This is a genomic window from Methanofollis formosanus (assembly GCF_019633745.1).
In the GTDB taxonomy this organism is placed as follows: Archaea; Halobacteriota; Methanomicrobia; order Methanomicrobiales; family Methanofollaceae; genus Methanofollis; species Methanofollis formosanus.
Genome location: NZ_CP037968.1, coordinates 2,425,126 through 2,655,811, shown reverse-complemented (window position 1 = coordinate 2,655,811; position 230,686 = coordinate 2,425,126). Strand labels below are relative to the sequence as shown.

Sequence of the window (230,686 nt, the reverse complement as noted above, 5' to 3'; positions counted from 1 at the left end):
TGCCGCGAGGCAGCGGGAGAGAGAAGTTCGACAGCATATTTTTTAGCCCTCCTCGTCCATTATAACCGATGATGGAGAGCGCGTCATCCGGACTTCTGGAGGCAGTCGCCGCGGCAACGGCGTCCGCACTCCATGAGGCCGAGACTTCCCTTCCCGCCGACGTGAACGCGGCGATCGGCCGGGCACTCGAGCGAGAACAGGACCCGACCGCACGGGCCCAGCTCGAGAACATTCGGGAAAATATCCGCTATGCCGGGGAGCGCGGGCTCCCCCTCTGCCAGGACACCGGCGTCCCGGTCGTCTATCTCACCCTCCCGCCCTCGGTGCCGGCGACCGCCGACCTGTACGAGGCGGTGGCGGAAGGGGTACGCCGGGCGACGGCCGAGGTCCCGCTCAGGCCCAACGTCGTCGACCCGCTCACCCGGGAGAATACGAAAGACAATACCGGCGGCGGGATGCCGACGATTCATGTGCGGCCCGGCGAGGAGTTGACGGTCACCGTCCTTCCCAAAGGAGCGGGCGCCGAGAACTGTTCGCGGATCGCGATGCTTCTTCCCTCGCAGAAAGGCGAGATCGCCCGGTTCGTCGCGGAGACGATGCTCCTCGCCGGCGGCAAACCCTGCCCGCCGGTCGTCCTCGGGGTCGGGATCGGCGCCACCTTCGACGGGGCGGCGGCGCTTGCAAAAGAGGCGCTGCTCCTTTCGATCGACGAGATGGACCCTTTCGAGCAGGACCTCTGCGACGCCGTCAACGCCCTCGGGATCGGGCCGATGGGCCTGGGCGGGGCGGTCACCGCTCTCGCCGTCAAGGTGAAGCGGGGCCACTGCCACACCGCCTCCCTCCCGGTGGCGGTCAACGTCCAGTGCTGGGCGTCCAGGCGGGCGACCAGAAAAGTGGAGGTGGAGCAATGGACCTGACCACGCCGCTCGGCGACGAGGTGCTCGACCTCCGTGCCGGCGACGCCGTCACCCTGTCTGGGACGGTGTATACCGCACGGGACGAGGCGCACCTCCGGATGATGGAGGAGGGCATCCCCTTCGATCCCGTGGGTGCGGCGGTCTACCACTGCGGCCCGGTGATCCGGGACAGAAAAGAAGTCGTCGCCGCCGGCCCGACCACCTCGGCGCGGATGAACGCCCTCTCGGGCTTTCTCCTCGACGCCGGCGTCCGCGCCCTCGTCGGCAAAGGCGGCATGGACGAGCGGGTCAGGGACGAACTCCGGGGCCGCGGGGTCTACCTCGCCTTCACCGGAGGGTGCGCCGCCCTTGCCGCCGCCCGTATGCAGGTGAAAGGCGTCTCTTTTGAAGACCTCGGGATGGCCGAGGCGGTCTGGGAGATCGAACTCGACCATCTCCCGCTTATCGTCGGGATCGACGCCCACGGCGGCGACCTCTTCGAGGCCGTGAGGCAGAAGGCAAAACTACAATTTGACCAGCAGTTCAATAGTTATAAAGGACCGGGTTTATGAAACTCATCATCGACGAGACCAGGTGCAAGGGCTGCAACCTCTGCACCCTGGTCTGCCCATATAAGATCTTTCAGGAGGGGACGAAACCGAACCACAAGGGCGTGGTGGTGCCTGTCCTCGACCGCCCCGAGCGCTGCACCAACTGCCGGTTGCAGAAGTTGTACGGGCGGGTGCTCTGCGGCGTCTGCCAGATGATCTGCCCAGACCAGGCGATCACCTGGGTGGACGAAGATCCCTACACACCGGAAAAGGTGGTGATTGAGGAGTGACGCGTCTTGAGTTCTGGCAGGGCAACACCGCCTGTGCCGAAGGTGCCCTCGCGGCCGGGTGCCGGTTCTTCGGGGGCTACCCGATCACGCCCTCGACCGAGGTCGCCGAACACATGGCCAGACGCCTTCCGAAGGTCGGCGGCGTCTTTGTCCAGATGGAAGACGAACTGGCAAGCATCGCCTCGGTGATCGGCGCCTCGTGGACCGGGAAGCGGTCCATGACCGCCACCTCGGGTCCGGGTTTCTCCCTGATGATGGAGAACCTCGGCTATGCGATCATGACCGAGACCCCGTGCGTCGTCGTCAATGTCCAGCGCGGCGGGCCGAGCACCGGTCAGCCGACCCGCGCCTCCCAGGGCGACATGATGCAGTGCCGGTTCGGGTCGCACGGCGACATCGCGGTCATCGCCGTCAGCCCGGGGTCGGTGCAGGAGATGTACGAACTGACCGCAAAGGCCTTCAACCTCTCGGACCGGTACCGGGTGCCGACCTTCGTGATGACCGACGAGATCATCGCGCATATGCGCGAGCGGATCGAGGTGCCCGACGCCGTCGAGATCGTCGAGCGCCGGCCGCTCGAGAAGGGTGCGCTCCCCTTCGCCGCGGGCGAAGACGGCGTCCCCGGGTTCCCGACCTTCGGCCAGGGCTACGGGGTGCACGTCACCGGACTCACCCACGACGAGCGGGGCTACCCCTCCTCCACCGACCCCGAGGTCCACGACCGCCTGGTCAGGCGGCTCGTCGGGAAAGTCGAGGGGGCGCGCCGGGAGATGGCCGACTACGAGGTGACCAACCCGGACGCCGAGGTGGTCTTCGTCTCGTACGGATCGCCCGGACGCTCGGTGAAACAAGCGGTCAGGGACATGGACGACGAACGGGTCGGTTCCCTGCGCCTGCGGGTGGTCTGGCCCTTCCCCGACTTCGCGCTGCAGGAGTTCACAAACGCCAGGGTCTTTTTAGTCCCCGAACTGAACCTCGGGCAGATCGCGCGGGAGGTCGCCAGCCACACCGCGGTGCCGGTCGTCCCGGTGCCCGAACTCGGCGGCGAACTGCACACCCCGGCGCGGCTCGCCAAGACGGCGGAGGAATACCTGTGAAAGACTTTCGGGAGTGGCTGCGGGAAGACCGCATGCCCCACATCTACTGCACCGGGTGCGGGAACGGCACGGTGATCAACTGCACCCTCAACGCCGTGAACCAGATGGGCTGGGAGCCCGAGGACACGGTCTTCATCTCAGGGATCGGGTGTTCGTCCAGGGCGCCGGGGTACATCGTCACCGACTCCCTCCACACCACCCACGGCCGGGCGATCCCCTTCGCCACCGGCGTGAAACTCAGCCGGCCCGACCTCCACGTCGTGGTCTTCACCGGCGATGGCGACATGGCGGCGATCGGCGGCAACCACTTCATCCATGCCTGCCGGAGGAACATCGACCTCACCGTCGTCTGCATGAACAACTACATCTACGGGATGACCGGCGGGCAGGGGAGCCCGTGCACCCCGCTCGGCGCCATCTCGACCACGACGCCGTACGGGTGCCACGAGGCCCCCTTCGACCTCGCCTCCCTCGCGGTGGCGGCCGGTGCGAACTATGTCTCCCGCTGGACCTCGTACCATGTGAAGGAACTGACGCGGGCGGTGCAGGCCGGGCTGGAGACCCCGGGCTTCTCGCTCGTCGAGGCCCTGGTCCAGTGCCCGACCGGGTACGGGCGGCGGAACAAACTCCGCGACGCCCACTCGATGATCCTGTGGATGCGCGACCATGCCGTCCTGATGAAAAAATGGAAACAGATGGAGGCCGAAGGCCGACCGCTCCCCGCGGACAAGTTCCCGGTGGGCGAGTTCGTGCGGCGGAACCGGCCGGCGATGGGGGTGCCTGAAGAATGAGACACGAAGTGCGGTTCTCGGGCTTCGGCGGCCAGGGGATCATCCTCTCGGCCGTCATCCTCGGCCGGGCGGCGGCGATCTACGACGAGAAGTACGCCGTCCAGACGCAGGTCTACGGCCCCGAGGCGCGGGGCGGGGCGTCGATGAGCGCCGTCGTCATCGACGACGAACCGGTTTTGTACCCCGAGGTGACCGAGCCCGACATCTATGTGATCATGTCGCAGGAAGGCTTCCTCAAGTACGGCGCCGGGGCGCCGGAAGGAGCGGTGATGCTCCTCGACGACGGTCTCGTGCAGGACCGGCCCGCGTGCCGGTTCCACTCCATCCCGGCGACCTACGAGGCGAAGTTCACCCTGAACCGGGTGATCGTCGCGAACATCGTGATGCTCGGTGCGCTGATTGCGACCACCGAGATCGTCTCCAGAGAGGCGATCGAGAAGGCCGTCCTCGACTCGGTCCCGAAGGGGACCGAGGACCTCAATATGCGGGCGCTGAAACTCGGTTTCGACCTCGGCACAAGGAGTATGCAGAATGAAACTGCTTGAATTCGAAGCAAAAGAACTGTTTAAACAGCACGGGATCCAGGTGCCCAGGGGCGTCCTGATCAGCGACCACGAGGAGGCGGTCCTCAACCTCCGCAAGGTCGGGCCCAACGTCGTGGTGAAGGCGCAGGTCGACGTCGGCGGACGGGGGAAGGCCGGCGGCGTCCTGATGGCCGACACCGACACGGCGGTCATCGCCGCCCGCGAACTCTTCGCCCGCGAGATCAAGGGCGTCAAGGTCGCCAGGGTGCTCATCGAGGAGCGCCTTGACATCCAGCACGAGTACTACGTCAGCATCACCATCGACCGTTCGACCAAACACCCGGTCGTCCTCTTCGCCGATACCGGCGGCGTCAATATCGAGGAGACGGCAAAGACCAACCCGGACGCGATCCGGAAGGTCTCGTTCACGCCGCTCCTCCGCAATATCCCGCGGTTCCTGCTGCGCGAACTGATCCGGGACGCCCCGGCCGAGGTCGGCGAGACGATCAACAAACTCTACCACGTCTTCTGCGACCGCGACGCCCTCCTCGCCGAGATCAACCCGCTGGTCACCACCCCGCAGGGGGTCTATGCCGCGGACGCCAAACTGATCATCGACGACAACGCCCTGGCCCGCCAGGAGATCGCGGTGAACCGCGACCTCACCCGCCGCGAGCGCGAGGCCGAGCGGCACGGGTTCTCCTACGTCGAACTCGACGGTTCGATCGGGGTCATCGGCAACGGCGCCGGGCTGACAATGTCCACCCTGGACCTCATCGAACACTTCGGCGGGAAGGCGGCGAACTTCCTGGACGTCGGCGGCGGCGCCGACAAGGACCGCGTGAAATACGCCGTCGAACTGGTCGCCGATATGCCCGACGTCAAAGTGATCATCGTCAACCTCCTGGGCGGGATCACCCGCTGCGACGAGGTGGCCCGCGGGATCATCGAGGCCGGCGTCGAACAGCCGGTGATCGTCCGGCTCGCCGGCACCAACGAGAAAGAAGGGAAAGAGATCCTGGCCGGGCACGGCTACCAGATGCTCGGGAGCATGGACGAGGCCGTCAAGGCCGCGGTGGAGGTGACCGCATGATTTACGGCGACAAAGACACGGGCGTCATCGTGCAGGGCGCGACCGGCAAACAGGGTTCGTTCCATATCAACCTGATGAACGAGTATGCCCGCTCGGTCGGGGGCAGAGGCGTCGTCGCCGGGGTCACGCCCGGCAAGGGCGGCCGCGAGGTCTGCGGCGTCCCGGTCTACGACACCGTCAAGGAAGCGCTGGCCGAACACGACGCGACGTCGAGCGTCCTCTTCGTCCCGGCCGGTGCGGCCGGTGACTCGATCATGGAAGGCGCCCACGCGGGGCTCGACCTGATCGTGGCGGTCACCGAACATATCCCGGTCCACGACGCCATGAAGGCGATCGGGTACGCGGAGACGATGGGCTGCACGGTCATCGGCCCGAACTGTCCGGGCCTCCTCTCACCCGGCGAACTGAAACTCGGGATCATGCCGGCCCACCTCTCCTCCCGCGGCCACGTCGGGGTCGTCTCGCGGAGCGGGACACTCACCTACGAGGTCGTCGACGAACTGACGAGGGCGGGCATCGGCCAGTCCACGGTCGTCGGGATCGGGGGCGACCCGGTCATCGGCCAGACCTTCGCCGACACCCTGGCCCGCTTCGAGGAAGACCCGCAGACCAAAGCCGTGGTGCTCATCGGCGAGGTCGGCGGCAACCTGGAAGAGGAAGGCGTAAAGTCGACCGACCTGCCCATCGCGGCCTACATCGCCGGGGTCACCGCCCCGCCGAACAAACGGATGGGCCACGCGGGTGCGATCATCGCCGGCGGCGAGGGCGACGCGAAGTCCAAGATCCAGCGGCTCAAAGCGATGGGGGTCGACGTCGCCTCGCGGCCCTCCGAGATCCCCGGCATCATCAAAAGACTCCTATGAACGAGCAACTCCTTGTCCAGACCGGGGCGGACCTCGCCGAAGAGATCGGGGCACGGGCGGTCGTCGCCTTCACCCGCCCCTGCACCTGCCAGGCAAAGGTGCCGCTGATCTGGGTCCAGGACCTGCAGCTCGACATCCTCAAGGACCTCTCGATGTGCGAGATCCTCTCGGTCTGCGAGCACCATATGCTCGACGCCGCGGTGCAGGTCTACCTGAAGGACCGGTTCGAGGACGGGACGGTGGTGGCGGTCTTCCCGTACGCCATCCTGGTCTTCGACCTGGAGAAGGCGAAGAACTTCGTCAATATCAAGGAGTACGAGGACATCGTCCCCAGGGACGTGATGTACGCCGTCCTCAACCTGGCCCTCGAGATCGCCGTCGAAGGACGGGAGGGCAGGGCGATCGGGACCGCCTTCGTCATCGGCGACCCGACAAAGATCGCCCGCCACTCCCACCAGGCGATCCTCAACCCGTACGCGGGGCACGACCCGGCCTACCGCGACGTCACAAACCGCGAGAACTGGGAGAGCGTCAAGGAGTTCGCGCAGATCGACGGGGTCTTCGTCCTGGACACCGAAGGGACGCTCCAGTCGGCCGGGACGTACCTCGACGTCAACGCGAAGGTCGTCGACCTCCCGCCGGGCCTGGGCGGGCGGCACCTGGCGACGGCGGCGATCACCGCGGTGATGCCTGCCGTCGGGGTGACGGTCTCGGAGAGCGGCGGATTGGTGAGAGTCTTCCGTGACGGCGTCTGTACGATTACGATCCGGTCGGATATCAGGATCACCAGTTAGAAATGGTTAAATGATGCCCAAGCATTTTATGTACCATCCACAAGATTGAGGGTTATTATGATCAGGAATATCAGGGTAGAGCAGATCGAACAGACCCCCACCGAACAACAGCAGATCGAACTGGTCGAGCGCAAGGGTATCGGTCACCCTGACAGCATCGCCGACGGGATCGCGGAGGCAATCTCGCGGGCGCTCTGCCGGGCGTACATGGACGAGTGCGGGGTGTACCTCCACCACAACACCGACCAGGGCGAGATCGTCGCCGGCGAGTCCATCCCCTGTTTCGGCGGCGGCAAGGTCGTCAAGCCGATCTACGCCCTCCTCACCGGACGGGCCACCAAGACCTTCGACGGGATCAACATCCCGGCCGACGCCATCGCCGTCGAGGCGGCCAGGGCCTATGTGAAGAGCATCATCCCCATCATGAACATGGAACGCGACATCATCGTCGACTGCCGGATGGGGACCGGGTCGACCGACCTGCGCGACGTCTTCAAGACCTGCGGCGGCACCAGGGTGATGCGGGCCAACGACACTTCGTTTGGCGTGGGCCACGCCCCGTTCAGCGAGGCCGAGAGCCTGGTCAAGGGCGTCTCCGACTATATCGACACCGCCTACCGCCCCCGCCACCCGGAGATCGGGACCGACGTGAAGGTGATGGGCCTGCGTGACGGCGACGAGATCACCCTCACCCTCGCGGTGGCGATGGTCGACCGCTACCTCGCCGACGTCGGCGAGTACGTCGAGGCGGTCGAGAAACTCAAGGAGAGCCTGCAGGGGATCGCCCCGCAGTTCACCGGCAGAAAGACGCAGGTCTTCGTCAACACCGCCGACGACATCAACAACGGCAGCGTCTTCCTCACCGTCAACGGCACCTCGGCCGAGATGGGCGACGACGGCTCGGTGGGCCGGGGCAACCGGTGCAACGGGCTGATCACCCCCAACCGCCCGATGAGCATGGAGGCGACGAGCGGGAAGAACCCGATCAACCATATCGGCAAGATCTACAACCTCCTCGCGACGCAGCTCGGGAACACCTGCGTCGCCGAGGTGGACGGGATCCAGGAGATCTATATCAGGCTCCTCTCCCAGATCGGCCACCCCATCGACCAGCCGCTGGTGGCGAGCGCCCAGATCATCCCGAGAAAGGGCGTCGACCTCGCCGAGGTCCAGCCTGCGGTCGAGGCGATCATCGACACCGGTCTCGATGACATCGCCGGTATCACCGAGAAGGTCGTCAGGGGCGACCTGAAGACCTTCTGATTTCGAATAAACCCACCATTTTTTGAAAACCATGACCTCTATCCGCCTGGCATTACCGAACAAGGGGCGGATCGCCCAGCCGGTCCGCGAACTTGTGGAAAAGAGCGGGATCCATCTGGTCGGGAGCGGGGAGCGCAAACTCGTCGCGAAGACCGTGGACCCCGAGATCGAGGTGCTCTTTGCCCGTCCTGTCGATATCCCGGAATATGTGGCCAACGGCGCCGCAGACATCGGGATCACCGGTCACGACATGGTGATGGAGCGGGGCTCTGACGTGGAAGAACTCCTCGACCTGAAGATGGGCGGCGCCACCCTGGTGGCGGCGGTGCCCGAGGACTCGGCGGTCGTGGAGGTCGTCGACCTCGACGGGGCGCGGGTGGCGACCGAGTTTCCGACGATCACCAGGACGTTCTTCGAACGGCACGGGGTCTCGGTGACGATCGTGCCGGTCGGCGGGGCCTGCGAGGCGACGCCGTATCTGGGGATCGCCGACGCCATCGTGGACCTGACGAGTTCGGGGACGACCATCAGGACGAACCGGCTCAGGGTGATCGCCGAGGTGCTCAGGTCGAGCACGGGCGTCATCGCGAACCGCACCGCCCTCACCGAGAAGAAGGAGAAGGTGCACGAGGTGCTCCTCGCCCTGGAGAGCGTGGTGCGGGCGCAGGGGCAGTGTTACCTGATGATGAACGCCCAGCGCGAGGCTCTGCCGGCGATCGAGGAGGTGCTTCCTGGCCTGGGCGGGCCGACGGTGATGGACGTGGCCTCGAAGGAGGGGCTGGTCGCGGTCCATGCGGTGGTGGCCGAGGAGTGCGTGTATCAACTCATCAACCAGTTGAAGCGGGCGGGTGCCCGTGATATCCTGGTGATGTCGATCGAGCGGATGATCCCCTGAACGCCTATGATCGTCTTTCCGGCAGTCGATATCCTGGGCGGGCAGTGCGTGCAGCTGGTGCAGGGAAAGCGCGAGAGTGCCCGGGCCTTCGGGACGCCGCTTGAGAACGCACGCCGGTGGCTGGACGCGGGGGCCGAGGCGCTCCATGTGGTGAACCTGGACGGGGCCTTCGGGTCGGCGCAGGCAAACGCGGAGATGATCCGCGAGGTGGTCGAGGAGACCGGGGTCTTCGTGCAGCTCGGCGGCGGGATCCGGAGCCGCGAGGATGCCCGCGCCTGGCTGGAGACGGGAGTCGGCCGGGTGATCCTGGGCACGGTGGCGGTCCGCGAGCCCGAGATCGTCCGCGATCTCTCCCTGGAGTTTGGGCCCGAGCAGGTGATGGCCGGCGTCGACGCACGGGGCGGGGCGGTGGTCATCGAGGGCTGGCAGGAGGAGGCCGGCGACTATCTTGCCTGGGCGCAACGCTTCGAGATGCTCGGGGCGGGTTCGCTGCTCTTCACCAACGTGGCGGTCGAAGGGCTCTGCCAGGGTATCGAGACCGAACCGGTCGCACGTCTGCTGGAGCGGACCCACCTCCCGGTGGTCGTGGCCGGCGGGGTGACGAGCGCGGAGGACGTGCGGGCGCTCCGCGACCTGGGGGTCGCGGGCGTGGTGCTCGGGTCGGCGCTGTACAGCGGGAAGATCACGCTTGAAGAGGCACTGGAGGCGGCACGATGAGACAAAGTTCGATACGGAGAGAGACGAAGGAGACGAGGATCGACCTCGCCCTGGACCTGGAGGGCGAGGGGGAGAGCAGGATCGAGACCGGCCTGCCTTTCCTCGACCATATGCTCACCTCGTTCGCGAAGCACGGCGGCTTCGCCCTCCGGGTGGATGCGGCGGGCGACCTGGAGGTGGACGCCCACCACCTGGTCGAGGACGTGGGGATCGTGCTCGGCGCCGCTTTGAAGGAGGCGGTCGGCGACGGTGCGGGGATCACGCGTTTCGCCGACGCCTCGATCCCGATGGACGAGGCGCTCGCGACGGTCGCCCTGGACGTCGGCGGCCGGGGCTACCTGGTCTTCACGGGGTCGTTCAACGCCCCCATGGTCGGCGGAATCGACACCACGCTCTTCGAGCACTTCTTCTACAGTCTTTGCACGAAGGCCGGGGTGACGGCCCATGTGCGGTTCTACGGGCGCAACGACCACCACATCGCCGAGGCGGTCTACAAGGCCTTCGGCGTCGCCCTCAGGAAGGCGGTCGCACGGGACGGCCGGAAGGGTGTGCCGAGCACGAAAGGCACGCTGTGAGGGCCTGAGATACTTTTTTTTCGGGGCTCTGTAGTTTTACCTACGCGGTTGAACATTTCTCGTCGCTTGATCGCTCTTTTTTGGCTCCGGAGAAATGCTCTTGATGACTATCTCTGCGGGGGGGACCCCGAGGATAGAACCGGATCGGAGAGGCCCGATCTTTTTTCGGATTAATCACGCCTCGTGCCGTCCCCCGTCCTATCTTCTCGCGAGATTGCGGGAAAGATCCGATGATGAGGGGACGGCACACCTGATCATCACATCTTTCCCGTTGTCATGACCCCGAAGATAGACCCAGGACGGGAAAGGGCCGATCGCTTTTCAGCGGGATCACACCACCCCGTGCCGTCCCCGGCCCTATCTTCTCGCGAGACGACAGAACAGAACCGGTGATTGGGGACGGCACGGCTGATCACCACGCCGTCTCGCCGTCATGACCCCGAAGATTGAACCCGGACGGGAAAAGGCCGATCGCTTTTCAGCGGGATCACGCGCCTCGTGCCGTCCCCCGTCCTATCTTCTCGCGAGATTGCGGGAAAGATCCGATGATGCGGGACGGCACACCTGATCATCACATCTTTCCCGTTGTCATGACCCCGAAGATTGAACCGGGACGGGAGAGAGTTGATCTTTTTTCGGAGGGATCACGCCGCGTGCCGTCCCCCGCCCTATCCTTTCGCGAGGGGGTGGGACAGATTCGGTGATGAGGGGGACGGCACGTTTGGATCATCACGCCGTCTCGCCGTCATGACCCCGAAGATTGGACCGGGACGGGAGAGAGTTGATCTTTTTTCGAAGGGATCACGCCTCGTGCCGTCCCCCGCCCTATCCTCTCGCGAGACGGCAGAACAGTCCCTAGTGATGAGGGGACGGCACGCCTGATCATCACGCCGTCTCGCCGTCATGACCCCGAAGATAGACCCAGGAAGGGAAAGGGCCGATCGCTTTTCAGCGGGATCACACCACCCCGTGCCGTCCCCCGCCCTATCCTCTCGCGAGACGACAGAACAGTCCCAGGTGATGAGGGGGCGGCACGGCTGTTCACCACATCTTTCCCGTTGTCATGACCCCGAAGATAGGAGCGGGACAGGAAAGAGCCGATCGCTTTTCAGCGGGATCACGCGCCCCGTGCCGCCCCCCTATCGTCATCCCGATGGTCAGGGGGCAGCGCCCCCGGCGCGATTGATGGGGGGAGGCGTGGCGATCAGACGGGCCGCCCCCAATTGAAGAATCTTCACCGGCGTCTCGCGCCGGAGGTTTCCTCGAAAGTCTCCGGCTTTCTCAAGCGCCCTCCGGGCCCGCCACGGAGAGAGGATGGCGGGGGCGGCAGATGCGGCCCTCTTCCATCTCTGCCGTTATTTCACCGGCTTCTGGAGTTCTCGAATTTCTCTTCTCCCCATTCTCTCCAATCTATCCCCCATTCGTTCTTTCGCGGCCGATCAAGTTCAAAACAAAAACACATATAACATCTAAAATATAACTCAGCGAATCTTACGCGCCCGACGAGAATGGTGTCGCCTCACACCCCATGAGACCGGCGTTCGTTTCCCGAGGAGGCTTGAAATGAACAAAAATCCCCCCTTCCGAAAAAATGTAGCTCTTTTCATCGTTTTACTCACGGTTCTGCTCTGTCTCGTCCTGCCGGTCGCCGGCGGCGAGGAGGACGCGAGGCCGCCTGAAACCATTGCGCCACCCGAACCGCCTCTGAACATCACGAACGCCACCGCCCCGGTGCTCGACCTCTCGGTCGCCGCCGATCCGCCCACCGGTCCGGTGCCGCTGACGGTCAGGTTCACGAGCGCGGCGAAAGGCCTCGCGGTCGATCTCTGGACCTGGACGGTCGACGGCGTCGCGGTGGTCGGGAACGGATCTGACTTCACCCATACGTTCCACACGCCCGGCACCCACGTCGTCGGCCTCACCGCCGTCAACGAGAGCGCGGCCGTCACCAACACCTCTTCGGTCGACATCAACGTCACCGCCGCCGCACCCGCACCGGCGGCGGTCGTCCGGGCGGACGGCGCCGGTGCCGGTCATCCGAGGGACTGGTATGTCTCTCCGGTGCCGGGCACCGGGAACGTCACCGGTCTCCTGAATATCACCGACCTCGGTGCGGGCGACACCGTCCACATCTGGGGCGCGGCCGGGCATACGTACGAGGGCGGGATCGTCATCGACACACCGAACGTCACCATGAAACGGTGGGAAGGATCGCCGGTGCAACCCCTCATCACCAGCACCTCCGGCACGTCGGCGTTCACCGTCACCGCAGACAACGCGACGTTCCGCGGCCTCAACATCTCCGGGAACCACCTGAACTATGATTCCAGCCTCGGCGCCGGGATCAACGCCACCGGGTCTTTAGAAAACCACCTGAAGCGCCTCACCATAACGAACTGCACCTTTGCCGGGAACACAGTGATCGGGAGGAATACACGCGGCGGTGCGCTCTATGCCAAATATGTCGCCGACCTCCTGGTGGAGGGGACGGCGTTCACCGGCAACTCCGCAGGTCACAACGGCGGCGGGGCATGCTTCTGGAGTTCCAATGACGCCACGCTCGCCAACACCACCTTCACCGGCAACAACGCAATTTGTTGCGGCGGGGCATGGTTCTACTTCTGCGATGCCGCCACGCTCACCAATGCCACCTTCACCGGCAACAACGCACAATACGCCGCCGGCGGGGCAGGCTTCGACATGTGCAATGCCGCCACGCTCACCAATGCCACCTTCACCGGCAACAACGCACAATACGCCGCCGGCGGGGCAGAATTCAGGGATTCCAAGAACGCCACGCTCACCGGCACCACCTTCACCCATAACACCGCAGGCAACAGCGGCGGCGGGGCATCCTTCAGTGGTTGCTATGCCGCCACGATCACCGGCACCACCTTCACCGACAACACCGCATCCGACGGCGGCGGGGCATGCTTCAGAAGTTGCGATGACGCCACCGTCACCAACTGCCGCTTCGACAACCCCACCAACATCTATGCGTATAATTCCACCGCCGCCCTCAACACCGCCCGCACCTCCGGCACGAACATCGCTGGCGGGCCGTACCTCGGCGGCAACCTCTGGCTGAATGATCCTGGACAGAACATCTCCGAGCGGGGCGCGGACGCCGACTTCGACGGCATCTGCGACGATCCGCAGAACACGGAACTCGGCACCGACCACCTCCCCCTCATGCACAGCGGCGGCACCGTGCAGATCAACGCCACGCCCTCCGGCGGCGCCTTCGTCTTCGTCAACGGCACGAACACCACCCGCACCGCGGACAACCCCTTCTACCTCCCGGTCGGGAACCACACGATTTCGGTGCAGAAGGAGGGGTTCTTCACCGGTGAGCGGACGATCACCGTCGCCCCCGCCGGGAACGAACCCCTCGACTTCACCCTCATCGAGAGCAAACACCCGATAGACTGGTACGTCTCGAAGATCAGCGGCAACCTGAACGTCACCGACATCTCCGAGATCCCCGAGATCGGGCAGGGCGACACCATTCACATCTGGGGCGAGGCGCGGTACACCTACGAAGGCGGCATCACCATCGACGCACCGAACGTGACCGTGAAACGCTGGGAAGGATCACCCGCCCAACCGCTCATCACCAGCACCTCCGGCACGTCGGCGTTCACCGTCACCGCCGACAACGCCACCTTCCGCGACCTCAACATCTCCGGGAACCACCTGAACTTTGATTATAGCCGCGGCGCCGGGATCAACGCCACCGGGCTTGATACAAGCCACATACAGCGCCTCACCGTCGCCGACTGCACCTTCACCGAGAACGCGGTTGAAGGGACATCTGCATACGGCGGTGCGCTCTCTGCCAGGTACGTCGACGACCTCCTGGTGGCGGGAACGAAGTTCACCGGCAACACCGCCAGGAGGGGCGGCGGGGCAGTGTTCACGGACTCCCACAACGCCACGCTCACCGCCACCACCTTCACCAACAACACCGCACCCGTCGGCGGCGGGGCATACTTCTTGGAGTGCATGAACGCCACGATCACCACCACCACCATCACCCATAACACCGCAGGCAACAGCGGCGGGGGAGCACTTTTTGATACCTGCGATGCCGCCACGTTCACCAACACCACCATCACCCACAACACCGCGACCAACGGCGGCGGGGCATACTTCGATAGCTGCGATGCCGCCACGTTCACCACCACCACCTTCACCCACAACACCGCACAACACGGCGGGGGAGCACTTTTTGATACCTGCGATGCCGCCACGTTCACCAACACCACCATCACCCACAACACCGCACAACACGGCGGGGGAGCATACTTCGGGGGGTGCGAGAACGCCACGTTCACCAACACCACCATCACCCACAACACCGCAAACAACGGCGGCGGGGCGTACTTCTACGATTCCGCGAACGCCACCATCACCAACTGCCGCTTCGACAACCCCACCAACATCTATGCAATGGACTCCTCCGCCACCCTCAACACCGCCCGCACCCGAGGCACCAACATCGCCGGCGGCCCGTACCTCGGCGGCAACCTCTGGCTCTCGCAACAGGGTAAGGACGCCGACTTCGACGGCATCTGCGACGATCCGCAGAACACGGAACTCGGCACCGACCACCTCCCCCTCATGCACGGCGGCGGCACGGTGCAGATCAACGCCACGCCCGCCGACGCCTTCGTCTACGTCGACGGCACCAACACCACCCGCACCGCGAACAACCCCTTCTACCTCCCGGTCGGCAACCGCACGGTCTCGGTGCAGAAGGAGGGGTCCTTCACCGGTGAACAGACGATCACCGTCACCGCCGGCGCGAACGACCCCCTCACCTTCGACCTCATGGAGAGCACACACCCGATAGACTGGTACGTCTCGAAGATCAGCGGGAACTTCAGCAGTCTCCAGGAGATCCCCGAGATCGGTGAGGGCAACACCATCCATGTCTGGGGCGTGGAGGGGCATACGTACGAGGGCGGGATCGTCATCGACAAACCGAACGTCACCGTGAAGCGGTGGGAAGGGTCGCCGGTGCAACCGCTCATCACCAATCGCTCAGGCACGTCGGCGTTCACCGTCACCGCGGACAACGCCACCTTCCTCGACCTCAACATCTCCAACAACCACCTGAACTATGATAAAAGCCGCGGCGCCGGGATCGACGCCATCGGGACTCAAGGAGACCCCTTACAGCGTCTCACCATAACGAACTGCACCTTTGCCGGGAATACAGTGACCGATACGGTGACCGGGACAGATACATACGGCGGTGCGCTCTATGCCGAATATGTCGCCGACCTCCTGGTGGAGGGGACGGCGTTCACCGGCAACAAAGCAGACGCCGGCGGCGGGGCAGACTTCGATCACTGCGATGCCGCCACGATCACCGGCACCACCTTCACCCGCAACACCGCAGAAGACGGTTGCGGCGGCGGGGCATGCTTCAGAAGTTGCGATGACGCCACCATCACCAACTGCCGCTTCGACAACCCCACTAACATCTATGCAATCGGTTCTTCCGCCGCCGCCCTCAACGGTACCTACACCCCCGGCACGAACATCGCCGGCGGCCCGTACCTGGGCGGCAACCTCTGGCTGAATGATCCCGCCCAGAACATCTCCGAATGGTGTGCGGACGACGACTGCGACGGCATCTGCGACCAGCCGTTGACCATCGACGGCCTCGGCACCGACCACCTCCCGCTCGCGGACGGCGGGAACCGCGGCACCGTGCTCGTCCGCGCCTCCGCTCACGGCGGGTTCGTCTACGTCGACGGCATCAACACCACCCGCACCGCCGACCACTTCCCGGCCCCCGCACCGGTGAGGGCGGCGTCCTACTGCATCCCAGGCCCGCACGCCGCCGACGCCTTCTTCCTCCCGGCCGGGAACCACACCCTCGAGATCGTCGGCCCGACGACCTACGGACGGGCAACACTCAACCTCACCGCAGGCACGACCGAACCGGTGATCGTCGAGATCGGCGAGGTCGATATCAGGGGCTACGCCAGACCCTCGCAGGGCTTCGCACCCCTCAATGTCTCCTTCGACACCGGCTTCACCGACCCCGAACCCGACCGCCACACCTGGACCTTCGGCGACGGCAACGAATCGAGCCCGTGCTACTGGCCGTCTCACACCTACGAGAAGGCCGGGCGGTACACCGCCACCCTGATGGCGGGATGGGGCGAGGGGAGCGACCTCGTCACCCTCGTCCGCACCGTGAACGTCACCGCCGGCATGCCCGCACCCGTCCTCCACCTCACCGCCGCCGAAGGCAACGCACCCTTCACCGTCGGCGTCAATGTCAGCGGCGCCGGGATGCCTGAGAGATGGCACCTCGACCTCGGCGACGGCCGGGCGGTCGAGGGCACGAGCCCCGCCGAGATCAACCGGAGCGTCACCTACGAGAAGGCCGGCACCTACCCGCTCACCCTCACGGTGAGCACCGGAGAGTTTACCAACGCCACCACTGGGACCGTCACCGTCCTCGAACCCCCGGCGACTCCATCCTCTGAATCCAACAGCGGCCAATCACCCATCTCGGCAGCGTCTGCCGCCTCGATCCCGGCCGGAGAGAGCGCCTCCATGAAGACGAGGGGCGCGGCCATCTCTGGGGTGCGGGTGACGGCCGCAGAAACGATCCCGAAGATCATGATCACCGTTGAAAAGACCGTCTGTCCCTCCGGCGTCGACGCACCCGCAGGGTCGGTCTACGAGTACGACGACGTGAAACTCTACCACACGACCGAGGACGCGGTCGAGGGCGCTCTCTTCCTCTTTAGCGTCCCGAAGACGTGGCTCGAAGAGCACGGCCTCGAACCGGCAGACGTCGTGCTGTACCGCTACGACGACGCGTGGCACCCCCTCCCCACCGAGGTCGACGGGGAGGACGAGACCTCCTGGCACTTCTCGGCAAAGAGTCCGGGCTTCTTCCTCTTTGCGATCGGCGGCGAACCCTCTGCGGTCTCGACGCCGGTGATGACGCCCGCCGCAGCGGCCGAGACGGTCGAGACCCTCCCGCCGCCGCCGGCCGCAGGCACGGCGACCCCCACCAAAACCGAACCGCCCTTCCCCACGATGCTGCTCGTCGTCGGGGGGGCGGTTGCTCTCCTCCTCGCCGCATTCGCGGCCTGGAGGATGAGGTAGACCACCACCTCTATTTTTACCGAATCGATGCGCATTTCGGCCTTTTTCGACGCACACAATCCAAAATAAAAACATATATTATATCTAAAATTCAATTCCGCGAATCTTGCCCCGTCCGATTCCCAAGGAGGTCTGCAATGAAAAAAATCCCCCCCTTCCGGAAAAAAATTCCCTTGCTCGTACTCTTGCTGGTGATAGCCCTGACCTGCCTCGTCCTGGCGGTCAGCGGCATTCCCGTCTATCACGGACGTGTCTGGCACGTCTCCTATATCGAAGGCGGCGAGAACCGCACCAGTCTCCACGACATCTCCCGCATCGGGGCGGGCGACATCATCCATATCTGGGGGGCCGAGGGCCATCCCTACGAAGGCGGGATCACCATCGACGTCCCCGGCGTGACCATCAGACGATGGGGAGGGTCGCCCGCCCAACCGCTCATCACCTGCACCTCGCACGCCGCTCCGGCCTTCACCCTCACCGGCGCCGCGGATGACACCGTGCTGTACGACCTCGAGATCTCAGGCAACCTGCTGGAGCGTGACAGAACCCAGGGCGCGGCGGTCAACGCCTTCGGGACCGCCGAAGACCATCTCCAGGGCCTCATCATCACCGACTGCACCTTCACCGGGAACGCGGCGAACGGGAACCCGACCCGTGGCGGGGCGCTCTCCGCCCGCTACGTCGACGACCTCAGGATCACAGAGTCGACCTTCACCGACAACCACGCAGTGTGGGGCGGCGGCGCATACTGCTACGAGTGCGAGGGCGTCACGATCACCGACACCGGCTTCACGCGCAACACCGCGGACGGGGACGGCGGCGGGGCGCGGTTCGACTCCTGCCGCGACGTCGCGCTCACCTCCATCGCGTTCACCGCCAACCACGCAAAGCGCGGCGGCGGGACCTCGTTCGAGAAGTGCAGCGGCGTCACGCTCACCGACGCCACCTTCTCCGACAACCGCGCGGACGGAGATTTCGGTGGCGGCGCACACTTCCATGCATCGTCCGGCACCTCGATCGCCGACGCCACGTTCTCCGGCAACCACGCGGACGAAGGTTTCGGTGGCGGGGTATCTTTCGTTACATCATCCGGCGCCACGATCACCGACACCGCCTTCACCGGCAACAGCGCAAAAGCAGGTGGCGGGGTATGTTTCTCGGACTCCGATGACCTCGCGCTCACCGGCACCGCCTTCACCGAAAACAACGCGGATCGGTTCGGTGGCGGGGTATCCTTCATTACATCATCCGACGCCACGATCACCGACACCGTCTTCACCGGCAACAGCGCAAAAGCAGGTGGAGGGGCCTGTTTCTCGGGCTCCAATGACCTCGCGCTCACCGGCACCACCTTCTCCGAAAACAACGCGGATCGGTACGGTGGCGGGGCATTCGTTGATATGTGCCGTCGCACTACGCTCACCGGCACCACCCTCGCCGACAACTCCGCAGAAACGGGTAGCGGGACATTCTTCCAGTTGTGTGAGGACTCCACGCTCACCGACACCGTCTTCACCGACAACACTGCGACCAACTTAGGCGGGGGGACATGCTTCTGGGAATGCCAGGGCGCCACGCTCACCGGCACTGTCTTCACCGGCAACACCGCGATCGGCGGCGGCGGGGCGCACATCTCGTCCTGCGAGCGTGCCATCATCACCAACTGCCGTTTCGACAACCCCACCAACATCTACGCAGAGGACTCCGCCGGCGCCGTGCTCAACACCCCCCGCCACGGCGGTCGAAACATCGCCGGCGGATCGTTCCTCGGCGGCAACCTGTGGCTCCGGGACCCCGCACAGAACATCTCCGAATGGGCTGCTGACGCCGACGGCGACGGGATCTGCGACGAACCGCTGAACATCGAGGGGTTCGGCACCGACTCCCTCCCGCTGACGTGCCGGAGCGAACCGGCCCCCACCATGGTGGCGACGACGGTCTCCTCGACCGAACCGGCGGGCGCCCGCCCGCTCTCCTCCCGCGATGACCCGACCACGACCACCACGACCGCCGCCCCATCGGCCGGTTCGTCAGGCGAGAGCACCGCAGCACCGGTGAACACCACGGCCACCCCCGTGGCGGAGATGACGGCCGTGATGACCGCCGCAGCACCGGCGGAGACGCCCGTAACGCTCACGACAGCGGCGACGGCGACGGACACGACTCCGGCTGAGACGCAGACGCCCTTCCCCACGGCGATGCTCGTCGTCGCCTGGGCGATCGCCGCGATGGCGATCAGGAGAAGGGAGTAACCGCCCCCCCCCTTTTTTTTCAGCCGGGTTGATTTCCCGATATTCAGACTCCATACGGACGAGGGCGGACGGATCAGACGGGCCACCCCCAATCACAGAATCTTCACCACCGTCTCGCGCCGGGGGAAAAAACCCGGACCCCCCACGACGAAGATAGGGGCGGGGCGGCAACGAAGGGGTGATCCGGGGGGCATCCTGCTCAGAAGGCAGAGCAAGGATCCATGCCCACACTGGAGACCCACAGGAACGTTCAATCGCGTATGCTTGCGGCGTGATCTCGCCCCATGCTGAATTACTATGAAAATGATCCCGAATATCGACCCTTGAGATTTTGATGGAGATTTGAAAACACCTGCACCAGGCGTGGGCCCATACGCAAAGAACATAGACACCTTCTGAACAATTTTTTTTCTCTGCCTTCCCCGCCCTATCTTCATCCCGGGGGTCAGGGGGCAGAGCCCCCGGCGCCGATGTTTGGGAAGGCGTGGTGATCAGGCGTGCCGCCTTCAATCGCAGACTCCTCACCGTCATCTCGCGCCGGGGGTTTCCATCCCCGGACTCCCACGGACAGAGGATAGGTGGGGCGGCGATTGAACTAGGTCTCCATCGAGTCTCCAGTCTTGAAAAAGAGTGATCAAGCGACGAGAAATGTTCATCCCGTATGCTTGAAGGGCATTCTCGCTTCAGGCCCAATTCTCCACAACCGGCCATTCAGGACAGAACTCTGGCAAGCCCACGGACTCACCGGCAGAAAAACAACAGAAGAGAAACGAAACGTCCAAACAGCGTTCAGGAAAGAAAGAGGGGGGGTTCAGGCGGACTTTGCCGCGAGTTCAACGTCCTCTTCCTTGATCGTCTTGCGACCAGCGTGCTGAGCAAGGCGGTTGGCCTCCTTGGTCAGGCCGGCGATGTAAGCCTCGGCCTTTGCGACAAGGGCCGCTGCTGCATCGCTGCCGACTCTCTCTGCACCGTTCTTCTTGGCGATTCTAACAACCGCTGCAATTGGTAAGTCTGCCATGTCCAATTACCTCTAGAATATCAGTTTCTCGAAGAGTATTTAAATATTTCTACTTGAACCGCTCATTATGGCTTTCGATATCGCATTAGGGAGGGAATCTGGGTTCACACCCGGTTTGGGTGAAGGAGATTCGCCAAAAAAATTTGAAAAAGATATGATGAGATTTTGAGAAAATAATGGATTTAATCGGTTTTCCCTGATCCGGCCATCGAGGCGGCGAGGAGGAGGGCACTCGTATAATCGGGGGAGGCGCGCGAAGAATCCACAAAAACCACGCCAATATTGACCACCGGCGCCCCATGTCCCGCCCCCTTCCCGAGGAAGGTGAGCGTGCGAAAGATCAGGTTGCCGGAGATGCCGTCCGGGGCGATGACCACCCCACAGCGCCGCACCGCCTCCTCGATGAGCACCTCGCCGTGCTCCGCACCGCCCAGACGGGCGACCAGTTCGGCGTCGGCGAGGGAACGGTCCACCGCCGGGTGGCGGCCCACGTCGCCGTACCGCCCGCCCGAGAGGACGGCGACGCGATCTGAAAGACCGAACGCACGCGCGATCGGCCGCGCCTTCTCGACAAACGCGAGTTTTTCGGCGACCGTCCATCCCTCGTCCACCCCGACCGGGGCGAAGAGGAACCGCACGCCGTCGGCCGTCTCCAGGAGGGCGATCCGTTCCAGATGGTCGACGCCGCACCCCTCCTTCAGGCACCGCAGCGTCTCGTTCGCCGGCAGGGTGCCCCGCACCGCCCCCGCGATCCGCCCGGCCAGGAGGTCGTCGACCATCGTCTCCCAGGGCCGCTCGCTCTCCCGCGTCTCGACCCCCATACCGTCCATCGCGCCCGGCCGGCAGTAACAGACGGCCTGCACGCGGTCCGCGACCCTTCTGACACTCGCGGCGACCTTCTCCGGGTCGCCGCCGGCCCCGATCCCGATCCTCATACCAGGTCTGTGGTGTTGATGATCCGCATAATCCCCTCGGTCTCCAGGTCGAAGACCGAGGTGTTGACTCCTTCGTACGAGACCGAGAGCGAGCGCGAGTCGTTCACCCACCCGATCGGCCGCGCCGTCATCCCGGTCTCCTCGAAGAGCCGGCAGACCTCCTCGGTGTGCTCGTCATGACAGGTCATGATGAAGCCCATGCCCGGGTACATCCGCACCCAGTGCTCGAAGGTGAGGCCGTTGGCCTGGAGGTCGGGGCGCGGGATGGCGTCGAGTTCGACCTCGGCCCCCTTCTTGGAGGTCTCGAGGAGCATGCCCAGCGTGCCGATGACCCCAGGGTTGGAGATGTCCTTGGCCGCCGTCACCAGGTGGCGGCTCGCGAGTTCCTGCATCACCCCGATCTGCCGGCGCACCTCGCCGGCCGACTTCATCGTCACCGAGTCCCAGTTCATCAGGCAGGAGGGGTGCACCCGGCCGTCGAGATCGATCGCCGCGACGACGCGGTCGCCGGCCTCGGCGGTGCTCGAGTAGAGGACGTCGTCGATCGGCATCGAGCCCATGATCGCCAGGTCGATGACCGAGTACGGGGTGTCCGGGTGGAGGTGGCCGCCCACGATCGGGACGCCGAACTGTTCGGACGCCGCCTGCATCCCCCTCGTCACCTCGTTGCGGAGGTCACCGCTGGTGAAGGAGAGGACGTCGACCATCGCCAGGGGCCGTCCGCCCATGGCGGCGATGTCGTGCACATTCACCAGCACCGCGCAATACCCGGCCCAGAAGGGGTCGGCTTCCATCAGTTTGCTCCAGATCCCGTCTGCTGCCAGGAGGAGGGCCAGATCGTCCTGCCGGATCACAGCGGCGTCTTCTCCGAAGGACGCCACGACATCGGGCTGATCGGTGATCCTGAGACACTCAATCAACTCACCGATCCCGCGCTTCCTCGTAACCCCCTCGTATTCCCGGACCGATCTGGCAACCGAATCGGGGGAACAGTTGTCTACCACGATAACACCAACATCCTGTAAGCTTGTATGGTACTCTTTTTCATCAAAGATAATGTATTTGATTGCGCACCGGAGCCTCAGGCAGGCAGAGCCGCGGGCCATACCACTGCATATTTGAGATCCCCGCCCCTATGATCCTGCATATGGACTGGACCGAGAAGTACCGCCCGCAGAGCCTCCAGGACCTCGTCGGGAACGGGCCAGCCGTGCGCCAGATCTACGAATGGGCCAGGTCGTGGACGCGGGAGAGTCCGCCCCTGATCCTGTACGGGAAGCCCGGCGTGGGCAAGACCTCGAGCGCCCACGCCCTGGCACGCGACATGCGCTGGGAGGTCGTCGAACTGAACGCGAGCGACCAGCGGACGAAGGCCGTGCTGGAACGGGTGGCCGGCACTTCGAGCGCCACGGCAAGCCTCCTCGGAGCCGAGCGGAAGCTGATCCTCCTCGACGAGGCCGACAACCTCCACGGGACCGCGGACCGCGGCGGGGCCCGCGCGATCATCGAGATCGTCAGGCATTCCTGCCAGCCGATCCTCCTCATCGCCAACGACCTGTACGGCCTCCCGAAGGAACTGCGGGCCATCGGGGAACCGGTCCAGTTCAGGGCCATCCAGGCCCGGTCCGTCGTGCCGCGGCTCAGGGAGATCTGCCGGTGCGAGCGGATCGTCTGCTCACAGGAGGCCCTCGAGGCGATCGCGGGGGCGGCCGGCGGCGACGTCAGGGCGGCGGTCAACATGCTCTACGCCTCCTCCCTGGGGAGGGAGAAGGTCGAGGCGGCGGATGTGCACGCCGCCCAGAAGGATCAGCGGGCGACGATCTTCGACCTGGTCGCCTCCACCTACGCGGGGAGAAAGTCGGACAAGGAGTTGATGGACCTCAAGATGGCGGTGGACGACGACCCTGAGGCCGTGCTCCAGTGGCTCGAGGGCAACCTCGCCACCCTCCAGCGTCCCGAGGCCGAGATGCGGGCGTACGTCCCCCTCGCACGGGCCGACGTCTGGCTCGGGCTCACTAGGCGGCGGCAGTACTATGCGCTCTGGAAATACGCCACCGCCACCATGCTCCTCGGCGTCAAGGCGGCTGCGGGCGGCACAGGGGCCCACGGGCGGCTGATGCCCCCGGCCCGGTGGCGGCGGATGGGCAGCGCCCGGAAACAGAAGGCAATCCGGGCCACGGTGATGCAGAAACTCTCGCACGCCCTTTCCCTCCCGCAGCACACCATCAGGGAGGAGTATCTCCCGCTCGTCACCCTCCTCGTCGACGAAGATCCCCTCGCGTATGCCGAGGCGCTCGCCCTCGACGCCGACGAACTCGACTTCTTCCTCCATGACAAGGCCCGGTCGAAGGAGGTGGCGAAGGAGCTCAAGGCCATCGAGCGGGAGCGGAAGAAGAGAGAGAAGGAGAAGGAGAAAGAGCGGGAGAAGGAGCGGAAGAAAAAAGAGAAAACGTCCCGCGACGACCCACCCGCACCGGCACCGGCACCCGAGCCCGAGCCCGAAAAGCCCGAGAAGGCGCAGCCGAAGGTGAACCAGGCCACCCTCTTCGACGCCTTCTAAGGCGCGGGGTCGGTGCCTCGCCTCTTTTTTCCGGATTGTTTCGGGTGTCGTCCCGGTCTTTGTTGTTGGTGATCGGGGGAAGGTGTGATGATCAGAATATGCCGCCCCCCCATCATCGGATCTTTCCCGCAATCTCGCGAGAAGAGAGGATGGGGGACGGCACGGGGCAGGGTGATCCCGCTGAACGAATGATCGCCCTCTCCCGTCCGGGTTCAATCTTCGGGGTCATGACGACAGGGCGGGTGTGGTGATCGATGTGCCGTCCCCGCATCATCGGATCTTTTCCGCAATCTCGCGAGAAGATAGGGCGGGGGGCGGCAAGGGGCAGGATGATCCCGCTGAATGAATGACCGCCCTCTCCCGTCCGGGTTCAATCTTCGGGGTCATGACGACAGGACAGCGTAACGATCAGGACATGCCGCCCCCCATCACTCGATCCCTTCTGCCATCTCGCGAGAAGATAGGGCGGGGGCGGCACGGGGCTGCCGTAGTCCCGCTGAAAAAAGATCGCCCCTCTCCCGTCTGGGTTCTATCCTCGGGGTCATGACGACAGGACAGTGTAACGATCAGGACATGCCGTCCCACCTCGCACGATTTGTTCTGCCGTCTCGCGAGAGGAGAGGGCGGGGGACGGCACGCGGAGGTGCGGTGGTCCTGCTGAAAAAAGATCGGCGCCCTTCTGTCCCGCTCCAATCTCCGGGGTCATGAAAGTGGGACGGCGTGATGATCCAAACGTGCCGTCCCACCTCGCACGATCTGTCCTGCCCTCTCGCGAAAGGATAGGACGGGGGACGGCACGAAACGCATGATCCCGCTGAGAGTAGATCGGCACTCTCCCGTCCAGGTTCTATCTTCGGGGTCATGGCACCAGGACAGCGTGCTGATCAGAACATGCCGTCCCCTCATCATCGAATCTGTCCTGCCCTCTCGCGAGAAGATAGGACGGGGGACGGCACAGGGCGCGTAGTCCCGCTGAAAAAAGATCGCCCTCTCCCATCCGGGTTCAATCTTCGGGGTCATGACGACAGGACAGCGTCATGATCAGAACGGGCCGTCCCCTCATCATCGGATCTTTTCCGCAATCTCGCGAGAGGATAGGGCGGGGACGGCCCCGTCACGATCTCCCCCTCCGCCTTACTTCGTCACGATCGCTTCGGGGCGCGAGAATACCTATGCAGCCGAACCCCGCACTCGATCCGCTCCCCGCCGTCCAGATAGACCTCGTCGCCCAGGTGATAGACCAGGAGGTCGCACCCCAACCGCCGGGCAAGGGCGATGAGCGCCGGGACCATCTCGACCCCGGGCCGCACCGCATAGACGAGGTCGGCGCCCGCGTACCAGGGGAGGGCGGGGGTGAAGACGTCGTCTCGCCTCGTCGCCACCCCCGCCACCACGGGGGGTTCTCTGATGTCGGTCGCCCGCACCCGCAGCCCGGCCTCGCGGCACCGGACAGCGACGTCAGGATTTCTCCCGATACCGATCTCGACGATGTCGGTATACCGGCTGGCAATATACGCTGCGATACAGCCTTCAATACGTTTATACTCGGACGCCACGAATATCTACCTATCATGGGCGTCACGATTATTTGGGACCATCAGGTCCCGACCGGTCTGCAGATGCCGGTGGGGCGGCGGATCGACCTGGTCCTCGGCACCTCGCCCGGCCACGCCGACGCGGAAGGGTTGATCAACGGCTATCACCCGGAACGCAACCAGTACGACGCCCGCGCCGTCCTCGAACGCGTCCTCTTCATGAAACGCCGGGCCGACTCCCGCGACCCCGCCCTCCTCGTCGTCACCCACGACCTCTTCATCGACGGGTGCGACTTCGTCTTCGGCCTGGCCCGCCCCTCCACCGGGTGCGCCGTCGTCTCCCTCGCCCGCCTGGACAACGCCTATTACGGCCGGCCCTCCGCCTTCGACGACCTCGCCGACCGGGTGGCGAAAGAAGGGGCGCACGAGATCGGCCACCTCCTCGGCCTGGAGCACTGCGCCGACCCCGAATGCGTGATGTTCAAGCCCGAGACCCTCGACGACCTGGACCGGAAACGGATGCGCCTCTGTCCGGCCTGCCGCGCCCGCCTCCGGGACGGCCCCTCAGGGGAGAAGTGTTAAAGGCCCGCCTATCATACTATCACGGGATCACAATGGGGTATTTTACTTCATTGATTCAGAGAAAGTTCAAGGACGTGGCCGGGAAGCGGTACGACACCGTCGTCAGGGAGTACCGCGAGTTCCTTCTCACCGAAGAAGAGGCCAGGATACCGGAGGTCGCCTCCATCCTCATGCCGCTCGACTACTTCGTGAAGGAGATCCCGCCGGTCCTGTACGAGACCCTCTCGACCTACGAGGGGGCGACAGTCTCGCTGGTGTACATCATCGACATGGAGGTAATCAGGATCGTCGAAGACAGCCTCGACGAGGCGGTGATCCAGGACTTTAAACAGAAACGCGAAGCCTTCGGAGAAGAGCTCCTCAAACGGGCGGTATCGGAACTTGAAGCCGCCGGGCTCTCGGTGAAGAGCAGGCTCTTCTCAGGAAAGAAATATGAGAACATCCTCGAACTCGCCGGAGAGCACGACATGATCGTGGTCTCGAAGCAGTACGGGGCCTCGACGACCGAGATCTCGCCCCTGAGTTCGGTCACCCTCAAACTCGCCCAGACCGCTGACATCCCGATCATTGTCTACTAGAGATATCAGCCATGATAGAAGCAGAAATCCTTGCAATAGGGGTATTTCTCGTCACCTACGCCCTCATCATCGACGAACGGATCCACCGGGCCGTTGCGGCGATGGCCGGGGCGGCGGTGATCACCTTCTCCCAGGTCGTCCCCTGGGAAAAGGTCCCTGAATACCTGGACCTCGGGACGATCTTCCTCCTGATGGGGATGATGATCATCGTGAACACCGCACGCGGGAGCGGGCTTTTCGAGTATATCGCGATCAGGACCGCCAAACTCGCGAAGGGCAGCCCGATGCGGGTGCTGATCCTCTTCTCGATCGTCACCGCGGTGACGAGCGCCTTCCTGGACAACGTCACGACGGTGCTCCTCCTCACCCCGATGCTCCTGTACATCGCGAAACTGATGAAGCTCAACCCGGTGCCCTTCCTGCTCTCCGAGATCTTCGCATCCAACGTGGGCGGCGCAGCGACGCTCATCGGCGACCCGCCCAACATCATGATCGGATCGGCCGCCGGCCTCGGCTTCAACGACTTTCTCATGACCATGGGACCGGTCGTCGTCGTCGACATGATCATCATGCTGGTCATGCTCTACTTCATCTACGGCAAGCAGCTGCGGGTCGAGCCTGAGGAGCAGAGATCGATCGCAAAGACCATCGACGACCTCGACGAAAGGGCGGCGATCCTGGACCGTTCGCTCTTCAACAAGTCGGTGATCACGATCCTCCTGGTCGTCGCCCTCTTCTTCGTGCACGGCAGTCTCGGGGTCGAGCCGGCGATCGTGGCGCTGACCGGCGCGGCGATCATCCTCTTCTGGAGCCGCCTGCCCCCCGAAGAGATCCTGGAGAAGATCGAGTGGCCCGCCCTCTTCTTCTTCGGCGGGCTCTTCATCATCGTCGGTGCCCTCGTCGAGACCGGGCTCATCTCCCAGGTGGCGGAGTTCGTGGTCAGCCACGTCCACACCACCGGCGAGGCGATGATCATCATCGCCTGGTTCTCGGCCATCGCCTCGGCGATCGTGGACAACATCCCGCTCACCGCCACCCTCATCCCCCTCATCCAGGACATGGGGATGACGATGGAGGTCGAACCCCTCTGGTGGGCCCTCTCTCTTGGCGCCTGCATGGGCGGGAACGGGACGGCCATCGCCGCCTCGGCGAACGTCGTGGTCATCGGGATCGCCGAGCGCGAGGGGATCTCCATCTCGTTCATGGAGTTCCTCAAGATGGGTGCGCTCATCCTCTTCGTGACCGTGGCCGTGGGCCTCGGGATCCTCCTCCTCATGTTTACGTGAGGGAGGAGGGTTGTTTTTTTGGGATAAGCTCTTGACCGGGAGAGGGGTTGCCCCCCCCTCCCGGACCCTCCCCGCAAAAGAGAGAACCGAAGACGGCATCACGCTCGCCAGGATCTTCGACGCTACCTTCCCCCCCATCTTCACGAAGATAGGGGGGATGGCGATTGAGGGGTGCCCTCCCTACCGCCCTGTCACAAGGAGAGGGATCGAGGATCTCTCCACACCCAGAAGATCTGCGATGAAAAATGTTCATGAGATATGCCTGGGGGTGCTTTCGCCACAGGAGCGATTAAAAGGGGCCTATTTTGAAATCGTCTTGCGTTTGATGTTTTACCTCCTCCAAACAGTTTTCCAGACTGATTGATTCTTCTCTTGGCTGACATTAGTTTGGCACGTATGATTTCATTAAATAATACCAATTTATAAAATCTTATATCTAAATAATAACGAAATAATATATAATAACAATTATTGGCGACCATCCAATTCAGATATAGTATACAACAGGTGACGTGATGACAGACCTCTACGTACTTGCCTCGATCCCGGATCAGGGAAAAACTACCACGGCCATCCTGCTTGAGAAACAGTTACGAAATGAAGGTAAACGTGTAGCGTGCCTCCAGACGAATAAAGATCAGAATGACGTTCACCGGTATTTGTTCGAGGATTGCTATCACTATTCGGTTCCGCTGGAGGCGGCACGGAGTAAAAGTGCGTTCGAACAGTGGGTCCCCGCGGGGTACGATGCTTATATCATGGAGATCACGTTTGCCTATGCCCCGCTGCGTGCCGTATACGTCGACCTGTTCGAGAACATCAATGAAGTCGTTTCATATGATGCACGCGAAAACTGGAAGGAATATGTTTCTGATTTCTTCAAACAGCTATGGAGCAAGAGAAGACACGGAATTGGCCCCTCGCAGGATCTCATGGCATTCTGGGATCGTGTCCATGACCGGAATGTGCAGACCATCCTGACAAAAACTCCCGCCGTCCTCGACGGTCCCTGTGTCGGTACGGATAAAATCCTGTATCATGCGGATCAAATTGCCGCAGAACCGATCGAACCGGAGATGGAGCTCCCAAGAGGAATCGGGAAGGTAATAGCCGTCGGTTCTTTTCCTGCCGAATATTGGGATATCTTTCCTTCGCTCACCTGGTTCCGGTTCGATTACGCTGCTTTCATGGAGAGGTTACGCAAGGAAAAATACGATATTGCGATCATCGGTGCCAGCGGGGCCGACAAAATGAAGCTCCAGGACCGACCGGATCACGGTTCTCTTATCTGTTACCAGCCTACCCTGTACCTCGATCTGGAGAGAAAGCGGATTCGAGAGCCGCTGTCCGGAGATTACCATACCCTCTTCTCGACCATCAAGCAGCAACCTCCCGGAACGCCCCTGTGTCCGGAGGGGGAGCCGTTTTGCCAGTTTAACAACCGATTCTGGGTTCACCAGAAGTATGTTTCACCCGAGCCGGTCTGGAGGGACGGCAATACGGTGTTCTGCAACGGATGGGTGCTTCCGCAGCATCTGATCCGCGAGGGGTACCTGGAGGTGTGAGGCATGGGAAGCGTTGTATATCCGCCGGTGGTAACACGGGTCAGCCCGGCAGATCCGGATGTCGGCGATCCCGTCGGGGCGGAGCGGACGTTCACGGCCTCGTGCGACCAGCCCGCCACGCTGACGTTCTACCTGGACAGAGAACTGGTGCACACGAGCGGATCAGGCGTCCAGCAGGCATCATACACCTTCCAGAGCGCCCCGCTCGGGGAGCACACGGTGCGGGTGGTCGCGGCGAACGAAAATGGGTCCGGGGAGAACTACTGGAACTGGGATGTGATATGGCTTCCCCAGAGCACGCTTCAAGAAGTACTATCGGTAGTCAAAGATTACCCTGGGAACCCGGGTCATACAGTTGCCGCATTTTTTTCGGTTGTTATAGAATATATGGGAAAATGTGAACTGTATGATGGAGACTGGCTATATGACTTCAGATTAGCTGCAGCAGGGATGATGAGAGATGATGAGGACAGTCGTTATCCAGGAATACGAGGGATGGGTATTACAGTACAGGAAAACAGTAACCAGACGAGTCAGGAGTTATATATCTCGCTTGATCCGAATTGTGTTGGAGCATGGCCAGTAGAGGAACTGCAGAAACCTAATTATGAATTATATGAGGCTCTTTTTTCACTATGCTTGGAGCCGGTTCCATTTGCCGGTTTCTTTCTGGATTGTACCGATCTCATTCTCGCTCTAGTAAGACCTCCCACATATGCATATGATGTTCAAAAAGTTGATTATGATTGGAGTTTTTCATCGGAACAAGCGGATGTAGCCTATGTATTACGCTGGTCTGTTCGTGTCAGATCAGGAGAGACGATAAGTTTCGAGTTTAACCCATGGTTGTTTGGAGTGCCCGAATTCTGGTTCGAATGTGATAAAAAAGTTACTATCCATGCTGCAGAGGATCCGGCATATGAATAGACCTCGCAGTTCGCCATATAATAAACAATACTTCCATGGGCTCTCGATCCCGTGCATCACGATGTTCCTTCTTTTTATCCTACTGGTTCACGCAGCATCCGCAGACGTTCGCGATCCTGTTCAATTAACCGATGCCCACATTGAAGGGACGTGTCTATACCCCAGTTGGAGCCCCGACGGAACACGGATTGCATATCAGGGAAATTCTTCTCTCTGGATTATGCGTAGCGACGGTTCGGAAAAGACCCGGCTGCCGGTGGACTCACCCGTTGTGCATCCCGGCTGGAGCCCGGCAGGAGATGAGATCGCATTTTCACAGAGCGACGGAGAGGAACTCGACGTATGGGCTATCAGGAGCGACGGAACCGGGGCAATCCGTCTCACCAACGCTCCTTACGACGATTTCTTCATCTCCTGGAGCCCGGACGGAACGAAAATTGCATTCTTCTCGAACAGATCCGGATCCCGGGAACTTTGGGTCATGAAAGCGGACGGCAGCAACCAGCACCGCGTTTTTGACGGTGAAGTATGTGATTACCAACTGGTGGACACTATTGATGTAAGAATATCCTGGAGTCCATCTGGAGATCAAATCGCAATACCATCCTTTGCAGATAGCAGATATGATATCTGGATTGCCGATGTTTCAGGTGGAAAAAAGACGCCACTCCTCTTGAAATGGGCGTTTAATCCAAAATGGAGTCCTGAAGAGAAAGATATCGCGTATTTTTCTATGGATGTGTGGACGATTCGTCCGGACGGTAGCGGCGGGTGCCAGCTTACCGATGATGGATGTTCGGGTGGAATGGCGCTCGGATGGAGCCCCTCAGGTCGGAAGATTGCCTACTCGTCCTGCGGGGAAGTCAAAGTAATGGATTGGGACGGAAGTGCGCAGCAGACGGTAAAACCACTTGGTCCTCCGGTATCCCGCGAACTCTACTGGAGCCCGACAGGCGATACGATCATCATGAGCGACGGACGGGAGATTTATCTGATCGAGCTTGATGAGCACACCAGAGATAATGCTGCATTAGCAGGCGAAGATGACAGAATGTCACCGGTGCCGGGATTTATTGCGATAAGTTCGGCTTTCGCACTTGTTCTGTTATGGTGCTGTATTTCCTTCAGGAAGAAATGCGCATAATTGGAATCTGTAGAATCAGGCATGAACCTAGGCTCAAGCATACGGGATGAAAATTTTCTGAGCTGCGCTACGGTGTGTGGGCGGGATCCCAATCCTCGCGACAGAACCTTTGGAAGATCTGGTTTCATCGCCGCCCCCCGGCTATCCTCGTCGTGGGGGTCCGGGGGCAGAGCCCCCGGCGCGAGATTGCGGGAAAGATTTGACGATTAGGGGCGGCCGATCCATCAGAGGAATTTTCTATCCTCTGCGTATCGGCTTCAACGTGATATGGCAAGTTCAAACTCTCATGAAAACCTGAAGAGAGGATCGTCAGGATCATTTTCATGGTAATTGTTCATGAAGCGAAAGCACCCCTCAAGCATACATGACACGGCAGCGGATGGAAACACAACACCCTGCCGCCCCACACAGAAGAGACGATCCAGAAGGGAGGGCTGTCGCCCCTGATTCTATCTTCTTACGGGGTGCGAGTGGAGTGAGCATGAGAAGGCTTCCAGCCTTTGAGGGCTGATCCTCCACACTGAGATCTATCCGGGGAATTTCTCCAGATCTCTATTTTTCGCAAGGCTGATGTGGCGTGAGCAACAACATTTCTTCTGCACACCAGAGGAGCGTGACATGCCGTCACTCTCCCCCCACCAATCGACCTTCTCCGGGAGGCAAAGAACACGGACACCATACCCTATGAGCCACACACTCACGAACAATCGGAGGAAGCGCCATGACCGGCCCTGAACTCATCGCCATCGCGATCTTCCTCTTCACCTACGCCCTGATCATCGACGAACGGATCCACCGGGCAGTGGCGGCGATGGCCGGCGCCGCGGTGATCGCCTTCGCCGGGATCGTCCCCTGGGACAAGATCCCCGAATACCTGGACCTCGGCACCATCTTCCTCCTGATGGGGATGATGATCATCGTGAACACCGCACGCGGGAGCGGGCTCTTCGAGTACATCGCGATCAAGACCGCCAAACTCTCGGGAGGCAGCCCCATGCGCGTGCTGGTCCTCTTCGCCATCGTGACCGCGGTGACGAGCGCCTTCCTGGACAACGTGACGACGGTGCTCCTCCTCACCCCGATGCTCCTGTACATCGCGGGGGTGATGAAGCTCAACCCGGTGCCCTTCCTGCTCACCGAGATCTTCGCCTCCAACGTGGGCGGCGCAGCGACGCTCATCGGCGACCCCCCGAACATCATGATCGGATCGGCCGCCGGCCTCGGGTTCAACGACTTCCTCTTCACGATGGGCCCGATCGTCGCCGTCGACTTCGTGGTGGTCATCCTCTTCCTGGCCCTCCTCTACCGCAAGAAGATCGCCGTCGGAGAGGAGGCGATGGGAGAGATCGTGCGCAGCCTCGAAGCCCTGGACGAACGGGCGGCGATCAAAGACCGCGCCCTCTTCACCAAGTCGGTGGTCACCATCCTCCTGGTCGTCGTCCTCTTCTTCGTGCACGGCAGCCTCGGCGTCGAACCCGCCGTCGTGGCCCTGACCGGTGCGGCGCTCATCCTCTTCTGGAGCCGCGTGCCGCCCGAAGAGATCCTGGAGAAGATCGAATGGCCCGCCCTCTTCTTCTTCGGCGGACTCTTCGTCATCGTCGGCGCCCTCGTCGAGACCGGGCTCATCGCCCAGGTCGCGGAGTTCGTCGTCGGCCACGTCTCCTCCACCGGCGAGGCGATGATCATCATCGCCTGGTTCTCGGCCATCGCCTCGGCCTTCGTCGACAACATCCCGCTCACCGCCACGCTCATCCCCCTCATCCAGGACATGGGCACGGCGATGGACGTCGGTCCCCTCTGGTGGGCCCTCTCCCTGGGCGCCTGTCTGGGCGGAAACGGGACGGCCATCGGTGCCTCGGCCAACGTGGTGGTCCTGGGGGTCGCCGAGCGGGAAGGCATAAATATCAGCTTCATCGAATTCCTGAAGATAGGAATGATCGTCCTCGTCCTGAGCGTGGCGATCGGCCTCGGCCTCCTCTGGCTGCGCTTCATGTGGTGATGATGACAATGAAAATACTGGCACTCATCGACGGCTCCAAGTGGGGGCACAAAGCGGCCCTCCACGCCATCTCAATCGCAAAAAAGAAAAAAGACGCCGAGATCGTACTCCTCTCCGTCATGGACCGGCGGGAGGCGCGGGTGATGGCCTTCAACTACTGCACCCAGAGCAACAAGTGCGACATCATCGGCACCTACGAACAGAACATCTGGGACTCGATGCACCAGAGCATCATGAGCGAACTCGAGAGCCTCAAGACGTACTGCGCCGAAGAAGGGTGCCGGTGCACCGCCAGAGTCGCCGAAGGGAGCAGAAGAGAGGAGATCGTCGGGGAGATCAACGCCGGCGGGTATTCGCTCGTCGTGATGGGCGCCCACGGCCGGACCGGCCGTCTGCAACTGGGCAGCACCCTGGGCGAGATCAGCGGGGAGATCGAGACCCCGGTGCTTATTGTCCGCTGACCGAGAGGTCGGCGAAATTTCTATTTTTTCTCTGGATCGCCGAGAGCGAGTTGAGGACCGCGACCCTGACGCAGGGCTCGCAGAAATCGTAGATCTGCTGGAGCGGGACAAAGGCCCTGACGTCCCCGATCTTGCCCAGGGCCTCCGCGGCCTCGTACCGGCAGTTCTCGTCGTGCCTGAGCACGGCGACGAGGGGTTCCACGGCGCGGGGGTCGCCGATCTCGCCGAGGATCTCGACGGCCGTCCGGCGCACGTCGGCCGAGTCGTCGGTGAGGAGGGCGAGGAGGGACTCGACCACATGGCTGCCGCCGATCTTGACGACCGCCTCCGCGGCGACGAGCCGCACCTCCCAGTTCCGGTCGGCGAGGCGTTCGAGGAGGGGCGCTTCGGCCGCCGGGTCGCCGATCTTGCCCAGGGCCTTCGCGGCCTCGAACCTGATCTCGTAGTTCCTGTCCTCCAGCGCCTCGATGAGGGGCCCGACCGCCCGGTGGTCGCCGAGTTCGCCGAGGGCGAAGACGATCCCGTCCCGGCCGTCGGTCCCGTCCTTCTCCTGCAGGGCCTCGAGGAGATAGTCCACCGCGCGCGGGTCGCCGATCTCGCCGAGCCCGGTCGCCGCCCCCCACCTGACGTCCGGGTCCTCGTCCCTGAGCGCCTTGATCAGGGCGCAGACGGCGCCCGCGGCCTGCATCCCGCCGAGACTGATCGCCGCCTTCCACCTGACGTCCTTGTCTTTATCTCTCAGCACCCTGACCAGGGCCTCGACCGCCCGGTCGTCCCCGATCTTACCGAGGGCCTCTGCCGCACCCCAGCGCACGTATTTGTTCCGGTCTTGGAGGGCCTCGATGAGCCGCGGGACAGCAGGTGCTCCGATCTCCACGAGGGAGGCGACCGCCTCCCACCTGGCGGCGAGGTTCGGGTCCTTGAGGTCGAGGACCAGGCCGTCGATCTCCTCTTCCAGCGAATCCTCCATCTCACCTTCCCGACGATTGATATCCTGAATGTCTGCTCCCATGCTCCAATCCTGAAATGACTTAATCAGTACGGTGTGAAATCTTATCAAACTTCCCGCTACGCCCGGCTATGACGGGAAGTGCGTCCCCCCCATATACTCATTATTCAGACGATATCGAGCCCGACGTCCACGTTCCTGACCGTATGGGTCAGGGCACCCATGCTGACCAGGTCGGCCCCGGTCCCCCCGTAATCAGGGGCGGTTTCGGGCGTTATTCCCCCCGAGACCTCGACGAGGACGCGGTCGCGCAGACCGGCCGCCTGAAGCGCCTTGATTGCGCCGGCGACCGCCGCAGGATCCATGTTGTCGAGGAGGATCAGGTCTGCGCCGGCCTTTGCGGCGACGACGGCGTCTTCGGCCGTCTCCACCTCGATCTCCACCTTGTGATAGAGGGTGTAGGCGCGGGCCCGCCGCACCGCCTCCTCGAACCCGACGAGGCCGAGGTGGTTGTCCTTGATGAGGACCATGTCGGAGAGGGAGAGGCGGTGGGCCTCCGCCCCGCCGAGGACCGCGGCCTTCTTGTCCAGGGCCCGGAGGCCGGGCGCGGTCTTCCGCGTGGAGGCGACCTTCAGATGGGGGTCGGCGGCCTCCACCGCCCGCACTGCCGCCCGCGTCGCGGTGGCGATCCCACTCATCCGGCCGATGATGTTGAGGACCGTGCGTTCGCCCAGGAGGACGGCGCGGGCCGGCCCGGAGACGGTCATCACCGTCGTGCCGGGGTCGACCTCCGCGCCGTCCTCGACCGTCGCCTCGGCCTCGACGCCGAGGTGTCTGAAGAGGGCGACGCCCTCCTCAAGCCCGGCGATGACGCAGCGTTCCCGCGTCCTGACCGCCGCGGCGAGCACGACCTCCGCGGGCACCACGGCCTCGGAGGTGATGTCGCCGAAGGGGGCGTCCTCCTCCAGGAACGAGACGAGGCGCCCGAGGTCGACGGTCGTGCTTCTCACCCCCTGAGGGCGATCATCCGCTCGATGGCCGTGCGGGCACGGGCGGCGACCTCATCGTCGATGGTCACCTCGTACTCCCCGGTCTCGAGGGCCCTGAGCACGTCTTCGAGGGTCGTGCGCTTCATGTCCTCGCAGACGACGCCCTCGACGGCATGGAAGGTGCGATCAGGGAAGAGGCGGCCGAGACGGTAGGCCATCCCCTCCTCGGTGAGCACCGTCCAGTTCTGGTGGAGGTGCGCCTGTCTGGCCATCCCGCCGGTGGAGGCGATAAGGTCTGAAGCCTCCTGGATCGCGGGGTCGCATTCGGGGTGGCAGACCACGGCGTCGCCCCGTGCGTGCCCGGCCTCGACGTCGGCGAGCGTGTATTTCCGGTGGACCGGGCAGTGGCCGCCCTCCGGGAGGGGGATGACCATCTTCTCCGGCACCTGCGCTGCGACATAGTGCGCCAGGTTGGCGTCGGGCCCGAAGAGCACCGTCTCCTCGGCAAGGGACCGCACCACCTCGACGGCGTTCGCCGAGGTGCAGGTGATATCGGCCTCGGCCTTGGACTCGATCGTCGAGTTGACGTACAGCACCACGGCGGCGTCAGGGTGGCGGGCCCTCGCCTCGCGGACCATCTCCGGGGTGAGACAGTCGGCGAGCGGACACCCGGCGTTCTCCACCGGGAGGATGACCTTTCTCGAGGGGTTGAGGATCTTCGCGGTCTCGGCCATGAACTCGACCCCGCAGAAGATGAGCACGTCGGCGGTGGCTTCCTTGGCCTTGATCGCGAGTTCCAGGCTGTCGCCTACAAAGTCGGCGATGTCCTGGACCTCAGGTATCTGGTAGTTGTGGGCGAGGATCACCGCGCCCTGTTCTTCTTTGAGTTTCCGTATTTCGTCCTGGATCATGTTCCCACTCTCATCGGTTCGCCGAGGTTCTTGAGCAGGGTCACGATCGAGAGCGCGGCAAGGTAGCTGGTCGCCGGGTTGTCCGGGCTCGGCAGGTTCTTCACGGTGATCGTCGCCTCACCGAAGTCGCCTTCGATGAAGATCTCGTGCACGTTCCTGTCGACGCTCGGGTCGGCCCAGAGTTCCACCTCCACGTCCCTGCCGGCGGCGAGTTCGAGGGCGACCGAGACGTTGGTATTCTTGGGATAGTGCCTGATGCACTCGTTCGCCATCCCTGAGAAGAGGCACGTGCGTTCGGCGCACTCTTCGATATTGAGGGACCGCGGGTTCTTGGTCGTGCGCAGCAGCAGTCTGGTGATCCCTGAGACTTGCCCGATCTTGAGGTTGTCGAGTCCGAAGATCGCCCCGCTCGGAATATAGATCTTTTGGCCGAGGGACGAGGCGAGGTCGGTGATCTCCTGTCTGAACAGTTCGTCGGCAAAGACTCCGACGCTCATGACGACAAGGTCTTTCCCATGTTCAAGAACCGAGGCGGCATATTTCTGAGCGGCATCGATGGAAGCCGCTTCAACAACGATATCGTAGTCTTCATTGAGAAAGTCTTCGATATTTCCAAACGCCTTCGCGTCGCAGAGTTTCCCAGCCTCCTCTGCACGTCCGGGCATCTGGTCAAAAAGGGCGACAATATCGACTCCTACATGATTTTTAATTATGATATTCCCGATATTGCCGCACCCTAGCAGGCCTATGGTGAGCATCTGTATATGATAGGTGGAAGGGGGGTTAAGGGTTGTGCTGGGGGAGATCCGGCGCCCTCTGCGGCCGCAGTCTGCAGACTGATATGGGGTGGGAACAGAGGGTATAGGGATGGACGAGTTCAGGGACAGGCGGGTGTGGATCGAGACCTACGGATGCACCTACAACCAGGCCGATTCTCACCGGTTGGCCGGGATCCTGGAGGGGCAGGGGTGTCAGATCGTCGACGATCCGGCGGCGGCCGATCTGGTCGTCGTCAACACCTGTATCGTCATCGGCCGGACCGAGCGCCATATGCTCAGGCGGATCCGGGCGTGCGCGGACCGCGACCTGGTGGTCACCGGGTGCATGCCGGTGGTCATGGGGGAGGCGGTCCTGGCCGCGGCGCCGCACGCGCGCCTCGTCCTCCCGGCCGAGATCGACCGGCGCTGGCCGGCGGGGTGTGCGCAGACGGGGGGCGCGGTCGGGATCCTCCAGATCTCCTCAGGGTGCGTGGGCCGATGCGCCTACTGCATCACCCGTGCGGCGCGGGGGAGGCTGCAGAGCCGGCCGGCGGATCGGGTCTGCGAGGACCTGGCGGCCCTCGTGGCCGGCGGGGTCGCGGAGGTGCAGGTGACGGCGCAGGACGTGAGCGCCTGGGGGCTTGAAACCGGCGACGGGCGTCTGCCCGACCTGGTGCGGGCGATGACGGCGGTGCCGGGCGAGTTCAGGCTGCGCCTGGGGATGATGAACCCGGCGACGGCGCTCGACTCGCTCGATGCCCTGGTGGAGGCGTGCCGAAACGAGAAGGTCTTCTCCTTCGTCCACCTCCCGGTCCAGTCCGGGTGCGACCGGGTGCTCGCTTCGATGCGGCGGGGCAACACGGTCGCGGAGTTCGAGGAGGTCGTCGCCGCCTTCCGCGCCGGGGTGCCGGGGGTGCGGGTCTGCACCGACCTCATCGTCGGCTACCCGACCGAGACCGAGGAGGACTTCGAGGAGACCCTGGCGATGGTCGAGCGGGTCAGGCCCGACAAGGTGAACATCACGCGCTACTCGGTGCGGCCGGGCACGCCGGCGGCCGACCTGAAGCAGATCCCCGGACGGGTGGTGAAGGCGCGTTCACGTCGTCTGGACGCCGCGGTCAAGCGGATCTTTTCTGAGAAGAACGAGGCGGTGCTGGGCCAGGTCGTGCGGGCGGTGGTCGTGGGGCAGAAGCGGCCGGGCTCGGTGGTGGCCCGCGACCAGGCGTACCGCGAGATCGTGGTCCAGGGCGACCTGAAGCCCGGGACCTGGGTCGAGGTGGAGGTGACCGGGAACCGGACGGTGTACCTGACCGGAAGGCTGAACGAAGGGTCTACATATAGTGATAGGTCAAATTCAGTACCAACGGAGCATTAGGCATGGACGAGATCGAAGCAGGGCTTGCGGCCCTTATCAACCGGATCAAAGCGGCGAAAGAGGAGAAGGAACATCTCGCCGGCGACCTTGCCGGGCGGGAGGCCGACCTGCTCGTGCGGATGGGCGAGATGGCGGCGCCCCTCATCGGGGAGGTCGGGGTCAGTCTCCTGGAGGCCGGGCGGCAGGACGCACAGGGCCAGATCTTCAAGCCCCTGTACTACCGGGAGAAGATGATCGTGCTGGGCAAGACCGATCCGATGCCGTACCGTCCCGACGATGCGAGCAAGCAGGTGGCCGACCAGTACTGCGTCCTCACCGAGAAGGGCGAGTTCGCCGAACTGATGTACAGCGCCGACGGCCAGATGGTCGACTCGTACTTCTGCCCCCTCGCCCCCGCGGAGGCGGTGGAGATCTATGGCTATGACCTGATGCTCATGCTCTACCGCGCCCTCCAGGAGTATCTCACCGGCGAGGAGGAGATGGTCGAGGCGCTGGGCAAGACCCTCGCGTTCCTGAAGGAAGGGGCGAAGTCGAAATAATTTTTTTGTGGGGGCGATGGCGGCCCGGGATATTTTTTGGTGGCGTGACGATCAGATGTGCCGCCCTCACTTCGTAGAATTTTTCCTGCCGTCTCGCGCCGGGGGTTGCGCCCCCGGACCCTGCCGGAGAGAGGATAGGCGGGGGCGGCGATGACGCGAGGTATCCACCCATTCTCCGGTCTTGAAAAAGAGCGATCGAGCGATGAGAAATTTTCATCACATATGCTTGAGGCATGCGTTCGCCTCATGAGCAATTCTCCAGAGCCCATATTTTCTACGATGTGCCGTCCACCCCTATCCTCATAATACGAGGGTTCGGGGAACCCGAACCCTCGACGGTGGCGATTGGCGGGGGCGGCGATGAGGTGGATCCGGCGAGCCCTCTCCCATCTCTCTGGCGGTGTGCCGTCCGCTCCAATCCTCAAACCCTTGCGGCGACACCAGAAAGAGAAACAAGAGATCGAAGACGGCCGCTCCGCTCCCGCGTTCATTCTTCAAAAAACCCGAGGGGGGAAAGATCCCCCGCTCATTCCTTCTTCAGCCCGGCCTCGCGTCCCAGGGCAAAGGCCCTGAGGTTGAGGTCGAGGGTCTTTGGCGGGACCGAGCGCCGCACCGCTTCTTCCAGGCTCTCGGGTTTGAGCGGGAAGGAGGGCGCCGCGGCGCCGAGCATCACGACGTTCTGCACAATGAGGTTGCCGGCCTCGGTGGCGAGGCCCGCGGCGTCGACCATGGTGAGGTCGAAGTCGGCGAGGTCGGCGACGAGGGCGTCGCGGCCCGGCATTTCCAGGCCCTGGGTGTGGACCGAGGTGGGGACGACGGTGTGGTCGTTGACGAGGATCCGCGCTCCCTTCTTGAGGTAGTGGCGGTACCGCACCGCCTCCAGGAGGTCGAGGGCGATCATCAGGTCGGCGCCGCCCGGCACGATGAGGGGGCCGAACTCCCCGCCGATCCTGACGTGGCTCTCCACCGACCCGCCGCGCTGGGCCATGCCGTGGGTCTCCACGCCCTTGATCGGGGTCTCCTCGATGAGGCAGGCCTCGCCGATGATGTTCGAGGCAAGGATGGTGCCCTGCCCGCCGATACCCACGATCAGTACGTCAAAACTGCTGTTCATCTCCGTCCCTCCTTTCCGATGGCGCCGGTGGGGCAGAGGTCGGCGCAGACCCCGCAGCCGTTGCAGAGTTCGTTGATCACGGCTTTGTCGTTCTCGTCGCGCCCGATGGCCGGGCACCCGAACCTGAGGCAGGCGCCGCACGCGGTGCAGACCTCGGGGTCGACGACGTACCGGCCCCGCCTGACCTTCGCCCGCTTCGCGGTGATGACGCAGGCCTGTTTGGCGATGACCACCTTGACGCCGGGCCGAGCCTTCGCCTCCTTGAGCACCTGGAGGGTGGCGGTGAAGTCGTAGGGGTCGACGGTCTCGACGAACTGCACGCCGCATGCCCGGCAGAGGGCTTCCAGGGAGACCGGAACAGTTGCTTCGCCCATCGCCGTCTCCCCGGTGCATGGGTTGGGCTGGTGGCCGGTCATCGCAGTGATCCGGTTGTCCAGGATGACCAGGGTAATCTCGGCGTTGTTGTACACCGCGTTGATGAGCCCCTGGATACCGGTGTGGAGGAAGGTCGAGTCGCCGATGGTGGCGACGACCGGCCGTTCTTCACCAGAGTGAGCGATGCCGCTCCCGACGGTGACCGAGGCGCCCATGCAGATGGTGGTGTCCACGGTGCCGAGCTGGAGGCCGAGGGTGTAGCACCCGATGTCTGAGGGGTAGATGCCGTCAGGGAAGGCCCGCTTGATCGCGTAGAAGACCGAGCGGTGCGGGCACCCGGCACAGAGGATCGGCGGCCTTGGCGGGAGGCCGGCGGCCGGGGCGGCGGGCGCCGGGACAGGCGAGGCCGCGAGGATCCCGGCCTGCACCATGGCGTCGGCGACGACGGCCGGGGAGAACTCGCCCTCTTTGGGGACGATCCCGTCCATCTGCCCGAAGACCTTCACGCCGCAGGAAAGTTGGCGGAGCCGCTCTTCGACGATCGGTGCGCCCTCCTCGACGATCAGCACGGTCTCGTGCGCCCGGACGAACTCCTCCATCCAGGCCGGGTCGACCGGGAAGCACCCGATCTTCATGAAGGAGACGTCGGCCGGGAGCACCTCGCGCACGTAGGAGGCGGCGATCCCGCAGGCGACGACCGCGGCCTTCCCGCGGACCTCGGCGGTGTTGTACCCGAGGGCGTGGACGGCCTTCCTGACCGCGGGCTGCTTCTCGTTGAGCCGCTTGTGGAGCACGCGGGTGTGCGCCGGGACCACGACGTACTGCGTCGGGTCCTTCTCGAAGGCGCCGGTGCGGTGCTCCTCGCTCACGTCGCCCAGGTCGACGTCGCCCTTGGAGTGGCAGATCCTGGTCGTCGGCCGGTACAGCACCGGCAGGCCCACCGCTTCGGAGAGGGCGAAGGCGTCCTTCATCATGTCGTGCGCCTCCTGCACGCTCGCGGGGACCATGCAGGGGATCTTTGCGAAGTGGGCGTAGCGCCGGGTGTCCTGCTCGTTCTGCGAGGAGTGGGCGTAGGGGTCGTCGGCCGAGAGGACGACGAACCCCCCCTTCGCCCCGGTGTAGGCGCTGGTCATCAGGGGGTCGGCGGCGACGTTGAGGCCCACGTGCTTCATGGTCACCATCGAGCGGAGCCCGCACCAGGATGCGGCGAGGGCGTTCTCGAAGGCCACTTTCTCGTTCACCGACCATTCGATGTAGAACTCCCGCTCCTTCTGCGCCCTGAGTGTGTCGACCACCTCGGACGACGGTGTTCCGGGATAGCCGCTCGCGAAGTCGATGCCCGCTTCGATGCAGGCATGGGCGATGGCTTCGTTCCCAAGGAGGTATCGTTTCACCATATTCTGCGTCCCATGGTATGTACGCCTGACTCCTTTTTAATGATCTGTCACGGGGGCGGGTCGTGGGGCAGGAGACGGCGCAACCTTTAAATCTGTGTTCGTACAACATTTACAGGCACTAACAGGCACCGAAGAGGGCCCGTAGCATAGTCGGTGGTGCACCCGGCTGATAACCGGGAGGTCGTGCGTTCGAGTCGCACCGGGCCCATTGCTTCTCTTTGTTTTTGTTGTTTTTTGGGATGTTTTTTCGATAGTGCACCCGCCTGATAATGGGCGGTCGTGCGTCGGGGTGCCCCATTCATCTGGATGAAACCATGCCCCCGACAAAGATAGGGATGGGTCGGCACCACCCTCTTCATGATCGCTTCCGGGCAATCGTTATGGCCGTGCAGAGGCGTGTGAAAAATGGGAAGTGGCACCGGACCAGAAGCACGTCCTGGTCATGCCGCATGAAAAAAGTTCTGTGAATCAGCGCGACATTTTCAGGCCGCGGACTCAAGATATTTGTACAGCAGATACGCACCGACGATGATCAGTCCCAGCGTCACGACGGTTTCAAACGTAACGTCCTCTGCTCCCGGCTGCTCAACGACAACATATCGCCGTAATTCATCTTGTTCATTCGGGGTCAGCGACGTGTGTTGAGCCTTGCCTAAGAGGTACTCCATCCTTTCAAATTGTGCAGGCGTCAACGGCATCAGTCATCCCCTCTTCGTTTCTTGTATATCTCCTCCGAACCCAGGAGACCGGCCTTCATCAACAGGTCAGAAGTGGTCTGCAACGCTAATAATTCTTCCTTCAGTTGGGAGTTCTTATCCTGGAGTCTTCGCTCGATCTGATCCGTTCTATTCCAGAGTTCTCTGTCGGCCTGGTCGTATTTGCTTTCAAAGGACTCCAAGCGTGCGTATATGTTCTCGATCCGGATGGTGCAGTTCTCAGTTTTAGCGTTCAGGTTCTCTAGAGACGAGGTGAGGCTCCCGATTTTTCCATCGACCTGATCCCGGACCTCATCTTTGTACTGATAATATGCCCGCCATGACAGCACCACCTGCCCCAACACGAGCAAGATGAGTCCGACCACCAACGCCCCCACCCACTCATCTGGAATTTGCATGGGAGGGGAATCAGTCCATGAGGATTTATGGGTATCCAAATTATCTTATGGCATGATTTGAGGCAGTGTTCCCGGAGCCCGTATCTGTCATCCGAGTTAGAGGAATAATATATATTATTGCTCCAGAGACGCATCCTGATCAGAACACGATTCCAAAGTCTAAACAGGGTGAAGACAATGAGCCCGGAGACGGAGATCGACAAAACCCACTCTGACCTCCCGCCAGCACCGCGGCGAAGGCATGCGTTCATGGGCCCCGGCCTCACAGAATCCGAGCGGAAAGCACTTGCCGACTCCATCGCAGAGAACCGGGAAACTCTCGAAATGATGGCAAAACATTAATCGACTCGTTTTTTCAGATCATTTCCAGATTCAACGTCCAATATCTCCCCCATCATGCCGATAGTCCGCACCATCGATAATGCAGAAAACCCCGGGAACATGACTGAGACCCACCCCCAAATACCCCCATATCACCCCCCATTTCACGAACCACACCCCTGATCCGGGTCCGTATCGGCCTTCGTTTCCGATCCCCCCATAACGCCCTTTATTCATCCAACGCCAAGAGGAAACCACCCCTCACCAGGCCCGCTGATGGCCCATATGATTGCAAGTAATACCAAACGCCAGGGCCACCCAGCACGGCCACGGAAGGGGCGGAAGAGACGCGAGGATATCGCCCCGATTTCGAAGAATCTTATCCCGAAAAAAGGTTCATTCAGCCGTCACCCCCAGGTCGCACCGCCCGTCCTCATTCAAATCAGTCCACAACGAGCACCCCGGCGACCCGCAGCAGTGGTTCCCGAACGGGCAGGTGCCGGCAAGGGAAGAGGAATTCTCCTCCGCATCACCCGACTCCCCGGTCGCCAGCGTGTCGGCGTCGCCGCATGCCTCCTCCTCCTGCGTTGCCACCGTCAGGTCGTCCCCGACGCCCGCCGGAGCGCCCTCGCCCATACACCCCGCACAGCTCATGGCCATGCCGAGGAGCACGATCATCTGCACACCATAAAAAAAATCTCTTCCCTGCAGTCCCATCACCTCATATGCAGTTTTTTCCGTGTCATTGCCGCGAGCCACCGCCAGTGCATCGCCACATGCACCAGAGCGAGCACACAGAGCGCCAGACCGGACCAGTCATGGATCAGCGTCATGGTGCCGAAACCATGACACCCCCACCCCGGCACACCCACAAGCCCGGGCCATTTGAGAATGCCGGTGACGCCGCAGAGGAGAAAGGCGATCACCATCCCCATATCGATACAATAGAGACTATCTCGTCGTTCCATCTTCATCCTGGTTTGAAAAAGTGAAGGGTCGGCCCCCGAACCACCCTTCAAAGACCCTGTCACTGCCTCCTATGCATCACAATCAGGCCGACGCAGAGAACGCCGAGCAGTGCGAGAAAGATCCCGCCGCCCATCACATCCGGTGCCTCCTCTTCCGGCTCTTCGACCTCGTTGAAGAGTTCATAGTCAGGCATCTGCAATACCGCGTCCCTGGTGGCGGAGTAATCCGACACAAACTGTTTGATCTCGTCCGGCGTCGCGGTCTTCTCGAACTTCACCTTCTTTCTCATCTCGGCAAAGCCCTCCGGGAAGATCTCTCCTGAAACCGTACGTTCGACCGACGTGCCGGAGGAGCGTTGGGTGATCTCGAACCTGAAACTCTCAAGCGTCCGTGCCTTCGAGTTCTTCTTGATCGCGGACTGTGTCAGGCTGGCGATCGGGACGCCGTCGACGCCGATGAACTCCACCTCTCCCCGGTACGCCGGGTCCATGCCCGGACCGGTGCCGGTGACGTACCACGCCGCATGGACCGATCCGTTCGAGATAAGCCAGCACTTCAGACCGATGTCGGAACGTTCCGGGATCTCGTCGCCCCAGATCTCCTGGATCCCGCTGAGAAGCGCCCGGTAGGTACACCCGCAGCAGATACAGACATCGGGATTTTTGCCTTCAAGCGCGCCGTGGTAGGCACCGACATCGTCGAGCGTGATCTCGACCGGTTCCCCGTTCTCTGAGACGACGATCGGCCCGAGGTCCACCTCGGGCGCCGGGGAGGCGCCGGGCATATGAGCAGAGACGCACTGGCAGAGCACCAGCGCGGCAAACAGAACAAACAATCTTTTCTTCATCGCGTATCAACCCGCATCAATGGTACGGCCTCTCTCCACCGCAGTACGAACGCCAGGGAAAGACCGTCCCTGCCCCCGCCTGGCGGCACACGCGGTGCACCTCTCTGTGCGGGGACATACTGCGTACAAAATCTACAGTTCGGCGATAATCAAGAGTCTCCAAAAGAATTTCGGGAAATGGGGGGAATACCCCAGAATTTTCGGAAAAAGTGACCCGGCAAAACCTCTTCGATCGGTGTCCAGGCCCATGATCGGAAGAATATATTAACTCATGTATCACATCCTCTCCCTGAGCAAATGATACCCCCCCGACCCCCTGTTCCTGGATGTACCCCTTCGAACCAACGGAGCGTCGGAACCATGCTGACCAGACCCCACATCCCCCTCACCATCTTCGCCACGCCCGTCATCCTGTACAGCGTGATCACCGGACAGTGGATCCAGGCCGCCCTCATCGTCGGCCTCGCCCTCGTTCTCCTTACCATCTGGCGATGCTGGCAGTGAGCGGCGGCGCCGGAAGCACTGAACCCATGCTGACAAAATTCCTCATCCCCGCCACCGCCCTCGCCACGCTCATCGCCATCTACTGCATCCTCACCGGACAGTGGATACTTGCCGCATTTTTCCTCACCATCGCCTTCGTTCTCGCCCTCATCGCTCTCTGGAAAGACTGGTAACAAGCAGGGACGTCTCCGCCAGGTCAATCGTGCGCCATCTGGTCGATCGCCGCCGTTATCGCCAGGACGAGCGCAGCGTCATGGCCGGGTGCGATCTCCACGCCGTAGGTGTCCCGGATCCTGAACCACTTCTTCGAGACCTCCGCGACCCGCTCCCGCCCGGCATCGATCCGGTACTCGTGGTCCAGGATGTTCCCCTGCACACTCCAGTCCTCCCCCTCGGGGATCTTCACCGTCCACCGGTCCCTGAGCGGGGCGATCAGCGCCTTCTTGATCGTCGCCGCCGTCCCCCCCTCGGCCCGCTCGATCTCCATCGTGTCCTTGATACGGAGCATCCGCTCCTGGATTTTGTAGAGGTCCTGCCCCCCCCTGTCCTGGATGACCAGCGTGTTGCGGACGCGGAGCATCTTCCCGTCCACCTTGAAGGCCTTCTCTCCGGCCTCGTCCTCGATCCAGTAGTCGTCCCCGAAAGCGATGATCTTCTCTCTCATCCTGTACCGGTGTGCCCCTTCCTCTCTGCGCCGCAGGGCGGCGCCTCCCCTTCGTCGCAACATACTCCTGACTCCCCCGGACCCTCACCGGCCCGCGACCCGCGGGCAGTACCCGAGATCAGTATTATAGATTTTCCCGGAAACCACGCCCCGCCTCCACTCCGGTGGCCCCCGCCCACTTTATATAGGCCCAGGGATATCTCCATCCCGCCACGCATCCGGGAACGCGGTCGGCCTGCCGGACCCTCCCGGACGCCCATGGCAAGGAGGACGAATTCCATGAACGGATCAAATTCACGGCAGTTCTGGACCGGCGTGATCGCGGGACTGGTGGTGGCGCTCATCGTCAACTACCTCATCACCATCGGCGGCGCCTTCATCGGCGGCATCGTGACCGGCGTGATCGTGCGGGGCGGCGCAAAGAACGGGGGGAAAGCAGGCGTCTATCTCGGCCTCCTGAACGCCGTGGTGCTGGCGGCCGCCATCTTCGTGTACGGCATCGAGACCGCCCCACCCGACATCAGTTACCTCGGGTTCCTCGGCTCGACGCTCTTCATCGTCGTCGCCCTCTTCCCGCTCTTCGGCCTCTTCGGCTATGTGGGCGGGCTTATCGGGGGGTCGCTAACAAAGTGAGGCAGGTGCAGGTGCCCGGATCACCTCACCCCCTCCAGTTCAAGGTTCTGCTTCCTGACCACCGCGGCCCGAAAGAGCGAGACCGTGATATGTGCGGTCACGACGGCAAGGCCGATCGGGGCCATTGCGCCCGGGGCGATGCCGACCGTACCGAACGCGATCAGGACGAGGGCGACCGGTGCGGTCAGGAAGGCGCCCGGCACCGCCGCCAGCATCGCCCCGACACAGAGGGCGATCGGGATCTCGGGGAAGAGGCTGTGCACGAGGAGCCCGGCGGTCCCGCCGACAAAGATCATCGGGAAGACCAGACCCCCCAGAAAGCCGCTGGACTGACTCAGTGCAATGGCGACCATTTTGGCGATCAGGACGGCGGCAAGAAACCCTGACCCGAGTGCGGCAGAGACCTGAAGTTCCGCGGCAAGTTGACTGCTGCCGCCGGTTGCGGTCAGGGGCAGGGCCCATGCGATCAGGCCGACGAGTGCGCCGCCGACCGTGCCGCACAGAAGAGGACTGGAGGCCCGCTCGAACACGATCGTAACTGCCTTGCTGACGAGGGCAAACACGATCAGCACGACTGCGGCCAGAATCCCGAGCAACGCTCCGATCAGCAGATGAACGTACTGGAACTCAAACGCCGGAAGGGGATAGGAACCCAGAATGGCGCTTCCGGTCACGCCATAGAAAATGAGCGCGCCGACGGTTGCCCCGAAAAGTTCGGGGATGAACGCGGCCAGGTAGTTCTTCTTCGACGTCGGCGAGAGTTCGGAGGCGAGAATGGTCGCAAAAATCGGAGCGGAAAAGGCGCCTCCGAGGCCGCTCGCCATACCCGTGAGCGTGTACTCCTGTCTCGCTTCTTCGTCCGCTATGCCCAGGCGGGTCACGAGCCACGAGCCAAATGCGCCCCCCATCACGACGAGTGCAAATGACGGCCCCAGACTCGCGCCGGTAATGAGAGAGACCACCGATATCGCCACCCAGTACGGGGCGGTTCTCGGATCGATCCAGGCCTGTTGAGCGAGTGCGATGGCCCCCGGCACCTCGGAGGGAACCTTCCAGGCGGTGCGGAGCACGGCAACCGCAAGCCCCCCGAGGGCCGTGAGCAGTATCCACCACCAGGCGCCGGTCCACCAGTCGGTGCCCGAACCGCCGAAGAAAAAGCCGGTCCCCGTATTGACGATCCCCATGAAGAGAAGCGCCCACAGCCCGCCGGCCACCCCGAGTACCAGCGCAAGGGCGAGAAGTTTTTGGTACCACGGTTTTTCAAGTGGAAGCATATCGGCTCCTCTCCTTCTTTGAGCAACCTGCCCGATGACTTTTGACGGACCCGGATCATTCCGGCATCATATAAATATCCCTGTCGTGCGTGAGTCCGACAGAAAAATTGGAATCCACAGCCCCTGACGACTGAGACCTGATGCAAGGGGAGGTCCGGCGAAAGTGACGGAAGAGGATCTCTCGTTCACCTCTCCCGAGACCGCCTGAGGATCCGTTTATAGAAAAACGGCTGGACAAAGAAGAAGAACGCCACCGCGATGTACACCACGATCGCCGCCGGCGGCAGGAAGAGGGCGAGCAGCACCCCGATCCCGTTGAAGACGATGCCCGACCGCCGCCGTCTCTCCATGAGGCGGAAATCATCCTCGGCAAGCCCGTCGACGAGCAGTTCGGGGCGCCACGCGAGGTAGCGCATGATCGCACTCAGCATGACCGAGGCGACGAGGAGGTCCAGGCCGTAGACGAGGACCGAGAGGTGCGAACCCGCCCCGACGAGGTGGCCGGCCATCAACCTCGTGGTGAACGGCAGGAAGGAGACGAAGAAGAGCGTCATCAGGGTGAGGCGGAACGTGACCTCGTCTTCCTCGGCGGTCAGGCGGGTGATGGACGCATGCGTCATCCAGAACCCGCCGATGAATACGAAACTGATGATATAGGCGAGGAAGTCGGGCCATGCCTCCAGGAGCGCCGGGACCAGGGCTTCGCCGCCCTCCGGCACCGGGAGTTCGAGGACGAGGAGCGTGATGACGATCGCAAAGACGCCGTCGGCAAAGGCGTTCAACCGGTCGGCGGGGAGCACGTCGGTCAGGATACTCCGGCCCGGTCTCTTCTCTTCCTCGTCGCGGCGGCCCGCCATTCACCCCCCACCGGCGGGATGATGGGGAAGACGGGTGAAAATCTTTTGGGTCGGCAGGGGGTGGGACGGCAATTCAGATCATCACGCCGTCCTCTTTTCATGACCCTGAAGATTGGAGCGGAACGGAAGAGCGGAGATCCCTTTTCTGAGAGATAACGCGTGGTGCCGTCCCCGTTCTATCCTCTCGCGAAATGGCAGAGAAGATTCAGTGATCAGGAGGACGGCACATTCTGATCATCACGCCGTCCTGTTTTCATGACCCCCAAGATTGGAGCAGGACGGGAACAGTTCGATCACTCTTCGGCGGGATCACGCATCCGTGCCGTCCCCGTTCTATCCTCTCGCGAAATGGCAGAACGGATTCGGTGATGGTGGGACGGCATGGTTTGATCATGACGCCGTCCTCTTGTCATGACCCCGAAGATTGGAGCAGGACGGAGGAGTGGCGATCATCACTCAACAGGATCACGCATTCGTGCCGTCCCCCGCACTATCTTCTCGCGAAATGGCAGAACAGATCCGAAGATGAGGGGGACGGCACGTTCTGATCATCGTACTTTTCCTGTCAGCATGACCCCGAAGATAGAACCGGACGGGAAAGGGTTGATCACTCTTCGGCGGGATCACGCATTCGTGCCGTCCCCGTTCTATCCTCTCGCGAAATGGCAGAACGGATTCGGTGATGGTGGGACGGCATGGTTTGATCATGACACCGTCCTCTTGTCATGACCCCGAAGATTGGAGCAGGACGGAGGAGTGGCGATCATCACTCAGCGGGATCACGCGTTCGTGCCGTCCCCCGCACTATCTTCTCGCGAAATACCAGAAAAGATTCGGTGATGGTGGGACGGCATGGGTGATCATCACGCCGTCCTCTTTTCATGACCCCCAAGATTGGAGCAGGACGGGAAAGGGGCGATCACTCTTCGGCGGGATCACGCGTTCGTGCCGTCCCCCGCACTATCTTCTCGCGAAGTACTAGAAAAGATTCGGTGATGGTGGGACGGCATGGGTGATCATCACGCCGTCCTCTTTTCATGACCCCCAAGATTGGAGCAGGACGGGAAAGGGGCGATCACTCTTCGGCGGGATCACGCGTGATGCCGTCCTCCACCCAATCTTCTCGCGAAATACCAGACAAAATTCCGTTATGGGGGATGGCACATTCTGATCATCGTACCTTTCCTGTCGGCATGACCCCGAAGATAGAACCGGACGGGAACAGGTCGATCAATTTTCAACGGGATCAGACGCTCCGTGCCGTCCCCCGCACTATCTTTTCGCGAAATAGCGGAACAGATCCGAAGATGAGGGGACGGCACATTTTGATCACGACGCTTTCCTGTCTTCATGACCCCGAAGATAGAATCAGGACGGGAGATCGTGGATCTATTTTCTGAAAGATCGCGCGTGCTGCCGCCTACCGGCAAACCATACAGATCCAGAGGATTTCCCAGGAGCCAAAAAAAGAGAAGAATACTCAGTCTCACAGCGTCTCGATGCCGCCCATGTACTTCCTGAGCACCTCGGGCACCTCGACCGAGCCGTCCTCGCGCTGGTAGTTCTCGAGGATCGCCCGGATCGTCCGGGAAGTCGCCACCGCCGTGCTGTTGAGGGTGTGGACCGGCTGCTTGGAGGTGAAGTCGGAGGCGTCGCGCACCCTGATGTTCAGTCCGACCGCCTGGTACGCGGTGCAGTTCGAGCACGAGACCACCTCGCGGTACTGCTCCTCGCGGGGCATCCAGACCTCGATGTCGTACTTCTTCGCCGCGACCGTCCCGATGTCGCCGGTGCAGATGTTGACCACATGGTACGGGAGGCCGAGGCCCTGGAAGTATGCCTCAGCATTGTCCAGGAGTTCCTCGTGATATTTCCACGAGTCTTCGGGCTTGCAGAAGACGAACTGCTCCACCTTCGTGAACTGGTGGACGCGGAAGAGCCCCTTGGTGTCGAGTCCGTGGGCGCCGATCTCCCGCCTGAAACACGGGCTGATCCCGGCGTACTTCAGGGGGATATCTTTCTCCTCAAAGATCTCGTCCTTGTACATCGCCGCCATCGGGTGCTCGCTCGTGGCGATCATGAACTCGTCCTCGCCGTCGATCTTGTACATCACGTTCTCGAAATCGGCGAGGTCGGTGACCCCCTCGTACGCCGCCCGGTTCATCATGTACGGGGGCGAGACCGGGGTGTAGCCGCGCTCCATCAGCAGGTCGAGGGCGTAGCGCTGCAGCGCGAGGTCCAGGAGGACGAGGTTGCCCTTGAGGAAGTAGAAACCAGCCCCCGAGATCTTGGCCGCCCGCTCGAAGTCGGCCCAGTCGTGCTCGACGGCGAGGGCGCCGTGGTTCTGCAGCTCGAACGCCGGAACCTTCGGTTCGCCCCACCGCTTCACCTCGACATTCTCGGTATCGTCCTTGCCGACCGGGACGCTCTCGTGGAGGATATTGGGGATCCGCATCAGGTAGTAGTGGATCCGCTCGTCGATCGCGTCGAGTTCGGTCTCGGCCTCCTTGATCACCTTCGGGAGGGACGCCGCCTCTTCGAGGAGGGGCGCGGTATCCTCCCCTGCCTTCCTGGCGGCGTTGATCTCGCGACCGATCTTGTTGCGCCGGCTCCGCATCTGGTTGACCTGCGTCTGGATCTCCCGGCTCCGCCGGTCCTTCTCCAGCAGGTCGTCGAGCCACGCCAGTTTCTCCTCGTCTCCCCTCTTCGTCAGGTCGGCCCTCACGACCTCGGGGTGGTCTCTGATGAACTTCAACTCAAGCATTGTCTTCTCTCTCCCTCTGGTGCGGTGAATTCATAAATAGATTGGTTCCTGTCCTGATCTATTTGGATGCGATAGGTCTTGAGGGTTGCCCGGCGGGGGATGGCAGGAGGGAACTGCCCCGGACAAAATAGGAACCATTATAACGTCTCGGTCTCAGTCTCCGTTGAGAGGAGGAGTCGGGAGATGCGTACGTCCTCAACGCAGAAGAAGCGGATCTACAACCCGGTCACCGGGAAATATTATGCGATCCGGGAACGCTCGAGCAGATACGGCGAGGCGGGCCAGATAAAGGGGCTCTGGAGCTCAAAGAAGAGAAAAAACGTAAAATAAATGACCCCCGTTACAGCCCGCGAGAAGGTCTGGTTCCTTGATACCAATGTCTTCGCTCATTGGGTGCTTGGAGAGGGCAAGGTTCTGAGATATCTCTGCGACGACCTCGACCTGCATGACGAGTTTTTCCAGATCTATCAGAAAAGATATCACAATTCTATTACATTCATCGAAAAAATCTTCGAAAAACGACAGGAAGGTCTATCCGATGAATTTTATGTCTCATCCCTTGCCACAAACGAGTTATTTGCAGCAATAAGAGACGAAGTCCGGAGTATCTTATTTTTCAAAAACGGTGTGCCGATATCCCGGTGGCGGGATGCGAGGAATAATCCCGATATCTCGGCGGGGTGTTATGAGAAGATCTATGAGATGACACTCCAGTCCTTTGATTCGCTCTTCGAAAACCATGGTATTGTTATCATCCCTGAATTCCCGCCATGGGATGACCCCAACTACTGGTCCATCCTTTCATCGATCCTCTTCCTGATCAAGGAGACAAAGACCCAGGACGCAACGCTCCTTACGACTGCGATCTTAAATCGTGCGCATTATTTTGTTACCCTCGACACCCCCCTGATCCGATCAGCAAAGAAGAGTATCCACAGCCACTACAGTCTGGCGTTGGTCAATCCGACAGAAGGACTCCAGATCCTGCGCAATAGAACATAGTTTCCTGAGGCTCAACTCCTATCCTATTATATCTCCTCAGACCAATTCCATGATATGGAACGTGTCCCTGCAGTCATACTCGGTGCAGGCGTGGTTCTCGGCGTCTTCTTCGCCGTCACCCAGAACGTCTTCATGGGGATCTCGATCTTCATCATCCTGCTGACGGTGGCGATGTGCCTCCAGATCATGGGCGAGACCAGAGACCTCCCCGAAGTATCGTGCCGTCTCTCCGACGACGCGAAGGCGGTGATCGTCGCGAACGGCGGGAACGCCCCGGCAAAGGATATCCACGTCGCCCTGGTCCCGATGGACATCGAGTTCGACATCCCCGAACTCGGCGCCGACGAGGAGTACGCCCACCCCCTCGCCTCCATGGCCACCGAACTGAAGGTGGCCGCCACGTACGCGAACAGCAGCGGCCAGACGTACAAACACACCTGGCGGCTCTCGTCCCTCGATGAGAACGACCCCCTCAAACCGATGTTCCCGATGTTCTCCTGGAAGAAGGATGACTGACTGAAAACCGGCCGGGCAGAATTTTCCCGGGGAAGAACGCCGGGAGATGAGCCCTTCACACTTTTTTCTCTCTTTGCATGATGAAGATTAGAGAGAACTCGCCCTCTCAGGATACCTATATTCCGGCTGTGTAGAATCAGGCATGAACGGGGGGTTCAAGCATACGGGATGAAAATTTTCTGAGCTGCGCTACGGCGTGTGGGCGGGATCCCAATCCTCGCGACAGGATCTTTGGAAGATCTGGTTTCATCGCCGCCTCCGGCTATCCTCGTCGTGGGGGTCCGGGGGCAGAGCCCCCGGCGCGAGATTGCGGGAAAGATTTGACGATTCGGGGCGGCCGATCCATCAGAGGGATTTTCTATCCTCTGCGTATCGGCTTCAACGGGATATGGCAAGTTCAAACGCTCATGCAAACCTGAAGAGAGGATCGTCAGGATCATTTTCATGGTAAACCCTCTTGATGACTGTCTCTGCGGGGGCTGGCCCCCCCGATCCCCGCGCGAGAAGATGGGCGGCGGACGGCAATACCCTCCCCATGGTCATTGATGGTGCCTTCCCGCCCCTATCCTGGTCCCGGGGGTCTGGGGGCAGAGCCCCCGGCATGGTGGTGTGGGAAGGCACGTCGATCTGATCGGCCGCCCTCATCGCAGAACCTTTCCTCGAATCTCGCGCCGGGGGGAGATTCGAAAATCAAAGATTTTCTCGAACTCGCTGTCGCTCGTTCCCCACGACGAGGATAGCCGAGGGGCGGCATGATGCTCGACTTCGATTCGCTCCTCGATCACAAAGGAGGAAGGTCAAGAATCGATCCAACTCTTGATATGAAATTTTCATCAGGTATGCTTGAGCCTCAGGCTCATGCTCGATTCTACATGGCCAGGCGAACGGCAAACCCCCTCGCACACCGGACAATTCCCCTTCTTCCGCTGCCTCTATATAGGATGGAAGTGAGGGAGGTGCATGCTCTCCGGGATCACGGTCAGGACCGTCGGAGCCTGGGACGCCGAGGAGATCGTCGGACTCTACCGCGCCGGCGAGTGGTGGAAGGAGGAGTGGACGGCCGACGGGATCCCGGCCCTCATCGAGGGAAGTTTCTGTTTCGTCGTCGCCGTCGACGATACGCGGGCCGTCGGGATGGGGCGGGCGATCTCGGACGGGTGTTCGGACGCCTACCTCCAGGACATCATCGTCCTCCCCGAGTACCGGGGGCACGGGATCGGCGACGCCATCGTGGAGGCGCTCGTCGAGTTCTGCACCGCCCGTGACCTCGCCTGGATCGGACTCATCGCCCAGCCCGGCACCGTTGCATTTTACCGACGGCACGGTTTTGCCAGGATGACCGGGCATGTGCCGATGCTCCTGAAGGAGGAGAATGATCTCTCTTGACGATTTCAAACCGGTGACCCCGGAGGACCGGGCGTTCTTCGCCGACCTGTACCGCCGCCACCCGCCGGTGCACTCCGACATGAGCCTCACCACCATGCTCTGCTGGAACCACTACGCTCACTACGAGTACGCCCGCGTCGGCGAGGGCGTCGTGATCATGAGCACCATCCAGGGCGAACGCTCCTTCCGCGGCCCCGTCGGCCCCCCCGACGCCGAAGCCCTCGAGGCGGTTCTCGACCTCGCCGTGCGGGAGGGCGGGGAGGTGGCGTACTACATCTTCGACGACGCCACGCTCGACCTGGTCAGCGCCCGCTATCCCGCCCTCCCCCTCAGGCCCGACCGCGACTTCGCCGACTACGTGTACCTCACCGAAGACCTCGCCGACCTGCCGGGCAGAGACTACCTCACCATCAGAAAACATCTCAACCGCTTCAGGCGGGAGTGCGAACCGACGGTCGAGGCGGTCACCCCGGCGCTCCTCGGCGAGGTGGTCGGGTTCCTGGAGCGGTGGTGCGAGTGGCGCCACTGCGACGACTCCCCGGTGCTTGCCGAGGAGAAGACGGCGCTGCAGTACGCGATCGCCCACTTCACCGACCTCGGGCTGGAGGGGGTGGCGGTGCGGGTCGAGGGAGCGATCGCCGGGTGCGCCCTGTACGACCGCCTCAACGACGAGACCGCGGTGGTCCACTTCGAGAAAGGCCTCCCCGACTGCGACGGGGTCTACAAGGCCGTCAACCAGGAGACGGCCGACCGCCTCAAGGGGCGCTACCCCTTCCTCAACCGCGAGTCCGACCTCGGCCTCCCCGGCCTGCGGGAGGCAAAACTCCGCTACCACCCGCACCACCTCGCCGAGGTCCACACCGCCCGGCGGGTTGACCTGGAAAAAAGACATCTGTGAATGCGTCGATATGGAGTGGAGCATGACTGAGAGGATACTGGTGGCATACGCGAGCAGGTACGGCTCGACAGAGGAGATCGCCCGGGTGATCGCCGACGAGATCAGGGCGCTGGGCTACGAGGTCGACTGCATGAACGTGATGGAGGTCGAGGACGTCAGGCCCTACGCCGCCGTCGTCGCCGGCAGCCCGATCTACATGGGCAAATGGCTCCCCGAGGCGGTCGACCTGGCCAAGCAGTTCAGGATCGCACTGAACGAACGGCCGCTCGCCGTCTTTGCGGTCGGGTACTCGATGAAAGAGGAGGACGACCTGATCAGAAAATCGGCCCGCGCCTCGATGAACGAACTGCGGATGTACGTCCATGCCCAGGTGGAGGGGTTCTTTGCCGGGAAGTTCGATCCCGACGGCATGAGCACGAGCGACCTGCAGATCATGAAGATGGCCGGGGCGGCCCCCGGAGACGCGAGGGACTGGACGGCGGTGAGGAACTGGGCCCGGGCCCTGCCGTCGGTCCTCTTCACCCTCGAGCCTGAGGAGTAGGCCGGGCGGACACAACCTTTATTGTGCGGCATCGCCCAGGGCGGATCGAGAGAGAGGCCGGCCCTGGACGCGGGGCCGCAGCATCTTTTCATCGAAGGGGGGGACGAGACTGAGGAGACGAAACGAAATTGTCGCGGTGCTCGTGCTGCTCCCGGCGGCGGCGCTCGCCATGCAGGCGGCTGGCCTCGGGGCGGCGGACCGGCAGGTCACCGACGACCCGGCCGACCAGTATATGCCGGCGATCGACGGGAAGTGCATCGTCTGGACCGATATGCGCAACGGTGACGAGGAGATCTACTGCTACAACCTCAGGAGCGGGAACGAGACGCGGATCACCGACGACCCCGGCAAGCAGTACCGGCCCGCGATCGACGGGACCCGCATTGTCTGGGCCGACACCCGCAACGGGAACGAGGACATCTATCTTTACGACCTCGGAACCGGGAACGAGACGCGGATCACCGACGACCCGGGCGTCCAGGGCGACCCCGCGATCGACGGCGACCGCATCGTCTGGGCCGACCTGCGGACCCTCAACGTCAATGTCCGTCTCTTCGACCTCGCGGCGGGCAACGAGTCGGCGGTCACCGAGAGCATTCCCTTCCAGGGCTATCCCGCCATCTCGGAGAACCGCGTTGTCTGGACCGACACGAGGTACTGGAACGCCGACATCTATCTGGGCAACCTCACGAGCGGCGAGGAGCGGCGGCTCACCACCAACGAAGGGGATCAGTACGAGGCGGCCTTCGACGGCGACCGGGTCGTCTGGACCGACACGAGGAACGGGAACAAGGACATCTATCTCTACGACCTCGGAAGCGGTGAGGAGGTGCAGGTCACCACCGACCCGGCCGACCAGTATGAACCAGCGATCAGCGGCGACCGCATCGTCTGGACCGACACGAGGAACGGGAACAAGGACATCTATCTCCATGACCTCGGAACCGGGAACGAGACGCGGCTCACCACCGACCGGGCCGAGCAGTACGAACCGGCGATCGACGGCGACCGGATCGTCTGGACCGACGAGCGGAACGGGAACCGGGATATCTACCTCTACGACCTCTCGGAGAAGAGGAGTACCTGAAAAAAACGGCTCCGGACCGATGATTCTGCTGGGAGGCATTCCTCCCGATCCTTCCGCACGAAGATAGGCAGAGGACTGCAACCCCATCTTCATGGCAATCTTTCTGCCTTCCCGGCCCCATCTTCACCCCGAGAGGGGGTCAGGTGGGCAGCGCCCCGCGATGCGAAGGTTCGAGAAGGCACCCCGATCAGAGGGGGTTCCACCGCAAAAATTTGAACTTCCCGGAGCGACGGCGTGCACACACTCTTCTAACCGACATGCAGTCTCCATGTCCAGAGATCACATATACCACTGAGACGGACTCCTTGTCAGGGCAACGGCTACGCCAATAGTGGCCGAAGACGGGGAGATGAGCCAATGCAACACCAATCAATACAGGGGGGCGGTACCGTCATTTTGATCATGCTCGCCGGATTTGTACTGACATGCCCGGTGGCTGCCCTCGATGCACCGGCGTCGGATCCGGCCATGATCGAGCAGATGACCTACGACCTCTGCACCTTCGAGCGGGCTTTCGGATCTGAAGAGCGGGTCGCGGCGGCGACCTACATCGCCATGGCGATGGAGGAGCGCGGGTTATCGGTCGGCACCGGGAGGTTTGCGTATGCCAGTTGTTATTTTGATCCCCAACTCAGCCTCTCATCGAGCATCATCGGCGTTAGAGAGGGGGCGACCGACGAGATCGTCGTCATATGCGCCCACTACGACACCACCAGCCCGGAGATGCCCGGCGCCGACGACAACGCCGCGGGCGTGGCCACGATGCTCGAGGTCGCCAGAATCCTCGAAGACCTCCCCCTGAACCGGTCCGTCTACTTCATCGCCTTCGGCGGGGAGGAGACCGGGCTTGACGGGAGCAGGCGGTGGCTGGCCGACAACCCTGACCTCCACGATCGGATCGTCCTCGCGATAAACCTCGATTGCGTGGCCTCCGGGGACCGGCTGCAGGTCACGGCGCTCCCTCAGCACCGGTGGATCCTCGGGACGTTCCCGCCGTCGGCGTGCCTGGAGGAGACGACGATGCCCCCCCTGAACCTCGCACGCGGGGACGACCATACCTTCCGTGCCGCCATGATACCGGTAGTCCAGATCTATGAGGAGGACAGTCGCCAGATCATGCACACTCCGGACGACCGGCCCGAACGCCTCAACTACACCCTTGCCGCGGAGTGTGCGCGCATCGTGGCCGGGTCGGTGGCGGGGACCGACGCGGCCGCCGGCGATCCGGCACCCGAGATCGATCTCAGGATCGAGGACGGAACGATCGTCTTCACCGGACCGGGCGATGCGCCGGTCGAGGTGATCGTGGACGGCACCAGCCTCGGGTTGCTCCCCTCGGGCTCGGTCACCCTCCCGGAAGGCCCTCCTCACACGGTGCAGGCGATCACCTATGGACCAGGGGGGACCAGGGCCGTTGCGACGGCTACGGGAGAGGGGGTGGGGACCGAGCCGCCGGCCATGCCGGGCACCGCCATCGCCATCCCATGGGTGGACGGTCCGAGAGACATCGTCCGCTTCACCTTCCCCGCCATCCCGCTCTCCTACCACCTCGAACGACCCGAAGAGGGTGCTCGGGTCGACGGCTACCTCGACGGGGTTCTGATCCGGAACCTCGACAACGACCACGCGGTGGTTCCGGGCCCCGGGTTGCACACCTTCACGGTTGTGGCATCTCGAACCGGCGAAGGGGTCATCGGGACCGATCAGACCGCATTCACCCTGGAGAGGTTCAGTTCGGTGGACCTCGACGGAGGACTCTTACAGGTCGACGAGACCGGAGGGGTCGCCTGTTCTGCGTCGGCCCGCACGTACACCTATAATTACAATCCTGGCGAGCGTTATCACATCGTGGTGGGGTGCACGTATACGGATACCACGGATGCCCTCCTGCAGAAGGCAGCGTTCCGGGTGGACGGCCCCGACGGCCGGGATACGGGGTATCGCTTCTACGACATACCGGTCCTCGATGACTCGCAGACACGGGAGATCATGTTCTGGCTGGAACCTGAGGGGCCGGGCACGTTCCGCTGGAATATCTCCTGCAGCAAGGGCGACGGAAACGCCGTTGGAACCGGGAGCCTCATCCTCTGCTGACGCGGTCGGGTAAAAAAAGGGAGAGAGGTCACTCCTCCTCAGGGGCCGGCTGCGCCGCCGCCACCGGGACCGAAACCACCGGCGAACCGTCGGGCTCCCGTCTGACGATCACCGGCTGCTCGGCGAGTTCGGGCCATTTCAGCACCTGCCCGTCGGTATCCTTCAGCGGCACCGGCGGGTGGGAGGTCTGGGTCAGGACCGAGACGACGAACATCGCCGCCCCGGCCACCGCCGTCGGGACGAAGGTGAAGAAGACCGTCCACTCGTTGTCCGGCGGGACGAGCGTGAACGCTCCCTCCTGGAGAGAGAGGACGGCGATCCCGGCGAGGGTGGTGAAGAACCCGGAGAGCATCGAGGCGATCGCCCCGGGTGCGTTCGCCCGCTTCCAGAAGAGCCCGCAGACCACCGTCCAGAAGAGGCAGGCGAAGAGGAGGGTGAACCCGAAGATCATCAGGTCGTAGACTCCCGTGGCGGTGAAGCTGATCCCGATGCAGAGCAGCCCGATGGCGACGACCAGGGCCCTCGTGATCCGCAGCACCTTCTTCTCGTGGTGCACGTGGTCGGAGACCGCGCCGTGGATGAAGTTGGTCGAGATGACCGCCGCGGCGGCGAAGATCGCCGAACTCGCGGTGGACATGATCGCCGCCACCAGCGACCCGACGAAGAGGGCCATCATCCACGGGGACAGAAGGGTCTTGGCGAGGTACGGGACGATCAGTTCGGGGTCCTGCGCCAGCACCGTCCCGTCGATGAGCCCGGTGTTCACCATCACGATCCCGACCAGGCCGAGGACGATGGGGCCGAGGCCCGCAACCCAGTACAGCCCGGTGCCGAAGAGGAGGCCCTGCCTGGCCGCTTTATCGTCGCGGGCGCAGAAGACCCGCTGCGAGATGTCCAGGGAGGCGAGGCTCCCCAGGCCCATCCCGCACCAGGCCGCAAACCAGGCCATGATCCCGGTGAAGGTCCACCCGATCCCGCTCGGCGAGGCGTCGTCGGGGAGGACCGACCAGAAGTCCGGCGGGGTGTTGGCCGCGATGGCGTCGAGGCCGCCGGCATAGGAGATGCCGGTCGGTATGAGGACGGCGAGGCCCAGGAGGATCAGGACCATCTGGATGTTGTCGGTGATGATCACCGCGAGCATCCCGCCCAGATAGGTGTAGATGATCACGATCAGCCCGGCAAAGACCGCGCTCTCCACGGCCGGGAGGCCGATGAGGACGTTGAGGATCTTGCCGATGGCCAGGATCTGGACCGAGGTCCAGAAGATAAGCGTGGGCAGGGAGAGGACGGAGGCGACCAGCGATCCCTTCGTCCCGTACCTGAGATAGTACATCTCCCCCAGCGAGGCGATCTTCATCTTCCGCAGGATGGTGACGAAGAACGCCGCCATCAGGAGAAGCGTTATACCCGAGGCCCAGGGATCGGCGATGGTGGCGAGGAGATGGCCATCGTACGCCGCCCCGGCCCCGCCGAGAAGGGTGCCCCCGCCCCAGAAGGTGGCGAAGAGTGTTCCCCCAATCAGAACAGGACCGATATTCCGGTTTGCAACCAGGTACCCCTTCGAGGTCTCGACCGCACCCCGACGCTGGACCCAAAAGCCGATCGCAAGCATCAGGGCGAGATACAGCAGGATAATCAGGACTTCTATGCTCATCAGGCGACCACTACTATTTTCCCCGAGGTTTTTTGAGAATATCGGATGGAGACATCGGAGCAAAAAAGAGATCTCATCACTCGAACCACGGAAAAGAGGCAGTGACGCCGAATAACCCCGCCGGCGGCGAGTGTGCAGAAAGTCGGGAAACAGGGCAGGCGCGCACCGGCGGACGCACCTCCGGGCAGATCAGGGTGCGGGCGCCGCCCGCCCGGCCCGGCATGCCGCAGGCTCAGGCCCCGCTCAGCACCAGGTACAGGAGCGCCGCGAGATGAACAAACGCGAAGACCGGCACCAGTCTGAACTTCGGCTTCTGCGTCTTGTGCCGGTAGTGCTGCATCGCCCACCAGGCCCCGAACGGCCCCAGGAAGGCGACGGTGAGGAGCAGGTTCTCGGAGGTCCGCCACCGGTTGGCCCGCGCCTTTCTCTTGTCGTTCCAGAAGGCCGCCGCGGCGACGAGGTTGAGGAGCAGGTAGAGCCCGAGGACCGGAACGATACCTTCCATCCTCTCCCCCTCACCCGAAGTCGAAGAGCGTCGTCCTCGAAGGGTCGACGTCGGTCCAGGTCCACCCCAGGGGCTCGATGATCCTGGCGATCGGTTGCTTGATCGTCTTCTCGAGCATCGTCTCCCAGTCGACGACGAACTCGGGCGGCACCTGGTCGGCGTACTCGAAGGCGACCACGTCGGTCTGCGGGTACTTCCCGGTCACCCGCTTGATATAGAGCCGCTTGGGTTTGCTCCCGCGCTTGAAGTCGGTGCCCAGATTGGTGTTCGAGTAGATCGCACCCCTGATATGGGCGTCCTTCGTCTCGTAGTCCTCGAGGGCCTTCCCGATCCCGCCGGGGATGCCCGCCTCGTCCAGGGAGTACCCGCCCCGGCGGTATGTCCTGATCACCTCGCCGAGATAGGTCTTCACCTCGGAGAGCGGGGCGCCCCTGAGGATCATGGCGATCACATCCTCCTGGACCTTGCGGGTGATCTGCGGCGAGTCGCTGCGCCGCATCTCGAACCCGACGATGTCGACGGTGTCGGCCTCGACCCCTTCCTTCCAGACCAGGTGGCCGGCGTACCGCTTCTTCTTGCCGGCCTGGAAGAAGCGGGCATAGACCTTCTCGAACTTGATGGAGAAGTAGTTCCGGTCGGCGTTGAGGGTCTCTTTCGCGAACCTCTCGTAACTCTCGTTGAGGCGCTCCTCGATGGCGCGGGCCCGCGCGATCGTCTCCTCCAGGGAGGCCGGCGGGAGTTCGACCATGCACGAGTCGGTGTCGCCGTACAGCACCTCGTAACCCATGCCGGTGATGACGTCGCGCGTGTGTTTGATGATCGCCCGGCCCACCGAGGTGACGGCGGCCCCGATCTCTCGATCGTACAGCCTGAAGCGCGAGTAGCCTGAGACCCCGTAGTAGGTGTTCATGATCACCTTGATGACCCCCTGCTGGAGGTCGAGGAGGCGGTACTCGGGCGAGCCGTACGGGTGCTCGTTGCGGCGCGCCTTGATCGAATCGCGCTCTGCCATCAGTTCGGAGATGATCGTCCTGGTCAGCCCGTCAGGGCTCCGCTTGAACCGCACGCCGTTGGGGGCCTTCAGTTCTCCGGCCGGATCCTTCGTTTCGGGGGAGGCGTTGATGGTCATCATCGCCATCGGGTACAGGGACTTGAGGTCGAGGACCACCACGTTCTCCTTCACGCCGAGCGTCGGTTCGAAGACGGTGGCGCCCTCGAACTCGTCGGCCAGCACATGCCCCTTCGACGGGAGGACGAAGCGGCCGTGGGCCCGGCGCAGGATGTAGATGTCGATGACATTGGAGGAGTTGAGGGTCCGGTCGAGGGGGACGCCGACGTACCTCGCGATCATCCGGTAGAAATCGACGATATCGTTCTTCTCGTTGATCTTCACGCAGAGTTCGACGTCGGTGCAGTTGTACTCGACGAGCCGCTCGGGGTCGTCCCGCCAGAGGTCGCTGATCGTCCCGGTGTAGCGGACCTTCCGTTCCCCGACTTCGTCGGCGGCGACGGCGTCGAGGCGGTACGACTCCTTCTGGCTGGGCTGGAGTTTGCGGTAGGCGGTGAGGAGGTCGAAGACCGCCCGGCCCCGCACGGCCGTCCGCTCGGTCATACCGGGGAGCCTGGAGAGGTCGTTGGGCCTGAGCCCCAGAGCGCTCATCCGGCGGACGATGTAGGGGAGGTCGAAGTCGGTGAAGTTCCAGCCCGAGAGGATGTCGGGGTCGCGGTCCCTGATATAGGCGACAAAAGCGTGGAGCATCCCCTCTTCGGTCTCGTAGGGGCAGAGGGTGTGCCGGGCGTCGCCTTTCCAGAAGCACCCGTTCGTCTTCTCCCAGGCCTCTGAGAAGGCGGCGGGCGTTCCTTCCGCGAGGTAGAGGAAGGTGACGTAGTCGCGTTCGAAGGAGTCCCAGCAGGTGATGCAGATGATCGCGTCCCGGTCGGTCTCGGGGAAGCCGCGTTCGTCCTCGCACTCGATATCGATGAAACAGAGACGGGCCGGGGCGTCGACCTCGGCCGGCGCCACCTCGGTATGCTCGACGACCTCGGCCGGGACCTCCAGGCCGCCGGTCAGTCCGGTGTCGATGAGGTAGCGCGTCGCAAACGGGATGTCGGCCTCATAGTGATGGGTGAAGAGATCACGGAGGTTGCGGACGTCGGTCGGTTTGCTGGTGTAGAGTCTGGTCAGGGCCTCGCCCTTGATGGAGCGGTACGCCTCGTCGTCCTGCCCGGTCACCTCCTCGGGGAGACGGGACTTTTCGGCGACCTCCTCGGCCGGCGCATAGAAGTACGGCCGAAACCCGGTCACCTGGATATGGACCGCCCGGCCGTCCGGTTCACGCCCGAAGACGTGGATGACCGGGCCGACGCCCGAGACATTGTACTCCACCTGGTTGATCGCACACCTGATCATCCCCCCCGCCCCACCGGCCTCAGGGCCGAAGAGCGTCGCCTGTTTCTCGGTCATTACGCGTCCCTGCAGAGTTTCTTGATGAAGCCGGCAGCCTCGTTCAGTTTTGCCGTCTCCCACTCGTCGAGGTCCCACTCGACGATCTCCACGATCCCTTCGCGCCCGACCCTCGCGGGGAGACCGATGGAAAGGCCGGAAAGCCCGTATTCGCCGTCGACGATGCACGAGCACGGGACGACCTCGTCCCGCCGGTCGTCGAGGACCGCTCCGGCAAGCCGCGCGATATGGGCCGCAGGACCGAAGGCCGTGCCGCCCTTCCCCTTGATCACTTCCATGCTCGCCCCGCGGAGGGAGGCGAGCACCGCCTCGCGCCGCTCGACCGGCACCCCGGTCCCGAGCCTGGAGAAGACCGGGACCTGGTGTTCCCCGTGCTCGCCGAGGATAAACGCCGGGCCGTCCGCGATTCCCTCCTTCGCGAGCCTGAGGGCGAACCTGGCGCTGTCGAGTTGGCCGCCGAACCCGACGCACCGGGAGGGTTCGAGGTCGAGGCAGCGGGAGAAGAGGTAGTTGTTCACGTCCATGGGGTTGGTGACCGTGATCAGCACCCCGCCAAACCCCTTCAACGCCCGGCAGCAGTCGTCGATGACCGGGAGGTTGACGGTAAGGAGGTCGGCCCTGGTCTTCACGTCCGGGGTGCGGGGCCGGCCCGCGGTGAAGATGCAGACGTCTGCGTCCCTCAGGAGGGCGGGATCGGTCTCGATGACGATGTCATAGGCGGCATGACTGATATCAAGGACCTGCGCGCGTTCGAGGGGCTTGACGGCGTCGCAGAGTATGAGTTCGTCCGCAAGACCCAATGCTGCGGCGAGAAATGCGACTTCACCCCCGACCCGGCCGGTTCCGATCACTGCGAGGCTGCTCATATGATCTCTTCTATGGGTATGCTAATAATAAATAACCACAATCTCTTCTGGATGATTTCCCTCCAACCTGGCGAAATAACGGTCGGCGGGGTCGCTCTTCACAACCATCTCCTCCTCGCGGCCGGGGTGCTGGGGACGACCGGTGCGTCCCTCAGGCGGATGCTCAGGCTCGGGGCGGGCGGCGTGGTCACCAAGTCCATCGGGCCTGAGCCCAACCCCGGCCACCACGGTCCCTGCCTGGTCAGGACCGAGGGCGGGCTGCTCAACGCGATGGGCCTGCCCAACCCCTCGAAGGAGTTTGTCGGTGAGATCGAACCGCTCAAGGACGAACCCGTGGTCGTGAGCGTCTACGGCAAGGACCCGGAAGACTTCAAGGAGGTCGCCGGATGGTTTGCCGGGACGGGGACGGCCCGCGGCTTTGAACTGAACGTGAGTTGCCCGCACGCCGCCGGCTACGGGGCGGCGATCGGGACCGACCCCGAGATGGTGCTCGAGTGCACGCGGGCGGTGGCCTCCCACGGCCTGCCGGTCTGGGTGAAACTCACTCCCAATGTCACCGACATCACCACCATCGGCCTGGCCGCCGAGAAGGGCGGGGCGAGCGCGATCGTGGCGGTGAACACGGTGCGCGGGATGCGGATCTCCACCGAGATGCGCCGGCCGGTCCTGGGGTACCGGAGCGGCGGGCTCTCGGGCAAGGCGATCTTTCCGATCGCGGTGAAGTGTGTCTGGGACCTGTACGAGGCCTGCTCGATCCCGATCGTCGGGTGCGGCGGGATCTCGACGGCAGACGACGTCGTCGAGATGATGATGGCCGGTGCGCAGGCCGTCGAGGTCGGGAGCGCGGTCATCGACGAGGTGCGGGTCTTCGAGCAGATCGCACGCGGGCTGTACGCCGCCGACGGGGTGGCGGCCGAGGAGATCGTGGGGGTGGCGCACCGTGTCTGACCTCCCGATGCTCCCGGTGCGGGTGACGGTCAAGGCGGTCGTCGAGGAGACGCCGTCGGTGCGGACCTTCTACTTCGAGCCAGGCATCCCCTCCTCGCCCGGCCAGTTCGTGATGGTCTGGGTGCCGGGCGTCGACGAGGTGCCGATGGCCCTCTCCTCGGCGACCTCGATCACGGTCCAGCAGGTCGGCGACGCCACGACGGCGATGTTTTGCCTCAAGCCCGGCGACGCCCTCGGGATCCGCGGGCCGCTGGGCAACGGCTTCACGGTGAGCGGCAAGACCCTGGCCATCGGCGGCGGGGTCGGCGCCGCCCCGCTCCTCCACCTCGCGGTGGAGGGGAAGGTGAGCACCTTCCTGCTGGGGGCGCGGACCGCCGACGAACTCCTCTTCGCCCCGGTGATCAACGCCTCTTCCAACCTGAAGATCGCCACCGACGACGGCACGGCCGGCCACCATGGGGTGGTCACCGACCTGATGGACGAGATCGACCTGGAGGCGTACGACCACATCTGCGTCTGCGGCCCGGAGATCATGATGCTCAAGGTGCTCGAACGTCTCCACGCCGCCGGCGTCGCCGACCGCGGCCAGTTCTCGCTCCACCGGTACATGAAGTGCGGGATCGGGGTCTGCGGTTCGTGCGCCACCGACCCCCACGGCCTGCGGGTCTGCCGGGACGGTCCGGTCTTCACCGGCGCCGACCTGCTGGAGTCGGAGTTCGGACGCTATGCACGGGACGCCACCGGCAGCAAGGTCGTCTTCCCGTGGGCGAAGAAAGCGGAAGAGTGAACGAACACTTTCTTTCTTTTTCATTTTTGAGCGCGGGATGAAGGGGAGCGGAGCGGTTGTATTCGTTGAGGGAGTTCTCCAATTCTCGCCGGCGGCGAGGGTTCGGGAGACCCGAACCCTCGTATCATGAGGATAGGAGGGGGACGGCACACCGCTGAAGAGGCGAAAGTACACTCCCCTCAATCCGCCACTCTGCCGTCCCCCACCTATCGCCATCAGGGCGGGGTTCAGGGGACGAGAGCCACCTGAACCCCCTTTACCGGAAAATAACTGAAAAAAGTCAAAGACAGGGGATCATGCTCCCCCGATCCACCTCATCGCTCCCTCTCTCACAACCGGTGCTCGATCTCGGCCTTGAAGCGTTCGAGGTCGCTGATATGGTTGATATTGATGAAGGTGAGGAGGTCGGGGTCCATCGGCCTGAACAACTCGGCCGGGACATAGCGGGGATGGAGGCCCTCGACCATCGCCCGCAGGGACCGGCTCTTGTGGTCGCGGAGGTACTCGAGAAGCGGGGTACGGCGGTAGACCGCATGGAGCGGCTCGAGCATCTCCCGGTTCCAGCAGGGGATCGCGGCGTCGTAGCCCGCCATCATCCCGAAGAGCGCCTCGATGACCATCCCGTTGATGCATGGCATATCGCAGGCGACGACGAAGAGTTCGTCGCCGTGGGCGGCGAGGGCCCCGGCATGGACCCCGCCGATGGGGCCGAGGCCCTTTCGCAGATCCTCGATGCACCGGACGTCCTGGTATTCGGCAAAGCGTGCGCACTGCTCCTCGCTCCTGGCGACGATGACGATCTCGTCGACGACGCCCCGGAGCGTCTGGAGAAGGCGGTCGATGAACGTCTGCCCGCAGACCTCGAAGAAATACTTCTCCACCCCGCCGGCCCGACGCGCCTCGCCGCCCACCAGCACGATCCCGGTTCTCATCCCTCACTGCTCCAGGAGCGACTCGCGGAAATGCATCAGCCTGGTGATGCAGTCGTTGTAGGGGGCGTCAAGTCCGTATTTCTGTGCTCTGGCCGCGATCTCGCCGTTCATGAAGTCGATCTCGGTCAGGTGCCCGTGCATGATGTCCTGGAGCATGGAGGCGTGGTGCTCGGCGGTGCTCGGCACCTGGACGTCGTGAAGATAGGCGAGGTAGTCGTCGGCCGTCGGCCAGGGGACGCGGACGCCCTCCTCGGCCATCACCGCGTAGGCCTCTCTGACCACATGCTCGATGATCCCCCAGGGCATCGGGTGGAGGAGTTTGCCGTACGGCACGTTCATCAGGGCGCCCAGGGGATTGAGCGAGGAGTTGTACAGGGTCTTGGCCCAGAGATCGCCCTTGATATGGCTGCTCCCCTCGACCGGCACGCCGGCCTTCTCGACGAGGGCGACGAGGGCGTCCACCTTCGGGTCGGGACCGTCGGGGAACCGCCCGAGTTTCATCGGCCCACCGACCACCGAAACATGGACGCGGGCGTCGCCCCGCCACTCGAACCCGGTGATGATCGTGCCGCCGATGACCCGGTCGGTATACTCCGCGACGATCTCCTCGTTCCCGATCCCGTTCTGGAGGCTGACCGTCTCGGTGTCCTTGATCACGTCGGCGAACTGCTCGCAGATCGCGCGGGTGGCAAGCGCCTTGGAAGTGATGAAGATATAGTCGTAGCGCTCGCCGGCGGGCACCTCCTCGGAGGCCGAGAAGCGGTGCGTACCCTCGCCCCAGAGCCCGGTCAGCACCAGGCCGCGCTCGGCGATCGCATCGGCATGCCGCTGCCTGCAGACGGCATGGACATCGCAGTGGTCGGAGAGCCGGGCGGCGAGGGAGAGTCCGACTGCACCGGCTCCGAGTATCAGCACTTTCATGGAAGAATCGTTACAAATTATGGCGCTCACGGCTCTTAATATGTCCGCTTTCCTCTCTCCAATGAGAGGAGTGCCTGCTTCAATTCGAGAGCAGGGGAAAAACCGCCGGGCCCGTCTTTTGCCACCACACGGTGGCAGGGGACGAGGAGCGGCGTGGGGTTGAGGCGCATCGCCGTGCCGACGACCCGCGGCACCGTCCCGACGCGGCCGGCGACCTCGCCGTAGGTCGTCGTCTCGCCGTACGGCACCGCCTGCACCGCGCGGTAGATCCGGGCAAAGACGCTCTCGCCTTCGGTGGCGACCGAACGGAGGCCCGCAAGCCCGTTCGGGTCGCCGGCAAGGTACCGGGTGAACTGCTCGGGCGCCCCGCCCGCCGCCGGGTACCGCAGGAAGCGCACCCTGGAGACGAGGTCGTCCTCCCAGGCGACGTGCACGTGCCAGAGCCCGAAGGGGCAGCTCCCCTCACGCAACCCCGTTCACCGCCGGCCTTTCCACTGGAGCACCAGGCGCCTGAAGCCCTCGAGCCCGCACCGCTCCATCTCCTGCTGCATCCAGGGCGGCAGCCCGTCCCGCACTCCCTGCTCCAGGAACCGCTGCTCCGCGAGGACGAGCACCCCGACGTCCTCCGGCGTCCGGAGCACCCGGCCGAGCGCCTGGGTGGCCCTATTGATCGCCGGGAGGGTGTACGAGATGAACTCGCCTTCCCGCCCGAACTTGTGTTTGTAGTAGTCGATGACCATCCGGCGGACATTGTTGTACGGCGCCAGCGGGAGGCCGACGACCATCGCCCCGCGCAGCATCTCGCCGCGGTAGTCGAGGCCCTCGCTCCACTTGCCGCCGCAGACCGCAAAGAGGATCCCGGCCTTCCCGCGCTCGGGGAGACCGACGAACTCCCTCAGCGCCGCCGTCGCCTCGCCCGCTTCCCTGGGCTCGACATAGACCTTCTTGCCGTTGACCCGGCTCCCGCAGGCCTCGGCATAGGTGTTGAGGAGCTGGTACGAGGGGAAGTAGACGGCCAGGTTGCCAGGCGCCTGGGCGAAGGCCCGGATGTAGCCGACGATCCGCTCGGTGTTTTTGGGATCGCGGCGCATCCGGTAGGCGGTGGTGACGTCGTCGGCGCAGGCGAGCAGCCGGTTCTCCCGCGGGAAACTGTTCGGGAGAGATTGCGTGCGGACCTCGACGTCGCCGAAGAAGTATTTCCGGTAGGCGTCGAGGGGGGAGAGGGTGCCTGAGATGAGGACGGCGCCGGCATGGGCCTCGCAGATCTCTCGCATCTTCCCGCTCGGGTCGATGTTTCGCACCTCGAGTTCGACCACGCCCTCGGAGGAGCGGTACAGGGTGAGGAAGGTCGGGTCGGCGCCGGCACGGTAGACGCGGTACATGAACTCAGAGAACTGCTCGACCGCGCTCTCCTTGTAGATCCCGGCGTTCTTGTTCTTCTCGGAAACCCGTTCGGCGATCCTGGAGAGGTCCTCGACGACCTCTTCAAGCCCCTTGTACAGCGAGCCCTTGATCGCCATCCGGTGGAAGATCGCCGGGTCGAACCAGTCCTCGTCCTTGGGCGAACGCTTGAGGTCCTCCATGAAACGCGAGACATTGGGGAGGATCTGCCTGACGGCGTTCACCGACTTCATGTTCTTCGAAAGGTGGGCCAGTTCGGTCATCGTCCCTTCCAGCACCCTGGCTTCCAGGACGACGCTCTGGATCCCCTCGACGACGTCCCCGCAGTTGTGGGCCTCGTCGATGAGGAGGAGGACGTCTTCGGGCTCGATGTCGAGGTTGGCGTACAGCTGGTCCCTCACGTCGTCGTTGAAGAGGTGGTGGAAGTTGCAGATGAGGACGTCGGCGCCGCGGGCCGCCTGCATCATCGTCTCGTACGGACAGAGTCCCCGGCAGAAGGCGTTGAGGCTCTCGGGGGGGATCCCTTCCCGCCGGACGCGGTTGGCCCGGTCGCGCAGCGCTCCGGACGGCCCCATCCGCAGCCCGGCCTCCTCGCTGTCCTTCACAAAGACCCGGCTCTTGATGAAGTACGGGCAGATGAGCGGGTGCTCTGGGTCCATCTTCCTGATCTGCTCCTTGATCACCTTATCCTCGGTCGGGACCAGGGACCCCTTGTGCGCCTGCTCGCGCATCAGCGAGGAGGAGAAGGCCTTGACCGCCTCGCACCGCCGGTAGGGATCGCCTTCCCCGCCGAGCGGACACATCGAACTTTTTCCGACGAGGTACGCGAAGGTGAGGGTGGGCTTCACCTTCCTGACCAGTTCGAGTTCTCGGATAAAGGTGGCGAGTTGCGAGATGGTCCGCACCGCCACGACCACCCTCTTTCTGCCGCGGGCGGCGAGGAGGGCGGAGACGACGCTCGACTTCCCGCTGCCGGTGGGGGCGTCGATCATCGCGATCCCGCCGTCGCGCGCGGTCTCGGCGGCGAACTCCAGCATCTCCCTCTGGTTCGGGCGGAAGGACGGATACGGGAACCAGTCTTCAAGCGGGTCCATTCACTACGTCTTGGTCGCCCGGCATGATGTAGTATTGGGTGGGCCCGGGATGGGGCCTTGCCGTCAGGTATATCTACCCGGATGCCGACGGCAGGGCGGGGGGAGACGAAAGGATGGACCTGGCGATGGCCGTCCCTCAGGGGAATGAACGGCTGGAGAGCGCGATTGCCGGACTGGAAGGGGAGGCCGCCTATGCGGAGACGGCCTATGCCCTGCCGGTGAGTTATGCCCTGACCGGGATGCGGGTGACCGGGGCCGACGAGGCGCGGGCGGCGTACCTGGCCTCCGGAAAAAATCCGCTGGTGGCCGCGGAGTGTGTCAGGGCGTTTGCCGGGGGTGGGGTGGAGGAGGCGCCGTACACCGGGTTCCTCGGCGACACCGAACTGCGGCGGCTCGGGTATTCCCTGGTGGACGGGAGCATCCTGGGCCTCGCCCTCCTGGTCGGCACGCCCGAACATGCCGACGCCGCCGCGGCGGTCTGCCGGGAACTGCAGGAGACGTACATGCTCACCTTCCTTGCCGGCGGGGTGACCGGGGCGCTCACGGCGGCGGGCGTGAAGGTCGGGCCGGGGTACCGTCTCGTCCCCCTGGGGCCCGGCGGGATGGCGGCCGTCCACTTCGCCGACATCCTCGCACGGGTGGCGATGATGTTCGGCGGGGTGCAGGCCGGCGACGCCGGGCGCCTGCTGGCCTATGCACGGGAACGGGCAAAAGCCTTTGTCGTCGCCTTCCCCGGCCTCTCCGAAGAGGAGGTCGCGGTCCTCGACGCCCTCCGCCCCCTCGGCATCCCGGTGCTCTCGGTCGACGGCTACGAGGGCGGCGAGTGGGTGGCGGTGGAGGCCGGCGAGGCCGCCGGCCGCGGCCGGGACCTGCGGGAGATCAGGGTGAAGGTGACGGCGATCCCGATCCCGATGGCCTGCTCCCCAGCCTTCGAGGGGAAGAGCATCCGCAAAGAGGAGATGCACCTCGAGTTCGGGGGCGGGCGGACCCCGGCCTTCGAACTCCTGCGGATGCGGCCTCCCGACGAGGTGGAGGACGGGGAGGTGACGGTGATCGGGCCCGAGGCCGACGAGGTGGCCGCGGGCGCGGCCCTGCCCCTGGCCGTCATGGTGGACGTCGCCGGGAAACGGATGAAGAAGGAGTACGAACCCGTGCTGGAGAGACGGGTCCACACCTTCCTCAACTACGGCGAGGGCTCCTGGCACGTCGCCCAGCGCGACCTCATCTGGGTCCGCCTCTCGAAGGAGGCGGTGGCGAAGGGGGTGCGGATCAGGCACCTCGGCACCCTCCTTGCCGGGCGGTTCAGGGCCGACTTCCCCGACCTCCTCGACGCCGTGGCGGTGACGCTGATCACCGACGAGGCCGCGGTCCTCGCCGCCCGCCCGGAGGCCGAGGAGGTCTACTGGCAGAGAGACGAGCGGATCGCCGGGATGAAGGACGAAGACGCCGGCCTCTTCTACTCATGCACCCTCTGCCAGACCTTCGCCCCCAACCATGTCTGCATCATCACGCCCGAGCGTCCGGCCCTCTGCGGGGCGATCACCTGGCTGGACGCCCGGATCGCCCACGAGATCGCCCCGGCGGGTGCAAACCAGCCCGTGGAGAAGGGAGAGATCGTCGACGACCTCACGGGCGAGTTCGCCGGGGTGAACCGGTTCGTGAAGCAGGCCTCCCACGGGACGGTGGACCGGGTCTGCCTGTACGGGATGATGGAGTACCCGATGACGGCCTGCGGGTGTTTCGAGGCGGTGGCCGCGGTGCTTCCCGAGACGAATGGGGTGGTGATCGTCACCAGGGAGTACAGGGGCGAGACGCCTCTTGGCATGACCTTCTCCACCCTGGCCGGGACGATCGGGGGCGGGGCGCAGACGCCGGGGTTCCTCGGGATCTCCAGGAACTACATCCTTTCGAACCGTTTCCTCAGGGCCGAGGGGGGGATCGCACGGGTGGTCTGGATGCCCGCCCACCTCAAAGAGGAACTGGGAGAGCGGTTGCGGCAGGTGCTCGGGGAGCGCGGCATGCCCGACCTCTTCGAGCGGATCGCGGACGAACGGACGGCGACGACCCTGGAGGACCTCGTCGCCTTCCTGGAGAAGGCCGGCCACCCGGCGCTGGCGATGGACCCGATCATCTGAGGGGAGGGAGCATGACAGAACGGATCACGGAGGTGGCGGTCGGCGCCACCCGCACGGAAGGAGGGACGAGGACGCGGTCGTACCGCATCGGCGGGGCATCGGCCCTGCCGGGCATGGGCGACGCGGGGAGCAGGCCGCTGGTCGCCCTGGAGATCTGCGACGACCCGGCCCTCTGGCCGGCGGTCGTGCTGGAGGAGGTCGGCGACCTTGCCGGCGACCTCGCCGGATGGGCGAGGGCGGCGGAAGAGTGGTGGAACGCCGACCTGGTCCGCCTCGTCCTGACGAGCACGCGGCGACGGGGTTTCGACGACCCTGCGGCGGCCGGGCGGGCGGTCGAGGAGGTGCTCGCCGCCACCGGCCTCCCTCTCGTCGTCGAGGGGAGCGCCGACCCGGCCCTGGACACCGAGGTCTTCAGGCGGTGCGGGGAGGCCGGCGAGGGGGAGCGTCTCCTCCTCGGCACGGCCGAGGCCGAGCGCTACCGCTCGGTCGCGGCCGCCGCCCTTGCCTACGGCCACGCCGTCGTCGCCCAGACCCCGATCGACATCAACCTGGCAAAACAGTTGAACATCCTGCTCCGGGAGACCGGCGTGTCGCACGACCGGATCGTCATCGACCCCTATACCGGCGCCCTCGGGTACGGCTTCGAATACTCGTACTCGGTGATGGAGCGGGTCCGCACCGCCGCCCTCGCGGGCGACGCCGACCTGGCGATGCCGATGATCAGCGCCGCCCAGGACTCTCTCACGGTAAAGGAAGTGCGCGAGGCCCCTGACGAAGAGCGGGCCGGGACGGCAGTGGAGTGGGAGTTCTATGCCGCCTTCGCCGCGGCGGTGGCCGGCGCCGGGATCGTCTGCGTCCGCCACCCCCGCACCGTCGGGGTGCTCAAAGAAGCGGTCGCCGACCTCTGGGAGGGAGCGGGATGGCCATGAAGGCGCTCGAAGTCTACAAACTCCTGCCAAAGACCAACTGCAAGGAGTGCGGGTTCCCGACCTGCCTCGCCTTCGCGATGAAACTCGCCGCCGGCGGCGTCGAACCCGAACGCTGTCCGTACCTGGACGAGGAGACGAAGGCCCTCCTCGGCGGGGCGACCAGGCCGCCGGTGCGGGCGGTGACGGTCGGCGTCGGCGCCCGCTCCTTCACCGTCGGAGAGGAGATCGTGATGTTCAGGCACGAGAAGACCTTCTACCACCGCCCGGGCATCATGGTCTGCGCCGCCGACACCTCGCCGGTGGCGGAGATCAGGAGGACCGCGGAGGAGGTGCGGGACTTCGTCGTCCACCGGGTCGGGCAGGACCTGACCCTCGACGGGATCGCGCTCAGGTGCGAGAGCGGCGATCCCGACCGCTTTGCCGCGGCCGCCATGGCCGTCGGGGAGTGCGGCGACCTCCCCCGCCTCCTCATCGCCGCCGACCCCGCCGCTCATGAGGCGGCCCTCCGGGTCTGCGGCCAGTTCCTCCCCCTCATCCACGCGGCGACGACGGAGAACCACGCGGAGATGGCGGCCCTCGCAAAGCGCTACGGGTGCCCGCTCGTCGTGCGGGCAGAAACCCAGGTGAAACTCGCCGACCTCGCCGCTCAGTGCACCGCCGCCGGCGCCCCGGCCGTCCTCCTGGACCCGGCGCCGCGGACGATGGGGGACTTCGTGGCGCGGGCCTCGCACCTCCGGGAGCACGCCGTGACGAGGGCGGCGCCAGACCTCGGGTACCCCCTCTACCTGGACACCGTGCCCCTCGGCACCGACGCCGCCCTCGCCGCCGGGATCCTCAGGTATGCCGGCGTCATCGCCGTCCCGCCCCTGCCGCACCCTTCCCTCCTCGCCGCCCTCACTCTCCGCCAGAACATCTACACCGACCCGCAGAAACCCATCCAGGTGGCGCCCGGCATCTACCCGGTGAACAATCCCGGCAGGGACGCACCCGTCCTCCTCTCGGTGAACTTCTCCCTCACCTACTTCACCCTCCTTGGCTACCTGGAGGCCGCGAAGGTTCCCTGCTACCTCTTCGTCGTGGACACCGCGGGGCTCTCGGTCCTGACGGCGGTCGCCGGCGGAAAACTCGATGAAGAGGTGGTGAAAAAAGCGATCGAGGCCACGGACCTTGCCGGGACCGTGGGCCACCGCACCATCGTCATCCCGGGCTTCGCAGCGCCCCTCTCGGGGAGGATCGAGGAGGCGACCGGATGGACGGTGCGGGTCGGGCCGCGCGACGCCGCGGAGATCGGGGAGTTCCTGGAGACGGAGACGGAGGGATAGATGCCGATCGTCACCTTCCTCCCTGGCTACCGGAAGGCCCGGGTCACACAGGGCGCCACGGTGCTGGAAGCGGCGCAGAAGGCCGGACTCGTGATGAACGTCGTCTGCGGCGGGCAGGGGAAGTGCGGCAAATGCATCGTCCGCGTCGAGAGCGGGGAGACGATCTTTGACCGGGAGAAGTTCGGCGTCCTCTTCGAGACCGCTGAACTCGACGCCGGCGCCTGCCTCGCCTGCCAGACCCGGGTCTTCAGCGACGCCCGCATCGAGGTCCCGGCGCGGACCCTGGTGCAGGAACAGAAGATCCTGGTGGACGCCCGACCCCTCGACGTCCCGGTCAGCCCGTCGGTGCGGAAGTACGCCCTCACGCTCGCCCCGCCCACCCTGGACGACCCCTCGGCAGACCTGGCGCGGCTCCTCGAAGGGGTGGAGCACAGCGGCGGACCGGCGGCGACGAAGATCTACGCACCTCTCGAGATGCTCAGGAAGATCCCGGTCGTCCTCCGCCACGGCAGGTGGCGGTGCACGGCGACGGTCGCCCTGGTGCCCGGCGGCTACCGCCTCATCAACGTCGAGGAAGGGGAGACCCGGGCGCGGCTGTACGGGGCGGCGGTGGACCTCGGGACGACGACGGTCGTCGCCTACCTCTGGGACCTCGCCGGCGGCCGCGTCCTCTCGACGGCCTCGAACTATAACCGGCAGATCTCCTGCGGCGAGGACATCCTCTCCCGCGTGAACTACGCGAAGAAGAACGGCACCGGCCACCTCCAGGAACTCGCGGCCGTGAGCATCAACACCGCGCTCACCGCCGCGGCCGACGCCGCCGGGATCGATCTCGAGGACATCTACGAGGTGACGGTCGCCGGCAACACGGTGATGACCCACCTCCTCCTCGGCATCGACCCGGCCTACATGATCGCCGAACCCTACGTCCCGGTGGTGAGGCGGACGTTCACCACGACAGCGCAGCGCCTCGGCCTCGCCGTCGCCCCGACCGCCGGGGTCTTCACCTTCCCCGCGGTCTCGAACTTCATCGGCGGCGACATCGTCGCCGACATCCTCACGTCAGGGATGGCCGACCAGGACGAGGTCTCGCTCCTCATCGACATCGGCACCAACTTCGAGGCGGTCCTCGGCGGGCGGGACTGGATGCTCGCCTGCGCCGGGGCGGCCGGACCGGCCCTGGAGGGTGGGGAGGTGCTCTTCGGGATGCGGGCGAACCCGGGGGCGATCGAGCGGGTGCGGATCGACGAGGCCACCCTCGAACCCGCCTTCGAGACGATCAACCGCGTCCCGCCGGTCGGCATCTGTGGTTCAGGGCTGATCGACCTCCTCGCCGGCCTGATCCGCGCCTGCGTCATCGACCGGACCGGCCAGATCGACACCGGCATCGACCACCCGCGGATACGGATGGGGCGCCACTTCCCGGAGTACGTCGTCGCCTGGGAGGAGGAGAGCGGGGCGGGGAAAGATATCGTGATCACCGGCCACGACATCAGGAACCTGATCATGAGCAAGGCGGCGGTGCTCGCGGCCTGCATCACCCTGATGGACGCGGCCGGGATCGGCCACGACGACCTCGCCAACGTCTTCTTCTCAGGGGCCTTCGGCAACTACATCGAGAAGGAGAACGCCGTCACCATCGGCCTCATCCCGGAGGTGCCCCTCGAGCGGGTGAAAAACCTCGGGAACGGGGCGATCACCGGGGCGAACCAGGCCCTCGTCAGCCGCGAGCGGAGGAAGGCCCTCGACCGGATCGCACGGACGGTCACCTATATCGAACTGAACGCGGACCCGGGGTTCATGGACCGGTACACGCAGAGCTGTTTCCTCCCGCACACCGACCTCGCCCTCTTCCCGACGGTGCAGAGGATGCTCGAAGAGTGCAGGCTGCGAAAGAGGTGGGGGCAATGGCAGGCGTGATCCCCGCGGCCGGACTGCGGGCGACCGGGGTCGGCGCCCTGCCGCACCGCGACCCCGACGCCGCCTGCCGGGCGGTCCTCGCCGCCTTCCCCGAGGTGCCGTACGCCCCGACCCTCCCGAACAAAAACCCCCTCGAGGCGATCGTCCTGGCGGAGGCGGAGTGCCTGCCCGGTGCGGAGGTCCGCGACGGGAAAGTGACCGTCGACACCGCCGCCGACGAGGCGATGGAGGCGGTGCTGATGGACTACCTGGAGGAGCGGTACGCCGGGTACGCCGCATCGGCGGCGACGGCCTCGGGCTTCCACCGCCTGATGGCGTACGACCTCTCCGGCGCCGCTCTCCTGAAGTGCCAGGTCACCGGCCCGGCGACGATGGGGATGCAGGCGGTGGACGCAGAGCGCCGGCCTGTCCACTATGACGGGGCGTACGCCGACGTCCTGGGAAAGGCGCTCGCCCTGCGGACGCGGTGGTTCGAGGAGAGGATGCAGGCGCACGGGGTGCCGACGGTCGTGGTGCTCAACGAGCCCTACCTCACCGCCCTCGGTTCGCCGGTCGTCCCCCTGGACGAGGAGACGGTCCGCTCCTCCTTCGCCGACGTCGCCGCCCTCCTCGAAGGAGGCGTCGGTATCCACTGCTGCGCGAACACCGACTGGGGCTTCGTCTTCTCCCTCTCTCCGTCCCTCGTCTCCTTCGACGCCCACGCCCATGCCCGCGAGTTTCTCCTGTACGGCGACGACCTGGCGGCGTACCTCGAAGGGGGCGGGGTCGTCGCATGGGGAGTGGTCCCGGCCGACCGCCCGGCGCCGGACGCCGGGGAACTCGACCGCATCCACGGGCGCTTCGCCGCGATCAGGCGGACGGTCGCGGACCTGGTCGGCGACGACACCTTCGTCGACCGTTCGCTGGTCACGCCGACCTGCGGGATCAGGGCGACGGACGACGCGGGGGCCGAGGCGATCATGGAGGCCGCCGCGGCGGTCGCCCGCAGGGCGCGGGAGGGGGGAAGATGAACCCCTGCACCGTCGCGATCGCCGGGAAAGGCGGGACCGGGAAGACGACGCTCGCCGCCCTGCTGGTCGACGCCCTCGTCGTCGCCGGCGTGCGCCCGGTCCTCGTGGTGGACGCCGACCCGAACGCCAACCTCCACGAGGCGATGGGGGTCGCCGTCGAGGAGACCCTCGGCACGATGCGGGAGGAGGCGTTCACCAGGAACATCCCGCCGGGAATGGACCGGCGGGCCTACATCGGCTACCGGTTCAGGCGGGTGCTCGTCGAGGCCGGGGGCTTCGACCTCCTGGCGATGGGCAGACCTGAAGGGACCGGGTGCTATTGTTTCGCCAACGATCTCCTCCGCGAGTGCGTCGACTCGCTGGTGCAGGACTACCGGTGCGTCGTCATCGACGCCGAGGCAGGGATGGAGCATATCTCCCGCGGCACCGTCGGGGCGCCCGACCTCCTCCTCATCGTCTCCGACCCCTCGGCCCGCGGCCTGCGGACCGCCCTGCGGATCCGGGACCTCGCTGTCGCCCTGGGCCTCGACGAGGAGAGGATCTTCCTGGTCGTCAACCGCTCGAAGGGCGAGGCGGTGGCGGCCGGCCCCCTCCCCCTCGCCGCCGTCGTCCCGTACGACCCGGCGGTCGAGGAGGCCGACGTCGCGGGCCGCCCGGTCATCTCGGTCCCGCCGAAGAGTCCGGCGAGGGCGGCGGTGGAAGGGCTTGGCCGGTGGGTGATGGAGAGATGCGGATGAATCCCTGCCGGGATCACACCATCGCAAGGGCGTGCTCTCGCTTCAGGAGAGAGTCTACAGAGCCGAAAATCGGCTTTGTAGAATTTTGCATGAGCCCCGGGCTCAAGCATACGGGATGAAAATTTCCCGTTGCTTGATCGCTTTTATTCAAGAGAGAAGAGTCGGAGAGGATCGTGTTCCATCGCCGCCCCTCGTCTATCTTCTCGCGAGACGGCAGGAAAGATCGTGCGATGAGGGCGGCACGCCTGATCATCACGCCTTCCCACAACACCATGCCGGGGGCGCTTGCCGCCCGGACCCCCGGGATGAAGATTGAGCCGGGAAGGCAGAGGATTGATCGTTCTGAAGGCGGTTTTGTTCTCCGCATATCAGGTATGAGGAATCTCTGTGTGTTCAAATTCTCATCCATACCTCCAGAACTGAACGTCTGGATGATTTTCATGGTAAATCATCTTGATGGTTCTCTTCGACGAATCGCACTCGCACCAAGAATTGGCGAGGGTTTACCATGAAAATGATCCTGACGATCCTCTCTTCAGGTTTGCATGAGCGTTTGAACTCGTCATATCCATTTGAAGCCGATACGCAGAGGATAGAAAATCCCTCTGATGGATCTGCCGCCCCCAATCGTCGAGATTTCCCTGCTGTCTCGCGCCGGGGGGAAACCCCCCGGGCCCCCCACGACGAAGATAGCCGGGGGGCGGCACGATGCTTGACTCCGATTCGCTCCTCGAACGCAGGGATAAGGGTCAAGAACCGATCCAGATCTGATCTGATATTTTCATTGCGTATGCTTGAGGCGGGGCGCTCGCCTCATGCCTGATTCTACACAGCCGATTTTCTCGACTCCCTTCGGCCCTCCTCCCGGAGGCGAAGATCGGGGAGGGGCGGCGATAGAGTGGTGTTCCCATTCAATGCCCCCCCCTGATAGGGTTTCGCCGCTCCCGCTTCTGAGACCATATCGTCTTCCCCACGACCGGCCGCTCCCTCCCCCACGCACACCCCTTTTATCGCCAGGCGTCCACACTATTCCCCATGGCGATCCACCCGATAGACTACCGGTACGGCACGCCCGAGATGAAGAGCGTCTGGGGCGAAGAGAACCGGTTCAGGTGCATTGTGGCGGCAGAGGTCGCGCTTGCACAGGCCGAGGCGACGTGCGGGGTCATCCCGGCCGACGCCGCGGCGACGATCAAGCAGTGCGCGGGCGAGGCCACCCTCGCACGGGCAAACGAGATCGAGGCCGAGATCAACCACGACATGATGGCCGTCGTCAAGGCGGTCACCGAGGTCTGCGGCGACGCCGGACGCTGGATACACTTCGGCGCCACCTCGAACGACATCCTGGACACCGCCACCGGGCTCCAGATGAAGGCGGCGATAGACCTGATCGAGGAGAAACTCCAGCGGCTCCTTGCCGTCCTCCTCCGCAGGAGCGAGGAGACGAAGAACCTCGTCTGCGTCGCACGCACCCACGGCCAGCACGGCGTGCCGACGACGTACGGGCTGCGGTTCGCGATCTGGGCAAGCGAGGTCGGCAGGCACATCGAGCGTCTCCGCGAGATACGGCCGCGGGTCGCCGTCGGGCAGCTCACCGGCGCCGTCGGGACGCAGGCGGCCCTGGGGACAAAGGGGCTTGAGGTGCAGCCCGCGATGATGGAATATCTCGGCCTCACCGCGGTCGACGTCTCGAACCAGGTGATCTCCCGCGACCGCTATGCCGAGTACGTCCTCTTCCTCGCGAACATGGCCACGACCCTGGACAAGATCGGGGTCGAGATCAGGTCCTTACAGCGGACCGAACTCGCCGAGGTCGAGGAGGCCTTCGGCAAAAAGCAGGTCGGGTCATCGACGATGCCGCACAAGAGGAACCCGATCAAGAGCGAGCAGGTCTGCGGCCTGGCCAGGATCGTCCGCGCAATGGTCGAACCGTCCCTCCAGAACAACACCCTCTGGGACGAGCGCGACCTCACCAACTCCTCCTGCGAGCGGGTGGTCTTCCCCGAGGCCTCGGTCCTCGCCGACCACATCCTCAACGTGATGACCGGCGTCCTCGACCGCCTCAATATCAGGGAGGAAAACATCAGGAAGAACCTCGACCTCCTCCACGGCGTGAACCTGGCCGAGTCGGTGATGATCGAACTGACCAAGCGCGGTCTGGGCAGGCAGGACGCCCACGAGGCCGTCCGCGTGGCGAGCATGACCGCCCTTGCAGAGAAGAGAAACATCGCCGGCGTCCTCGAAGAGAACCCGAAGGTCGCGGCCGTCCTCTCCTCCGAGGAGATCGCCGCCCTCCTCAACCCTGACAACTATATCGGCACCGCGGTCGAGCAGGTCGAGCGTGTCGTCGCGAAACTCAGGCCCCTCGCGGCCTGAACCTATTTTTTTCAAGATTATGCGGTTTTGATGGGGATAAGAGAAGGATCCGCATCCCCTCCAGCCATACCCCCGGCTATCCTGAGAGGGTCGGGCAGTGCAAACCCCCGCACAAGACACCGGAATACAGGGCCACCACTCCTCACTCCTCCCCGCCCTCGGGCACGGAAAAATGTGTCTGGACAAAGCGCCATCCGTCCCAGGTGTTCATCAGGACGGCGGTCAGGCGACCGTTCAGGTGCCGCACCGTCTCCCCGACCGTGACCGTCATCTCGAAGGGCGTCGCCACCCAGGCGATGATCCCGTCCGCCGCGATCCTGAGGCCGCCGTATTCGAGCGAGATGTCGTCGAAAGCTGCACATTCACGGACGATGGCCGAGACGTACTCGTCGCGCCCTTCCACCCACTCTCCCTTCTCCGAACCGATCCCGATCACCTCGGGCGCCAGCAGTACCGCAACGCCGTCCACGTCCTTTCGGCCGTACGCGGAGGCGTAGGCGTACATCGTCTTCGTCACCGCATCACGCGTCTTTGCACTGAGAGACATCGGTACAGGATCGAACAGCCAGGAGTTAGCCTTTCCTGATCCTGTGAAGGGCGCAAAAGGATCAATCCGTGATCCTCCTCCTCGTGACCGGTGAACGAACAGAGATCGAGCATCGTGCCGCCCGCGGACCACCCACGACGAAGATGGTCGAGGGGTGCGGTAGCAATCTCTTGAACGACACCGGACTTCAGAAACAGCTTCAGGTTTTTGGGATAACTCATGGTAAACCCTCACCATTTCCGGGTGTGAGCGCAGTTCAACCGCCCTCCCGCATCTTCTCGCCCGAGGATCTCCGAAAGCCCGACGCCATGCTCAAACTCGCTGCCGGGAGAGGACCGATCAGAGTCGCCCCGGTTCACACCACCGGCCACCACATTTCCAAAACCTTTTCATCAAGCAGGAAGAGGCGTACTTCATGCCATCCTCCCTCCTGACCGAACGGCTCGAACTGGTCCCGGCCACACCCGGCCACCTCGACCTCGACCTCACCGACCATGGGGCGCTCGCCGCACTCCTGGAGGCAGATGTCCCGGCCGACTGGCCGCCCGAGATGATCAGGGAGGCGCGATCACCCTTCCTCTCGATGCTCAGGGCCGACCCGCTCAGCGAGGGCTGGAACCTCTGGTACCTCGTCTGCACCGGGGGCGACCGCCGGATGCTCGTCGGGGGGTGCGGGTTTGTCGGCCGCCCTTCCGTCGAGGGGAGGGTCGAGATCGGGTACTCGCTCCTGCCGGGGTGCAGGGGCCGGGGATATGCGTCCGAGGCGGCGGCCGCTCTCATCAGGTGGGCCTTCGACGATCCTGAGGTGACATGCGTCTTTGCCAGGACGTACGCCGACCTGACGCAATCGATCCGTCTCCTCAGACGGCTCGGCTTCACCCCTGCGGGGGAGGAGGAGGGAGGCGTCAGGGTACGCTACGACCTGACCAGGGCGCAGTGGGAGAGGAAGATCCGCTGGGGCTGGAAAAAAGAGGAGTTTATTCCCGCCTTCCCCTGAGGAGGAGGGCGGCACCGGCGGCAAGGGCCGCAAACCCGTACGGGAGCGGACTCTGCTGCGGGGCGGTGGTCGCCGTGGTGACCGGGGTCGTGACCGGGAGGGGGGTCGCGGTCTCCGCGGGTGTCACCGGCGGCGCAGGCCCGGACGCATCGACTCCGATCGCGAAGAGCGAGAAGCCGGGCGATGTGGCGGTGAAAGAGTACCGGTGCTCGTCCTCGGCGATGATGCGGGTGGGGAGGGCGTGCCACGCGCCGTCGTGGTAGCGGTACAGTGTCACGTCATCGGGACCGGCGCCGTGCTCTTCGAGCCACGTCTTTGGAACCGTGAAGTCGAGGTCGGCGCCGGCAAGGGCCTCGTCGGTGGTGTGGTACAGCATCACTTCGTCGTATTCATAGACCGCATTGGCCGGGGCCTCGATACTGTGCGGCTTTGCGGTCGGTTCGACGGTGACCAGGATATGCGAGACCGCTTCAGCGGCGGTCACCTTCACCTCGTGGATCGCCGAGTCACGGACCTCGAAGGAGGCGTGCCCGCCGGCCGGGATCTTGCTTGCCGCACCGGCCGATGCGGGCGAGCGGCCTCCACCACTACCACCGCCGCTCACGCCCGGCGACTCAACCGTGATGCAGTTCTTCAGCATCGTCGAGTTCGAGGCGTACGGGTTGCTGACATTCAGAGAGACCGTGTAGGTGCCGGCTGATGCGTAGGTGTGGGATGGGCGCTCTTCGGTCGAGATCGAACCGTCTCCAAAGTCCCAGACACGGCTGAAGACACAGCCCGTCGATTCATCGGTGAATGCAACCGTGAGGGGAGCGTTCCCTCCCGCAGGCGTGACGGTGAAGTTTGCCTTCGGCGGGTCGAGGGCGGTGACCGTCTTTGTCATCGTGCTGCTCCCGAAGGCGTTCGTGACCGTCAGGGTGACCTGGTGGGTGCCGTTGGTCGAGAAGATATGGGTGGGGCGGGTATGGTCGACCGCGGGACTGTTGTCCCCGAAGTCCCATGAACGGGAGAGGAAGGGGACACCGTACGAGGCGTCGGCGAACTGCACCTCAAGCGGGGTGCTGCCGCCGGTCGGGGCGGCGGTGAAGTTCGCGGTCGGGATGCAGGTGTGGAGCGGGAGGGCATCGATGCATCCCTCGCCGAGGTCGTAGCCCTCGTCACAGATCCCGTCGCCATTGAGATCTTCATGGGTCTCCGAGAACCCGGTTCCCTCAGGCGTCAGCCAGAGGTTGCCGCCGAGGAAGGGGCCGCCGTGGATGTTTTTCCCGAAGGTCTTTGTGGTGTTCCAGCGGGTGCCGGTCAGGTCTGAGGTATCCGGGATATAGACATTCCACGTGTTGTTGAAGAGGTTGTTCGCGATGAGAGAGTTCGTCGCGGAATAACGGGGGTAAACAGACAGTCCACAACTGGTGAGCCCGGTGAAGGTGCTGTTGGTGAGCGTGATATTCTCGACATTGGTGAGGGAAATACCGGACGTCCCGCCCTTCACCGTGACGTTTTCGACGATGACGGAGTCCGCCTTCTCCAGGCTGACTCCATAGTAGTTATTCTCGAGGAGAGTGTTGTCTCTCAGGATCGTCGTCTGCCCCTTGCACCCATAGACTTTCAAACCGCCATTATTGCCTGAAAAGATGTTTGAGATAACCACAGAGCCCTGGCATCCGGACTGGAGTTGAATGCCTCTTTCCTTGCAGTCCTGGACAGTGTTCCCTGAGATGAAACAACCAGGGCAATTGGAATAGAGAATAATCCCGAAACCCCCACATCCGGTCATCTGGTTGTCCAGGATCCGACACTGGCCTGCGGAGGAGAGGCTGATGCCGTTGCCACCCATACTGCTCAGCGTACACTCCTCCACGGTGCAGTTCGCCGCGGATGTGATGCGAACCCCGTCACTTCCGTCCCGCACGATGCATCCCCGCACCACGGCGTTATCGGCCCCGTCGACAGAGATAACCCCATTGACGGTGAGGTTTTCGACGTTCGCACCGTCGGCGGTGATCGTGATGCCGCCGTTCACTGTCGCGCCCTCGTTCCCCCTGAGGGTGATGTTCTTGTCCACCGTCACGTCCTCGTTATAGGTGCCGGCGGGGACGAGGACGACGTCGCCCTCAGAGGCGGCGTCCACCGCGCCCTGGATGGTGTAGGGTTCGACAGTGAACGTGTGGGTCGTGGTGTTCGTCCCGAACTCATTCTCCACCGTCAGCGTCGCCTGGTAGGTGCCCGCGTTCCCGTAGGTGCGGGTGACGTTCCGGGTGGTCTCTGTCTCCCCGCCGAATGTCCATGACCATGAGGTGGGGTCGCCCACCGAGGTGTCGTTGAAGAAGACCGGCACGCCGGTCATCACGCTCGACGGTGCCACGCTGAAGTTCGCCGACGGCCCGCCGTTCTGGAGCGGAAGGGAATCGATGCACCCGTTCCCAAGATCGTAGCCCTCGTCGCAGATCCCGTCGAGGTCGAAGTCGGCGCGGGTCTGGGAGAAACCCGTGCCCGTGGGCGTCAGCCAGAGGTTGCCGCCGAGGAACGAACCGCCGCGGATGTTTTCACCGGCGGTCTTCGTCATGTTCCAGCGGGTGCCGGTCATAACGTAGCCATCCCGGATACAGAGGTTCTGGGTGTTGTTGAAGAAGTTGTTGGCGATGAGGGAGTTCGTCGCGTAAGAGCCGTGGTAAACAAACAGTCCATATCCGGTGAGCCCGGTGAAGGTGCTGTTGGTGAGTGTGGTATTCTCGACATTGGTGAGGAAAATGCCGTACTTCCCGTCCTTCACCGTCACATTCTCGATGATGACAGAGTTCACACCCTCCAGGTTGACCGCGATGTTTCGGTCTCCAATGACGGTGTTGTCCCTCAGGACGGTGGTCGTGCCGGTGCATCCACTGACCCTGAAACCACCGTCATTGCCTGAGCAGGTGTTGGATTCGACCACAGAACCCTGGCACCCGGACTGGAGTTGGATGCCTCTTTCGTTGCAGTCCCGGACAGTGTTTCCTGAGATGATACCGTCGGGGCAATCTTGTATGAGCATGATCCCGAAACCTCCACACCCGGTCACCTGGTTGTCCAGGATCCTGGGCTGGCCAGCGCAGGAGAGGTAGATGCCGTCGCCAGGGATGGTGCCCCCCACCGTGCATCCTTCCACGGTGCAGTTCGTCGAGTATGTGATGCGAACCCCGTCACTGCTGTCCCTTACGGTGCACCCCCGTACGACGGCGTCGTCGGCATGGTCGACCACAACGCCGTTCACGGCGAGACCTTCGAGCACCGCACCGTCGGCGGTGGAGGTGAGGGAAATTTTGCCGTTCACGATCGCACCCTCGGTGCTCGTGAGAGTGAGGCGTTTGTTCACGGTCACGGCCCCGTCATAGGTGCCGGTGCCGACGAGGACGACGTCGCCGGCAGCGGCAGCGTCGATCGCCGCCTGGATACTCTCGCCGGGGTTGACCGTCACTTCGGCTGCAGCCACCGGCGGCGAGGCGAGGGCGAGGGCGAGGGCAAGCAGGAGTATGCCGAAGAAATGGACGAGTGTAGTACGGTTTATGCTCTCTGAGAGTTGTCTGAAGAATTGTTGGTCGTACGTGGTGGTTCCCTCCTGAAAACTGTAGAATAGGCCTTTGAGTAATTATAATCTATAAATCATATATGGTAATTTCGATTAGTTTCCGCCTCAATATCATGCTTTTTAGATATCAAGATGAATTTCATGCACATAAATGAAAAATAGCAAATAATAATCCTCGAAAAGTGCATTCCAGAGAGAGGGGCGATACCGGGCGCACCCCCCTCAGGCCGCCATCCCCCGTCTCTGCGCTCCCAGCCGGACGGAAAAACCGCAGGAGACGGCCGGAGAAGCGGGATCTGGCACCCGTATAAGAGGAAAAGATCGGAGACCGCGACCAGATAAAACCGGAACCACTTAATAGGATCATTAAAAATTCCAGCCACTCCTTTTTCGCGAGCGTCCTCCTCCCTGTCCCTTAATAGCCCCGGCACTTCAGACACGTACAATGGACCATAGAGATCTCAGGTCGCGACGAGAGGAGAGCGAACCCCATCATGACGAACCAGCATAACCAGATAGTATCGGGAAGGGAGGAGACGTCCGGGGAGAAAGGCCGGACCACCGGACAGTTTCCAGAGAACGAATATCTTCTGCTCCTTGATGCCATGCCGGTGCAGGCATGGACGCTCCCTGACCCGGAGACCTACGGTGCGGTCAATATGGCCAGGGCGGCATATCTCGGCCTCCAGAAAGATGACCTGGAACGAAGACCGGTCCGGGACGTCCTCCCTGAAGAAGAGGCGGCGATCTGTATCCAGGGAAACGAGGAGGTCTTCAGGGAGAGAAGAGCGGTCCGTACCGAAGAATGGATCCTCAACGCCCACGGCGAAGAGCGGTTGCTTGCCATCACCAAAAAACCGGTCCTCGACGAGGTGGGCACCGTCGTCTTCGCGGTCTGCACGGCCGAGGACATAACCGAACAGAGGCGTGCCGAGGAGGCGGTGCTCAGGCGGGATGCAATCCTCGAGGCGGTGGGGTTTGCCGCGGACAGACTGCTGAAAAAGAGGCGGTGGAACGAGGAGGTCCCCGCGATCCTCAGGTGTCTGGGGGAGGCGACGGGGGCGAGCAGGGTCCGTCTCCTCGAAAGGGGCGGGACGGCAGGAGAAGAGGCGCACCCCGGGTGCCGGGAATGGACCGCGGCCGGCGTCGCTCCGCTGGGGGAGCGGTTCGTCGACCGTACCGGGATCTTCTCCGCGGAGGAAACCCCGCAATGGTATGCCGACCTCGCCGCCGGCCGACCGGTCGCCGCCGCGGCCGCCGCGTTCCCGGCAGAGGGGCGCCGGCACCTCGCGGCAGAAGGGATCCTCTCCCTCGTCGAGATCCCGGTCCTCGTCGACGGCGAGTGGTGGGGATGCCTCGGCCTCGACGACTGTCGCGAGGAGAGAGGGTGGTCCGGGGCTGAGGTCGACGCCCTCAGAACCGCGGCAGGGATCCTCGGGGCCGCCGTCCAGCGGCGACGCACCGAGGACCTCTTCCGTCTGCCGGTCATGTACTCCTCGTCAGGGATCTACCTCGCCCAGGACGGCACCTTCAGGGACGTCAACCCCGGGTTCAGCACCCTCTTCGGCTATACGCGGGAGGAGGCGGTCGGCCGGATGCGCCAGACCGGGGTCATTCTCGCGGAGGACCGTCCCCGTCTGGAGAAGACCGTCCACGGCCTCCTCTCCGGCGAGATCGACACGGCGCGGGACCACCTCAGGGCCGTCAGGAAGGACGGTCGGGAACTCTGTCTCGAGCACGTCGGGACAAGGACGCTCTATCAGGGGAGGCAGGCGGTCGTCGGCACCTTCATCGACCGGACCGCGGAGAAAAAGGCCGAGGCCGCGCTCAGGGAGAGCGAGACAAAGTACCGCGAGTTCTTCAACAACGTCAACGATGCCATCTTTCTCATCGAGGTGACCCCGGACTATCATCTGGGGAGGTTCATCGAGGTGAACGCCGTCGGGTGCGACCGCCTGGAGTATTTCAGGCGGGAACTTCTGATGATGGGGCCGGCCGGGATCGAGGACTGGAAGGCGAGGCCCAGGTACGTCGAGATCATGGAGGCCCTCATCCTCCACGGCCGTGCCACCTTCGAGTCGGTGTTCCTGCGAAAGGATGGGTCGCCCATGCCGGTGGAGGTGAACTGTCACCTCTTCGAGATGGCGGAAAAGCCGGTGGTCCTCGCCGTGGCCAGAGACATCACGGAGCGGAAAGAACGGCAGAAGATGGAGGCCGAAGCCTTCGGGCAGATCGAAAAGAACATGGAGCAGTTCGCCATCCTCAACGACCATATCAGAAATCCGCTCCAGGTGATCCTGGGCCTGGCATGCCTGTACGACGAGGAGGTCGGCGGGCGGATCGCCGGCGAGGTCAGAAAGATCGACGCCCTGGTGAACAGTCTCGACCAGGGATGGCTCCAGTCCGAGAAGATCAGAAAGGTTCTGCGCCGCCATTACGGGCTCTTCCAGAGCGGAAGAGATGAAGAGCGGGCCGGGTGAATCTTTTTTGGGGAGGGCATCCCGGTATTTCCTGCTCCCTCTGCCTTCCCAGCCCTATCGCCATCCGGAGGTGCCGGGGCGGCGACTGAGTGGAGTTCCTCCCACTGTTCCCTCGTGAAGAGCGTGATCAAGGAGTTCTACAGGTTCGATATTGGAGAGATAACGTACCACTCGGGGAGAGACAGACCGGCCTTCTCCTCATCCGCGGGTATCATATCGGTCGGCACCAAACCTACCCACAATGAGCAGCACAGGCGCGGACGGCAAGGCCGACTTTTATCTCGACGGATGGGTGGAGATTGACGGCCGCCGCCTCTCTGAAGAGGAGGTACGGGCGGCCGTCGGCGGCGACCCCCTCGCCCCCGCCCGCTTCGGGGGGGAGTTTTTCCTGAGGTACGGCGAGTGGGCGGCGCGGGACCGCTTCGGGATCAGGGACGGCCCCGCACCGGCCGGCATGCTCACCCGCGCCGGCGAGTTCGTCGGCACCGTCGGCCCGGACCACCAGGCCGGCGACCTGGAGGCCGCAATCGTCACCGCCGTCGGACTCAGGGCGACCGACGACACCGCCGTAGCCCTCTCCGGCGGGGTGGACTCGGCGCTCGTCGCCGCCCTCGCAGAGAGACCGGCCGTTGTCGTCGGGTTCGAGGACTCCCACGACCACCGCCTGGCCCTCGACCTCGCCGCGGCCTGCGGGCTCGAGTGCGAGGCCGTGACCGTCACCGTGCCCGAGGTCGAAGAGGCACTTCGTGAGGGCGTCGGTCTCCTCGACGCCCCCAACCCCGTCGACGCCTCCATCGCCGCGACCGAGGTCTTCGTCGCGAGGTGGGCGCGGGACCACGGGTACCGCCGGGTGCTCACCGGCCAAGGCGCCGACGAACTCTTCGGCGGGTACGCACGGTACCTGGAAAGCCCGGACCTCGCCGCAGAACTCGAACGCGACCGTCTCGACCTTCCCCGCCAGGTGGCCAGGGACCGGGCGGTGGCCTCCTCTTATGGTACTGCATTCTCGCCCCCGTACCTCGACCTGCGCGTGGTGGCGGCGGCCCGCGCCTTTCCCCCGCCCTCCCTCATCGAGGGAGGCGTGCGCAAACGGCCTCTGCGAACAGTCGCGGAACGGCACATTCCCCCCGAGTTCGCCGCGGCAGAGAAGAAAGCGATGCAGTACGGCAGCGGGATCTGGAAGACGGTCCAGAAACTCGCACGTCGCCAGGGTTATCGCCGTGTCGCCGACTACCTGCAGATGCTGGGCGAAGAGGAACGCTGAATTGAACGGAGTTTCGGCTCTGTAGAAATTTTCGTGATGGTTTTTTTTGTCGGGGGGCGGTGTGATCCCGCCGAGGAATGATCGTCACTCTTCCGTCCTGGTCCAATCATCGAGGCCGGGATGAGGGGGGGTATGGCGATCAATGTGCCGTCCCTCCCCACATGATCTGTCCTGCCATTTCGCGTGAGGATAGGACGGGCCTCCCTCGCCCTGGTTCTATCTTCGGGGTCATGAGAACGGGACGGCGTGACGATCAGAATGTGCCGTCCCCTCATCGGAGAACCATCCCCCGTTTCGCGAGAGGATAGGCGAGGGACGACACACAGCAAGGTGATCCCGCTGAGGAATGATCGTCACTCTTCCGTCCTGGTCCAATCTTCGGGGTCATGAAGACGAGACGGCGTTCTGATCCAGACATGCCGTCCCATCTTCACCGGATCGTTCCGCCGTCTCGCGAGAAGATAGGACGGGGGACGGCGTGACGCGTGATCCCACTGAATCATGATCGGCTCGCCCCCGTCCCGCTCCTATCCTGGGGGTCATGAAGATGAGATGGCGTTCTGATCCAGACATGCCGTCCCACCTTCACCGGATCGTTCTGCCGTCTCGCGAGAAGATAGGTCGGGACGGCATGGGGTGCGTGATCCTACTGAATAATGATCGGCTCGCTCCCGTCCCGCCCCTATCCTGGGGGTCATGAAAGCAGGACGGCGTGACGATCAGAATGTGCCGTTCCTCCTCATCGGATCTGTTCTGCCGTCTCGCGAGAAGATAGGACGGGGAACGGCACGAGTTGGTGCACTCTCTCCCGTCCCGGTTCTATCCTCGGGGTCATGATAGCGGGACAGCGTGGTGATCAGAATCTTCCGTTCCTCCTCATCGGATCTGTTCTGCCATCTCACGAGAAGATAGGACAGGGAACGGCACGAGTTGGTGCACTCGCTCCCGTCCCGCTCCAATCTTCGGGGTCATGATAGCAGGACGGCGTGACGATCAGAATGTGCCGTTCCTCCTCATCGGATCTGTTCTGCTGTCTCGCGAGAAGATAGAACGGGGAACGGCACGAGTTGGTGCACTCTCTCCCGTCCCGGTTCTATCCTCGGGGTCATGAATACAGGACGGTGTCATGATCCAGACATACCGTTCCCTCATCACTGGATCTTTTCTGGTACTTCGCGAGAAGATAGGATGGGGAACGGCACGAGTTGGTGCACTCTCTCCTGTCCCGCTCCAATCTTCGGGGTCATGATAGCGGGGACGGTGTCATGATCCGAACATGCCGTCCCACCTTCACCGGATCAGTCATGCCGTCTCGCGAGAAGAGAAAGCGAGGGACGGCAAGGACAGATCTCTCGATGGGGACGGCAGTCAGGATCGCCGACGACCCTTACACCATTGCAGCAGGTTTTCAGCAGAATTTCAGCAGGTGCCGCGAAGATCAAACGGCGAGGAGAGGAGTTCGATCTTACAGTACTAGTACAGATAGAGAGACGCGTCTCTCTCTTAGTACTATATTCCAGCAAAACCCACACCCACCCGGTAGCCGGGGTACTCATGGGTCTGCGGGTGGGCGGGTGTGTGCGAAACCCGAAATGTTGTAACAGATCCGGTGATCTCGACGTCTGGCAGAGAAAAATCCGATCAACCTCCACCGAGCCGTCCGTTGAGTGGCGGCACCTTCCGCAAACTGCTGCAAACGGCTGTAAAACAGAAGAGTTTGCTGCAAGAGACATCTCGAGGCGTCCCAGACCGCCAGTCCCGGAATCTACTTCACTCGTTCTTCTCTCATGAAAGATCAAATCGACTGAACCGGGATCGCAATCGCTCGATCCCTTATGCCGGGTGCCGATCTCAGACCCCCTCTTTTGCGCGGGGGCGACCTGAAGGCGGTCCGCCCGCCGTGGAGCGATCGGTCCGGACGGTTCTCATAAACTCACCAAATCCATCCATATCTCCGGATCATGCAGCGCCCCCCCGACCCTTAGCATATCGGGCACTTTTATTGCCATGCGAGATTCACCCTTCAGAGGAAAAGAGAAATATCGGCTGGAACGTATTTGTTTTTCCCTGTACGAAAACAAAATTCAGCTGCTGGCCGTATCATAATGGTTATAAAAAGTCGGTACAAGGGTACTTATCTGACATGGGTAGGGACATGCATGGTTTCTGAAACTGAGGTAGCACATATCGCAATACTCGCAGATATCGGGATATCAAACGAAGAACTCGCCGAGTTCACCGGACAGTTCAACGCAATCCTGGAATATTTCGACCTCCTCGACCAGGTGGAGGCCGGTGAAAGACCTGAGGCCGGGACGACCAATGTCTTCAGAGACGACGACATCGTCGCCTCCCTCCCCCTCGACGACGTCGTGAAGGGTGCCGCCGAGTCGGAAGACGGGTACATCAAGGCCCCGCGGGTGGTGCTCTAAATGGGAGTCGTCACCTTCGACGCCGAAGACCGCTGGAACGCCTTCGTCACCCTCTGCCGGAAGGCCGAGCACCGGGACGACGGACCCCTTGCCGGGGTCAGGGTCGCCGTCAAAGACAACATCTCCACCGCCGGGATTCAGACCACCTGCGGCTCGGCGATCCTCAAGGGCTACGTCCCGCCGTACGACGCCCACGTCGTCACCCTCCTCAGGGAGGCCGGGGCCGCCATCGTCGGCAAGACCAACATGGACGAGTTCGGGATGGGGACCACCACCGAGTCGAGCGCCTACGGCCCGACCACCAACCCGGTCGACGTGAGCAGAGTGCCGGGCGGGTCTTCAGGCGGGAGCGCCGCGGCCATCGCCGGCGGCCTCGTCGACATGGCCCTCGGCACCGACACCGGCGGCTCGATCCGGTGCCCGGCCGCCTTCTGCGGCATCGTCGGGCTCAAACCCACCTACGGCCGGACCTCCCGGTACGGGCTCATCGCCTACGCCAACTCGCTCGAAGGCGTCGGCCCGATGGGGCGGACCGTCGGGGACGTTTCGCGGCTCTTCTCGGCCATCGCCGGCCACGACCCCCGCGACGCCACTTCCCTCGACCGCCCGTACGACCACACCCCGGCCCCTGAGGTGAAGGGCCTGCGGATCGGTGTCCCGGCCGAGTTCTTCGGCAAGGGCGTCGACCCCGCCGTCGCCGCAGAGGTGCGGGCGGCCATCGAGACGTTCACCGAACTCGGCGCCGAGGTCGTCGAGTGCACGATGCCGAGCATGCAGTACGCACTCGCCGCGTACTACGTCACCTGCACCTGCGAGGCCTCCTCGAACCTGGCCCGTTTCGACGGCGTCAGGTACGGCCCGGGCGCGGACACCATCCGCTCCTGGCACGACGCCTACCAGGACCACCGCAAAGAAGGCTTCGGCGCCGAGGTCCGCCGGCGGATCATGCTCGGAACCTTCGCCCTCTCCGCCGGGTACTACGGCAAATACTATGGCAAGGCCCAGGCGGCCAGGAAGAACGTGAGAGAGGACTTTGCCCGCCTCTTCGCCGACGTCGACGTCGTCGCCGGCCCCACCATGCCGACGACCGCCTTCAAACTCGGCGAGAAGAGCGACCCGCTCTCGATGTACCTCGCCGACATCCTCACCGTCCCGGCCAACCTCGCCGGCGTGCCGGCGATCTCGGTGCCCTGCGGCACCGTCGACGGTCTTCCGGTCGGGCTGCAACTCATCGGACCACACTTCGGGGAGGAGCGGATCATCGATGCCGCCGCCGCCTTCGAGGAGGTGCGGGCATGAGCGCACAGCACACCGACGTCATCATCGGGCTCGAGATCCACTGCCAGTTGAACACGCAGACCAAACTCTTCTGCGGCTGTTCGACCGACTACAAAGAGGACGGCCCGAACACCCACGTCTGCCCGGTCTGCATCGGCCTGCCGGGCTCGATGCCGATGGTCAACAAAAAGGCCATCGAGTATGCCCTCAGGGTCGCCAGGGCCCTCAACCTCGAAGTCCTGGAAGAGTCGGAGTTTGCCAGGAAGAACTACTTCTACCCCGACCTCCCGAAGGGCTACCAGATCACGATGTATGACCGGCCGCTTGCCGAGCGGGGCATCCTTGAGATCGAGGACGACGAGGGCAAGGAGAAGAAAGTGCGGATCACCAGGATCCACCTCGAAGAGGATCCCGGCAAACTCGTGCACATGGGTGGGGCCGGCAGGGCCAGGTACACTCTCGTCGACTACAACCGGAGCGGGATCCCGCTCATCGAGATCGTCACCGAGCCCGACCTCAGGTCACCGAAGGAAGCGCGGCGGTTCCTCAACAAACTCAGGGCCACCCTGGAGTACCTCGGCATCTTCGACGGCGAGCGCGAGGGTGCGCTCCGTGTGGACGCCAACATCTCCATCAAGGGTTCGGAGCGGGTCGAAGTGAAGAACATCACCTCGTACAAAGGCGTGGAGAAGGCGCTCACCTTCGAGATCACCAGACAGAAGAGCCAGATCCGCCGGGGCGCCCGCGTCGAGCGCGAGACCAGGCACTTTCAGGAAGGACGCGGGATCACCACCTCGGCCAGGTCCAAGGAGACCGAGACCGACTACCGCTACTTCCCCGAACCCGACCTCCGCCCGCTGCGGGTGCGGGACTGGGTTGCGGGGATCGCCCTTCCCGAGCTCCCGGACGCACGGCGCGACCGGTTCATGCGGCAGTACGGCCTCTCCCTCAACCACGCGAGGACGCTCACCGGCGACCTCCGTCTCGCCGAGTTCTACGAGGCCCTGGCCGCAAAGGCCGACCCGGCGCTCGCGGCCACCTGGACCGCGGACACCCTGCTGGGCGAACTGAACTATAGGGACATGGCGGTCGCGACGGTGCCCCTCGACCACTTCGCCGACCTGGTCAACCTCGCCGGTTCGGGCGAAGTCACCGACCGCGTCGCCGTCGAGGTGCTCAGAAAACTCCTCGACGCCGTCCTCGAAGGCCGGAGCCCGGCGATGCCCTCCGCGTACGTCAAAGAGCAGAACCTGGGCAAAAGCGACGCCTCGGCCTTCGCCGCAGTCGTCGACGAGGTGATCGCCGAGAACGAACAGGCGGTCGCCGACTACCATGCCGGCAAGACCTCCGCACTCAACTTCCTGCTCGGACAGGTGATGAAGAAGACCAGGGGCAAGGCCGACCCCAGAGAGATCACACCGATGATCGCGGCCCGTCTCTCTTCTGAGGAGGGGTCATAGGCCGTGCGCCTCATCGTCGCAGAGAAGAACATCTCGGCGCGGCGGGTCGCCGCCATCCTGGCGGAAGAGAAGAAGGTCGCCACGAAGAAGGAGGGGGGGGTCGACACCTACTCCTTCGGCGACACCGTCGTCGTCGGGCTGAAGGGGCACGTCGTCGAGGTCGACTTCGAACCAGGTTACGCCAACTGGCGCTCTGCCGAACGACCTCCCCGGAGCCTCATCGACGCCGGCACCCTCAAACGCCCGACCGAGAAGAAGATCGTCGCGCTCCTCCAGAAACTCGCGAAGAAGGCCGACCAGGTCATCATCGCCACCGATTTCGATACCGAGGGAGAACTGATCGGCAAGGAGGCCCTGGAACTGGTGCAGGCGGTCAACGCGAAGGTGCCGATCCTGAGGGCCAGGTTCTCGGCCATTACCCCGCAGGAGATCAGGCGGGCCTTTGCCGAACCGACCGAACTCGACTTCGCCCTGGCCGCGGCCGGCGAGTCGCGCCAGATCATCGACCTGGTCTGGGGCGCCTCCCTCACCAGGTTCATCTCCATCGCCGCACGGCGCGGCGGGGCAAATATTCTCTCGGTCGGACGGGTCCAGAGCCCGACGCTCGCAATGATCGTCGACCGCGAGCGAGAGATCGAGAAGTTCGTCCCCGAGCCGTACTGGATGCTCACCCTCCAGACCGAGAAGGACCACACCCCTCTCGAACTCCGCCACACCGCGGGGCGGTTCACCGACCGCGCCGAGGCCTTCGGCGCAAAAGAACGGACAAAAGATCCGCTCACCGTCACCGACGTGAAAGAGGGGGTCAAACACGACCGGGCCCCGACGCCCTTCGACACGACCGCTCTTCTCGTCGCCGCCGGGAGACTCGGGATCTCCGCGGCGAACGCGATGCGGATCGCCGAAGACCTGTACATGAACGGGTTCATCTCGTACCCCAGGACCGACAACACCGTCTACCCGGCCACCCTCGACCTGGACGAAGTGCTCAGGATGCTTGTCAAGACGCCCTTCGCCACCGAGACGCGGTGGGTCGAGAAGCACCGGCGGCCGACGCCGACGCGGGGCAAGAAGTCGAGCACCGACCACCCGCCGATCCACCCGACCGGCGCGGCGACGAGGGAACAGCTCGGCGAAGACCGGTGGAAACTCTACGAACTCGTGGTGAGACGGTTCCTTGCCACCCTCTCCCCCGACGCCGAGTGGGCCACCATGAAGGTGAACTTCGACGCCGGCGGCGAACCGTACACCGCCACCGGCGGCCGGTTGAAAGAGGACGGGTGGCGGCGGGTCTACCCGTACAGCAAGGCGGCCGAACGGATCATCCCGGTCTGCACGGTCGGCGAACGTCTTCCCATCCTCTCGGTCGACCTCGAAGAGAAGGAGACCCAGCCCTCGCCGCGCTACACCCAGAGCCGGCTCATCCAGACGATGGAAGAACTCGGCCTCGGCACCAAGAGTACCCGCCACGAGGTGATCCAGAAACTCATCTCCCGCCGGTACGTGCAGGACGGCCCCCTGCGCCCCACCCTGGTGGGGCGGGCGGTGATCGAGTCGCTGGAGGCCCATGCCGACACCATCACCAGGCCCGACATGACCCGGACGCTCGAGACCCATATGCAGCAGATCAAAGAGCGCAAAAAGAGCCGGGAAGATGTCGTCAACGAGTCCAGAGGGATGCTCCACTCGGTCTTCGACGACCTCGAAGCGAATGAAGAACAGATCGGTGAAGAGATCATCGACCGCACCGTTGCAGAGCGGACCATCGGTCCCTGCCCGGTCTGCGGCAAGAACCTCCAGCTCCGCCAGGCCCACGGGTCATCGCAGTTCATCGGGTGTTCGGGGTACCCTGAGTGCACCTTCAACATCAGCCTCCCCGGCGTCATGTGGGGCAAGGCCATCCGCGTCGAGAAGGTCTGCGAAAAACACGGTCTCAGCCATGTCAGGCTGATCCGAAAAGGCGCCCGGCCCTGGGACATCGGCTGTCCTCTCTGCTCGCACATCGAGTCCAATGCCGAGACCCTGCGCATGATGCCCTCGATGACCGCCGGCCTCCTCGCCGAACTCCAGGCCCGCCACATCTACACGGTGCCAGACATCGCAAAGATGGCGCCTGAGGGCCTGGCCGGACGGCTCGGGATCGGGGCGAAGACGGCGGAGACCCTGGTCGCCGAGGCGAACGACGTCCTCGACCTCCTCCGCCGGCGGTCCGAGATGAAAAAGTTCATCCGCGCCGAGGTCCCGCCGCGCCGCCGCCGGAGCCATGCGAAGATCGCAAAGCAGCTGATCGAAGCCGGCATCGACGACATCCAGGCCCTGGGCGGGGCTAAACCCGCGCTCCTCAAAAAGGCCGGGCTCTCAGACGAGGAGACCGGAAACCTCCTCGCCAGGGCACGGGCCGTCAGCAGCGAACAGCGGCTGAAAGAGGCCGGTCTGCCGGCGGTCAGCGTCAAGAAATACGTCGCCGCCGGGATCGCAGGGCCCGAAGACTTCGCCGCCTTCCACCCGGCCTACATCAGCGCGGTCAGCGGGGTGCGGGTGGAGACGGTCTGGAAACACGCCCAGACCGCCTGCGAAGCGCTCGGCCGGGAACCTCCCGAGAAGATCACCCAGAAAAAACTCGATAGCGGGAAGAAGGAACTCCTCCAGGTGCCCGGCATCGGCGAAGCGACGATCGAGAAACTCTACCTCGCCGGGATCACCGACGCCGCCTCCCTCGCCGTCGCCGACCCAAAAGAAGCCGCCGAAAAATCAGGGATCGCCGTCGAGAAGATCAGGGACTACGTGGCATCTATATCGACAGAACGCAAAACAAAGAAGTAAGACGTGAACGGCATGCATACGGACTGGAAAAACTGGAGACACGTAACCAAACTCGACCCCGACAAACACCTCGACCAGGCGATCGTCGAGGAGGTGGCGACCTCAGGGACCGACGCCATCCTCCTCTCCGGCACCCTCAACGTCACCCCCGAGAACCTCGCCGACCTCCGCGAGCAGGTGCAGGGCTACGGCGTCCCCCTCGTCGTCGAACCCGCCGACCCCTCGGGCGCGGTCTTCGACGGCGTCGATATGCTCTTTGTCCCGAGCGTCCTCAACACCCCGGACGCCAGGTGGGTCGTCGGCAAACACCAGCAGTGGGTCCTCAACGACCCCGCGATCCCCTGGGAGCGGGTCGTGCCCGAGGCCTACATCGTCCTCAACCCGGCCTCCGCCGTCGGGCGGGTGACCAGGGCGGTCTGCGACCTCTCCCCCAGGGAAGTGGCGGCCTATGCCGGGTGCGCGGAGCGCTACTTCCATTTCCCGATCGTGTACATCGAGTACTCGGGCACCTACGGCGACCCGGCGGTCGTGCAGGCGGCCTCCGAGATGGTCGAGGACGCCGTCCTCTACTATGGCGGCGGGATCAACTCGGCCGAACGGGCGGCTGAGATGGCGCAGTACGCCGACACCATCGTCGTCGGCAACGCCGTCTACGAGAAGGGCGCCGGCACCCTGAAGGCGACGGTGAAGGCCGTCCAGTAGGAGTGCGTCCATGCCAGAGGTCGAGATCGTCCTGGTCCAACCCCTGTACGAAGGGAACGTCGGTTTTGCGGCGCGGGTGATGAAGAACTTCGGGTTCACCCGCCTCGTCCTCGTCGACCCCTGCGAGATCGGCGACGACGCCCTCGCCCGCTCCTCGCACGCGCGCGATGTCCTGGAGAACGCCGAACGAAAAACGCTGAACGAAGTCTTCGCGGAGAGCGACCTGGTCGTGGCAACGACCGGCGAACTCTCCAAGTCGGTCTGCACCTCGATGCGGATGCCCTACTACACGCCGGGCGAGCTGCGCGAGATCGTCGGCAAGGTCGACGGCCGGGTGAGCATCCTCTTCGGCCGGGAGAACTGGGGCCTCAACAACGAGGAGGTCTCGCGCTGCGACCTCATCTGCACCATCCCGACCTCCGAGATCTACCCGATCATGAACCTCTCCCATGCGGTGGGGATCGTCTGCTACGAACTCGCCCACCTCCCCCGCGGCACCTACCGGATCGCGGGCAAGACCGAGCGCGAGGCGCTCATCGATCATTTCGGGATGTTTCTGGCTCATATCGACCACCCGGACCACAAACGCGAGAACACCCTGCTGATGCTCCGCCGCATCCTCGGACGGACGGCGCTGACGACGCGCGAGGTCTCGACCCTCCACGGGATCCTGCGCAGGGCCGAGTGGCACATCGAGCATGACGGGTCAGAGGGACATCTTAATTCTCCCTGAGCGCGAAACCTCTACTCAATGATTCTTGTCGACTGGCAGATCGAGGACCGGATCAGACGGGGGCAGATCGGGATCGACCCCTATGACCCGACCCTCATCCAGCCCAACTCCCTGGACATCAGGCTCGGGGACCATTTTGTCTGGTACGAACCCGGAGAGGACGTCATCGATCCCTACGAGAAGGAGAGCGTCACCGCACGGGTCCAGGAAAAACACGCGGCTTCGATCGTCATGCAGCCCGGCGCCTTCATCCTTGCCGAGACCTACGAGGCGATCACCCTCCCGGACAATGTGGTCGCGAGCATCGAGGGCAAGAGTTCCATTGCGCGCCTCGGGATCGAACTCCACCAGACCGGCGGGTGGATCGACGCCGGGTTCGAGGGGACGATCACCCTCGAGATGTGCAATGTCAACCAGCGGCCGGTCAGGATGTACGCCGGGATGCCGGTCGGACAACTGGTCTTCTACACCACCGAACGGGCCGACCAGCCGTACAATCTCAAGAAGGGCGCCAAGTACATGGGCCAGCGGCAGGCGACCCTCTCGCGCTATCACGAGAACGAGCGCAGCCAGGGTTCGAAGGAATAAATAGAGGGAATGAAAAATATCTACGGAGATCCAGAGAAAAGGGGTATTCCATGCGGCTTCTCTTAATACACTCTGACCATATCGACTACCAGGCGCAGAAAAAGACGCCGGTCGCGGAAGAGGGCGCGGTCCTTGAGGACGCCTTCGACGAGGCCCTCGTCGCCTTCTGTGCCGTTGAATCAATCGACGAAGAGGACATCGAGGACGTCATCGGCCAGGCGGTCGCGGAGATCACAAAGACCGCCGAGCAGCTCAAGACCGAGCGGGTGCTCGTCTATCCGTATGCCCATCTGAGCGCGGACCTCTCGAAACCCGAGACCGCCAAGAAGGCGCTCCAGGAGATCGAGACCGGACTCAAGACCATCGGCCTCACCGTGAAGCGGGCGCCTTTCGGCTGGTACAAGGCCTTCACCCTCTCGTGCAAGGGCCACCCCCTCTCCGAGCTCTCCCGGACCATCGTGCCCGGCGGGAGCGAGGAAGCGAAGCCGGCCAAGAAGGAGGTCACCCACACGTTCTTCGTCCTCACGCCCGAGGGCGAGCGCCTGGACGCCGAGGCGTGCTGCGACGAGACTCCCTTCGGTGCGCTCGTCAAGAAAGAACTCGGCAAGCCCGTCTCGGCCGGCGGCGAACCGGTGCACGTCGACCTGATGCGCTCCAAGGAACTCGTCGACTACGAGCCCGCCTCGGACGTCGGCCACCTCCGCTGGATGCCGAAAGGCAGGCTTGTCCGCGACCTCCTGGGAGACTATGTCCTGGGCCTGGTCCTCGACTACGGCGGGATGCCGGTCGAGACCCCGGTGATGTACGACCTCGCCGACCCGGCGATCTCCGAGCATGCCGCGAAGTTCGGCGAGCGGCAGTACCGCTTCAAGAGCGGGAACCGGAACATGATGCTCCGCTTTGCCGCCTGCTTCGGGATGTTCTCCTTCATGCGGGACATGCACATCTCCCCCAACACCCTCCCGATGAAGATGTACGAGCTCTCCACCTACTCGTTCAGGCACGAGCAGCGCGGCGAGGTGATCGGGCTCAAGAGGCTGCGGGCCTTCACGATGCCCGATATGCACACCCTCTGTCTGGACATGGACAACGCCCTCGCGTGCTTTGAGGAGCAGCTCAAGATGGGCTGGCAGACCGGCCGCGACCTCGAAACCCCGCTCGTCGGGATCTTCCGTTGCACCCAGGACTTCTGGGACGAGCACGAGGCCTGGGCCAGGAAGATCGTGAAGGAGTCGGGCGTCCCGCTGCTCGTCGAGATCCTCTCCGACCGGGTCCACTACTGGATCGCCAAGGTCGACCTCGCTGCGATCGACGGGCAGGGCCGGCCGATCGAGAACCCGACCGTGCAGATCGATGTGGAGAGCGCGAAGCGTTTCGAGATCTCGTACCGCGCCGACAACGAAGACGTCCACCCGCCGATCCTCCACTGCTCACCGACCGGTTCGATCGAGCGCGTCATCTGCGCGATGCTCGAGAACACCGCCTACCAGGATGTGCCCCGCCTCCCGACCTGGCTCTCCCCGACCCAGGTGCGGTTCGTGCCGGTGGCCGAGCGGCACGTGGCCTATGCCGAGGACCTCTGCAAGCAGCTCACCGCCGCCGGCGTCAGGGCCGACGTCGACGACCGCGACGAGTCGATGAACAAGAAGGTCAGGGGCGCCGGGACCGAGTGGGTCCCCTACGTGGCCGTCATCGGCGACCGCGAGATGGAGGAGGGGAAACTCACTGTCACGGTCAGGAAACTCTCCGAGCCGAAGAAGCCGCACAAAGAGGAGATGACCGCGGAGGAACTCGTCGCCGCGGTGCAGGAAGAGTGTGCCGGCAAACCAGTCAGGCCGATCTACACTCCGAAAAACCTCAGCAAGAGACCGCGCTTCATCTGAGAGCGGTTTCCCTCCCCCATACTTTTTACTGAACGCCCCCCTTCAGGGTCGTCTTTCCACCTTCCCGCATCCCTCATCGGGAGCGCGTCCCCGGCGCGACTGGTATGAGAGGTGTGATGATCAGACTGTGCCGCTCCCCACCGCAGAATCTTCATCACAATCTCGCATGAAGAGAGGCGGGGACGGCACGTTCGGATCATCACGCCGTTCTGTTTTCATGACCCTGAAGATAGAACCGGGACGGGAGAGTGCCGATCCAGTTTCAGCAGGATCACGCGTCCCGTGCCGTCCCACCTCCTATCTTTTCGCGAAATACCAGAACAGATTCGATGATCAGGGACGGCACGTTTGTGGATCATCACGTTGTTCTGTTTTCATGACCCCGAAGATAGAACCGGGACGGGAGAGTGCTGATCCATTCTCAGCGGATCACGCGCCGTGCCGTCCCCCGTCCTATCTTTTCGCGAAATGGCAGAACAGATCCGAAGATGAGGAGGACGGCACGTTCTGATCATCGTACCTTTCCTGTCGGCATGACCCCGAAGATAGAACCGGGACGGGAGAGTGCTGATCCATTCTCAGCGGATCACGCGCCCCGTGCCGTCCCCCGCACTATCTTTTCGCGAAATGGCAGAACAGATCCGAAGATGAGGGGGACGGCACGTTCTGATCGTCACGCCGTCCCTTTTTCATGACCCCGAGGATAGAACCTGAACAGGAGAGAGCCGATCCATTATCAGGGGGATCACGCGCCCGTGCCGTCCCCGGAGATCTGTCATAAAAAATTCCCATCCGGCATGCCCGGGACGTACATCCATTCCATGACCGATTACCACAAAAAACATTTCATTGGTATGTTTGCGGCGTGAACCGGGCTTATTCCTGAGTTTACAGGAACATCAAGAGAGGAGGGGGCACCTGTCCCCTGCTCTCCTGAAATTTCCCGCGAAATACCGGTTCGTCTCCCCCCCTGCGAACAGATAAAGTTTAAATAGTATTTCCTCAGGTATACACCACACTGGATGGTAGGCCAGAGCACAACGCCTATTCAACCGACACGGGAATCACGCGGTCACGCAACGGCCGTATCGAGGTGATCACCCGCCAGCAGACCCGAGAGACCAGAGGCTGCCTTCCAGTCCACGGAGAGGTCATGAAGGAAAGGGGGGGTCCTGTGACCGCTGGGTTTGTACGAGTGCCGGCGCTTTTATTCGTAGCGATGGTGATCCTCTGCTGCCCGGCTCTGGCCCACGGTGCGGGTCTTCAGGACGGAACTGCAGGGGAAGCTTCGCTGGCTCAGGCCGGAGACCAGGGATCGGATCTCTGGATCTCGATGAGAAACGAGAGCAGGACATTCAAGTCCGGGCTCTCCCCGGCAGAGGAGAAACTCCCGACCGAACTCGTGCAAGTTGTGCGGGACGGTCAGGAGCACGGACCGGCCATGACGACGCGCGCCGCACCGCCGGCGGCGGCGTTCGTCCCCGCACTCCCGCGAACCTCAACCGCCCATACCGACGACGGGACGTTCCAGGTCTATGTCTATGTCTGGCTCAACGAAGGGGTACCGACCGATGTCGTCGACCCCTACGGCGAGGTCACCGACCGGGACGAGGAGCGCTATGTCGCGGCGGCATGGGTGAGGACCGATCGGCTCGGTGACCTTGCGTCCCTTGAAGACGTCAGGCGGATCGAGAGCGTGACTCCTCCGGCGGTCTATGCGGGCTCGGTCGCAAGCGAGAGCGATGTGATCCTCAAAACTGCAGCAGTGCGTAAGGAGACCGGTTACGGCGGCGAAGGGATGAAGGTCGGGATCGTCTCCGACAGCGCCGACCAGTGGCGGGAGGCGGTTGCCTCGGGCGACCTGCCGCCCACGGTCCAGATCCTGTACGACATCGACGGCATCGACGAAGGTACCGCCATGCTCGAGGTCGTCCATGACACGGCGCCCGGCGCAGACCTCTTTTTCCACAGCGGCTGGACCAACAAACTCACCTTCGTCACGGCGATCTCTGCCCTGGTCGGCGCCGGGTGCGACGTCATCTGCGACGACATCGGGTGGTTCGACGAACCGTACTTCGAGGACGGGTACGTCGCCTCGTACGTGCACGAGGTCGTGGAGAACGAGGATCTCGTCTATATCTCTGCCGCAGGGAACGATGCGTTGGGGCACTATGAGGGCCCCTTCAGGGACGACGGCCGGGGGTATCATCTCTTCAGCGAAGGGAGCAACCTCATCAGGGCCGTGGTCGAGCCGCCTGCCGAAGGGATGCAGACCATGCCGCTGCAGATCTTCCTCCAGTGGGACGAGCCCTGGGGAAGTGCATCGAGCGACTACGACCTCTTCCTGGTCACCAGGGAAGGAAACCGTTTTGTCGAGATTGCGAACAGTTCACAAGTCCAGGACGGCGACGATGTCCCGATGGAGGAGATCGCAGTCGAGTATTTCGGCGACGAGCCGGGTGTGGTCTACCTGTCGGTCGCCCTCCAGGACGGTGAACCCTGCACGCTCGAGATTTTCATCCTGACCGGCGGTTTCTTCGATGATCAAGCCGCCACACCTGAAGGCGCCATCTTCGGGCACCCCGCGGTGCCCGGCGTCGTCGCGGTGGGGGCGGTCAGGGCCGACGACCCGACCGAGATCGAGATCTTCTCCTCGGAAGGGCCGGCGACGGTCACCCGACCCGAACTCGAGGTGCGGCCGAAACCCGACATCTGCGGCGTCGACAGGACACGTATCAGCGGTGTCGGCGAGTTCGGGAACACGTTCTTTGGTACGAGTGCGGCAGCCCCGGCGGTCGCGGGCGTCGTCGCGACGGTATGGGGCATCAACAGGGACACGTCTCCGGCCGGGGTGCGCAAGGTTCTCTATGAGACGGCCGTCGACCTGGGAGAGCCCGGATGGGACCCGGTCTACGGGCACGGGAGGGCTGATGCGCTCTCGATGTTCGATGCCCTTGCGGCACCGCCGGCCAACCTCTCGCTCTCCTTTGTCCCCACCTCTGCGGAGGTCCGGGCAGGAGAGGAGATGGAAGTCGATCTGGTGATCGACCGCACACCCGCCGCGCTCCTGGAGTACCACATCACGGCGAATCTCTCCGACCCGGCGGTCGGGGAGATCACCGGGGTCTCGTTCCCCGGATGGGTACAGCACGAGGAACACACGGCCCTGCCGGACGACACGGTCAGGATCAACGCGACCGGCCAACCGCCGCGCTCGCAGCCCGACGGCGTCGCCCTCTGCACCCTGACGGTGCGGGGCGATGCGGCCGGGACGACCGCCGTTACGGCCGACCCTGATTCCCGGGTGATCGGGCCGGGCGAAGGAGAGTACGTGCTGGAGGTCGCTCCAGGATGTATCACGGTGATGTCCGCTCCGATCAGGCCCTTCCCGCGGCCTGACGGAGGCACCTATCCTCTGCCCACCGATCCGGACGGCGACGGCCTCTACGAGGACGTCAACGGCGACAGCGTCCTCACCATGGAGGACGTCACGCTCTACGCCGGAAACCTGCGGTTCATCAGGGACCGGCAGCCGCTCGAAGCCTTTGACTTCGACAAAAACGGCAGGATCGGGTTCAGTGACGTGAACACGCTCTACAGTATGGTGCAACGATGAAGGGTCTTGGATATGTCATCTGGCTGATCGCGCTCGTCGGCCTTGTTGCGGCCTGTCAGGCCGCTCCCGAACTCCGGGTCGAGGATCCGGGGCGCGTGCCGGTGGGAGGGAGTGTTGAGATTCCCATCACCCTGGAAGGGGCCGAGGCCGGCCTCTCCGGGTACAACCTCACCGTCACGCTCTCCGACCCCGCCTGCGTCGAGGTCTCGGCGGTCTCGTTCCCCGCCTGGGCCCCTCTCCATCGCGGAGGGGCGGTCCCGGCCGGAACGACCTGGATCGAGGCGGTCGACCTCGGCGACCGGGCCGAGGGGAACGGCACGAGTGTCGCCCTCGGGACGATCACCCTTCGGGGGATCAGGGACGGGCCGGCCGATCTGGTGATCGCGCCGGTCAGAGTTCAGGACGATACAGGAACGAGTTATCAGATCTCTGAGGTGAAGACCGCTCTCTCGATCGGGTCTGCGTCGGGATCTCAGCCGGGAAGTTCCGGACACTCCGGAAGTTCGGGTAGCAGCAGCGTGCCGGCCGCGGCCGTGACCACGCCGCAACCGACGGTGACCGAAGAGAGCACACAGACCGTGACGACGTCTGAAGTGCCGGCCACCGTCACCGGAACGCCGGAAGAGACGACGCCGGCGCAGGGAGCTTCACCTTTCCTGGTCGTCCTCATCATAGCAGCCCTGATATTCGGATTCATAATGAGGGAGAAGAAGGAGTGAAGAAAAGATGAACGTGAAGCGTATTATGCCGCTTCTCGGCATCGTTATCCTCTGTGTCTTCGGAACACAGGGGGCCCTGGCACAGGACCAGGGGAATGAGACGGTCTCCATCATGCTCATGCCCGAGTCGGCTGAGGTGATGCTCAACGAGACCACAGACCTTGCAGTAATTCTGGACGCCGCCCCGGAGGGGCTGGCCGGGTTCAACATCACGATCAGCATCGAAGACCCGGAGATCGCGGAGATCGTCGACCTGAACTTCTCGGAGTGGGCCTTTGAGCCTGAGAACGGATCGCTGCCTGCAGACTCCGTCTGGGCACAGGCGTTCGACCCCGAGGGGCTCGCGGGTGAGACGAACATCACGCTCTGCACCGTCACCGTACGCGGCGACGTGGAAGGGATGAGCGCGATCAATGTCACGCCCGAGTCGATCGAAGATGTCAACGGAACGCCGTACAACGCCACCGTTGTGCCGGGTGAACTGAATGTCACCGGCGAGGTGCCGCCGGCCGGACTTGCGGCCGACTTTGAGGCCGACGTGACGGTCGGCGTCGTACCGCTCAACGTCACCTTCACCGATCTCTCGACCGGGAACGTGACGGCGTGGGAGTGGGACTTCGGCGACGGCACCAACTCAACCGAACAGAACCCTGTCCACACCTATGAGGAGGGCGGGATCTACTCGGTCAGTCTCACCGTCGCGGACGAGGCGAATGAGACCGACACTCTGGTCAAAGAGGACTACATCATGGTCAGCGGCGGACCGGCACCGCCGGTCGGACCGACCGCAGACTTCGAGGCCGATCCCACCGAGGGCGAGGCACCGCTCAACGTCACCTTCACCGATCTCTCGACCGGGAACGTGACCGCGTGGGCATGGGACTTCGGCGACGGCACCAACTCGACCGAGCAGAACCCGGCCCACACCTACGAGGAGGCAGGACTCTACACCGTCAGTCTCACCGTCGCGGACGAGGCGAATGAGACCGACACCATGGTCAAAGAGGACTACATCAACGTCTCAGGCGTGGTGCCGCCGGTCGGGCCGACCGCAGACTTCGAGGCCGATCCCACCGAGGGCGAAGCACCGCTCAACGTCACCTTCACCGATCTCTCGACCGGGAACGTGACCGCATGGGCATGGGACTTCGGCGACGGCACCAACTCGACCGAGCAGAACCCGTTCCACACCTACGAGGAGACGGGACTCTACACTGTCAGTCTCACCGTCGCGGACGAGGCGAATGAGACCGACACCATGGTCAAAGAGGACTACATCAACGTCTCAGGCGTGGTGCCGCCGGTCGGACCGACCGCGGACTTCGAGGCAGACACCACCACAGGGAACGCACCTCTTGCCGTCACCTTCACCGATCTCTCGACCGGGAACGTGACGGCGTGGGAGTGGGACTTCGGCGACGGCACCAACTCGACCGAGCAGAACCCGTTCCACACCTACGAGGAGGCGGGACCCTACACTGTCAGTCTCACCGTCGCGGACGAAGCGAATGAGACCGACACCATGGTCAAGGAGGGCTACATCAACGTCTCCAGCGCACCGCTGCCGGTCGGTATCTCATTCGTACCGTCCACCGTCACTATTCCGGCCGGGAACGTCACCACCCTTGACCTGGTCCTCGACTCAGCGGTGGACGGACTTGCCGGGTACTCGCTGAACCTGAGCATCAGCGACCCGGCCACCGCGAACATCACCGCGATCACCTTCCCTGAATGGGCACTTCTCAACGAGACCTCGCTGCTCCCGAACTCCACGGCATGGATGGAGGCGGTCGATCTCAACGACTCGATCCAGGCCAATGCCACCAACGTGGTACTCGGGACGGTGACCATCGAGGGGAAGGGAGCAGGGACTGCCGAACTTCTGGTCGAGGTGCGGGTGATGGACGCGGACGGCGGTGCGGCATTCTTCCCGCCGACCACGCCGGCCAGCATCACCATCACACCGCCGCCGCCGTTCCCGGGTTACGAAAACTCACCGACCGACCCGAACGGCGACGGGAAGTACGAGGACATCAACGGGAACGGTATTGTCGATTATGACGACGTCGTCGCGTTCTTTGCCAACATGCAGTGGATCGAGGAGAACAACCTGGTTGCACTCTTCGACTTCAACGGAAACGGCGAAATCGACTACGACGATGTCGTGACACTTGCCATGATGGTCTGAACAACCACCATTTTTTCCCGGAACAGTAAGGAACGTGCCGGAGAAAAGAGGGGGGAACTGAACGGCCAGGGCCATCGGAGACCTGCACCAGTGCTGCAGGATTTCGTCCGTCCGCCTGGTGCGGGCCTGGGGCTGAGACCATCGACCATGAAAAAAGGAGGATAGGAAAAATGGTTCAGAAACGATGGATCAAAAGAACGGTGGGGAAGGCTGAGATCTACTATGACCGGACGAACGGCGCCATCCACACCTTCCCGCCCCATGACGACATGGGCGCAGACGAGGTCTGGGTGCCGCCGAAAGGTCACCCGCTCGCCCCGCTCCGTCTGTATTATGACCCGACGTACCGCTGCAACCTCTCCTGCCGGCACTGTATCACGCGGTCGTCGCCGACGGCCGACGCCTCGGGAGAACTCAACTTCGAACAGGCCTGTACGCTTCTCTCCGAATGCGCACAGGCCGGCGTCCTGGACGTTGCAATAACCGGCGGGGAACCCTTTGTGTATCGGCAGATCTTTCCTCTGATCGCTCATGCCCGCGCCTGCGGGATGAACGTGATGATCTCGACCAACGGGCTGCTGGTCTCAAAGGAGGTCGCGGCCAGGTTGGCGAAGCTCGGCGTCCTCGACGTGCGGGTGAGTTTCGAAGGGGCGGAGAAGATCAACGACAGTGTCCGGGGGAAAGGAACGTACCAGAAGGCGCTACGCGCCGTGAGCAACCTGATAGAGACCGAGAACCACACGGTGGTCAGGCTCACCCTCTCGGGCAGGAGCGAGGAACATCTCGAAGATCTCTTCACCGACCTGGCCGCCTGCGGCGTGCGTGAGGTGAAGGCCTCGGCGATCAAGGAGGTGGGCAGGGCCGCCGACCCGGAGAACGCCGATCTGCTCGGCTATACCGCAGACCTCGAGAGTGCGCAGCGGCTCCAGCGACTCGGGGCGCTTTTCGGCATCGAAGTCCAGCTCTCCTCCGACGATTTCCCGCTCACGCCCAGGGAGGCGAAAGATAACAAACTCAGGTTCGACGAAGGTTCAAATTGTGGTGCAGGGTTTGCGACGGCCTATGTCTCGCCGTACGGGGAGGTGCTGCCCTGCTCCTCGATGCCGCATGTGGTGCTCGGGAATGTCGCCTCCGAAGGATTCATGGAGGCCTGGACCGGGGAACGCGCGCGTCGCTTCAGGGAACTGGTCGCCAACTGCGGGACTCAACTGCTCTGCAAAGCCCCGTGCTTCTCGGCAAAAAACGTTGACCTGGCAATGCGCCCGCGATCGAATGGCTACTCCCAGAGTTTCAGCAAGATGGCAGACAAACCATAGATCTACTTTTTCCAAAAGGGGGCCCTTCAGATCCCCAATCCATTTAAAAAGAGATTTATCGTCAGCTACCATATTCTCTTCAGGAAATGCAGGTCCGCCTCTCAGGCCTTGCGGGAGGACCTGCAGGAGAGCCAGATAGCAGGATGAGGAAATCTTTTGAGCCCCTGGAGTTTCGCAAAGAACGCTCTTTCAACCAGTACCTGATGACGTTCTTCATCATCCTCATCGTCGTCGTCATCTCCGTCCTCTCTTCGCTCTCCTATATCGAGGCCAGAGACGAACTCGTCGAGAAGAACCTCCTTCTTCAGGAGGAGACCGAGAAGAGCATTCTGCAGTGGATGGCCCTCGTCGACGCCGGCCTGAAAAAGTACGACGACAGTCTCAACGACAAGATGCGAAACGGCTTCAGGGGTTTTCTGGAGGAGTACGAACGTTCAGGCCGGGACCCGTCGAAGATGGACCTCCAGGGACTGAAAGAAGAATTCGGCGGCGAGATGGACCTTTATATCGTTGACGCCGAAGGGATCATTGCGTATTCCACCTATGAAAAAGAGATCGGCCTGGACTTCAAGACAGTTCCGTACTTCTACGAGTACATCACCCTCCTCCGGGAGGGGGACACCTTCTCGGCCGACCGGGTGGTGCGCGAGCAGTCCACCAGGAAGGTGCGCAAGTACGCCTACATGCCCACTCCCGATCACCGTTATCTCTTCGAACTCGGCCTGGTCACCGACCTGCTCAAAGACCGGAGTCTCGACCTCTCCTATGTCGAGACCGGCGAGAACCTCAAAGATCTCAACCCCGACCTGACCGAGATCAGGTTCTTCGACACGATGGGCAATGTCATCGGGAACAAGAGTTACCAGATGCCCGCCCTCCAGAAAGAGCGGGTGGAACGGGTGCTTGCACAGCGGGAAGGGGCGATCTACCCCGACCCTGCGACCGGCACCGAGGTCCGTTACCTCTACCTCGACCTGCGCGACCCCGACTATGCTTCAGATATGAGCGTGGTGATCGAACTCACCTACACCACCCTTCCGCTCCAGAAGAAACTCGATACGCTTTTCGTCTCGCAACTGACGATCGCCCTCCTCGCCATCCTCCTCAGCATCGTCTTCGCCTATGTCGGGAGCCAGCACATCTCCCGCCCGATCTCAGAGGTGGTCGAGGACATCGACCAGATCGCACGGGGCGACCTCGACCATACGATCCGGCACACGAAGGGGATCGAGTTTTCAAGGCTGGAATACGCGATCAACGCGATGGTCAGGGCGCTCAAAGAGAATATCAGGCGCGCTCAAGAATCGGAAGAGGCGTTGAAAAAATATTCCGAGGACCTGGAAGGGATCGTCGATACGAGGACGGCCGAACTCAAAGAGGCAAACGAAGAGGCAAACCTCTATCTGGACATCATGTCCCATGACATCAACAATGCCAACGCCGTCTCTCTTGGATATGCTCAGCTCCTGCTCCTGAACCTCCCGGCGAAAGAGAGAGATGAAGCGGACCGGATCCGGAAGAGTATCCTCAGGAGTTCTGGGATCATCCAGAATGTCGCGACGATCAGGAGGATCCGGCAGGATGCGCCCCCGCTCAGGTCGATGGACCTGGACCGGGTGATCAGGGAGGAGGCGGCCCACCATCCCGCAGGTGCGGTCGGGTACGAGGGGGAGAAGGTGCTGGTCTGGGCCGACGTCCTCCTCCCGGAGGTCTTCTCCAACCTCGTCGGCAATGCCCTCAAGTTCATGGAAGAGGGCGGCGAGGTCAGGATCAGGGTGGAGGACCGGGGCGAAGAGGTGCTGGTCTCGGTGGAGGACACCGGTCCTGGCATCCCGGACGCCATGAAGGAGACGGTCTTCAACCGGTTCAAGAAGGGAGAGAACAAGCGGAGCGGGAAGGGGCTCGGGCTCTATATTGTCAGGTCGCTGGTGGAGCGGTACGGCGGGATGGTCTGGGCCGATGACCGGGTCGAGGGTAACCCCGAGGAGGGGGCGGCGGTGCGGTTCACCCTCAAGAAGGTCAGGGAGAAGGGAGAGGGGCGGCAGGCATAAGGGGAGGGACGGCGATCCCCTGCCGTGATGGTGGACCCGCTGGCCCAGGTCATCCTCATCCTCGTCGCCGCAAAGGCCGGAGGCGAACTCCTCGAACGGATGGGGTATCCGGCGCAGGTGGGAGAGATTGCGGCCGGGATCATTCTCGGCCCGTCGGTGCTCGGGCTCGTGACCTTCGACGAACCGCTCGTCTTTCTCTCAGAGATCGGGATCATCGCTCTTCTCTTTGTCAGCGGCGTCAGGTTGAGCCTGAAGTCGTTTGCCGCCTCGGAGAAGGCGGCGGTCTCGACGGCCCTCACCGGCGTCGTCCTTCCGTTCGCCCTCGGGTGGGCCTTCGGGATCCTGATGGGTTTCTCTTTTCTCGAGCGGTTCTTCATCGGGATCGCCCTCTCGATCACCTCGATCGGGATCTCGGTCAGGAGCCTCATCGACCTGCGCAAACTGGAGACGCCCTCCGGGGCGACGATCGTGGGGGCGGCGGTCATCGACGATGTGCTCGGGGTCGTCCTCCTTGCCGCCCTCACCGCCGTCGCCTCAGGGAGCGAGGGCTCGCTGCTGTACACCATCGGCGCGGGCAGTGTCTTCATCGCGGGAAGTGTCGTGGTCGGGCGGCGGGTGTTGCCGGCGGCACTTGCCAGGACGCGGGGCGCCCGCACCCACGAACTGACCTATACGGCGGCGATCGTCACCGCCCTGCTGATGGCCTGGCTTGCGGAGTTTGCGGGACTCCACTATTCCATCGGGGCGTTCCTGGCCGGGATGATCCTGGGCGAGGAGATCAGGAGTGACCGGTCGCTCTTCGACGGGATCGCGGATTTCGCCTTCGGGTTCTTTGTCACCATCTTCTTTGCGTCCATCGGGCTGCTGGTGGTGGTGACCACCGAGACGCTCCTCTCCCCCTTCGTCCTCCCGCTCATCCTCCTCGCCTTCGTGGGCAAGGTGGCGGGGGGTTTTCTCGGCGCCGCACCCTTCATGGCAACCCGCGCCGAGGCGCTGGTGGTGGGGATCGGGCTTTTCCCGCGGGGCGAGATCGCCCTGGTCGTCTCTCAAATTGCCCTCGCAGCCGGGATCATCGATCAGGCCCTCTTCTCGGCCTTCACGGTGATGGTGGTCGTCTCGATCCTCCTCACTCCCATCCTGATGGCCTGGGGATACCGGCGGGTGCCGCTCAGAGATGGCCGGCCACCCGAAGGTGCGAGATGACCATGCAGGCTTCGAGCCGGCCGACGGCGACGCCGCGTTCGTCGACGACGACGAGCACCGGGTACCGGTAGCGTTCCATCGCCTCGATCGCGTGGCGGAGGGTGGCAGTGGTCGGGACCGAGATGTGGCTGCGGGTCATGATGTCGGCGGCCACCGCCGTCTCCCGTCTAAGAAGACACTCGATGCAGCGCTCCCGCTCCCTGCTCCGCACGCCCACCACCGGGCCGACCGAGGCGAGGAGGTCGAGGGCGGTGATGAACCCGAGGAAGTGGTCCTCGGGCCCGGCGACGACGAGGTCGGTGCAGCCGAGTCTGGAGAAGGTCTCGAAGACCTCGGGGAGGGGAGTGTCGGGGAGGACGGAGACGACCTCTTCGTCCATGACGGTGGTGACCGGGATATCTGCGGGTTCCATGCTCGTCACCGCACCGTCGCATAGAGGACGCTCTCGTCCGGGCCGGGGGTGTAGTGGCGGAGGTACATCCGGTACTCAGGCACCAGGGAGGCGAGAAAGATTGGGACTTCGGTGAGGTCGTCTGCCCGGTGGTAGACCGAGATGGCGAGGTCTGGCCGGAACTCCCTGATGCTCTTCTCCGCGCCGGCGAGGGCGGGGAGTTCGGCGCCCTCGATGTCCATCTTGATGAAGTCGACGCGGTCAAGCCCGGTCTCCTCGACATAGCGGTCCAGCGTGGTCACCGGCACCTCGGCCCCGCCCCCACCCCCGCTGCCGCTCTGCCGAAACATCCGCCCGGTCCCTGAGAAGGTGAGGGTCGTCTCTCTATCCCAGAGCCCGAGGGGGACGGTGACGACCGAGGAGGAAAGATTGTTCTTCTCGACCACCCGCTCGATCACCCGCCGGTTGGCCCCGGCCGGTTCGAAGGCATGGACCCGGCCCGAGGGGCCGACGAACCTGGAGAACCAGACCGCGGTCTCCCCCCAGCACGCCCCGGCGTCGACGACGATGTCGCCTGGCCGCGGTTCGCAGAGTCCTTCGACGCGGTATTGCTCCTGGAGCCAGATGGTGTTGAAGACGTAGGCGTCCGAGTGGACGGTGCTCCCGTCGTAGCGGTAGTAGTGCCCCGAGCGGTAGCGTTCGGTCTCCCGCTGCAGTCGCCAGAACTCGTCGCGTGCGATCGGCGGCGGGCGGAGTTCGAGCGCCCCGTTGCCGATGAGGGCGTAGGCGACGCGGTAGCCGACGAGCCAGTCGAAGATCTCCTGCGACCGAACGTCGGAGAGGAGTGCCCGCACGCGGTCGTATTTCGCCGGGTCGCCGACCGCCCCGGCGAGCACCCCGACCGATTCCTTGAAAACTTCCGGGTGGCGTTCCCTGAACCCGAGTTCGAGCGGCGTCCCGGCCCAGAGGAAGAGGCCGTTGATCTTCTCGACCGCCGCACGGGCCAGGCGGTTGCCCTTCCCGTTCTCGGCCCGCTTTCGCTCCCAGACCTCGTCGAGGGTCCGGCGTACCAGTGCCTCGGTGCGGCCCTGCTGAATGGTTTGTACCGGGATTTCGATCCCCCCGCGTGGGAGAGAGACGTGGGAGAGGATATAGATTGTGGCGAGAGGGGACTGATCTTCGTCTTCACATTCTGGGGGCACACTCTTCATGTTCACCGATTTTGCCTTCCCGACTCTATCTCCATCCCGGGGATCTCGGGGGCAGCACCTCCGGTGGGAGCATGAGGGAAGGCGGAAAAACCACACTCACACCAGGAAAAGTGGGGGTTTCTACACAGCCAAAAAAATAAATAAAGTTCCTTAATGTAACGCCTTAGCGTATAATCCGCCTACCACAGCAATCACGCCGAGAATAGAGAGTGCGGATCCAACAGCCATCACATTTCCAATACCTGGTGCCCCACTAAAAGCGGAGCATATTGCGGCGAGAAATATCAACCCCGCAATACTTTCAATTATTTCTTTCATCTGAACTTTCCTTTTCATGATGGTATATTCGACACACATATGCCGATGAATAAATAGAGGGAGCAGTAAGGATTGTGATTGCAGCAGTTACTGCGATTACTTTACTACTGCCATGTAGGTGGTTGTTAAGAGGCTGGATATGGTGGCACATATCCAGCCAGTTTTCAGTTTCAAAGACTTCTTTTGATATCACCCCATGATATTTTACTCTATTATTTATAGGGGTATATAACTCTGAGGTACCTATTAGCAATTCATTCTGTTTCAATACTTATTTCGTCTATTAGCGATTGTTCATATGGTCTATCATAAAGATAGAAGACTCAAATAAAAATTATTCAACATACATTCACCAATAATTATATTTGATTGTCATACTCTATTTCTACTTGATATTAATGCCCCCAAAAAGAAAACCAACTCGAAAAAAGAGAAACACACACAACTACACCCTTAAAGATGGTAAAAAAACCGTGTATCACGGCATTACAAACGACATTGATCGTCGTCTAGGTGAGCATGTTCGTTCTGGAAAAAAATTCACTTCAATAACTTACACTGCGAAAAGATCACGATCAAGAGCATTAAATGAAGAAAGTGAAGCGATTTCCACATATAAACGTAATCATAAAGGTCAGCGCCCGAAATATAATGATTCCAAATAATTAGTTGTGTACAATCCCTCAACTGAGAGAGTCTGTCACCCTTCGAAAATCATAGATTTTCTTATGCTCCCACAGGTTGCACCTCCCCACCTCCTCCCACAGAAGATACAAGAATCGCAATCCAACACCACGAATTGTTCCTATATCTGAAGATCCCATGAGAGTGCGAGAGGTCATTTCCCTGATAGAGGCAAACGGGTGGTACCTGGTCGCTACCAGAGGGAGCCACCGCCAGTATAAACACCCGATAAAACCGGGGCGGATCACCATCGCCGGCCATCCCTCAGAGAATCTTGCCCCAGGAACACTGAATAGTATTTTAAAACAGGCAGGACTAAAGAGGTGATGAAAATGTATCGATACCTCATCGTTATCGAAAAGACGGAAGGGAACTATTCGGCATATTCTCCCGACCTCCCCGGTTGCGTGGCGACCGGGAAGACGCGGGAGGAAGCAGAGGAGAACATGCAGGTCGCCATCGAGATGCATGTCAGGGGACTGATCGAAGACGGTCTCCCCGTGCCTGAGCCGCAGTCCTTCGCGTCCTATGTGACCGTGCAATAAACTGGACGCAAAGACCGAAATCATTTTACAAACTCTGTAGGTCACCCCCGGTTCACTACACAAAGAGTGGCGGGGGGCAGACAGGACGGCACACGACGCCCATCATGATCGCTATTCTCTTTGTGTAGGGGAATGGTTTCCTCTCACATCATGAAAGGGAGTTGAAGGCGAGAAGTATTTTCTGAACCCCGAGATGCCTTCCCGGCCCTATCTCCATCCCAGGGATTTCGGGGCAGCGCCCCCGGCACGAACATGAGGGAAGGCATGATGATCCAGACATGCCGCCCCCTGTTCGGAGAAATTGTTCTGCCGTCTCGCACCGGGGGTTCCGCCCCCGGACCCCCACGACGAAGATAGGGGCGGGGCGGCACGGTGCTCCATTCCTGTTCGTCACCCCGGCACGAGGGGAGCGATCAAGAGTTTACCATAAAAATTTTCCATGTGGTATGCCTGAGGCGTGCTCTCGCTCCATGAACGCAGCCCAAAAAATTTCCATCCTCCCCCTCTACAACCCAAAATACCTCACGACCCCGCCAAGAAGGATCTGAACCCCGAGCGTGGCAAGAACAAGACCGCCGATCCGCAACAACAACTCCATCGTCCGCTCGCTCACCTTCGAGATCAGGCCGCCGAGATAGTTCATGGAGACGAAGATGACGACGGCCACCACGCCGACGCCGATGAGCGTGGCGATGAGGGGATCGATCTGATTGCCCTGGTAGGCGAGGGTGATGGCCGTCGTGATCGCACCCGGGCCGGCGATGAGGGGTATCGAGAGCGGCATGATGAGGCTGCCCTCGTCCTCCGGCCCTTCCTCCTCGATCTCTTTCCCCTGCGTTTTGCTCGGCGCACCGTTATAGAGCATCTCAAAGCCCATGCCCGCCACCACCAGGCCCCCGACGATCCCGAAGGCCCCGAGATTGATGCCGAGCAGGCCGAGGAGTTGCCGTCCGACGAGCGCCGAACCGCCCAGGATGACGGCCACGATCAGCGCCACTTTCAGTGCCGCAGGCGCACGCCGCTCCTCGCGGTTGGCGACGATGGTGTTGAAGAAGAGGATCTTTACAGGATCAGGCGGCGTCGTGATCATCAAGAGCGCGATCGACGCCTGTGCAATCATCAGCAGGTCCATCTGTTACCCCCCCAGGATCTGGTGCTCATGTCCAGTCTCAGGGTGTCCTGGTGGTCCGGGAGGATAAGGTTTGCGGGGATCGGCGAAGTGCGGCGACCGGACCCCTCACCCCATGATAGGCCAGATCAAAATCTAAAACGGCAAAGACAGGACGATCAGAGCCCCCATGTCCGGCGTCCCTCCAGACCCCCACTCAGGGGATCGATCAAAACCGATCGATCACCTATGAACCATAGAGTTCATATCAACCCATTATGAATCCCAGAGTTCATAATCTTCGCCGCCGCCACTCCTGAAACTTGAAGATCATCCTGACAACGACAACCGAACCGGACGATTACGCACCCGCCCAATCCTCAACAAAAGAAAAGTCCTATACCCCCGGGCGGATTCGAACCGCCGTCGCCGGATCCAAAGTCCTGCATGATTGACCACTACACTACGGGGGTCTGCTCTCAAGCGCACCAGTCCCTGTCACCCAGAGAACCGGCCTTCTATTCATTGGACAGAATCCTATTTATTCGCGTTCATCCCGCCGCGGCGACGGCGTCGTACCCGGTCGGGAGCTATAAACCTCCTCACCCCCAGGTGGCGATCAGATGCAGGTCCTCTTCCTCGGCGCCGAGTCTCTCGGTGCCCGTTCGATGGCGACCGTCGTCCTGACCGCCGACCGGACGGTGCTCATCGACCCCGGCGTCGCCCTCGCCCCGAAACGCTCCGGCCTCCCGCCCCATCCTCTCGAGGCCGCGGCGGCCGAGCGGACGAGGGAGGCGGTGCTCGGGTGGCTCCCGCGGGCGACCGATATCGTCGTCACCCACTTCCACGGCGACCACATGCCCCTTGCCGACGCCGACGCCGACCCCTCCCAGATCCCCCTCGCCGCCTTCACCCCACCGGTGGAGTGCCGGATCCGAGTGCCGGGCGAGGGCGGCCAATCAGGGAGGTCGCGGGCGCGGCGGCGGGCGTTCGCCCAGGCCCTCGGCCGCGCCCTGCCTGCCGCCGGTGGTACGGACGACGGGGTCATCGCCTGCGCCGACCCCTTCGCCCACGGTGGAGGGAGCGGGCCGGTGATGATCGTCGCGGTGCGGGAGGGGAACGAGTGTTTTGTCCACGCCTCCGACACCCAGCTCCTCTCCGCGGAGGCGGTCGCGACGGTCCTGGCATGGCGGCCGACGCTCGTCTACACCTCGGGCCCGCCCCTGTACCTCTCCGCGACCACCTGGGAGGAGGCCGACCGCGCCCGTGCCCATGCCGCCCGCATCGCCAGCGTTGCAAGAACGCTCGTCATCGACCACCACATTCTCAGAGGTGTCGGGGGCCTGCGGTGGGTCGAAGACGCCGGCGGGGTTCCGGCCGCCGCCTTCATGGGTGTGCGACCCAGACTTCTCGAGGCACGGCGCCGGGAACTCTGGGGGTGACCGCCCGCAGATTTTTATCGATCGCCGCGGATATCCCGGCGGTGGTCTGATGACAGAGCGCGAAACACCTGCCTCGGTGCGGGCAATCATCACCGACAAAGAGGGGAGGGTCCTTCTTCTCCGGCGTGCAGAATACCTGAAAAAATATCCCGGCCTCTGGGAACTCCCGGGCGGGATGGTGAAGGAAGGAGAATCTCTTCCCGGCTGCCTGGTACGCACCGTCCTGGAGGAGACCGGGCTGAACCTCGAGATCTGCGGGTGCACCGGTTCCTGCGAATCAACCTGGGAGGGGAAGACCGAGGTCCACCAGATCTGGGTGGCGCACCCGCAGCAGCCGCAGCAGAAGAACCTCCGTCTTGCACCCGGCCACACGGCATCGGCCTGGGCAAGCTTCGATGAGATCGAGATGTTCCGGACGGTCCCCTGGCTGAAGGACGCGGTCAGGCAGATTGTGTGATCATCACCCCGACTTTTTTCAGCGACGCGTCGATGAAGGCCGGGAGGTCCGAGGGCCGCCTGCTGGTGACGAGGTTTCCGTCCACCACCACCTCGGCGTCGACAAACTCCGCGCCCGCGTTCTTGATGTCCTGCACGATCGACCGCCACCCGGTCACCCGCCGCCCCTTGATCACCCTGGCGGTGATGAGGAGTTGCGGCCCGTGGCAGATGGCGAAGACCGGTTTTCCACTCTCCATGAATGCACGGACAAACTCGACCGGGGCGTCGTAGGCCCTGAGGTGGTCGGGAGAATATCCTCCCGGGATGAGCAGGGCATCGTAGTCGTCGGGCACGGTGTCCCCGACCGCCCGCTCGATCCGCACCTTCGTTCCCTCCCTCTTCCCGGTGACCGTGCTCCCCACCTTCAGCCCGAGGTGAACGACCTCGTGACCCGCGGCACGGAAGGCCTTCACCGGTTCGGTATACTCGGAGTCTTCAAACCGCTCCCCGATCAGGACTGCAATCACTGCCAATTGGATCTCACCCGGAGACCGGTGGACCTCCGCTGGAATGAAGGTATCGGCGGGGGCGCATCCGTATAGCAACATAGAGTTTATGGACGTCGGGGAGGGGCAGACGGGACAAAAATTCGGATGACAACACGAGCAGGTCCAGAAGATTTTCCCTGAGAAAACGATTTTTTTGGCCTCGCAGGACAGGGCATGAGCCGGCGCACCCCTCAGCCCGACCATCGAATATCGGCGCCTTCAAAGAGCATCTGGCGCAAGCATGAGGGAAGACACGTCGATCAGACGTGCCGCCCCCAATCGCAGAATCTTCACCTCCGTCTCGCGCCGGAGGGCGTTGCCCCCCGGACCCCCCACGGACAGAAGATAGACGGGGGCGGCAGGCCGCACATTTTCTGACTGCCCCGCCCCGAGAAATCGCCCACCTACCGGCGACGGTCGCCGCCGTTGGAGAGGGGGAAATATTCCTGATAAACCCGTCTGCGCTCGTCGATGTCGGTGTGCAGATAGATCTCGGTCGTCTTGATGGAGGAGTGGCCGAGGTTCTCCTGGACGACACGGAGGTTGTGCGAGCGCCGGTAGAGTTCGGAGGCGTAGGAGTGCCGGATCTTGTGCGGCGTGATGCCTTCGGGGGCGTACCGCCGGAAGATCCGCTGGACCGTTCTCGGGGAGATGCCCTTGCCCTGCTGCCCTTCGAAAAGTGGCCCCATGATTGCGTTTCCGATATAGCCCTCGACCTCTGCCAGTGTCTCGTCGTCCACGAAGACCATCCTGATCTTGTCGCCCTTGCCCCGCACCCTGATGGTCCCCTCATCAAAGTCGATATCGCCGATATCGATGGTACAGAGTTCGGAAACCCGGACGCCGGTCGCGTAGATCAGCCGCACGATCAGGCGGTCGCGCTCGTCTTCGATCGACCGGAGAAGGCGCATCACCTGGTTGTGCTTCAGGTATTTCAGTTCCTGATTCTTGATCCGCGGGCGTTCCACCGCCGGCATCGGATCGGCGGCGACCGCACCCTGCGCATAGAGATATGAATAAAAGGACGAAAGCGACGAGATCATGCGGTGGAGGGTTTTTGGTTTGTAGGCATGCTGCTCTGCAAGCCAGGTGAAGTAGTCGGTCACCATCGCGGTGGGCACCTCGGCCGCGGTCTGCAGGGAGGAGGAGGTGAAGGCACCCGCATCGCACCCGGGTGACTCGCCCGGAGGAGCGTGCCGGCAGACCCAGACATAGTGGGCGAAGTGGCGGACCGTCTCGCCATAACTTCGGATGGTTCTGGGGGAGTAATTTCGCATTCGGAGGTAGTTTTCGAACCGTTCCAGCCACTCAGAAAAAGAAGCCTTCTCCATCAATTATTTTCTCTGTCTCGACCGTATTTAATTTTGTCGCAGAATATACATTCTGCGACAGTGCCCCATGGCCGGATCTTTCCCCAGCACCCACGGGACACCAGGCAGAGCGATGGGCGATGGCAAGACTCCCCGCCACAGGATGCGAGGGCCGGGAGCAGTACGCCCTCCGGGTACCGGAGCGATGAAAACCCGGAGGAGGGGGCCCCATATAAAGGACCGCCATAAAGCCACAGAGATCCTTTTTTTGCAGGGAGAGATGGTTTCTATCACACCCCCGACATTGAGCCCATTCCCGTGGCGATAAAATCGCAGGAAATCGATTGAAATCCAACCCCCCATCCGATGAAAAATGAGGTCCGGCCGACCATCTCTGGCGCGCGAAAACCTGCCGCACCCCCCGCACCAGAACACCCTGCGCGACCCGCACGCGAGAGGGACCCCGCCCCGCACGAAAATCATGCAGGACGATCAGGCCCTCGCCACCGGCGGCATAAAATCCGACCCTGTTGAATCGGACATGGGCCCCGGACCCAAGCATACGCGATGAACATTCCTGGTGGTCTCTGGCGAGTGGATCCTTGTTCCCTCTTCGGAGCAGGACACCACATAGAGCGACCACTTCATTGCCGCCCCCACCCACCTTCGTCGTGGGAGGTCCGGGGGGTGAAAAACCCCGGTACGGGATTCCAGGAACGATTCTACGATGAGGGCGGCACATCGGATCATCTCGCCTTCCGCCCCAATCTTCATCCGGGGGGGGCCGGGGGCGGGGCCCCCGGCGGGAGGGTGCGTGAAGGCGAGATGATCCTACGTGCCGCCCTCATCGCAGACTCGTTCCCGCAATCTCGCGCCGGAGGGTTGAACCTCTCGACCCCTCACGACGAAGATAGGGGCAGGGCGGCGATGGAACACGATCTCCACCGATTCTCCCGTCTTGAAAAGGAGAGATCAAGTGACGAAAAATTTTCATCCGGTATGCTTGAAGGGCGGGGAAGGGCACGCCGATCAGATCGGCAGCCATCTCGCAATTGTCCCGTTTGTCGAGCCGAAACCCCCGATCTTGTGGCAGGGGCAGATCCTTCACCTTCCCCCTCGCCCGCGCAGGAGATTTCATCGAGAGCCCGGCGCTTTCTCGAACTCGTTGGCATTGGTTTCCTCGAAAATCGACCGTATTGAATCTGGCATGAACCCCCACCCGGCTCAAGCATACGCGGTCGAGCATTGTTCGGAGAGCCCTTCTCATCGCGACAGCACGCCCGGAGAACAGTGCGCAGCCGCCCCCCGACCTCGCCGCGGAGGGTTCCGGGTGGCCCAGCCCTGAAAAAATTGTCAGGAACATTTCACGATCCGTTCTCGGCGGCAGAGACATTTTGAAGCGCGCCGGGTTGACCCTACGATCCCTGACAGAAGAAGAGAACGAGCCCGGGCACAGAACGTCATCCCACCGGCGCCGGCATGCTCCCCACACATCCAACCATTCAAAGAACGGCACTGAAGCAATCCATTGGACCAATGAATCTACCGGAGGGCCGGTCGATCCGCCCCCACGATTTTCTCTTCGCCCCCATCCAATCGCCGCCCCCGGAGCGAGGGGCGGCACCCCCCATCGAACCCCCAATCCATGCCCACATCGACAGAGTTCGCAAAACAGAACATCCGCACGACCAGAGAGAGCGGCGCCCCAGGCAGAGGGGACGGGAGGCAAGGCCCGCCCCGCATCTGCCCAAGAAGGAGTATTGAGCAAAGGTGCTCCACCACATTACGAAGGTTTAGAAGGGACACCCAGAGGCGGTTCCGGGCCCCATGAAAGAGAATAGGCCGGGGAGTATATAATATGAGGGGGCGCGGCAAGAAAGTGATCGCCGCCCCATAAACCATATGATGCTATATGTAAGATCGGCCCCTCGAGGACGACAACCAGTAATCTTGATACCCCCCACAAACCAATGCGGTACAGAAAATGGGAGACCCTGAAGACCGCACCGAAGATATCACCAAATATCACAAGTTCAAGAAGGTCGAAGGCTCGACCTACCGCCGGGTCAACCAGTTCCTCCGCAGACACACCTACTTCACCGCGCGCGAATGGTCCATCGCACGGCTCTGCGCGGACTTCCAGACCACGAGCGGGGCAGAGATGACCTTCATCGGTGCGAACCTCCCGGAACTCGTCCCATTCATGACCGAACCCTACACCCCGCAGGCCGTCAACCAGGCCAGAGACGCCTTCAAGAAGAAGGTGAAGATGGCCGGGGCGACATTCCTGTACGGTGCGATGTGCGGATTCTTCACCCCCGAAGAACTCGACGACCTCCTCTTCGAGTCCAGCGAAGTGGCGCGCTTCCTGATGGAAGTGGAAGGCACCACCCTCGACATCGACGACGAGATCGAACGGGAGGACAAAGTCTCCGAGGTGATGAAGAGCATCTCCAGAGAGTCGGCCAGACTCCTGCGCGAACGGAGCCGCCTCCAGGAAGACTCCGAAGAAGAACCAGAAGAAGAGGAAGAGTAAGATGAAAATTATTCAGATCGTTGGCAGTTCAAACTCCGGCAAGACCACCTTCATCGAAACCCTGGTCCCCGCCCTCAACGAACACGGCACCGTCGCAGCGGTCAAACATCTCGGCCACGACCGATACGCCGTCGAAGAAGGGAAAGACACCACCAAATATTTTGAGGCCGGCGCCGCCGTCTCGGTCGGGATCGACGACGAGAAGGCGGTGATCATCAGGGACACCCCCGACCTCACCAGGACCCTCGGCGAACTCTGCGACGCCGGGATAGAGTACTGTATTATCGAGGGGTTCAAGACCGTGCCCTTTCCGAGGATCGTCATCGGCGACCTCGAGAGCACGGACGTCGCCCTCAGGAACCCGACCACCGCCGTGGTGCTCGACCACCTCGACGCCTTCGAGGAATTCTATACGATGGAGGGGATCGTCAGAGAACTGAGGCGCTCGCACCCTCTCGAGCGGGCCGGGGCCGTCCTCACCTTCAACGGCATCGTCAGGGAACTGACCGGCGACGAACGGACCGAGTACATGGACTTCGGCCCGGAGATTGATGCCATCGTCGAGGCGATCAGAGTTGAAGCCGAAGAGACCCCGGGCGTCATCGGCGCACGCTTCTACCACCGGAAAGGCCGACTCTATGCCGGCGAAGACATCACCTACTTTGCGATCCTCGCCGAACACCGGCAGGAAGCCTTCGCCGCCATGAGCCGCGCGATCGATGAACTCAAGAGCAGGGCCCACGACAAGAACACCTGAGAGGAGAGAGAAGATGGGAAGCAAGACACGAGTGCAAAAACAGATCTTCGGGACAAACGGCGTGCGGGGCATCGTCGGCAAGGCGATGACGCCCGACCTCGTGATGCGGATCGGCATGGCCCTCGGCACCATGCGGAAAGGGACGATCGCCGTCGGGCGGGACACCAGGACCTCGGGCGAGGCGCTTGCCGCCGCCGTCTCGGCCGGGTTGATGGCGACCGGGTGTGAGGTGGTCGACTGCGGCGTCCTCCCCACCCCGGCCCTCCAGTACCTGGTCCGCGACCACTTCGACGGCGGGGCGATGATCACCGCCTCCCACAACCCCCCGGAGTACAACGGCGTCAAGATCATCGAACCGGACGGCACCGAGATGGGCGACGAAGAAACCCTGAGGCTCGAGGAGATCCTCTTCTCCGAGACCTTCGTCCATGCAGAATGGGACGGGGTCGGCTCCAAGCGGTACGAACCAGACCTGAAGGAAGAGTACATCGACGCCATCGTCTCCCACTTTCCCCCGGGCATCGGGGCGGGCCTGACGGTCGTCGCCGATCCCGGGTCGGGCCCGGCCGCCGCGACCACCCCGAAGATCCTCGCCCGTCTGGGGTGCACCGTGCACACCATCAACGCCCAGATGGACGGGAGGTTCCCGGGCCGGTTGCCTGAACCCAGTCTGGAAGGCCTCGCCCCCCTCGCCGAGATGGTCCGCGAGACCGGGGCCGCCTTCGGGGTGGCCCATGACGGCGACGCCGACCGTGCGGTTTTTGTCGACGATACCGGGAGGTACGTCGAGGAGAACCAGGAGTTCGCCCTCATCGAAGACTTCGTCTGCCAGAAAGGCCAGGGCCTGGTCGTCACCCCGGTCTCTTCCTCCCTCCTCTGCGAGGACATCGCCGGCAGGCACCACTGCTCGGTCGAGTACACCCCGGTGGGGAGCATCTACGTCGCCAGAGAGATGCGCAGCCTCATCCAGCGTGGAGAAAACGTGGTCTTCGGAGGAGAAGGAAACGGCGGGCTCATCTACCCGGACCACCAGTTCTGCCGGGACGGCGGGATGACCGCCGCCATGATGGTGGGCCTCCTCCATGCCGGGGACCAGCCCCTCTCGGCCCTCGTCGACGGCCTGCCCGAACGCCCGATCATCAAGGAGAAGGTGAAGACCCGCGAGGCGGAGGCGGTCGTCGCTGCCCTGAAAGAGCGGTATGCCGATGAACGGCCGGACTGCAGGGACGGGATCAGGATCAACCGGCCCGGGGCCTGGGCACTGGTCCGACCTTCAGGGACCGAACCGATGATGCGGGTGATCGTGGAGGCAGGAGACGAAGAAGAGTGTAAAAACCTCTTTTCTGAGATTATGGAGGTTGTCAGGGCCTCGGCCTCCGATCTCATGAATGAGTAAAATTATTCAAAAATAATTATTATCCTTTTGATCAGATAATTGCCCCGCATCATCCTATGGCTCATTCAACCCCGCTACCACACCCTGGCAATAGATGAAATAATGTTTGATTTGTTGTATCTAATATTATCTCTGAAGTCGCCAGAGGGTAACTTTTTTAAGTATTGTAGGATTATATTTCCTGGTAGGAAGCGCCTTGTCTGAAACAGATGTTGATCTTTTAAAGAGAATCGGCCGGGTTGTGGAGAGCGGAGATCAGACCGAGATCGAGGAGTTATTATCCCGGATCTCACAGATCCCAAGGCGAAAAGAGAAAAAAGAACTGCTGGATGCCACCTACTCAACCATCCTCGAATCGGCCTTCAGGGAAAGACGCCCTGAACTGACCAGGATGCCGCTTGAGCTCCCGCGAAAAAAAATCTTCAAGTATGTCAAAGACGCCGCCGAGATCTATACCGAGACCAAGGACCGGGCCTGGCTCCAGGCCGTCTTCGATCTCTCCAACTCGCTGGACCGAAAGAGTTCGCAGTCGGTGATCCTCTCCGAGGTGACCAAGAGCCTCATCGAAGCCGGGGTCGACCGAGCCGATCCCGAACTGATCGAGGCCGGGATGGAGGTCTTCCATCAGATCAGTTTCAGGAAATATCGCTCTGCGATCCTGATGGACATCGTCCCTCTGCACATCGTCTGGAGCATCACCATCAGAGACACCACCCTGCTCACCGAATCGCTCGGGCTTATCGAGGGTATCGGCGACATCTCCAAACGTTCGTTCCTTCAGAGCGAGGTCACAAAAGCGATCGGAAGGATCGGGGTCATCACAAGGGACTTCGACCTCATCATCACCGCCCTGCGCAGCGCCGCCGAGATCAGACAGAAGATCAGACGGACCAACTGCTTCACCTCCATCATCAACCAGACCTGGAAGTCGCCGCTCAGCACGCAGGTCTCAGACATCCTCTCGGTCCTCAAGACACTCTCCGACCTTCCGGACGAAGAATTCGCCGAGATCACCGCCGCTCTCACCGAGGAATTGATCGCCAGGGCCCACGACAAGGGCGCGGTCATCTCCACCCTTGAAGAGGTGGAGAGGATCTATCCCTTCACCCTCCAGGCGATCATCGGAGAATTGCTCGGCGCCGCCGAACGCCTCGGCGACCCGTATTACTTCGAGGCCGGGCTCAGGCTCAACGCCATGCTCGGGCCCGACGAGGAGGTCCAGATCAAAGAGATCGTCAAGGCCGGGATCGCCGTCGTCGAACGGACCGGCGAGGCGCGGTTCATCATCGAGATCGTCCCCATCGTCGAGGAAGCGGTCTCGGGCCACCGGGCCTTCACCATCTACCTCACCCTCGTCCACACCCTGCTGGAGCGGGGGGCCTTCTCCCATGCCATCGACATCTATGCCAGGATCCCTTCGTTCAGCGATATCGTCCAGATCGGCATGCAGTTCTGGGACACCTCGGTGATGCTGGTGAGCAACGGGGTGCTGCGCGACCGGGTCGATCAGGTTCAGATGCAGGTCTTCGAGCGGATGGACACCAGCACAAAGGAGAACCTGATCCAGCGGAGCATCACCCATATCTGCAAAGAGACCGATCTCAACGAGATCATCCATCACATCTCCTCCCTGGTGGCCCTCGCCGGCCTCCACCGCCACCGCGACGAGCAACTCCTCGGCGCGATCGACCTGCTCATCGAGCGGCGGTTCATCGATCACCTCGACCCCTCGTACCTCATCGAGATCGCCCGGCAGATCAAAAGCCCGACCATCGGCAGCATTGCGGTCGCCAGGATCGTCGCGGACATGGCCGACTTCGGGTACGTCCACCGGAACCGCGACGTCCTCCAGCGTGCGGTCGGACTCACCTGCGAGATCAGAGGGCAAAAATCCCGGTCCGAAGCGCTCTGCAGTGTCATCGACCGGGCCGCCGACCTCGCCGTCGCCCAGGGCGACCTTACTCTCCTCAAGAGGATGCGGGGCTGGACCGACCCGCTCCTCGAACGTGAATACGGGCTGTACACCACCGGCAATATCGTCAAGGGAATGGTGAAGTACGGGATCGACACGATGGCGCCCCACGCCCTGGAGAACGCCTACGAGATCGCGAGAGAGATCGAGGACCCCTCGCTTCGCCAGCAGCTCCTCGAGGGGATCACCGAGGGGTTCATCAGAGTCGGGTGCCGGATGATGGCAGAACCCCTTGCCGCCGGCGACCAGGCCCTCCTGGAGAACAGAATGGCGGTCTTCAGGCGGTCCACCGAGATCCTCAGGGAGACGGTCAGCGAGCGGCGGTACTCGATCCGGCTTGCCCGGGGGATCGACATCATCACCGAATATCTGGCCGGGAACAGGACTCCCTACTTTGCCATCCCGATGGTGATGCTCCTGCTCGAGATCAGGAGCGAGGCGGAACGGGACGCCATGGTGACCCGTGTCTCGGCCGAGTTCGAGGAGTATGTCGACGACCTGCCGTCCACCGATCCCTATGAGATGATGGCCTTCCTCCTCCAGCGTCTCGAATACGCAAAGGAGTCGCCCGAGGTGATGGAACTGACCCGCGCCCTCTTCGTCCATATCGAGAACCTTTACACGCGGTATTCAGGGATGTGTACGCTCTCCGAGGGGTACCTGCGGATCCATGACCTGGAACGGGCGGGCGCCCTTCTCAGGAGCGTCCACGAGGGGACGAGGGCGATGGACCACCCGTACGAGAAGGCCCTCATCCTCTCCGACCTTGCAGGCCTGATGGCGAAAGTGGAGACTGACGAGGCGTATGCCTGTTTCAACGAGGCGAAATCGCTTCTGCCTCTCATCGATTTCGAGATGGGCGGCATCGTACGCAAACACCTCGTCTTCTCGCTGGTCAGTCTCCATGCCATCCAGCCCCAGGAGAAGAACGTCGACGAGGTGATCGCCCTCATCAACGAGATCATCGACCCGACCGACTTCGTCAACTCGCTGGTCGCCGCCTTTGGAATGCTCACCGAGGGCGGGGAGACCCGGGAGGTCATGAAACAGGTCTATGCCGGCATCGAAGAGATCCCCCTCGCCTACGACCGGGCCTCGATGCTCCTCTCGGTCGTCCCGCTCGCCGAAAAATACGGGGAAAAAGGCGACGCCCTGACCCTTCTTCAGGAGGCCGATCATCTCTCCACCGAGATCAGGATCCCGGTCGTCGCCGCCATGGTGAAGAAGGGCGTCAGTCACATGTACTTCCTACTCGCCGCAGCAGAGAGGGACGAAGACCTCCGGCAAGAGGGAGTGGTCGTGATCAAGGAGATCGAGAACGAGGTGATCAGGCACCGGGTCTTCGAACAACTCGGGATCACACCGGAAGAGGGGATCGCCGATCCCGCCTACAACCGCCTCATCGACGCCAGCCGCGAGGTCATCGCCGCTCACGCCCCTCACCCGGACACCTCGTCCATAGAATATCTCATCGAAAATATCTCCGACCGCGCACAGAGGGCACGATACTGTTTCGAACTCTTTGTGCTCTTCCGCGACGCCGAGATGGAACGGACCGCCGAAAACCTCCTCCTCATCGGTCTCGACGAGGCGAGCATCATCAGGCCGCTCTCCAGGCGGGTCTATGTACTCTCCGACCTCGCCCTTTCCCTCCACGAGGCGGGCGAGCGCAAGAAGAGCAGAGACATCATCGGGATGGCGGTGAACGCCGCGACGAACATCAGGCAGGACGACCTGCGCGACGAGGTCTTCAACGAACTGGATGTGGTGATCCGGATCCTCCAGGAGGGGCGGGAGGTTTGAAGACCGTCCGGATGTTGGTCTCGGGAAAAGTTCAGCACGTCGGGTTTCGGGCATGTACCAGAAAGATCGCGGTGAACCTCGGGGTCTGCGGCGAAGTCGCAAACTGCAGCGACGGGACGGTCGAGATCACCGCCACCGGCGACGCTGCGGTTCTTGAAAAGTTTGTCGCGATGGTCTACGGGTGCCCGCGGGCGGTGATCAAAGAGGTCGAGATCGAGACGCTGGATAGACGTCCCTTTCCTGATTTCACGATCGTGCGCGAGGCCGGTCAGTAGACCGGGGAGAAGGTCTTCCCTGTCGCCAGCGAGTGGGCAAGGTCCCTGACAACAGCGGCTATCCGCTCCTCCCGGACGGTCCGGTGCAGTACCGGGAGCAGGCGGGAGGTCAGACATTCGGAGAGGATGCACCGTCCGTTCCCGGTTTCGTATTCTTCTTCCCGAAGCCCCGTACGTGCGAGGGCGAAAACCGGTTCGTCCACCATGGTCGGCTTGAACCCGTCGATGATGTCATAGACCAGGCCCCCCGGACCTTCTTTGAAGACGCCGTGGTCGGGATCCAGGCCGGCGGCGACGACCGCGACGTTTGCCGCACTGTACAACACCGCATAGCCGAAAGAGAGCATGGTATTGATAGGGTCGGTGTGCGGCCGCTTTTTTCGCCGTTGAAATCCGAGGCCTGCCGGAAGGGTGCGGCCCATCACCTCATAGTACATATCGGTGTTCATCTGGTGGAGCCGCCTGAGTTCGTCCATCTTGATGAGGAACTGATATTCTTCGCGCGAGCGGTGGAGAAACTCGAGTTCGCCCTCATAGAGGAGGTCCCATCCAGAAGCATGGCCATACCGTTCGATGGCAAGGAGACGTTCGTTCATCGCTTTTTCTGCAAAGGTCAGGGCATAGGTGTGACCGAAGGCCCGGTTCTGTGCGTTTCTCAGTTCCGCAGCGGGGTCACCCCTGCCCGGCGGGGTAAGCTGGCCCGCCGGTCGGCCGTCGGCATCGAAGACCGAGATCGAAGCACCGCCCCTGAGCAGCGCAATGACAGCCGAGGTGTGGATCGTATGACCTCCGACGACGATAAGGTGGCCGACGTCCCTGATCTCGTACCGCCTCTCCTCGTTCTTCTTCCTCACCGTCAGGGTTGTTCGGGTCGCCTTGATGTGCCCCCCGAAACCGGCGACCGTCACCCATGCACGAGCCTTTTCAGTCATATGACGTAAACACCATTTCCGCAGACTGCGGTCTTGATTGATCTGGAATCTCACCATAGATGAATGGATCGATTGTATTCGGGAACCAGAGCCACCTGTTGATTTTTACCGTTTACCAGACCATTTCAACCGGTAAAAGAGACATCTGATGATATGTCGTTCTCCCCCCCAAATGCCGCAAAGTATAAATAATGTAATAGGGGTCTGAGAGATCATGCGTGCCAGGGCCAAAGCCGAATGGCACAGATTGCATGATGTCCTCATGCATGAACCGGGGTTAGAAGTGTTCTTCGCACTTATATCTCCAAAAAAGCACTTATACGAACGTTTTTTCAACCTGGAAACCGCCCGCAGGGAACATCAGAGGCTCTGCGAGATACTGCAGGATGATTTCGGCGTACGAGTCCACCGCCTGACCGACGCGGTCCTTGAAGGCGTGCAGAACCCAAGGCACCGTGAGACTCTTCTGAAACTTGCCGAAGAACCGGCCGGAGGGACGGACCCCCCCCTTGCAGGGAGGGACAACCGACATCTCCTTGCCCTCGCTCTCTTCGGCGCCTGTCAGAACGGAGGTGACGTCACCCTGCGGGGCACGATGCACAATCTCTACTTCATGCGAGACCAGCAGGTCTGCACCGATCAGGGAATCGTGATGGGACGGATGGCAACGGCCGAACGGCACCGCGAGGGGGCGCTCACCGCGATCGGTCTCTCCGCCATCGGCGCAGGAGCGGTAGGGATGATCCGGCGCGGCCATCTTGAGGGAGGGGACTTCATCCCTGCCGGGAAGTTCGCCCTCCTCGGCTACGGCTCACGGACCGACCACGAGGGCGCCGACGCTCTCCTCTGGTCGGGTTCGGGCTTCGACGAGGTAGCGGTGGTTCGGGAACCGGTCCATCCCCTCATCGAGGGTACCGACCCGATGGTGAACATGCACCTGGATACCTACTGCAACCTGGCGGGAGACGGGGTTGCCGTCGGAAATCCCGGTCTCCTCGAGGAGGCCAGGGTAAAAGTGCTCGCCAACGAATCCGGGATATACCGCCCGACCGGGTGGGAGGGGAGTCTTGCCGGGTTCCTGAAGGAGAAGGACTTCTCCATCGTTCCGGTCACGACCCTCGAGCAACTCTGCTATGCCGCGAACTTCCTCTGTGTCCGCGAACGCGAGTGTATCGCCGTCGACACCGGGCAGGTCGCCCGGGCGGTGATCAGGAGGCTGCGGAAGCGGGCGGCGGCGAAACCCGGAATCTATAACCGTTTGCTCGCCCAGGCCGAGGCCGACTACCGGCAGCTCAGGCTGGATGCCGAATTTTTCCCGTACAAAAAGGAGGTCTATGCCGAGGGGGTGGAGATGACCCCCATCGATCTGCACAACGCCACCGGCGGGTACGGCGGGGCGCACTGCATGACCTGTCCGGTCAGGCGAGGGTGACCCGCGTCCCGGCCCGACCGGCAAGGGCCGCTTCGGCGGCGTCGAGGTGGGCGATGACCGCGGCCCGGCCGCCTCCTTCGACGAATCTGGCGGCGGCCTCGATCTTCGGGGCCATCGTCCCGGCCCCAAACTCACCGCGTGCGAGGAGTGCCCGCGCTTTTTGTGCGTCTATCTTCCGGATCATCTCTTCATCAGGTCCGCCGAAGTGGAGGTACACCCCGGCAACGTCGGTGAGCATGAGGAGGAGGTCGGCGCCGACGGCGGAGGCAAGTCGTTCCGCAGCGAGGTCTTTGTCGACGACGGCCTCGACGCCCCGGAGCCCGTCGGTCGCCCTGACGACCGGCACCCCGCCGCCCCCACCGGCGATGACGACGGCCCCGCTCTCGAAGAGCGCCCTGACCGCCCCGGCCTCGAGGATCTCAGACGGCACAGGGGAGGGGACGAGACGCCGCCACCCCCGCCCCACTTCCTCGCGCACGGTCCAGCCTTCGGCGTCGGCGAGGGACCGCGCCTCCGCTCGTGTGTAATAGGGCCCGATCGCCTTGGACGGAGCGGCGAAGGCCGGGTCGGCAGCGTCGACGAGAGTCCGCGTCAGCACGGCCGTGACCGGCGCCTGGACGCCGAGGGCTTCCAGGCGGTTCTGCATGCACTGCTGGATCATGTAGCCGATCATCCCCTGGCTCTCCGCCCCGCAGACGTCCAGGGGCATCCGGGGCACCTCCTCCTTCGCACACTCGTTCTGGAGAAGGATGTCCCCCACCTGCGGACCGTTGCCGTGGGTGACGTGGACGCGGTGGCCGGCGGCGACCATCCTGGCCAGGGGGGCGACCGCCGCATCGATGTGACCGAGTTGCTCTTCCGCCGTCCCCTTCTCACGATATCTGATGATGGCGTTCCCGCCGAGGGCCGCGACGATCTTCATCTCCCCTCCCCTCTGAGGGGGGATGGAATAGACCTTCCGGTCGGGGGGCGCGCCCGTCTGGATAGAAATACGCCCGGATTCGCCCTGGATCCGGGAATGGACGACCCGATCCCTGCCCGGATAGGGGAGATCGAGGGATGTCGGCAGAATGGGGTTTTTGTACAAAAGGAAGGGTAAATCAGAGAGCCTATCCGGCCCCTGCCGGCCCGTATGAGTGGGGGAGATATCAAACGTCGGGTGCCTCCGAAACAGTGGCCTGAGGGGCGTGTGGATCGGCCGGAAATCGGCGCGATTGATGGTAGTGGACAACCCGACGCACCGCCCAGAGAGAGAATACATGAGTGTTTCCTTGCTCTCGTCCGCCGGGGGGAGACCCCCCACGACGAAGATAGAGGCAGGGCGGCAACAAACTCTTGATCGACACCGTACTCTCTCTATCATCTTCGGAGGGTGGGGCGAGAGTTCTGGGATATGCTCATGCAGTACGTCTGCGGGATACTCTCGGCTCATGCCCGATTCGAGAAGGACCGGACCGGGTCAAAATGAAAAAAGAGATTTATTCCTGCTTCTCTTCCCCGGCAGGTTCGTCATCGTCATCGTCACCGTCGCCGTCCTGCGAGAGCCTCCGCATCGACGGGAAGAGGATGACCTCCTTGATGGAGTCGTTGCCGGTGATGAGCATGATCAGCCGGTCGATCCCGATCCCGACCCCGCCGGTCGGGGGCATGCCGTAGCCGAGGGCGTTGATGAAGTCGTAGTCGATCATCTGCGCCTCGAGGTCGCCGAGGCGGCGCTTCAGGTCCTGCGCCTCGAAACGTTCCTTCTGGTCGAGGGGATCGTTCAGCTCGGAGAACCCGTTTGCAAGCTCCATGCCGTTCACGAAGAGCTCGAAACGCTCGGTAAAGCCGGGCTTGGAACGGTGACGCTTGGCGAGCGGCGAGTTCTCGATCGGGAAGTCGTAGATGAAGGTCGGCTGGACGAGTTTCTCCTCGCAGAAGTGCTCGAAGAAGAGCGCAAGGTAGTCGCCGTGGGTCTGCGCCGCCTCGCGCTTCTCCATGTCTTCCTTCTCGGCGATGGCCGCGAGTTCCTCCACCGGCGTGGCGAAGACGTCGATCCCACCGTACTCCTTCACCGCGTCCTCCATCGTGAGCCGCCGCCAGGGTCGCTCAAAGGAGATCTCCTTCCCTTCGAAGGTGACCGTCGAGGTGCCGAGGGTGCCGATGACCAGGTGGGTGGCGATCTCCTCGGTGAGGTTCATCATGTCCTGGTAGTCGTGGTAGGCGGCGTAGATCTCGACCATCGAGAACTCGGGGTTGTGATGGGTGTCGATGTCCTCGTTCCGGAAGTTCTTCGCGATCTCGTAGACCTTCTCGAACCCGCCGACGACGAGCCGCTTGAGGTAGAGTTCGGGGGCGATCCGCAGGAAGAGTTTCTGCTCAAGGGCGTTGTGGTAGGTCATGAAGGGCCGGGCGTTGGCGCCGCCGTAGACCGGCTGGAGCGTGGGGGTCTCGAACTCCAGGAAGTCGCGGGAGTTGAGGAAATTGCGCAGTTCGGCGATGGCCCTGCTCCTCAGCCTGAACGTCTCCCTGGTCTCGGCGTTCATGATCAGGTCGAGGTAACGGTGACGGTAGCGCATCTCGGTGTTCTTGAGCCCGTGGAACTTCTCGGGCATGGCGCAGACCGATTTGGTCAGGAGCTGGTAGGTGCTGACCCAGATCGTGATCTCGCCCATCTTGGTCCTGAATACCCGGCCGGTGACCCCGATGATATCGCCGGCATCGACGAACTTCTTGAACGCATCGAAGGGTTCGTCGCCGATGTCGTTTTTCCTGACATAGAGCTGGAGCCTCGCGGACTCGTCGCCGATATCGATGAAGATGGTCTTCCCGTGACGGCGGACGCTGTAGATCCGCCCGGCAGTCGTGACCTCATCCTCGCTCGGGTCGTGGCCGATCTCGACGTACCGCTCCCTGACCTCCGCCAGGGTCACCTCTCGCTCGAATTGGGCCGGGTACATGGGGAGCCCGGCCTCCTGGAGCTCCTGGTATTTGGTGAGTTTTGCCTCATCAAAACTGATCTGTGAATCGCTCATGGTAACCTATCCCGGGTACAGGCACCCGGACACGTGGAAGCCGTCCGGGTGAAATCGCTATATCTGTTTTTTTCCGGGGAGTATTAAGGGTATCAGTCGGAGAAAAAGAGGCCACGAGACCGGGACCACAGAGCGGGGATCCATGAGATCGAAAAGAGACGACAGAGGGGGAGGGATATATCCGTCATACATATAAAACTACAAATAGTACCTCAAAAATTTATTAATCTATATGGGGAGTGCGGATGGTCCAGTCTATTGAATCACGGTTCGAGACTTTTTCATCGAACTGGCTTGAGAGATGCCGGGAATACAAAACAATAGCGATATCGGAGGATCTGGCCGCTCATATCCAGAAAGATCTCGAAACCGATCTCTATCTCTTCAAGATTCAGGCAGGGATCACCGGAGAAGAAACTGGAGACCTTGAAAAGGACATCAAGCAACTGCAGAGATATCTCAGCATCGCCCTTGCAAAAGGGAGGGCCAACCATGCGAGAGAGACGAGCAGAAAACGCAGATTTTCCCGTGTTCCGCTCAGAGAGATCATTGCAGACCATATTTCTTCACGGAGACAGGCCGAAGGACCGAGAGAGGAGCGACGATGATGAAGATCGGGTACCCCTGTGCCAACCTTACCATCGGACCCATAAAAGACCTGTTCTCAAAGGAGGAGGCGGAGGCGATTGCCGTCGAGAATCTTGCCTGCCTGGCGAGAACCCTCGAGTTCAATGAAAAGGCGGGCCTTTCCTTCTTCGCGATCAGTCCGCGGCTCATCCCGCACCAGACCTTACCCGACCTTGTCGTTGAATACTCGGAGTGCCTCGCGGCCATCGGGGCCTATGTGAAGGAGAAAGGCATGCGGATCGCGGCCTGCCCGGCCAGGGCCGCCCTCGCCGCGGAGCGGCGGGCCGCGGATCTGGCGCATCTCGCCTCCCTTCTCGACGCCATGGGTCTTGACACGACGGCAAAGATCCCGGTCAGGATCAACGGCAGAGGGGAGGCAGAGAGTGTTGCCGCATCGTTCTGCCGGGAATATGACGCCCTCCCCGAAGCGGTGACCCGGCGGCTTGTCATCAGGAACGACCGCATCCACACAGTCGGGGACTGCTGTGCCGTTGGCCAGGCCTGCGGGGTGCCGGTGGCCTACGACCACCACCAGGCCGGCGGAGACCCCGGCGAGGGCGTCCGGGAGTGTGCCCTCACCTGGAAGAGCGGCGACGGCGCGCCGATCGTCTTCTACGGTTCCCTTGACCCGGGCGTCCCGCACCCCCAGTCGGTCGACCCTGCGGCGTTCAGATCTTTTCTTGCGGCCACCGCCCCGGCGGCGCGGGAGATCGACGTCATGCTCCTCTTCAAGGACAGGGAGCGGTCGGCCCTCACCGCACGCCGGGTAGCGCGGGACGACCTGCGGCTCAGGGGGGCGCCACTGATGACGGTCCGCCACTGACCGCGGGAAAGGGTTATGAGCGCACCTGCCCATCTGCCGTGATGCGGATCGGGTACCCGTGCATGAACACCGGCATCGGCTGCACCTCGGCCCGGACGTTCAGGCTGAAGTCCTGGAGCGAGGAGCGGTTCCTCTCCACAGTCGCAGAGAACCTTTCCTGTCTCTCCAGGATCCTCGCGTACAACGCGGCGCACGAACTCCTCTTCTTCAGGGTCACCTCAGACCTCGTTCCCTTCGCCTCCCACCCGGTGAACATCCTCGACTGGCCCGGTATCTTCGCGGAGGAGTTCGCCGGGATCGGGGCGGTGGTGCGGGAGAACGGGATGCGAGTCTCGATGCACCCGGACCAGTTCACGCTCATCAACTCTCCCGACGAGGGGGTCCGGGAGAGGAGCGTCGCCGAACTGGCGTACCACGCGGCGGCCCTCGACGCGATGGGGCTGGACACCACCGCAAAGGTCCAGGTCCATGTCGGCGGGGTCTACGGTGACCGGGAGGCGGCGATGGAGCGGTTTGTCGAGCGCTACCGCACGCTGCCCGGCGCGGTCGGGCGGCGGCTCGTCGTCGAGAACGACGACCGGCTGTACACCGTGAGAGACTGCCTCGCCCTCCACCGGGCCTGCGGGGTGCCGGTCGTCTTCGACGTCTTCCATCACGAGTGCAACTCTTCCGGGGAGGACGCGGCCGGGGCGCTCGCGGCCTGCGCAGCAACCTGGGACCCCCTTGACGACGGGCCCCTGATGGTCGACTACTCCTCCCAGGCACCCGGGGCGCGGCGCGGCCGGCACGCCGCCGCCCTCGACCCCACGCACTTCGCCGCCTTCCTCGCGGCCTCTCGTCCCCACGACTTCGACCTGATGCTCGAGGTGAAGGACAAGGAGCAGAGCGCCCTCCGCGCCCGTGCCCTCGCCCTTGCGGCCGGGGATCCCAGGGTGAGGAGAGGGCGTCCCTGAAATCGCTAACGAGAGGGGTGGCGCCCGTCGACACGATTGAGTGCGAAGGCGTGATGAACAGACGTGCCGCCCCTCTTGCAGAACCCTCACCGACGTCTCGCGCCGGGATCCCCCCTTTCTGGGCCAGGTTCTATCTTCGGGGTCGCGACGACAGGACAGGTGGGGTGATCGATGTGCCGTCCCACCTTCACCAGATCTGTTCTGCCATTTCGCGAAAAGATAGGGTGGGGGACGGCACGGCGCGTGATCCCTTCCAAAAAAGATAGGCCCTCCTCTTTACTGGTTCTATCTTCGGGGTTATGAAAACGGGACAGCGTGATGATCAGAATGTGCCGCCCCTGATCATCGAATCTGTTCTGCCATCTCGCGAGAGGATAGGGCGGGGGACGGCACGGAGCGGTGTGCTCCTCTGCGGAATAATGATCGGCTCTCTCCCGTTCGAGGTCAATCTTCGGGGTCATGATAACAAGACGGCATGCTGATCAGAACATGCCGCCCCCTCATCATCAGATCTTTCCCGCAATCTCGCGTGAAGATAGGGCGGGGAAAGGCGCGGCGCGTGATCCCTCCAAAAAAGATAGGCCCTCCTCTTTACTGGTTCTATCTTCGGGGTTATGAAAACGGGACAGCGTGATGATCAGAATGTGCCGCCCCTGATCATCGAATCTGTTCTGCCATCTCGCGAGAGGATAGGACGGGGGGCGGCACGAGCGCGTGATCCTGTTGAGAAGAGATTGGCCCGCTCCAGTTCTGGTTCTATCCTCGGGATCATGACGGCAGGGCGGTGTGACGATCCGAACGTGCCGTCCCCCTCATCATCAGATCTTTCCCGCAATCTCGCGAGAGGATAGGGTGGGGGACGGCACGGAGCGGCGTGCTCCTCTGCGGAATAATGATCGGCTCTCTCCCGTTCGAGGTCAATCTTCGGGGTCATGACAACGGGAAAGTGTGATGATCACCACATGCCGTCCCCCTCATCATCGATCTTTCCCGCAATCTCGCGTGAAGATAGGGCAGGGGACGGGACGGAGCGCGTGATCCCGCTGGAAAGGGATCGCCCCTTTCTGGGCCAGGTTCTATCTTCGGAGTCATGCCGACAGGAAAGGTACGATGATCAGAACGTGCCGTCCCCCTCATCTTCGGATCTGTTCCGCCATTTCGCGAAAAGATAGGGCGGGGAACGGCACGGCGCGTGATCCCTCCAAAAAAGATCGGCCCTCCTCTTTACTGGTTCTATCTTCGGGGTCATGACAACAGGACAGCGTGATGATCAGAATGTGCCGTCCCTGATCATCGAATTTTCCCTGTCGTCTCGCGCGAGGATGGGGCGGAGGCGGCATCACGCATGTTCCTGCTGAGAATCGATCGGTGCTCTCCCTGCCAGGGTCATGACAACGGGGAAAGATTCGACGATCAGACGTGCCGCCCACATCGTAGAATCTTTTCTGTCGTCTCGCATGAAGATAGGCGGGGGGGCGGCGATGGGTGGTGTGCTCCTCTGAAAAAAGATCGGCCCTCTCCCGTCCGGGGTCAATCTTCGGGGTCATGACAACATGAAAGCGTGATGATCAGAACAGGCCGCCACCCCTCGCACGATCTGTTCTGCCGTCTCGCGTGAGGATAGGCAGGGACGGCATCACGCGTTTTTACGATCACTTCCGGCAATTCCTACGACCGTGCAACCACCGGAGCGATTGAAGAGCATACCGGGTGACGACCCGACACCCGCACCCCGAGGCGGCATGCCACGTCACGCCATGGCAAGGTTATTGGGGCCCGACGACCAACATTTTTCATACCATCTCAGGGCGGAGCGGCCGCCTGGCAGAGGATAGGGTACACATGTTCTGGAACAAAGAAATGGAGACGATCTCCCAGACCGACCTCGAAGCGCTGCAGCTCTCCAGGCTGAAGTGGACGGTGAACCACGTCCAGAATGTCGAGTTCTATCAGAAGAAGTTCAGGGATGCCGGCGTCACCCCTGCCGACATTCAGCACCTCGACGACATCGAAAAGATCCCGTTCACCACCAAGAAAGAACTCAGGGACGGCTACCCCTTCGGCAACATCGCCGTCCCCATGAAACAGGTGGTGCGGATCCACACCACCTCCGGGACGACCGGGAAACCGACGGTCGTCGGGTATACCAGGCAGGACCTGGACAACTGGTCAGAGCTCATCGCCCGCAACCTCACCATGATCGGCCTCACCGACGAGGACGTCTTCCAGAACGCTGTGAACTACGGCCTCTTCACCGGCGGCCTCGGCTTCCACTACGGAGGGGAGAAGATCGGGGCCACGGTGATCCCGAGCGCCACCGGCAACACCAGGCGGCAGATCGAGATGATCGACGACTTCGGCGTCACGGCGATCCACTGCACCCCGAGTTATGGGATGCACCTCGCCGAGGTGGCCGAGGAGATGGGCGCGTCCCTGGACTCCCTGCGGATCGGGATCTTCGGCGCCGAGCCCTGGTCTGAGAACCTGAGAAAAGAACTCGAGACCAGGCTCGGGGTCGAGGCCTTCGACTCGTACGGCATGAGCGAGATGTACGGCCCCGGCGCCGCCTTCGAGTGCCCGGAGCACGACGGCCTCCACCTCTGGCACGACTTCTACTTCGCCGAGATCATCGACCCCGAGACCGGCGAACGTCTGCCCGATGGCGAGAAGGGCGAACTCGTCATCACCCCGCTCGTCAAAGAGGCGATGCCCCTCGTGCGGTACCGGACCGGCGACATCACCAGGATCATCCCGGACGCCTGCCCGTGCAGACGGGGCAAGCGCCTCGCGCGGATCTCCGGGCGGGCCGACGACATGCTGGTCATCAGGGGGATCAACGTCTTCCCCTCGCAGATCGAGCACACCCTCTTCTCCATCCCGGAGGTCGGCGATCAGTTCATGGTATATGTGGACAGGATCAATCATCTTGACGAGATGACGATCGAGGTGGAGATGAACCGCGAAAGTTTCAGCGGCGAACTCGCCGACCTTGCCGGCCTCCAGCGGAAGGTGGCCGGGGCGATCAAGGAGAGCCTCAACCTCAGGACAACGGTGAGACTCGTTGAGCCGGGTTCCCTCCCGCGCTTCGAGGGGAAGGCCCGTCATGTTGTGGACAGGAGGGGAGAGATCTGGTAAGAAGGATGTGGGATCCCAGGACAGAGGAGATGCCGGTCGAGGAGTTGAAGCGGCTCCAGTACCGCCTTCTCAAGACGCTGGTCTACCGGCTGTACAGTTTCAGCGATTTCTACCATGCACGGATGCGGGAGGCGAACGTACATCCTGACGATATCAGGACGCTCGACGACGTCACCAGGCTCCCGTTCATGTACAAGCACGACCTGCGCGACAACTATCCCGACCACCTCTTCACCGCCACGCAGGACGAACTCGTACGGTATCACGTCTCCTCGGGGACGACCGGCAAGCCCACCGTCGTCGGCTACACGGCAAACGACCTGGAGAACTGGACGGCGTCCCTGGCACGTTCGCTGACGGCGTGCGGCCTGGGGCGCGGCGACGTGATGCAGGTGAGTTACGGCTACGGGCTCTTCACCGGCGGCCTGGGGATGCATTATGGGGCCGAGCGGATCGGGGCGACGGTCCTCCCGTCGAGCACCGGCAACACCGAGCGGCAGATCGAGTTGATGCAGGACCTTCATGTGACGGCCATCGCCTGCACGCCGTCGTATCTGGTGCATATCGGCGAGACGGCCGAGAGGATGGGCGTCTCGATCAAGGACGACACCGACCTGCGGATCGGGGTGCTGGGCGCGGAGCCCTGGTCCGAGGCGATGCGGACGATGCTCCAGGACTCCCTCGGGATCAGGGTGTACGATATCTACGGCACCTCAGAACTCTCCGGGCCGATGTTCACCGAGTGTACCGAGCAGAACGGGATCCATATATGGGGCGACCTCGCATACCCTGAGATCATTGATCCCGAGACCGGCGAGTCGCTCCCGGCAGGCGAGAAGGGCGAACTGGTGATGACGGTCCTGAAAAAGGAGGCCCTCCCGATGATCCGGTACCGCGTCGGGGACGTGACCGTCCTGGACGACGAACCCTGTGCCTGTGGCCGGACCGCTCCGCGGATCATGCGCATCCAGGGGCGGGTCGACGATATGCTCATCGTGCGCGGGATCAATGTCTTCCCATCGCAGGTCGAGCACACCCTTATGGAGATCCCCGAGGTGGTCGGGAGCGCCTTCCAGATCGTGGTGGACCGGAAGGGTGCCCTTGACTCGATGCTCGTGCGGGTGGAGATGAGCCCGGAGGCCTTCTCAGACAAGATCACCGACCTGATGCAGATGAAGGCAAAGGTGGCCCACACCCTCAAGAGTTCCCTCAATGTCGCCGCGCAGGTCGAACTGATGGCGCCGGGCGCCCTCCCGCGCTTTGAAGGGAAGGCACAGAGAGTGATTGACCGGAGAGTGTACTGATTATGGCAGAGAAGAAGTATCTCATCAAGCAGGTCTCGATCTTTTCGGAGAACAAGCCGGGCCGCCTGGCGGCCATCGCCCACGCCCTCGAAGAGGCGGGCGTGAACATCCTGGCCTTCTCCATCGCGGAGGCAAACGGGTTCGGCGTCGTGCGGGCGCTCGTGAACAAACCCGACCTCGCCCACAAGACCCTCACCGACCTCGGGTTCATGGTCTCCTTCACCGACGTGATCGCCGTGGCGATGCGCGACGAACCGGGCGGCCTCTTCGAGATCGCCAGGATCCTGGGTGAGGCCGGGATCAATATCGAGTATTCGTATGCTTACTCGGGCAAGGACGGGGCGGTGCTCATCCTGCGGGTCGACCAGGTGGAGGAGGGGGTCGAGAAGATCCTCGCCGCCGGTGGGGCGCTCCTGGATGTGTCGCTGTTTCAGTGAATTTTCATCTCTTCTTTTTTCGGTTCTGGTGAAGTCCTCTTCGGGAGGGTTTGTGGTATTTTTCATGAGGGGAAAGCACGCCTCAAGCATACGGGATGAAAATCCCTGTGGCTCTCCGGTGTGTGCATGGACCCTTGCTCTGCCTTCTGAGCGGTATGCCCCCGGGATCACCCCTTCGTTGCCGCCCCTCCCTATCTTCTGTCCGTGGGGGGTCAGGGGGGTGAAACCCCCCGGCGCGAGATGGCGGGGAAGAGTCTGCGATTGGGGGCGGCCTGGAGCGTGATCCCACTGAAAAGTGATCGACCCCTTCTCGTCCGGGATCTATCTTCTGGGTCGGGATGAGGAGGAGGATAGAGTGATCAATGTGCCGTCCCTGATCACTGAATCTGTTCTGCCGTCTCGCGAGAAGATAGGGCAGGGGACGGTAAGGAGCGCGTGATCCCGCTGAGGGGAGAGCAGCACTCTTCCGTTCTGGATCAATCATAGGGGTCGGGACGGAGAGGCAGGTGTGGGGATCAATGTGCCGTCCCTGATCAATAAATCTGTTCTACCGTCTCGCGAGAAGATAGGGCGGGGGACGGCACCACGCGTGATCTCCCTAAAAAATGATCAGCGATTTCCCGTCCCGCTTCTATCTTTGGGTTCGGGACGGCGGGACGGGTGTGGGGATCAATGTGCCGTCCCCCCATCACCGAATCTTTTCTGCTGTCTCGCGAGAGGATAGCCAGCGGGCGGCGATGGAACGGTGTGCCTCTCGCTGTTCTGCTCTGAAAGAAGTGATCGGTTTTTTCTGACACGCCCTTCCCACCCCTATCTTCATGCCGGCGATCGGGGACAGCGTCCCCGACGCGGGGATGGGGGTGATGATGATCAATGTGCCGTTCCGGATCAATGAATCTGTTCTGCCTTCTCGCGAGAAGATAGGGCGGGGGACGGCACCATCATGAAAAATATTCTATCCACGAGATCGCCTGCTCCCCCGACCCGCACCTCACCGTCCTCTCTCTCTTCCGCCTACCGCTTCTCCCACTTATACAGTTCCTGCACCTGCGCCAGGGTGCTCCCGCGCTCGATCTCCTCGCGCACGCGGTCCTCCATCTTCTTCACCTCGAGGGCACGGCGGGCGATCTCGTAGGTCCGTTCCTTCGGGATGACGACGACGCCGCTCTCATCGGCGATGATCCAGTCGCCGGGCCGGACCTGCTGGCCACAGCAGGCGATCTCGGCATTGATCTCGCCGAAACCCTTCGCTTCGCCGGCGTTCGGGACGCAGGCGCGGGCAAAAAGGGGATACTGCATCGCCCTGATGTCGTCGACGTCCCGCACGGCACCGTCGATGACCACCCCGCTGATGCCCTGGTTCTTCGCCGAGTGGGTGGCGAGTTCCCCCCAGGGGGCGATCTCTGTCCTGCCGTCGTTGTTGATGACGAGGACGTCGCCGGGGCGGCAGAGATCGATCGCCTCCACCGGTTTGGCCCAGTCCCCGCCGAAGGTCTGGACCGTCACCGCAGGGCCGACGGCCTTCACCCCGCCGGTGAGCGGGACGAGACCGTTCATCGCTCCTTTCCGGTGCATCGCATCGGTGACGTTGGGTGCCGAGACCGTCATCAGGAGCGCCCTGATCTCCTCGTCCAGGCTCTTCTTCTCGGGTTGCACCAGAGTGGGGTCGTCGAGCGCCGCCCTGATCGTCCGGGCCGAGCCCTCGACGTCCCGCGCCTTGACGATCCATCCGCCGACGATGACGATATCGGCCCCGGCCGCCACGGCCTGGGCGGCGGTCGAGGCGTCGAGGCCGCCGGCGACCGCGAGCGGGATGGAGACCTCACCGACGATGGAGCGGAGGAGGTCGACCGAACTCTTCCCGATCATCTGCTGGTCGATCCCGACATGGGCGTTGACGATGTCCACCCCGAGGGCCTCAAGTTCCTGTGCCCGTCTCACTGGGTCGGCCACATTGATCAGGTCGGCCATGATCCGCACCCCATAGAGACGGGCCGCCCGCACCGACTCGGCGATGACGGTGTCGTCGGCGTCGGCCAGGACACAGACGATGCTTGCCCCGGCCTTGGCCGCCATCTCCACTTCCACTGTCCCGGTGTCGGCGATCTTCATGTCGGCCACGATCTCATGGTCAGGGAAGGCCTCACGGAGTTCACGCACCGCCGCCATCCCTTCGCTCTTGATGAGCGGCGTCCCCACCTCGATCCAGTCGGCACCGCCGGCGACCGCCTCGCGGGCGATCTGGGCCGCACGGTGGAACTCGAGGATATCGAGCGCCACCTGGAGCTTTGGGCGTGTCATGGGAGGAGATTGGGCCGGATACCTGTTAAGAGTTGCTCAGGCAGGGGGCGTCAGGCATAAGAGATATCCGGGCGAACGATTCTAGACAAGGAGATATCATGATCAAACTCGTCCTCTTACGCCATGGCGAGAGCCTCTGGAACAAGGAGAATAAGTTCACCGGGTGGACCGACGTCGACCTTTCCGAGAAAGGAGTCGCCGAGGCCCATGAGGCCGGGAAGGCCCTCAAAGATGCCGGGTTCACCTTCGACCTCGCCCACACCTCGGTCCTGAAGCGGGCCATCCGCACGCTCTGGATCACGCTCGACGAGATGGACCTGATGTGGATCCCGGTCCGCCGTTCCTGGCGGCTGAACGAGCGGCACTACGGGGCGCTCCAGGGACTGAACAAGGCGGAGACCGCAGAAAAGTACGGCGACGAGCAGGTCTTTGTCTGGCGCCGGAGTTACACTACCCCCCCGCCGCCCCTGGAGGCCGACGACCCGCGCTTCCCCGGACACGACCGTCGGTATGCCGACGTCCCTGCCGACGAACTCCCGGCGACCGAGTGCCTGGCCGACACGGTGAAGCGGTTCCTGCCGCTCTGGGAAGAGGAGATCGTCCCTGAACTGAAGGCCGGGACGCGGGTGCTCATCGCCGCCCACGGCAACAGCCTCCGCGCCCTGGTCAAGCACCTGGATGGGGTCTCGGACGACGAGATCGCCCAGGTCAACATTCCCACCGGCATCCCGCTCATCTACGAACTCAACGACGACCTCACGCCCATCCGCCACTACTACCTTGCCGACGAGGCGACGGTGAAGGCGGCGATCGATGGCGTGAAGAAGCAGGGCGCGGCGAAGAAATAATCTTTTTTTTTTTGCTTTGAGCATATCCCAAAAGTATCTGGACTGATCAGCCGTGCCGCCCACCGAGAGAAGAAAGCGTGTTTCCTTGCTCTCTCCCGCCGGGGGGAGATCCCCCGGACCCCCCACGACGAAGATAGCCAAGGGGCGGCAGCAATCTCTTGAACGAAGCCGTACTTCTGAAACGTCTTCTCGTCACATATCAAGGTCGAAAAGTTTTGGGATGACCTCTTTGTATAATCATCTTGATGATTCTCTTCGACGGGGGGCCTGCCGCCCTCATTCCAGGATCGTTCCTGCCATCTCGCGTCGGGGGGTTGCACCCCCCGGACCCCCACGACGAAGATAGGGGTGGGGCGGCGAAGGGCTCTGGACCCAAAAACTGCTCGGAACAATTTTCATGGAGTGGCGAAGATAGGCGGAGGGCGATTGAGTGGTGTTCCCGGTCGCTGCTCCGGCGTGACCTTCCCCCCCCAGAAAAACAGTCAATCGCTCTTTTCCACACCGTTCAAAAAAAGAGGAGGAACATTCCTCCGGACAACATCCTCAGCGTCTCTTCACGAAGATGAGGAAGCCAAGAGCCGCAACGGGCAACAACGCGGGGAGCGGGGTGGCCTGGGTCGTCGGCGCCGTGGTCGAGGCGGGGGTCGTTGTCGGCGTCGCAGGGGTCGTCCCGACCGTCTGGGTGGTGGTGGGAGCGGGTTCGGTCTCGCCCGGTTCGGTGCCGTCGTCGTCCCCGGCATCTCCAGAACCTGCTTCGGTCTCGATGATCTTTTCATCGCCCTTCTTGTTTACCGGGGCTGCTGAAGGGGTACCCCAGTCATCATCGTCTGAGCCGTCCGAATACGACGCTGACCGGTCCCGGGAGATCACCAGAATGGCGGCGGCCGCATCGAAGTAATCATCCTCTTCACTCCTGAAAAGAGCAACCGGGTTCCTGTCGAGGTATTCGGTCACGTCATGCTCAGCAATCCCAATGTGCGAACTCCCGGCATAGTTCCAGGCGTCGGTCCAGGTACCGTCACCGAAGAGGAGCGTGCCTTCCGCCTCGGCGCCCGGGACGACGGTGATCAGGCGGGCCGCGTCCAGCCTGGAACCTGTGGGCAGGGCAACGTCGAAGGGTGCATAGGCTGTTGCCTCTTCAGGCGTTGTTGCATACTTCTCCCTCGCGGAGAGGATGTCGTAGCCCGCGTTGAAGAGGATCTGTTTCTCACCGGCAGACGAGTCCGCGTAGACGACGATGAGCACCATGCCGTTGAAACAGGTCTGACTCTCGTAGACCTTGGTGAGCACGGCGGCATTGCCAGTCCGGTTAAAGTGATCGCTCACGTCATAGATGACTATCCCGGCGGGGTGGTCATAGGAGCCGTGCATCTTCTGGTCGCTGAAGTATGCTGTGGACTCGACCTTCTCACCGTTGAAGGTCAGGGAGACATTCTCAGGGATCACCCGCTCGACGTCCCAGGTATAGGCCACGCCGAGGAAGGCGGAGTCCACGCTCGTACCTTCAGGGAGAGGAAGGTCGGCGGCGGTCCAGTTGGCCGTATACTCGGTTCCGCCACCTTTCCCCTTCTTATACACCGAGTCGCCGGTCGAGTACAGAAGGTCGCCGGTGACCGTCACCTCTCCCATGGTCGTGAGGTCGTCGCCGTCGGTGTACCGCTTCCCTTTGTAACCGTTGTACACGACGGTCTTCTCGATCGTGAGCATGTTGTCCGTCTCGTCGGTCTCGTCGACCTCGCCGGTAGCGTCCACGCTCACCTTCACGGTCACCTCGTTGTCGAGGGCGCGGATGGTCTCGTCGGTGACGCTCAGGTCAAGCGTCTCGCCTGCCGCAAGGAAGGGGACGGTGACGTCCTGCACCTCGCCGTTGATGTCAAACCTGACGACGAAGGTACCGAGGTCGGCGGTGCCGTTGTTCTTCACCGTCGCGGTGATGGTGTTCGGTTCGTTCGCGAAGATCTGGCCGGCATTCGGTTTGACGGCAGCGACTTCGAGGTCGGGCGTGCCGTAGTCGAGGACAAGGATGGCGGCGGCCGCATCGAAGTAATCGTTCTCTCCGCTCCTGAACTGAGCAACCGGGCTTTCATTGAGATGCCCGGTAACGAACCGGTCGTCGAGCCCGATATACGAACTCCCGGCATAGTCCCAGACGTCGGTCCAGGTGCCGTCACCGAAGAGGAGCGTGCCCTCCGACGCAGCGCCCGGGGCGAGGGTGATCAGACGGACGGCGCCCACCGTGGCGCCTTCAGGGGAGGTGAATACGAAGGGAGCATACGCCGTCGCCTGCTCGGGCGTCGAGGAGTACTTTTCCTTGCCTGAGATGATGTCGTAGCCCGCATTGATGACGACCTGCTTCATGCCTGCGCCGGGATCGTCATAGACGACGATGAGCACCATGCCGTTGAAGCTGGCCTGACTCTCGGCGGGCCTGGTGAGCACGGCGGCATTGCCGGTCCGGTCGAAGTGATCTTTCACGTCATAGACGACCATCCCGGCAGGGTGGTCATAGGAGCCGTACATCTTCTGGTCGCTGAAGTGGACGGGAGCGCCGGCATCGGCACCGTTGAAGGCCAGGGAGACGGCGTCGGGGACCACCCGCTCAACGTCCCAGGTATAGGCCACGCCAAGGTAGGCGGAGTCCACGGTCGCGTTCTCAGGGAGAGCAAGATCGGCGACGGTCCAGTTGGCGGTGTACTCCGTCCAACCGCCTTTCCCGCTCTTATACGCCGAGTCGCCGAAGGAGTACGCCAGACCGCCGTTGAAGGTCTTTTTTGTCATGGTATCGAGGTCGTCCCCGTCGGTGTACCGCTTGCCCCTGTACCCGTTGTGCACCACCTTCTTCATAATGGTGAAGAGATTGTCGTCCTGGGCGGCGGGGTCGATCGCGCCCTCAGGATCGGCGGTGACCGTCACCGTCACCTCGTCGTCATAGTTCCTGAGCACAGGATCGGTGACCGTGAGCCTGGTCTCGTTTCCTGCACCAAGGCCCTGAACGTTCACCGTCTCTTCGGCACCGTTGATCTCGAAACGCACCGTGAAGGCGGGCGCGGCCGCGGTGCCGTTGTTCAGGATCGTCGCGGTGACGGTGTTTGGTCCGTGGGCGAAGAACTCATTCCCTTTCCCCATGTTCGGGGCCACAAACGAGACTTCAAGGTCTGGCTGCAGGGACTCTTCGGTGGTGACCTCCATCTCCTCCTCCGCACTCGCTGCCGGCACCAGGACAAGGGCCAGACAAAGCCAGACTGAGAGGAAAAGAAGAGGGATTCGCATACATCTGCCATCTCGGTTCATTTCATCATCTCATGTTCATTTTCAGCACTGGGTCAGAACAAAAGTGCTATCATTCACGATTTTTGTTACTGGATGTATAAATTTATCTACGAAATGCAACGCACAAAAAGATACGTCTCAAAAAAGGGCTTTGTAGAATCATCTTGATGGTTCTCTTCGACGGGGGGGCTTGCCGCCCCCGGACCCCCACGACGAGGATAACCGGGGGGCGGCGATGAAACCAGATCTTCCAAAGGTTCTGTCGCGAGGATTGGGGTCCCGCCCACACACCGTAGCGCAACTCAGAAAATTTTCATCCCGTATGCTTGAGCCCAGGGTTCATGCCCGATTCTACAGGGCCAAAAAAAGAACGATTAAGCCGGGGGCACCTCTCCCGCTCCGTCCACGAACGAGCAGAGTACGGTCCTGCCCGGCAGGACCGTCACCTCCTGCTCCTGGGTGGTGTCTCCGTCCTTCACCTTCACCTCATAGGTGCCGATCTTCAGGTGTTCGAAGGTGTACGGGGTCTTCTCACCGGTGTCCTTCCCATGCAGATAGATCCGCGCTCCGTCCTCCGGTGTGGCGACCTCAAGTGCGCCGCAGGGATACTCTTCAAGGTGGAACGAGACCGCAGCATCCGCGGGGGTGTTCCGCCGGTCGATGAGCGGGATCCTCTTTTCCTGGGGGAGGTAACCCGACCGTGAGACCCCGATCAGGTGCGAACCGCTCGAGAGGTTGGCGACAAGATAGGGTGTTGCATAACCGGTCACAAACCCGTCCACCAGGATGTCGGCCCCGGCGGGGTCAGACTCCACCATCACCCCGGCACCCGGTTGTTCCGGGGGTTCGATCCAGAAGTCGGCGCCGTCGTCAAGACATCCGGGGGCCTGGAAGGTGAAGGAGCCCTGGTCGCTGCGGAGAGAGAGATAGGGACTGGACCCCGGAACCTCCACCCTCCCCGGGATTTTTGCGTTGCACCGCCGGCCGTCGACCGAGACCTCGGCCCCGTCAAAGTGTTCCGACCTGACGTTCAGGGTGTGGAGGACCGGTTTCTCGGTGGTGAAGAGGAGGGCGGTCACCACCCCGGGTTCAACTGAACACTTCATTTTGTCGACCCCGAACTGGCCGCGCTTCCCCTTCACCTTCACGGTGTGGAGGCCGGGCTTCACCCCGCAGATCAGGTAGGGCGTCTTCACCGGCAAAGTCCGGCCGTCAAAGACGATCTCCACGCCGTCAGGCTTCGACTCCACCAGGATGCACCCGGTGCCGTCACGCTCGGTCTCGGCCAGTCCCCCGGTGAGGACCGGCGTCCCGGCCTCGAGATCGACGGCAAGCGTCTGCTCGCCGGCGAGGTCGAAGACCGACTCGAAGGCCGGGCATCCCTCGTGTTCGAGCCTGAGCGTGTGGCGGCCCGGCGTGAGGGGGCCAAGGGTGTACGGGGTGGTCCTGCCGAGGTACGCACCGTCCAGCGAGATGAGGGCGTACGAGGGCGTGGAGGTGAGGGCAAGCACGGCCTCCGACGGGGCCGGCTCGGTCACCCCCGCGGCCGGAACCGGCGCCTCTTCGTCCTCCGCGGCCCTGACCTCAGGGGCATGGGCCGGGTCGTCGGTCTGGATCCCGAACAGGCCCAGGAACGCCGACCACAACGAGGCGAACCAGGAGAAGATCGGATTTTCTCCCTCTGCTCCGGCCGCATCACCGCCGGCGTCCGCGGAGGTCTGCAGGCCACCCTGATCGGGGGCGGTCCCGACCGACGATGACGACGTCGCTCCGGGCGCCGGTGTCGCCGCCGACGAGGAGGCGCCCCGCGTCAGGACCAGGGCCACGACGCGGTTCTCCATATAGTCCCCCTTCTTCCCGGTGTCGACGCTCCGGATCGCAACCGACGATTCGCCCTCTTCGAGATAGGGCCTGACGTCAAAGGTGGCGGTGCTGACCGCCGACGAACCGCCCTGGAGAGGGTTCTCCCATTCGGCCCCATTGAAGACGACCACATGTTCCTCCCCCTCGACCCCGGTCGCCGCCGTACTCGCCACCGTCATTCTGGCGGCGGAGACCGTCTCTGGCGAGGGGATGCCGGTGAACCTGACCGTGGTGGAGGCCTCCTCAGACGTGATCCCGGCACCTTCGTCGGCGCGAAGGGCGTCCGCCCCTTCCGCCACCCAGTACTCCCGCACCGGCGCCCCGGGTTCTTCGGAGAGGGTCAGGAGGGCACACCCGTACAGGGCAAAGGTCGCCCCCTCCTTGCCGGTGTTGGTGACCGCGACCGCGAGGTCGTGGTCGCCGGAGCCAAGATGGGGCGTGACATTGTACGCCAGGGTCTCGACCGGATAGTCATAGGCCCCTTCGCCCTTCCGGTCGCTGTACCGCCGGTCTATCGGGACCAATGTCCCGCCCACGGTCACCGCGGCCTCTGCCTGCTGGCCGGCGCGCTGCTCCTCGTCGTGTCCCCAGGTGGTGAAGAGGTACAGGCGGCCCCAGGTGAGACGGGCGTCCGCCGGCGGGTCGAGGGGGACGGTGAAGGTCGTGCTGTCGCCGGGAGCGAGCAGACCGGTGTACATCCCGGCGGTGGTCAGAGTGAGATTGCCGGCGACCGCACCGCGGGCGATCACTTTGAACGCGCCGCCGGCGTACCCGGTGCCTTCCTCATCTGCCTCGTCGTCGCCGCCGTCAGAGCCTCCGCCGCCGCCTGATGAGGATGCAGTAAGAATGGCCGCGACCTCGGCCGTCTCGCCCTCGGCGACCTCCACCTCTTCGGTGTGGTCGTCATAGCCGTCAAGCCTGAGGATGAGGGTGTGCTCTCCGACCGGTACGTTCTCGAGGAGAGTGTCAGTCGTGGCCCCGGTCTCCTTGCCGTCGAGATAGACCGCCGCACCGGTGGGTTCGGATGAAACGCTGATCGAACCCGACGGCCGCTCCAGAACGAACGTCACCGTCGCTGTCGTGCCCTTCTCGACCTCGACCTCCCGCTCCTCAGGGGCCGGGTAGCCTTCCATCTTCACCCGGACAGTATGGGTGCCGATCTCCAGGCCGGAGACCGTGGTGTTGGTCTCCTCCTCCTGCTCCTCGTCGTCGATATAGACGACTGCGCCGGCGGGTACCGAGTTCACCGCGATGGACCCGGCATCGCGCTCGGCGTACCGCACCGTCAGGGCCGAGAGGAAGATCTTGTAGAAGGTCTCCGAGTCCTTCCGGTCATAGGTGAGGGCGGCGTCTCTGCCCGGTTGGAGGAGGTCGACGACGTCCCAGCGCTCTGACCCGAAATAATCACGCGGACGAGATTCGCCGTCCAGCGTCTCCCCGCCGAACCGATAGATCCCGTTCTCAGAGGCGAGGTACAGCACCGAGAGCGCGGCCTCGTCCCCTTCGGCCTCCAGCGCCCCGGTCCCGAACTCGGTCTCCCCGACATACGGTTTCCCGTTCTCGTCGGCCATGTACGAGTCGGTGTCATGCCCCTGGTTGATCCAGTAGTGCACCGTGTCGCCGTCGCCGTCGTCATAGGCGGCGACAAGGGCGACGCACTTGATCCGACCGTCGAACTTCGCGTCGGTCTTCTCGGTCGAGACTTTCACCTTCAGGTCGTCGCCCCGGATGCAGGACGCTACGTCGTACCATGCCAGGTAGTCGCTCGTCACCCTGGTGCAGTGGTCGTTGACCTGGACCGGGCCGGTACCCCCCTCGCCGGGGAAGGAGTACTCGACATTCAGGTCATCGGCATAAGTCTCGACCCCGCCGCCCCCGTCCGCGGAGACGGTCACCTTGCCGGCATAGTTCTCCTGCTGGTTGCCGCAGTAGACCGCGACATAGAGCCGGGCCCACTTCACCTCGGCCCCGGCGGGGAGGGTGAAGGTCTTCTCGGCCGAGGTTGCAAATCCGGGATAGGCGTCGATATACACCCCGCCGGAGACCGTCCCTTGCTCCTCGGTCGAGAGTGGGATCCCGCCGACATAGGAGTCGGCCGACGCCGCCGCCGGGAGCAGGAGGAGGGCAAGGAGGCAGAGCAGCACTCCGAATCGTTCTTCTTTTCTCATTTTATCTCTCATCATCTCATCTACCTCCTCGACCTGATCGCCTCGACCGGGTCCTGTCTGGCCGCAAGCAGGCCGGGGTACAGTCCCGAGAGCACCGAGAGCGCCACCGCCGCCCCGACCCCAAGGAGGAGGAGCGGCGGCGTGACCAGGGTGATCTGTGAGCCCGCAAGCCCGGCAAAGCCCTCGCCGAGGGCGGCGACGAGCAGGGGTTTGCCGACCGTCTCGATCACCCCGGCGAACGCTAGACCGAGCACGTCGCCGACGATCCCGCCGACCAGTCCGATTGTTGCACATTCCATGAGGACCAGGGCCAGCACCTCGCGCGGCGAGGCCCCGACCGCCATGGCGATCCCGATCTCGTGCCGGCGTTCATAGACCGAGGTGACCATCGTGGTCATGATCATCAGCGCCCCGACCACCAGGGAGACGGCGGCAAAGAACGCGAGGACGAGGATCACCAGGTCCATCAGACGGTTCACCGCATCGATCTCCTCAAAGGACCCCTCGACCCCGAGGCCCAGCGCCTTCACCTCCGCCACCACCGGGAAGACATCGGCGCTGGTGGCGGTCCTGACCAGGACGCCGTCGTAGGTGCCTGACCGGTCCCGCACTCCTTCCAGATACGAGAGGTCGCAGACGAGGGTGGTGTCCAGGGCGTCGCCTCTTTCAGCGAGGACGCCGACCGGGAGAAGCGTGACCCGCCGGTCCTCGGGCGACCCGGTATCGGCGTACTCGCGCACCAGCACGGTCATGGGATCGCCGACCCGCACGCCCTCGTACCGGCGCAGGCTCTCGGCGAGGTCGGCGCCGAGCACGACCTCGTTGGTGCCGGGCTGCGGGGCCCGGCCCTGGGCATAGGAGGGGGAGACCACCGCGTCGAAGGGTGCGGCGTCGACCCCCATGACCGCGAGATAGGTCTGCCGTTCAGAGGCGAAGGCGTCCCTCAGTATCGGGGCGGTGGCGACGACACCGGGGATGCCGGCGACGGCCTGTGCCCTGGAGGGCGTCACGAACTGGACGACCCCTCCCTGCTGGCCGGCCGTCACCTCAAGGAGGGTGAGGTCTGACTGCGCCTCGATCGCACTGACCGCCTGGGCCCTGATCCCCTCGCCGAGCGAGACCGTGCCGATGACCGCAGCGATCCCGACGGCGATCCCGATGATGGTCAGGCACGCCCGCATCCGTTTGCGCGAGACCTGCCTGGCGGCAAGGAGGAAAAAGTCGAGGACTTTCATGCGACCACCTGCCCGTCCTGCATCACGACGACGCGGTCGGCCTCGGCCCCGACGTCCGGGTCATGGGTGACGACGAGGAGCGTGGTCCCGTCCTCCCGGTTGATCTCTCTGAGGAGGGCGATGATCTCCGCACTGGTGGCGGTGTCGAGGTTTCCGGTCGGTTCGTCGGCGAGGATGATGGCGGGGCGGCCGACCAGTGCCCGCGCCACCGCCACCCGCTGCTGCTCGCCGCCGCTCATCTGGTGCGGGTAGTGGCCGCGCCGGTGCGCCAGGCCGACGCGCTCGAGGAGGGCGGCGGCCCGCGCCTCCCGCGTCTTTCGATCCTGATAGTTGAAGAGAAGCGGGTAGGCCACATTTTCCAGGGCCGTCATCGTCGGGATGAGCGAGAAGTCCTGGAAGACAAAACCGACGGTCTGCCGGCGGAGGGCGACCAGGGCGGTGCGGTCGGTATAGTCGACCCCTACTCCGGCGACCCTGACGTTCCCCCTATCGGGATGGTCCAGGCCGCCGAGGATGTTCAAGAGGGTGCTCTTGCCGCTCCCGCTCTTCCCGAGAAGTGCGACGAACTCACCGCTCTCGACCCGGAGGTCCACGTCCCGCAGGGCCTCGACGGCAGGGGAGTAGCGTTTGCCCAGGCCTGTCACCTCGATCGCCGCGGTCATCGCATCTCCACCTCCAGGACGGCGTTGGTGAACTGGAGGTAGTCTCCACGGTCCTGCACCTCGACGGTGTTCCCTGACGAACGGAGCCAGGGGGTGACGTCCCGCCGGTCGGTGCCCACCTGCCGTTCTTCGTCGGCATCGAAGGCGTCGATCCAGGTCTTGCCGTTGGCCGAGGGGAAGACGAGGTCGATGATGGACTGGATAAAGGACGGCAGACCGCTCTCGCCGCCGCGGTTCATGGCGATGCGGTTCTTCTCGGGGAGGTCGGCGGTGGTGTACCCCGCGGAGGGGGCCGCCAGGAAGAGGGTGGCCGACTTCACCCTGCCCATATCGATCTCGCCGTCGAAGGTCGTCTGCGCCGTGGCCATCTCGGGGGTGATGCCGTAGTTGCTGTACAGGAGGTCGGCGCCCTCCTGCACCCAGAGCATCTTCTCGGGGGCGGCGGGATCTTCGTAGACCAGCAGCACCGCCGCACCCTGCACGACAAAGGTGGCGTTTCCTTCGGCAGAGTTCGTCCCGGTCACCGTGAGCGGGCGGCCAGGGGCGAGGTCGGGGAGGGCGTAGACGTCGACGCCTGAGAAAAAGTCGTTCTTTGAGACAAAACCCTTGGAGTCGGTGTAACGGGCGACCCGCTCGAGGGAGGTGCCGTCGGCCGCGACGTCCACCGCCGGATAGACCGCGGCCTGCCCGTCTTTACTCCATGCCCAGTACAGGTACAGGCGGGCAAACCCAACCTCCGCACCCTCGGGGAGCAGGCCCTCGTACGCGACCGTATAGGTGGCGCCGGGTTCGAGGGTGCCCGAATAGGTGCTGTTGCCCAGGGTGTAGAGGTACCCGCCGTGGACGGTCTCGGCATACACCGGGGTCAGGGGGTGGTCGGCGGCATAGGTGGCCGAGGCCGGGACGACGACCACGGAGAGCAGGAAGAGGACCAGCGCCAGGTTATGGGAACGCATACCGGCCCTCCGCCGCGTTGTTGTTCGTGTCGCTCTCCTCGATCACCCCGTTCTCGTCGGCGACGACCCTGAGGGTATGGTCGCCGGGCGTGGTGGAGAGCGGGACCTTCAGGTGTTCGGTGCCGCCGGCCGCAAGCCCGGCCTCCAGAGAGAGCGCGGCGACCTTCTCGCCGTCCAGGTAGACCGTGACCTGGAAGGGCGCGGCGTCGCTCCCGCCGAGATTCTTCACCTCGACCGGCACTTCATACTGCTCATACGCTCCGGCGGCGCCGGCAGGCACCACCGTCACCGCGGCGACGAGGAGGAGCACGAGGAGACATGTCCCTCTCGACTTCCTGCCCGCCGCAAGCGCGGCGACCCCGAGCGCCCAGGCCGCGAGTGGGAAGGGGAGAGGAGAGGAGGTCGGGGCCGGGCCAGCGCCGTCCGCCCGGTACGGTTCGTCGATATCGACCGCCAGGTCGGGGAGCGCCCCAACCGTCACGCTCCGGGCGACACCGTTGTCGCCGGTGCCGCGGTCGCCCGCCGCCGAAACGACGGCAGCGATCTCGTGCCGGCCCTCGACGGCGTCCCAGGTGGCGTGCACCGTCTGGACGCCGCGTGCCGCCGGGACGACTGTCTCTTCCGCGATCACCGCACCGTCCACTGTCCACCGCACCGTCACCGGGGCCCCGGGCAGCGACCCGGCATTCCTGAGGACGGCCTGGAGGTCGGCGGTCCTCCCGGTGTACGCCCCCGAGACCGCGAGGTCGCCGAGAGAGAGGTCAGGGGCCGGGGAGGTGGCGGCCGGCTGTACCGCGAGGACGGCCAGGACCGGGTGGAGATAGTCCTCGCCCTCGGGCGTCGCCCCGGTGGACGAGATCGAACCGTCGCCGTCGAGGTCTCTGCCCCGCGCAATGGTGAGGGTGTTGGTCTCGCCCGCCAGGTCGGTCACGTCGAAGGTCTCGGCGTCGACGTACCTGGAGCGCGTCCCCTCGCCGCCGTCTGCATTGAAGGAACGCTCGTCACCGATGTCGCGAGCGCCAGGGAGGTACTCGCCCCCGGCCACGCTCCCCAGGTCATGGCCGTTGAAGGTGGCGTAGTCGGGCTGCCCCTTCTGGGTGGCAAGGAGGAGGAGGGTGAGGCGCGCCCCGGCGACCTGCTCCTTCACCCCGCCGAACGAGATAGAGGTCTCGTCTTTTCTGGTCTGGAGGTCGCCGGCCCATCCCTCCCCATGGAGGTTCTCGTTGCCCTCCGCGATCCAGTAGCGGGTGAGGGGCCGGGCGGGATCTTCCTCGACGGCGACGACCTGCAGGGCATAGACGCGGCCGTCCAGCCGGTTCCCGGTCTCGCCCCGACTGGTCGTGACGGTCACGGTGTTCTCGCCGGGCCTGAGCAGACCGGTGAGATCCCACCCCTCCCAGGCGACCCCGTGGCCCGAGATGAGGGCGGCGTCGCCGGCGTCGTCGACACCCCCGAGGGAGACGCGGACCGGCGGGTGGTCGTTCACCGTCATCTCCACCCACCCGGTGTACCGCTCATTGCCGCCCCAGACCCCGCAGTAGGCGCGGGCATATCGCGGGGTATGGTTGAGGGAGAAGGAGCATTCGACCGGCGGGATGGCAAGGCCGTAGGTCCCGAAGGTGCGGACATCCCCCTGCACCTCCCCCTGCGCCGTTACGTCGAAGGGAACCCCCTCAAAATCGTAGAGGGCCGACGAAGGTCCGATCAGAATGAGCGAGAGAAGGATACAGAGTACGATCTGGTGATGCCGTGCGTAATACATAGACAGTAGATTGTAATTCCAAATCATATCTAAATGATTCTTCATCTAACAGAATCAAGAGAGACAAAAGAAGAATCTGAATCGTCAACTGAACGCACGGGCTCTGGGGCAATTATCCGAAGTGGGTTTTGTGCGGGGAGTTGGCCGCTCCCTGATCTACCCGCATCAGGATAGGTGGAGATGACAATACCTCCTTTCGGTTCATCAATTATGTCTTCCCGGCTCTATCGCCACGGGAGTCCGGAGGCAGAGCCCCCGGCGGGAGGATGGAGGAAGGTGTGATGATCAGGCGTGCCGCCCTCATCGCAGAATCTGTCCCGGAATCTCGCGCCGGGGGGTTGCACCCCCCGGACCCCCCACGGACAGAAGATAGGTGGGGGCGGCGATGGAACACGATCCCCACCGGTTCTTTGGTCTTGAAAAAAAGCGATTGAACAACGATACATTTTCATCGCGTATGCTTGAACCCAGGGTTCATGCCCGATTCTACAGAGTTATCAAAAGAGGTCTTTCTTCAATTTTCCCGAAGACAAAAATGAGGCGAGGGGGCTTGCATACCCGTCCCTCCTGATGGACGTGCCTACCTATCACATCGTCTGGTACTGACGCCTGATAAGGTGCATCCCCCCGTCTTCCAGAAAGTTGTCAAGGAACACGTTCTGGACAAGTTCCCAACCTTCAAGTTCGGTGTCCCTCCGATCAGTCGGGAAATAGAGCCAGAGATGCTCCTTTCCAACCCTGAACAGACAAAATCTCCTGCCATCTTTGTAAAAGGCTACCAGACCTTTCCCGCGCCGTCCGAGCGGACTTGCGAGCGGGTCGAAGCCGATGGTGAAAGAAACATCCTCACCCAGGGCCAGGGTTCCGGTAAAGTGGTCAAGGGCGACCCGACGATAGACCGGGTTCTCGGGGAGGTCTGCTCCCTCAAACCCCTCCGGGTCGTTCGAGTGGACGCCGCCGTTGTAGGCCTCATAGAAATCGAGCAGACGCTCGATGACGTCACTGAACGACTCGCGCACGGTGCCCAGGGCACGCAACCGTTCATACTCACGGTCGCGCACCCTGACCGTCCGCGTCCCGGCCACCTTCCCCGGGATGAAGTGCTCCATCGTTGCTCCAGTCATACGATTCTCCCCCGCGCACCACCGGCCCTGCTTTCCGGTGATGCATACAGAGTCATTGTCTACAAATATTAAATATGTTGTGATTCGTGTGAACTAAAGTTACCAAATATTTCAGACGTGCCACCCATGCAGCAATTAAAAGACCAGAAGTATGATGAGGATCGTGACGACCTTGGCCGTCATGCTCGCCCCATAGGTCTTGAGGGTGACCTTCACCCCTTCCTGCCCGAAGAGGGAGAGGTACAGCGGCGCGGAGTACTTGAGATAGATGAGGGTGATCACCGCCATCGAACCGATGACCAGGGTGACGAGCGCCTCTTCGATATCGAGCGTCCCTTCTGCAAGAAGCGAACCGACGACCGCATAGCCCGCGGAAAAATGCGCGGCATGAGCGACGATCGCCGCGATGCTCTCGCCAGGCACCCCGACCAGCCCGAGGACCGGCCCGAAGATCGCCGCGACCGCCGTAACCGCACCGACGGCATAGAGGGCAAAAAAGACCAGGGTGGCGACGACGGCGACCGGGACGATGCGGCGCAGCGAGGGGAGGGCCTTCGCGACGCCCTCCCTGATCGTCGCCCGGTCGAGTCTGAGCGGGACCGCTTCTGGAGGCGGTGCCGGCGTGCCCCCGTCCCCCCGGCCCACAAAGAGCCGCATATAGATCATCGCGCCGGCGACCTGGATGAGGGTGGAGAGGAGATTGAGCAGCGTATAGGTCACGCCGACGACCGGGCCGAGGAGGACCACCGCCGTCGGGAGGTGGACCCTGAAGAGCGACTCTCCGAGGACCGTCGGGAAAGTGCCCATCAGGAGGGTCGGGACCACCTCCTCTTTGCGCACCTTCCCCTCCCTGAAGAATTGGGCGAGCATCGACTTGCCAGCGGTGGCATTCGCGACCATCGTGAGGAGGACAAAAGAGCAGGGTTCTGAGAGTGCAGAGACCCGCGAGATCGGCCGCGAGAGAAAGCCGAGACGGGAGAAGATCCCGGTCTCGATGATGATGCTTGCGATGAGGACGCCGATGGTGATGAGGACCGTCGCCCTGAAGAGGTAGGTTACGACCATACCGAACGAGAGGACGACCTCCGGCATCTCACCCGCTCCGCTGCCGCCGCTCCATGGCCCCGACAAATGCCGAGGCAAAGGTCTCGTTGAGGTAGGCGTGGCTGTAGCCCGCCATGACCATATGCTCGCAGAGGCCGTCCTGCCCGTCGGCGATCCCCTTCCCGCGCCTGAGCGCGAGGGCGAAGCGTGCGTCCGCCGCCGGGTCGACCGAGGAGTAATGGAACTCGTGCCCGCGGAAGCCCGCGCCCGCCGGGAGGAGGGGCGAGGCGCCGGTGGCCTCGGCCTCCACATAGCCGAGGGCCTGGAAACGCCCGTGCATCTGCGCCCTCGCCGGGAGGACGCCCGCCATCCGGTACTCCCGCCCATCGGCCTCCAGGCCCTCACAGAGATAGATCAGCCCGCCGCACTCGGCATAGACCAGCATCCCGTCCTCTGCGGCCGCGCGGATCTGAGCGGTGCAGGGGGAGGCCGCGAGTGCCGCGGCATGGAGTTCGGGGTAACCCCCGCCGAGGTAGAGCCCATCGACCTCGGGGAGGGGGTCGGTGATCGGAGAGAAAAAGACCAGGTCGGCCCCGCTCCGGCGGAGGAGGTCGAGGTTGTCCTGGTAGTAGAAGCAGAAGGCGGCGTCGCGTGCCACCCCGAGGCGGACGTGGGAGGGTGCGTCGGCATCGGCCGGGATCGGCATCGCCGCCTGGCCTGAGGACGCCGCGGCGATGAGGGCGTCGAGGTCGCAGTGCGCCTCGCAGACCTCGCCGAAGGTGGCCATGCTCGCCTCGCCGGCCATCGCCAGCCCGAGGTGCCGGCTGGATACGGCCTTCCCCTTCTCGGTCGGTACCCACCCGAGGGCCGGGACCGAGAGCTCTTCCTCGATCATCTGCCGGTGCCGCGGGCTCCCGACGCGGTTGAAGATCACCCCGGCGAAGCGCACCGCGGGGTCGTAGCCTGCGTAGCCGCGGACCAGGGCATGGGCGCTCCTGGACATCCCGCCGACATCGGCGACCAGCACCACCGGGGCGCCCAGGATGCGGGCGACATGGGCGGTGGAGCCGAGGTCGCCGCCTTCGAGTCCGTCGTACATGCCCATCACGCCCTCGATGACGGCGATGTCGGCACCGGCCGAGGCCGCCAGAAAGGTCCTGACCACCCCGTTCTCCCCCATCATGAAGGGGTCGAGGTTGCGCGAGGGACGGCCGCAGATGGCGGTGTGGTGCGAGGGGTCGATGAAGTCGGGGCCGACCTTGAAGGGCTGGACCTCCAGGCCTCTCGCCTGCAGGGCCGCCATGATGCCAGAGGCGAGGGTGGTCTTGCCGCAGCCCGAGTGGGTGCCCGCGATGACGATTGCCGGGATCATACTGGAAAGTCTTTGGGAGGAAACGAAATGAAGATATGGCCCGTGTCGATGACCGGCGTCACTCCTCCTTCTTCCAGCCCGGCAGATCCCGGAGAGCCATCGCATGAATCGCCCCTCCCTGCACCTCACCTTCGGTATCCATCGCATCCTCCATCCACCCCTCGGCCTCCAGGTAGGCCGCCTTCAGGCCCTCGAGGATCTCTTCGGACGGCGCCCAGAGCCCGCGGCCGTATGCCTCAAGCAGACGCCGCCCGATCTCCTCGAATGCCCAGGGGTTCTCCTTCTCGAAGAACTCCCTCATGTCGGGATCGAGCACGTACGTCCGGGCGATATCGTCGAAGATCCGGTCGTCGACCTCCTGCGTCGTCGCTTCCCACCCATAGACCGTCCCGATCCTCCGCGACATATCGCCCGCACCCTTGTAGCCGTGGCGGCGCATCCCCTCGATCCACTTCGGATTGAGCAGTTTGGTGCGCGTCACCCGCCTCACCTCGTCGGCGAGGGTCCTGACCGCCGGCCGGTTTTCGTCGCGGGTGTCGCCGTACAGTGCCGGGACGTCATGGCCGCTGATGCTCCGCGCCGCCGCGGTCAGACCGCCATGAGTGCCGAAGTAGCAGCAACAGCCGAGGAGATCGTACTCGTCGGTGACGGTCTTGTTGAAGGTGAGGGAGACCGAGCCCAACTGCGCCGAGAGACCCTCGTCAGAGAGAGCGCCGTAACTGCCCCGGCCGTAGGCATAGCCGTTCCACCTGAGAAAGACCTCCGCGATGTCGGCCTCGTCCTCCCATGCCGAGGCATAGACCGCGAGGGAGACGCCGTTCCCGTACGTCCCCGGCCGACTCCCGAAGATGCGGGCGGTGCTCCCGGATGCAAGTGTGTGCTTCCTGACATAGTTCATCTCGGGCGGTTCGTCCAGGGCGGCGACGGCGCGGACGGCGTCGTCGATCAACTCGATACACGCGTAGAAGTTGTCGCGCAGGATGCCGCTCACCCTGACGGTGACGTCGATCCGGGGGCGTCCGAGTTCTTCGAGGGCGAGCAGACGGAAGGAACGCACCTTCCCTTCCTTCCAGACCGGTTCGCAGCCGAGGAGGGCGAGCACCTGGGCGCACTGCTCGCCGTCGGCCCACATGATGTCCGAGGCCATCCAGTACATCGCCACGTTCTCGGGGTACGCCCCTTCGTCTTCGATGTACTTCGCAAGGAGAAGATCGGCGAGACGACTCCCGACCCGCCACGCCGCCTTCGTGGGTACGCGGTACGGGTCGAGGGAGTAGAAATTCCGCCCTGTCGGGAGCACCTCGGGTTTTCCCCGCGTGATCAGGCCTGAGGGGCCGGGCGGGACGAAACCCCCGTCAAACGCCCTGAGGAGCGCCCCGATCTCGTCGGTGGCATCGATCCGTCCCGAGAGGTCGGCGACCCCGGCTACGATCGGGTCAAGGGGGACGGCCGGGTCCTTCAGGCGCTCGCCAAGAGCCAGACGGGCCGCGTCCTCAGGCCCGGCGCCGCCGAGGAGGGCGGCGACGAGTGCTACGGCAGAGGCGTCCGCCTCCTCCAGGAGGGCGGGGCCGGCACACCCGGGATCCTCCCCCATCATCCGCAGGACTGCGTCTCTCAGATGGCCCTCATGGTGCATGATGGCGGCGATGTATGCCGCCTTCTCCTCTCCCACGGGCATCTCTCCGAAGATGTGCATCCCGTCGGGGATGCGGGCATCGTAGGTCGCGGTGAGGGCGTCTTCGGCCGCGGTGACGACCTCATCGAAGGGCGCGCCCGCCGCTTCCATGCCGGCAAGCCCGCACTCCCCGGCGAGTCCGCATTCGTCGATGAGGTCGCGGATCGTGTGCGTCAGTGCGTGGGCCCGCGCCCTGTCCGTCCCTTCGGCGCGGCGGTAGTCGTCGATCTGCCGTTCGAGTTCTTTGAGGGAGCCGTACAGCCCGCTCTCCACCATCGCCGCCTGGGCGTGGTCGACGAGGGTGGCGCATGCCCGCCGTTTTGCGGCCGTGCCCTCCGGAGGGTTGTCGGCATTGTAGAGGTAGAGATGCGGCATCCGCCCGATCACAAGGTCGGGATAGCACGAACCGGAGGTGGCGACGCTCTTGCCCGGGAGGAACTCAAGGTTCCCGTGGGTGCCGACATGGACGACGGCGTCGGCGCCGAACTCCTCCTCGAGCCAGCGGTAGGTGGCGAGGTATTGGTGGGTCGGGGGGATCTCGGGGTCGTGGAGGATCCGGCAGACCTCCCCGTCGCACCGGCTCCCGGCGCACCCGCGCTTTGGCTGGACGCAGACGACGGCGTTCCCGAAGAGCACGCCGGTGACGACGATCTTTCCATCGTGGACCATCGCCGGCGGAACCCCCTCCTTCCCGCCGGGAGGCGGACCCCACGCCTCGACGATCTCCCCCTGTACGTTCTCGGGGAAGGAGGAGAACCAGCGCATGTACCGATCGAATTCGATCATATCCAGGGCGCCGCCGCTCTCCACGATCCCGGCAACCGACGTCCACCTGAACTCTGACAACGCCTTTCTGGAGAGGATGGTGCGGATCAGTTCCTCGCCGTCCGCAGGGGCCTCCACCTGATACCCGGCACCGGCCATCGCCTGGAGGACGCGTGCCACGCTCTCCAGGGTGTCGAGGTGCGCGCCGGCACCGACGCTGCCTTCCAGCGAGGCGCAGGGTTTGTTGTGGAGGATGAACGCCACCTTCCTCTCTGCCGGCGGTTTATCTCTGAGGGTGATCCAAGCCCTGGCACGGTCGGCCATCTTCCGGATCCTCTCGGAAAGTGGAAGGTGAGAGGCGTCGTCCCCGCCGGTGGCGACACCTACCGGGAGCATCTCGATCATTCCCTGGAACTCGGGGAGGGCGACGCACCACCCCACCTCGCTGCTCCCCATCCCGTCGCGCGACGAGGCCCAGGCCTCCTCGGTGGTGTGATAGAGGACGAGAGGGTGGGTGACCGGGAGGTCGAGCGCGGTCAGCGACGCCTTATAGGCCCCGGCGTCCGCGGCATGGATGAAGGACCTCGCCTCCACGAGGGCGTCGACCTCTCCGGCGAGATAGGTCTCGATGACCGCGGCGGAAGAGAGGGCGCCGGTCTCCTGGTCACCGGTACCGAAGCAGAAGACCGGGATGACATCGCAGTCCCGCTCGAACTCCCTGATCATCTCGTCGACTACCGCCAGGTCCCTCGTGAGCCAGGCGGTCCGCGAGAAGAGAAGGCCGACCGTATGTCGGCGTCGTCTGGGACGCCATGCCCGGTAGTCCGCGACGGACGTAAAGGGTTCGGAGGCATCAGGGTGGTAGACCCCCTCCCAGAGGGTGGGCTCGGGCGGGGCGACGGAGATGTCGCATCCCAGCACTTCGTTTGTCGCAGACGCGAGCATATTCCTGATGTTTTCGGCCCCACCGTAGAGATAATACGCGTTCAGCGCGGCGACGATCCTCATCGGGACCGTCGATGCGCTCCAGAAGGTGTCGTTGTACCCGTAGGCGACGACCTGCGTCCCGGCACCCAGGCCCTCCATCACCTCGTCCCACCATGCCTCGGCGGACGGATGGAGAAGAACAAGCGTCGCCTCGCCGAGGGCCGCCCTGCACGCGGCCCGAAGGGCGGGGTCTGCCTTCAGGTCGTTCACGGCCCATCCTCTGAGAGGAAGGCCAAGGGCCTCGCCCGCCTCCCTGAAGAGGGGGAGTTCGTTCCCCCACCCCACCACCACGATCCCGGTATCTATACTCATGATCTGTCCTGACCGATGGGGCCGCAGCCCCGGTCGTACCAGATTGAGATTTTTATGTTAAAGGTATTACGAATCGAAAAAAAGTATTACAAAGGAGGGGCCGCCGTCACACTCGGGAGAAGAAGGATTCAGCATCCGACGACGACCACAAAGAGCCCTGACACCGGCGCCGGAGGTTCGGCCGCGGTCCCGGCGGCGATCCGTTCGTTGGGATAGCCGAGATCCTCGCAGATAGCGATCCGCACCTCACCGGGCAGCGCCGCCGCGAGGGCGGGAACCGAGAACTCCGGGTCGGCGATGAGGAAGACGATCCGACCACGCCCGACCTCCTCTGCCGCTTCCCTCACCGCCGCCGCATGGTCCTTGCCGTGGGCGGTGACGACCGCCGCCTTCACCAGGGAGAGGCCCAGGCGGGCGAAGGCGACCTGCATCGAGGAGATGCCGGGCACCACCTCGCCGCCCAGGTAACCCAGGCCAGCAAGCATCGGATCGCCGGTCGAGAGGACGACGGCGTCGGCCGGGAGAGCACGGAGAGCTTTGTAGTCGGTGATCTCGTGCACCTCGCATCCGTCCCTGATCGCCGGTCGTGCGAGGTCGATCGCCCGCGCCGAACCATAGATGAGGGCGGCGCTCCCGATCGTCCGCACCGCCTCCCCGGTGAGCATCCCGGGACCGCAGCCCACGCCGACGACCTTCATCCCGAGTCCCCCAGCACCGTGCCGTCCCTGGCCACGACCACCACCCGCACCGTCGGGTGAGCAGCCCTGAACGATGCAAACGTCCGCTCCATCACGCCCTGCCACGCCGGCGTCCCGGTCAATTCCTCCACCGTCGCACACCCGGTCCCGGCAAGCACCTCAGCGTCCATGAACTTCATGACCAGTCCAGGCAGCCCGCAGACCGTCACCTCGCCCTTCGCCGCCGCGAGGGCCCGGCCGAGGTGCACGCCGACGAGCACGACCTCACGGTCGGGAAAGAGGAGGCGGGCATAGCGCAGACCGAGCCTGCCGGTGGTGAGCACCACCTGTTCGGCGCCTTCCACCCGTTCCAGCGCCGACTCTGAGAGGTGGTCGTCCCAGGGTTCCACGAGGCCCGTGGACCCGAGGACCGAGATCCCGCCCTCCACCCCGATGCGCGGGTTGAGGGTCTGCGCCGCGACCGCGGCGCCATCCGGGACCGAGAGGCGGACCCACACACCCGGGAGCCCGACCGATGCGGCGGCCGACCCGACCGCCCCCTCGATCGTCGCACGGGCCGTCGGACTCACCGCCGGTGACCCCAGCGGATACCGCGGGGTCTCGCGGACAAACCGACCGACCCCCCCGCCGTACTCGACCTCCACCCCGGCCGGGACCTGCTCTGCCACGGCCACGAACGCGAGGCCCGCGGTGACATCCGCATGATAATCCCCCGAGTCCTTCCTTGCCTCGCCGCGGCCGCCGGCACCCCTGGCCGGGACGACGACCTCCAGGCCGCACGGGAGGAGGAGCGAGACCGCGTCCACCGGTTTGGCCAGGGAGAGGACCGCCGCCCGGCATGCCGCCGCGGCCGTCGTGCCGGTCGTGAACCCCCGCCGCAGCACTGATCCGTCGGCGGTGAGGACGCCGAGACCCGACGCCGCGAGGGTAAGGGCCGCGGGATCGGTGCAGCGCCCGACCCACTCCGCCGGGTAGACAAAGCCGGTCACCGGGTCGACGATCGCCTCATCTCTCACGCGTCCGCTCCACATACATCGTGACGATCTCGTTCATCGCCGCGACCGCCGGCGGCGTCCCGCCCCGCGTTCCCTGCGTCGAGATCGAGGGGATGTCGAGAGTGCGCAACTCCTCCTTGGACTCCGCGGCATTCACAAACCCGACCGCCATCCCGATGACCAGCGCGGGCCGCACGCCCTCCCTGACCATTGCGCAGAGGGCGAGGAGCGACGAAGGAGCGTTCCCGATCACCACGACCGCGCCTTCCAGCCGATCGCGGAGGGCGAGGAAGCCCGCGGACGAGCGGGTGATCCCGCGCGCCGCGGCGATCTCCTGCCCATAGTCGAGGGCGCAGAGCACCTCGGAGTGGTGCTCCTTCTTCCTGATCCCCATCTGCACCATATGGATGTCGGTGATGATGGGCGCGCCCCGCTCCAGGGCCGCAAGCCCGGCCTCGATCGCCTCGCCCCGGAACCGCACCAGGTCGGCCATCACGAAGTCGCCGACCGAGATCGCACACCGCTGCCTGATCCGGTCCTCGGGCGTCCGGTCGCCGATCACCTGGCGGGCCAGGGACCTGCTCGTCCGCGAGATCGCATACCCCTCGGGCGTGTCGGCGCCCGGGTCAATATACATACTTCCTCCCATAGCCTCTCGGCGTGAGCATCCCGCCGTCCTGCATCCTGAAGGTCTCGGTCCCGCCGACGATGACGAGCGTGCGCATATCGACGGCCGAGTCGTCCTCGGCAAGCGCACCGAGGGTCGTCACCTCTGTCTCCTGACCGACGCGGTAGGCGTTTCGCACCAGCCCCACCGGGGTCTCGGGGGAGTGGTGCCTGAGGGCGATCGCAAGCGCCCTGGATAGATTTTCCGGTCTGCCGTGACTCTTCGGGTTGTACAGGGCCACCGGCACACCCATCTGGAAGGCGAGACCGAGCCGTGTCTCGATCGTCTCCCAGGGAGTGAGGAGGTCTGAGAGCGAGAGGGTGACATGGTCGCCGGTGAGCGGGGAGCCGAGGAGCGAGGCCCCGGCGCACGAGGCCGTGACGCCTGGCACCACCTCGTACTCCACCGGCACACCGGCGCGGTCCATCACTTCGAGCACGATGCTCGCCATCCCGTACACCCCGGGGTCGCCCCCGCTGACCATGACCACCCGGTGAGTGCGGGCGAGGTCGACGCACTTCTGCGCCCGTTCGACCTCTTTCCCCATCGAACTCCTGATCACGTCCTGGCCCCCGAGGAGGGGGGCGATCTGTTCCAGATAGAATGCATTGCCGATGACATACTCGGCGGCGCGGATCGTGTCCGCCGCCTGCCCGGTCATCTGCGCAATCCCGCCTGGGCCGATGCCCACAATAGAGAGTTTCCCTCTTTTATCGTCCGATTGCAACTGTCACATCCCCATAGACTTTTTTCTTCAGTATCAACTCGCCGCGGCGTGCAAGGGCAAGCACCGCCGGTTCGGCCACGCCGACAAGCCCGATCAGCCCCGCCCGCGAGGGCGAGGGGGGCGTCCGGGCGTTGAGCGTCTCGGCGCTGAGGTACAGGAGGACGCCCCCCAGCGCGGCGACGCCGTCCCGCAGGCCGGGTTCATCGGATTTCTTCGCCGTCGTGGCATAGACGAGCACCTCCTCGGGCCCGATCCCGGCCGTCCTGAGGGCCGCCCTCACCGCCGCCACGACCGATTCAGTCGCAGTCCCGCGCCGGCACCCGATCCCGACGACATATTCTCCGCCCTCCACCAGGACCGAGACGGCAGAGGAGGCGACGACGATCGCCGGGCCGCCGACGGTATAGACCGGCACCTCGCCGTCGAGCATCGCTGCGTTCACCGGAAGAGTGGAGTCCGGGTTTGCGATCTCGGCCCCGACCGACGCCGCGACGCCCTCGACGCACGGCCGGCCCAGGGCCTCGGTGGCGGTCGAGATGACCGGGACCGCTCCGATCTTCTTCCCGATCTCGCGGGCGAGGTCGTTCGCCCCATGGTGCCCGCCGAGGACCGGGACCGCAAACCTGAGGTCCGGACTGACCACCACCACCGCCGGGTCCCGCCACTTGGTGGTGAGGAGGGGGGCGCACTTCCTGACCGCGATCCCTGCCGACATCACGGCGACGACCGCCTCGTAGGCGGCAAAGGCCTCCTCGAAGACCTCAGGGAAGTACGGGAGAAACTCGCCGCCGAGGACGTCGGCGACCCGCCGACCTTCCTCCTCGAAGCGCTTCAGCGCAATGACTGCCGTCTTCATCCGTAGAGGTCTGAGTTGGTGTAGTCAGACGCCGTGGCGTTCACCACGCCGCCGATGATGATCAGGGCCGAGCGCTCGATCCCGGCGGCCCGCGCCTTTGCGGCGAGGTCGGCGACCGTGCCCCGCACCACCTTCTGGTCAGGCCAGGTGGCATGGTAGACGACCGCCGCCGGGGTATCGGGCGGGCACTCGACCTTTCCGAGCACCTCCTCCATATGTGCGGTGCCGAGGAAGACGACCATCGTCGCCCCGGTCCGCGAGAGTTCGGCGATCTGGTCGGTCGCCAGCGTCGCCCCGGCGGGCCTGGTGACAACCACCGACTCTGAGACCCCCCGGAGGGTGTACTGGGTCTTGAGAGCCGCCGCCGCCCCGAACATCGATGAGACCCCTGGGACCACCTCGACCTCGACCCCAGCCCGTTCCAGTTCGGCGATCTGCTCGACGATCGCCCCGTACAGTGCCGGGTCGCCCGAGTGAAGACGGACCACCGTCTTCCCGGCCCTGGCCGCCTCGACCATCACCGCCACCATCTCGGGAAGTTTCATCCCCCAGGAGTCATACTTCTCAGGCGCCGGCGACCGCTCGACCAGCGCCGGGTTCACCAGCGACCCGGCATAGATGAGGACGTCGGCCCGCATCAGGAGGTCGTTTCCCTTCACCGTGATCAGGTCCGGGTTTCCCGGCCCGGCCCCGACAACATAGATCTTTTCCATCTTCACCGCCTCGCAAAGAGTACACTGAAATAACTGCTTTTCTCAGGGATTTCGTCGCCCCGATAGACCCGTTCGCCGTCCATATACATCCGCTCCACCAGGACGAAATCGGTGAAGCCCTCGGCCTGGAGACGTGCGGCCGTCTCCTTCGGGTGCGTCACCTTGAGGAGGAGACGACACGCTTCCTCGGAGCCGTCGCTCACGCCGATCCCGCCGGAGACCGGGACGCCCGCGACCGAGGCGAAGGCGGTGATCGCGCTGATGCCGGGGACGGTCGTGCACCTGACCGCGGGGTGGCGGTCGGCGAGGACGGCCGAGAGCCGGCCGAAGGTCCCGTAGAAGTTCGGGTCGCCGAGGATGCAGAAGACACAGAGCCCGTTCGCCGCCGGCGCCGCCACGGTATCGGCGTTCGTCTCCATGCACCGCGCGATCTCGGCCTCGTCCCCGGTCATCGGGAAGGAGAGGACCTCGACATCGGTGCGGTACGGGGCGATGATCCCCGCGGCCACCCGGCCCGGGACATAGACCACGTCGGCCTCTCGGATCAGGCGCACGGCCTTCACGGTCAGGAGTTCGGGGTCGCCGGGGCCGATCCCCACGCCGACCAGCATCTCAGGCCACCTCCCCGACAACGAGCCAGACCGGGTTGGCCGGGCGCATCATCATCCCGGGCCCGAGCGCGTGGGAGCGGGCCACCTGGAGGGAGACGACCTCCCTGAAGATCCCGAGGTCCTGCATCGTCCTCACCGCCCGATGGAGGGTTTCCAGCAGGACACAGTCGACGACCACCCGGCCGCGCACCGTCCCGGCGAGTACCCCGAGCACCTGCTCGAGGTCCCGCGAACCGCCGACGAAGGCGGCGTCAAGGGGTCCGGCACCCGCAAGGACATCGGTGGCCTCGCCACAGACTGTCTTGATGTTCTCGGCACCTGCCGCCTCTGCAGCAACCCTCGTGCAGGCCGCCGCCTCTGGCCGGCGGTCGATGGCAAGCACCCGGCCGGCGGTCCTGGCCGCGGCCACCGCGATCTTCCCGGTCCCGCACCCGACATCTGCAAAGGCGCACCCCGGCGCAAGCCTCAGGTGCCAGAGGGCGACCGCCGCCACTTCGTCCTGCGTCGGTCCGCCCCGAAGTCCCTCATCCATGTAAGTAAAGTTCACTTGCACGGACTAATTAACATTTGTTCAAATTCCCGCGGAATCATTTCGAAGCCCTTACTATGAGCGGGGAAGAGGGGAGAATATGCACGACCCCGGGCTTGAGATCCTCACCATGCTCGCCACCGCCCCCTGCCATGTCTACGGACTCAAGTTCAGGCTCGAGGAAGAGGGGATATCCAGGAGCCACAGCGACCTCTACAAGACCGTGAACTCGCTCAAGCGCCGGGGACTCGTGGACTATGAGCAGGCGCCGAGCACGAAGGGACCGGCGAAGAAGGTCTTTTTCATCACCGATAAGGGCAGGGAAGCATTGTTCCTGGCAAGAAAAAGCAGCGTCGGAGTTGTCCTCTCAGACTACTTCCGCCACCTTGCCCTGACCTTCCAGGACCTGATGGTGGCCGAGTTCGAGAGCGAGCGGCCCCTCAGACGGATCGCCGTGGTCCCCGACCCTCTCAGCGGTGGGATGGCCGACCTCTTCGTCGCCGCTGCGGCCGACCTCACCGGCCAGATCCCGGAACGCTGGCTGATTGCGAGGGACAAAACGATCATCGAGAAGTTTCAGAGCCTCATAGCAGACCCGGCCGCCATGCCGTGCTGTGACGGCGCCTTCGACCTCCTCATCGCCCCGGGACTCAGCGAAGCCGTTCCCGGCCCTCTCCTCCCGGAACTTGCCCGTATCCTCGCCCCACGCGGCCAGCTCGTCACCTTCCTCCCCTTTACCGAGGAGATGACAGAGTCTTCAATCGCCGGCGAATTCCTCATCCGCGAGGTGCGGCGGTTCTTCCCTGAACTGCAGGTCTGGAGGCAGACCGACTTTCTCAGTGCACTCTCCGCATCCTTCGACGTGACGAGTGTCAATCACCTGGGCTTCACCCTCATCTTCTGCAGGGCGCGCACGCGAGAGTGAGAACACAATTTGGCCGATCTAACGTTGAGTATGAGTTTCTGGCTCAAGCATATGCGATGATCGCGACAGCGCTGTCCGGGGGCGTTGTTCAATTGCCGTCCCTGCTGATACTCTCGCAAGACGATGGAACAGATGCTGTGATCGGGGACGGCATGGTCTGATCATCACGCCGTCCCGTTGTCGTGACCTCGAAGATAATATCTGGACGGGAAAGCGCCCATCTTTTTTCGGAGATATCGCGCGTGGTGCCGTCCCCCGCCCTATCTTCTCGCGAAATATCAGAAAAGATTCAGTGGCGGGGGGACGGCACGGTCTGATCATCACGCCGTCCTGTTGTCATGGCCCCGGAGATCAAACCTGGTCGGAAGAGCGTCGATCGCTTTTCGGAGAGATCAGACATCCATGCCGTCCTCTGATTCCAGGGATGAGGATAGTGCAGGGAAGGCACCATCGATGATCATAAAGAGGGGGTTGCCGTCCACCGCCAATCTTCGATCTTCGAGTACGAGCGGAACAAACATAAGAAATACCCCACAGGTGATCGATCACATCCCTGATATCCCAGGGAGAACTCAGAAAAAAACTGGGGCCGGAAAAACCGCCCTCACTCAGAAGAATACTGCCCCTCAAAGACGATATCGTCAAGAACCTTCTTCCCGGCGATCTTCACATCCATCGGGTACCCGGCCGGGAGAAGGGAGACCAGCGTGTAATCTTCTGGGACACCGAGGAGTTCGCGGACCGCCTCGGCATACTCCTTCTTCTCGCCTGCCACCCAGCACGATCCGACTCCATAGGCCCAGAGCCCGAGGATGAGCTGGGTCGTGGCCGCGGAGCAGTCCTCAAGATAGTACTTTGCGTCCCTCTTGCCAAAGACCGCAAAGCAGACCTGAGCGTCCTCGATAAACTTGCCGTGATCGGTGAGGTCGGCGATCTGCTTGAGAGTCTCCTTCTCCTTCACCACCCCAAAGAGCCAGGGCTGTTCGTTCCTGGCGCTCGGAGCAAGATGGGCACACTCGAGGGCTTCCTTGATGATCTTCTCCTCGATTGGATCTTCCTTGTACTTCCGGATAGAATGACGCGTCTTAAGGATGGTCAGCCCAAGATTCGGACCAAGATACATGCTCCTCACTAGGCAGTGAAAATGGATAATCTTTGCGAAGAAAAGGCCGTGTCGAAATCAGATTCGCGATTATGAATGGCGGAAGGACAGCGGCGCCCTCTTCAGGATCACCCTCGATCTCGAAGTCTTCGTCCCCTCTACAGACGAAGATAACCGGAGGGGCGGGTGTGGTGATTCTCAGATTCAGGATCAGCCCTCTCCTGTCCCAACTCCTATCTTCGGGGTCATGACGACAGGACGGCGTGATGATCCAAACGTGCCGTTCCCCCATCGCACGATCGGTCCTGCCATCTCGCGAGAGGATAGGCGTGGAGACGGCACGGGGCGGTGTGATCCTCTGAAAGAGAACAACCATCTCCTGTCCCACTCCTATCCCCGGGGTCGCGACGACGGGGCGGGTGTGGAGACCAGCATCCCGCTTCTTCATCACCGCCATGCCTTCTCGGCTCTATCTTCGGGGTCATGATAGCGGGACGGCGAGGTGATCAGAATCTTCCGTTCCTCCTCATAGGATCTGTTCTGCCGTCTCGCGAGAAGATAGGACGGGGAACGGCACGGAGCGCGTGATCCCGCTGATGGGAGAGTAGCACTCTTCCATTCCGGTTCTATCTTCGGGGTCGGGACAAAGGGAGAGGCGAGATGATCAGAACATGCCGTCCCCAATCACCAGGGCCTGTTCTGCCGTCTCGCGAGAGGAGAGGCGGGGGACGGGACGGGACGGCGTTCACGGTGGCTGTACCTCTATGACAGGAGCGCCCGGGATCCCCGACAGAACCTTCACGAGCGGCGTGACGCCCGGAATGGTTCAGGACGACCTCGATCTCCGGGCTTGAACCAACACAAAAAAAAAAGATCAGAAGGGGAGCAGCCCGCCCAGCCATCCCACGAAGTTCGCAAAGCCCTGCGGGATGATCACCGTGGGATCGATCCCCAGGATCGGGGCGATGAAGAGGAAGTAGGCGAACGTCCCGATGGTCGACCCGACATTTGCCAGGGCGGCGACGAGTACCACCCTGAAGATCGGCACCTTCCGCATCTCATCGAAGGTCTCGGCGTCCATGATCCGCTGGAAGTCGGCGGCCGAGGGTTTCCTGACCTTCGCCTCCACGATGGCGGCAAACCATCCGGCGGCCATCAGGGGATTGAGGGAGGTCATCCAGGCCACCCCGAAGGCGGTGAGGGCCGAGAGCGGGTGGCCTCCGGCGGCGATGGTGAACCCGGCGGCAAGCACGCCGTTGATCACCACCCAGTACAATATCGCCCAGGCAAGCACCTCCAGCCCGACGCCGGAGAAGGCGATCGAGATAAGGAGGATGGTAAAGAGGGCGACGACCAGGACGCCGATGATCTTCCCCCATGGATAGCGCTTTTTGGGGGCGGCGGTGAGCGCCGCCTCGGGCGGGAGGAGGTCGGGAGAGGAGAGGTAGCGCTCCACCCCTCGCACATGCCCGGCGCCGACCACGGCCAGCACCTTCTCGTAGCGACCCGAGAGGTCGAGGATCCGGCGGGCGATGTAGGCGTCCCGTTCGTCGATGAGGGCCTTCGCCCCGTTCGGCGAGAAGTTCCTAAACTCCTCCAGGGCCGCCGAGACGACGTCCTGTCTGGTCAAGGCGTCAATGTCGACTTTCTCGTCCACTCCTCCCGAGACCGAGACCGCGAGGGCGTAGAGCATCTTCACCTTCTCCCAGAGGCTCATGCCTTCCCAGAACCTGGAGAGGGTGATCCTGATGTCGCGGTCGATGAGGCCCAGGGGCAGGCCCCGGTTCTCCACCTCGTCGATGGCCGCCATCATCTCGGCACCGGGTTCGACGCCGACGTCCATGCCGATCTTACGCTGGAGATAGGCAAGGGTCCACTGGAAGAGGATCTGGGAGAAGTTCCCGCCTTTCAGCACCTCGTCGACCTTCGGGGGCGGCGCCCCGTTCCTGAGTGCCTGGTACCGCCCGGCGTCGAGTTCCACCCCGACGATATCAGGCTCGAACTCCTCGATCGCGGCGCGCACCTCAGCGATGCTCTTCTCGGAGACATGGGCCGTGCCGACCAGTCTGATCTCACCCATGGACCGGCCACACCCCCTCGCTGTCGACGACCGCCGTCTCCCCGGGCGGGGGAGAGGCGGTGGAGAGGACACGTCTGATCCCCTCTTCCTCGGCCGCCTCGGCCGCCTGCCGCTCGAGAAGGGCGCGGGCAACGGCACGCGCCTCTTCCATCGTCATCTCTGTCCCGATCCCCGGACACTCGGAGACGATGAGGCGGTCACCCTCGAGCATGAAGGGATAGGTCCGGCATATCCAGGGGCGGGCGGCGTACACCCGGCAGCGCTCTCCGTCCAGGAAGCGGCAGTGCCCCTCGTCCCGGCTGAGAGACCAATCGAAGGTGTAGCGCGATTTTTCCGGGCCGTCAAGAAACTCAGGATACGGCTCCGCTACCTCGCCGGGGGGAAGACCGGCGGCTTCTGCCACCCGCCGCACCTCGGCGGGGGAGAGAATGACCAGGTTCGAGCCCTCGGAGACCTCGCTGCAGCAGGCCCCGCAGCGCATGCAGCGGAAGCCCACGTCCCTGATCTCTTCGGCGAGTCCGTCTACTCCCCGCATATACGCTCAAAGTTTCTGAAGAGCAAGTCTCCGTCCTCGGTGTGACTCACCTCGGGGTGCCACTGGACCCCGAAGATCCGGTCTTCCGCCGATCCCATCGCCTCGACCGGACAGATGTCGGAGTGTGCATAGACCGTGAAGCCCGCGGGCACCTCCTTCACCTCGTCGGCATGGGAGGCCCAGACATGGATCTGTTCCGGATACCCTCCAAGGATCTCGCTCTCCTCTGTTATCTCGACACTGACGCCGCCATACCCCCCGTGGGCACCTGGGCCGACGGCCCCGCCCCGTGCGGTCGCGATGATATGGAGGCCAAGACAGATCCCCAGCACCGGCAGGCCGAGGTCAAGGTACCCGGCGCAGTTCCCGGCCCGCTCAAGCGACGGGCCGCCGCCCAGAATGATCCCCCGGCACCCCGCGGCGATCTCGTCGGGCGGGGTGGTGTTTTGGACCATCGCCACCTCGATATCCATGTCGCGGAGTTTGCGGTGGATAAGGTGGTTGAACTGCCCATGGTTGTTCACGACAAAAATGGGACGCATCAGAAAGGTATGGGTGGTTGAGGGTATAGCCTTTTTTATGGGGAATCAGGGCGACGGCGCTCCGGTCTTCGAGAGTACCTTATGGTCGGGAAACTCCGCCGAAAAAAGATCGGGATGAGAAGATTTTGGCCCCGGAAAAATCTCTTCGCCTTCCCTGCCCTATCCCCCTCCCTGGGGTCCGGGCGGCACTCCGCCCCCGGTGCGAGGGGGGGGAAGGCGTGATGATCCGACGTGCCGCCCTTCAATCGCTGAATCTGTTCTGCCGTCTCTCGCCGGGGGTTGCACCCCCGGACCCCGCCGGAAGGGAGATGGGCGGGGGCGGCAATGAGGTGGGGATCTCACCGGGGATTACCATGAAAATGATCCAGAATATCCTCTCTTCATGTTTGCATGAGAGTCTGAGCTCTTTATATCACGTTGAAGCCGATACGCAGAGGATAGAAAATTCTTCAGATGGATCGGCCGCCCCCATCGTCGAGATTTTCCTGCCATCTCGCACCGGGGGATTGCACCCCCCGGACCCCCCACGACGAAGATAGGTGAGGGCGGCGATGGAACACGATCCCCCCAGATTCTCCGGTCTTGAAAAGAGAGAGCAAGCGACGAGAAATTTTCATCCCGTATGCTTGAGCCAGGGGTTCATGCCCGATTCTATAGAACTTATCTGAACGATATGACGGTGGAGAGGATGGCCGACCTGATCTCCTCCGCCGAGTATCCCATCACCCGGGCGAGGAACATGGCGCCGCCGGCACCCATCCCCTCTTTCACCTCGCCCTCACAGTACCTGCCGATCCCCGCGTCGCCGATGGTGCCGAAGTCCGGATCCACATAATAGGCCTTCGCCCCCACCGCGGCCACGGCCTCCTCGAAGTTTGCCGAGGCGTCGGTGCGCACGTACTCGGTCGTGGCAAGCGGGACCATGGATCTCCCCAGGCCCTTGAGCACGGCGTCGACGGCAAGCATCTGGGTGCCCCCGGCAAAGACGAGCGTGCCTTCAAAGGTACTCGCGATCCCCGCGGCCACCGGCATCATGGGGTCGCCCCCAATCCGCACCACGTCGAGGGCGTCGGTCGCCCCTTCGCGCTCCACCTTCTCAAGCACGTATTCGCAGATCTCTTCTTTCAGGTGCACCGGGTTCTCGACAAAACTGCTCGAGACCCTGGCCTCGTACCCGAGGGCGCGCAGGACGCAGAGGGCGGTCGTCGTCCCGCCGGGCACGCACTCGCCCAGGACCAGGAAGTCGGCGCACCTGGAAAGAATGCGGCCGACGCGCTCGCCGGCGGTGAGAAGATCTCTGGCCGCCGGGACGGCGTCGCCCTCTCGCGGGTCGCCGCCCGGCGCCCCGTAGACGTCGATGCACGGTACGGTCGGTGGGTTGAAGAGCCCGGCGTTCACGAAGACCGGTTCGATCCCGGTGAGTGTCGCCATCGCCCTGGTGATCACCGCCGGCGTCGGGCACCCGGTCGGGGTGTTGGGCTTGAGGGGCATCGAGGTGATCGCCCCGGTGGTGATCATCTCGGCATCGAGGATCGGCGTGAAGACCGTCTTCTTCGGAGACGGCCCCGCACCCGATACCCCGGGCACCATCGAGAGGGCGGTATTTCCAAGGACGCTTGCAAAGAGCGGTCTTGAAAACTCAATGGACGGAAACTCGGAGAGAAATGCCATATCAATGTATATATTGAGCCTGACCAAAAATTCTCCTATGTTTGAGATCGAAGAGCGGCTCAGAGGAAAAGGGGTCACCACCGATGCCATCGTCGACGCCGGGATGGGGCTCTATGTCTCGCACGGGATGGGCCCTGAAGAGGCGAGGACGCGCCTTGAGAAGAAGATCCTGGCGTCATACCAGGACCCGAACGTCTCCTCCCTCCTCCTCGGCGCCATCCTTCTCGAAGAAGAACTCTACGAGAACCGGAACGACTCGGAGATCGCCGACGACCCGGTCTTCCTCCTCTCCGACGAGATCATCGGGATGGCCATCGCCGAGATCATCGGGGGCACCTATGCCCGTTTCGAGTTCACGCGCTACGACCAGAACAAACCCGGCATTCTCGGCGAACTCGGACCTTTCCTCGACGACGCCGTCGCCGGACTCATCGCCGGGAATACCTCGCGGCTGTACAGCGAGAGTTTCGCCGCCGGGAACGCAGAATAGATCAAAAAGACTGGATATACAAAAATAGAGGTTATTACCTCTTTTTCCTCACGACATATCCTCCTACCGCCAGTGCGCCGACGATCAGCAGGCCCCCGGCCGCTACCAGCGTCCATGGAGTCTCGCCGGCGGCCGACCGCTGACCTTCCAGCCCGATCGTGGTGGCGGCCGCGACGGGGCGGTCCGCCGATGCTGTCACTGGTTTCGGGGCAGCCCACGAGAGGGCGAAGAGGCTGAAATGCGAGACGCGGGCGGTCACCGTCCGGGTGGCCGCGTCGACGGTGGCGGGGACTTCCCGCCAGGCCCCGCTCTCGGGGTTGTACCACATCACCGTCAGGGTGGCAGGGTCGCCGATCCTCTCCCACTCTTCCACGGAGAGGGTGTAGGTGAGGGTGATGGGGGGGTCGAAGGTGGCGCCGGCCGGACCGCACCTGAGAGCGAAACCGATCGTTGTTCCCGGCGGGATCGGGGGGGTTCCACTCATGTCGGCCCTTTTGATCGTCACTTCCCTGAGCGGTTCGCCGTCGCGGTCGCGGGCGACCGTGCCTTCCCTGAGAGTCACCGCCCCCACGCCGTCACTGGTCCGCACCGTCACGGTCCCGGTCAATTCGCCGCTCTTCGATATCGGGAGAGTCACCCGCTCCACCGACGTCGTCTGAGTCGTGGTCGGTCCGGAGACCGGGGACGTCGTCCCTCCGCCACCGCCGCCGCTGTTCGACGGAGGCTTTGGCGTCGTACCGCTCCCGACACTGAGGTCAACGCGGCTCGTGCCCTTCGGGCTGAAGGTCGCCGTCTCTTTTGCTGCTTTTCCACCGACCAGGAAGGTGATTGTCTCCCCGGCGAGGTCGTCGGTACCGAGGACCAGCAGCCTCTCACCCGCATGCCGGCTGGAGCCGCCGTACGTCCCGTCAGCCGCGGTCGTCACAGGCCCGTACGTCTCGCCACCCAGCACCGCAGTGACTTCGGTCCCCGCGGGCGCGGGTTTGCCGTCGATCGTCACGCTCCCCTTGAACTCGTGGGGGAAAACGGGGACGCCCTCATCGGCCGCCGCACCGGCGACGAGGCCGAGGAGGAGGAGCACCGCGATGCCCTGCCATACCTTCATCTTCACGCTCCGATGGCGCAGAGCAGGTCCGCATCGCTCATGTACAGCCAGTAGCCGTCCATCGGTTCCATCGCACGCATCTCACCGTGCCGTCCATCGGCGCCGCGGATGATCGAGGTCTTGTACTCCTGTGCGCCGGCGTCGAACCCGATGAGGGTTGCCCAGCATTTCTCGACCGACCTGAGAGTGTTTGCCGCGGGTTCGGGAACAGTGTCGGTGAACCCGATGGCGTTCCAGCCCTCGTCGAGGGCCTTCTCCGGCGGGGCGGAGGCCCCGCCGGTGTCGAAGGCAAGCGGGATCTCGTAGGTGCCGTTGGCATAGATCCAGATCCCGTCGAGCGGCCTGAACGCTTCTTCGGAACTCATCGCCTCCCACTGTTTCGTCCCGTTGTACAACAATACCGAGTGGTCGGCGGTGTCCACCTCGTCGAAGATGGCGATGGTGTCGTGGCCGGGTGCGAGGGTCTTCGGGGTCGAGACAAAGTTCCAGCCGGGGAGGAGGGTGATCGAGGCCTGCGAGAGGTCGAAATGGACGGCGACGCTCTCGCCTTCGACGACCGTCACCGCCTTCTCCGCCTCAAGATACCCCTCAAGGCTCACCGCGACCTGATGTTCGCCGGGCGAGACCCGCGTGAGCGTGGTGTTCGTCTGCTCGCCGGTATCTTTTCCGTCCAGGAAGACTCTGGCACCGTCCGGGGAGGAGGTGACCACGATGTTTCCTGCGGGTTCGGCGAGGGTGAATTCTACTGATGCTGTCTCGGTGTCGATAACGGTCACCGTCGCCGAGGCCTCCATGTATCCGGATTTCTTCAGGGTGATGGTGTGCTCGCCGACCGCGATTCCTTCAAGGATCGCGTTCGTCGTCTCGCCGGTCTCCTCCCCGTCCAAGAAGATCGCTGCACCTTCGGGCGTCGAGGTGACGGCGATGCACCCGACCGCCTTCTCGAGGTCGAGGTGGAGGTCGGTGGTCTCGTCGTGCCGGATCGTCACCTCAGCGAACGCCTCGCGGTACCCTTCCTTCTTCAGGGCGAGGGTGTGGTCGCCGACGGCGATGCCGGTGAGGGTGGTGTCGGTCGTCTCGCCGGTGTCGGCACCGTCGATAAAGATCGAAGCGCCGTCAGGGGTAGAGGTGACGGCGAGGCTGCCGGTGAGGGTGGTCAGCGAGAGGTCGACGGTTGCGGTCTCCCCTTCGACGACGGTGACCGGCGTTGAGGCGTCGGCGTAGTTTTCGAGTTTCAGCGTGACCACATGCTCCCCGGCGGGGATGTCTTCAAGGACAGTGTTTGTCGCCTTGCTGGTATCCTCGCCATCAAGGAAGATCGCCGCTCCTTCCGGCGTCGAGGTGACTTCGATGCAGCCGTTCGGGACCGGATTGGTCACCACCAGGAAGGCGGCGGCCGCTTCCATCCAGTCCCCACTGCTCTGGAACGCTGCAACGTTGCCTTCGCCTGCGAGGAGCGAGGTCACGTCGCGTTCGGCCGCACCGATCTGGCTCTGCCCGGTGAAGTTCCAGGCGTCGGTCCACACGTTGTCGTTGAAGATCAGTTCGCCTTCGTTCGGCCCTGCGCCGGGTGCGAGGGCGACGAGGGTAGCGTTGACGGCGTTGGTGGTGTCGAGAGTGAAGGGTGCGTAGGCGGTCGCCTGTTCAGGGGTGGTCGCCTGGCCGCTGCCGCCGTACAGGAGGTCGAAGCCCTCGTTGATGACAATGGTGTGCGGGGCGGTGACGCCGTCGTCGTAGACCGCCGCAAGCACCATTCCGCGTACCGAGACGTTCCCGCCTCCGGGGTAGATGTTTGTCAGGACGGCGGCGTTGCCGTCGGTGCTGAACGGTTCGGTGACGTCGTAGACGGTCATGCCGTACGGATATGAACTCCCCCACATCTTTTCGTCGCTATAGAAGGCGGCTCTCTCGACCGGGATGTCGTTGAAGGTGAGGGTGACATTGCCAGGGAAGACCGGACCTTTGTCCCAGGTGTAAGGGACGTAGAGCCGTGCGGCGGTGACGGTGGCGTCGGCCGGGATGTCAAGGTCGTTGACGGTCCAGTTCGCGGTGTACGCCGTCCAGTGCGGGTTGTCCGCGGCACCGAGATAGAGACTGTCGCCAGAAGAGTACGCCAGGTCGCCGCGGACGTCATAGGTCACGGCAGTGGTGAGGTCCTCACCGCCGGTCCACCGCTTGCCGCGGTAACCGTTGTCCACGACGGTCTTCTCAAAAGATCTGACATTGTTCTCCTCGTTCGATTCGTCGATCATGCACCCCGGGTCGGCGGTGACGGTGAAGGTCGCCGGCTCGCCCGCGGCATGCACCGTCGAGTCGGTCCAGGTGAGGGTGGTGTTCGCACCCGCGGCGAGGCCGTCGGGCACGGCAACCGCACCGGTGACGCCGCTCACCTTGAATTCGACCGAAAACGCACCCGCATCGGCCGTCCCGATGTTCGTGATCTTCGCGGTGTAGGTATTTCCAGTCGCGGAGAAGATCTCGTTCTTGTTTGGCATGAGGGTGCTGACCGTGAGGTCCGGGGCGGCGGGATCGGCATACTCAATGACGAGGAAGGTCTGTGCTGCCACCATCAGTGGTTGGCTGGATTCGGAACTCTGGATCGTCGCTTCGTTCCCGGTCGCGTTGAGGTACGCCGTCACCTCGCGGTCGTCCACAGCCACCTGTGGGGAGTCTGAGCCACCCACAGTAAGGGGACCGTAGTTCCATACACCGCTCCCGATCCGGTTGCCGTTGAAGTACAGGTTGCCCTCCCCACTGTTGCCCCAAGGGACGAACGTCGTGAGGTTTGCGCGGCTGACGTTCGCTGTGTCGAGGGTCATGCCGCTGAACGGCGCATATGCCGTTGCCCGACTCTCGTTCGTGCCATAATTTACGGAGTCGGCACCAAGGGCGTCAAACTCTTCGTTGACGAAGATCTGCTTTCTGGTGACTGACGGGTCTTCGTAGACCACCGCAAGGGTGAACCCGGCCGGGCAGATGGTGGTGCCTGCCTTCTCCCGCTCGAAGAGTGCCGTGTTGTTGACGCCCACCTTATAGGAAGTGGTCACATTATAGGTCATCAGGCCGTAGACCATACCCCCATAAGTGCCGAAGTTCGCCTTGTCATGGTACCAGTTCACATAGGGCACCGGATCGCCGTTGAAAGTGATTGAGAGGTTGTTCGGTGCTACGTTTGTGCTGTCCCAGCAGTACGGCACATAGAGCCAGGCGTCGCGGACGGTCGCACCTTCCGGGAGCAGCAGGTCGTCGCCGGTCCAGTTCACGGTGTAGTTCGTCCATTTGCCTTTGCCGGAGATATAATGGCTGTCACCGAATGAATTGATGATGTCGCCGCGGAGGTCGTAGGTCCGCACCGTGGTGAGGTCATTGCCGCTATCCATGTACCGCTTACCCAGGTAGCCGTTATATCCGACCTGTTGGGGCGGAGTTGTTTTGGCATTGTTGGTCTCAGAGATCTCCACGACAGTGTTGTCGGGGTCGATGATAGTGGTGTAGGTCACCTTCCCGCCTTCAGACTCCCTGATGGTCGTGTCGATGAGAAAGACATACGGTGCTTTTTCTCCAGGTTGGACCGGAGGGAGTGTAGCCCTGCCGACGAAACCGTCGCTCGAACGGACCTCGACCTCCGTTTCAGGAGACATATTTGAACCGAGATTGGTAATCCTGCCGACCCGGATGGTGTTTTGCATGCGGGTGAATACAGCATTTGTAATAGGATATGCTCCGCCGCCCGCAAAGGTAAGGTCACAGGTGGGAACGCTTGCCGTCACCGTCGCCGCCCCACTCACATTCTCCGCTGACGCGGTGATCGTGGTCGTGCCAGCGGCGAGGGCAGTGAAGTACCCACTAGTGTTCACCGTGCCGACGGTCTCGTTGCTGCTCCTCCAGGTGAAGCAGACATTCGTCATCTCATCTCCGTTCTGGTCCTTTGCGGTGGCGTTGAACTGCTGCGTGGCGTTCACCGCCACGCTCGCCGTCGCGGGAGAAACCTCGATCGTGGTCAGAACAAGCGGGGGGATTGTGTAGGTTACGTTCAGGTAGGGGTGTTGTGTGGCGTCGGCATAGTTGCGGCTCCTCAGCGTGACTTTCTGATCCATAGATGGCGTCGATTCGTCTGTATTTTTAATCATCCACCCATAATTTGCAGTACCGTCCGCGTATGCCTGTACGTCCTGCGTGACGTTCCAGCAGATCCAGGTATTCACTGCCGAACCAGGATCGATCGAACTGGTCGGTTGTGTATCCACAGAAGGTTGCGTTTTCCAGGTGACGCCGGACTCGTTCCACGTATCGGTCACGCGGTAAGCACCAACCTCCCTGTCGCCTGCTCTGGCGGACATATACGCATAGAGTGTTGCCGACTCGATCTCCGCCCCTTTGGGGATCGACGAAAGATCGAAGTGGATAAGACTTCTCAGATGTACTCCCAGCGAAGTTTGCAGAGTACTAAGAGATGTAGCAGTACCATAATTTCTATTCTCAAACGATGTGCCAAACCGAACATATGAGTCGGCGTCTGCCGGGAATGTTTCGTTGGCGGCCATCACCGGCGCAACGAGAGCAACCATGCACAGTAGTGCAACGATACAGAGAAGCAGAAATGTTTTTCGCATCTTCCTATCAGCTCCGTTCATCATTCACGATTCTCCCGGTACGCCGGCACCCCAATGGAATGGCAGGAGGGGCCGGGAGACGAATCGAGATGTTTGAGATCAGCATTTGATCATATATATATTCATACTATTCACACCCAGTCTGACATAATATATTTTAAGTCATATCAACGACATAAGAAATGGAATTTTGGTTGCATGCGGCATACAATCCGTACATCACATTCGTCGTACCGTCGAAAATGAAGTCGTTTTCCACACACGGAAAAAGATGATGCCGTCGAGCCGCAGAACGGCATCAAAAAATGAACACAGGTGGAAGCTCCACGGCCCTTCCGCATTTTCAAAGATCTCAGAGGGGTGCGATTTTACACTTCCTGCTCCTCCTCCACAGTCAGGAGCGCAAGCGGGATCTTGAAGTACCCGCCGTACAGTGATGGATCGGTGGTGTTCCGGTCGAATGTCATGAAATTATCTCCGCTGGTAATGTAGTTGGTGACATTCCAACTCTGATAGCCGAAGTACGATCCCTGGCACGGGTTGCTCCAGGTGAGTGTGTTGCCGTTGAAGGTGTAATTACCGTTGTAACTCGCCAAGTAGATGGCCGTCAGGTCTGCATCGATAACCGAGGATGTTACTGTGCTGAATGTGGTGTTCCCGATGTAAGAGCAGCCATTCTGGTCAGCTTTTTTGGAATCGGTGTCGTGACCCTGGTTCACCCAGTAAGAGATCTCTTTCCCACTCGAGGGATCGTTATATGCGACCACAAGCGTGATCATCTTCACCCGGCCGTCATACGGCTGCGTGCCGTTAGGGCAGGCCGTGTGCACGCGCGCCGCGACGCTCGATGAGGTGATATCGTTGGTCACGTCGTACCACATCAGGCAGTCGCTCGTCACCCGGTTGCAGTGGTTGTTGATCCAGACCGTTCCATCAGCACTGCTGTTCTCCGGATAGGTGTAGGTGGTGTTCATGATCTCCGAACCCAGGGTCCCATAGCCCGATCCGCCGTCGAACTCCACCGTCGTGTTCAGGGGGTAGTTTTTGGTCATGCTCCCGATGTAGGTCGTGACATAGAGACGCGCCCATTCGACATTACCTGCAGTGCACGGAAGCGAGAAATTTTTCGTCACCGGCGTAGAATACGCATAGTCAAAGCCGGGATACGCGTCGAACCAGAGACCACCGGACACGTTCCCTGAGGTTCCGTTCGCGTTGACCAGTTTGTCTCCTCCAATCCACGGGTCGGCTGCCGCCGGCGCCGCCATCGCGAGCACCGCCAGCAGCACAAGCATGCCTGAAAACATACATTTGTTGCTTTTTTTCATGTATTTCCTCCGATACTGGTCTTGTTCTAGGTGGGGGGATTGAACCTCCCCTACAGGCATGGATGGCCCAAGTGTGATATATATTTTTATATCTCATAAATGATCATAAAATTAAAATAATTGATATTATTAATGAATCAAAAAATAAAAATTTGTAATATTCCTCCTGCCGAGGAACTAGAGAGGATAGAATTCTCTGAATAAGACGACCCTATAAAATCGCTGATAAAGAGCATACTCCAAAATTATCCTGGATATGGATCATTGCCCCGATCAAATCTCTTCATTCCAGGTATTCTGAATACATATCTCCTGCCTTGTGGCTGTGCCCTCCGGATCCTCACAAAGGAGATAGCATAGGACAGCGGCTGACTTCCGGGGGGAGAACATGAATCCATGCACCCCCATCCGATCTGCGGGGTGTACTCTCGACTCACGCGTGAGTCAACAAATCAAAAAAAGTACCAGACATCTAAGTGATAAGCAGGCACGCGTTGAGTCTCTAATTTCTTCGGATCAAATACAATAATTCATAACAAATAGAACAATATTAATATCTAGTGTGACCGTACCTCCTTTCGTATGAAATTTTCCCCCTCTCCCTTGATAAGATGTCTTTTCTGCGCGGCAATACTCCTCCTTGCCGCCCCGGTATCGGCAGTGTACGATTTTGAAGGCATCCCCCTCCATATGACGGCCCAGGGGGAAGTCAGGGGGGATGTGCTCACCTTCGGCACCTATGGGCTTGAGGCCCCGCCTATTGAGTGCACCTTCTCTCTCCCGGACAAGCCAATCTGGGCAAGAGTCTATACAGGTGTCTGGGGCGGAACCGAACGCTACACCGGATGGGAAGAACTCACCGTCAACAACGGTGTCCCGGTCAGACGCTCACTCTTCGGGAAAGATGATCAGAATGAAGAGACCTATGTCTCGGGCTATGGCGTCTACTGGATCGCGCACGACTGTACCGATCAACTCCATGGCGGCAAGAACACCGTCTCCCTGACGACCAGCAGGGGCCTGCCTGAGAGCAGGATCGATGGAAGGGCCTATGGTATCTTCGTCGTCGCCGTCGTCGAGGATAAAGACGGACCGACCACCAGATACTGGATCGCCGAAGGAAACGAGAACCTCCATGGAGAGGGGTGGGCCGGGACAAACCCCACGCGACATGACAAGAGCGAGATTTCGTTTGAGAAGGCAGGCCTGCTGGAAGGTGCCACCGCAGACCTCACCATACTGCTGCTGGCCTCGACGAAGGGACAGCCTGATTATGTCAGGTTCAATGGCGAAGACCTCGGTGTCGCCCCTGACGATCCCTCCCTTTACCCGGCAGGCGCGCGGGACATCGGCAACGAACGATGTTTCGACGCCACGGGCGGCCTCGGGACCGAGGCAAGATATGTCGATGTCGAGACCTTCGATGTCGGCGCTCTCCTCAAGGAGACGAACCACGTCCTCTTCGAACGCGGGAGGGACCTCGACGACGACGGTACGATCACCACCACCGGAGACAAACCTGAGGGTGAAGACTACATCCATCCCTGCTGTGCCATTCTTACCGTGAAGAGACCGGGTGCCGACCCGGCCCCCGACCTTTCCGTGGATATCCCGGAGGTGAGAGGGGCCTACGCCGGTGAAGAGGCGACGGTGCAGGCAACGGTGAGAAACCACGGAGCGCGGCCGGAAGGGATGATCACGGCCGTCTTCTCGGTCGACGGAGAGCCCGTAGAAACAATAACCGTCGAACCGGACGTCTCGGGAGTTCAGGAGGTTGCGGCAAATGTCACGCTGGACGAAGGCCGGCACACACTCTCGGTACGGGTCGACGCCGGGAACGACCTCGACCCTGCAGACAACGAGGCTTCGGACACCGTCAGGGTCGGGACGATCCCTGATCTTGCGGTGAAGATCGGCACCCCGACCCGTACCGGTGCCGGAGAGCCGGACACGCAACACTCCCCCTCTCCTTTCTGTGCTCTGGTTGCAGGGCTCTGTATCGCGGTTCTCCTCGCCAGGCGCCCGCCAGGCGGGAAACTTGCCGCCATGCTGATCGCAGGAGCGGTCATTGCGGCATCGTGCCCACTGGCCATATCACCGGCCGCCGCCGCCGGGTACGAAGACTACACCGTCCCGGTCACGATCACAAACCTCGGCGGGAGCGACACACCGCCCTTTGACCTCACCGTCTATCTGGACGGGGAGAAGGCGGCGGTGAAACCTGTGGATGGAGGACTGGAGGCCGGGGCAACAGTCGATATCGCTCTTTCTCATTTCACGACACCGGGAAAACATCGTTTGCGGGTGGTCGCCGACGAGGCCGGTACGATCAGAGATGCCGACCGGGGGAACAACGCGGCGGAGGGCGACTATGTCTTCCCATAGGCTGGCCATCAGCGTCGCTCTCCTCGGCGTGCTCCTCTTCCTCCCTGCGGTCTCTGCCACCTATGCCGGCGATAAACCACTTGAGACGGCATATCATGACGAATTCAACGGCGCCCACCTCTTCACCCTCGGCAACAGCACCTACAGCGGAGCACTGAACCCAGGGGACCGGTACGCCGTCGACTTCGAGGTCGAACTCCCTGAAGATGCAACAATACGATACCAGCGCCTCTATGTCTACTGGGCCTGGAGCAAACTCGACCAGAAGGCGATCTATCCCTCGGTATCAGTCACCCGCACCGACACGGGCGCACTCCTCAACAGCACGGGACGGTCTGTCGACTCCAAGGGGTTCGTGAGCAAGAACGATTTTTTCTCAGGGATGGACATCTTCGAGACGGCCGACCTCTCTCCAGGGAAGAACGCTTTCACCGCCGTCCTTGAGAATACCGCAGACGACAACCGCACCTTCGTGGTCCAGGGGATCGGTCTGCTCGTCATTTACGAGTGCCCGGAGTCGCCTGAAGTCGTCTGCTGGATCAAAGAAGGGGCCGATCTCCTGTACAACAGTTACGGGATCACTCCTCCCATGGCGACGAGCAGGATCAAGTTCGAAGGAAAAGTCGAGAAGTCAGATCTCTCATCTGCCGAACTCCTCCTCATCGCTCCCTCTGGTGGCTATACGAGGGAGAACATCCCCGAGATCAACCGGCTCTTTCTGAACCGCGAGGGAGAGACCAGCATGCCCTCGTTCTTTGAATCGATTCTCTCGGCTCTGTTCCCGGGATCAAATGGCCGGGAGTGGGTGAACATCTTCGACTCCGACGAGACGAGGCAGGTCGGGATCGACCGCCGGGATGTGCTGCCCTATCTCCGGTCTGAGAACAATTTTGCGGCTGTCAGGGACGAAAAAGACTATCTTGTCCTTACCAATGCCGTGTTGTGGGCTGAAAAGAGGTGAAAAAATGGACGTCATCATGCAGACACGAGACCTGAGCAAGGCGTACACCGAGCAGGTGACTGCACTCAGGAACGTAAACCTCGCCCTTGAGAGAGGAGAGTTCGTCACCCTTCTCGGGCGGAGCGGGAGCGGGAAGAGCACGCTCCTCAATATCCTCGGCGGACTCGACCGGCCGACCGGAGGAGACGTATATATCAACGGAACGAGAGTCGACTTCGAAGATAGGCAGGCGCTCATCACCCTCAGAAGAGAGGCGCTCGGTTTTGTCTTCCAGAACTTCAATCTCATCCCGACGCTGACGGCCAGGGAGAATGTGGAATATCCCCTCCTCTTCAACTATGCCAGGAGGGCGGTGAGAGAAGAGCGAGCGCTGGCCCTTCTCGAGATGGTGGGGCTCGCAGAGAGAGCCGATCACTATCCCCGCGAGATGAGCGGCGGCGAACAGCAACGGGTGGCGATCGCCCGCTCCCTTGTCGGGAACCCGTCGATCGTGCTTGCCGACGAACCGACCGGGAACCTGGACTCAAAGACAAGTGACGGGATCTTTGAGTTGATGCGCGAGGTGAACCAGGAGCGGGAGACGACGTTTCTGATCGTGACCCATGAACGGGAACTCGGGAAGCGTGCCGACCGTTCCATCGAACTCCTCGACGGGAAGGTGGTGTGAGATGGAGATCGCACGAGTCTTTGAGTCTCTGAAGATCGCGGCCAGGCAGGTCGCACGGAAACGGATGCGCGTCCTGCTCACCGCCCTCGGCATCGCCATCGGCGTGGCGGCGGTGGTCGGGACCATCTCGCTGGGGGAAGGGATCAGATATCAGGCGGTGGAAGCGATCAAGGAGCAGTCAGATCTGACCCTCATCGAGGCGACCGCGGATATCCGCGGCGGCACGCTCCACCTGATCACCCCCGCAAAGATCGACGAGATCGCGGCAATACCCCATATCAAGGCTTCATCGGCGGTTGTCAGAGAAGCCTACGCAACAAAACGACAGACCTACCTGGGTGTGATAGGCATCGACCCGACAGAGATCGGGGAGGTGATCAAACCCCGATACTTCAAGGGAGATCCGATCGATCCGGGTTCCAGGCAGGCGGTCCTCGGCCACGACCTCGCTGAGACGCTCCAGCGCTATGAAGGGATCCGCCTCGGTGACACGATCCCGATCCTGATCAGGCAGTACGACGAGGACGGGATGCCGGTGGACGTGCAGGTGGACTTCACGCTGGTCGGCGTGCTGCAGGAACGGGACGACCAATTTGATCAGATGATGCTGATCGACCGTGGGGTCGCACAGGATCTGCGCGGCGGCGAGGCGTCTTTGGACGGCGTCCTCATCAGGGTCGACCATCCCGAAGAGGTCTTCGGTGTGGTGGACGGCGTCAAGGCCCTGGGTCTCACTGCCACAGGGGCCTTCGAGCAGATCGAGTCAGTGAACCGTCTGATGGATGTGGTCGTCCTGCTCCTCGCGTTCTTTGCCGGGGTGTCACTCATCGTGGGCGCCCTGATGATCATGAACACGATGATCACCTCGATCTTCGAGCGGACAAGAGAGATCGGGATCACCATGGCTATCGGCGCATCTCCCGGCAACGTTCTCCAGCTCATCCTCTTCGAGTGCCTGTATATCGGGCTGATCGGCGGAGTGATCGGCGATCTCCTCGGGATCGCCTTCGCCGGCGTCATCAACATCTTCGGAAAACCCTTTATCATCGCTCAACTAGGCGACACCTTCGCCACCTTTGCAGACGCGGATATCACCCTGATCACGCCCGGCCTCCTGTTGCTCGGGATCGTCATTGCGGTGGTGCTCTCCCAGATATCAGGATTTTATCCGGCATTGAAAGCGGCACGCCTCAATCCGGTGACAGCGATCAGGACGGGGGTGTGAAGGGTGGCGACGGAGAGCAGATCTGCACGGGCGGCAGTGTTTCTCACCGTTCTCCTTCTCACCCTCCCGGCCTGCGTCGCTGCCGACCAGTATGTGGGAGGCATCCCTCTCACGACCGTCGACGAAGGCGTCGTCTCAGGCGGGGTCTACGTAAACTCCTTTGTCGGCACAGGAATGGACCGTGACGTCTCAAAGAAGTATACCCTGCCTGAATACACGGAGATCAAATGGGCACGCCTCTATGTGTCCGTCTACTGCGCCCATATGCAGAACAACTACGAACATCGTGCAACGGTAAAATTCGACGGCGGATCCGGGACACAGACCCTGGAGGTGGAGGAACTGCGGGTGCCGTACTCATTCCCGATCGACGGCGGTTCCGGACCGGTCTGGGTGAACGAACACTGCAACCGGGTGACGAGCGACTACCTGATGTGGTATGACGTCACCGACGCGATCAAAAAGAGGGAGGTCGTCGCCAAAGTCAAGGTCGATCAACCTGAGGGATATACAGGCACCTTTGACGGGAGGATCAAGATCGTCACCCTGGTCGTCGCCTATGACGACGGCGACAGCGACGAGGTGTATTACTGGGTGAACCAGGGACATGACGTCCACTCGTATTATGTCGAGGATTATCTGGGCGAGACCTATGAAGGAGAGACGACCTTTGCCACCGGCGATCTCCCTGAAGATGACGAGCGTGAGTACGTCGCCGAACTCTCGCTTGTCCATATGGCAAGCAAAGTAGGGGAATTCACGTTCAACTCAGAATCCATCGAGGCCCCGGAGCCGCAGGGGGCGTACTCCGGCTACCATACCGAAGATGTCACCGACCTGGTCCTCCCCTGGTCTGACAGTCTTTTCACCTACACCAGGGACCTCAGTGTCAGCGGGAGCGGCGGGGGCTATCTTGGGGCGTATTTCAAGATCCCGCTCGCTGTTCTCTCGGTCCGCTACCCGGGCAAAGAGGTCGGGAACCTCGAAGTGACCTCATCTCCGGCCGGTGCGGTGGTCTACCTTGACGACGAAGAGACCCAGTGGGTCACCAACACGACCATCAGCGGAGTCGAGGCCGGCGAACACGCAGTGCGGGTCGAACTGGACGAGCGGTACCACGCCTCCGAGGATCAGTGGATCGAGGTGAGGAAGGGGGAGAACACCACCGTCCACTTCGATCTCGAAGCGCGCACCGGGAGCATCGAGGTGACGAGCGAACCGTCAGGAGCCTGGATATACCTCGAAGGGGGCGACTACCAGGAAATGACAAACACATCTCTCCAGACCCCGGCAACTATCGACGGCCTCATTATCGGCAAATATACCGTTGAAGTGAGGAAGGAGGGATATGAACCCGCATACCAGATGGTGGTGGTACAGGAGGACGAGATCGTCGGAGTGGACCTGACATTCGGGTCTTCCGGAGGCGACTCTGGCGGTTCGGATGGAGAGATCGATCCAGAGTTCGGATACACCGGCAAGAGACTGGATCTCTTCACCACCGGCACACTCCACGGCAACCTCACGTATCATGAGTTCAGCGACTATACCGGACTGATCCATGCCGGGGAGAGCCGGGAGTTTGCGATCACGATCCCGGCACCTGAGAACGGTACGGTCAGGTATGCAAGACTCTACATCTACACCACCTGGGGACACGACGAGAAGCGCAAAGAGGGGACCAACAGCAGGATCACGCTGAAGGTCGACGGTGTCGAGATCAAGGCCGATAAGGTCTACCGTGACCGGAAAAACGAAGGCATCTACAACTATCTCCTCGAGACCCATGCCTATAACATCTCCGGGATCAAGGGCGGCGCGGCCGGCGACCATATGGTGACGGTAACCAACGATGGGCGAAAAGACGATGTCTTCGCGACCTATGGCCCGGGTGTGCTGGTCATGGTCGAAGACCCGGCAGCACCAGAGATCACCTACTGGATCGCAGAGGGCTCCGACACCCTCTATGCCAACCCCGACTTTGGCACCACGAGCGACGACTGCATCACGACGGCACTCTTCGACGGCGAGATCAACCTTGCGAATACGAAGGAAGCGCGGCTTATCCTGGTGACCACGGCCGGGTCGGGGGAGGACGATGACGAGCATCGGATCACCTTCAATGAAGGTGAGTGGTTCAATCTCCTCACCGGAGGATCGTCTGCGATCAGTGTGGCCGGGATAGATGTCAGGCCCTATCTGATGCCGTCGGAGAACGAGGCCGGAATCCAGAGTTATATCACCTCAATGAAAGGTGACTACATGGAGAACCGGGGGATTATCCTTGTTGTCAGGCATGGAACCCCGCCGGCCGGGGCGCCGGTGAATGTCACGTCCGCCGCGAATCTTTCCGGCACTCAGGGGATGACGTCGACCGGAAGCAGCGAGCGGTTCACGCTGAACGAATCGAATGAGAGGCTTGAGGCCACGCACCTCACCTTCGACGAGGGGGCGGTCGAACTCTTCATCTCCGAAGGGACGGTGATCACCGACGGTGCCGGGAAACCTCTCTCAGCGCTGAGACTGGAGGTGCTCAGACCCGGCGACGCCCTGCGGGCGTACGCAATCGGTGATGATGATATGGTGGCCGATATTCCTCTCCTGCTGGTCATCCATACCGACCGGCTCGGGCTTTCAGGGGTCCGTCTTGTCAGATACGACGATTCTCTGGACCAATGGCAACCGGTGGAGGCGGATGTTACAGATGGCAGCCTCTCCGCCAGGATCAGGCAGGGAGGGATATATGCGCTCATGGAAAGGGGTGAAGATTGCGATCATGGGATCTTTCAACCGCTCTTCGACCTGATCGGTGGCTTTGTGACCGCATTCTTCGGGATATTCGGGATCGATATCTCAGGAGAGGCGTCCGTCCCCTCACCTGACCCCGCGATGATGGCCGGCAATTTATCCGGGCAGATGATCGCGCCAACGGCTCCTGTTGAAACGCCGGCGGTCACCCCGGCACCCACTCAGGTTGATGTCGCGACGATGCAGTTTGCCCTCTCCATCCTCTCCACTCCGCCTGGGGCCCTCATCGATCTCGACGGAGAGTACACCGGCAGGACGACGCCCGCCACCCTTGAGTCGTTATCCGGGGGGACCCACACCATCAGGATGAGCATGGACAGGTTCGAACCGGTGGAGGAAACGGTCTATCTTGAGCGCGACGACGAGATCCATCTACAATTTGAATCGGGTTCTTCAGAGTTGAAGGAGCAGATGGTCGCCACCGGGCCGCTGCGCGGGTGGGAGGAGAACCGGCATGGCGGGGTGTATGTCGAGTCCTTCCCTGAGGGGGCAGAGATCTATGTGGACGGCAGGAAGAGCAACAAAAAGACACCCGCACTCGTCTACGGGCTGAAAGAAGGACTGCATACGATCAAGGTGAAGATGAAAAATGTCGAGTTCGCGAATGAGAAAGAACGAGTATGGATCGTGAAGAACTCAGTGTCGCTAGTGAAATTCAGCAGTGGCTCGAAAGGGCTTGAGCGGTCGCTCTCGATTGAGTCAGAGGGATATTCGGGCTCTCCCTTCTCGGTCAACGGCAGGTATCTGGGGTACAAGCTTCCAAAGAACGTCGATGTCGTTGGGATCGATGCGTATGTCACGGTCCATGACAATGGCAGTTTCTTCTCGCAGAAGATCCTGAATACCGTTCAATCGAACGAGACGGTGGTCATCGGGTCTTCGCTCACCGCACCCTGCGGACTCCTCGTCACTTCAGTGCCTTCAGGGGCTTTGATATTCATCGACGGCCTCTCTACCGGATATGCGACGCCATATCTCGTCGAGAACATCTCGGAGGGCAGGCACCTGGTCTCGCTCTCAAAGCCGGGATATATTCCTGAGGGGGAGGTGGTCCTGCTGACCGACAATCGCCATAAGGAGCAGGACGCGGAGGTCGGTCTGGACCTGGGACCCTATGCGTACGGGTCGCTTACGGTGGGGAGCACCCCCGAGGGTGCGAAGATCTATCTCTACGGCAAGGACACCGGAGAAAAAACGCCTCACACCTTCCATTACCTCGGCATCGGATCCTATGATGTGAAGGTCGTGGGGAAGGAAGGTTCAAAGACGCTTGAGGATGTGGTGGTGGTGCCGTATGAGATGAGGGAGTGCCATGTGGATCTTGCTGCGGGCTGATTCGTCTCGGCCCTGTATTAGGCATATACGCCATAACCATGTTCAGAGGGGATTGTCCGGAGCAGCGTTTCAACGCCAGGATGGATCCCTTTCCTCGTAAGAGGGCATCAGGAGGGAATCGCGCAGGTGCCGCCCCCGCGTGTCCTCACCATTGGGGGTAGGGGGAGCACGGCCCCCCCCGGCGCGCGAATCGTCAGGATCATTCTCATGATAGTCAGGGATGAACTCTGGGCTCAAGCATACGTGACGAAAATTGTTCAGAATCATGTTTTGAAGTGTGGAGGGATCCCTCCACGCCTCAGAGAACGGCGATATGAGATTTTCATCGCGTATGCTTGAGGTGTGCTCTCGACTCATGCTCGATTCAACAAACCTGTTCCCTGAGATTTATTCTTGGCCCGACATCTGGGCCGTTCCCCCCGAGGTTCCACCTGGAAAAGAGACCGATACCTCATCGACACAAAAATCACATCCCTTATTGTATAATACTTCTAAACCAGTACACCAGATGGCTCTCGACGCCCTCAGGGCACTCTTCCAGTTCTGCACCATCCTCCCCCTCGGACGGCCCGCAGACTTCGACGCCTTTGCCAGGCACACCTGGCTCTACCCCCTTGCGGGCTATGTGGTCGGCGGGATCGCGGCAGGCGTCGCCCTCCTCCTCGGCGGCCATCCCGGCCTTGCCGCGACCGCCGCCGTTGCTGTCGCAATCATCGTCTCGGGCGCCAACCACTTCGACGGCCTCCTCGACCTCGGCGACGGACTGATGGCCCACGGGAGCAGAGAGAAACGGGTCACCGCCCTCACCGACCGGCAGATCGGCGCAGGAGGCGTGGCATGCGGACTCCTCACCACCCTCATCGCGGTCGAGGGCCTCTCCGCGGCATGGTCGGTCCCCTTCGTCATCCTCACTGCGGAGGTCTGCGCAAAACTCGCGATGGCCTGGATCACTGCCCTCGGCGCCCCCTTCCATGACGGGATCCATGCCTACCTCCATGGGTTCGCAAAGAAGCGCTTTGTCATCTACGCCCTCGTCCCGGTCCTCCCGCTCTTCCTTCTCCCCCTCGGTCCGGCCCTTATCGGCAGGGCATTGCTGGTGACCGCTCTCGTCGTGGCCCTCCTCGTCGGCCTGGCCACCCGCCTCTTCGGCGGCGTGAACGGGGACGTCGCAGGCGCCTCAAACGAGATCACGCGGGCGGCCGTCGCCCTGGCCCTCGCACTCTAGAGGGCGCACACACCTTTTTATGCTCCACCTCTGACCTATTCAAGATGATGAGAGATCGGGCCATCTATAAAAGAGGCGGCGTGATCACCGAGCGCAACCCAGATTTCTGTGCGGTGCGGCTCAGGATCCCGGCAGGGGTTCTGACCGCCGAGAAGATGGCGGGCATCGGTGAGATCGCAAAGAAATATGCAGACGGCGAGGTCCACCTCACCACCCGCCAGACCATGGAGATCCCGCACGTCGACCCCGCCCGCCTGGAAGAGGTCGGCCGCGACCTGGAGAAGAACGGCACCCCCCTGGGATCCGAATATGACGAGGTCGTCAACGTCATCGCCTGCCCCGGCACCGCCGGGTGCAAGTACTCCAATATCGAGACCTACAGTCTGGCAAGAAGGATCGACGAGAAGGTCTTCGGCCGCGAGATGCCGATCAGGATGCGGATCTCTCTCTCCGGCTGCCCGAACGCCTGCACGAGCCCGGTCCTCAACGAGATCGGGATCGTCGGCCGCATCCGTCCCCTCAGGACCGAGGGTATGTGCACCGGCTGCGGGACCTGCGCCGAGTACTGCAAGGAGGCGGCGATCGTCATCAAGAACGGGATCTCCGAACTGATCCCTGAAAAGTGTGTCCAGTGCGGGATCTGTATCCAGTCCTGCCCCTTCGACCTCCTGAAGTCGGAGTACCGTCACTACCTCATCACCATCGGCGGGCGGCGCGGCCGGCACCCGAACCCGGGCCGGGAACTCATCACCGTCGAGAGCGAAGACGACGTCGTCGCGGTCGTCGAACGGGCGGTCACCTGGGTCTACCGGAAGGCGTGGAGCGGACGGCACCTGGCCGACCAACTCGACGAAATCGATTTTGAGTCCTTCCGCAAGGGATTACAGGACGAATTCAACGGCGGTACATCGAGGTAAAGCCGACACCCTCTTTATCATTGCAGGAGATCGCCTCTCCGTCACGGACCAGGGAGTTGAACATCATGGCGGCGTCGAGGAGTTCCTCGTCAAAGCCCATCCCCCTGGGCCCGCCGACCAATTTTTGCGGCGGCGAGGGGAGCACCCGTCTGCCCACATGGATGCCATTGCAGTGCTTGCAGTAGGCACAGTGACTGTACACCGAGACCTCCCCGGCAGCGCAGGCCACCGTGACACGGCCTTTCTCTTCATCGCGGCGGAATTCCAGAGTTTTCATAGGTCAGTGAGTGTTTGTTTAATCAGAGATTTGAGGGTGTCGATACCTGCGTATAAATCTGCAATCGTGGGGAGAACAGGCGAATCAAAATGGTTTATATAGATCAATGCCCAATATATGATACTCGCTTCAACCAGACTGTGTATGCAGTCCCATACATGAGTGGAGGATAATCTATGGCAACTGATAAACCACACATGAACCTTGCTGTCATCGGGCACATCGACCACGGTAAGTCCACCACCGTCGGCCGTCTTCTGTTCGAGACAGGAGCCGTACCCGCGCACATTATTGAGACCTTCAGAAAGGAAGCCGAAGCCAAGGGCAAGGGCTCCTTCGAGTTTGCATGGGTCATGGACAGCCTGAAAGAGGAGCGCGAGCGCGGTATCACCATCGATATCGCCCACAAGCGCTTCGACACCGACAAGTTCTACTTCACCGTGGTAGACTGTCCGGGCCACCGTGACTTCATCAAGAACATGATCACCGGTGCATCCCAGGCCGACGCAGCACTGCTCGTCGTCGCCGCACCCGACGGGGTCATGGAGCAGACCAAGGAGCACGTCTTCCTTTCCAGGACCCTCGGTATCAACCAGCTCATCGTCGGTGTCAACAAGATGGACGCCGCCAACTACGATGAGAAGCGGTACAACGAGGTCAAGGAACAGCTCTCGCAGCTCCTCAAGATGGTCGGTTTCAAGCCCGACGACGTTCCGTTCATCCCGATGTCCTCCTTCGAGGGAGCAAACATCGCCGCGAAGTCCGACAAGACCCCATGGTACAACGGCCCGACGGTCCTTGAAGCCCTCAACGCTCTTAAGGAACCCGAGAAGCCGACCAACCTCCCGCTCCGTCTCCCGATCCAGGACGTCTACACCATCTCCGGTGTCGGTACCGTGCCTGTCGGTCGTGTCGAGACCGGTATCATGAAGAAGGGCGACAAGGTCTCCTTCATGCCCGGCAACGTCAACGGTGAGGTCAAGTCCGTCGAGATGCACCACGAAGAGATCCCCGAGGCACTGCCTGGCGACAACGTCGGGTTCAACGTCCGTGGTGTCGGCAAGGGCGACATCCGCCGTGGCGATGTCTGTGGTCCGGTCGACGCTCCGCCGACGGTCGTCGAGGAGTTCACCGCTCAGATCGTCGTGCTTCAGCACCCGAGCGCACTCACCGTCGGGTACACCCCGGTCTTCCACTGCCACACCGCACAGGTCGCCTGCATGTTCACCGAACTGCTCAGCAAGCTTGACCCCCGCACCGGCCAGGTCAAGGAGCAGAACCCGACCTTCCTCAAGGCCGGCGATGCAGCGATCGTCAAGATCAAACCGACCCGCCCGATGGTCCTTGAGAACGTCAAGGAGATCCCGCAGCTCGGTCGTTTCGCGGTCCGTGATATGGGCTCCACCATCGCGGCTGGCATGTGCGTTGCTGTCCAGGCCAAGCAGATGAGATAATCTGTTAATGGGTGAGGATTATGCAGAAAGCCAGAATACGCCTTTCAGGGACCGACTACGATAAAGTTGAGATGGTCTGTGACAGGATCAAGGAAATTGCAGAGAGGACAGGCGTGAATCTGGCAGGGCCTATCCCCCTCCCCACCAAGAAGCTGGTCGTTCCGATCAGAAAGAGCCCTGACGGAGAGGGTACTGCAACCTGGGATCGCTGGCAGATGCGGGTACACAAGCGCCTCATCGACATCGACGCCGACGAGCGTGCTCTCAGACAGCTGATGCGCATCCAGGTGCCCAAGGACATCGGCATCGAGATCGTGCTGGAGAGCTGATGCGTGGTGAGCGGCGGTCCGGCTCTGGGATCTGCCAAGAAAATCCATCAATTTCTCTCTTTTGAGAGAATTTTTTTTCTTATTCTGATACTTGCGGCCGTCCTGCGGTTCGCGTTTCTCGACCTCAAACTCTTCCATCATGACGAGGCGATCCACGCCTGGTTCTCATATAAACTCCTGACCGAAGGGACCTATCTCTACGATCCCTCATATCATGGTCCACTCCTGTATTATGTGACCTCAGGGATGTTCGCCCTCTTCGGAGACTCCGATCTGGTCGGGAGGCTGGTGCCCGCCCTCCTCGGCACGCTGGTCGTCGCCCTGGTCTGGCCGCTGCACCGACTCGGCTACCTCGACCGGAGGCAGACGCTGGTTGCGGCGTTCTTTCTTGCGATCTCTCCCGAGATGGTCTACTTCTCCCGCTTCCTCAGGAACGACATTTTCATCCTCTTCCTCACCTTCGTACTCCTGCTTGCCCTTCTTCTCTATTTCGAGAGAGAACAACTCCGCTGGGCGGCCCTCGCCGGACTTGCGACCGGGCTCGGCCTGGCATGCAAGGAGAACATGCCGATCGTCCTCGGGATCTTCGGGGTGTACATCCTCTACCTCCTCTGGTCGAAGAAGGTTCCCCTGCCGGCGAGATGGAAGCGCGACCTCATCGTCGGCACGCTTGTCATGGCGGGCGTCATCGTCCTCTTCTACTCCTCGTTCGGCGCCCATCCCGAACGGGTGCTCACCTGGATCCCCGACGCCGTCTCCCACTGGTGGGCGATGCACGAGCAGGAGCGGATCGGCGGACCGTTCTTCTTCTATATCCTCCTCTTCATCCTGTACGAACTCCCGATCTTCATCCTTGCCGCCGTCGGGGTCGGCCAGTTCCTCCGTGCCGGGAAGACCCAGGGAGAGAAAGACTCGATGTACCATCTGGTCAGAACCTCCCTGCAGCAGGCCGGACTCTCGGTCCCGGAGATGCGGACCTTCGACAAAAAAGAAGAATTTTTCAGGTTCTGCATCGTCTGGATGGTCCTCTCCCTCGCGGCGTACGCCTACATCGGCGAGAAGGTGCCCTGGCTCATCCTCCACCAGCTCCTCCCGATGGTCTTTGTCGCAACCTATGCGATGACGAAGAGGAAGGCCCTCATCGCCCTGGCATCGGTGCTCTTCCTGGCACCGGTCCTCTGGCATGTGGCCTATGTCCCGGCCGACGTGAACGAACCGATCGTGCAGGTCCAGAACTCCGAGGACATGCGGGAAGTGATGGCCTTCATCGACGACGCAAATGCTACCGCCATCGCCTCGGACCGCTACTGGCCGTTGCCCTGGTACTACCGGGGCGATAAAGCCGAAAAGATCAGTTATTACGGCCGAAAGATCGATGAAAGCACCTTCAGGTCTGGAAAGTTCGACGTGGTCGTCACCTCCGACGAGGACACGTACGAATCCCTGCCTGGCTTCGAGAAACGGCCCTATAACCTCAACTACTGGTTCTCGTGGTACGACAACAAGGACCGGCTGCTGGATTACTACTTCAAGAGAGACGGGAAGATGGGGAACATGCGTCTCGAGGTCTTTGTCAGGAATACAAGTGCGGTCTGAAGGGATTCACTTTTTTTACTGTGTCGGATGGGGCATAAACCCCGGGCTCAAGCATACCGGATGAAAATTTTTTGTCGCTTGATCTCTCAATCCATCGCCGCACCCGCCCCATCTCCTCGCGAGACGACAGGAACGATCGTGCGAGAGGGGGCGGCATGTTCTGATCAGCATATTTTCCCGCCCCCATGACCCCAAGGATAGATCCAGGACTGCAGAGTGCCGATCGTTTCTCAGCGGGATCACACCAATCTTCGCCGCCCCCTGGCTATCTTCTCGCGAGATAGCGAAACAGACCCGATGATGGAGGGGCGGCACCGAGGTTTGGGAAGGCGTGATGATCGACGTGCCGCCCATAGTGTAGACTCTTCGCCACCGTCTCGCGCCGGGGGGAGACCCCCCGGACCCCCCACGGATGGAAGATGGCCGAGGGGCGGCGATGAAACGGGATACTCACTGTTGCCCTGTTGCAAGGAGAGGGATCAATCCACACCCTCGAGACGCTGCTCAGGTAAATTTTCATCGCGTATGCTTGAGCGGGGGGTTCATGCCTGATTCTACACAGCCCAAAAAAGAAAAACCCTGGTGGAAGAATGTAACGAAAAAAAGGATTGAGCGATTATCCCAGCTCGTCCCACTTTCTCCGCCCACGGAGATAGACGATCCCGCCGATGATCAGGACCACCAGCACCCCGGCCCCGATATACAGGGGCAGGGAGCCGAGTTCAAGGGAGAAACCCTGGCCGACCTCTTTCTTGAGGGTATTGGCGACATCAAGCGTGCTGGTCGCCTTCTGGGCAGCCTCTTCGCCCTTGATCCTGGCCGCAGCGTAGTTCTTATCATTCATCTTGTCGTTTGCTGCAGAGAGAGACTGGGCGGCGATGTCGCGCTGGGTCTTGAGACTGACCACCCGCTGGTCGGTCTTCATGCCCGCCTCGTTCTCGAAGTATGAGATCAGACCATCGATCTCATTGATCTTCGCCTGGGCGTCATCGATATCCTTGCGTGCCCATGCCATGGAGAGTTCGGACTCGGCCGCGTCCATCGCCCCTGTCGCGGTGGTCAGGTCAGCCTGGGCCGCCGCATAGTCGGTGGTGGCACCGGCCCGGTTGAGCGCAGCCTTCGCCTCATCGTACTTCTTCTGGGCGGCGGTAGTATCGACACCCAGCTTCAGTTTCTCCTCGATTGAACTCTTGAGATTGTTCAGACGATCATTTGCGCTCTTGAGGTTCGAATCCACGTTCTGCGGGCTGATGACCGTACGCGTAAGGATGTACTCGCTGTCATCCACCAGATCGTCGTCCTCGTCGTACTGCCGGATCCTGACGATGTTCTTCTTCTGGTTGCCGGTCACCGCCGGAGCCTTCCCCTCAAGGGTCATCTCGATTTCGGCACCTGCATCCTTTTGATAGGAAAGATCCCAACCTAAGAGGCGAACATACCTGGCTGAAGAAGTCTTGGGATCACTGAAGATCTCTCGGCCATCCACCTCGAGATTATAACTCCACTTCGGATTCTCCAGTTCAGAATAGAACTCAAGACTCTCATCAGCAGGGAAGGAGTATTCGCCACTGCCATCGAAGGTCACGGTCATCGTGACGATCACCTTCTGACCGGGTGTGAGGTCGCCGGACGCAGGGTCCACGTCCGGCGCCCTGTTAAGGTCATAGTTTCCTCCATCGACGAACGATGTCGCTGCCGCTGCCTGGATACAGCAGATGGCGACGAACAGTGCAATCATCAATCCGACAATCCGCTTCATCTTTTCCTCACTCGAACAACGGGTCTACCCCGGCTTCATCAAACATCGAAACACGTTTCTCTTTTGACCTGATGACTTCTTCTTTCGTCTGCTTTGCGATCTCGAAAAGGTCACGCACCCTCGGCGCTTCCCCGATCGTCGAGAGAACGACGACCGCCGCGACATAGTTGCTGTCCACCGGATAGTCCCCGCCACGGACTTCTACACCCGCAATGTTCTCTTCGACCCAGCTCTTCGCCTTCTCGACACCTTTGCGGTCCATCTCGGAAGAGTTCCCGGCCACCAGGACGAGGGCGCGCTCCGCCGTCGAATAATCGCAGGGAAGGGTGAGCCGGCCAAGCATCGCACGCCGCACCAGTGCGATCACCTTCGCCGACTTGTCCTCGCCGGTGAGGATCTCCTCGGATGCCTCTTCTTTCTTCCCGATAGACCCACGCAGACCGCCGAAGAACCCCTTCTTCTTCTTTGTCCGCTCGCTCACCACCTCAGTGACGGCGTACCCGACGCTGGAGATCCCGCCGCCCCTCAGGGTGTTGATGACCTCAGAGGAGTCGACGACCATCTCGCCGACGCCGGCCTTCCCGACCTCGCCGGCCCGGAAAAGGACACCGAACCGACGGACGATCTCCTCGTTCAGCCGTGAATAGGCATTCTTGACACTCTCGCCCTCATTCTTCCAGGCGGAATTGTCGAAGACAAAGACGTTGTCTGCCTCGTTGACGAGCGTCGAAAGACTCCGGGCCGCGTTGTAGGTGTACAGCCTTCCTTCCTCAGGGGCCGGAAGGAGACCGACGGCGTAGACCGGTTCGCGGTAGATCCGCTTCAGGTGACGGGCAAGTACCGGCGAACCGCCCGAACCCGTACCGCCCCCCAGACCGGCGATGATGACAAAGGCGTCGATGTCATGGGTGCCCCGCGTGTCGATCGCGTTGACGATCGAGTCGATCTCGTCGGCGGCGATCCTGGCGCCGGTGACATTGTCGGTACCCACTCCATGCCCTTTCACAACGGTCTGACCGATCAGAATCCGGTCCTTCATCTCGATGTTCTTCAGTCCCATCAGGTCAGTGCGGGCGGTGTTGACGACGATACCCCTGAAGTTATTCGAGCCGGATCTTCGATCCTGCTCGATAAACATATCAACGACCTTACCACCAGCCTGACCGAACCCTATGAAAAATACCCTCATTCAGTTACACCATCCAGTCGGCTACCACAGATGCAAGGACACGAGTAGCTGGTATATAGTTAATAGTAAAGTTCTCACCAGAGTTCAAAAACTTTCTTATGCGCTTTTGATGATACACAGTATTGCAGAATATGGATATTTGTATCATCGGGGGGGGGCTCACCGGACTCGTCGCCGCCCTCTCCCTCTCAGAGACCTCAGAGGTCACCGTCCTTGAAAAAAAACCGATCCTCGGGGGTTGCATGGCGTCGTACCAGCGGGACAGGTACTGGATCGAGCAGTACTATCACCACTGCTTTGCCGGCGACCGTCACCTCTTCTCCCTCCTCGACGATCTCGGCCTCGGAGATCGTCTCGAGTGGCTCAAGGGCTCGACCGGTTATTATGTGGACGGGACGGTCCACCCGCTGACGAGTCCTATAGAGATCCTCAGGTACCCGCACCTCTCCTTCATCGACAAGGCCCGCCTCGGAGTGCTTACCCTCAGGGCAAAGGGACTCGATCTCGGTTCCCTCGACGACGTCCCGGCCGGGGAGTATATCAGGGACCACCTTGGCGACCGCGTCTACGCCTCCTTCTTCGAACCGCTGCTTCGCAGCAAGTTCGGGGACCGGCGGGATGAGGTCTCGGCTGCATGGCTCATCTCCAGGATCGCCATCCGGTCCGACCGGGGGGTCGAAGGGGAGCGGCTCGGCTACCTGAACGGCGGTTGGCACCTGCTCATCGACGGCCTTGAAGAACGGCTCCTCAGCAAAGGGTGCACCATCGAGAAAGGAACTCCGGCCGTCTCCCTGGAACACACCGGTGGAAAATGGCTGGTGAACGACCGGGCATACGACGCCGTCCTTGCCACGATCCCCCCGCAGGAGATCGGGCGGATCAGCGGGGACAAGACCTTCGCCGCCCTCCCGTACCAGGGCGCGGCCTGCATGACCATCGGGCTGGACCGGGACGTAACCGACGGGATCTACTGGCTGAATATGAAGGACACGGCGCCGTACGGTGCTGTGGTCACCCATACCAACTTCGCACCGAGAGACCGCTACAGCGAGGAAGTCGTCTATCTTGCCTCGTATTTCGCCGGAAAACCAGCGCAGGGGTTGAAAGAGCGGATGCTCGTCGACTTCTGCCGCAGGTTCTCGGTACCCGAAGGGGCAATCCACTGGAGCGAACTCGCCGTCGAATCCTTCGCCGGCCCGGTCTACACCACCGGATTCGCCCGGATCATCCCGGCCTACGAGGAGCGGGGGCTGTACCTTGCCGGGATGTTCTCGCGTCCCAACTACCCGGAACGTTCGATGGAAGGTTCGATCATTGCCGGGCTCGAGGTGGCGGAACGGATCAGAGGGGGGCCCCATGACTGAAGAAGGCGTCTCGGTCATCCTGCCGGTCTTCAACGATAAAACCGCACTCGAAGAAGCCATCCCGAAATCGGTCGCAGCGCTCACCGAGATCACCGACGCCTTCGAGGTGATCGTCGCCGAGGACGGGAGCACCGACGGGAGCGCCGAGTTCGTAGAGGCCTGCCACCGGGAAGACTCACGGGTCCGTCTCCTCCATGCCGACGAGAGACTGGGGCGCGGCAAGGCCCTGAACCGGGCGATCGCCTCGGCACGCTACAGCACGGTCTGCTACTATGACGTCGACCTCGCGACCGACCTCGCCCATCTCAAAGAACTCGTCGGGGCGATCCAGGGCGGCGCCGCCATCGCGACCGGTTCGAGGCTGCTCCCTGACTCAGAGATCGTCAGGAGCGGCGACCGCGAGATCGCAAGCCGCGGCTACAACTTCCTGGTCAGGACCGTCCTCCAGAGCCGCCTCCACGACCACCAGTGCGGCTTCAAGGCCTTCAACCGCGACCAGGCCCTCCCGCTCCTCGACAGCGTGGACGCTCCCCACTGGTTCTGGGACACCGAGGTGCTGGTCCGCGGGCAGCACGCGGGCCTCACGATCACGGAGTTCCCGGTGGTCTGGCGGCAGGGGCCAGGGACGACGGTACGGTTCAAGGACGTCTTCTCGATGGGGTCACAGATCCTCGGGCTCTGGTGGCATCTCCATGTGGCGAAGGACTAGTGCGATTGTCGTCCCGACGGTCATCGCCGTCGGGATCCTGGCGTACATGCTCTGGAGGGTCTGGGACGACCTGCTCATGACGCTCTCGCATGCCGATCCCATCTACCTGATCGTAGCCACCGGCGTCTGCGTCCTCGCATGGGTGATGCGCGGCTGGCGGTACCAGGCCATCCTCGACGGGATGGCGATCAGGACGTCGCTCTCGTTTTCCACGGCCTGCATCTTTCTCTCCCAGACCGCAAACCTCATCATCCCGGCCAGACTCGGCGACCTGGTCAGGATCTTCATCCTCAAACACGAAAGGCTGGCGACCTATTCCCAGGGCATCTCCTCGCTGGTGGTGGAGCGGGTCTTCGACGTGGTGACCATCGCCATCCTCGGCGTGGCGGCCCTCCCCTTCGTCGTGGGAACGCCGGAATGGTACCTCCCCCTCATCCTGGTCCCGATCGCGGGCGGAGTCGCCTTCGCCCTCTTCCTCTGGGTGATGGGCGAGCGGACCTCAGAGAACCGGATCCTGAGCATCGTCTTCAGGATGATCTCAGAGATCAGGGAGGCGTCCCTCCATCCCAGGGCCCTGCTCCTCCTCGGAGCTTCCTCGATCGGGATCTGGGTCGTGGACATCCTTGTCTGCGCCGTCGTCGTGCTGATGTTCGGCGAGCAGATCCCCTTCGCGGTGGTGGTGCTCGCGATCGTCGTCGGCAACCTCGTCAAGGCCGTCCCGATCACGCCCGGTGGGGTCGGGACCTACGAGTTCGCTCTTGCGACCACCTTCGAACTTGCCGGGACGGCGCCGGCCACCGCCACGGTCATCGCGGTCGTCGACCATCTCATCAAGAATGGGGTCACCCTCATCGGCGGGGTGGCGGCGCTGTACTTCTTCGGCGACTGGTCGGTCGCCCTGATGAGGCGTTCTTTCAAGGAAGGCCTTTCCAAGGAGGAACTGCGTGAGCCCTGAGGCGCAGGCCCTCATGCTCATCTCCTGGCTCCTCCTCATCAAGGCGCTGCAGCTCGCACTCTGGCCTGCCCTCAGACCGGCCTTCAAGGACTATGCCTATCCGGCGGCATACCCGGCTTCGATCCTTCTTTTCGGTCTTCTGACCTGGTATGTCGCTCTCATCGGCCTCCCGGTCCAGACCGCCCTCATCCCCTTCGCGGCCCTGGGCGGGTACGCCCTACACAGTGGCGCATACCGGCGCGACGAACTCAAGCGTGCCCTCGTCTGGGACGCCGTCTTCCTCACCTTCTTCGCCGTGCTGCTCGCGGTCAGATTCATCAGCCCGGCCATCATCTTTGCCGAGAAACCGATGGACCATGCCTTCCTCGCGTCGGCGATGCGTTTCATGGCCGTCCCCCCGCCCGACCCCTGGTTTGCCGGCGGGGCCCTCGACGTCTACTATTATCTCGGATACTGGATGATGGGGATGCTCGGGGTGACCGCCGGTGTCCCTTCGGCGGTCGCCTACAACCTGGCCCTCCCGACGGTCCTCGGTGCGGCCGCGGTCTCGGTCTATGCGATCGGTCGTCTCCTCGTCCCAAAGTTCGCGTGGCTCTCCCTCGGGATCTTTTTCATCGTCAACCCGGCCTTTTTCAGGGATCTTTTCCTTGGAGAGGCAGGCCAGCACCTTCTCTGGAACAGCAGCAGGGTCATCGATGGGACAATCAACGAGTATACCTTCTTCTCCTTCCTCTGGGGCGACCTCCACCCGCATGTGATGGACCTCTTCAACCAGGCCTTCTTCATCTTCCTGGTCGTCTTTGCCCTCACGCGCTGGGACGATATCGCACCGAAGGCCCGCTGGCTTTTCATCGGGTGCGCCGCGCTCTCCCTGGGTTCGATGCCGGGGATCAACTCCTGGGACGTCCTGCTGTATGCCCCCATCACCCTCGCCGTCGGCCTCCTCATCTGGCGGCGGGGCCGTGATCCCCGGTTTCTCCTGGCCGTCCCGCCCCTGGCGGTCGCCGTTTATGCCCCCTACTATCTCCAGCTCAACGGCGCCGGGTTCGGGGGGTTCGGCATGGTCGCGGCGCCCTCGGACCCGGTCCAGTTCCTCCTCTTCCACGGCTTCTTCCTCGCCCTCATCTATGCCTTCACCCTGGGAGACCTCAGGGAGCGGCCGTACCTCCTGGCGGTCCCGGCCGTCATCGCCCTCGCAGGCTACCCGGCGGCGGCGATCGCCGCGCTGCCCCTTGCCGTCCTTGTCGCCCGCCGGCGCCTCGCACCCGCCGACCTGCTCGTCGCCGTGGGGCTCGTCATCGTCCTCCTCTGCGAGTTCGTCTATCTCAAGGACAACATGGGCACGGACAACTACCGGATGAACACGGTCTTCAAGTGCTACTCGGTCGCCTGGCTTCTCGTCGGCACCGGCACTCTGGTCTGGACCGGGCAGTGGCTCGGCGGACGGGGATACGCCGATCGGTTCACCTCCCGGCAATGGTGGAGGCTTGGTGCCATCACGGCCGTCGCTCTGATCATCGTCCCCTTCGCCGCCCCGATCACCGGCACCGGACCGGCCTCCCTCGACGGGACCGCCTGGCTCTGGGAACAGCATTACGACGATGCCGCGGCGATCGCATGGCTCGGCCAGCAGGAGGACACCATCACCCTCGTCGAGGGGGTGGGGGAGGACTATACCTACACCGCCCGTGTCTCGGCCTACACCGGGATCCCTGCCGTGCTCGGGATGCCGTTTCACGAGCAGATGTGGCGGAGCAACTGGAGCCTCATCTCGGGACGGCAGAACGACGTCCGCACCATCTATGAGCGGCCCGGCCGGACGCTCGACCTGATGGACCGGTATGGCGCGACCCACCTCTATGTGGGCGGGCTCGAACGCGAAACCTACGCCGTCGACCTGCCGGCCGACGGACTGGTGCCGGTCTTTGCGTCTGGAGATGTCGTCATCTATCGGCGGGCGTGAAGGAAGATTTATCCGTTTCCCTGTTGAACTAGTATGGCTGTTCAATCACACCTGATGATTGATGAAGGAGAGACTACGCTCCTGAATGAGGTGAATCATGGCTAAGACATACGTAAAATTTGAAGTTCCGGAAGAAATCCAGAACAAGGCACTTGAATCGCTCGAGATCGCGCGTGACACCGGCAAGATCAAGAAGGGCTCCAACGAGGCTACCAAGTGCATCGAGCGTGGCACCGCCCAGCTCGTGCTCATCGGCGGAGACGTCGAGCCCGAGGAGATCGTCATGCACCTCGCACCGCTCTGCGAGGAGAAGCAGGTTCCGTACATCTTCATCAGCAAGCAGAACGAGATCGGCGCGGCCAGTGGCCTGAACGTCGGCTCGGCCGCCGCTGCCATCGTCAAACCTGGCAAGGCAAAGGATCTTGTGGAAGAGGTTGCGAAGCAGGTCACTGAACTGAAGGCCTGAAGGAGGGTGCTCAATGGCAGATGGAACACCCGCAGAGGTCATTGAAGTGATCGGCAGCACCGGGATGCATGGCGAGGCCATGCAGGTGAAGTGCCGGATCCTTGAGGGCAACAACAAGGGCCGGATCATCACCCGCAACACCGTCGGCCCCATCCGCGAGGGCGACGTCCTGATGCTCCTCGAGACTGAGCGCGAAGCGAAGAAACTCTCGAGGCGGTGAGAAGAATGGTCGACACCTACAAGTGCAGTTTCTGTGGCAAGGCAATGGAGCCGGGCACCGGGAAGCTCTTCGTCCGCAAGGACGGGGCGCTTTTCTACTTCTGCTCCACGAAGTGCCAGAAGAACTACAAGCTCGGGCGTGTCCCCCGTCGGGTCGCCTGGACTGAGGCCGGCCGCAAGGCCCTCGGGAAGGAGTGAACCGCGTGGAGCGGACCTTCGTGATGATCAAGCCGGACGGTGTCCAGCGGGGCATCGTCGGGGCGGTCATCTCCCGCCTTGAGGCCAAGGGCCTCAAGATGGTCGCGGCACAGTTCACCGTCCTCTCCGAGGAGAAGGTGATGGAGCACTATGCCGAGCATGTGGAGAAGCCTTTCTTCCCGTCGCTGAAGGCGTATGTCATGTCTGGCCCGGTCCTCACCATGGTCTGGGAAGGCAAGGATGCGATCGCGATCGTCAGGAGGCTCGTCGGGGCGACCAACCCGGCCGAGGCCGCACCCGGGACGATCAGGGGCGACATGGGGATGGAGACCGGCAAGAACGTCATCCATGCCTCCGACGCTCCCGAGAGCGCCGCCCGCGAGATCGGCATCCACTTCACCAAGGACGAACTCGTCGCCTACACCAGGATCGACGAGGCTGTCCTGTACGAATAAATTTCCTGAGGGCCATCTCAGGCCCATTCCATTTTTGGTCCATTGTTCGCGGACGTTTCAGTCAGGTACACCGACTGAAGGCAAGGGCCATTCCAGGGACCAAATGCTTCCCAAATTTTCGGCTTTGTAAAATTGGGTATGAGACGATATCACGCCTCAAGCATACAGGATGAAAATATCTCGTCGCTTGATCTCTCTTTTTCAAGACTGAAGAACCATGGGGGTCCTCGTTCAACCGCCGCCCCCTGGCTATCTTCGTCCGTGGGGTGCAACCCCCCGGCGCGAGATGGTGGTGAAGATTCAACGATTGAGGGCGGCCGATCAGATCGACGTGCCTTCCCACACCACCATGCCGGCGGCCCTGCCCCCGGACCCCGGGGATGAAGATAGAGCCGGGAAGGCCCAATCAATGACTATGATGAGCGTATTGCTGTCCGTCACCTATCTTCGCGCGGGGGGACGGGGGGGCGGCTAGCCCCCCGCAGAAAGAGCAATCCAGATGATTTACCATGAAAATGATCCAGAAGATCCTCTCTTCATGTTTGCATGAGAGTTTGAACTCTTCATATCACGTTGAAGCCGATACGCAGAGGATAGAAAATTTTTCTGATGGATCGGCCGCCCCCATCGACGAGATTTCCCTGCCATCTCGCGCCGGGGGATTGCACCCCCGGACCCCCCACGACGAAGATAGCCAAGGGGCGGCGATGGAACGAAGTCTCCACCAGTTCTCCTGTCTTGAAAAGAGAGAGAGCAAGTGACGAGAAATTTTCATCCCGTATGCTTGAGCCCGAGGCTCATGCCCGATTCAAAAAAGCCTTCCAGGCTTCTTTTGAAGGGGGTGCCCTCGTCAGGATTTCCTCCTCCGCTTTCCCCCAATCGCAATTCCAGATCGCCACAGAGATATTTCATGAAACAAACCAACGACCTTCGAAAGGCATTAACCCACAAAAATCCAATTGATTCCCCATGAACGGCGACCTGCTGAGTTTTGCTCTTCTGGCAATCTCGTCGGTGATCATCGTCGTCAACCCCCTTGCGGCGACGCTCCTCTACGTCTCCCTCACCGAAGGGATGGAGAGCGCAGAGCAGTGGAGCGTGGCCAGGACGGCCTGCCGGTATGCCCTGGCGGTCCTGCTCGTCTTCGGTCTGGCCGGGGGGTTGATCCTCCAGATCTTCGGGATCACCCTGGAGGCCTTCAGGATCGCCGGCGGACTGCTCCTCTTCGGGATCGGGATGGACATGGTCTATGCCAGGTCCTCGCGGGCGAAGATCTCGCCGACCGAACGGGAAGAGGGTCTGGACGCCGACGACGTCGGGGTGATGCCCCTCGCGATCCCGATGATCGCAGGGCCCGGGGCGATCACGACGGTCATCGTCCTCACCCAGGAAGCGACGTCCTACCACCCGGCAGGCGTGCTCATCACCGTCGTCGCCGTCGCCGTCACGATCGGGATCACGTACCTGATGTTCTCCAGGTCGGAGACGATCGTACGCCGGATCGGGCAGCGGGAGTACAGGGCGGTGAACCGGTTGATGGGTATGATGCTCATCGCCATCGCCGTGCAGTTCATCATCACCGGGATCAGGTCGGCATTCCCGGTCCTGACAGGGGTGGTGCCGTGAAGGTCTGCTGCGCCGGGGTCGAGACCGGGGCGACGGTGGCGGAGAGCCTCGAGCGTGCCGACCGGTGTGTTGCCGCCGCGGCCCGCGCCGGTGCCGGCCTCGTCCTCTTCCCTGAGCAGTTTGCGACCGGATGGTCGCCGGTACACCCGGTCGCCGCGCCCGCCGTCCTCCCGGCCCTCGCAAAGAGTGCGGCCGAACACGAGGTCTGGGTCGTCGGCTCCTCGATGGAAGGGGGGGAGATGCCGCAGAACACCGCCTGGGCCGTCGGGCCGGACGGCGAGGTACACGCCCGCTACGCGAAGGTCCACCTCTTCACCCCGCTGGGAGAGGAGCAGACCTGCTCGGCAGGCGACCACCCGACGATCTTCGACGCCGCTGGCGTCCGTTTCGGGCTTGCGATCTGCTATGACCTCAGGTTCCCCGAACTCTTCCTTCATTATGCGCGGTGCGGCGTCGAGTGCGTCCTTGTCCCGGCGGCCTGGCCCCCCGAGAGGCTCGCCCAGTGGGAACTCCTGGCCAGGGCACGGGCCCTCGATGCAGGATGTTATCTGGCGGGCGCGAACGCCTTCGGAGGGTCATGCATCGCCGCCCCTGACGGTACTCTGGCCAGCGAACAGAACGGAAAGATGATCTTTGGCAAAATCGACCCGGACCGGGTCGCCGGGATGCGTGCCTCGATACCGGTCGGAAAAGACCGCAGGCCCGACCTCTATGCCCGGTGGGAGGAGATGCCGTGAAAGGCGACGAACACATCAGCATCAGTCTCGCAACAGCCGCAACAGTGCTGGCCCCCCTCCTCTTCACCATCCCACCGGAATGGGCGGTCGCCGCCCTCTTTGGGGTCTTCATCGGAGCCCTCGCCCCCGACGCCGACGCCAACGACTCGGCGATCTTCCACACCCGGATGCCAGGGAAGCACCGCAGACGGGTCTACTTCCTCCCGTTCTTCGGGTACGGGATCAAGTACCTCGTCTACTACCCGATCTCGCTTCCTTTCATCCTCCTCCTCGGCGAACGCGGGATGCCCCGTCACCGCGGCGCCCTCCACTCCGGGATCGGGGTCTTCCTGATGACCCTGGTCGTGGGGTTCTATGCCTGGCTCATCGGGACGGCGGTGCTGGGGTTCCCCTGGAATGAGACTGTCCAGGCTTTCCTCTTCGGCCTCTTTGGCGGGGCGGTCTGCCACCTCCTCGAGGACTCGTGCACGAAGAGCGGGGTCGCCTGGCTCTTCCCCTTCTCTGAGCACCGGACAAGGGGACGGATCGTCACCGGCAACGACGACCGCAGACCCACGGCCTATGTCCTGGTGATGGGTGTGGGGGCGGCCGGCATCTTTGCAGCCTGCGCCATGGGCATGGTCCCGGCAGAGTTCGTTCCGTGGAGCGGGGCGGCGCTGGCCGTGGCACTCTGGGGAGTCTTTCTGATCGTCAGCCGGTTCGGGTGGTAGGGCGCCGGACAGATCGGCACCCTCGTCGGCTCCTACGATTGTGCCCTCCCGACCTGATCGCAGGGGGAGGGGCGCTGGCGGTGTCCCCAGCACGAGGACGTGAGAAGGTGTGATGATCAGACATGCCGCCCCCATCGCAGAACCTTTCCTGTCATCTCGCGCCGGGGGGCGAGTGACCCCCGGACCCCCCACGGACGAAGATAGCCGAGGGGCGGCGATGATAGGTGTTCCCGCCCGCTTCCATGTCATGAAGAACAGACCAGGATCCCTTCACACCCCCCACAGAAGAGAGAGGCCCCTTCTTCATGAGTCGTTCTGCAGCCCAGAGTTTCCGGCACCGATACCAATTCCGACCGATCCCGATGACCACCCCAGAGCCGAATTTTCATCTACCCGGACGACCAACATTCTCCCATGTATCGTCTCTCGTGCATCCACTGTGGTGCCGAATACGCGCCCGGCGAGATCATCTATACATGCCCGAAGTGTGGGCACCTGCTCACCGTCGAATATGATCTGAATACCATCTCCGTGACCAGAGACGAGTGGGACCGCCGCCCCCTCTCGGTCTGGCGCTACCGGGAACTCCTCCCGGTCACCATCAAGCCGGTCAGCCTTCAGGAAGGGGGCACGCCCCTCTACCACCTGGAGCGGCTCGGCGAAGAACTCGGCCTCCCGCACCTCTATGCCAAGCACGAAGGGATGAACCCGACCGGCTCCTTCAAGGACCGCGGGATGACCGTCGGGGTCTCGATGGCCCTGCAGCTCGGGATGAAGAGCGTGGCCTGCGCAAGCACCGGCAACACCTCGGCCAGTCTGGCGGCATATGCGGCGAAGGGCGGCGTCCCGGCAGTCGTACTCCTGCCGGCGGGCAAAGTCGCCCTCGGCAAGGTCGCCCAGGCCCTGATGCACGGGGCCAAAGTGATCGCGATCCGGGACAACTTCGACCGCGCCCTCGAACTGGTCCGCGAACTATGCATCAAGCACGGGATCTATCTGTTGAACTCGGTCAACCCGTACCGGCTTGAGGGGCAGAAGACCATCGCGTTCGAGGCCGTCGACCAGCTCGGCGACGTCCCGGACCGTTTCGTTCTCCCGGTCGGGAACGCGGGCAACATCTCTGCGGCCTACAAGGGGCTGCGCGAGCTCGAAGGCCTCGGGTTCATCGACCGCCTCCCGATGATGACCGGGATCCAGGCGGCCGGTTCGCAGCCGGTGGTGCAGGCCGTGCGGGGCAGCCTCCCCGAGGTCGTGCCCCAGACGAACCCCGAGACCGTGGCCACCGCGATCAGGATCGGCGCACCGGTCAATGCCGAGAAGGCCCTGACGGCGATCCGGGCGACCGGCGGCACGGCCGCGGCGGTGACCGACGAAGAGATCCTCAGCATGCAGCGCGACCTCGCCCGGAAAGAGGGGATCGGGGTCGAACCCGCCTCTGCGGCCTCGGTGGCGGGGATCAAGAAACTCGTCGAGGAGGGGGCGATCGACCGGGACGAGCGGATCGTCTGTGTCGTGACCGGGCACCTCCTCAAAGACCCGGAGACGGTGATCAAACAATGTCCATCCCCGATCGAGATCGAGGCCACCGAGCAGGCCTTGCTCTCTGTCTTGCACTTATAATCGCCCTTGCGGGGCCGGTCTCGGCCCTGAACGCAACCGTCGAGGTGCTCCCTGGTGGCGACGCCTACCAGGGGGCGGTCACCCTCGTCAACGAGAGTGAATACTCCTTCTGGATGGCAGGTCCCCTTGGTGAGACCCTCCCCCTCGAAGTAAAAAATGTCACGATCTCAGGGGAGTGCGGGACAAACTGCACCTATTCGTGGAAGGATAAAAATACCGTCTCCTTCCAGCAGGGCAATGCGACCATACGCTACGAGGCCGACATCAAGAACCGGGACCTTCAGGTCCTCATGACCGACCCCTCCAATCTCACCGTCACCCTGCCCGAGGGCCTCTCGGTCTCCAACCCCCTCCTTGGGTGGACGAGCAGCGGTGCGACGGTGAACGAGGAAAAGAACGGCACGACCACAGTGCAGTGGGAGAATACCCGGTTTGCCGAGGTCCGCTACTACGACCCCGGACAGGAGCGGCTCCTCTATATCTTCGGGTCGATCTGGGTGACGGTCGCGGTGGTGCTCCTCTTCCCGTACCTCCTCCTCCGCCGGCAGAAACCCCCCGAGATCCCGCCGCCTGAGGACCCCTAAGATCTTTGTGACCAGGGTTGGTCGAGGCACGGGAGAGCGGCGGATCTGGTGAGGATGATTGTCTTTCTCATCATCCTCTCAGGTGGCCCTCTTCCATCTTCTAAGGTCATCCCAAAACTTTCCTGCCCCCATCCTCCACCAAAGATAGAGACAGAGGACGGTGTATAATTCGGCATGAACCCCGGGTCAAGCTACACGATGAAAATTGCTCTGAGCAGCGCTACAGAGTTTTGGCGACAGCAGGACCGATCCTGTGATTGCGGGCGGCCGTTCTGATCGACGTGCCTTCCCCAATCATACGCGCCGGGGGCCGGCCCTGCCCCCGGACTCCCAGGATGAAGATAGGGCGGGAAGAAAAAGGGCCGATCATTCAGAAGTGGTTTTCCCGGCATGAACCAGACACCATGACGGGTGCCTTCATCGCCGTGTCCGGGAGAGCACCAGAACAACACCGATGCCACCGAGAGCAAGACAAGATGCAAAACCCGGCGATTCTGTGGTCGGATGTGGGGTGCTCGTCGTCTTCTCCACCGGGATAAGAGCATACTCCATCATCGGCCCGTTGAGAATGGCAATTTCCCAGTATATATCATCATCATGGATCGTGAGCAGCGCGCTCTCGATCCTGGCATCTTCAGGTTGACGACCGAGAGCCTGTTCAATCGCCTCCGACCTGTTGACCGTAAGTTGGTCCTCAGAGAGATACCTGCCTGAAACGATATTCCCGTCCTCGAGGTCAACGATATATTCCGAAAACGTCCCCTCCTCATCAATGAAGTACACCCTGGACCGTGACGTTCCGGTCGGCTCTTCCTTATACCGTTCAGGGGAGTGAGCTGCGATATAGGTCTGGACGTCCTCATCCTCTTTGAGCACCGGGTACTTCTGATAGAGTCCCCTGAAAGGATCGCGATCAGGTGTCGGGATGGGTAGTGGCTCGTCGCGATCTATGATTCTGACAAACACAATCGAAGGTTCCTGATTATGTTCCGCAGTCTGGTTGTTGAGATAGAAGAGTTTCTTCTCGCTCGCATTGACCGGGATGATACACACATACCGGTGCGTCCGATTCCTGCCGTATTCTCCCCATTCAATCTTGCCATGTTCTTCGATAAATGTCCTGATGGTCTCGTTCTTCTGGGCGTTGGGATGAATGCCGTACAGGATCAAGGTCTGGTTTCCTTGACCTGGAAGAGGTGTCTGCACTGCGGCAGATACCGGAACGATAAAGAAGAATACTGCAACCAGAAGCCCGATGATCAGAAGAGCGGTGAATTTTGACATAAAAAATGTTTAATTATACCTCGGAACCTCTCCGAGGTAAGTCTGTGTTCTGAAATCTTCGTACCTGAGGATGCCGTCACCTGTAGGATCTTCCGGGTCTTCTGTATTCCATGAATCATCGGCATCATCATAGTGGGTCATATCAATGTGGATATTCCCTGCCCTTATATACGCTTGTGGATCGTCAAATGAATTCCAGGTAGGATCTGAATGGATCCAGGCGTTTCCATCCCATGATTCTGCAATACCATGCCCCCATACTTCCTCGGTCGTGGCATTTTCCATGGTGAAAGCCAAGAAACGTGTTGGGATGCCAAGTGATCGGGTGAAAGCGGTATACAAAGTTGCAAATTCATCACAGACTCCATCGTATTCTCCATCATCATTGGGATGATTCTGCATGTACACGTCGGACGTAATATAATACAAATAAGGTGACTTGTTGGTATAATTCATTTTATCATTTACGTATTGCATTGTCCTGTACGCAGTATCATAGGGATTATTTGTGTTGTCACCAGCGTATGCTGCTTCAGATATTACCCAGTATCCCTCGTAGAATGGGAAATGATAGAGATCACTTGTTTCTAGATTATCTCCATTGTTTGGATCTGGAAAATGAGAATCATCGTTGTTGTATATCTCTGTCCCATTAATTGGCAATATTGCTGAATATGTTTGTTCATAATAAGGCCCTGCCTGTATTATAACACCCATCGGTTTTACTCCAACCGAATCCGGCCTAACTTTAAATGGAACTAACACCGACCTCGTTTCACCAGGTAAAAGGTCAGAATATGTTTGGTAATAGGCATATCCATCCTCAATCGAACAGACAAGTACTCTTCCACTTGCCAGAGTCGGGCCGAAATTTGTGATATTGACTACATGGGGTATCACAGTATCCTGGATCCAGTACCATGTGAATGTTCCATTCTTCATTACAACATCAAAGTTACTTTTCGCTGATTTTACTACCCTTGTTGAATCATCCGTTACATTTACATGAGCTGTGTGGCCAGGTAAAAATTCTACTTCCATTTCTGGCTCAAGAAAGTTGACATCTTCATTGATAACCATCAGCCCAGGTGTTCTTTCAACCTCTTCAGGACTAATGGTGCAATCTGGCTCTTCGATGATGATCTCTTTGGTGTACATCGACATATCTCGTGGTTCAACCCACTGATCAAAAGAATCGATCCAGTTTTCCCCAGTTTTTTCGGCACTGACCAGCGGAACAAAGATCGTTCCGACGAGTACCAACACCAGAAGCACACTCCAAAGCTGCGCTCCAATTTTTCTTCTCATTTCTCTTCCTCCAATTTCTCCCGGAGGAAAGAGAAAACCATAAGTACTGGTAAGCCTATGTTCTCTTGCCTCCGGGCAATGTGGGGTCCCGTCAGCGTCTGGACAATGTAGCGGGGCTCCACCAGAAGACCACTTCGGTCTCCACGACCTTAGATATATTAAAATTATTATATATCGTTTGTGGACATATCCTCTAATTGTCACAGGGTTCTCATCGCCCCCATGAGCACCACCAAAATAAAGACTTTGTAGAATCACTCGTGAAGCGAAAGCACGCCTCAGGCATACCACATGAAAAGTTTCTCATAGAGCACTCAAAAGTATCTTGGCTCGATCAATCATCCAAATCAAGACTCATCTCGGCCATTTCTCAGCCTCCCCCGCTTCAATCGCAATCCCGGGGCTCCTAAAGCAGTGCCACCGGTGTGATTGGCAGAGGAAGACGGACCGATCAGATGTGCCACCCACAGAGAGAATAAAGCGTATTCCCTTGTCCTTTCTCGCCGGGGGGAGGCCCTCCCGGACAGCGAAAGCCTCTGGCTTTCTCGACTGCTCAAAGATTTTCAATCTTCTCTACTCCTTCCAGCCATCCCCCGCATCACGATAGGACAAAATAGCGCAACCCCCTCTCCATGTCCATTGGTCTAACCTTCCCAGTTCAATCTTCCTCCTGGAAGAACAAGCGAGAGCGAGTTCGAGAACATAGGAAATGCAGAGCATTTCCTTGACAGGAAGATCTTCGATCTTCCGTGGACCTCTGTTTTCGCTGACGACCGGAGGCAGTCGAGAAGACGAAGACTTTGTTGTCCGGGGGCAGTGCCCCTCGTCCAAGCATGGGGGAAAGTGGGAGAATCACGCTCGTACCCCTTATTTCCACACCCAATCTTCAGTTCAAGAAATACGTAGCTGTAAGTTTTTGTTTACCAGAATGCAAAACCCTGGCGCGCGAGTGATGAGGATCGGTGAACGTATAGGACTTCCTGGTTCTTGCTGACGTGAGGTACTCTCGCTCCATGCCTATGACGAGAGGGATCACCTCAATATCTTTTACCCTAATGCAGCAGACACTCAGACGACCGTGACCTCGATCCAGCGTGACGCGACACCGGCGTCCAGCATCAGGACATATGCCCCCGGACTGCACTCAGGACATGCCGAGAGGTTCATCTCGGCCTGATAAGCGGTGTCCGGTTCTGCATGGAAGACCATGGGATCGATCCCGACCGAGAACCCGTCAGGCATCGGGCATTGCTCCTTCTCCTCCGCAGCGGTCACCCGGCAGAGGGTGTACCTCACCTCGCCGACCGTCCCGGCCCCGGTCTCAAGGGTGACCGGCACCGTCGCCGCCCCGCCCCGCACCACCTCGACATGCTCCTGGACCTGGAGACTGGCAGCCCCCGCCGCAGCCCCGGTTTCCTCCTCCCCCCCGACCCCGGTGTAGGCCACGATCGAGATCGCCGCAATGAGGAGACAGATAACGGCAAATTCAATAAAAAAGGACTTCTGGCCCATATTTCATCTCCTGCCGACCCTCGAAGCCGGCTTTGACGCACTCCTGTTGCTTCAGAGAGCAATATATTTTCTGATACGATACAGAGCATCCGATCAGAATCCTGAAGCATCAATCCCGGGATCAGACAAAGAGAGGGGAGGGGAGACGCACCCTCTGGTCGGCTCAGCTTTTCTGTGACAGAAGAGCCTTCCAGCAAAAAATATTAGTTCCGGTCGACCGCGAACGCCCCGGCGTTGTGGTCGGCGATCGCCTGGATCTTGGCGATCTCTTCCTCGTTCTTCTTCGGCCTGAAGAGGTGGCGGAACCGCTTCTGGACCTCGAGGTACTCCTCGACCGGCTTGCGGTTTGCGACCTTCCTCACATGCTCCACCTCGCCGTCGATCATCTCGAAGTTCACCCAGAGTCCGGTCTCGACGGCGAGACGACCGATCTTCATCGTCTGCGAACCGTCGAAGCCCCAGCCCGTGCAGCACGGCGCATGGACCTGGATGTAGTTGGGGCCGGGAGTGTTCACCGCACGCTGCACCTTCCTGATCAGGTCGTTGGGGTAGGCCATCGAGGCCGTCGCCACATAACTCGCCCCATGAGCGGCCAGGATGGCGGGCATATCCTTCTTGGGCCGCTTGTTCCCGGTGGAGCACTTGCCGGCTGGGCTCGTGGTGGTGTTGGCGTCGTACGGCGTCGCACCCGAGCGCTGGATGCCGGTGTTCATGTAGGCCTCGTTGTCGTAGCAGATGTAGGTGATGTCGTGCCCCCGCTCGAAGGCACCCGAGATGCAGAGCACCCCGATATCGAAGGTGGCGCCGTCGCCGCAGATGCAGACGACATGCTCGTCGCGTCCCTGCTTCTTGAGGGAGGACTCGATCCCCGAGGCCACCGCCGCGGCGTTCTCGAAGAGCGAGTGGATCCACGGCACGCCCCAGGCCGTCTCCGGATACGGGGTCGAGAAGACCTCCATGCACCCGGTCGAGGCCACCACGATCGTGTTCGGACCCGTGCCCTTCAGAATGAGTTTTGCGGCCAGGGCAGGCCCACAGCCGCCGCAGGCGCGGTGGCCGCACTGGAAGAGTTCAGATTCCCGGTCCATTTAGAGCACCTCCGTCCTCAGCCCATAGAACTGGTCGCCGATCCCCTTCTCCGCAAGGTCGGCGACCGCCCGGATATCGCGTTTTCTGATGTCGCGCCCGCCCAGGGCAACGATGTAGTCGAGCACCTCGGTCCCGGTGCCGTAGAGGGCGTCCTTCACCTCGAGGGCGACCGCACCCTTCTGCCCGAGCGAGATGTTCTTGTCCAGCACCGCCACCTTCGAGACACCAGCGAGAGCTGCCTTTATTTCTTCAGACGGGAACGGCCTGAAACTCCGGATCTTCAGGAGACCGACCTTCTTCCCTTCCTCACGCATCTCGTCGATCGCGTCCTTGACCGTCCCGCAGATCGAGCCCATCGCCACCAATGCGATCTCCGCGTCCTCAAGACGGTAGCCCTCGACCAGCCCGGAGTAGTCGCGCCCGAAGGTCTCGCCAAACTCGGCGCCGACATCGGCAAAGACTTTCCGCGCCCGCTTCATCGCTTCTTCGACCTCGTACCTGAACTCCATGTAGTAGTCAGGGGTCGCATACATCCCCAGCGACATCGGGTTCTTCGCGTCCAGGATGTTCACCGGCTTGTAGGGCGGGAGGAAAGCGTCGACCTCCTCCAGGGTGGGGATGTCCACCGGTTCGTAGGTGTGGGTCAGGATGAACCCGTCGAAACAGACCATCGCAGGCAGGAGGACGTCGTGGTCTTCGGCCACCTTGTAGGCAATATAGTGGAGGTCGTTCGCCTCCTGGTTGTCCTCGGCATAGAACTGCATCCAGCCTGCGTCGCGCAGGGAGATCGAGTCCTGCTGGTCGTTCCAGATGTTGAGGGGTGCACCCATCGCACGGTTGGCGATGGTCATCACGACCGGCTGGCGCATCCCGGCAACATTGAAGCAGACCTCGAACATCAGGGCCAGCCCCTGGGAGGTGGTCGCGGAGTAGACCCTGGAACCCGCGGCACTCGCACCAAGACAGGCGGAGAGGGCGGAGAACTCGCTCTCAACACAGATATAGTCGGCGTCGAGTTCACAGTCTGCGACCATGCTCGCGAGCGCCTCGACGATATGGGTCTGGGGGGTGATCGGATAGGCAGCGATCACTTCGGGGCGGCAGCGCTTCACGGCCTCGGCGACCGCGTGGGAGCCTTCAAGAATTTCCATCATTGTTTACTTCTCCTCCTGGACCATCTCGATGTCATCCACCGGACACTCCTCGACGCAGAGGCCGCAGCCCTTGCAGTAGTCGTAGTCAGCGACATAGAAGCCGTCCTCGCGTTCATACACGCACCCTTCGGGGCACACGACCTCACAGAGTCCGCACTTCACGCATTTTTCATATTTGAAGACAGGCTTGAAGACGCGCCAGGACCCGGTCTTGTTGTCATGGGCGCGGCCCGGGGGGGCGGCGCACCCGACTCTCAGTGCCATCAGGCCTCACCCTTGATGAGGTTATAAGCATATTCTGCGGCGGCGACGTTCTTGTCGGCGAGTTTCCCGGGGAAACGAGCGCGCAGGGCCTTCTCAAGCGCCGGGAGGGCAATCTCGCCGGAGGCGGCGGCAAAGGCGCCGATCAGCGTGGTGTTGGTAATCGGCACTCCAAGGTGCTGGAGGGCGATCGCGGTTGCGTCGATCACGATCACCTTCACCCCTTCGGGGACTTCAACCGAGAGCTCCTTTTCTGTGTTGATCAGGGCGATACCGCCCTCTTTCATCCCGCCAAAGACGTTCACGTCGCCGACCAGCGTGCTGTCCTGCACGATAACATAGTCGGGCTCGTAGACCTCGCTGCGCAGGCGGATCTTCCTGTCGCTGAAGCGGACAAATGCCTGCACCGGCGCCCCCCGCCGTTCGACGCCAAAAGACGGGAAGGCCTGGGAGTAGATTCCGCCTTCAAACGCAGCGACGGCGATCAGTTCGGCAGCAGTGACAGAACCCTGTCCACCCCTGCCATGGATGCGTAACTCTCTCACTCAGAATACCCCACATAATTTATCATGATTAATAAATAAGAATATTTTGCCAGCAAGCAGCCAACTGGACAGAAGGCACCATCCGTGTACATAAGTGCCAGTAAAAATCATCATCATCTTCTATCAACTTTACGAAATAAACCGCCAACACTCAAAATCGTGTAAAATACGATTATATAAGGGATTTTTTTCGAGGCAGATCCGATCCTCGCGTAGAGGCATAATTCCGTCCTTCCTGGGGAATCCCGGATCAATTTTACCTGAAGGGAGAGGAAATTGACCCAAAAAGCCAACATCTGACGACCAATCCCAAAATACAGCAACCATACGAGCCAGAATTCCTATAATTCCAGAGGGAGGCCAAGAACCGGCGCGCTCCCGGTGAATACGTCGTGAGCGATCCTGGCAAGGCCGCGGGCCGCGCACCATTCGTCATAGACGGCGACCTCCCGGCAGAGGAGGGCGCGTACCTCGTCCGCCACCACCGGGGCCTTCGAGCCTGCAAGCGCCACCTGTGCCCGGGGGTTGAGGAGGAGCATCGAGGCGCACTCCATCGCCGCAAACATCGCGATGGTGCGGTCCTGCTCTTCGGGGGGGAGGGTGTGGGTGACGCCCGCATGGAGGAAGGCCTCGTTCGCCGTCTCGATCCCGGCGTCGATCCGCCGGATGGCGTCGACGTCCAGCGCCCCGTGCTGGGTGCCCGGCGCAAAGACGCAGGCATCGAAGGCCCCCACGATTTCGCCGCCTGAGACCAGGAGCGTGACGGTGTTTGAGGAGATGTCGGAGACCACCACGTCCCCACCCAGGTCATGACAGACCTCATAGGCGATCCCCAGTTTTTCCGGGCTGGTCTGGTGCGAATAGGCCTTGAAACGCGGGTCGGTCGGGGAGCCGCGGTGGATGCCGGGGACCACGACCGCGGGGATCCCGCTCGCGGCCACCTCGTCGTAGACGCGCGTCCCGCCACCGATGTGCTTGCCAGCCCCTTCCCGGGAGACGACCCCGCGGTGCTTCACCTTTCTGATGTCGGTGACGGCCGAGATCCCGTCACCCATCGAGTAACAGACCGCGATCCCCTCAATCTCATCCAGGGGGCATAGTCGTTCGAGGTCATGGACCGAGAACTCGCGTGCCGCCTCGCGTGAGATCTTGAAATGCCCCTCCTCGGAGGCAAAGCGCATGGCCGTCGTGCCATGATCGATCCCGATAAACATACCACTATTCCTATAGCATTGGAAGGATATTCAATGGTGATGTTCAGCATAGTCACAGGCGGTGCCGGATTCATCGGCTCGCACACCGTGGACGCCCTCGTCGCACGCGGCGACGACGTCGTGGTCATCGACAACCTCAGCGCCGGTTCGACCGAGCAGATCGCCGGCCACCTCCAGGCGGGAGATGTCAGGTTTGTCAGGGCCGACCTCCTCGACGACGGGTGGCAGTCGGTCTTCGAAGGGGCCGACCGCATCTACCACATCGCCGCCGACCCCGACGTCCGGCAGAGTGCCCAGAGTCCTGGCGTCCAGGTGGACAACAACATCCTTGCCACGCAGCGGGTGCTCGACGCCATGCACGAGCACGGGGTACCTGAACTGGTCTTCACCTCCACCTCCACCGTCTACGGCGAGGCCTCGGTCATCCCGACCCCTGAGCACTATACCCCGATGCTCCCGATCTCGGTCTACGGCGGGACCAAACTTGCCTGCGAGGCGCTGATCTCGGCCTACGCTCATTCTTTCGAGATGCAGGCCTGGGTCTTCAGGTTCGCCAACATCATCGGCGAGCGGAGCGGGCACGGGGTGATCACCGACTTTATCAGGAAACTGCGGGAGAACCCGCGGGAACTCGAGATCCTGGGAGACGGACGGCAGACCAAATCGTACCTGGACGTCCGCGAGTGCGTCGGGGGCTTTGAGTATGCGGTCGCCCACGCAAACGAGACCGTCAACACCTTCAACATCGGTTCAGAGGACTGGATCGACGTCGTCTCCATCGCGGACATCATCGTCGACGAGATGGGGCTCTCGGACGTGGAGTACCGTTTCACCGGCGGGGCGCGGGGCTGGGTCGGAGACGTCCCGAAGATGCAACTCTCCATCGAGAAGATGAAGGCCCTCGGATGGCGGCCGGACCTCGGGTCTGAGGAGAGCGTCAGAAAGACCGTGCGCGCCATCCTCCGGTGATGCCATGGACCTGATCGCCACGGTCCTCATCGCCGTGCAGAGCGCCCTCCCCTTCTGGGAGTCGCGCTACGCGATCCCGCTCGCGATCCAGGGAGGCTACCCGCCGGTCGCCGCCGCCGCGATCGGGATCGCCAGCAACCTTGCCGTGGTCGTGGTGCTCCTCCTCCTTCTCGAACCGGTCTCCGACTTCCTGATCGCCAGATCGAAACTTTTCGAGAAATTCTTCGACTGGCTTTTCACCCGGACGCGCCGACACTCGGAACGCTTCGAACGCTGGGGCGCCCTCGCCCTCATCCCCTTCGTCGCCGTGCCCATCCCGGTCACCGGTTCATGGACGGCCTGCGCCGCAGCATTCGTATTCGGAATCAGGTTCCGCTATGCCCTCCCCGCCATCGCTGCCGGGATGTTGATCGCCGTTGCCGTCACCACCATTACTATGCTTGGAATCACATCTGTACACGGAATGCTCGGATGATACCCATGAAATACATCGTCGTGCTGGGGGACGGGATGGCCGACGAACCCCTCGAAGAACTCGGCGGACAGACCCCCCTCGAATATGCTAACACCCCCAACATGGATCTCGTCGCGAGAGAGGGCCGGTGCGGACTCCTGAAGACCGTGCCCGACGGTTTCGAGCCAGGAAGCGACGTCGCAAACCTTTCGGTCCTGGGCTACGACCCGCGGACCTGCTATACCGGACGGGGGCCACTGGAGGCGGCGAGCATGGGGGTCGACCTGGCCCCGTCGGACTATGCCTACCGCTTCAACCTGGTCACGCTCAGGGACGGGGTGATGGAGGACTTCAATGCCGGACATATCTCCAGTGAGGAGGGCGCCGCGCTCATCAGGTCTCTTGCCGTGCCTGGCGCCGACCTCCACCCCGGCGTCTCGTACCGTAACCTGATGGTCGTCCATGAAGCCGAAGGGTCGGAGACCTCCCCGCCTCACGACATCGTCGGGCAGGCGGTCGCCCCGTACCTCCCGAGAGGCGGGGACGCTCCTCTTCTCGCTCGGTGCATGGAGGCCGCAGAGGCTGCATTTGCCGACCACCCGGTGAACCGCGCCCGCACAGCCGCAGGAAAACTCCCGGCCACGACGATCTGGCCGTGGAGCGGGGGGAAGCGCCCGGCGATCCCGGACTTCACGGAGCGCTGGGGGCTTGCAGGCGGGATGATCTCCGCGGTCGACCTCCTCAACGGGATCGCGACGTACGCCGGGATGGAGGTGATCCATGTCCCGGGCGCCACCGGGTTCATCGACACCGACTACCAGGCCAAGGCCCGGCATGCCCTGGAGGCCATCGAGCACCTCGACTTCATCTACATCCATGTGGAGGCGCCGGACGAAGCCGGACATATGGGCAGCGTCGAGGAGAAGGTGAAGGCGATCGAGGGGGTCGACGGACTGCTCGGCACTGTCCTCGACCACTTCGACGGGGCAGTCGCCCTCCTCCCCGACCACCCGACGCCGATCAGGCTCAAGACCCACACCAGCAACCCGGTCCCCTTCGCGGTCCTGGGGCATGGCGCGGACTCCACCAGGGTGTACTCGGAGCGCGAGGCGGCGAAGGGTGCGTACGGTCTGCGCAACTCGGCCGACCTCCTGCCTCTTCTTTTCGGGCGGAAGAGCGCGTAGGACTTTATTTTGCTTTGTAGAGATGCTCAAGATGGGCATCTCTGCGGGGGACTGCCCGCCCCCCGATCCGCCCCACATCAGGATAGGATCAGGGACGGCGATCCCATTTACAGGCCATCGATTGTGCCTTCCCGCTCCTATCTTCATCCCGGAGGTCCGGGCACTCTCCCCCGGCGTGAGCATGAGGGAAGGCGATGGATGAAGGTCACAGAGGGGTTGAGGTGATGAAAAGAGGATGTTCTACAGAGCCAAAAATGCCAGAAACTTATTTTCAAAGAAGAACGTGCGGCATCAGAACCCTGCATTCATCATGGATCAGAGGGGGTAACTCTCATCATCTGCCGCACCCCGCGGCCCGGATGGTCCCGGGCGCTCGGGGGAGTTACTCGTATCTGGCCATATATCTCTTTTCCCTGCATAAATATCGATCCAGACCGGCACCAGAGAGACGGGGTTCCAGTCGCCGAGGAGAGGGTGCCGGGTCTGGCGGCGCGGAAGAGGTAAGGGTCCGGGTTGACCGGCATCTTCAATCTATCCCCAAATATAACACAGATATAGATACCGCACCTATAGATCAGGTGAGTAATCATGCCTGGAAAGAAGACACTCACACTCGGGATCACCGTCAACCTTGACAACTACGAGAACCTCCGCCTCGAGGTGGCCGGAGAGGTGGAGTCGCAGGAGGACGCCGACGAACTCGCCGGGTTCCTCGACGGGATGCTGGCCAGACTCGGGCGAGGCGACGAAGCAACCGCCGAACGGGTGGACGCCTACCGTCGCCGGGTCTTCTCTACGGAGAAGGCAACAGAACCTGAACCTCCGGCCCCGGTAAAGGAACAGACCGTGCTCGTGCCCATCGAGGTCGAGGAAGAGGAGCCAGAAGAGGTCGCACCTGAACCGGCGCCTGCACCCATCACACCCCCCACACCGGCAGTGGCGGAGCCCATGGTCCCTGAACCGGCACCGGCACCTGAAACCATAACTCCTCCCGCACCGGCGGTGGCAGAACCCCGGGCTTCTGAACCGGTACCGGAAAAACCAGCAGCACCGGCACCAGAACCCACACCGGAAAAACCGACAAAGCCCGCGGCTGCACCCACACCAAAACCCGCCCCGGCCGCCGGAGAAGCGGTCTGCGAGGAGTGCGGTGCACCGGTCACCAAGACCCAGAAACAGATGAGCCAGCTCTTCCTGAGCAAAACCCTTTGCAAGGGCTGCATGGACAAACTGACTCACCCGCAGTGAGCGCCGGGCGAAAAGAAAGATCTACAGCCTATAAATAGAGACGGGACGAGGGATTGATAATGAAAAAGGACCTCCTCATGTGGGACGAGACCCTCTTCCGGGACCCAGAAGTCTTCGAGATCGATTATGTCCCGGAGCAGTTCAACCACAGGGAGACCCAGATGCGGGAACTCGCGTTCCAGATCACGCCGGGGCTCAGGGGAGGCAGGCCGCTCAACACCATCTGCAGGGGCCTGCCCGGTACCGGCAAGACGACAAGCGTGCGCAAACTCCTCGGTCAGGTGGAAGAGCACGAGAGCAAACTGGTCCCGGTCTACATCAACTGCCAGATCGACAACACCAAGTTCGCCGTCTTTGCCCAGATCTACCAGAAACTCTCCGGCCGCCACCCTCCCGCCTCAGGCACCTCGTTCAAACAGATCTTCGACTTCGTCGCCAGACGCCTCCAGAAAGAGGAAAAGGTTCTGCTCGTCGCCCTCGACGATGCAAACTATCTCCTGTACGAGAACGAGATCAACAAGATCCTCTATCCCCTCCTCCGCTCGCACGAGGCCTATCCTGGCACCAGGATCGGGGTGATCACCATCATCTCCGACATGAACGTCGACCTCTCCCGCGAGGTCGATCCCAGGGTCGCCTCGGTCTTCCGACCGACCGAGATCTACTTCCCCCCGTACGGCACCGACGAGGTGCGCCACATCCTCTCCGAGCGGGTGATGACCGGGCTGTACCCCGGGGCACTCTCCGATGCGATGCTCGACCTTGTCGTCGAGCAGACGATGAAGAGTGGCGACCTGCGGGTCGGGCTCGACCTCCTCAAGCGTGCCACCCTCAACGCGGAGACGGCCGCCAGGCGGCAGGTCGAGGAGGACGACATCTGCCGGGCCTACGAGGTCTCGAAATATCTCCACCTCACCTTCACGCTCAGGACCCTGAAAGATGAAGAGAAAGACCTGATGCGGATCATCGCCACGCTGAGTCGGGAGAAGGACGAGAAGGAGGAGATGAATGCAGGAGGCGTGTATGAAAAGGCAAAAGAGCACATGAAACTCGGATACACAAGATATTATGAGATCGTGAAAAAGCTCGATGCCATGCGCCTCATCAATCTCAATTATCGCCAGGGACGGGGCCGGACGCGGGTCATATCCCTCAGATACGACCCCAATCGGATCCTCAAACTCCTGGTCTGAGGGATCGATTGACAAGTCTTATCTATTCTCTCCGCGTTCTTTATGTGAACGGTGAGATTTCCATGCTGAGCGTGAATGAACAGGCCCTTGACATTTTCAACGATATTTTCGAGTACCCTGAAGACTACAACGTCGCGGCACACGAGCTGGACAATGGTGCCAGGATCGTCGATGCCGGCGTCTCGGTAGCCGGCGGTTACCAGGCGGGACGGGTCTTCACCGAGATCTGTCTCGGCGGTCTGGCCGACGTGAACTTCACGATGGGCCAGATCAAGGGGATCCCGATGCCCTTCATCGAGGTCTCGACCGACTACCCGTCGATCGCGTGCCTCGGCGCACAGAAGGCTGGGTGGACCGTCAAAGTCGGGAACTACTTCGCGATGGGTTCAGGCCCTGCACGGGCACTCTCCCTCAAGCCCAAGCACACCTATGAGGTGATCGACTATCAGGACGAGTGCGAGTCTGCGGTGATCTGCCTGGAGAGCGACCACCTCCCGAACGGCGAGGTCATGCAGTCCGTCGCCGACGCCTGCAAGGTGGACGTCGCCAACACCTGTGCGATCGTCGCCCCGACCTCCTCGATCACCGGGTCCATCCAGGTCGCCGGCCGGTGTGTCGAAACCGCGGTCTACAAACTCAACGAACTCGGGTTCGACACCAGGAAGATCATCGCCGGTATGGGCACGGCCCCGATCCCGCCGGTCCGCGGTCCGAAGCTGGCCATGGGTGTCACCAACGACGCCACCATCTATCACGGCCAGATCACCCTGACGATGGACGCCCCTGAGATCACCGAGTACCTCGAGAAGATCCCGTCCAACAAATCACAGGGCTACGGCAAGCCTTTCAACGAGATCTTCAAGGAGGCAGGATATGATTTCTACAAGATCGATACCTCGCTCTTCTCTCCGGCCGAGGTCATCATCAACGAGCTCTCCAAGGGTGTGGTCTACCATGTCGGCGAAGTGAACCCCGACGTGACCCTGCAGTCCTTCGGGCTCCAGTAATACTTTTTTTGAACACGGTTGTGTAGAATTGGACATGAGGCGAGAGCATGCCTCAAGCATACGGGATGAAAATATCATCCCGGAACTGGATTGATTCTTGATCCTCATCCTTGCGTTCGAGGAGTGAATCGATGCCGAGCATCATGCCGCCCCTCGGCTATCTTCGTCGTGGAGGGTCCGGGGGGGTGAAAAAACCGGTGCGAGATCCCAGGAAAGATTCTACGATGAGGGCGGCACGCCTGATCACCACGCCTTCCCGCACCCTTGCGCCGGGGGCGCTGCCCCCGGACCCCCGGGATGAAGATAGGACGAGGAAGGCAGGGTGCCTGAACGTTCAGAGGATAGTTTTGTTCTCCGTATATCAGTTATAGGGGGAATCTGTGTGTTCAAATTCCTATCCTCAACTCCAGAATTGAATGTCAGGATCATTTTCAGGGTAATTTTTTTGTAGTGATCTTTGTGCGGGAGGGTTGTCGCCTCTCAAACTCTCGGCCCGGGGGACGACCCGCCGCAAGGAGGATTGGGTGGGGGCGGCGATGATGGAATGCTCACACTAC

191 protein-coding genes and 2 tRNA genes are annotated in these 230,686 nt (G+C 62.5%); 114 read left to right on the top strand and 79 right to left on the bottom strand.

The annotated features are described in order from the left end of the window. Window positions 1-68: 68 nt before the first annotated feature. The 15 genes from E2N92_RS12140 to E2N92_RS12070 all read left to right on the top strand — a co-directional run bounded on the left by E2N92_RS12140 (window position 69) and on the right by E2N92_RS12070 (window position 19,741). The gene (locus tag E2N92_RS12140; RefSeq protein ID WP_425515756.1) at window positions 69-917 is read left to right on the top strand and encodes a fumarate hydratase; all 849 of its coding nucleotides are present in this window, start codon (window positions 69-71) and stop codon (window positions 915-917) included. Further along, window positions 908-1,468 (top strand): FumA C-terminus/TtdB family hydratase beta subunit, encoded by a 561-nt coding sequence (locus tag E2N92_RS12135; protein ID WP_220681410.1) that lies wholly within the window; start codon window positions 908-910, stop codon window positions 1,466-1,468. The genes E2N92_RS12140 and E2N92_RS12135 overlap by 10 nt, the downstream gene beginning before the upstream one ends. Continuing rightward, window positions 1,465-1,737: a 4Fe-4S dicluster domain-containing protein gene (locus E2N92_RS12130; RefSeq protein WP_220681409.1), complete on the top strand. Its 273-nt coding sequence runs from the start codon at window positions 1,465-1,467 to the stop codon at window positions 1,735-1,737. The genes E2N92_RS12135 and E2N92_RS12130 overlap by 4 nt, the downstream gene beginning before the upstream one ends. Then, complete coding sequence (locus tag E2N92_RS12125) at window positions 1,734-2,834, top strand: 2-oxoacid:acceptor oxidoreductase subunit alpha (RefSeq protein ID WP_220681408.1); 1,101 nt, start codon at window positions 1,734-1,736, stop codon at window positions 2,832-2,834. Before E2N92_RS12130 ends, E2N92_RS12125 begins: the two co-directional genes overlap by 4 nt. Before the next feature lie 32 nt (window positions 2,835-2,866). Beyond that, on the top strand, window positions 2,867-3,625 hold the full coding sequence (locus E2N92_RS12120; RefSeq protein ID WP_220683019.1) for a thiamine pyrophosphate-dependent enzyme: 759 nt from the start codon (window positions 2,867-2,869) through the stop codon (window positions 3,623-3,625). Then, on the top strand, window positions 3,622-4,170 hold the full coding sequence (locus tag E2N92_RS12115; RefSeq protein WP_220681407.1) for a 2-oxoacid:acceptor oxidoreductase family protein: 549 nt from the start codon (window positions 3,622-3,624) through the stop codon (window positions 4,168-4,170). Before E2N92_RS12120 ends, E2N92_RS12115 begins: the two co-directional genes overlap by 4 nt. Then, complete coding sequence (sucC, locus tag E2N92_RS12110) at window positions 4,157-5,242, top strand: ADP-forming succinate--CoA ligase subunit beta (RefSeq protein ID WP_220681406.1); 1,086 nt, start codon at window positions 4,157-4,159, stop codon at window positions 5,240-5,242. Before E2N92_RS12115 ends, sucC begins: the two co-directional genes overlap by 14 nt. Next, window positions 5,239-6,105: a succinate--CoA ligase subunit alpha gene (sucD, locus tag E2N92_RS12105; RefSeq protein WP_220681405.1), complete on the top strand. Its 867-nt coding sequence runs from the start codon at window positions 5,239-5,241 to the stop codon at window positions 6,103-6,105. The genes sucC and sucD overlap by 4 nt, the downstream gene beginning before the upstream one ends. Continuing rightward, a complete protein-coding gene (locus tag E2N92_RS12100) occupies window positions 6,102-6,899 on the top strand; it encodes a DNA integrity scanning protein DisA nucleotide-binding domain protein (protein WP_220681404.1) in 798 nt (265 codons plus the stop codon). Before sucD ends, E2N92_RS12100 begins: the two co-directional genes overlap by 4 nt. 57 nt (window positions 6,900-6,956) lie before the next feature. Then, window positions 6,957-8,162 carry a methionine adenosyltransferase gene (locus tag E2N92_RS12095; RefSeq protein ID WP_220681403.1) on the top strand — a complete coding sequence of 402 codons (1,206 nt, stop codon included), beginning with the start codon at window positions 6,957-6,959 and terminating at the stop codon, window positions 8,160-8,162. Window positions 8,163-8,193: 31 nt separating this feature from the next. Further along, entirely contained in the window at window positions 8,194-9,057 is an 864-nt protein-coding gene (gene hisG / locus E2N92_RS12090) for an ATP phosphoribosyltransferase (RefSeq protein WP_220681402.1), read from the top strand. Window positions 9,058-9,063: 6 nt separating this feature from the next. Continuing rightward, window positions 9,064-9,774 carry a 1-(5-phosphoribosyl)-5-[(5-phosphoribosylamino)methylideneamino]imidazole-4-carboxamide isomerase gene (hisA, locus tag E2N92_RS12085; RefSeq protein ID WP_220681401.1) on the top strand — a complete coding sequence of 237 codons (711 nt, stop codon included), beginning with the start codon at window positions 9,064-9,066 and terminating at the stop codon, window positions 9,772-9,774. Next, complete coding sequence (hisB, locus tag E2N92_RS12080; RefSeq protein WP_220681400.1) at window positions 9,771-10,349, top strand: imidazoleglycerol-phosphate dehydratase HisB; 579 nt, start codon at window positions 9,771-9,773, stop codon at window positions 10,347-10,349. The genes hisA and hisB overlap by 4 nt, the downstream gene beginning before the upstream one ends. Window positions 10,350-11,912: 1,563 nt before the next feature. Further along, the gene (locus E2N92_RS12075) at window positions 11,913-17,489 is read left to right on the top strand and encodes a right-handed parallel beta-helix repeat-containing protein (RefSeq protein WP_220681399.1); all 5,577 of its coding nucleotides are present in this window, start codon (window positions 11,913-11,915) and stop codon (window positions 17,487-17,489) included. A gap of 137 nt (window positions 17,490-17,626) precedes the next feature. Next, window positions 17,627-19,741: a NosD domain-containing protein gene (locus tag E2N92_RS12070; protein ID WP_220681398.1), complete on the top strand. Its 2,115-nt coding sequence runs from the start codon at window positions 17,627-17,629 to the stop codon at window positions 19,739-19,741. An 811-nt stretch (window positions 19,742-20,552) separates the two neighbouring features. Here the strand turns inward: E2N92_RS12070 and E2N92_RS12065 are convergent. From E2N92_RS12065 to E2N92_RS12055, 3 genes are all read right to left on the bottom strand, one after another. Beyond that, entirely contained in the window at window positions 20,553-20,759 is a 207-nt protein-coding gene (locus tag E2N92_RS12065) for a histone family protein (RefSeq protein ID WP_220681397.1), read from the bottom strand. A gap of 182 nt (window positions 20,760-20,941) precedes the next feature. Next, on the bottom strand, window positions 20,942-21,694 hold the full coding sequence (gene mtxX, locus E2N92_RS12060) for a methanogenesis marker protein Mmp4/MtxX (RefSeq protein WP_220681396.1): 753 nt from the start codon (window positions 21,692-21,694) through the stop codon (window positions 20,942-20,944). Continuing rightward, on the bottom strand, window positions 21,691-22,698 hold the full coding sequence (locus E2N92_RS12055) for a methanogenesis marker 2 protein (protein ID WP_220681395.1): 1,008 nt from the start codon (window positions 22,696-22,698) through the stop codon (window positions 21,691-21,693). Before E2N92_RS12055 ends, mtxX begins: the two co-directional genes overlap by 4 nt. 143 nt (window positions 22,699-22,841) lie before the next feature. Here E2N92_RS12055 and E2N92_RS12050 point away from each other — a divergent pair, with 143 nt between their 5' ends. Beyond that, window positions 22,842-24,254, top strand: coding sequence for a replication factor C large subunit (locus E2N92_RS12050; protein ID WP_220683018.1), 1,413 nt, complete (start codon window positions 22,842-22,844; stop codon window positions 24,252-24,254). 1,142 nt (window positions 24,255-25,396) lie between these two features. Here the strand turns inward: E2N92_RS12050 and E2N92_RS12045 are convergent. Further along, window positions 25,397-25,810 (bottom strand): UPF0146 family protein, encoded by a 414-nt coding sequence (locus tag E2N92_RS12045; protein WP_220681394.1) that lies wholly within the window; start codon window positions 25,808-25,810, stop codon window positions 25,397-25,399. A 15-nt stretch (window positions 25,811-25,825) separates the two neighbouring features. On the opposite strand from E2N92_RS12045, the gene E2N92_RS12040 reads away from it, so the two are divergent. From E2N92_RS12040 to E2N92_RS12005, 8 genes are all read left to right on the top strand, one after another. Beyond that, window positions 25,826-26,371 (top strand): archaemetzincin family Zn-dependent metalloprotease, encoded by a 546-nt coding sequence (locus E2N92_RS12040; protein ID WP_220681393.1) that lies wholly within the window; start codon window positions 25,826-25,828, stop codon window positions 26,369-26,371. A 50-nt stretch (window positions 26,372-26,421) separates the two neighbouring features. Continuing rightward, window positions 26,422-26,949: a universal stress protein gene (locus E2N92_RS12035; RefSeq protein WP_246589213.1), complete on the top strand. Its 528-nt coding sequence runs from the start codon at window positions 26,422-26,424 to the stop codon at window positions 26,947-26,949. An 11-nt stretch (window positions 26,950-26,960) separates the two neighbouring features. Further along, window positions 26,961-28,235 (top strand): ArsB/NhaD family transporter, encoded by a 1,275-nt coding sequence (locus E2N92_RS12030; protein WP_220681391.1) that lies wholly within the window; start codon window positions 26,961-26,963, stop codon window positions 28,233-28,235. Between the two features lie 515 nt (window positions 28,236-28,750). Next, window positions 28,751-29,800 (top strand): hypothetical protein, encoded by a 1,050-nt coding sequence (locus E2N92_RS12025; protein WP_220681390.1) that lies wholly within the window; start codon window positions 28,751-28,753, stop codon window positions 29,798-29,800. A 3-nt stretch (window positions 29,801-29,803) separates the two neighbouring features. After that, window positions 29,804-30,727, top strand: coding sequence for a hypothetical protein (locus E2N92_RS12020; protein WP_220681389.1), 924 nt, complete (start codon window positions 29,804-29,806; stop codon window positions 30,725-30,727). 220 nt (window positions 30,728-30,947) lie between these two features. Then, window positions 30,948-31,871: a TolB family protein gene (locus tag E2N92_RS12015; RefSeq protein WP_220681388.1), complete on the top strand. Its 924-nt coding sequence runs from the start codon at window positions 30,948-30,950 to the stop codon at window positions 31,869-31,871. Window positions 31,872-32,592: 721 nt separating this feature from the next. Beyond that, window positions 32,593-33,870 (top strand): ArsB/NhaD family transporter, encoded by a 1,278-nt coding sequence (locus E2N92_RS12010; protein WP_220681387.1) that lies wholly within the window; start codon window positions 32,593-32,595, stop codon window positions 33,868-33,870. Window positions 33,871-33,878: 8 nt separating this feature from the next. After that, complete coding sequence (locus E2N92_RS12005; protein ID WP_220681386.1) at window positions 33,879-34,331, top strand: universal stress protein; 453 nt, start codon at window positions 33,879-33,881, stop codon at window positions 34,329-34,331. Here the strand turns inward: E2N92_RS12005 and E2N92_RS12000 are convergent. The 4 genes from E2N92_RS12000 to nadX form a co-directional block, all read right to left on the bottom strand. Continuing rightward, complete coding sequence (locus E2N92_RS12000; protein ID WP_220681385.1) at window positions 34,318-35,301, bottom strand: HEAT repeat domain-containing protein; 984 nt, start codon at window positions 35,299-35,301, stop codon at window positions 34,318-34,320. The genes E2N92_RS12005 and E2N92_RS12000 overlap by 14 nt on opposite strands. A gap of 146 nt (window positions 35,302-35,447) precedes the next feature. After that, window positions 35,448-36,290 (bottom strand): carboxylating nicotinate-nucleotide diphosphorylase, encoded by an 843-nt coding sequence (gene nadC, locus E2N92_RS11995; RefSeq protein ID WP_220681384.1) that lies wholly within the window; start codon window positions 36,288-36,290, stop codon window positions 35,448-35,450. After that, the gene (nadA, locus tag E2N92_RS11990) at window positions 36,287-37,180 is read right to left on the bottom strand and encodes a quinolinate synthase NadA (RefSeq protein ID WP_220681383.1); all 894 of its coding nucleotides are present in this window, start codon (window positions 37,178-37,180) and stop codon (window positions 36,287-36,289) included. The genes nadC and nadA overlap by 4 nt, the downstream gene beginning before the upstream one ends. After that, complete coding sequence (nadX, locus tag E2N92_RS11985; RefSeq protein WP_220681382.1) at window positions 37,177-37,938, bottom strand: aspartate dehydrogenase; 762 nt, start codon at window positions 37,936-37,938, stop codon at window positions 37,177-37,179. The genes nadA and nadX overlap by 4 nt, the downstream gene beginning before the upstream one ends. A gap of 109 nt (window positions 37,939-38,047) precedes the next feature. Here nadX and E2N92_RS11980 point away from each other — a divergent pair, with 109 nt between their 5' ends. Together E2N92_RS11980 and E2N92_RS11975 are read left to right on the top strand one after the other, a co-directional pair. Next, the gene (locus E2N92_RS11980; protein ID WP_220681381.1) at window positions 38,048-39,313 is read left to right on the top strand and encodes a tRNA (N(6)-L-threonylcarbamoyladenosine(37)-C(2))-methylthiotransferase; all 1,266 of its coding nucleotides are present in this window, start codon (window positions 38,048-38,050) and stop codon (window positions 39,311-39,313) included. Between the two features lie 2 nt (window positions 39,314-39,315). Further along, window positions 39,316-39,852, top strand: a complete 537-nt coding sequence (locus E2N92_RS11975) for a hypothetical protein (RefSeq protein ID WP_220681380.1) — start codon at window positions 39,316-39,318, stop codon at window positions 39,850-39,852. 526 nt (window positions 39,853-40,378) lie between these two features. On the opposite strand, the gene E2N92_RS11970 is transcribed toward E2N92_RS11975, so the two are convergent. Continuing rightward, a complete protein-coding gene (locus E2N92_RS11970) occupies window positions 40,379-40,966 on the bottom strand; it encodes an indolepyruvate oxidoreductase subunit beta (protein WP_220681379.1) in 588 nt (195 codons plus the stop codon). Beyond that, window positions 40,963-42,738 carry an indolepyruvate ferredoxin oxidoreductase subunit alpha gene (iorA, locus tag E2N92_RS11965; RefSeq protein ID WP_220681378.1) on the bottom strand — a complete coding sequence of 592 codons (1,776 nt, stop codon included), beginning with the start codon at window positions 42,736-42,738 and terminating at the stop codon, window positions 40,963-40,965. Before iorA ends, E2N92_RS11970 begins: the two co-directional genes overlap by 4 nt. A 135-nt stretch (window positions 42,739-42,873) precedes the next feature. On the opposite strand from iorA, the gene E2N92_RS11960 reads away from it, so the two are divergent. Beyond that, window positions 42,874-42,946: transfer RNA gene (locus E2N92_RS11960), tRNA-Ile, on the top strand. A 274-nt stretch (window positions 42,947-43,220) separates the two neighbouring features. Here the strand turns inward: E2N92_RS11960 and E2N92_RS11955 are convergent. The 5 genes from E2N92_RS11955 to E2N92_RS11935 form a co-directional block, all read right to left on the bottom strand. Next, window positions 43,221-43,436 carry a hypothetical protein gene (locus tag E2N92_RS11955; RefSeq protein ID WP_220681377.1) on the bottom strand — a complete coding sequence of 72 codons (216 nt, stop codon included), beginning with the start codon at window positions 43,434-43,436 and terminating at the stop codon, window positions 43,221-43,223. After that, a complete protein-coding gene (locus E2N92_RS11950; protein WP_220681376.1) occupies window positions 43,436-43,852 on the bottom strand; it encodes a hypothetical protein in 417 nt (138 codons plus the stop codon). The genes E2N92_RS11955 and E2N92_RS11950 overlap by 1 nt, the downstream gene beginning before the upstream one ends. Window positions 43,853-44,569: 717 nt before the next feature. Then, entirely contained in the window at window positions 44,570-44,890 is a 321-nt protein-coding gene (locus E2N92_RS11945; RefSeq protein WP_220681375.1) for a hypothetical protein, read from the bottom strand. Continuing rightward, window positions 44,890-45,141 carry a DUF4405 domain-containing protein gene (locus E2N92_RS11940; RefSeq protein WP_220681374.1) on the bottom strand — a complete coding sequence of 84 codons (252 nt, stop codon included), beginning with the start codon at window positions 45,139-45,141 and terminating at the stop codon, window positions 44,890-44,892. The genes E2N92_RS11945 and E2N92_RS11940 overlap by 1 nt, the downstream gene beginning before the upstream one ends. Window positions 45,142-45,200: 59 nt before the next feature. Next, window positions 45,201-45,989 carry a hypothetical protein gene (locus tag E2N92_RS11935; protein ID WP_220681373.1) on the bottom strand — a complete coding sequence of 263 codons (789 nt, stop codon included), beginning with the start codon at window positions 45,987-45,989 and terminating at the stop codon, window positions 45,201-45,203. Window positions 45,990-46,349: 360 nt separating this feature from the next. On the opposite strand from E2N92_RS11935, the gene E2N92_RS11930 reads away from it, so the two are divergent. Both E2N92_RS11930 and E2N92_RS11925 read left to right on the top strand, forming a co-directional pair. After that, entirely contained in the window at window positions 46,350-46,493 is a 144-nt protein-coding gene (locus tag E2N92_RS11930; protein ID WP_220681372.1) for a hypothetical protein, read from the top strand. Continuing rightward, window positions 46,481-46,666: a hypothetical protein gene (locus E2N92_RS11925; RefSeq protein ID WP_220681371.1), complete on the top strand. Its 186-nt coding sequence runs from the start codon at window positions 46,481-46,483 to the stop codon at window positions 46,664-46,666. Before E2N92_RS11930 ends, E2N92_RS11925 begins: the two co-directional genes overlap by 13 nt. 23 nt (window positions 46,667-46,689) lie before the next feature. Here the strand turns inward: E2N92_RS11925 and E2N92_RS11920 are convergent, their stop codons facing one another. Further along, entirely contained in the window at window positions 46,690-47,220 is a 531-nt protein-coding gene (locus E2N92_RS11920; RefSeq protein ID WP_220681370.1) for an LURP-one-related/scramblase family protein, read from the bottom strand. A gap of 216 nt (window positions 47,221-47,436) precedes the next feature. On the opposite strand from E2N92_RS11920, the gene E2N92_RS11915 reads away from it, so the two are divergent. Then, window positions 47,437-47,790, top strand: a complete 354-nt coding sequence (locus E2N92_RS11915) for a DUF5518 domain-containing protein (protein WP_220681369.1) — start codon at window positions 47,437-47,439, stop codon at window positions 47,788-47,790. 20 nt (window positions 47,791-47,810) lie between these two features. Here E2N92_RS11915 and E2N92_RS11910 read toward each other — a convergent pair whose 3' ends face one another. The 3 genes from E2N92_RS11910 to serS all read right to left on the bottom strand — a co-directional run bounded on the left by E2N92_RS11910 (window position 47,811) and on the right by serS (window position 52,685). Continuing rightward, a complete protein-coding gene (locus E2N92_RS11910) occupies window positions 47,811-49,064 on the bottom strand; it encodes a chloride channel protein (RefSeq protein ID WP_220681368.1) in 1,254 nt (417 codons plus the stop codon). A gap of 185 nt (window positions 49,065-49,249) precedes the next feature. Beyond that, window positions 49,250-49,921 (bottom strand): TMEM175 family protein, encoded by a 672-nt coding sequence (locus E2N92_RS11905; RefSeq protein WP_220681367.1) that lies wholly within the window; start codon window positions 49,919-49,921, stop codon window positions 49,250-49,252. 1,486 nt (window positions 49,922-51,407) lie between these two features. Then, window positions 51,408-52,685 carry a serine--tRNA ligase gene (gene serS / locus E2N92_RS11900; RefSeq protein ID WP_220681366.1) on the bottom strand — a complete coding sequence of 426 codons (1,278 nt, stop codon included), beginning with the start codon at window positions 52,683-52,685 and terminating at the stop codon, window positions 51,408-51,410. A gap of 183 nt (window positions 52,686-52,868) precedes the next feature. Here serS and E2N92_RS11895 point away from each other — a divergent pair, with 183 nt between their 5' ends. The 8 genes from E2N92_RS11895 to E2N92_RS11860 all read left to right on the top strand — a co-directional run bounded on the left by E2N92_RS11895 (window position 52,869) and on the right by E2N92_RS11860 (window position 60,209). Continuing rightward, on the top strand, window positions 52,869-53,015 hold the full coding sequence (locus tag E2N92_RS11895; RefSeq protein ID WP_220681365.1) for a hypothetical protein: 147 nt from the start codon (window positions 52,869-52,871) through the stop codon (window positions 53,013-53,015). After that, entirely contained in the window at window positions 53,016-53,687 is a 672-nt protein-coding gene (locus E2N92_RS11890; protein ID WP_220681364.1) for a PIN domain-containing protein, read from the top strand. A gap of 54 nt (window positions 53,688-53,741) precedes the next feature. Further along, on the top strand, window positions 53,742-54,203 hold the full coding sequence (locus E2N92_RS11885; protein ID WP_220681363.1) for a hypothetical protein: 462 nt from the start codon (window positions 53,742-53,744) through the stop codon (window positions 54,201-54,203). Between the two features lie 960 nt (window positions 54,204-55,163). After that, window positions 55,164-55,589 carry a GNAT family N-acetyltransferase gene (locus tag E2N92_RS11880; RefSeq protein WP_220681362.1) on the top strand — a complete coding sequence of 142 codons (426 nt, stop codon included), beginning with the start codon at window positions 55,164-55,166 and terminating at the stop codon, window positions 55,587-55,589. Next, window positions 55,576-56,487 carry a DUF2156 domain-containing protein gene (locus E2N92_RS11875; protein WP_220681361.1) on the top strand — a complete coding sequence of 304 codons (912 nt, stop codon included), beginning with the start codon at window positions 55,576-55,578 and terminating at the stop codon, window positions 56,485-56,487. The genes E2N92_RS11880 and E2N92_RS11875 overlap by 14 nt, the downstream gene beginning before the upstream one ends. A 22-nt stretch (window positions 56,488-56,509) precedes the next feature. Further along, window positions 56,510-57,028 (top strand): flavodoxin domain-containing protein, encoded by a 519-nt coding sequence (locus tag E2N92_RS11870; protein ID WP_220681360.1) that lies wholly within the window; start codon window positions 56,510-56,512, stop codon window positions 57,026-57,028. Window positions 57,029-57,164: 136 nt separating this feature from the next. Continuing rightward, on the top strand, window positions 57,165-58,115 hold the full coding sequence (locus tag E2N92_RS11865) for a TolB family protein (RefSeq protein WP_220681359.1): 951 nt from the start codon (window positions 57,165-57,167) through the stop codon (window positions 58,113-58,115). A gap of 357 nt (window positions 58,116-58,472) precedes the next feature. After that, window positions 58,473-60,209, top strand: coding sequence for a M28 family metallopeptidase (locus E2N92_RS11860; RefSeq protein WP_220681358.1), 1,737 nt, complete (start codon window positions 58,473-58,475; stop codon window positions 60,207-60,209). Window positions 60,210-60,237: 28 nt separating this feature from the next. On the opposite strand, the gene E2N92_RS11855 is transcribed toward E2N92_RS11860, so the two are convergent. From E2N92_RS11855 to E2N92_RS11840, 4 genes are all read right to left on the bottom strand, one after another. After that, window positions 60,238-61,863: a sodium:solute symporter family transporter gene (locus E2N92_RS11855; protein ID WP_220681357.1), complete on the bottom strand. Its 1,626-nt coding sequence runs from the start codon at window positions 61,861-61,863 to the stop codon at window positions 60,238-60,240. Between the two features lie 232 nt (window positions 61,864-62,095). Beyond that, the gene (locus tag E2N92_RS11850; RefSeq protein ID WP_220681356.1) at window positions 62,096-62,368 is read right to left on the bottom strand and encodes a DUF1294 domain-containing protein; all 273 of its coding nucleotides are present in this window, start codon (window positions 62,366-62,368) and stop codon (window positions 62,096-62,098) included. A 10-nt stretch (window positions 62,369-62,378) separates the two neighbouring features. Beyond that, the gene (locus tag E2N92_RS11845; RefSeq protein WP_220681355.1) at window positions 62,379-64,832 is read right to left on the bottom strand and encodes a DNA-directed DNA polymerase; all 2,454 of its coding nucleotides are present in this window, start codon (window positions 64,830-64,832) and stop codon (window positions 62,379-62,381) included. Then, the gene (locus E2N92_RS11840; RefSeq protein WP_220681354.1) at window positions 64,832-65,698 is read right to left on the bottom strand and encodes a malate dehydrogenase; all 867 of its coding nucleotides are present in this window, start codon (window positions 65,696-65,698) and stop codon (window positions 64,832-64,834) included. The genes E2N92_RS11845 and E2N92_RS11840 overlap by 1 nt, the downstream gene beginning before the upstream one ends. 51 nt (window positions 65,699-65,749) lie before the next feature. On the opposite strand from E2N92_RS11840, the gene E2N92_RS11835 reads away from it, so the two are divergent. Beyond that, the gene (locus E2N92_RS11835; protein WP_220681353.1) at window positions 65,750-66,646 is read left to right on the top strand and encodes a dihydroorotate dehydrogenase; all 897 of its coding nucleotides are present in this window, start codon (window positions 65,750-65,752) and stop codon (window positions 66,644-66,646) included. Then, on the top strand, window positions 66,639-67,433 hold the full coding sequence (locus E2N92_RS11830; RefSeq protein WP_246589212.1) for a dihydroorotate dehydrogenase electron transfer subunit: 795 nt from the start codon (window positions 66,639-66,641) through the stop codon (window positions 67,431-67,433). The genes E2N92_RS11835 and E2N92_RS11830 overlap by 8 nt, the downstream gene beginning before the upstream one ends. 329 nt (window positions 67,434-67,762) lie before the next feature. Here E2N92_RS11830 and mobA read toward each other — a convergent pair whose 3' ends face one another. The 4 genes from mobA to E2N92_RS11810 are packed head-to-tail and all read right to left on the bottom strand — an operon-like array spanning window position 67,763 to window position 71,781. After that, on the bottom strand, window positions 67,763-68,365 hold the full coding sequence (mobA, locus tag E2N92_RS11825) for a molybdenum cofactor guanylyltransferase (RefSeq protein ID WP_220681352.1): 603 nt from the start codon (window positions 68,363-68,365) through the stop codon (window positions 67,763-67,765). A 3-nt stretch (window positions 68,366-68,368) separates the two neighbouring features. Continuing rightward, on the bottom strand, window positions 68,369-69,286 hold the full coding sequence (locus E2N92_RS11820; RefSeq protein WP_220681351.1) for a ketopantoate reductase family protein: 918 nt from the start codon (window positions 69,284-69,286) through the stop codon (window positions 68,369-68,371). A 35-nt stretch (window positions 69,287-69,321) separates the two neighbouring features. Continuing rightward, on the bottom strand, window positions 69,322-69,756 hold the full coding sequence (locus tag E2N92_RS11815) for a methylated-DNA--[protein]-cysteine S-methyltransferase (RefSeq protein ID WP_220681350.1): 435 nt from the start codon (window positions 69,754-69,756) through the stop codon (window positions 69,322-69,324). Window positions 69,757-69,762: 6 nt separating this feature from the next. Continuing rightward, window positions 69,763-71,781 (bottom strand): ATP-dependent DNA helicase, encoded by a 2,019-nt coding sequence (locus E2N92_RS11810; protein WP_220681349.1) that lies wholly within the window; start codon window positions 71,779-71,781, stop codon window positions 69,763-69,765. 113 nt (window positions 71,782-71,894) lie between these two features. Here E2N92_RS11810 and acsB point away from each other — a divergent pair, with 113 nt between their 5' ends. Genes acsB through E2N92_RS11780 form a run of 6 tightly spaced genes read left to right on the top strand, consistent with a single transcriptional unit; the run spans window position 71,895 to window position 79,834 of the window. Next, window positions 71,895-73,916, top strand: a complete 2,022-nt coding sequence (gene acsB / locus E2N92_RS11805) for an acetyl-CoA decarbonylase/synthase complex subunit alpha/beta (RefSeq protein WP_220681348.1) — start codon at window positions 71,895-71,897, stop codon at window positions 73,914-73,916. Between the two features lie 11 nt (window positions 73,917-73,927). Next, a complete protein-coding gene (locus E2N92_RS11800) occupies window positions 73,928-74,845 on the top strand; it encodes an acetyl-CoA decarbonylase/synthase complex subunit delta (RefSeq protein WP_220681347.1) in 918 nt (305 codons plus the stop codon). Beyond that, on the top strand, window positions 74,842-76,167 hold the full coding sequence (gene acsC, locus E2N92_RS11795) for an acetyl-CoA decarbonylase/synthase complex subunit gamma (protein WP_246589211.1): 1,326 nt from the start codon (window positions 74,842-74,844) through the stop codon (window positions 76,165-76,167). Before E2N92_RS11800 ends, acsC begins: the two co-directional genes overlap by 4 nt. Beyond that, window positions 76,168-78,087: an ASKHA domain-containing protein gene (locus E2N92_RS11790; protein ID WP_220681345.1), complete on the top strand. Its 1,920-nt coding sequence runs from the start codon at window positions 76,168-76,170 to the stop codon at window positions 78,085-78,087. Next, window positions 78,075-79,097 (top strand): uroporphyrinogen decarboxylase/cobalamine-independent methonine synthase family protein, encoded by a 1,023-nt coding sequence (locus tag E2N92_RS11785; RefSeq protein ID WP_220681344.1) that lies wholly within the window; start codon window positions 78,075-78,077, stop codon window positions 79,095-79,097. The genes E2N92_RS11790 and E2N92_RS11785 overlap by 13 nt, the downstream gene beginning before the upstream one ends. Beyond that, window positions 79,094-79,834 (top strand): ATP-binding protein, encoded by a 741-nt coding sequence (locus E2N92_RS11780; protein WP_220681343.1) that lies wholly within the window; start codon window positions 79,094-79,096, stop codon window positions 79,832-79,834. The genes E2N92_RS11785 and E2N92_RS11780 overlap by 4 nt, the downstream gene beginning before the upstream one ends. 13 nt (window positions 79,835-79,847) lie before the next feature. On the opposite strand, the gene E2N92_RS11775 is transcribed toward E2N92_RS11780, so the two are convergent. After that, window positions 79,848-80,276: a hypothetical protein gene (locus E2N92_RS11775; RefSeq protein ID WP_220681342.1), complete on the bottom strand. Its 429-nt coding sequence runs from the start codon at window positions 80,274-80,276 to the stop codon at window positions 79,848-79,850. 593 nt (window positions 80,277-80,869) lie between these two features. On the opposite strand from E2N92_RS11775, the gene purB reads away from it, so the two are divergent. After that, complete coding sequence (purB, locus tag E2N92_RS11770) at window positions 80,870-82,210, top strand: adenylosuccinate lyase (RefSeq protein WP_220681341.1); 1,341 nt, start codon at window positions 80,870-80,872, stop codon at window positions 82,208-82,210. Between the two features lie 142 nt (window positions 82,211-82,352). On the opposite strand, the gene E2N92_RS11765 is transcribed toward purB, so the two are convergent. Next, the gene (locus E2N92_RS11765; protein ID WP_220681340.1) at window positions 82,353-82,757 is read right to left on the bottom strand and encodes a nuclear transport factor 2 family protein; all 405 of its coding nucleotides are present in this window, start codon (window positions 82,755-82,757) and stop codon (window positions 82,353-82,355) included. Window positions 82,758-82,825: 68 nt separating this feature from the next. On the opposite strand from E2N92_RS11765, the gene E2N92_RS11760 reads away from it, so the two are divergent. Together E2N92_RS11760 and E2N92_RS11755 are read left to right on the top strand one after the other, a co-directional pair. Further along, window positions 82,826-83,191: a hypothetical protein gene (locus E2N92_RS11760; protein WP_220681339.1), complete on the top strand. Its 366-nt coding sequence runs from the start codon at window positions 82,826-82,828 to the stop codon at window positions 83,189-83,191. Next, window positions 83,173-83,754: a GNAT family N-acetyltransferase gene (locus tag E2N92_RS11755; protein ID WP_220681338.1), complete on the top strand. Its 582-nt coding sequence runs from the start codon at window positions 83,173-83,175 to the stop codon at window positions 83,752-83,754. The genes E2N92_RS11760 and E2N92_RS11755 overlap by 19 nt, the downstream gene beginning before the upstream one ends. Here the strand turns inward: E2N92_RS11755 and E2N92_RS11750 are convergent. Next, window positions 83,735-87,220 (bottom strand): NosD domain-containing protein, encoded by a 3,486-nt coding sequence (locus E2N92_RS11750; RefSeq protein WP_220681337.1) that lies wholly within the window; start codon window positions 87,218-87,220, stop codon window positions 83,735-83,737. The genes E2N92_RS11755 and E2N92_RS11750 overlap by 20 nt on opposite strands. Window positions 87,221-87,390: 170 nt before the next feature. Beyond that, entirely contained in the window at window positions 87,391-87,756 is a 366-nt protein-coding gene (locus E2N92_RS11745; RefSeq protein ID WP_220681336.1) for a hypothetical protein, read from the bottom strand. Window positions 87,757-87,810: 54 nt separating this feature from the next. Here E2N92_RS11745 and E2N92_RS11740 point away from each other — a divergent pair, with 54 nt between their 5' ends. The 16 genes from E2N92_RS11740 (at window position 87,811) to E2N92_RS11650 (ending at window position 114,052) form a co-directional block, all read left to right on the top strand. After that, the gene (locus E2N92_RS11740; protein ID WP_220681335.1) at window positions 87,811-89,796 is read left to right on the top strand and encodes a PAS domain S-box protein; all 1,986 of its coding nucleotides are present in this window, start codon (window positions 87,811-87,813) and stop codon (window positions 89,794-89,796) included. A 241-nt stretch (window positions 89,797-90,037) separates the two neighbouring features. Next, the gene (locus E2N92_RS11735) at window positions 90,038-91,060 is read left to right on the top strand and encodes an asparagine synthase C-terminal domain-containing protein (RefSeq protein ID WP_220681334.1); all 1,023 of its coding nucleotides are present in this window, start codon (window positions 90,038-90,040) and stop codon (window positions 91,058-91,060) included. A 2,159-nt stretch (window positions 91,061-93,219) separates the two neighbouring features. Then, window positions 93,220-93,492, top strand: a complete 273-nt coding sequence (gene gatC / locus E2N92_RS11730; RefSeq protein ID WP_220681333.1) for an Asp-tRNA(Asn)/Glu-tRNA(Gln) amidotransferase subunit GatC — start codon at window positions 93,220-93,222, stop codon at window positions 93,490-93,492. Then, window positions 93,493-94,791, top strand: coding sequence for an Asp-tRNA(Asn)/Glu-tRNA(Gln) amidotransferase subunit GatA (gene gatA, locus E2N92_RS11725; RefSeq protein ID WP_220681332.1), 1,299 nt, complete (start codon window positions 93,493-93,495; stop codon window positions 94,789-94,791). It begins immediately after the preceding gene. After that, the gene (gene gatB / locus E2N92_RS11720) at window positions 94,788-96,230 is read left to right on the top strand and encodes an Asp-tRNA(Asn)/Glu-tRNA(Gln) amidotransferase subunit GatB (RefSeq protein ID WP_220681331.1); all 1,443 of its coding nucleotides are present in this window, start codon (window positions 94,788-94,790) and stop codon (window positions 96,228-96,230) included. The genes gatA and gatB overlap by 4 nt, the downstream gene beginning before the upstream one ends. Before the next feature lie 3 nt (window positions 96,231-96,233). Next, on the top strand, window positions 96,234-99,053 hold the full coding sequence (locus tag E2N92_RS11715; protein ID WP_220681330.1) for a DNA topoisomerase I: 2,820 nt from the start codon (window positions 96,234-96,236) through the stop codon (window positions 99,051-99,053). Window positions 99,054-99,065: 12 nt separating this feature from the next. Beyond that, the gene (locus tag E2N92_RS11710; RefSeq protein WP_220683016.1) at window positions 99,066-99,755 is read left to right on the top strand and encodes a phosphoglycerol geranylgeranyltransferase; all 690 of its coding nucleotides are present in this window, start codon (window positions 99,066-99,068) and stop codon (window positions 99,753-99,755) included. Between the two features lie 10 nt (window positions 99,756-99,765). Continuing rightward, window positions 99,766-100,488, top strand: a complete 723-nt coding sequence (locus E2N92_RS11705) for an RNA methyltransferase (protein ID WP_220681329.1) — start codon at window positions 99,766-99,768, stop codon at window positions 100,486-100,488. An 18-nt stretch (window positions 100,489-100,506) separates the two neighbouring features. Beyond that, window positions 100,507-101,076 (top strand): dCTP deaminase, encoded by a 570-nt coding sequence (gene dcd / locus E2N92_RS11700; RefSeq protein WP_220681328.1) that lies wholly within the window; start codon window positions 100,507-100,509, stop codon window positions 101,074-101,076. 50 nt (window positions 101,077-101,126) lie between these two features. Continuing rightward, window positions 101,127-102,959 carry a threonine--tRNA ligase gene (locus tag E2N92_RS11695; protein ID WP_220681327.1) on the top strand — a complete coding sequence of 611 codons (1,833 nt, stop codon included), beginning with the start codon at window positions 101,127-101,129 and terminating at the stop codon, window positions 102,957-102,959. A gap of 1,174 nt (window positions 102,960-104,133) precedes the next feature. Beyond that, window positions 104,134-106,575 (top strand): S8 family serine peptidase, encoded by a 2,442-nt coding sequence (locus E2N92_RS11690; protein WP_220681326.1) that lies wholly within the window; start codon window positions 104,134-104,136, stop codon window positions 106,573-106,575. After that, window positions 106,572-107,294: a hypothetical protein gene (locus E2N92_RS11685; RefSeq protein WP_220681325.1), complete on the top strand. Its 723-nt coding sequence runs from the start codon at window positions 106,572-106,574 to the stop codon at window positions 107,292-107,294. Before E2N92_RS11690 ends, E2N92_RS11685 begins: the two co-directional genes overlap by 4 nt. A gap of 7 nt (window positions 107,295-107,301) precedes the next feature. Further along, window positions 107,302-109,482, top strand: a complete 2,181-nt coding sequence (locus E2N92_RS13735) for a PKD domain-containing protein (protein ID WP_281425777.1) — start codon at window positions 107,302-107,304, stop codon at window positions 109,480-109,482. Between the two features lie 170 nt (window positions 109,483-109,652). Further along, a complete protein-coding gene (locus E2N92_RS11660) occupies window positions 109,653-110,798 on the top strand; it encodes a radical SAM/SPASM domain-containing protein (protein ID WP_220681324.1) in 1,146 nt (381 codons plus the stop codon). Window positions 110,799-110,941: 143 nt separating this feature from the next. Then, window positions 110,942-112,849, top strand: a complete 1,908-nt coding sequence (locus tag E2N92_RS11655; RefSeq protein ID WP_220681323.1) for a sensor histidine kinase — start codon at window positions 110,942-110,944, stop codon at window positions 112,847-112,849. A 27-nt stretch (window positions 112,850-112,876) separates the two neighbouring features. Beyond that, entirely contained in the window at window positions 112,877-114,052 is a 1,176-nt protein-coding gene (locus E2N92_RS11650; protein ID WP_220681322.1) for a cation:proton antiporter, read from the top strand. Here E2N92_RS11650 and E2N92_RS11645 read toward each other — a convergent pair. The 3 genes from E2N92_RS11645 to E2N92_RS11635 form a co-directional block, all read right to left on the bottom strand. Next, window positions 114,018-114,464 carry a CBS domain-containing protein gene (locus tag E2N92_RS11645; RefSeq protein ID WP_220681321.1) on the bottom strand — a complete coding sequence of 149 codons (447 nt, stop codon included), beginning with the start codon at window positions 114,462-114,464 and terminating at the stop codon, window positions 114,018-114,020. The two genes, E2N92_RS11650 and E2N92_RS11645, sit on opposite strands and share 35 nt — an antisense overlap. Window positions 114,465-114,469: 5 nt before the next feature. Next, the gene (locus E2N92_RS11640) at window positions 114,470-115,654 is read right to left on the bottom strand and encodes an FkbM family methyltransferase (protein ID WP_246589356.1); all 1,185 of its coding nucleotides are present in this window, start codon (window positions 115,652-115,654) and stop codon (window positions 114,470-114,472) included. A 150-nt stretch (window positions 115,655-115,804) separates the two neighbouring features. Then, window positions 115,805-115,990 (bottom strand): hypothetical protein, encoded by a 186-nt coding sequence (locus tag E2N92_RS11635; protein WP_220681319.1) that lies wholly within the window; start codon window positions 115,988-115,990, stop codon window positions 115,805-115,807. 804 nt (window positions 115,991-116,794) lie between these two features. Here E2N92_RS11635 and E2N92_RS11630 point away from each other — a divergent pair. Then, window positions 116,795-116,983 carry a type II toxin-antitoxin system HicA family toxin gene (locus tag E2N92_RS11630; RefSeq protein ID WP_220681318.1) on the top strand — a complete coding sequence of 63 codons (189 nt, stop codon included), beginning with the start codon at window positions 116,795-116,797 and terminating at the stop codon, window positions 116,981-116,983. Further along, complete coding sequence (locus tag E2N92_RS11625; RefSeq protein WP_425515755.1) at window positions 116,983-117,201, top strand: type II toxin-antitoxin system HicB family antitoxin; 219 nt, start codon at window positions 116,983-116,985, stop codon at window positions 117,199-117,201. The genes E2N92_RS11630 and E2N92_RS11625 overlap by 1 nt, the downstream gene beginning before the upstream one ends. Window positions 117,202-117,706: 505 nt before the next feature. Here the strand turns inward: E2N92_RS11625 and E2N92_RS11620 are convergent. Both E2N92_RS11620 and E2N92_RS11615 read right to left on the bottom strand, forming a co-directional pair. Further along, window positions 117,707-118,333: a MarC family protein gene (locus E2N92_RS11620; RefSeq protein WP_220681317.1), complete on the bottom strand. Its 627-nt coding sequence runs from the start codon at window positions 118,331-118,333 to the stop codon at window positions 117,707-117,709. Between the two features lie 376 nt (window positions 118,334-118,709). Next, window positions 118,710-118,782, bottom strand: a tRNA-Gln gene (locus tag E2N92_RS11615). Window positions 118,783-118,932: 150 nt separating this feature from the next. Between E2N92_RS11615 and E2N92_RS11610 the strand changes: the two genes are divergently transcribed. After that, a complete protein-coding gene (locus tag E2N92_RS11610) occupies window positions 118,933-119,751 on the top strand; it encodes an MBL fold metallo-hydrolase (RefSeq protein WP_220681316.1) in 819 nt (272 codons plus the stop codon). A gap of 49 nt (window positions 119,752-119,800) precedes the next feature. Beyond that, window positions 119,801-120,208 (top strand): NUDIX hydrolase, encoded by a 408-nt coding sequence (locus E2N92_RS11605; RefSeq protein ID WP_220681315.1) that lies wholly within the window; start codon window positions 119,801-119,803, stop codon window positions 120,206-120,208. Here the strand turns inward: E2N92_RS11605 and E2N92_RS11600 are convergent. Continuing rightward, window positions 120,192-120,716 carry a type 1 glutamine amidotransferase domain-containing protein gene (locus E2N92_RS11600; protein WP_281425808.1) on the bottom strand — a complete coding sequence of 175 codons (525 nt, stop codon included), beginning with the start codon at window positions 120,714-120,716 and terminating at the stop codon, window positions 120,192-120,194. The genes E2N92_RS11605 and E2N92_RS11600 overlap by 17 nt on opposite strands. A 425-nt stretch (window positions 120,717-121,141) precedes the next feature. Beyond that, window positions 121,142-122,068: a site-specific tyrosine recombinase/integron integrase gene (gene xerA, locus E2N92_RS11595; RefSeq protein ID WP_220681313.1), complete on the bottom strand. Its 927-nt coding sequence runs from the start codon at window positions 122,066-122,068 to the stop codon at window positions 121,142-121,144. A gap of 1,963 nt (window positions 122,069-124,031) precedes the next feature. On the opposite strand from xerA, the gene E2N92_RS11590 reads away from it, so the two are divergent. The 5 genes from E2N92_RS11590 to E2N92_RS11570 all read left to right on the top strand — a co-directional run bounded on the left by E2N92_RS11590 (window position 124,032) and on the right by E2N92_RS11570 (window position 130,786). After that, a complete protein-coding gene (locus E2N92_RS11590) occupies window positions 124,032-124,583 on the top strand; it encodes a DUF5806 family protein (protein WP_220681312.1) in 552 nt (183 codons plus the stop codon). 1 nt (window position 124,584) lies between these two features. After that, window positions 124,585-125,340 (top strand): molybdopterin-guanine dinucleotide biosynthesis protein B, encoded by a 756-nt coding sequence (mobB, locus tag E2N92_RS11585; RefSeq protein ID WP_220681311.1) that lies wholly within the window; start codon window positions 124,585-124,587, stop codon window positions 125,338-125,340. A gap of 13 nt (window positions 125,341-125,353) precedes the next feature. After that, window positions 125,354-126,736 carry a phosphoglucosamine mutase gene (gene glmM, locus E2N92_RS11580; RefSeq protein ID WP_220681310.1) on the top strand — a complete coding sequence of 461 codons (1,383 nt, stop codon included), beginning with the start codon at window positions 125,354-125,356 and terminating at the stop codon, window positions 126,734-126,736. A 241-nt stretch (window positions 126,737-126,977) separates the two neighbouring features. Continuing rightward, window positions 126,978-130,511 (top strand): hypothetical protein, encoded by a 3,534-nt coding sequence (locus E2N92_RS11575; protein ID WP_220681309.1) that lies wholly within the window; start codon window positions 126,978-126,980, stop codon window positions 130,509-130,511. Continuing rightward, a complete protein-coding gene (locus E2N92_RS11570; RefSeq protein ID WP_220681308.1) occupies window positions 130,508-130,786 on the top strand; it encodes an acylphosphatase in 279 nt (92 codons plus the stop codon). Before E2N92_RS11575 ends, E2N92_RS11570 begins: the two co-directional genes overlap by 4 nt. Here E2N92_RS11570 and cas1 read toward each other — a convergent pair. Then, complete coding sequence (cas1, locus tag E2N92_RS11565; protein WP_220681307.1) at window positions 130,780-131,718, bottom strand: CRISPR-associated endonuclease Cas1; 939 nt, start codon at window positions 131,716-131,718, stop codon at window positions 130,780-130,782. The genes E2N92_RS11570 and cas1 overlap by 7 nt on opposite strands. A gap of 214 nt (window positions 131,719-131,932) precedes the next feature. Here cas1 and E2N92_RS11560 point away from each other — a divergent pair, with 214 nt between their 5' ends. After that, a complete protein-coding gene (locus E2N92_RS11560; RefSeq protein WP_343222847.1) occupies window positions 131,933-133,150 on the top strand; it encodes an arginine deiminase family protein in 1,218 nt (405 codons plus the stop codon). Here E2N92_RS11560 and arcC read toward each other — a convergent pair. Both arcC and lysS read right to left on the bottom strand, forming a co-directional pair. Next, the gene (arcC, locus tag E2N92_RS11555) at window positions 133,137-134,072 is read right to left on the bottom strand and encodes a carbamate kinase (protein ID WP_220681305.1); all 936 of its coding nucleotides are present in this window, start codon (window positions 134,070-134,072) and stop codon (window positions 133,137-133,139) included. The two genes, E2N92_RS11560 and arcC, sit on opposite strands and share 14 nt — an antisense overlap. Window positions 134,073-134,628: 556 nt before the next feature. Further along, window positions 134,629-136,164 carry a lysine--tRNA ligase gene (gene lysS / locus E2N92_RS11550; RefSeq protein ID WP_220681304.1) on the bottom strand — a complete coding sequence of 512 codons (1,536 nt, stop codon included), beginning with the start codon at window positions 136,162-136,164 and terminating at the stop codon, window positions 134,629-134,631. Window positions 136,165-136,409: 245 nt separating this feature from the next. Here lysS and E2N92_RS11545 point away from each other — a divergent pair, with 245 nt between their 5' ends. The 6 genes from E2N92_RS11545 (at window position 136,410) to E2N92_RS11520 (ending at window position 143,443) form a co-directional block, all read left to right on the top strand. Next, window positions 136,410-136,772: a hypothetical protein gene (locus E2N92_RS11545; RefSeq protein WP_220681303.1), complete on the top strand. Its 363-nt coding sequence runs from the start codon at window positions 136,410-136,412 to the stop codon at window positions 136,770-136,772. Continuing rightward, window positions 136,772-137,614: an apurinic/apyrimidinic endonuclease family protein gene (locus E2N92_RS11540; protein ID WP_220681302.1), complete on the top strand. Its 843-nt coding sequence runs from the start codon at window positions 136,772-136,774 to the stop codon at window positions 137,612-137,614. The genes E2N92_RS11545 and E2N92_RS11540 overlap by 1 nt, the downstream gene beginning before the upstream one ends. A gap of 41 nt (window positions 137,615-137,655) precedes the next feature. Next, the gene (gene uvsE, locus E2N92_RS11535) at window positions 137,656-138,567 is read left to right on the top strand and encodes a UV DNA damage repair endonuclease UvsE (protein WP_220681301.1); all 912 of its coding nucleotides are present in this window, start codon (window positions 137,656-137,658) and stop codon (window positions 138,565-138,567) included. A gap of 1,842 nt (window positions 138,568-140,409) precedes the next feature. Next, complete coding sequence (locus E2N92_RS11530; protein ID WP_220681300.1) at window positions 140,410-141,702, top strand: phenylacetate--CoA ligase family protein; 1,293 nt, start codon at window positions 140,410-140,412, stop codon at window positions 141,700-141,702. 29 nt (window positions 141,703-141,731) lie between these two features. Continuing rightward, window positions 141,732-143,006: a phenylacetate--CoA ligase family protein gene (locus tag E2N92_RS11525; RefSeq protein WP_246589207.1), complete on the top strand. Its 1,275-nt coding sequence runs from the start codon at window positions 141,732-141,734 to the stop codon at window positions 143,004-143,006. Window positions 143,007-143,008: 2 nt separating this feature from the next. Further along, window positions 143,009-143,443: an ACT domain-containing protein gene (locus tag E2N92_RS11520; protein WP_220681298.1), complete on the top strand. Its 435-nt coding sequence runs from the start codon at window positions 143,009-143,011 to the stop codon at window positions 143,441-143,443. Between the two features lie 1,014 nt (window positions 143,444-144,457). Here the strand turns inward: E2N92_RS11520 and hxlA are convergent. Next, window positions 144,458-145,744: a 3-hexulose-6-phosphate synthase gene (gene hxlA / locus E2N92_RS11515; RefSeq protein WP_220681297.1), complete on the bottom strand. Its 1,287-nt coding sequence runs from the start codon at window positions 145,742-145,744 to the stop codon at window positions 144,458-144,460. Between the two features lie 98 nt (window positions 145,745-145,842). Between hxlA and gpmA the strand changes: the two genes are divergently transcribed. Next, window positions 145,843-146,592, top strand: coding sequence for a 2,3-diphosphoglycerate-dependent phosphoglycerate mutase (gene gpmA / locus E2N92_RS11510; RefSeq protein ID WP_220681296.1), 750 nt, complete (start codon window positions 145,843-145,845; stop codon window positions 146,590-146,592). 543 nt (window positions 146,593-147,135) lie between these two features. Here gpmA and E2N92_RS11505 read toward each other — a convergent pair. From E2N92_RS11505 to E2N92_RS11420, 18 genes are all read right to left on the bottom strand, one after another. Then, entirely contained in the window at window positions 147,136-149,862 is a 2,727-nt protein-coding gene (locus E2N92_RS11505; protein WP_220681295.1) for a DUF3344 domain-containing protein, read from the bottom strand. Window positions 149,863-150,236: 374 nt separating this feature from the next. Then, the gene (locus tag E2N92_RS11500) at window positions 150,237-153,893 is read right to left on the bottom strand and encodes a DUF3344 domain-containing protein (protein WP_220681294.1); all 3,657 of its coding nucleotides are present in this window, start codon (window positions 153,891-153,893) and stop codon (window positions 150,237-150,239) included. A gap of 20 nt (window positions 153,894-153,913) precedes the next feature. After that, window positions 153,914-155,128 carry an ABC transporter permease gene (locus E2N92_RS11495; protein ID WP_220681293.1) on the bottom strand — a complete coding sequence of 405 codons (1,215 nt, stop codon included), beginning with the start codon at window positions 155,126-155,128 and terminating at the stop codon, window positions 153,914-153,916. Beyond that, window positions 155,125-155,790 carry an ABC transporter ATP-binding protein gene (locus E2N92_RS11490; RefSeq protein ID WP_220681292.1) on the bottom strand — a complete coding sequence of 222 codons (666 nt, stop codon included), beginning with the start codon at window positions 155,788-155,790 and terminating at the stop codon, window positions 155,125-155,127. The genes E2N92_RS11495 and E2N92_RS11490 overlap by 4 nt, the downstream gene beginning before the upstream one ends. Next, complete coding sequence (locus E2N92_RS11485) at window positions 155,787-156,746, bottom strand: DUF3344 domain-containing protein (RefSeq protein ID WP_220681291.1); 960 nt, start codon at window positions 156,744-156,746, stop codon at window positions 155,787-155,789. The genes E2N92_RS11490 and E2N92_RS11485 overlap by 4 nt, the downstream gene beginning before the upstream one ends. Continuing rightward, on the bottom strand, window positions 156,733-158,508 hold the full coding sequence (locus E2N92_RS11480) for a DUF3344 domain-containing protein (protein WP_220681290.1): 1,776 nt from the start codon (window positions 158,506-158,508) through the stop codon (window positions 156,733-156,735). Before E2N92_RS11480 ends, E2N92_RS11485 begins: the two co-directional genes overlap by 14 nt. 587 nt (window positions 158,509-159,095) lie before the next feature. Continuing rightward, the gene (locus E2N92_RS11475) at window positions 159,096-159,632 is read right to left on the bottom strand and encodes an antitoxin VapB family protein (RefSeq protein WP_220681289.1); all 537 of its coding nucleotides are present in this window, start codon (window positions 159,630-159,632) and stop codon (window positions 159,096-159,098) included. A 135-nt stretch (window positions 159,633-159,767) separates the two neighbouring features. Further along, complete coding sequence (locus tag E2N92_RS11470; protein WP_246589206.1) at window positions 159,768-160,724, bottom strand: nucleoside recognition protein; 957 nt, start codon at window positions 160,722-160,724, stop codon at window positions 159,768-159,770. A 1-nt stretch (window position 160,725) separates the two neighbouring features. Further along, on the bottom strand, window positions 160,726-162,048 hold the full coding sequence (locus E2N92_RS11465; protein WP_220681288.1) for a cobyrinic acid a,c-diamide synthase CobB: 1,323 nt from the start codon (window positions 162,046-162,048) through the stop codon (window positions 160,726-160,728). Between the two features lie 58 nt (window positions 162,049-162,106). Further along, window positions 162,107-165,787 (bottom strand): cobaltochelatase subunit CobN, encoded by a 3,681-nt coding sequence (cobN, locus tag E2N92_RS11460; RefSeq protein WP_220681287.1) that lies wholly within the window; start codon window positions 165,785-165,787, stop codon window positions 162,107-162,109. Window positions 165,788-165,915: 128 nt separating this feature from the next. Next, a complete protein-coding gene (locus E2N92_RS11455; protein ID WP_220681286.1) occupies window positions 165,916-166,485 on the bottom strand; it encodes a cobalt-precorrin-7 (C(5))-methyltransferase in 570 nt (189 codons plus the stop codon). After that, a complete protein-coding gene (locus E2N92_RS11450) occupies window positions 166,482-167,501 on the bottom strand; it encodes a cobalt-precorrin-5B (C(1))-methyltransferase (RefSeq protein ID WP_343222846.1) in 1,020 nt (339 codons plus the stop codon). The genes E2N92_RS11455 and E2N92_RS11450 overlap by 4 nt, the downstream gene beginning before the upstream one ends. Next, entirely contained in the window at window positions 167,491-168,117 is a 627-nt protein-coding gene (locus E2N92_RS11445; RefSeq protein ID WP_220681285.1) for a precorrin-8X methylmutase, read from the bottom strand. The genes E2N92_RS11450 and E2N92_RS11445 overlap by 11 nt, the downstream gene beginning before the upstream one ends. Further along, the gene (gene cobJ, locus E2N92_RS11440; RefSeq protein ID WP_343222845.1) at window positions 168,107-168,838 is read right to left on the bottom strand and encodes a precorrin-3B C(17)-methyltransferase; all 732 of its coding nucleotides are present in this window, start codon (window positions 168,836-168,838) and stop codon (window positions 168,107-168,109) included. The genes E2N92_RS11445 and cobJ overlap by 11 nt, the downstream gene beginning before the upstream one ends. A gap of 19 nt (window positions 168,839-168,857) precedes the next feature. Next, on the bottom strand, window positions 168,858-169,730 hold the full coding sequence (gene cbiG / locus E2N92_RS11435; RefSeq protein WP_220681283.1) for a cobalt-precorrin 5A hydrolase: 873 nt from the start codon (window positions 169,728-169,730) through the stop codon (window positions 168,858-168,860). Beyond that, window positions 169,727-170,443, bottom strand: a complete 717-nt coding sequence (gene cobM, locus E2N92_RS11430; protein WP_220681282.1) for a precorrin-4 C(11)-methyltransferase — start codon at window positions 170,441-170,443, stop codon at window positions 169,727-169,729. Before cobM ends, cbiG begins: the two co-directional genes overlap by 4 nt. A 2-nt stretch (window positions 170,444-170,445) precedes the next feature. Further along, window positions 170,446-171,054: a cobalt-factor II C(20)-methyltransferase gene (locus tag E2N92_RS11425; RefSeq protein WP_220681281.1), complete on the bottom strand. Its 609-nt coding sequence runs from the start codon at window positions 171,052-171,054 to the stop codon at window positions 170,446-170,448. Window position 171,055: 1 nt separating this feature from the next. After that, complete coding sequence (locus E2N92_RS11420; protein ID WP_220681280.1) at window positions 171,056-171,586, bottom strand: methyltransferase domain-containing protein; 531 nt, start codon at window positions 171,584-171,586, stop codon at window positions 171,056-171,058. A 97-nt stretch (window positions 171,587-171,683) separates the two neighbouring features. On the opposite strand from E2N92_RS11420, the gene E2N92_RS11415 reads away from it, so the two are divergent. Next, window positions 171,684-172,508, top strand: coding sequence for a PadR family transcriptional regulator (locus E2N92_RS11415; RefSeq protein WP_220681279.1), 825 nt, complete (start codon window positions 171,684-171,686; stop codon window positions 172,506-172,508). Window positions 172,509-173,112: 604 nt separating this feature from the next. Here E2N92_RS11415 and E2N92_RS11410 read toward each other — a convergent pair. The 5 genes from E2N92_RS11410 to cobT all read right to left on the bottom strand — a co-directional run bounded on the left by E2N92_RS11410 (window position 173,113) and on the right by cobT (window position 178,438). Beyond that, window positions 173,113-173,631, bottom strand: a complete 519-nt coding sequence (locus tag E2N92_RS11410; RefSeq protein WP_220681278.1) for a nitroreductase family protein — start codon at window positions 173,629-173,631, stop codon at window positions 173,113-173,115. An 853-nt stretch (window positions 173,632-174,484) separates the two neighbouring features. Next, entirely contained in the window at window positions 174,485-175,690 is a 1,206-nt protein-coding gene (locus E2N92_RS11405; protein WP_220681277.1) for a TraB/GumN family protein, read from the bottom strand. Further along, window positions 175,683-176,225 (bottom strand): YkgJ family cysteine cluster protein, encoded by a 543-nt coding sequence (locus tag E2N92_RS11400; RefSeq protein WP_220681276.1) that lies wholly within the window; start codon window positions 176,223-176,225, stop codon window positions 175,683-175,685. Before E2N92_RS11400 ends, E2N92_RS11405 begins: the two co-directional genes overlap by 8 nt. Next, entirely contained in the window at window positions 176,213-176,767 is a 555-nt protein-coding gene (locus E2N92_RS11395; RefSeq protein ID WP_220681275.1) for a GMP synthase subunit A, read from the bottom strand. The genes E2N92_RS11400 and E2N92_RS11395 overlap by 13 nt, the downstream gene beginning before the upstream one ends. Before the next feature lie 660 nt (window positions 176,768-177,427). Further along, the gene (gene cobT / locus E2N92_RS11390; RefSeq protein ID WP_220681274.1) at window positions 177,428-178,438 is read right to left on the bottom strand and encodes a nicotinate mononucleotide-dependent phosphoribosyltransferase CobT; all 1,011 of its coding nucleotides are present in this window, start codon (window positions 178,436-178,438) and stop codon (window positions 177,428-177,430) included. Between the two features lie 37 nt (window positions 178,439-178,475). Here cobT and E2N92_RS11385 point away from each other — a divergent pair, with 37 nt between their 5' ends. Next, entirely contained in the window at window positions 178,476-178,928 is a 453-nt protein-coding gene (locus E2N92_RS11385; protein ID WP_220681273.1) for a phosphatidylglycerophosphatase A family protein, read from the top strand. A gap of 34 nt (window positions 178,929-178,962) precedes the next feature. On the opposite strand, the gene E2N92_RS11380 is transcribed toward E2N92_RS11385, so the two are convergent. The 3 genes from E2N92_RS11380 to E2N92_RS11370 all read right to left on the bottom strand — a co-directional run bounded on the left by E2N92_RS11380 (window position 178,963) and on the right by E2N92_RS11370 (window position 185,941). Next, window positions 178,963-180,033, bottom strand: coding sequence for a hypothetical protein (locus tag E2N92_RS11380; protein ID WP_220681272.1), 1,071 nt, complete (start codon window positions 180,031-180,033; stop codon window positions 178,963-178,965). Between the two features lie 2 nt (window positions 180,034-180,035). Continuing rightward, the gene (locus E2N92_RS11375) at window positions 180,036-184,601 is read right to left on the bottom strand and encodes a DUF3344 domain-containing protein (RefSeq protein WP_220681271.1); all 4,566 of its coding nucleotides are present in this window, start codon (window positions 184,599-184,601) and stop codon (window positions 180,036-180,038) included. 413 nt (window positions 184,602-185,014) lie between these two features. Then, entirely contained in the window at window positions 185,015-185,941 is a 927-nt protein-coding gene (locus tag E2N92_RS11370) for a DUF3344 domain-containing protein (protein ID WP_220681270.1), read from the bottom strand. Between the two features lie 693 nt (window positions 185,942-186,634). On the opposite strand from E2N92_RS11370, the gene E2N92_RS11365 reads away from it, so the two are divergent. The 7 genes from E2N92_RS11365 (at window position 186,635) to E2N92_RS11335 (ending at window position 197,497) form a co-directional block, all read left to right on the top strand. Beyond that, complete coding sequence (locus E2N92_RS11365; RefSeq protein WP_220681269.1) at window positions 186,635-188,359, top strand: DUF3344 domain-containing protein; 1,725 nt, start codon at window positions 186,635-186,637, stop codon at window positions 188,357-188,359. Further along, a complete protein-coding gene (locus E2N92_RS11360) occupies window positions 188,346-189,320 on the top strand; it encodes a DUF3344 domain-containing protein (RefSeq protein WP_220681268.1) in 975 nt (324 codons plus the stop codon). The genes E2N92_RS11365 and E2N92_RS11360 overlap by 14 nt, the downstream gene beginning before the upstream one ends. A gap of 4 nt (window positions 189,321-189,324) precedes the next feature. Continuing rightward, on the top strand, window positions 189,325-189,987 hold the full coding sequence (locus E2N92_RS11355; protein WP_220681267.1) for an ABC transporter ATP-binding protein: 663 nt from the start codon (window positions 189,325-189,327) through the stop codon (window positions 189,985-189,987). 1 nt (window position 189,988) lies between these two features. Next, on the top strand, window positions 189,989-191,212 hold the full coding sequence (locus E2N92_RS11350) for an ABC transporter permease (RefSeq protein ID WP_220681266.1): 1,224 nt from the start codon (window positions 189,989-189,991) through the stop codon (window positions 191,210-191,212). A gap of 3 nt (window positions 191,213-191,215) precedes the next feature. Beyond that, window positions 191,216-195,355 (top strand): DUF3344 domain-containing protein, encoded by a 4,140-nt coding sequence (locus E2N92_RS11345; RefSeq protein ID WP_220681265.1) that lies wholly within the window; start codon window positions 191,216-191,218, stop codon window positions 195,353-195,355. Window positions 195,356-195,863: 508 nt separating this feature from the next. Next, window positions 195,864-196,580: an adenosylcobinamide-GDP ribazoletransferase gene (gene cobS / locus E2N92_RS11340; RefSeq protein ID WP_220681264.1), complete on the top strand. Its 717-nt coding sequence runs from the start codon at window positions 195,864-195,866 to the stop codon at window positions 196,578-196,580. Between the two features lie 44 nt (window positions 196,581-196,624). Beyond that, complete coding sequence (locus tag E2N92_RS11335; protein ID WP_220681263.1) at window positions 196,625-197,497, top strand: 4Fe-4S binding protein; 873 nt, start codon at window positions 196,625-196,627, stop codon at window positions 197,495-197,497. On the opposite strand, the gene E2N92_RS11330 is transcribed toward E2N92_RS11335, so the two are convergent. After that, entirely contained in the window at window positions 197,475-197,774 is a 300-nt protein-coding gene (locus tag E2N92_RS11330) for a hypothetical protein (RefSeq protein ID WP_220681262.1), read from the bottom strand. The genes E2N92_RS11335 and E2N92_RS11330 overlap by 23 nt on opposite strands. A gap of 176 nt (window positions 197,775-197,950) precedes the next feature. Here E2N92_RS11330 and tuf point away from each other — a divergent pair, with 176 nt between their 5' ends. Genes tuf through E2N92_RS11315 form a run of 3 tightly spaced genes read left to right on the top strand, consistent with a single transcriptional unit; the run spans window position 197,951 to window position 201,153 of the window. Continuing rightward, the gene (tuf, locus tag E2N92_RS11325; protein WP_220681261.1) at window positions 197,951-199,228 is read left to right on the top strand and encodes a translation elongation factor EF-1 subunit alpha; all 1,278 of its coding nucleotides are present in this window, start codon (window positions 197,951-197,953) and stop codon (window positions 199,226-199,228) included. Between the two features lie 20 nt (window positions 199,229-199,248). Continuing rightward, on the top strand, window positions 199,249-199,557 hold the full coding sequence (gene rpsJ / locus E2N92_RS11320; RefSeq protein WP_209628697.1) for a 30S ribosomal protein S10: 309 nt from the start codon (window positions 199,249-199,251) through the stop codon (window positions 199,555-199,557). 6 nt (window positions 199,558-199,563) lie between these two features. Continuing rightward, complete coding sequence (locus tag E2N92_RS11315) at window positions 199,564-201,153, top strand: flippase activity-associated protein Agl23 (RefSeq protein WP_220681260.1); 1,590 nt, start codon at window positions 199,564-199,566, stop codon at window positions 201,151-201,153. A gap of 616 nt (window positions 201,154-201,769) precedes the next feature. Here E2N92_RS11315 and E2N92_RS11310 read toward each other — a convergent pair. Next, a complete protein-coding gene (locus tag E2N92_RS11310; protein ID WP_220681259.1) occupies window positions 201,770-202,912 on the bottom strand; it encodes a hypothetical protein in 1,143 nt (380 codons plus the stop codon). Window positions 202,913-202,919: 7 nt separating this feature from the next. After that, entirely contained in the window at window positions 202,920-204,101 is a 1,182-nt protein-coding gene (locus tag E2N92_RS11305; protein WP_220681258.1) for a tubulin/FtsZ family protein, read from the bottom strand. Window positions 204,102-204,232: 131 nt separating this feature from the next. Here E2N92_RS11305 and E2N92_RS11300 point away from each other — a divergent pair, with 131 nt between their 5' ends. From E2N92_RS11300 to E2N92_RS11235, 14 genes are all read left to right on the top strand, one after another. Continuing rightward, window positions 204,233-205,465, top strand: coding sequence for an NAD(P)/FAD-dependent oxidoreductase (locus E2N92_RS11300; protein ID WP_220681257.1), 1,233 nt, complete (start codon window positions 204,233-204,235; stop codon window positions 205,463-205,465). Further along, complete coding sequence (locus tag E2N92_RS11295; protein ID WP_220681256.1) at window positions 205,458-206,174, top strand: glycosyltransferase; 717 nt, start codon at window positions 205,458-205,460, stop codon at window positions 206,172-206,174. Before E2N92_RS11300 ends, E2N92_RS11295 begins: the two co-directional genes overlap by 8 nt. Then, a complete protein-coding gene (locus E2N92_RS11290; protein ID WP_220681255.1) occupies window positions 206,158-207,129 on the top strand; it encodes a lysylphosphatidylglycerol synthase transmembrane domain-containing protein in 972 nt (323 codons plus the stop codon). The genes E2N92_RS11295 and E2N92_RS11290 overlap by 17 nt, the downstream gene beginning before the upstream one ends. After that, on the top strand, window positions 207,119-209,092 hold the full coding sequence (locus E2N92_RS11285) for a DUF2298 domain-containing protein (RefSeq protein ID WP_246589204.1): 1,974 nt from the start codon (window positions 207,119-207,121) through the stop codon (window positions 209,090-209,092). The genes E2N92_RS11290 and E2N92_RS11285 overlap by 11 nt, the downstream gene beginning before the upstream one ends. A 97-nt stretch (window positions 209,093-209,189) precedes the next feature. Next, the gene (gene rpl7ae, locus E2N92_RS11280) at window positions 209,190-209,558 is read left to right on the top strand and encodes a 50S ribosomal protein L7Ae (protein ID WP_220681254.1); all 369 of its coding nucleotides are present in this window, start codon (window positions 209,190-209,192) and stop codon (window positions 209,556-209,558) included. Window positions 209,559-209,571: 13 nt separating this feature from the next. Continuing rightward, complete coding sequence (locus E2N92_RS11275) at window positions 209,572-209,778, top strand: 30S ribosomal protein S28e (RefSeq protein ID WP_130647280.1); 207 nt, start codon at window positions 209,572-209,574, stop codon at window positions 209,776-209,778. A 5-nt stretch (window positions 209,779-209,783) separates the two neighbouring features. After that, window positions 209,784-209,975 carry a 50S ribosomal protein L24e gene (locus tag E2N92_RS11270; protein WP_220683011.1) on the top strand — a complete coding sequence of 64 codons (192 nt, stop codon included), beginning with the start codon at window positions 209,784-209,786 and terminating at the stop codon, window positions 209,973-209,975. Window positions 209,976-209,980: 5 nt separating this feature from the next. After that, window positions 209,981-210,430 carry a nucleoside-diphosphate kinase gene (gene ndk, locus E2N92_RS11265; protein WP_220681253.1) on the top strand — a complete coding sequence of 150 codons (450 nt, stop codon included), beginning with the start codon at window positions 209,981-209,983 and terminating at the stop codon, window positions 210,428-210,430. Window positions 210,431-210,939: 509 nt separating this feature from the next. Next, window positions 210,940-211,191, top strand: coding sequence for a hypothetical protein (locus E2N92_RS11260; protein ID WP_220681252.1), 252 nt, complete (start codon window positions 210,940-210,942; stop codon window positions 211,189-211,191). 208 nt (window positions 211,192-211,399) lie between these two features. After that, the gene (locus tag E2N92_RS11255) at window positions 211,400-212,056 is read left to right on the top strand and encodes a MarC family protein (protein ID WP_220681251.1); all 657 of its coding nucleotides are present in this window, start codon (window positions 211,400-211,402) and stop codon (window positions 212,054-212,056) included. Next, window positions 212,053-212,793, top strand: coding sequence for a carbon-nitrogen hydrolase family protein (locus E2N92_RS11250; RefSeq protein ID WP_220681250.1), 741 nt, complete (start codon window positions 212,053-212,055; stop codon window positions 212,791-212,793). Before E2N92_RS11255 ends, E2N92_RS11250 begins: the two co-directional genes overlap by 4 nt. Next, window positions 212,790-213,503: a metal-dependent hydrolase gene (locus E2N92_RS11245; protein ID WP_220681249.1), complete on the top strand. Its 714-nt coding sequence runs from the start codon at window positions 212,790-212,792 to the stop codon at window positions 213,501-213,503. The genes E2N92_RS11250 and E2N92_RS11245 overlap by 4 nt, the downstream gene beginning before the upstream one ends. 414 nt (window positions 213,504-213,917) lie before the next feature. Beyond that, entirely contained in the window at window positions 213,918-215,123 is a 1,206-nt protein-coding gene (thrC, locus tag E2N92_RS11240) for a threonine synthase (RefSeq protein ID WP_220681248.1), read from the top strand. Then, entirely contained in the window at window positions 215,060-215,707 is a 648-nt protein-coding gene (locus tag E2N92_RS11235; RefSeq protein ID WP_220681247.1) for a DUF5803 family protein, read from the top strand. Before thrC ends, E2N92_RS11235 begins: the two co-directional genes overlap by 64 nt. Window positions 215,708-216,124: 417 nt before the next feature. On the opposite strand, the gene E2N92_RS11230 is transcribed toward E2N92_RS11235, so the two are convergent. The 8 genes from E2N92_RS11230 to E2N92_RS11195 all read right to left on the bottom strand — a co-directional run bounded on the left by E2N92_RS11230 (window position 216,125) and on the right by E2N92_RS11195 (window position 224,074). Further along, window positions 216,125-216,991, bottom strand: a complete 867-nt coding sequence (locus E2N92_RS11230) for a hypothetical protein (protein ID WP_220681246.1) — start codon at window positions 216,989-216,991, stop codon at window positions 216,125-216,127. A gap of 9 nt (window positions 216,992-217,000) precedes the next feature. Further along, window positions 217,001-218,503 carry a transglutaminase-like domain-containing protein gene (locus E2N92_RS11225; protein ID WP_246589203.1) on the bottom strand — a complete coding sequence of 501 codons (1,503 nt, stop codon included), beginning with the start codon at window positions 218,501-218,503 and terminating at the stop codon, window positions 217,001-217,003. Between the two features lie 864 nt (window positions 218,504-219,367). Beyond that, complete coding sequence (locus E2N92_RS11220) at window positions 219,368-219,811, bottom strand: hypothetical protein (RefSeq protein WP_220681245.1); 444 nt, start codon at window positions 219,809-219,811, stop codon at window positions 219,368-219,370. Between the two features lie 203 nt (window positions 219,812-220,014). Next, window positions 220,015-220,899 (bottom strand): thiamine pyrophosphate-dependent enzyme, encoded by an 885-nt coding sequence (locus E2N92_RS11215; protein ID WP_220681244.1) that lies wholly within the window; start codon window positions 220,897-220,899, stop codon window positions 220,015-220,017. Beyond that, window positions 220,900-222,054 carry a pyruvate synthase subunit PorA gene (gene porA, locus E2N92_RS11210; RefSeq protein ID WP_220681243.1) on the bottom strand — a complete coding sequence of 385 codons (1,155 nt, stop codon included), beginning with the start codon at window positions 222,052-222,054 and terminating at the stop codon, window positions 220,900-220,902. Window positions 222,055-222,057: 3 nt separating this feature from the next. Further along, window positions 222,058-222,318, bottom strand: a complete 261-nt coding sequence (gene porD / locus E2N92_RS11205; RefSeq protein ID WP_220681242.1) for a pyruvate synthase subunit PorD — start codon at window positions 222,316-222,318, stop codon at window positions 222,058-222,060. Beyond that, entirely contained in the window at window positions 222,318-222,860 is a 543-nt protein-coding gene (locus tag E2N92_RS11200) for a pyruvate ferredoxin oxidoreductase subunit gamma (RefSeq protein WP_220681241.1), read from the bottom strand. Before E2N92_RS11200 ends, porD begins: the two co-directional genes overlap by 1 nt. Before the next feature lie 341 nt (window positions 222,861-223,201). Continuing rightward, window positions 223,202-224,074: a methanogenesis marker 12 protein gene (locus tag E2N92_RS11195; protein WP_220681240.1), complete on the bottom strand. Its 873-nt coding sequence runs from the start codon at window positions 224,072-224,074 to the stop codon at window positions 223,202-223,204. Between the two features lie 39 nt (window positions 224,075-224,113). Here E2N92_RS11195 and E2N92_RS11190 point away from each other — a divergent pair, with 39 nt between their 5' ends. The 6 genes from E2N92_RS11190 (at window position 224,114) to mch (ending at window position 230,129) form a co-directional block, all read left to right on the top strand. Continuing rightward, window positions 224,114-225,043 (top strand): NAD-dependent epimerase/dehydratase family protein, encoded by a 930-nt coding sequence (locus tag E2N92_RS11190; RefSeq protein WP_220681239.1) that lies wholly within the window; start codon window positions 224,114-224,116, stop codon window positions 225,041-225,043. A 4-nt stretch (window positions 225,044-225,047) separates the two neighbouring features. Then, entirely contained in the window at window positions 225,048-225,518 is a 471-nt protein-coding gene (locus E2N92_RS11185; protein WP_220681238.1) for a COG2426 family protein, read from the top strand. 5 nt (window positions 225,519-225,523) lie between these two features. Further along, window positions 225,524-226,681, top strand: coding sequence for a cofactor-independent phosphoglycerate mutase (locus E2N92_RS11180; protein ID WP_220681237.1), 1,158 nt, complete (start codon window positions 225,524-225,526; stop codon window positions 226,679-226,681). A 588-nt stretch (window positions 226,682-227,269) separates the two neighbouring features. Then, the gene (locus tag E2N92_RS11175) at window positions 227,270-227,929 is read left to right on the top strand and encodes a hypothetical protein (RefSeq protein WP_220681236.1); all 660 of its coding nucleotides are present in this window, start codon (window positions 227,270-227,272) and stop codon (window positions 227,927-227,929) included. A 59-nt stretch (window positions 227,930-227,988) separates the two neighbouring features. After that, window positions 227,989-229,122 (top strand): ORC1-type DNA replication protein, encoded by a 1,134-nt coding sequence (locus E2N92_RS11170; protein ID WP_220681235.1) that lies wholly within the window; start codon window positions 227,989-227,991, stop codon window positions 229,120-229,122. 62 nt (window positions 229,123-229,184) lie between these two features. Beyond that, window positions 229,185-230,129: a methenyltetrahydromethanopterin cyclohydrolase gene (gene mch / locus E2N92_RS11165; RefSeq protein WP_220681234.1), complete on the top strand. Its 945-nt coding sequence runs from the start codon at window positions 229,185-229,187 to the stop codon at window positions 230,127-230,129. The last annotated feature ends 557 nt before the right edge of the window (window positions 230,130-230,686 follow it).

Excerpts from the sequence above, each read along its gene's own strand:
- E2N92_RS12140 (WP_425515756.1), top strand. The coding sequence starts at position 69 with ATGATGGAGAGCGCGTCATCCGGACTTCTGGAGGCAGTCGCCGCGGCA.
- E2N92_RS12135 (WP_220681410.1), top strand. The coding sequence starts at position 908 with ATGGACCTGACCACGCCGCTCGGCGACGAGGTGCTCGACCTCCGTGCC.
- E2N92_RS12130 (WP_220681409.1), top strand. The coding sequence starts at position 1,465 with ATGAAACTCATCATCGACGAGACCAGGTGCAAGGGCTGCAACCTCTGC.
- E2N92_RS12120 (WP_220683019.1), top strand. The coding sequence starts at position 2,867 with ATGCCCCACATCTACTGCACCGGGTGCGGGAACGGCACGGTGATCAAC.
- E2N92_RS12115 (WP_220681407.1), top strand. The coding sequence starts at position 3,622 with ATGAGACACGAAGTGCGGTTCTCGGGCTTCGGCGGCCAGGGGATCATC.
- sucC (WP_220681406.1), top strand. The coding sequence starts at position 4,157 with ATGAAACTGCTTGAATTCGAAGCAAAAGAACTGTTTAAACAGCACGGG.
- sucD (WP_220681405.1), top strand. The coding sequence starts at position 5,239 with ATGATTTACGGCGACAAAGACACGGGCGTCATCGTGCAGGGCGCGACC.
- E2N92_RS12100 (WP_220681404.1), top strand. The coding sequence starts at position 6,102 with ATGAACGAGCAACTCCTTGTCCAGACCGGGGCGGACCTCGCCGAAGAG.
- E2N92_RS12095 (WP_220681403.1), top strand. The coding sequence starts at position 6,957 with ATGATCAGGAATATCAGGGTAGAGCAGATCGAACAGACCCCCACCGAA.
- hisG (WP_220681402.1), top strand. The coding sequence starts at position 8,194 with ATGACCTCTATCCGCCTGGCATTACCGAACAAGGGGCGGATCGCCCAG.
- hisA (WP_220681401.1), top strand. The coding sequence starts at position 9,064 with ATGATCGTCTTTCCGGCAGTCGATATCCTGGGCGGGCAGTGCGTGCAG.
- hisB (WP_220681400.1), top strand. The coding sequence starts at position 9,771 with ATGAGACAAAGTTCGATACGGAGAGAGACGAAGGAGACGAGGATCGAC.
- E2N92_RS12075 (WP_220681399.1), top strand. The coding sequence starts at position 11,913 with ATGAACAAAAATCCCCCCTTCCGAAAAAATGTAGCTCTTTTCATCGTT.
- E2N92_RS12070 (WP_220681398.1), top strand. The coding sequence starts at position 17,627 with ATGAAAAAAATCCCCCCCTTCCGGAAAAAAATTCCCTTGCTCGTACTC.
- E2N92_RS12065 (WP_220681397.1), bottom strand. The coding sequence starts at position 20,759 with ATGGCAGACTTACCAATTGCAGCGGTTGTTAGAATCGCCAAGAAGAAC.
- mtxX (WP_220681396.1), bottom strand. The coding sequence starts at position 21,694 with ATGAGGATCGGGATCGGGGCCGGCGGCGACCCGGAGAAGGTCGCCGCG.
- E2N92_RS12050 (WP_220683018.1), top strand. The coding sequence starts at position 22,842 with ATGGACTGGACCGAGAAGTACCGCCCGCAGAGCCTCCAGGACCTCGTC.
- E2N92_RS12040 (WP_220681393.1), top strand. The coding sequence starts at position 25,826 with ATGGGCGTCACGATTATTTGGGACCATCAGGTCCCGACCGGTCTGCAG.
- E2N92_RS12030 (WP_220681391.1), top strand. The coding sequence starts at position 26,961 with ATGATAGAAGCAGAAATCCTTGCAATAGGGGTATTTCTCGTCACCTAC.
- E2N92_RS12025 (WP_220681390.1), top strand. The coding sequence starts at position 28,751 with ATGACAGACCTCTACGTACTTGCCTCGATCCCGGATCAGGGAAAAACT.
- E2N92_RS12020 (WP_220681389.1), top strand. The coding sequence starts at position 29,804 with ATGGGAAGCGTTGTATATCCGCCGGTGGTAACACGGGTCAGCCCGGCA.
- E2N92_RS12015 (WP_220681388.1), top strand. The coding sequence starts at position 30,948 with ATGCGTAGCGACGGTTCGGAAAAGACCCGGCTGCCGGTGGACTCACCC.
- E2N92_RS12010 (WP_220681387.1), top strand. The coding sequence starts at position 32,593 with ATGACCGGCCCTGAACTCATCGCCATCGCGATCTTCCTCTTCACCTAC.
- E2N92_RS12005 (WP_220681386.1), top strand. The coding sequence starts at position 33,879 with ATGAAAATACTGGCACTCATCGACGGCTCCAAGTGGGGGCACAAAGCG.
- E2N92_RS12000 (WP_220681385.1), bottom strand. The coding sequence starts at position 35,301 with ATGGAGGATTCGCTGGAAGAGGAGATCGACGGCCTGGTCCTCGACCTC.
- nadA (WP_220681383.1), bottom strand. The coding sequence starts at position 37,180 with ATGATCCAGGACGAAATACGGAAACTCAAAGAAGAACAGGGCGCGGTG.
- nadX (WP_220681382.1), bottom strand. The coding sequence starts at position 37,938 with ATGCTCACCATAGGCCTGCTAGGGTGCGGCAATATCGGGAATATCATA.
- E2N92_RS11980 (WP_220681381.1), top strand. The coding sequence starts at position 38,048 with ATGGACGAGTTCAGGGACAGGCGGGTGTGGATCGAGACCTACGGATGC.
- E2N92_RS11975 (WP_220681380.1), top strand. The coding sequence starts at position 39,316 with ATGGACGAGATCGAAGCAGGGCTTGCGGCCCTTATCAACCGGATCAAA.
- E2N92_RS11970 (WP_220681379.1), bottom strand. The coding sequence starts at position 40,966 with ATGAACAGCAGTTTTGACGTACTGATCGTGGGTATCGGCGGGCAGGGC.
- iorA (WP_220681378.1), bottom strand. The coding sequence starts at position 42,738 with ATGGTGAAACGATACCTCCTTGGGAACGAAGCCATCGCCCATGCCTGC.
- E2N92_RS11955 (WP_220681377.1), bottom strand. The coding sequence starts at position 43,436 with ATGCCGTTGACGCCTGCACAATTTGAAAGGATGGAGTACCTCTTAGGC.
- E2N92_RS11950 (WP_220681376.1), bottom strand. The coding sequence starts at position 43,852 with ATGCAAATTCCAGATGAGTGGGTGGGGGCGTTGGTGGTCGGACTCATC.
- E2N92_RS11945 (WP_220681375.1), bottom strand. The coding sequence starts at position 44,890 with ATGGGACTGCAGGGAAGAGATTTTTTTTATGGTGTGCAGATGATCGTG.
- E2N92_RS11940 (WP_220681374.1), bottom strand. The coding sequence starts at position 45,141 with ATGGAACGACGAGATAGTCTCTATTGTATCGATATGGGGATGGTGATC.
- E2N92_RS11935 (WP_220681373.1), bottom strand. The coding sequence starts at position 45,989 with ATGAAGAAAAGATTGTTTGTTCTGTTTGCCGCGCTGGTGCTCTGCCAG.
- E2N92_RS11930 (WP_220681372.1), top strand. The coding sequence starts at position 46,350 with ATGCTGACCAGACCCCACATCCCCCTCACCATCTTCGCCACGCCCGTC.
- E2N92_RS11925 (WP_220681371.1), top strand. The coding sequence starts at position 46,481 with ATGCTGGCAGTGAGCGGCGGCGCCGGAAGCACTGAACCCATGCTGACA.
- E2N92_RS11920 (WP_220681370.1), bottom strand. The coding sequence starts at position 47,220 with ATGTTGCGACGAAGGGGAGGCGCCGCCCTGCGGCGCAGAGAGGAAGGG.
- E2N92_RS11915 (WP_220681369.1), top strand. The coding sequence starts at position 47,437 with ATGAACGGATCAAATTCACGGCAGTTCTGGACCGGCGTGATCGCGGGA.
- E2N92_RS11910 (WP_220681368.1), bottom strand. The coding sequence starts at position 49,064 with ATGCTTCCACTTGAAAAACCGTGGTACCAAAAACTTCTCGCCCTTGCG.
- E2N92_RS11905 (WP_220681367.1), bottom strand. The coding sequence starts at position 49,921 with ATGGCGGGCCGCCGCGACGAGGAAGAGAAGAGACCGGGCCGGAGTATC.
- serS (WP_220681366.1), bottom strand. The coding sequence starts at position 52,685 with ATGCTTGAGTTGAAGTTCATCAGAGACCACCCCGAGGTCGTGAGGGCC.
- E2N92_RS11895 (WP_220681365.1), top strand. The coding sequence starts at position 52,869 with ATGCGTACGTCCTCAACGCAGAAGAAGCGGATCTACAACCCGGTCACC.
- E2N92_RS11890 (WP_220681364.1), top strand. The coding sequence starts at position 53,016 with ATGACCCCCGTTACAGCCCGCGAGAAGGTCTGGTTCCTTGATACCAAT.
- E2N92_RS11885 (WP_220681363.1), top strand. The coding sequence starts at position 53,742 with ATGGAACGTGTCCCTGCAGTCATACTCGGTGCAGGCGTGGTTCTCGGC.
- E2N92_RS11880 (WP_220681362.1), top strand. The coding sequence starts at position 55,164 with ATGCTCTCCGGGATCACGGTCAGGACCGTCGGAGCCTGGGACGCCGAG.
- E2N92_RS11875 (WP_220681361.1), top strand. The coding sequence starts at position 55,576 with ATGATCTCTCTTGACGATTTCAAACCGGTGACCCCGGAGGACCGGGCG.
- E2N92_RS11870 (WP_220681360.1), top strand. The coding sequence starts at position 56,510 with ATGACTGAGAGGATACTGGTGGCATACGCGAGCAGGTACGGCTCGACA.
- E2N92_RS11860 (WP_220681358.1), top strand. The coding sequence starts at position 58,473 with ATGCAACACCAATCAATACAGGGGGGCGGTACCGTCATTTTGATCATG.
- E2N92_RS11855 (WP_220681357.1), bottom strand. The coding sequence starts at position 61,863 with ATGAGCATAGAAGTCCTGATTATCCTGCTGTATCTCGCCCTGATGCTT.
- E2N92_RS11850 (WP_220681356.1), bottom strand. The coding sequence starts at position 62,368 with ATGGAAGGTATCGTTCCGGTCCTCGGGCTCTACCTGCTCCTCAACCTC.
- E2N92_RS11845 (WP_220681355.1), bottom strand. The coding sequence starts at position 64,832 with ATGACCGAGAAACAGGCGACGCTCTTCGGCCCTGAGGCCGGTGGGGCG.
- E2N92_RS11840 (WP_220681354.1), bottom strand. The coding sequence starts at position 65,698 with ATGAGCAGCCTCGCAGTGATCGGAACCGGCCGGGTCGGGGGTGAAGTC.
- E2N92_RS11835 (WP_220681353.1), top strand. The coding sequence starts at position 65,750 with ATGATTTCCCTCCAACCTGGCGAAATAACGGTCGGCGGGGTCGCTCTT.
- mobA (WP_220681352.1), bottom strand. The coding sequence starts at position 68,365 with ATGAGAACCGGGATCGTGCTGGTGGGCGGCGAGGCGCGTCGGGCCGGC.
- E2N92_RS11820 (WP_220681351.1), bottom strand. The coding sequence starts at position 69,286 with ATGAAAGTGCTGATACTCGGAGCCGGTGCAGTCGGACTCTCCCTCGCC.
- E2N92_RS11810 (WP_220681349.1), bottom strand. The coding sequence starts at position 71,781 with ATGGACCCGCTTGAAGACTGGTTCCCGTATCCGTCCTTCCGCCCGAAC.
- acsB (WP_220681348.1), top strand. The coding sequence starts at position 71,895 with ATGGACCTGGCGATGGCCGTCCCTCAGGGGAATGAACGGCTGGAGAGC.
- E2N92_RS11800 (WP_220681347.1), top strand. The coding sequence starts at position 73,928 with ATGACAGAACGGATCACGGAGGTGGCGGTCGGCGCCACCCGCACGGAA.
- acsC (WP_246589211.1), top strand. The coding sequence starts at position 74,842 with ATGAAGGCGCTCGAAGTCTACAAACTCCTGCCAAAGACCAACTGCAAG.
- E2N92_RS11790 (WP_220681345.1), top strand. The coding sequence starts at position 76,168 with ATGCCGATCGTCACCTTCCTCCCTGGCTACCGGAAGGCCCGGGTCACA.
- E2N92_RS11785 (WP_220681344.1), top strand. The coding sequence starts at position 78,075 with ATGGCAGGCGTGATCCCCGCGGCCGGACTGCGGGCGACCGGGGTCGGC.
- E2N92_RS11780 (WP_220681343.1), top strand. The coding sequence starts at position 79,094 with ATGAACCCCTGCACCGTCGCGATCGCCGGGAAAGGCGGGACCGGGAAG.
- E2N92_RS11775 (WP_220681342.1), bottom strand. The coding sequence starts at position 80,276 with ATGAAAATCATCCAGACGTTCAGTTCTGGAGGTATGGATGAGAATTTG.
- purB (WP_220681341.1), top strand. The coding sequence starts at position 80,870 with ATGGCGATCCACCCGATAGACTACCGGTACGGCACGCCCGAGATGAAG.
- E2N92_RS11765 (WP_220681340.1), bottom strand. The coding sequence starts at position 82,757 with ATGTCTCTCAGTGCAAAGACGCGTGATGCGGTGACGAAGACGATGTAC.
- E2N92_RS11755 (WP_220681338.1), top strand. The coding sequence starts at position 83,173 with ATGCCATCCTCCCTCCTGACCGAACGGCTCGAACTGGTCCCGGCCACA.
- E2N92_RS11740 (WP_220681335.1), top strand. The coding sequence starts at position 87,811 with ATGACGAACCAGCATAACCAGATAGTATCGGGAAGGGAGGAGACGTCC.
- E2N92_RS11735 (WP_220681334.1), top strand. The coding sequence starts at position 90,038 with ATGAGCAGCACAGGCGCGGACGGCAAGGCCGACTTTTATCTCGACGGA.
- gatC (WP_220681333.1), top strand. The coding sequence starts at position 93,220 with ATGGTTTCTGAAACTGAGGTAGCACATATCGCAATACTCGCAGATATC.
- gatA (WP_220681332.1), top strand. The coding sequence starts at position 93,493 with ATGGGAGTCGTCACCTTCGACGCCGAAGACCGCTGGAACGCCTTCGTC.
- gatB (WP_220681331.1), top strand. The coding sequence starts at position 94,788 with ATGAGCGCACAGCACACCGACGTCATCATCGGGCTCGAGATCCACTGC.
- E2N92_RS11710 (WP_220683016.1), top strand. The coding sequence starts at position 99,066 with ATGCATACGGACTGGAAAAACTGGAGACACGTAACCAAACTCGACCCC.
- E2N92_RS11705 (WP_220681329.1), top strand. The coding sequence starts at position 99,766 with ATGCCAGAGGTCGAGATCGTCCTGGTCCAACCCCTGTACGAAGGGAAC.
- dcd (WP_220681328.1), top strand. The coding sequence starts at position 100,507 with ATGATTCTTGTCGACTGGCAGATCGAGGACCGGATCAGACGGGGGCAG.
- E2N92_RS11695 (WP_220681327.1), top strand. The coding sequence starts at position 101,127 with ATGCGGCTTCTCTTAATACACTCTGACCATATCGACTACCAGGCGCAG.
- E2N92_RS11685 (WP_220681325.1), top strand. The coding sequence starts at position 106,572 with ATGAAGGGTCTTGGATATGTCATCTGGCTGATCGCGCTCGTCGGCCTT.
- E2N92_RS13735 (WP_281425777.1), top strand. The coding sequence starts at position 107,302 with ATGAACGTGAAGCGTATTATGCCGCTTCTCGGCATCGTTATCCTCTGT.
- E2N92_RS11660 (WP_220681324.1), top strand. The coding sequence starts at position 109,653 with ATGGTTCAGAAACGATGGATCAAAAGAACGGTGGGGAAGGCTGAGATC.
- E2N92_RS11655 (WP_220681323.1), top strand. The coding sequence starts at position 110,942 with ATGAGGAAATCTTTTGAGCCCCTGGAGTTTCGCAAAGAACGCTCTTTC.
- E2N92_RS11650 (WP_220681322.1), top strand. The coding sequence starts at position 112,877 with ATGGTGGACCCGCTGGCCCAGGTCATCCTCATCCTCGTCGCCGCAAAG.
- E2N92_RS11645 (WP_220681321.1), bottom strand. The coding sequence starts at position 114,464 with ATGGAACCCGCAGATATCCCGGTCACCACCGTCATGGACGAAGAGGTC.
- E2N92_RS11640 (WP_246589356.1), bottom strand. The coding sequence starts at position 115,654 with ATGAAGAGTGTGCCCCCAGAATGTGAAGACGAAGATCAGTCCCCTCTC.
- E2N92_RS11635 (WP_220681319.1), bottom strand. The coding sequence starts at position 115,990 with ATGAAAAGGAAAGTTCAGATGAAAGAAATAATTGAAAGTATTGCGGGG.
- E2N92_RS11630 (WP_220681318.1), top strand. The coding sequence starts at position 116,795 with ATGAGAGTGCGAGAGGTCATTTCCCTGATAGAGGCAAACGGGTGGTAC.
- E2N92_RS11625 (WP_425515755.1), top strand. The coding sequence starts at position 116,983 with ATGAAAATGTATCGATACCTCATCGTTATCGAAAAGACGGAAGGGAAC.
- E2N92_RS11620 (WP_220681317.1), bottom strand. The coding sequence starts at position 118,333 with ATGGACCTGCTGATGATTGCACAGGCGTCGATCGCGCTCTTGATGATC.
- E2N92_RS11610 (WP_220681316.1), top strand. The coding sequence starts at position 118,933 with ATGCAGGTCCTCTTCCTCGGCGCCGAGTCTCTCGGTGCCCGTTCGATG.
- E2N92_RS11605 (WP_220681315.1), top strand. The coding sequence starts at position 119,801 with ATGACAGAGCGCGAAACACCTGCCTCGGTGCGGGCAATCATCACCGAC.
- xerA (WP_220681313.1), bottom strand. The coding sequence starts at position 122,068 with ATGGAGAAGGCTTCTTTTTCTGAGTGGCTGGAACGGTTCGAAAACTAC.
- E2N92_RS11590 (WP_220681312.1), top strand. The coding sequence starts at position 124,032 with ATGGGAGACCCTGAAGACCGCACCGAAGATATCACCAAATATCACAAG.
- mobB (WP_220681311.1), top strand. The coding sequence starts at position 124,585 with ATGAAAATTATTCAGATCGTTGGCAGTTCAAACTCCGGCAAGACCACC.
- glmM (WP_220681310.1), top strand. The coding sequence starts at position 125,354 with ATGGGAAGCAAGACACGAGTGCAAAAACAGATCTTCGGGACAAACGGC.
- cas1 (WP_220681307.1), bottom strand. The coding sequence starts at position 131,718 with ATGACTGAAAAGGCTCGTGCATGGGTGACGGTCGCCGGTTTCGGGGGG.
- E2N92_RS11560 (WP_343222847.1), top strand. The coding sequence starts at position 131,933 with ATGCGTGCCAGGGCCAAAGCCGAATGGCACAGATTGCATGATGTCCTC.
- arcC (WP_220681305.1), bottom strand. The coding sequence starts at position 134,072 with ATGAAGATCGTCGCGGCCCTCGGCGGGAACGCCATCATCAGATATCGT.
- lysS (WP_220681304.1), bottom strand. The coding sequence starts at position 136,164 with ATGAGCGATTCACAGATCAGTTTTGATGAGGCAAAACTCACCAAATAC.
- E2N92_RS11545 (WP_220681303.1), top strand. The coding sequence starts at position 136,410 with ATGGTCCAGTCTATTGAATCACGGTTCGAGACTTTTTCATCGAACTGG.
- E2N92_RS11540 (WP_220681302.1), top strand. The coding sequence starts at position 136,772 with ATGAAGATCGGGTACCCCTGTGCCAACCTTACCATCGGACCCATAAAA.
- uvsE (WP_220681301.1), top strand. The coding sequence starts at position 137,656 with ATGCGGATCGGGTACCCGTGCATGAACACCGGCATCGGCTGCACCTCG.
- E2N92_RS11530 (WP_220681300.1), top strand. The coding sequence starts at position 140,410 with ATGTTCTGGAACAAAGAAATGGAGACGATCTCCCAGACCGACCTCGAA.
- E2N92_RS11525 (WP_246589207.1), top strand. The coding sequence starts at position 141,732 with ATGCCGGTCGAGGAGTTGAAGCGGCTCCAGTACCGCCTTCTCAAGACG.
- E2N92_RS11520 (WP_220681298.1), top strand. The coding sequence starts at position 143,009 with ATGGCAGAGAAGAAGTATCTCATCAAGCAGGTCTCGATCTTTTCGGAG.
- hxlA (WP_220681297.1), bottom strand. The coding sequence starts at position 145,744 with ATGACACGCCCAAAGCTCCAGGTGGCGCTCGATATCCTCGAGTTCCAC.
- gpmA (WP_220681296.1), top strand. The coding sequence starts at position 145,843 with ATGATCAAACTCGTCCTCTTACGCCATGGCGAGAGCCTCTGGAACAAG.
- E2N92_RS11505 (WP_220681295.1), bottom strand. The coding sequence starts at position 149,862 with ATGCGAATCCCTCTTCTTTTCCTCTCAGTCTGGCTTTGTCTGGCCCTT.
- E2N92_RS11500 (WP_220681294.1), bottom strand. The coding sequence starts at position 153,893 with ATGAGAAAAGAAGAACGATTCGGAGTGCTGCTCTGCCTCCTTGCCCTC.
- E2N92_RS11495 (WP_220681293.1), bottom strand. The coding sequence starts at position 155,128 with ATGAAAGTCCTCGACTTTTTCCTCCTTGCCGCCAGGCAGGTCTCGCGC.
- E2N92_RS11490 (WP_220681292.1), bottom strand. The coding sequence starts at position 155,790 with ATGACCGCGGCGATCGAGGTGACAGGCCTGGGCAAACGCTACTCCCCT.
- E2N92_RS11485 (WP_220681291.1), bottom strand. The coding sequence starts at position 156,746 with ATGCGTTCCCATAACCTGGCGCTGGTCCTCTTCCTGCTCTCCGTGGTC.
- E2N92_RS11480 (WP_220681290.1), bottom strand. The coding sequence starts at position 158,508 with ATGTATTACGCACGGCATCACCAGATCGTACTCTGTATCCTTCTCTCG.
- E2N92_RS11475 (WP_220681289.1), bottom strand. The coding sequence starts at position 159,632 with ATGACTGGAGCAACGATGGAGCACTTCATCCCGGGGAAGGTGGCCGGG.
- E2N92_RS11470 (WP_246589206.1), bottom strand. The coding sequence starts at position 160,724 with ATGCCGGAGGTCGTCCTCTCGTTCGGTATGGTCGTAACCTACCTCTTC.
- E2N92_RS11465 (WP_220681288.1), bottom strand. The coding sequence starts at position 162,048 with ATGATCCCGGCAATCGTCATCGCGGGCACCCACTCGGGCTGCGGCAAG.
- cobN (WP_220681287.1), bottom strand. The coding sequence starts at position 165,787 with ATGAGTATAGATACCGGGATCGTGGTGGTGGGGTGGGGGAACGAACTC.
- E2N92_RS11455 (WP_220681286.1), bottom strand. The coding sequence starts at position 166,485 with ATGAAGGTCGTCGGCGTGGGCTGCGGTCCCGGGATGCTCACCGGGGAG.
- E2N92_RS11445 (WP_220681285.1), bottom strand. The coding sequence starts at position 168,117 with ATGTATATTGACCCGGGCGCCGACACGCCCGAGGGGTATGCGATCTCG.
- cbiG (WP_220681283.1), bottom strand. The coding sequence starts at position 169,730 with ATGAAGACGGCAGTCATTGCGCTGAAGCGCTTCGAGGAGGAAGGTCGG.
- cobM (WP_220681282.1), bottom strand. The coding sequence starts at position 170,443 with ATGGAAAAGATCTATGTTGTCGGGGCCGGGCCGGGAAACCCGGACCTG.
- E2N92_RS11425 (WP_220681281.1), bottom strand. The coding sequence starts at position 171,054 with ATGCTGGTCGGCGTGGGGATCGGCCCCGGCGACCCCGAACTCCTGACC.
- E2N92_RS11420 (WP_220681280.1), bottom strand. The coding sequence starts at position 171,586 with ATGGATGAGGGACTTCGGGGCGGACCGACGCAGGACGAAGTGGCGGCG.
- E2N92_RS11415 (WP_220681279.1), top strand. The coding sequence starts at position 171,684 with ATGCACGACCCCGGGCTTGAGATCCTCACCATGCTCGCCACCGCCCCC.
- E2N92_RS11410 (WP_220681278.1), bottom strand. The coding sequence starts at position 173,631 with ATGTATCTTGGTCCGAATCTTGGGCTGACCATCCTTAAGACGCGTCAT.
- E2N92_RS11405 (WP_220681277.1), bottom strand. The coding sequence starts at position 175,690 with ATGGGTGAGATCAGACTGGTCGGCACGGCCCATGTCTCCGAGAAGAGC.
- E2N92_RS11400 (WP_220681276.1), bottom strand. The coding sequence starts at position 176,225 with ATGCGGGGAGTAGACGGACTCGCCGAAGAGATCAGGGACGTGGGCTTC.
- E2N92_RS11395 (WP_220681275.1), bottom strand. The coding sequence starts at position 176,767 with ATGCGTCCCATTTTTGTCGTGAACAACCATGGGCAGTTCAACCACCTT.
- cobT (WP_220681274.1), bottom strand. The coding sequence starts at position 178,438 with ATGGCATTTCTCTCCGAGTTTCCGTCCATTGAGTTTTCAAGACCGCTC.
- E2N92_RS11385 (WP_220681273.1), top strand. The coding sequence starts at position 178,476 with ATGTTTGAGATCGAAGAGCGGCTCAGAGGAAAAGGGGTCACCACCGAT.
- E2N92_RS11380 (WP_220681272.1), bottom strand. The coding sequence starts at position 180,033 with ATGAAGGTATGGCAGGGCATCGCGGTGCTCCTCCTCCTCGGCCTCGTC.
- E2N92_RS11375 (WP_220681271.1), bottom strand. The coding sequence starts at position 184,601 with ATGGTTGCTCTCGTTGCGCCGGTGATGGCCGCCAACGAAACATTCCCG.
- E2N92_RS11370 (WP_220681270.1), bottom strand. The coding sequence starts at position 185,941 with ATGCTTGTGCTGCTGGCGGTGCTCGCGATGGCGGCGCCGGCGGCAGCC.
- E2N92_RS11360 (WP_220681268.1), top strand. The coding sequence starts at position 188,346 with ATGTCTTCCCATAGGCTGGCCATCAGCGTCGCTCTCCTCGGCGTGCTC.
- E2N92_RS11355 (WP_220681267.1), top strand. The coding sequence starts at position 189,325 with ATGGACGTCATCATGCAGACACGAGACCTGAGCAAGGCGTACACCGAG.
- E2N92_RS11350 (WP_220681266.1), top strand. The coding sequence starts at position 189,989 with ATGGAGATCGCACGAGTCTTTGAGTCTCTGAAGATCGCGGCCAGGCAG.
- cobS (WP_220681264.1), top strand. The coding sequence starts at position 195,864 with ATGGCTCTCGACGCCCTCAGGGCACTCTTCCAGTTCTGCACCATCCTC.
- E2N92_RS11335 (WP_220681263.1), top strand. The coding sequence starts at position 196,625 with ATGATGAGAGATCGGGCCATCTATAAAAGAGGCGGCGTGATCACCGAG.
- E2N92_RS11330 (WP_220681262.1), bottom strand. The coding sequence starts at position 197,774 with ATGAAAACTCTGGAATTCCGCCGCGATGAAGAGAAAGGCCGTGTCACG.
- tuf (WP_220681261.1), top strand. The coding sequence starts at position 197,951 with ATGGCAACTGATAAACCACACATGAACCTTGCTGTCATCGGGCACATC.
- rpsJ (WP_209628697.1), top strand. The coding sequence starts at position 199,249 with ATGCAGAAAGCCAGAATACGCCTTTCAGGGACCGACTACGATAAAGTT.
- E2N92_RS11310 (WP_220681259.1), bottom strand. The coding sequence starts at position 202,912 with ATGAAGCGGATTGTCGGATTGATGATTGCACTGTTCGTCGCCATCTGC.
- E2N92_RS11305 (WP_220681258.1), bottom strand. The coding sequence starts at position 204,101 with ATGAGGGTATTTTTCATAGGGTTCGGTCAGGCTGGTGGTAAGGTCGTT.
- E2N92_RS11300 (WP_220681257.1), top strand. The coding sequence starts at position 204,233 with ATGGATATTTGTATCATCGGGGGGGGGCTCACCGGACTCGTCGCCGCC.
- E2N92_RS11295 (WP_220681256.1), top strand. The coding sequence starts at position 205,458 with ATGACTGAAGAAGGCGTCTCGGTCATCCTGCCGGTCTTCAACGATAAA.
- E2N92_RS11290 (WP_220681255.1), top strand. The coding sequence starts at position 206,158 with ATGTGGCGAAGGACTAGTGCGATTGTCGTCCCGACGGTCATCGCCGTC.
- rpl7ae (WP_220681254.1), top strand. The coding sequence starts at position 209,190 with ATGGCTAAGACATACGTAAAATTTGAAGTTCCGGAAGAAATCCAGAAC.
- E2N92_RS11275 (WP_130647280.1), top strand. The coding sequence starts at position 209,572 with ATGGCAGATGGAACACCCGCAGAGGTCATTGAAGTGATCGGCAGCACC.
- E2N92_RS11270 (WP_220683011.1), top strand. The coding sequence starts at position 209,784 with ATGGTCGACACCTACAAGTGCAGTTTCTGTGGCAAGGCAATGGAGCCG.
- E2N92_RS11260 (WP_220681252.1), top strand. The coding sequence starts at position 210,940 with ATGAAAATGATCCAGAAGATCCTCTCTTCATGTTTGCATGAGAGTTTG.
- E2N92_RS11255 (WP_220681251.1), top strand. The coding sequence starts at position 211,400 with ATGAACGGCGACCTGCTGAGTTTTGCTCTTCTGGCAATCTCGTCGGTG.
- thrC (WP_220681248.1), top strand. The coding sequence starts at position 213,918 with ATGTATCGTCTCTCGTGCATCCACTGTGGTGCCGAATACGCGCCCGGC.
- E2N92_RS11235 (WP_220681247.1), top strand. The coding sequence starts at position 215,060 with ATGTCCATCCCCGATCGAGATCGAGGCCACCGAGCAGGCCTTGCTCTC.
- E2N92_RS11230 (WP_220681246.1), bottom strand. The coding sequence starts at position 216,991 with ATGTCAAAATTCACCGCTCTTCTGATCATCGGGCTTCTGGTTGCAGTA.
- E2N92_RS11220 (WP_220681245.1), bottom strand. The coding sequence starts at position 219,811 with ATGGGCCAGAAGTCCTTTTTTATTGAATTTGCCGTTATCTGTCTCCTC.
- E2N92_RS11215 (WP_220681244.1), bottom strand. The coding sequence starts at position 220,899 with ATGGACCGGGAATCTGAACTCTTCCAGTGCGGCCACCGCGCCTGCGGC.
- porA (WP_220681243.1), bottom strand. The coding sequence starts at position 222,054 with ATGATGGAAATTCTTGAAGGCTCCCACGCGGTCGCCGAGGCCGTGAAG.
- porD (WP_220681242.1), bottom strand. The coding sequence starts at position 222,318 with ATGGCACTGAGAGTCGGGTGCGCCGCCCCCCCGGGCCGCGCCCATGAC.
- E2N92_RS11195 (WP_220681240.1), bottom strand. The coding sequence starts at position 224,074 with ATGTTTATCGGGATCGATCATGGCACGACGGCCATGCGCTTTGCCTCC.
- E2N92_RS11190 (WP_220681239.1), top strand. The coding sequence starts at position 224,114 with ATGTTCAGCATAGTCACAGGCGGTGCCGGATTCATCGGCTCGCACACC.
- E2N92_RS11185 (WP_220681238.1), top strand. The coding sequence starts at position 225,048 with ATGGACCTGATCGCCACGGTCCTCATCGCCGTGCAGAGCGCCCTCCCC.
- E2N92_RS11180 (WP_220681237.1), top strand. The coding sequence starts at position 225,524 with ATGAAATACATCGTCGTGCTGGGGGACGGGATGGCCGACGAACCCCTC.
- E2N92_RS11175 (WP_220681236.1), top strand. The coding sequence starts at position 227,270 with ATGCCTGGAAAGAAGACACTCACACTCGGGATCACCGTCAACCTTGAC.
- E2N92_RS11170 (WP_220681235.1), top strand. The coding sequence starts at position 227,989 with ATGAAAAAGGACCTCCTCATGTGGGACGAGACCCTCTTCCGGGACCCA.
- mch (WP_220681234.1), top strand. The coding sequence starts at position 229,185 with ATGCTGAGCGTGAATGAACAGGCCCTTGACATTTTCAACGATATTTTC.